128 protein-coding genes, 2 tRNA genes, 7 pseudogenes and 1 other annotated feature are annotated in these 164,449 nt (G+C 42.9%); of the genes and pseudogenes, 69 read left to right on the top strand and 68 right to left on the bottom strand.

The window, feature by feature from the left end:
* Positions 1 to 124: 124 nt before the first annotated feature.
* The 5 genes from dicD to aspA form a co-directional block, all read right to left on the bottom strand.
* Positions 125 to 697 carry a division control transcriptional repressor DicD gene (gene dicD, locus H8A87_RS10480; protein WP_198689909.1) on the bottom strand — a complete coding sequence of 191 codons (573 nt, stop codon included), beginning with the start codon at positions 695 to 697 and terminating at the stop codon, positions 125 to 127.
* 18 nt (positions 698 to 715) lie between these two features.
* Positions 716 to 2,527 (bottom strand): protein-disulfide reductase DsbD, encoded by a 1,812-nt coding sequence (locus tag H8A87_RS10475; protein WP_198689908.1) that lies wholly within the window; start codon positions 2,525 to 2,527, stop codon positions 716 to 718.
* Positions 2,528 to 2,737: 210 nt separating this feature from the next.
* Positions 2,738 to 4,039 (bottom strand): anaerobic C4-dicarboxylate transporter, encoded by a 1,302-nt coding sequence (locus H8A87_RS10470; RefSeq protein WP_198689907.1) that lies wholly within the window; start codon positions 4,037 to 4,039, stop codon positions 2,738 to 2,740.
* Positions 4,040 to 4,666: 627 nt separating this feature from the next.
* On the bottom strand, positions 4,667 to 5,122 hold the full coding sequence (locus H8A87_RS19850; protein ID WP_332460354.1) for an AEC family transporter: 456 nt from the start codon (positions 5,120 to 5,122) through the stop codon (positions 4,667 to 4,669).
* An 843-nt stretch (positions 5,123 to 5,965) separates the two neighbouring features.
* Positions 5,966 to 7,390: an aspartate ammonia-lyase gene (aspA, locus tag H8A87_RS10460; protein ID WP_198689906.1), complete on the bottom strand. Its 1,425-nt coding sequence runs from the start codon at positions 7,388 to 7,390 to the stop codon at positions 5,966 to 5,968.
* A gap of 355 nt (positions 7,391 to 7,745) precedes the next feature.
* Between aspA and H8A87_RS10455 the strand changes: the two genes are divergently transcribed.
* From H8A87_RS10455 to H8A87_RS10440, 4 genes are all read left to right on the top strand, one after another.
* Positions 7,746 to 8,291 (top strand): FxsA family protein, encoded by a 546-nt coding sequence (locus H8A87_RS10455; RefSeq protein ID WP_198689905.1) that lies wholly within the window; start codon positions 7,746 to 7,748, stop codon positions 8,289 to 8,291.
* 176 nt (positions 8,292 to 8,467) lie between these two features.
* On the top strand, positions 8,468 to 8,761 hold the full coding sequence (locus H8A87_RS10450) for a co-chaperone GroES (protein WP_198689904.1): 294 nt from the start codon (positions 8,468 to 8,470) through the stop codon (positions 8,759 to 8,761).
* A 55-nt stretch (positions 8,762 to 8,816) separates the two neighbouring features.
* Positions 8,817 to 10,463: a chaperonin GroEL gene (gene groL / locus H8A87_RS10445; RefSeq protein WP_198689903.1), complete on the top strand. Its 1,647-nt coding sequence runs from the start codon at positions 8,817 to 8,819 to the stop codon at positions 10,461 to 10,463.
* A 159-nt stretch (positions 10,464 to 10,622) separates the two neighbouring features.
* Positions 10,623 to 10,964, top strand: a complete 342-nt coding sequence (locus H8A87_RS10440) for a DUF4156 domain-containing protein (protein WP_198689902.1) — start codon at positions 10,623 to 10,625, stop codon at positions 10,962 to 10,964.
* A 147-nt stretch (positions 10,965 to 11,111) separates the two neighbouring features.
* Here H8A87_RS10440 and epmB read toward each other — a convergent pair whose 3' ends face one another.
* Positions 11,112 to 12,143: an EF-P beta-lysylation protein EpmB gene (gene epmB, locus H8A87_RS10435; protein ID WP_198689901.1), complete on the bottom strand. Its 1,032-nt coding sequence runs from the start codon at positions 12,141 to 12,143 to the stop codon at positions 11,112 to 11,114.
* Positions 12,144 to 12,183: 40 nt separating this feature from the next.
* Here epmB and efp point away from each other — a divergent pair, with 40 nt between their 5' ends.
* Complete coding sequence (gene efp / locus H8A87_RS10430) at positions 12,184 to 12,750, top strand: elongation factor P (RefSeq protein ID WP_198689900.1); 567 nt, start codon at positions 12,184 to 12,186, stop codon at positions 12,748 to 12,750.
* Positions 12,751 to 12,952: 202 nt separating this feature from the next.
* The gene (gene sugE / locus H8A87_RS10425; RefSeq protein ID WP_198689899.1) at positions 12,953 to 13,267 is read left to right on the top strand and encodes a quaternary ammonium compound efflux SMR transporter SugE; all 315 of its coding nucleotides are present in this window, start codon (positions 12,953 to 12,955) and stop codon (positions 13,265 to 13,267) included.
* Between the two features lie 43 nt (positions 13,268 to 13,310).
* Here sugE and H8A87_RS10420 read toward each other — a convergent pair whose 3' ends face one another.
* Positions 13,311 to 13,523 carry a helix-turn-helix domain-containing protein gene (locus H8A87_RS10420; RefSeq protein WP_198689898.1) on the bottom strand — a complete coding sequence of 71 codons (213 nt, stop codon included), beginning with the start codon at positions 13,521 to 13,523 and terminating at the stop codon, positions 13,311 to 13,313.
* Positions 13,524 to 13,672: 149 nt separating this feature from the next.
* On the opposite strand from H8A87_RS10420, the gene H8A87_RS10415 reads away from it, so the two are divergent.
* Together H8A87_RS10415 and H8A87_RS10410 are read left to right on the top strand one after the other, a co-directional pair.
* Positions 13,673 to 13,912 (top strand): helix-turn-helix domain-containing protein, encoded by a 240-nt coding sequence (locus H8A87_RS10415; RefSeq protein ID WP_198689897.1) that lies wholly within the window; start codon positions 13,673 to 13,675, stop codon positions 13,910 to 13,912.
* Between the two features lie 289 nt (positions 13,913 to 14,201).
* Entirely contained in the window at positions 14,202 to 14,987 is a 786-nt protein-coding gene (locus H8A87_RS10410) for a sulfite exporter TauE/SafE family protein (RefSeq protein ID WP_198689896.1), read from the top strand.
* A 71-nt stretch (positions 14,988 to 15,058) separates the two neighbouring features.
* On the opposite strand, the gene uriH is transcribed toward H8A87_RS10410, so the two are convergent.
* On the bottom strand, positions 15,059 to 16,009 hold the full coding sequence (gene uriH, locus H8A87_RS10405) for a uridine-preferring nucleoside hydrolase UriH (RefSeq protein WP_198689895.1): 951 nt from the start codon (positions 16,007 to 16,009) through the stop codon (positions 15,059 to 15,061).
* Between the two features lie 407 nt (positions 16,010 to 16,416).
* On the opposite strand from uriH, the gene H8A87_RS10400 reads away from it, so the two are divergent.
* The 6 genes from H8A87_RS10400 (at position 16,417) to H8A87_RS10375 (ending at position 22,026) form a co-directional block, all read left to right on the top strand.
* Positions 16,417 to 17,718, top strand: coding sequence for an NAD(P)/FAD-dependent oxidoreductase (locus H8A87_RS10400; RefSeq protein ID WP_198689894.1), 1,302 nt, complete (start codon positions 16,417 to 16,419; stop codon positions 17,716 to 17,718).
* Positions 17,719 to 17,787: 69 nt separating this feature from the next.
* Positions 17,788 to 18,168 (top strand): cupin domain-containing protein, encoded by a 381-nt coding sequence (locus tag H8A87_RS10395; RefSeq protein ID WP_198689893.1) that lies wholly within the window; start codon positions 17,788 to 17,790, stop codon positions 18,166 to 18,168.
* 13 nt (positions 18,169 to 18,181) lie between these two features.
* Positions 18,182 to 19,675: an aldehyde dehydrogenase family protein gene (locus H8A87_RS10390; RefSeq protein ID WP_198689920.1), complete on the top strand. Its 1,494-nt coding sequence runs from the start codon at positions 18,182 to 18,184 to the stop codon at positions 19,673 to 19,675.
* A gap of 196 nt (positions 19,676 to 19,871) precedes the next feature.
* Positions 19,872 to 21,308 carry an alkaline phosphatase gene (phoA, locus tag H8A87_RS10385; RefSeq protein WP_198689892.1) on the top strand — a complete coding sequence of 479 codons (1,437 nt, stop codon included), beginning with the start codon at positions 19,872 to 19,874 and terminating at the stop codon, positions 21,306 to 21,308.
* A 37-nt stretch (positions 21,309 to 21,345) separates the two neighbouring features.
* Positions 21,346 to 21,588 carry a GNAT family N-acetyltransferase gene (locus H8A87_RS10380; protein WP_198689891.1) on the top strand — a complete coding sequence of 81 codons (243 nt, stop codon included), beginning with the start codon at positions 21,346 to 21,348 and terminating at the stop codon, positions 21,586 to 21,588.
* A gap of 156 nt (positions 21,589 to 21,744) precedes the next feature.
* Entirely contained in the window at positions 21,745 to 22,026 is a 282-nt protein-coding gene (locus H8A87_RS10375; protein WP_198689890.1) for a DUF1435 family protein, read from the top strand.
* Positions 22,027 to 22,106: 80 nt separating this feature from the next.
* On the opposite strand, the gene H8A87_RS10370 is transcribed toward H8A87_RS10375, so the two are convergent.
* The 3 genes from H8A87_RS10370 to rsmC form a co-directional block, all read right to left on the bottom strand.
* A tRNA-Leu gene (locus H8A87_RS10370) sits at positions 22,107 to 22,193 on the bottom strand.
* A 46-nt stretch (positions 22,194 to 22,239) separates the two neighbouring features.
* Positions 22,240 to 22,326: transfer RNA gene (locus H8A87_RS10365), tRNA-Leu, on the bottom strand.
* Between the two features lie 231 nt (positions 22,327 to 22,557).
* Positions 22,558 to 23,571 carry a 16S rRNA (guanine(1207)-N(2))-methyltransferase RsmC gene (rsmC, locus tag H8A87_RS10360; protein WP_198689889.1) on the bottom strand — a complete coding sequence of 338 codons (1,014 nt, stop codon included), beginning with the start codon at positions 23,569 to 23,571 and terminating at the stop codon, positions 22,558 to 22,560.
* Between the two features lie 140 nt (positions 23,572 to 23,711).
* Here rsmC and H8A87_RS10355 point away from each other — a divergent pair, with 140 nt between their 5' ends.
* From H8A87_RS10355 to H8A87_RS10275, 17 genes are all read left to right on the top strand, one after another.
* Complete coding sequence (locus H8A87_RS10355; protein ID WP_198689888.1) at positions 23,712 to 24,122, top strand: DNA polymerase III subunit psi; 411 nt, start codon at positions 23,712 to 23,714, stop codon at positions 24,120 to 24,122.
* Entirely contained in the window at positions 24,091 to 24,543 is a 453-nt protein-coding gene (rimI, locus tag H8A87_RS10350; protein WP_198689887.1) for a ribosomal protein S18-alanine N-acetyltransferase, read from the top strand. The genes H8A87_RS10355 and rimI overlap by 32 nt, the downstream gene beginning before the upstream one ends.
* An 828-nt stretch (positions 24,544 to 25,371) precedes the next feature.
* On the top strand, positions 25,372 to 26,961 hold the full coding sequence (prfC, locus tag H8A87_RS10345) for a peptide chain release factor 3 (protein ID WP_198689886.1): 1,590 nt from the start codon (positions 25,372 to 25,374) through the stop codon (positions 26,959 to 26,961).
* Between the two features lie 194 nt (positions 26,962 to 27,155).
* Entirely contained in the window at positions 27,156 to 27,557 is a 402-nt protein-coding gene (locus tag H8A87_RS10340) for a BON domain-containing protein (RefSeq protein WP_198689885.1), read from the top strand.
* 272 nt (positions 27,558 to 27,829) lie between these two features.
* Positions 27,830 to 28,951: a patatin-like phospholipase family protein gene (locus H8A87_RS10335; RefSeq protein ID WP_198689884.1), complete on the top strand. Its 1,122-nt coding sequence runs from the start codon at positions 27,830 to 27,832 to the stop codon at positions 28,949 to 28,951.
* A gap of 4 nt (positions 28,952 to 28,955) precedes the next feature.
* Complete coding sequence (locus H8A87_RS10330) at positions 28,956 to 29,726, top strand: TatD family hydrolase (protein ID WP_198689883.1); 771 nt, start codon at positions 28,956 to 28,958, stop codon at positions 29,724 to 29,726.
* Between the two features lie 353 nt (positions 29,727 to 30,079).
* A complete protein-coding gene (locus H8A87_RS10325; RefSeq protein WP_198689919.1) occupies positions 30,080 to 31,345 on the top strand; it encodes a NupC/NupG family nucleoside CNT transporter in 1,266 nt (421 codons plus the stop codon).
* A gap of 535 nt (positions 31,346 to 31,880) precedes the next feature.
* Positions 31,881 to 32,660 carry a deoxyribose-phosphate aldolase gene (deoC, locus tag H8A87_RS10320; protein WP_198689882.1) on the top strand — a complete coding sequence of 260 codons (780 nt, stop codon included), beginning with the start codon at positions 31,881 to 31,883 and terminating at the stop codon, positions 32,658 to 32,660.
* A 143-nt stretch (positions 32,661 to 32,803) separates the two neighbouring features.
* The gene (gene deoA, locus H8A87_RS10315) at positions 32,804 to 34,144 is read left to right on the top strand and encodes a thymidine phosphorylase (RefSeq protein ID WP_198689881.1); all 1,341 of its coding nucleotides are present in this window, start codon (positions 32,804 to 32,806) and stop codon (positions 34,142 to 34,144) included.
* A 78-nt stretch (positions 34,145 to 34,222) separates the two neighbouring features.
* Positions 34,223 to 35,446, top strand: a complete 1,224-nt coding sequence (deoB, locus tag H8A87_RS10310; RefSeq protein ID WP_198689880.1) for a phosphopentomutase — start codon at positions 34,223 to 34,225, stop codon at positions 35,444 to 35,446.
* A gap of 136 nt (positions 35,447 to 35,582) precedes the next feature.
* Entirely contained in the window at positions 35,583 to 36,299 is a 717-nt protein-coding gene (gene deoD / locus H8A87_RS10305) for a purine-nucleoside phosphorylase (protein WP_198689879.1), read from the top strand.
* Between the two features lie 726 nt (positions 36,300 to 37,025).
* Positions 37,026 to 37,568 carry a fimbrial protein gene (locus tag H8A87_RS10300; RefSeq protein WP_198689878.1) on the top strand — a complete coding sequence of 181 codons (543 nt, stop codon included), beginning with the start codon at positions 37,026 to 37,028 and terminating at the stop codon, positions 37,566 to 37,568.
* A gap of 593 nt (positions 37,569 to 38,161) precedes the next feature.
* Positions 38,162 to 40,822 (top strand): outer membrane usher protein, encoded by a 2,661-nt coding sequence (locus H8A87_RS10295; RefSeq protein WP_232370175.1) that lies wholly within the window; start codon positions 38,162 to 38,164, stop codon positions 40,820 to 40,822.
* 133 nt (positions 40,823 to 40,955) lie between these two features.
* Positions 40,956 to 41,714: a fimbria/pilus periplasmic chaperone gene (locus H8A87_RS10290; protein WP_198689877.1), complete on the top strand. Its 759-nt coding sequence runs from the start codon at positions 40,956 to 40,958 to the stop codon at positions 41,712 to 41,714.
* A 124-nt stretch (positions 41,715 to 41,838) separates the two neighbouring features.
* Positions 41,839 to 42,402, top strand: a complete 564-nt coding sequence (locus H8A87_RS10285) for a fimbrial protein (RefSeq protein ID WP_198689876.1) — start codon at positions 41,839 to 41,841, stop codon at positions 42,400 to 42,402.
* 65 nt (positions 42,403 to 42,467) lie between these two features.
* Positions 42,468 to 43,307: an MrpH family fimbial adhesin gene (locus tag H8A87_RS10280; protein WP_198689875.1), complete on the top strand. Its 840-nt coding sequence runs from the start codon at positions 42,468 to 42,470 to the stop codon at positions 43,305 to 43,307.
* A gap of 18 nt (positions 43,308 to 43,325) precedes the next feature.
* Positions 43,326 to 43,601: a helix-turn-helix domain-containing protein gene (locus H8A87_RS10275; RefSeq protein WP_198689874.1), complete on the top strand. Its 276-nt coding sequence runs from the start codon at positions 43,326 to 43,328 to the stop codon at positions 43,599 to 43,601.
* A 352-nt stretch (positions 43,602 to 43,953) separates the two neighbouring features.
* On the opposite strand, the gene H8A87_RS10270 is transcribed toward H8A87_RS10275, so the two are convergent.
* The 9 genes from H8A87_RS10270 to ribF all read right to left on the bottom strand — a co-directional run bounded on the left by H8A87_RS10270 (position 43,954) and on the right by ribF (position 56,814).
* Positions 43,954 to 44,634, bottom strand: a complete 681-nt coding sequence (locus tag H8A87_RS10270; protein ID WP_198689917.1) for a tyrosine-type DNA invertase — start codon at positions 44,632 to 44,634, stop codon at positions 43,954 to 43,956.
* 207 nt (positions 44,635 to 44,841) lie between these two features.
* Positions 44,842 to 48,066: a carbamoyl-phosphate synthase large subunit gene (gene carB, locus H8A87_RS10265; RefSeq protein WP_198689873.1), complete on the bottom strand. Its 3,225-nt coding sequence runs from the start codon at positions 48,064 to 48,066 to the stop codon at positions 44,842 to 44,844.
* A 17-nt stretch (positions 48,067 to 48,083) separates the two neighbouring features.
* Positions 48,084 to 49,244: a glutamine-hydrolyzing carbamoyl-phosphate synthase small subunit gene (gene carA / locus H8A87_RS10260; protein ID WP_198689872.1), complete on the bottom strand. Its 1,161-nt coding sequence runs from the start codon at positions 49,242 to 49,244 to the stop codon at positions 48,084 to 48,086.
* Between the two features lie 436 nt (positions 49,245 to 49,680).
* Positions 49,681 to 50,502 carry a 4-hydroxy-tetrahydrodipicolinate reductase gene (gene dapB / locus H8A87_RS10255; RefSeq protein ID WP_198689871.1) on the bottom strand — a complete coding sequence of 274 codons (822 nt, stop codon included), beginning with the start codon at positions 50,500 to 50,502 and terminating at the stop codon, positions 49,681 to 49,683.
* 442 nt (positions 50,503 to 50,944) lie between these two features.
* A complete protein-coding gene (gene ispH, locus H8A87_RS10250) occupies positions 50,945 to 51,898 on the bottom strand; it encodes a 4-hydroxy-3-methylbut-2-enyl diphosphate reductase (RefSeq protein ID WP_198689870.1) in 954 nt (317 codons plus the stop codon).
* Positions 51,879 to 52,349, bottom strand: coding sequence for an FKBP-type peptidyl-prolyl cis-trans isomerase (gene fkpB / locus H8A87_RS10245; protein ID WP_198689869.1), 471 nt, complete (start codon positions 52,347 to 52,349; stop codon positions 51,879 to 51,881). Before fkpB ends, ispH begins: the two co-directional genes overlap by 20 nt.
* Positions 52,350 to 52,463: 114 nt before the next feature.
* Positions 52,464 to 52,970 (bottom strand): signal peptidase II, encoded by a 507-nt coding sequence (gene lspA / locus H8A87_RS10240; protein WP_198689868.1) that lies wholly within the window; start codon positions 52,968 to 52,970, stop codon positions 52,464 to 52,466.
* The gene (gene ileS, locus H8A87_RS10235) at positions 52,970 to 55,783 is read right to left on the bottom strand and encodes an isoleucine--tRNA ligase (protein ID WP_198689867.1); all 2,814 of its coding nucleotides are present in this window, start codon (positions 55,781 to 55,783) and stop codon (positions 52,970 to 52,972) included. Before ileS ends, lspA begins: the two co-directional genes overlap by 1 nt.
* 86 nt (positions 55,784 to 55,869) lie before the next feature.
* Positions 55,870 to 56,814, bottom strand: coding sequence for a bifunctional riboflavin kinase/FAD synthetase (gene ribF, locus H8A87_RS10230; RefSeq protein WP_198689866.1), 945 nt, complete (start codon positions 56,812 to 56,814; stop codon positions 55,870 to 55,872).
* Between the two features lie 360 nt (positions 56,815 to 57,174).
* On the opposite strand from ribF, the gene rpsT reads away from it, so the two are divergent.
* A complete protein-coding gene (gene rpsT / locus H8A87_RS10225) occupies positions 57,175 to 57,435 on the top strand; it encodes a 30S ribosomal protein S20 (protein WP_198689865.1) in 261 nt (86 codons plus the stop codon).
* A gap of 83 nt (positions 57,436 to 57,518) precedes the next feature.
* Here the strand turns inward: rpsT and nhaR are convergent, their stop codons facing one another.
* Complete coding sequence (gene nhaR / locus H8A87_RS10220) at positions 57,519 to 58,445, bottom strand: transcriptional activator NhaR (RefSeq protein WP_198689864.1); 927 nt, start codon at positions 58,443 to 58,445, stop codon at positions 57,519 to 57,521.
* Between the two features lie 213 nt (positions 58,446 to 58,658).
* Positions 58,659 to 59,828: a Na+/H+ antiporter NhaA gene (gene nhaA / locus H8A87_RS10215; RefSeq protein WP_198689863.1), complete on the bottom strand. Its 1,170-nt coding sequence runs from the start codon at positions 59,826 to 59,828 to the stop codon at positions 58,659 to 58,661.
* Positions 59,829 to 60,032: 204 nt separating this feature from the next.
* Between nhaA and H8A87_RS10210 the strand changes: the two genes are divergently transcribed.
* A complete protein-coding gene (locus H8A87_RS10210; protein ID WP_198689862.1) occupies positions 60,033 to 60,878 on the top strand; it encodes an EamA family transporter in 846 nt (281 codons plus the stop codon).
* Positions 60,879 to 60,917: 39 nt separating this feature from the next.
* Here the strand turns inward: H8A87_RS10210 and H8A87_RS10205 are convergent, their stop codons facing one another.
* The 3 genes from H8A87_RS10205 to dnaK all read right to left on the bottom strand — a co-directional run bounded on the left by H8A87_RS10205 (position 60,918) and on the right by dnaK (position 65,083).
* Positions 60,918 to 61,664 carry a hypothetical protein gene (locus H8A87_RS10205; RefSeq protein ID WP_198689861.1) on the bottom strand — a complete coding sequence of 249 codons (747 nt, stop codon included), beginning with the start codon at positions 61,662 to 61,664 and terminating at the stop codon, positions 60,918 to 60,920.
* Positions 61,665 to 61,931: 267 nt separating this feature from the next.
* Entirely contained in the window at positions 61,932 to 63,068 is a 1,137-nt protein-coding gene (dnaJ, locus tag H8A87_RS10200; RefSeq protein ID WP_198689860.1) for a molecular chaperone DnaJ, read from the bottom strand.
* Positions 63,069 to 63,172: 104 nt separating this feature from the next.
* Positions 63,173 to 65,083 carry a molecular chaperone DnaK gene (gene dnaK, locus H8A87_RS10195; RefSeq protein ID WP_198689859.1) on the bottom strand — a complete coding sequence of 637 codons (1,911 nt, stop codon included), beginning with the start codon at positions 65,081 to 65,083 and terminating at the stop codon, positions 63,173 to 63,175.
* Positions 65,084 to 65,432: 349 nt separating this feature from the next.
* Between dnaK and satP the strand changes: the two genes are divergently transcribed.
* Complete coding sequence (gene satP, locus H8A87_RS10190) at positions 65,433 to 66,005, top strand: acetate uptake transporter (protein ID WP_198689858.1); 573 nt, start codon at positions 65,433 to 65,435, stop codon at positions 66,003 to 66,005.
* A gap of 74 nt (positions 66,006 to 66,079) precedes the next feature.
* On the opposite strand, the gene H8A87_RS10185 is transcribed toward satP, so the two are convergent.
* Positions 66,080 to 67,351, bottom strand: a complete 1,272-nt coding sequence (locus tag H8A87_RS10185) for an MFS transporter (RefSeq protein WP_198689857.1) — start codon at positions 67,349 to 67,351, stop codon at positions 66,080 to 66,082.
* Between the two features lie 301 nt (positions 67,352 to 67,652).
* The gene (locus H8A87_RS10180) at positions 67,653 to 68,114 is read right to left on the bottom strand and encodes a DUF2938 domain-containing protein (RefSeq protein ID WP_269749541.1); all 462 of its coding nucleotides are present in this window, start codon (positions 68,112 to 68,114) and stop codon (positions 67,653 to 67,655) included.
* Positions 68,115 to 68,591: 477 nt separating this feature from the next.
* Between H8A87_RS10180 and H8A87_RS10175 the strand changes: the two are divergent.
* Positions 68,592 to 69,974: pseudogene (locus tag H8A87_RS10175) on the top strand (PTS transporter subunit EIIC); the annotation flags it as partial.
* Positions 69,975 to 70,047: 73 nt separating this feature from the next.
* Positions 70,048 to 71,448, top strand: coding sequence for a glycoside hydrolase family 1 protein (locus tag H8A87_RS10170; RefSeq protein WP_198689854.1), 1,401 nt, complete (start codon positions 70,048 to 70,050; stop codon positions 71,446 to 71,448).
* Between the two features lie 58 nt (positions 71,449 to 71,506).
* Here the strand turns inward: H8A87_RS10170 and mog are convergent, their stop codons facing one another.
* Together mog and tal are read right to left on the bottom strand one after the other, a co-directional pair.
* The gene (gene mog, locus H8A87_RS10165; protein WP_198689853.1) at positions 71,507 to 72,085 is read right to left on the bottom strand and encodes a molybdopterin adenylyltransferase; all 579 of its coding nucleotides are present in this window, start codon (positions 72,083 to 72,085) and stop codon (positions 71,507 to 71,509) included.
* A 155-nt stretch (positions 72,086 to 72,240) separates the two neighbouring features.
* Positions 72,241 to 73,194 carry a transaldolase gene (gene tal / locus H8A87_RS10160; RefSeq protein WP_198689852.1) on the bottom strand — a complete coding sequence of 318 codons (954 nt, stop codon included), beginning with the start codon at positions 73,192 to 73,194 and terminating at the stop codon, positions 72,241 to 72,243.
* Between the two features lie 171 nt (positions 73,195 to 73,365).
* Between tal and yaaA the strand changes: the two genes are divergently transcribed.
* Positions 73,366 to 74,142 carry a peroxide stress protein YaaA gene (gene yaaA, locus H8A87_RS10155; protein WP_198689916.1) on the top strand — a complete coding sequence of 259 codons (777 nt, stop codon included), beginning with the start codon at positions 73,366 to 73,368 and terminating at the stop codon, positions 74,140 to 74,142.
* 61 nt (positions 74,143 to 74,203) lie between these two features.
* On the opposite strand, the gene H8A87_RS10150 is transcribed toward yaaA, so the two are convergent.
* From H8A87_RS10150 to H8A87_RS10135, 4 genes are all read right to left on the bottom strand, one after another.
* Positions 74,204 to 74,674 carry a MarR family winged helix-turn-helix transcriptional regulator gene (locus tag H8A87_RS10150; RefSeq protein WP_198689851.1) on the bottom strand — a complete coding sequence of 157 codons (471 nt, stop codon included), beginning with the start codon at positions 74,672 to 74,674 and terminating at the stop codon, positions 74,204 to 74,206.
* A 141-nt stretch (positions 74,675 to 74,815) separates the two neighbouring features.
* A complete protein-coding gene (locus H8A87_RS10145; protein ID WP_198689850.1) occupies positions 74,816 to 75,205 on the bottom strand; it encodes a nuclear transport factor 2 family protein in 390 nt (129 codons plus the stop codon).
* A 133-nt stretch (positions 75,206 to 75,338) separates the two neighbouring features.
* Positions 75,339 to 79,724, bottom strand: coding sequence for a non-ribosomal peptide synthetase family protein (locus H8A87_RS10140; RefSeq protein WP_198689915.1), 4,386 nt, complete (start codon positions 79,722 to 79,724; stop codon positions 75,339 to 75,341).
* Complete coding sequence (locus tag H8A87_RS10135) at positions 79,696 to 81,537, bottom strand: non-ribosomal peptide synthetase (protein WP_198689849.1); 1,842 nt, start codon at positions 81,535 to 81,537, stop codon at positions 79,696 to 79,698. Before H8A87_RS10135 ends, H8A87_RS10140 begins: the two co-directional genes overlap by 29 nt.
* A gap of 575 nt (positions 81,538 to 82,112) precedes the next feature.
* On the opposite strand from H8A87_RS10135, the gene H8A87_RS10130 reads away from it, so the two are divergent.
* Genes H8A87_RS10130 through H8A87_RS10115 form a run of 4 tightly spaced genes read left to right on the top strand, consistent with a single transcriptional unit; the run spans position 82,113 to position 86,781 of the window.
* Positions 82,113 to 83,282, top strand: coding sequence for a 3-deoxy-7-phosphoheptulonate synthase (locus H8A87_RS10130; protein WP_198689848.1), 1,170 nt, complete (start codon positions 82,113 to 82,115; stop codon positions 83,280 to 83,282).
* A complete protein-coding gene (locus tag H8A87_RS10125; protein ID WP_198689847.1) occupies positions 83,279 to 84,064 on the top strand; it encodes an SDR family NAD(P)-dependent oxidoreductase in 786 nt (261 codons plus the stop codon). Before H8A87_RS10130 ends, H8A87_RS10125 begins: the two co-directional genes overlap by 4 nt.
* Positions 84,065 to 84,088: 24 nt before the next feature.
* Positions 84,089 to 84,721: an isochorismatase family protein gene (locus H8A87_RS10120; protein ID WP_198689846.1), complete on the top strand. Its 633-nt coding sequence runs from the start codon at positions 84,089 to 84,091 to the stop codon at positions 84,719 to 84,721.
* Between the two features lie 50 nt (positions 84,722 to 84,771).
* Complete coding sequence (locus H8A87_RS10115) at positions 84,772 to 86,781, top strand: chorismate-binding protein (protein ID WP_198689845.1); 2,010 nt, start codon at positions 84,772 to 84,774, stop codon at positions 86,779 to 86,781.
* Positions 86,782 to 86,874: 93 nt separating this feature from the next.
* Here the strand turns inward: H8A87_RS10115 and H8A87_RS10110 are convergent, their stop codons facing one another.
* The 5 genes from H8A87_RS10110 to thrA form a co-directional block, all read right to left on the bottom strand.
* Positions 86,875 to 89,136, bottom strand: coding sequence for an ATP-binding cassette domain-containing protein (locus H8A87_RS10110; protein WP_198689844.1), 2,262 nt, complete (start codon positions 89,134 to 89,136; stop codon positions 86,875 to 86,877).
* 5 nt (positions 89,137 to 89,141) lie between these two features.
* Positions 89,142 to 90,386: a multidrug effflux MFS transporter gene (locus H8A87_RS10105; protein WP_198689843.1), complete on the bottom strand. Its 1,245-nt coding sequence runs from the start codon at positions 90,384 to 90,386 to the stop codon at positions 89,142 to 89,144.
* A 189-nt stretch (positions 90,387 to 90,575) separates the two neighbouring features.
* Positions 90,576 to 91,868, bottom strand: a complete 1,293-nt coding sequence (gene thrC, locus H8A87_RS10100; protein WP_198689842.1) for a threonine synthase — start codon at positions 91,866 to 91,868, stop codon at positions 90,576 to 90,578.
* Between the two features lie 2 nt (positions 91,869 to 91,870).
* Complete coding sequence (gene thrB, locus H8A87_RS10095; protein WP_198689841.1) at positions 91,871 to 92,821, bottom strand: homoserine kinase; 951 nt, start codon at positions 92,819 to 92,821, stop codon at positions 91,871 to 91,873.
* The gene (gene thrA, locus H8A87_RS10090) at positions 92,803 to 95,262 is read right to left on the bottom strand and encodes a bifunctional aspartate kinase/homoserine dehydrogenase I (RefSeq protein ID WP_198689840.1); all 2,460 of its coding nucleotides are present in this window, start codon (positions 95,260 to 95,262) and stop codon (positions 92,803 to 92,805) included. The genes thrB and thrA overlap by 19 nt, the downstream gene beginning before the upstream one ends.
* 25 nt (positions 95,263 to 95,287) lie before the next feature.
* Positions 95,288 to 95,406: a sequence feature (Thr leader region), on the bottom strand.
* Between the two features lie 687 nt (positions 95,407 to 96,093).
* Here thrA and arcA point away from each other — a divergent pair.
* Positions 96,094 to 96,810, top strand: coding sequence for a two-component system response regulator ArcA (gene arcA / locus H8A87_RS10085; protein WP_198689839.1), 717 nt, complete (start codon positions 96,094 to 96,096; stop codon positions 96,808 to 96,810).
* Positions 96,811 to 96,937: 127 nt separating this feature from the next.
* Here arcA and creA read toward each other — a convergent pair whose 3' ends face one another.
* Complete coding sequence (creA, locus tag H8A87_RS10080) at positions 96,938 to 97,414, bottom strand: protein CreA (protein ID WP_198689838.1); 477 nt, start codon at positions 97,412 to 97,414, stop codon at positions 96,938 to 96,940.
* A 781-nt stretch (positions 97,415 to 98,195) separates the two neighbouring features.
* Between creA and robA the strand changes: the two genes are divergently transcribed.
* The gene (gene robA / locus H8A87_RS10075) at positions 98,196 to 99,077 is read left to right on the top strand and encodes an MDR efflux pump AcrAB transcriptional activator RobA (RefSeq protein ID WP_198689837.1); all 882 of its coding nucleotides are present in this window, start codon (positions 98,196 to 98,198) and stop codon (positions 99,075 to 99,077) included.
* Here robA and gpmB read toward each other — a convergent pair.
* Positions 99,074 to 99,721, bottom strand: coding sequence for a 2,3-diphosphoglycerate-dependent phosphoglycerate mutase GpmB (gene gpmB / locus H8A87_RS10070; RefSeq protein ID WP_198689836.1), 648 nt, complete (start codon positions 99,719 to 99,721; stop codon positions 99,074 to 99,076). The genes robA and gpmB overlap by 4 nt on opposite strands.
* Before the next feature lie 54 nt (positions 99,722 to 99,775).
* Here gpmB and yjjX point away from each other — a divergent pair, with 54 nt between their 5' ends.
* Positions 99,776 to 100,309 (top strand): inosine/xanthosine triphosphatase, encoded by a 534-nt coding sequence (yjjX, locus tag H8A87_RS10065; RefSeq protein ID WP_198689835.1) that lies wholly within the window; start codon positions 99,776 to 99,778, stop codon positions 100,307 to 100,309.
* Between the two features lie 115 nt (positions 100,310 to 100,424).
* On the opposite strand, the gene trpR is transcribed toward yjjX, so the two are convergent.
* Positions 100,425 to 100,745: a trp operon repressor gene (trpR, locus tag H8A87_RS10060; protein ID WP_198689834.1), complete on the bottom strand. Its 321-nt coding sequence runs from the start codon at positions 100,743 to 100,745 to the stop codon at positions 100,425 to 100,427.
* Between the two features lie 56 nt (positions 100,746 to 100,801).
* Positions 100,802 to 102,721 carry a murein transglycosylase gene (gene sltY / locus H8A87_RS10055; protein WP_198689833.1) on the bottom strand — a complete coding sequence of 640 codons (1,920 nt, stop codon included), beginning with the start codon at positions 102,719 to 102,721 and terminating at the stop codon, positions 100,802 to 100,804.
* Positions 102,722 to 103,116: 395 nt separating this feature from the next.
* Here sltY and ettA point away from each other — a divergent pair, with 395 nt between their 5' ends.
* A complete protein-coding gene (gene ettA / locus H8A87_RS10050; RefSeq protein WP_198689832.1) occupies positions 103,117 to 104,784 on the top strand; it encodes an energy-dependent translational throttle protein EttA in 1,668 nt (555 codons plus the stop codon).
* Between the two features lie 50 nt (positions 104,785 to 104,834).
* On the opposite strand, the gene H8A87_RS10045 is transcribed toward ettA, so the two are convergent.
* The 4 genes from H8A87_RS10045 to serB form a co-directional block, all read right to left on the bottom strand.
* Positions 104,835 to 105,578, bottom strand: coding sequence for an ATP-binding cassette domain-containing protein (locus H8A87_RS10045; protein ID WP_198689831.1), 744 nt, complete (start codon positions 105,576 to 105,578; stop codon positions 104,835 to 104,837).
* Between the two features lie 680 nt (positions 105,579 to 106,258).
* Positions 106,259 to 107,485 (bottom strand): multifunctional transcriptional regulator/nicotinamide-nucleotide adenylyltransferase/ribosylnicotinamide kinase NadR, encoded by a 1,227-nt coding sequence (nadR, locus tag H8A87_RS10040; protein ID WP_198689830.1) that lies wholly within the window; start codon positions 107,483 to 107,485, stop codon positions 106,259 to 106,261.
* A gap of 594 nt (positions 107,486 to 108,079) precedes the next feature.
* A complete protein-coding gene (gene radA / locus H8A87_RS10035; protein WP_198689829.1) occupies positions 108,080 to 109,465 on the bottom strand; it encodes a DNA repair protein RadA in 1,386 nt (461 codons plus the stop codon).
* A gap of 84 nt (positions 109,466 to 109,549) precedes the next feature.
* Positions 109,550 to 110,527 (bottom strand): phosphoserine phosphatase, encoded by a 978-nt coding sequence (gene serB, locus H8A87_RS10030; protein ID WP_198689828.1) that lies wholly within the window; start codon positions 110,525 to 110,527, stop codon positions 109,550 to 109,552.
* Between the two features lie 115 nt (positions 110,528 to 110,642).
* Between serB and H8A87_RS10025 the strand changes: the two genes are divergently transcribed.
* Complete coding sequence (locus H8A87_RS10025; protein ID WP_198689827.1) at positions 110,643 to 111,299, top strand: YtjB family periplasmic protein; 657 nt, start codon at positions 110,643 to 110,645, stop codon at positions 111,297 to 111,299.
* Here the strand turns inward: H8A87_RS10025 and H8A87_RS10020 are convergent.
* On the bottom strand, positions 111,296 to 112,105 hold the full coding sequence (locus H8A87_RS10020; RefSeq protein WP_232370173.1) for an energy transducer TonB family protein: 810 nt from the start codon (positions 112,103 to 112,105) through the stop codon (positions 111,296 to 111,298). The genes H8A87_RS10025 and H8A87_RS10020 overlap by 4 nt on opposite strands.
* A 334-nt stretch (positions 112,106 to 112,439) precedes the next feature.
* On the opposite strand from H8A87_RS10020, the gene H8A87_RS10015 reads away from it, so the two are divergent.
* The 7 genes and pseudogenes from H8A87_RS10015 (at position 112,440) to H8A87_RS09990 (ending at position 116,952) form a co-directional block, all read left to right on the top strand.
* The gene (locus H8A87_RS10015) at positions 112,440 to 112,973 is read left to right on the top strand and encodes an RNA polymerase sigma factor (protein ID WP_198689826.1); all 534 of its coding nucleotides are present in this window, start codon (positions 112,440 to 112,442) and stop codon (positions 112,971 to 112,973) included.
* Positions 112,973 to 113,140 (top strand): annotated as a pseudogene (locus H8A87_RS20630) (FecR/PupR family sigma factor regulator); the annotation flags it as partial. The gene H8A87_RS10015 and the pseudogene H8A87_RS20630, both read left to right, overlap by 1 nt.
* Positions 113,141 to 113,290: 150 nt before the next feature.
* Positions 113,291 to 113,533: pseudogene (locus H8A87_RS20625) on the top strand (IS110 family transposase); the annotation flags it as partial.
* A 229-nt stretch (positions 113,534 to 113,762) separates the two neighbouring features.
* Positions 113,763 to 114,779: an IS110 family RNA-guided transposase gene (locus tag H8A87_RS10005; protein ID WP_198689824.1), complete on the top strand. Its 1,017-nt coding sequence runs from the start codon at positions 113,763 to 113,765 to the stop codon at positions 114,777 to 114,779.
* Between the two features lie 404 nt (positions 114,780 to 115,183).
* Positions 115,184 to 116,335 carry a CMY2/MIR/ACT/EC family class C beta-lactamase gene (gene ampC, locus H8A87_RS10000; RefSeq protein ID WP_198689823.1) on the top strand — a complete coding sequence of 384 codons (1,152 nt, stop codon included), beginning with the start codon at positions 115,184 to 115,186 and terminating at the stop codon, positions 116,333 to 116,335.
* Positions 116,323 to 116,565, top strand: a pseudogene (locus H8A87_RS09995) (transposase); the annotation flags it as partial. The gene ampC and the pseudogene H8A87_RS09995, both read left to right, overlap by 13 nt.
* An 81-nt stretch (positions 116,566 to 116,646) precedes the next feature.
* Positions 116,647 to 116,952, top strand: coding sequence for a peptidase M16 family protein (locus tag H8A87_RS09990; RefSeq protein WP_198689822.1), 306 nt, complete (start codon positions 116,647 to 116,649; stop codon positions 116,950 to 116,952).
* A gap of 74 nt (positions 116,953 to 117,026) precedes the next feature.
* Here the strand turns inward: H8A87_RS09990 and H8A87_RS09985 are convergent, their stop codons facing one another.
* The 5 genes and pseudogenes from H8A87_RS09985 to metC form a co-directional block, all read right to left on the bottom strand.
* Positions 117,027 to 117,320, bottom strand: a complete 294-nt coding sequence (locus tag H8A87_RS09985) for a hypothetical protein (protein WP_198689821.1) — start codon at positions 117,318 to 117,320, stop codon at positions 117,027 to 117,029.
* Between the two features lie 299 nt (positions 117,321 to 117,619).
* Positions 117,620 to 118,450: a 2,5-didehydrogluconate reductase DkgA gene (dkgA, locus tag H8A87_RS09980; RefSeq protein WP_198689820.1), complete on the bottom strand. Its 831-nt coding sequence runs from the start codon at positions 118,448 to 118,450 to the stop codon at positions 117,620 to 117,622.
* A gap of 25 nt (positions 118,451 to 118,475) precedes the next feature.
* Positions 118,476 to 118,748 (bottom strand): annotated as a pseudogene (locus H8A87_RS09975) (NADH-dependent alcohol dehydrogenase); the annotation flags it as partial.
* Between the two features lie 368 nt (positions 118,749 to 119,116).
* Positions 119,117 to 119,788: a DedA family protein gene (locus H8A87_RS09970; protein WP_198689819.1), complete on the bottom strand. Its 672-nt coding sequence runs from the start codon at positions 119,786 to 119,788 to the stop codon at positions 119,117 to 119,119.
* 232 nt (positions 119,789 to 120,020) lie between these two features.
* Positions 120,021 to 121,214, bottom strand: coding sequence for a cystathionine beta-lyase (metC, locus tag H8A87_RS09965; RefSeq protein ID WP_198689818.1), 1,194 nt, complete (start codon positions 121,212 to 121,214; stop codon positions 120,021 to 120,023).
* Between the two features lie 393 nt (positions 121,215 to 121,607).
* Between metC and exbB the strand changes: the two genes are divergently transcribed.
* Both exbB and exbD read left to right on the top strand, forming a co-directional pair.
* Positions 121,608 to 122,606 (top strand): tonB-system energizer ExbB, encoded by a 999-nt coding sequence (gene exbB, locus H8A87_RS09960; RefSeq protein WP_198689817.1) that lies wholly within the window; start codon positions 121,608 to 121,610, stop codon positions 122,604 to 122,606.
* 6 nt (positions 122,607 to 122,612) lie between these two features.
* Positions 122,613 to 123,038, top strand: a complete 426-nt coding sequence (gene exbD, locus H8A87_RS09955) for a TonB system transport protein ExbD (RefSeq protein WP_198689816.1) — start codon at positions 122,613 to 122,615, stop codon at positions 123,036 to 123,038.
* Between the two features lie 164 nt (positions 123,039 to 123,202).
* On the opposite strand, the pseudogene H8A87_RS09950 reads toward exbD, so the two are convergent.
* The 7 genes and pseudogenes from H8A87_RS09950 to H8A87_RS09920 all read right to left on the bottom strand — a co-directional run.
* Positions 123,203 to 123,403 (bottom strand): annotated as a pseudogene (locus H8A87_RS09950) (NAD(P)H-dependent oxidoreductase); the annotation flags it as partial.
* A pseudogene (locus tag H8A87_RS09945) lies at positions 123,400 to 123,597 on the bottom strand (arsenate reductase); the annotation flags it as partial. The pseudogenes H8A87_RS09945 and H8A87_RS09950, both read right to left, overlap by 4 nt.
* Before the next feature lie 41 nt (positions 123,598 to 123,638).
* Positions 123,639 to 124,922: an arsenic transporter gene (locus tag H8A87_RS09940; protein ID WP_198689912.1), complete on the bottom strand. Its 1,284-nt coding sequence runs from the start codon at positions 124,920 to 124,922 to the stop codon at positions 123,639 to 123,641.
* A gap of 62 nt (positions 124,923 to 124,984) precedes the next feature.
* Positions 124,985 to 125,338: a metalloregulator ArsR/SmtB family transcription factor gene (locus tag H8A87_RS09935; protein ID WP_198689815.1), complete on the bottom strand. Its 354-nt coding sequence runs from the start codon at positions 125,336 to 125,338 to the stop codon at positions 124,985 to 124,987.
* Positions 125,339 to 125,740: 402 nt separating this feature from the next.
* Positions 125,741 to 126,501 (bottom strand): IS5 family transposase gene (locus H8A87_RS09930; RefSeq protein WP_198689814.1). Its coding sequence is split into 2 segments (ribosomal slippage): positions 125,741 to 126,126 and positions 126,126 to 126,501, totalling 762 coding nucleotides; the frame shifts between segments, so codons are not numbered across the junction.
* 145 nt (positions 126,502 to 126,646) lie between these two features.
* Positions 126,647 to 129,049, bottom strand: coding sequence for a beta-N-acetylhexosaminidase (locus H8A87_RS09925; RefSeq protein WP_198689813.1), 2,403 nt, complete (start codon positions 129,047 to 129,049; stop codon positions 126,647 to 126,649).
* Between the two features lie 97 nt (positions 129,050 to 129,146).
* Positions 129,147 to 129,785: a TetR/AcrR family transcriptional regulator gene (locus tag H8A87_RS09920; RefSeq protein WP_198689812.1), complete on the bottom strand. Its 639-nt coding sequence runs from the start codon at positions 129,783 to 129,785 to the stop codon at positions 129,147 to 129,149.
* A 563-nt stretch (positions 129,786 to 130,348) separates the two neighbouring features.
* Here H8A87_RS09920 and H8A87_RS09915 point away from each other — a divergent pair.
* The gene (locus H8A87_RS09915) at positions 130,349 to 131,497 is read left to right on the top strand and encodes a porin (RefSeq protein ID WP_232370171.1); all 1,149 of its coding nucleotides are present in this window, start codon (positions 130,349 to 130,351) and stop codon (positions 131,495 to 131,497) included.
* Between the two features lie 108 nt (positions 131,498 to 131,605).
* On the opposite strand, the gene rdgC is transcribed toward H8A87_RS09915, so the two are convergent.
* Positions 131,606 to 132,517 (bottom strand): recombination-associated protein RdgC, encoded by a 912-nt coding sequence (rdgC, locus tag H8A87_RS09910; protein ID WP_198689811.1) that lies wholly within the window; start codon positions 132,515 to 132,517, stop codon positions 131,606 to 131,608.
* 184 nt (positions 132,518 to 132,701) lie between these two features.
* On the opposite strand from rdgC, the gene mak reads away from it, so the two are divergent.
* The 8 genes from mak to H8A87_RS09870 all read left to right on the top strand — a co-directional run bounded on the left by mak (position 132,702) and on the right by H8A87_RS09870 (position 145,745).
* The gene (gene mak, locus H8A87_RS09905; protein ID WP_198689810.1) at positions 132,702 to 133,610 is read left to right on the top strand and encodes a fructokinase; all 909 of its coding nucleotides are present in this window, start codon (positions 132,702 to 132,704) and stop codon (positions 133,608 to 133,610) included.
* Positions 133,611 to 134,549: 939 nt separating this feature from the next.
* Complete coding sequence (locus H8A87_RS09900) at positions 134,550 to 135,755, top strand: porin (RefSeq protein WP_198689809.1); 1,206 nt, start codon at positions 134,550 to 134,552, stop codon at positions 135,753 to 135,755.
* Positions 135,756 to 135,859: 104 nt separating this feature from the next.
* Positions 135,860 to 137,815: a bifunctional 2',3'-cyclic-nucleotide 2'-phosphodiesterase/3'-nucleotidase gene (locus tag H8A87_RS09895; protein WP_198689808.1), complete on the top strand. Its 1,956-nt coding sequence runs from the start codon at positions 135,860 to 135,862 to the stop codon at positions 137,813 to 137,815.
* An 87-nt stretch (positions 137,816 to 137,902) separates the two neighbouring features.
* Complete coding sequence (locus H8A87_RS09890) at positions 137,903 to 138,694, top strand: ribonuclease T2 family protein (protein ID WP_198689807.1); 792 nt, start codon at positions 137,903 to 137,905, stop codon at positions 138,692 to 138,694.
* An 11-nt stretch (positions 138,695 to 138,705) separates the two neighbouring features.
* Complete coding sequence (locus H8A87_RS09885) at positions 138,706 to 140,343, top strand: bifunctional metallophosphatase/5'-nucleotidase (protein ID WP_198689806.1); 1,638 nt, start codon at positions 138,706 to 138,708, stop codon at positions 140,341 to 140,343.
* 270 nt (positions 140,344 to 140,613) lie between these two features.
* Positions 140,614 to 142,248: an ABC transporter substrate-binding protein gene (locus H8A87_RS09880; RefSeq protein WP_232370170.1), complete on the top strand. Its 1,635-nt coding sequence runs from the start codon at positions 140,614 to 140,616 to the stop codon at positions 142,246 to 142,248.
* Between the two features lie 128 nt (positions 142,249 to 142,376).
* Complete coding sequence (locus H8A87_RS09875; RefSeq protein ID WP_198689804.1) at positions 142,377 to 144,011, top strand: ABC transporter substrate-binding protein; 1,635 nt, start codon at positions 142,377 to 142,379, stop codon at positions 144,009 to 144,011.
* Positions 144,012 to 144,110: 99 nt separating this feature from the next.
* A complete protein-coding gene (locus tag H8A87_RS09870) occupies positions 144,111 to 145,745 on the top strand; it encodes an ABC transporter substrate-binding protein (protein WP_198689803.1) in 1,635 nt (544 codons plus the stop codon).
* Positions 145,746 to 145,879: 134 nt separating this feature from the next.
* On the opposite strand, the gene H8A87_RS09865 is transcribed toward H8A87_RS09870, so the two are convergent.
* Positions 145,880 to 146,320, bottom strand: coding sequence for a VapA/VapB family virulence-associated protein (locus H8A87_RS09865; protein WP_198689802.1), 441 nt, complete (start codon positions 146,318 to 146,320; stop codon positions 145,880 to 145,882).
* Between the two features lie 510 nt (positions 146,321 to 146,830).
* Between H8A87_RS09865 and H8A87_RS09860 the strand changes: the two genes are divergently transcribed.
* Complete coding sequence (locus tag H8A87_RS09860; RefSeq protein WP_198689801.1) at positions 146,831 to 148,453, top strand: ABC transporter substrate-binding protein; 1,623 nt, start codon at positions 146,831 to 146,833, stop codon at positions 148,451 to 148,453.
* Between the two features lie 164 nt (positions 148,454 to 148,617).
* Here the strand turns inward: H8A87_RS09860 and H8A87_RS09855 are convergent, their stop codons facing one another.
* Positions 148,618 to 152,298 carry an AAA family ATPase gene (locus H8A87_RS09855; protein ID WP_198689800.1) on the bottom strand — a complete coding sequence of 1,227 codons (3,681 nt, stop codon included), beginning with the start codon at positions 152,296 to 152,298 and terminating at the stop codon, positions 148,618 to 148,620.
* A gap of 17 nt (positions 152,299 to 152,315) precedes the next feature.
* A complete protein-coding gene (gene sbcD, locus H8A87_RS09850; protein ID WP_198689799.1) occupies positions 152,316 to 153,533 on the bottom strand; it encodes an exonuclease subunit SbcD in 1,218 nt (405 codons plus the stop codon).
* 277 nt (positions 153,534 to 153,810) lie between these two features.
* Here sbcD and phoB point away from each other — a divergent pair, with 277 nt between their 5' ends.
* The 3 genes from phoB to brnQ all read left to right on the top strand — a co-directional run bounded on the left by phoB (position 153,811) and on the right by brnQ (position 157,694).
* Complete coding sequence (gene phoB, locus H8A87_RS09845) at positions 153,811 to 154,500, top strand: phosphate regulon transcriptional regulator PhoB (RefSeq protein WP_198689798.1); 690 nt, start codon at positions 153,811 to 153,813, stop codon at positions 154,498 to 154,500.
* 83 nt (positions 154,501 to 154,583) lie between these two features.
* The gene (phoR, locus tag H8A87_RS09840) at positions 154,584 to 155,894 is read left to right on the top strand and encodes a phosphate regulon sensor histidine kinase PhoR (protein ID WP_198689797.1); all 1,311 of its coding nucleotides are present in this window, start codon (positions 154,584 to 154,586) and stop codon (positions 155,892 to 155,894) included.
* 447 nt (positions 155,895 to 156,341) lie between these two features.
* Positions 156,342 to 157,694 carry a branched-chain amino acid transport system II carrier protein gene (gene brnQ / locus H8A87_RS09835; protein WP_198689796.1) on the top strand — a complete coding sequence of 451 codons (1,353 nt, stop codon included), beginning with the start codon at positions 156,342 to 156,344 and terminating at the stop codon, positions 157,692 to 157,694.
* Positions 157,695 to 157,796: 102 nt separating this feature from the next.
* On the opposite strand, the gene ggt is transcribed toward brnQ, so the two are convergent.
* The 3 genes from ggt to H8A87_RS09820 form a co-directional block, all read right to left on the bottom strand.
* Positions 157,797 to 159,560 carry a gamma-glutamyltransferase gene (ggt, locus tag H8A87_RS09830; protein WP_198689910.1) on the bottom strand — a complete coding sequence of 588 codons (1,764 nt, stop codon included), beginning with the start codon at positions 159,558 to 159,560 and terminating at the stop codon, positions 157,797 to 157,799.
* Positions 159,561 to 159,749: 189 nt separating this feature from the next.
* Positions 159,750 to 160,352, bottom strand: a complete 603-nt coding sequence (locus H8A87_RS09825; protein ID WP_198689795.1) for a peroxiredoxin C — start codon at positions 160,350 to 160,352, stop codon at positions 159,750 to 159,752.
* 156 nt (positions 160,353 to 160,508) lie between these two features.
* A complete protein-coding gene (locus H8A87_RS09820; protein WP_198689794.1) occupies positions 160,509 to 161,132 on the bottom strand; it encodes an acyl carrier protein phosphodiesterase in 624 nt (207 codons plus the stop codon).
* Positions 161,133 to 161,237: 105 nt separating this feature from the next.
* On the opposite strand from H8A87_RS09820, the gene queA reads away from it, so the two are divergent.
* Positions 161,238 to 162,353: a tRNA preQ1(34) S-adenosylmethionine ribosyltransferase-isomerase QueA gene (gene queA, locus H8A87_RS09815; protein ID WP_198689793.1), complete on the top strand. Its 1,116-nt coding sequence runs from the start codon at positions 161,238 to 161,240 to the stop codon at positions 162,351 to 162,353.
* Positions 162,354 to 162,512: 159 nt separating this feature from the next.
* On the opposite strand, the gene H8A87_RS09810 is transcribed toward queA, so the two are convergent.
* Both H8A87_RS09810 and H8A87_RS09805 read right to left on the bottom strand, forming a co-directional pair.
* A complete protein-coding gene (locus tag H8A87_RS09810) occupies positions 162,513 to 163,559 on the bottom strand; it encodes a tyrosine-type recombinase/integrase (protein ID WP_198689792.1) in 1,047 nt (348 codons plus the stop codon).
* The gene (locus H8A87_RS09805; protein ID WP_198689791.1) at positions 163,463 to 163,771 is read right to left on the bottom strand and encodes a MerR family transcriptional regulator; all 309 of its coding nucleotides are present in this window, start codon (positions 163,769 to 163,771) and stop codon (positions 163,463 to 163,465) included. Before H8A87_RS09805 ends, H8A87_RS09810 begins: the two co-directional genes overlap by 97 nt.
* Positions 163,772 to 164,449 lie beyond the last annotated feature (678 nt).

Raw genomic sequence — 164,449 nt, 5'->3', positions numbered from 1 at the left:
GAGCGCATTAAACCGTATTCAGCCCAATTCGTCAAATACTTTCTGCGAAAAGTCCATGAAAATTGATTGATTGCTGTGTTTCTATACCAATTTAGTGTGGTTATTCGGCTAGGGCCGATTTTTATTAACTTAACGCACCATTTTTTCGGCATTTTGCGATGGTTAGAATATCCTGTACCAGCAGTTTTGCTGTGATCACATCTTCAAGCTCTCTTTTCACTAATAACTTACTAAGACATCCCTCAAGGATCAGTTCCATCTGTTTGGCAACTTGTTCATTGTCGTCAATATCGAGTTGTTGTAATAACTCTACCGTGTAATGGAAAGAATTTTGTTTTTGCAATTCTGCTAATTGGTGGATCGGATGGTCAGCATCGGGGAAAGTGCTGCAAGCAGCAATGAATAGGCAACCCGGATAACGCTGTTCCTGCACTTTTTCCTTGAGGGCATCAAAGCGTGCCAATAATTTTTGTTCAGGACTCACATTTTCGTCCAGCAGGATTTGACGCTGCCAGATTTCAATCTGTTGGCTGTGATGGCGAAGGCAATCGTAGAGCAGGGCTTCACGATCAGGCCAAAAATGTTTTATGTGGTTAATATCAATATCAAGGGGAGTTAAAAGCGTCTCCAATGATGCAGACAAGCCATGCTGCTCCAGTAAGTTCAGGACATGACTAAGCACATATTCACGTTGCACAGTAGCTCTCCTTCCAGATTATTGCTGTTGTAAATGCTGTATTTGCTGGCTAAAACGTTCCGCATCTATGAATCCATTGATTCGTGAATCGGTTAACTCTTTTCCTTGAGTGTCAAAAAACAAGATAGTGGGAAGCCCCAGCACTTTTAATTTTTGCAGTAATTCTTTCTGTTTTGGTCCGTTATCCGTGACATTTGCCTGTAACAAGAGGAATTGGCCCAATTGTGCCTGTACTTGTGGATCACTGAAAGTATATTTTTCAAACTCCTTGCAGGCTACGCACCAGTCAGCATACAGATCCAACATAATCGGTTGATGGCGATTTTCAGCTAAAAGTTGGCTTAATTCTTGCCAATCACTGACTTGTTGGAATTTTATTGCAGTTTTTTTCTGCTCTGCCGTAGGGTTTCCCCACACCCAATCCTGTAAGGGGCCTGAAGCGATAAGTGCTAGAACTAGCAAGACGATCTGTAAGGTACGCAGCCAGCCCTTCTTGCTGTTTAGTGTTAGTGCGAAAGCCCAGACAAGGAAGGCAACAGCCAGTATGCTCCACAACCTGATGCCCCATGTATCACCAAGTACCCGCTCCAGCAGAAATACTGGCAGCGCCAGGATAATGAATCCAAAGGCTTCTTTAACGTATTGCATCCACGAGCCGCTGCGAGGCAGAAGTTTATGACCGAATAATGTGACGGCGATAAGCGGCAAACCTATACCAAGCGCATAGAGATAAAGGGTCACGCCACCAAGTAGTGTGTTACCGCTTTGGGCGATATAGAGCAAAATGGCACTGAGTGGTGCGGTGGTGCAGGGAGACGCGATCAGCCCCGCTAAGGCTCCCATAACGAATACGCCAATGTAAGAGCCACTTTGCTGTTTGTTGCTCCAATTCACCAAACGAGTCTGGACAGAAGAAGGAAGTTGCAATGTGTATAGCCCAAACATTGATAAGGCGAGCAAAATAAATAGCACTGACAACCCTACCAGAATGTAAGGATTTTGCAGGGCAGCTTGGAATTGTAAGCCAGCAGCGGCGATGATTAATCCAAGAATAGTATAAGTGAGGGCCATCCCTTGAACGTAACTTATGGCGAGCCAAAAGATGCGTTTCAGACTTTCAGGCCGTTTCTGGCCCAGAATGATGCTGGAAATTAGAGGGTACATGGGCAATATGCAAGGAGTAAAAGCGATGCCAATACCAATCAACAGCGCCCATAAAGGCGAAAATGGAACGTCATGGACTTTGGTCTGAACATCTTCCTGTTGTAATGGTTCTTGTGAGGATAATGTTTCTTGCGGTGTTGTTATTTGAGGTACAGCTATTTGAGGTACAGCTATTTGAGGTACTGCTATATCGGGTGTTGTTGTTTCATTATTGGGTAATGGTGCAGCAGCAACCGCTTGTAATGGTACGTTCAGGGTTTCAGGAGGATAACAATAACCCGCTTCTGCACATCCCTGATAAGTCACTTGAAGAGAGGAATCATTGGTGGCAGACAGAATAGGGACATCGATACGTGCGGATTGAAAATAAACTTCAGTCTTACCAAAAAATTCATCTTCATGATCCACTCCTTTGGCGTACACGATTTTATCTAGCGACGCTTGCTCAGGGGTGATGCTGAATTGTTTTCGGTAGAGGTAATAACCCGGTTTGATATCCCAGTTTAGTGTGAGTTTATTTCCTTGTTGTTGAAAATCAAACATAAATGCCTGATCAGCCGGAAGGTAGAGATTTTGCCCTGGCGGTTCAAACAGTGCGCTGGCCTTGATGGGAGAAAGCGCGATACCGCTGAACAGCAGAAACAGAATGAGAATACGTTTCATCATAAGTAATCTTTGACCTGCCTGTATCGTGGGTTTGATTTGTGAAATTTATCAGAGCCTGCACTATAACCGATGAGGCTGATGGCAGAAAGTCACTTGCCTAATATTAAGACAATGCTGTGTTTTTAACAGAAAAAGATTTTAAGAAGAAGGAATATTTCAGGGGCTAACACGCCCCTGAAATAACGTTGTCAAATAATAGATATTATCCAATTACAAAATGATGCCACCAAGCAGGAAGCCGAATGTGACGGCCAATACAACGGCAATAGTGCCCGGAATAAAGAATGGATGATTGAATACAAAACGCCCAATACGGGTGGTTCCGGTATCGTCCATCTGTACGGCTGCAACCAGTGTCGGATAAGTTGGCAGGATAAACAGACCAGAAACCGCAGGGAAAGAAGCAATCGCAGTTAATGGCGTGACATGTAGCGCCAGTACCATTGGCATCAGGGCCTTAGCTGTTGCTGCCTGCGAATAGAGCAAGGCTGAGCAGAAGAAGAAAATTACTGCTAACAACCACGGTTGAGCATGAATTAAGCTACCCGCAGTTTCTTTAATCCAATCCATATTAGCCTGGACAAATGTATCTCCTAGCCATGCGACACCCATAATACAGATGCATGCACTCATTCCAGCTTTAAAGGTGCTCGAATTTAAAATAGCATCGGTATTAACAGAACAAACAATAGTTGTGAGAGTGGCGACACTTAACATGATGATAAGGATTGCACTAGTAGTATTCATAAGTGGCTTTTCGATTAAGCCAATACTTGGGCTGTTAATAATCGCGTAAATAACAATCCCAATTACCCCTAACAGAAACAGCAATACAGAGAGTTTAGATTTTGGTTTGATATCAATTTTATGACTGCCGCGTAGTTCAACTAGACCATCTGCAAGGCGTTTTTGGTAAATAGGATCGTTAGACAATCTGGAGTTGAAAAACCATGAGATGATGAATGACATCAAAATAATCGCAGCAAATGATGAGGGGATTATTATCATCAACATCTGAATGTAACTAACACCTTGCCCTTCCATAATAGAAGACATATAGACTACTGCGGCGGAGATTGGCGAAGAGGTAAGCCCAATTTGTGCGGCTACGACTGCTGTTGATAGTGGTCGGCATGGTTTAATGCCTTGTTCTTTTGCTACTTCGGCGATCACTGGTTGTGTGGCCAGAGAGATATTTCCTGTTCCAGCTAACAGAGTTAAACAATAAGTAACGATTGGTGCGAGGATAGTGATATATTTGGGATTCCTTCGCAGTAATTTTTCTGTTTGTTGAACCAAATAATCTAGCCCGCCAGAGACTTGCATGACAGAAATAGCCGCGATAACTCCCATAATGATTGAAATAACGTCAAATGGAATACTTCCCGGTTTGACTCCGATAGTAGATAGAGCTAAGACACCAAGTCCTCCAGCAAAGCCAATACCTATTCCCCCTAATCGCGCTCCCAAAAAAATGGCCAGCAGAACGATAACTAATTCTACGGCTAACATATTACATACCCCTTAAATTTTTAATGTTGTGAAATATTTTTGTTAAATGTTTGTGTTATTGATAAAACATAAAAGCTATGTTATCTAAATAACTGTTCTAAATAGTAGAGTGTTTTTAATTTATTGATATTCAATGTTTTTATCCGGTTATGGGTAAGAGCTAGAACTATCGCTGGTTATGTGGTCGGTGTAGAATAGTGGTTAAAAATCTCCTGGCTGTAGCGGTATTAGAATCAGTTAATTATCTGAGGTAGTCGATTTTTTACTAAAAATCTTTGTATTACATTTAGTCATCATAAAAACACTTTACTTTATATATTGGATATTTTTATTTATTCAGTAATTTAATATAGATTACATCATTATATGTTGTTTTAACACAAACTTTTTGTATTTTTATGAGTTTAAATTACATCTTATTTTTGATATAAAGGTCAGTTATGGTTAAAAAAATAGAATTTGGCATTAATTTTTGTATGAGTGATTTTAATGTAAATTTTATGTTGCAGTTACTATATAAAAACGAGAAAGATTCAATATTGTTGTGGTTGTTATAATATGAGCTATATTATAGCTCATATTATACATTTGGTTTCTATTCAAATGGGGTAAATGTAATTATTGATTTCAATTGATGGGGGTGGAAAAAATAAGCATGGAAATTGGTACAGTAATAACAGCAAGTATTGTACTTAACATTACTGAAAAAGCAGCTTTTTCAGGATGTAAATTAAGATTGCTGGCAATAACAACTACATTACCAGCCATAGGTGTGGCTAACATTAAAGCTATTACAGTTAGTAAATCATTAGGGACATTAATTATATAATAGAAGAATAATATTCCAACAACAGGATATATTAGATGTTTCCATAGCAATGAAAAAAAAGAAAATTTCCAATCAATCTCTATCTTATAAAAAGAAGATAGAGTAATTCCAATAACCATCATACCAAGAACGCTATAAGCGCCTTTGAAATTTTCTAGTGTGGAAATTAGTGTTGAATTTAATGTGATTTCACTACTTTTAAAAAGTATTCCTAATATAGCAGAATAAATAATTGGGAGTTTGCTGATTTTTATTAGGCATTCTCTCGTGGTTAAATTACCCTTGGCTGTAATGAAATAGCCTACTGTGAATTCATATAGATTTATACCTATTATAATAAAAATGGTAATGGCTAATTGGTTAGGACTGAAAATGGCAAAGGCTATAGGTAATGCAAAATAGCCAGTGTTACCTGTTCCCCCTGCGAATCCGAATAGATTGGCTTTATTGCAGTTCCATAAGGTTTTTCCTATTAAGTAAGCTATGGATGCAAAAAATGATGCTGTTAAAAAACTTGTTATTGAATATGAGAAATAAGTTAAATTTGAAGGTGATTGTATTATTTAAATAAAAATAACAACAGGGGATATAATATATATTAATAATGATGAGATATCTTTTTTTTTAAATTCAACCTTATTCCTAATAAAAAACTATTAATGTGATAAGTATTAATAAAAATACTCTAAACGTAACATCAAAAAACATAAATCACCTAATTTATATAAAAAATTTAAGCTTACATAATTAGCAGGCTTATAACTTTAGTAAGTTAATTCTAGCACACGATTTTATCCTTGATGTTAATATATATTATGCGTATTTTATTTTTTGATAATACATTGTTTTTTATGCGTGTAAATAAATAATAAATATCATGATGTAATAATATTTATTATAATATGGTGAAAATAAATACATAAATATTAATTTCATAATGAAATTTTACTTTATGTTGATTGTTAATTAATGATAGTGTTATGTAGCATGATTTTTTTAATCTCTTTGTTTTTTTGGATATAAATTAAAAAGGCACGCTTCTGGTTGGAATAGCGTGCCTTAATAATTAAGACTAACTCGTTATTATAATCATTTAATTAGTCATCAAAACGTTTTGCTTTATAAGTTGGATGTTTTAGGTTCTCAACGGAGAAAATATCATCTAATTCAGCTTCGGTCAGCAAACCGCGCTCCAGCACGACTTCACGGACGTTCTTGCCAGTTTCAGCACAGATCTTGCCCACGATATCGCCATTATGGTGACCAATGAATGGATTCAGGTAAGTTACGATACCGATGGAGTTGAATACGAAGCTTTCGCACACTTCTTTGTTGGCAGTGATGCCGTTGACACATTTTTCAACCAGATTGCGGCATGCGTTGCTCAGTATAGACATAGATTCAAACATGGCCTGACCAATCGCTGGTTCCATTACGTTAAGCTGCAACTGTCCTGCTTCTGCTGCCATTGTGATACAGATATCGTTACCAATCACTTTGAAACAAACTTGGTTAACGACTTCTGGCACAACTGGGTTCACTTTAGCTGGCATGATGGAAGAGCCTGCCTGCAATTCTGGTAGGTTGATTTCATTCAGGCCAGTACGAGGGCCGGAAGAGAGCAGACGCAAGTCGTTACAAATCTTGGACATCTTAACTGCCAAGCGTTTCAACGTACTGTGGACCATAACATAAGCGCCACAGTCAGAAGTCGCTTCGATCAAGTCTTCTGCCGGCAGGCAAGGTAATCCTGTGACTTCAGCCAATTTTTCAACTACCAGCTTTTGGTAACCTGGCGCAGTGTTTAAGCCAGTACCGATCGCAGTAGCGCCGAGGTTCACTTCCAGCAGCAGTTCTGCCGTACGGGTGATGTTTTTGATCTCTTCTTTCAACAACATGGAGAAAGCACGGAATTCTTGACCCAGCGTCATTGGAACAGCATCTTGCAGCTGGGTACGCCCCATCTTCAGGATGTCATCGAATTCAACGCCTTTTTTGTCGAAGCCTGCTTTCAGTAACCCAATAGAATCAATTAATTGCATCAGTGAGTTATAGACAGCAATACGGAAGCCAGTAGGATAAGCATCGTTGGTTGACTGGCTTCTGTTCAGGTGATCATTTGGGTTCAGGTACTCATATTCACCTTTTGAATACCCCATCAATTCCAGGCCGATATTTGCCAGCACCTCGTTAGTATTCATGTTCAGAGAGGTACCTGCACCACCCTGAAAGACATCAACAGGGAATTGATCCATACATTTACCTGTGTTGAGAACTTCATCACACGCTTTGACAATAATGTCTGCAACTTTCCCTGGAATAGTATGGAGTTCTTTGTTTGCCAGTGCCGCGGCTTTCTTCACCATCACCATGCCACGGATGAATTCAGGGACATCGTTGATGGTGCGATCACTGATATAAAAATTTTCAATCGCACGTAGAGTGTGAATACCGTAGTAGGCTTCAGCAGGGACTTCTCGTTTACCTAACAGGTCTTCTTCGATACGAATGTTGTTTGACATGAGAACCTTCTTAAATTGGATACGTTTTTTTACTGTTCTATTACGTGTTTGTTGAGAATAATGTTGCCAACAACAACTGGCGTGATATTAATCACTTATCACGAGATTGTCGGCGCGATCATATGTGGATTTACTAGAAATGCCTTGAACCTGGATCACTTTATAGTGCTATTTTATTAATGAAATAACATATGTGTGACTGAGGTCACGATTACAGAGATGGAAAGTCAAGTATCTGAAGTATTGAAAACCGTCACTGTTACCCCCACATTACGTGATCTAACCTCACATTATGTGATCTAACATAATGTGAACGATAAATAGTGTGGACGACAAATAATGAAAGGAGACCCACGTGCGCTGGCTCCCACTTATTCTTATATGCCTGCTGGTTTACATCGAGTCTGTCCTGTTTGTTCGGATTGCCTCTGAAATTGGGGTTTTGCTGACTCTGCTGCTGGTTATTCTTACCTCTTGTCTTGGAATTTCTCTTGTGCGTAACCAGGGCATCAAGAATTTTATGTCTATGCAGCAAAAACTCACAGCGGGTGAAAGCCCTGCGGAAGAAGCTATTAAAAGCGTTTCTCTGGTAATAGCGGGATTTTTGCTGATATTGCCCGGTTTTTTCACCGATTTTCTCGGATTGTTGTTGTTACTGTCTCCCGTACAGAAACTCCTGACAGCAAAATTATTGTCCCATATCACTTTTTACCGCCCGAATATTTTTAATGGTTCAAATAATCATGGTTCAAGTAGTGGTGGTAGTCATGGTCAGAATGGGCAAACTTTTGAGGGAGAGTATGAGCGCAGGCAAGATAACGCTTCCCATACATTGGATAGTCAACAACCCGATGAACAGAAAAATCATGACGAACATGGCAGTGGACACAATAAAAGATAGTTGTTCCTGCTGTGGTTGAAATTTCAGTGGGTATGAAAAAAGTAAAATATTTTTTGCTGCTTACCCTTGAAGTACTGACCTTAAGCCCCAATTTGTAGCTTCATGGTACTGGTTCTGTTGGGTTCTGGTATCAATCCTCTTACCTGATATGGACTTTATTTATAGGAGATCTATCAATGAAAATTCGTCCATTACATGACCGCGTTATCGTCAAGCGTAAAGAAGTTGAATCAAAATCTGCTGGCGGAATTGTTCTGACGGGCTCTGCTGCGGGCAAATCTACCCGTGGAGAAATTCTGGCAGTCGGCAATGGTCGCATCCTTGAAAATGGGGAAGTGAAAGCGCTGGATGTAAAAGTGGGTGATACTGTCATCTTTAATGAAGGCTACGGTGTTAAAACAGAAAAGATCGATAATGAAGAAGTGTTGATCATGTCTGAAAGTGACATTCTGGCAATTGTTGAAGTGTAATTGAATATCTTACGCTTAGATCTTCTTAATTGAATGAATTTAAAGGAAAGACACAATGGCAGCTAAAGACGTAAAATTTGGTAATGATGCTCGCAGCAAAATGCTACGCGGTGTGAATGTATTGGCTGACGCAGTTAAAGTAACCTTGGGTCCTAAAGGCCGTAACGTAGTTTTGGATAAATCTTTCGGTTCGCCTGTCATCACTAAAGACGGCGTATCTGTAGCACGTGAAATCGAATTGGAAGACAGATTCGAGAACATGGGTGCGCAGATGGTTAAAGAAGTTGCCTCTAAAGCCAACGATGCAGCTGGTGATGGTACTACTACAGCAACCGTGCTGGCTCAATCCATCGTCACCGAAGGTCTGAAAGCTGTTGCCGCTGGCATGAACCCAATGGATCTGAAACGCGGTATCGATAAAGCTGTTATTTCTGCTGTTGAAGAGTTGAAAAAACTGTCTGTACCTTGCTCTGATTCCACTGCCATTGCGCAGGTTGGTACAATCTCCGCAAACTCCGACGAAACTGTAGGTAAACTGATCGCAGAAGCGATGGACAAAGTCGGTAAAGAAGGTGTAATCACCGTTGAAGAAGGTACTGGTCTGGAAGACGAGCTGGATGTTGTTGAAGGTATGCAGTTCGACCGTGGTTACCTGTCTCCTTATTTCATCAACAAACCAGAATCCGGTTCTGTTGAGCTGGAAAACCCATACATCCTGCTGGTTGACAAGAAAATTTCCAACATCCGTGAACTGCTGCCAGTTCTGGAAGGCGTAGCTAAAGCAAGCAAGCCTTTGGTTATTATCGCTGAAGACGTTGAAGGCGAAGCGCTGGCAACTCTGGTTGTCAACAACATGCGTGGTATCGTGAAAGTTGCTGCGGTTAAAGCGCCTGGCTTCGGTGATCGCCGTAAAGCAATGCTGCAAGATATCGCTACTCTGACCAACGGTACTGTTATCTCTGAAGAGATCGGTCTGGAGCTGGAAAAAGCAGCTCTGGAAGATTTGGGTCAGGCAAAACGCATTGTCATCAACAAAGACACGACAATCATCATTGATGGTGTAGGTGAAGAAGGCACAATCGCTGCACGTGTTACTCAAATCCGTCAGCAAATCGAAGAATCTACTTCTGACTATGACCGTGAAAAACTGCAAGAGCGTGTAGCTAAACTGGCAGGCGGTGTTGCTGTAATCAAAGTTGGTGCAGCAACTGAAGTTGAAATGAAAGAAAAACGCGCCCGCGTTGACGATGCTTTGCACGCAACTCGCGCAGCAGTAGAAGAAGGTGTTGTTGCGGGTGGTGGTGTTGCACTGGTTCGCGTTGCTAGTGCTATCTCTAACCTGACTGGCGACAACGAAGATCAGAACGTAGGTATCCGAGTTGCAATGCGTGCGATGGAAGCGCCAATGCGTCAGATCGTAGACAACGCAGGTGAAGAACCATCTGTTGTTGTAAACAACGTGAAAGCAGGTAAAGACAATTACGGTTATAACGCTGCAACTGAACAGTACGGCGACATGATCGACATGGGTATTTTGGATCCAACTAAAGTAACTCGTTCTGCACTGCAATTCGCTGCTTCTATCGCTGGCCTGATGATCACCACCGAAGCGATGGTGACAGACCTGCCTAAAGATGACAAAGCTGACTTAGGTGGAGCTGGTGGCATGGGCGGTATGGGTGGAATGGGCGGCATGATGTAGTGCTGTTCATCCTGCTGATGGAATTGCCCATCCGATAGGATAAAAACTTTGAAGGCGAGCAGTTTTTTCTGCTCGCCTTTTTATTTTTTTGTCTTAATTCAATCCCAAAGGGTATATTTATCATCATGGTAGAAGTTCCTATAACCAATGAGGGAAGTTATGCGAATCAAAATTTTGCTTGGTGTGTCAGTATTATTATTGGCAGGGTGTACAACGAATCATCAATTAACCTCCGCTGGCGTTAATGTACGTTTTGTGGATACTCAGCCAGGCAGTGAATGCCAACGGTTAGGTGAGATTGCAGGTACTCAAAGCAACTGGCTCAATGGTGTGAGCAATGAGAGCAGTTCTATGCGTAGTGCGGCTAATGACTTACGCAATAAAGCGGCTGAAATAGGTGGAAACGTCATTTATGGCGTAAACAGTCCATCGGAGAACCTGCTGGGTAGCTTTGTTCCCCTTGATAGCAAGATGATTGGTCAGGTCTATAAGTGCCCTTAGGCATCAAAATCGATTTGGGCAATGCTCAGAAAAAACGTTTCGAAACATCAAGAGTTGCGTATCCGTTTGGTTTCTGTGCGCTGCCCATTCCAGAAGATCTTCAATGATGAGATTAACCAAATCAGTGACTGGCGGGTATGATAACAATCACTGGTTTTGTCCCAACCCTAAATCTAGAGGTGTTTTGCTTGGTTCTCCACCAATTTCCCTTGTCAGGCACGGAACCAGATAACCGGAGACTTTAGTCAATAATTCTCGCATGATGGCTTTCGCTTCTTCATCGTCCACGAGGAAGTGTGCGGCACCTTGAACTTTATCCAGAACGTGGATGTAGTAAGGCAGAATACCCGCGTCGAATAATGCATTACTTAAATCTGCCAGAGTATCGGCATTATCATTGATATCACGTAGCATCACGCTTTGATTTAGAAGTGTTACGCCAGCCTGTTTTAGCCGCATCATACTACCCCGGAATACATCATCAATTTCATTTGCATGGTTGATATGGGTTACCATGATTACCTGCAAATTAGACTGTGCTAAACGATTACATAGCGAAAGTGTGATTCGATCAGGGATCACAATCGGCAAACGCGTGTGGATCCGTAACCGCTTAATGTGTGGAATAGATTCAATGCGACTAATTAACCAGTCCAGCTCATGATCTTTTGCCATCAATGGATCACCACCGGAGAAGATAATTTCATCAAGCTCAGGATGTTGCTCGATATAATCCAGTGCGAGCTGCCAGTTATTTTTGTTGCCTTTGTTATCCTCATAAGGGAAATGACGGCGGAAACAATAACGACAATTGACCGCGCATCCCCCTTTGACCAATAGCAAGGCCCGATTGCGATATTTGTGCAACAGACCAGGAACGGCACTGCGTTGTTCATCCAACGGATCGGTGGAAAAACCAGAAGGCGTAGCAAATTCTTCCCGCGCTGTCAGGACTTGCAATAACAGGGGATCACGGGGATCGCCTCTTTTCATTCGTGTTACAAACGCTCTTGGCACACGCAGAGGAAATAAACGCTTTGCCTCATTGCCTTCTTTCAGCATGGCATGTGTGTTTAAGGACAATAGTTGCAACAACTCATTGGGATCAGTAATAACATCCGCAAGTTGTTGTAGCCAGACTTCTCTGACAGGGTGAATATGGGTTATAATGTGTGCCATTTTTTGGCTAAGCCATTTTGTTAAAAATTAGAGGATCTCCATGGCTACTTATAGTACCAATGAATTCCGTTCAGGTCTTAAAATCATGTTAGATGGCGAGCCGTGCGCTATTCTTGACAGTGAATTTGTTAAACCAGGTAAAGGGCAGGCATTTGCCCGTGTTCGTCTTCGTAAGCTGATTTCTGGTAAACTGCTAGAAAAAACTTTTAAATCAACAGATTCTGTTGAAAGTGCAGATGTCATGGATGCCAACTTGACTTATTTGTACAACGACGGTGAATTCTGGCATTTCATGAACAACGAAACTTTCGAGCAGCTGGCTGCGGATGAGAAAGCCGTTGGTGACAATGCAAAATGGCTGATAGATCAGGCAGAATGTATTCTGACTCTGTGGGATGGCCGTCCTATCGCTGTAACTCCACCAAACTTCGTTGAACTGGAAATCGTTGAGACTGACCCAGGCCTGAAAGGTGATACCGCGGGTACCGGTGGTAAACCAGCAACTCTGAGCACGGGTGCGGTAGTTAAAGTACCTCTGTTTGTACAGATCGGTGAAGTCATTAAAGTTGATACCCGTTCTAACGAATACGTTTCTCGCGTGAAATAATCGAGTTTGTGATTCTAGAAAAACCGCAGCTTCTTCGTCCAGAGGTTGCGGTTTTTTGTTTTGACCTATTGGCCGTTGTCATTGCAGCTATCAGGTCGGATAGTTATAATTTAGTTTCATTTCTTATCGTTATCCGGGACGACTCGGATAAACGTCATCTCACTGGGGACGACCTCACTTGTCATCAAATAAAGGGAAAGGCATGTCTTGGTTGATCCTTTTTATTGCAGGTTTGTTGGAAGTGGTGTGGGCGGTGGGTTTGAAATATACCCAAGGTTTTTCACGTTTGGTACCGAGCTTAGTGACAATCAGCGCGATGGTTGTCAGTATAGGGTTGCTGGCCTATGCTATGAAAAATTTACCGACAGGAACTGCATACGCGGTGTGGACAGGTATTGGTGCAGTGGGAACGGCGATTTTCGGCATAATGGTGCTGGGGGAATCGGCAAACTTTGCTAGAGTGTTGAGCCTCGGCTTGATTGTCGTTGGCATTATAGGCTTAAAGCTAGCGAGTTGATTGCTTATAAATAACCCAGCACTGAGCTGGGTTCTATTTCTGGTCATTTTCTTTCATACCGCGAAGGCCAGATGTCTTCTGGTGTTAGTTCCAGTGCCGCCGCGATAAGACGCTCGCCTTTTGGCCAGTGTCGTTGCAATGCGTTGGCAAGAGTCGATGATGCCAGTCCTGCAGCTCGCGATACTTCTGACAAGGTTGTTCCGCGTTTTTTCAATTCGGCGATGATATCGGCGGAATGCCAGTCTTTTTTTTCCATCCTTAAGATCTCCAATTATCTATTATTTTTTCAATTAAAAAGTTAGTAATTAATAAGTAGACTATAAGTCACACATCATAGCATAACTCAGATTGAAATGTGACTCATAGTCCGTGGTCGGATAAGTAACATGAATCGATACTTATCGGATGAAAACATCGAACAATATCAGGTCCCTTTTTGGGCAAAGAATTAGATATCTCAGGAAAGAAGCAGGGATGTCACAAGAGGCTTTTGCCGATAAATGCGGATTGGATCGAACTTATGTCAGCGGTATTGAACGCGGCGTCAGAAACCCTACCTTAGAAATTATCTATGTGATTGCCAATGGATTACAGATTGAACTAAATGAATTGTTCAATTTTGAGACAATATTTCCTCCTCATTAAGGCTAATTATCAAGAAGATGGTTCAGGTAATTGGCTGTACAGCTCAAGTTCAGTTGAAGCTCATTCCACAGATATACCCAATAGATTTCAAGTTGCAGCCAACAAAGCTGTGGCTTGAAAGATGAAGGGAATACACGATATTTCTATTGAAGATTTGTTGGTAACTTGATATTGAAACATATATTCGTTTTTTAAATATGATATTTATTTTCGTCATATTATGCGGGAATGTTTGGTGAAATTTGGTAAGCGAATAAGCTTTGATTAGATATCAGCTGGAAATGAGATAATGTTATTGATCCCTGAGCTTGCTATTGGGGCGGTTGTTGGTTTGATTATCAGTACCACCGGTGTTGGTGGTGGAGTAATAGTCTTGCCGATCCTGACCTATCTTTTTGGATTGGATGCACTGGCTGCCGTAGCGACGGCCAATTTTCTATCGATGCTGATGAAAATATCATCTTCTTATATGCACTTTCGTATGGGAAATATTCCCCTGCGCCAATCCTGGTTGATTTTGCTGATCATGATACCCAGTACGGTGCTGGCGAGTTATGGGGTAACGATGTTGAGTCATTTAAGTCATAACCAAGTGCGGGTTGAATGGGCAATCAATCTGTTGGTTGTATTGGCTATCTTGCTTTCCCTTTGTCTTTTTTATCATCGAATACGTCATCCGCAGTTACAAATGAGTCAAACACAGCCACAATCGGGACTGATTAAACCTCTTTTACTGCCCGGCACAGGAGCCGGATTGGTGTTGGGGGCGACGGGAGTTGGCGGCGGTGTAGTGGTGCTGCCATTGCTGCTACGTTATACGCAGATGAATATTAAACAGGCGATTGGCGTGTCCCTTTTTGTCACGATGATGCTATCCGGTTCATCTGCTTTTGCGTATGCACATGGCGGTCATACTAATTGGGAATTAGCGCTGGTACTGTTTATTGGCTCTTTGCTGGCTATCCCCTTTGCAAGATATCTGATGAAGCGCTTACCTGACAAAGCATTTCAATACGCCACACTGTTCCTGATCTTATGCAGTGCCGTGCTGATGGGGATTCGATTAGTTGGATAGGCGCTCCTTTGACCACTGAATCAGGGAGGAACCTCAATAGCCAAAGGATATATTGGAGATGTTTATTGAGGTTAGTTAGTTGTTTCACCAATGTTTTTCAGGGCATCAATCACTAGCTGCCAAAATTTGGCGTGATCCAATTTGACGGCAACTTGCGTATGGCAATCTTCAGGTGGCGGAAAACGGAAATCTGCGACTGTCATTCCGGTTGTTAAGGCTCCTGTTAGCTCGATATTAACGGGGACTTTTTGGGTAGTCATGACGGTAGGATCGATAACATAGGCCACTGCACAGGGATCATGCACCGGAGGATAGCCAAATCCTTGATGCTCACGATATCTATCTCCATAAAACTTCAATGCATCCAAGACGAATTGTGCAGGACGCGTTTTAATTTGGGTAATTGCCTCGATAATATCAGGTGTCGCTTGAGCTTGGTGAGTGAGATCCAAGCCGACCATCGTCAGCGGCCATTTCTCATTAAAAACAATGTGTGCAGCTTCTGGATCGATCACGATATTGAATTCCGCAACAGCACTCCTGTTACCCTTGTGGCAGCCACCGCCCATCAATACTACTTCCTTTACTCGCTCAACAATATGCGGTGCTTTGCGTGCGGCCATGGCGATATTTGTCAAACCCGCAGTCGGAACCAGAGTGACGGTTTTGGGGGGATTTTCCATAATCACATCAATGATTAAATCAACTGCGTGACGTGCATCTAGCCTCGTTATTGGCTCAGGCAGAATAGGGCCATCCAGGCCAGTTACACCATGAATGTCTGGCGCTGTTTTGATCTCCCGAACAAGTGGCCGGCAGCATCCTGCTGCGAAGGGGATATTGTGAATATTGGCGATGCGGGCAATGCAAAGGGCATTGTGGGTGACTTTATTCAGGGTTTGGTTACCAACCACTGTCGTCACCGCCAACAGTTCAATATTAGGGTCTCCGTGGGCAAGCAGGAGAGCAATGGCGTCATCATGTCCAGGATCGCAATCAAGGATAATTTTCTTGGGTAGCATATTTGTTCCTTTAACTCGAAATCTATTGAGTACACATGTAAATATTTATTCCCAGAATAGTTCACCCCCAGAAAAAATTCTTCTCCAACCTATCACAAAACGAAAACATAAAGATCATAATTTGTTAATAAATATTTTAATAATTGTGATTTGATTAACATGAAAACAACAAATGATTTGAGCATTTTAAGTACATATGATTCATATATATACCAGATAAGAAATGCATGGATGGCTGTTTTACGTATTTTTATTAATTTATTAATGTTTTTAAATCTTTATTGCTTTGTTAATACACCTGAATAACCAATGTTCAATAAATGTGATAAACACCCCTGAAAAAACAGAGTAGTGAGGTGATTGGCTGTACATCGTCAGGGGATAGGCAGATGCTCACGGGGTATAACATGAATAATAAACTTGATTCATTAACATACTATGCGGCAACTAAGAAATATGATCTTCGCTTTCCAATGCTGACAGAAGACTTAGATGTTGATGTCGTTATCATTGGCGGAGGTTTCTCCGGTATTAATACGGCATTGGAGCTGGCCGAAAAAGGCATCACCAATATTGCTATTTTGGAAGGTCGGACTTTGGGATATGGAGGTACAGGCCGCAATGGTGGTCAAGTGATGGCGGGTATTGGTCATGACTTGGATAAGATCAAGCGTCATATTGGTAAAAAAGGTCTGGAGACTATTTTTAAGATTAGTAGCTTGGGAGCGGGAATTATTCGTGACCGAATTGCCAAGTATGATATTCAGGCAGATTTTTGTCGAGGTTATGCTTATCTCGGCTGGAATTCACGGCAGGATAAAACCTTGCATGGCTGGTTGAAAGAATTTCGGTCGGCTTCCCCCAATGACGACATTGAGCTTTATACCGGCGCTGATGTTAAAAAAGTCATTGGCTCAGACCGCTATACCAGTGCATTGAAACATATGGGAAGTGGACACGTTCATTCACTCAACTTGCTGTTGGGAGAAGCCAAGGCGGCCACAGAATATGGTGTCAAAATTTTTGAAAACAGTCAGGTTGTGAACGTAGAGTATGGCCCGAGGGTCACAGTGCGCACAGCGACGGGTTCGGTTCGAGCCAGCAAGATGCTGTGGGCATGCAATGGCTTTTTGGATGGGCTTGAACCTTCTATCTACAGAAAAACTATCAATACTTATGCCTTCCAACTGATGACGGAAGAAATGCCAGACGATTTGATCGAAAGGATCAGCCCGATTCGTGGGGCATACAGTGATATTAGCCCTGTTATTGATTACTACCGTGTTACCAAAGAAAATCGCCTGTTATACGGCGGTGCGACACACTTTATTGAGTACATACCTTCCGATTTAAAAGCGTGGAACCGCAATCTTATGCTGAAAACTTTCCCTTATCTGAAAGATGTGAAAGTAGAACTGGCATGGGGTGGGCCATTATGTTGCAGCGCTAATTTATTCCCGCAAATTGGCTCTCTGCCTAATCATAAAAATGTGTTCTATGTTCAAGGTTATTCGGGTTTTGGTGTGACTCCGAGTCACATTATTTGCAAGGTTCTGGCTGAAGGAATGAGCGAAGGTTCTGACCGCTATTCGCTGCTGAGTTCGATTCCACATCTCAACATTATCGGGAAAGACAAACTGAGGAATGTACTCCTCTCTGCCGGCAAGATCTGGCACCAAACTTCAGGTTATTGGAAAGGTCGTCGTTAGTTTTATCTCTGCCTAACGTTTTTTCTCTTCGCTATTTTTTTGAACGGTAAATGTTAAAAGGTAAAAGTCATGGTAAAGCCATTATTGTTAGATAAAGCACTTCCTGAATTAATGCCAATTGGCAGTGTCACCCATCTTGGTTCTATTGTCGTGGAGGGCGATCCACAGGCGAGTGGCGCAATGATCCACGGAGAACTATCGGATAATCTGACTTGCGGTATTTTTGCCTGCACTAAGGGTAAATTTAGAATGACCTATCCCTTTGATGAAATGGCAACGGTTCATGAGGGTTCAGTGAAAATGACTGATGTCAAAACAGGGGTTATGGTTGAATATCATAAAGGCGACTCGTGGTTTGTGGTGAAAGGGACTGAAGTGTTGTGGGATATCACCAGTGAGCGTTTTGTCAAACATTACATGGCTTGTATAAACGCAAAAACATCGGGCTAGACGGGGAAAGATGATGAGTGAAATTAATTTGCTGGAGTCCGTTACAGCGTTTCTGCAACGTCCTCATGGTCACTATATTAATGGAGTCTCTGTTCTTGGTCAGGAGAATGAAATTTTTTCTATTGTTAACCCTGCTTCTGGTGAAACGATAGCCACGGTCAATCAAGGAGGAGAGACCGAAGTTAATCAGGCAATGCAGGCGGCATCGGACGCTTTTCACGGTGCGTGGGCACAAACATCTCCGATAGAACGGGGAAATTGCCTGAATCGGCTGGCTGATTTATTGCAAAAAAATGGAGAGGAACTGGCGCAACTAGAAAGTCTATGTTCCGGTAAACCCATTCAATTATCCCGCATGCTGGAAGTGGCGGCATCTGCCGATTATTTGCGTTATTTTGCCGGGTGGTCGAGCAAAATCAGTGGAGAAACACTGGATGTTTCATTGCCATCGCTTAAGGGAGAACAATATACCGCGTTTACCCGCCGTGAACCTATTGGTGTAGTGGTTGGTATTATTCCGTGGAATTTCTCCATTATGATTGCTATCTGGAAATTGGGAGCAGCACTGGCCAGCGGCTGTACGATTGTGCTTAAACCCAGTGAGTATACCCCCTTAACCATACTTCGTGTGGCAGAGCTGGCAAAAGAAGCAGGGGTTCCAGAGGGAGTGATCAATATCGTCAATGGTTCAGGGGCCCGTATTGGATCGTCTCTGATCAGCCATCCTCAATGTGATAAAGTCACTTTTACAGGTTCCGTTCCAACTGGCATGATCGTGGGGAAATCGGCTCTGGAGAAGGGATTGAAGCGTACGACGCTGGAACTTGGGGGCAAAAATGCGGCGGCTTTCCTGTCAGATATGACAGTTGAAAAAATTGTCGATGGCATATTGGAAGCGGGATATGTGTATCAAGGGCAAATCTGTGCGGCTGCGGAACGTTTCTATATTCCATCGATTCATATGGAAGCGGTCTTAGAATTGCTGTCTGAACGTTTATCCGCAATGAAAATGGGTTATCCCCTTGATGAATTAACGGAAATTGGGCCATTGGCAAATCGGGAACATTACGAAAAAATTCTCTCTTTGTTTGAGCAAGCGCGTCAGGATGGCTGCGAAATTATTTACGGAGGCCATGCGCTAGATGGGCCGGGATTTTTTGTTGCGCCAACGATTATTAGGGCCAATAGTGCTGAAGACTCGTTAATGAAAGAAGAGACGTTCGGGCCGATTGGCACTTTCCTCAGTTACGATGATGAGGACGAGTTAATTGCCATGATGAATGCGACGCCATTTGGCTTGTCTGCCAGTTTATGGACGAATGATCTGGGCAAGGCGATGCGTATGATCCCTCGCATTGAAGCGGGAATTCTATGGATTAATATGCATACTTTCCTCGATCCCGCAGTCCCATTTGGAGGCATAAAATCTTCAGGGATTGGTCGCGAATTTGGCAGTGCATTCATTGAACACTATACGGAATTGAAGTCGGTCATAATGCGTTACTGATAAGTTTGATTAGATTGGTAGAGCGCTGCTCGGTCTTTGACTGCTGAAGCGCTCAGTTTTATTTTTTCTTTTAAGAAAATTTCTTGTCATAAGAATGTCGTCATAGATTCAAATAACTGTCATGTGGCAGATCTATTATCCGAGCAACTCAACCTGATGATTTTGATCCAATTTATCTGATTGCAAGGAAAACCTTATGTCGCGTAATTATGAAAGAAATCTGCTTGCTACTGTCGTTGCCATACTGATGTCAGGAGCCACTGTGCCTGCCTGGGCTGTCAGCGATGCAAATCACATTATGGTGGAACAGCGTTCAGCGCGAGGCAATATTACCGAATTTGGCGGTGCTCGCCGTTTTACTCAAGATCAAACTGAGGCTCTTAAGGCTGCGCTGAGTAACACCAAAGCCAAGAATGTGATTTTGTTTATCGGTGATGGTATGGGGGACTCTGAAATTACCATTGCTCGTAATTATGCGGAGGGGGCTGGTGGCTTCTTTAAAGGGATCGATGCCTTGCCATTTACGGGGCAATATACGCACTACTCGCTGGATCAGAAAACTCAAAAACCTAACTATGTCACCGACTCTGCGGCTTCGGCCACGGCTTGGGCTACGGGAGTAAAAACCTATAATGGTGCGTTGGGCATTGATGTTTTTGGCAAAAAGCACCAATCTCTTCTGGAACTGGCCAAAAAGAATGGTAAAGCGACAGGAAATGTCACCACGGCTGAAATTCAGGATGCAACCCCAGCGGCTTTGTATGCCCATGTTACGGGACGTAAGTGTTATGGACCAGAAGAAACGTTGAAGAAATGTTCCAGCGATGCTTTAGAAAATGGGGGTAAAGGCTCCATTACAGAGCAATTGCTGGTAGCACGGGCTGATGTAACGTTGGGAGGCGGAGCAAAGTCGTTTACCCAGCAATCGATATCGGGTACCAATCAAGGAAAAACACTACAACAACAAGCGGTAGAGCAAGGATATCAATGGGTAACAGATGCGAAGTCGTTAGCGGCTGTTAAAGATGCCAATCAGAAAAAGCCCCTGTTAGGTTTGTTCCATGATGGAAACATGGATGTTGCGTGGGAAGGGCCAAAAGCGGTTTATCACGGTAATCTCAATGAAAAACCCGTGAAGTGCGAAGTTAATTCTAAATTAGATCCTAACGCACCGACTTTGGAACAAATGACAGAAAAGGCGATTGATTTGCTGAAAGAGAACAAAAATGGCTTTTTCCTGCAAGTCGAAAGCGCTTCAATTGATAAACAGGATCATAATGCTAACCCTTGTGCACAGATTGGTGAAACAGTGGCTTTGGATAAGGCCGTACAAGTTGGTCTTAAATTTGCGAAAGAGCATGGCGATACTTTAGTGATTGTGACTGCTGATCATGCGCAAGCCAGCCAGATCATTGAGCCTGATGTCAAATCACCCGGTTTGACCCGTTCACTGATTACTAAAGACGGCGCAGTCATGACGGTAAACTATGGCAATTCGGAAGAGGATAGTCAGGAACATACCGGTACACAGTTACGTGTTGCGGCTTATGGCCCACATGCTGCCAATGTTGTCGGTTTGACTGATCAGACTAATCTGTTCTTTACCATACGTGATGCGATGGACTTGAAATAATAATGGTACAAATGGGGAAAGTAGTGACTTACTTCAATTGTCTTTTCTACATATTAGCAAGGCATCTCGCGGCTCAGGGCTGGGAAAGCAGCTATTTCATTGTTGCACTGGTTTTGCCAAGGCAGAAGGAGCGAAAGGGTTATATATTTCATCGATACCTTCAGAAAATGCCGTAAATTTCTATCAGTATATGGGATGTGTGCTGATTGATCGGTCTGATACTGAACTTTATCAGCGAGAACCTGACGATATTCACCTGATTTATATCATCAATACCTAATTAACGATGCGGGAATTATTATCCCGCATTTTTTCCTTAGAATAATTGCTGTGAATCTCTGTCATTTATTTCCAGCCTGTGATTTAATCGTCACCAATATATGATATTGGGAATCATTATCATTTGAATTGGGCAGCTTAAGTTGGATGGTTTATCATGATTAGCGCAAAGCGGAATTTAAAGCTGGTTTTTTGGCAAAGCATTACAGGATTCTGGGGAATGCTGTTATCTAGCCTGATTATATCAGCATTAGTTGTGTCAGCATTGGTAATAGCGGGAGCAGGAATAGAGCAATTTAAGATCAGTATTCAGGGTGCCATGCTTCTGACGCTTATTTTGTTATTACATCGTAATGCGCGTCACTTCCTGTTAATTCCTGCTGGCATTGCCGTTATGTGCAGTTTGTTTGGTAGCTTTCGCTATCTGGGATATTTTTGAGACAAGCTAATACTCAGGTAAGAAGATTAAACAAGTAAGACGGGGAAAATAGAACAAAAAAAGAAAGGAAAATGAAACATTGGTGCGAAGGGGGGGACTTGAACCCCCACGTCCGTAAGGACACTAACACCTGAAGCTAGCGCGTCTACCAATTCCGCCACCCTCGCAGGTACTGCCATTTATCCAGTTTGTTTAACCGATAGTTATCTGATTTGGTGCGAAGGGGGGGACTTGAACCCCCACGTCCGTAAGAACACTAACACCTGAAGCTAGCGCGTCTACCAATTCCGCCACCCTCGCATACCCAGACACTATCACTTAAAAAAATGCACTTAAACGAATGCACTTAAACGAACAGTATGGACGCGCATTCTAGAGATTTTATGGCTGGCGTCAATCATTATTTAGTGAGAAAAAATGTGATTGGTGTAAAAATCGGCATGTTGTTGTTCTGGAATAATTGTTCTGGAATAATTGCCTGCCCGTTAAACTGGAGCAGGCAAAATAGGGATATCGTGCTGAATGCCTGAATTACTTCTTCGTCGCTTGATATACTTTAAATTTACCGGTCTGCGCAATCACTTCATGGTTACCAAAGGCTTTATCCAGCAAATTAGGATAAGGCAGGAAAGAGTTTGCCACGATCCGCAATTTACCACCGGATTTTAGATAGCTTGGTGCCATGCGGATCATATCGTCAGCCGCAGACAAGTTAGTTTTCAAGCCATCATGGAATGGTGGATTGGAAATGATCCAGTTGAATTTCTCTTCGATGGCAGAATACACATTGCTGGTGATGACATTGCCTTCCAACTTATTGGCTTTCAGCGTTGCTTTACTGGATGTGATGGCGGCGGCATTGACATCGCTCAATGTCAGAGCCAAATCAGGGTTCTTCTTACCCAGCACGGTTGCCAGTACTCCTGAGCCACAAGCAATATCCAGCAGGCTGCCAGAAATGGGAGCATCAAAAGTCGAAAGCAGCAAGCGGCTGCCGACATCCAAATCATCTTGGCTGAACACGCCAGGCAAAGTGTTGACGATGACATCATCCACTTGGTAGCTGTTCCACCAATTGTTTTGATCAAACTGAACCTGGTTTTTCAGTTGTCCATAAAACAGGCTGCAACGGCGAGCAGTGTCAATTTTATGGAAAGTTGCAATGCCTTCCATTAACTTATCAACACTGCGTACACCACTACGATTCTCTCCGACAATAAAGATATCTGTACCGGGAGGTAGAATGGAAAACAGATTACGTAGCTGGAAACGCGCTTCTTGCTTGTTTTTTGGCCAATAATAAATCAGCGTATCACATTCTTTAATAAATGTGCTGTCCGCCACAAGGCCAAACCAGACATTGTCACCCAGCTGACGAATCAGAGATTGCCAGTGGTGATATTGGTTAGTATGCACTCGCACACTTGCAGCTTCGATTTCTGTTGCTAGATTGTCCTGAAGATCACCGGCAAATAGCAGATGATGAGAGGTGAATTGTTCGTGATGGCGCAGGATAACTTCGCTGGCAGGGGTTAATACTGACATCTATGTATAGCTCCTTATAAATCTTTATCCAAGTATAAATACCTGTGGGCAGAACTGATATGCCATGCTGATTGGCGCAAAGATAAGCCCTCTGATAATATATTACCTGTTATTTTTTATGGCAGATGGAATAAAACACGATGACGAAGCGTGACAGATTACTCTCCCAGTTGGGAATTACCCAATGGGTTTTGCGTAGCCCGATGGCCTTGCAAGGTGAATTGTCTGTCCTCATCCCCGATTCAACCCGTCTATTGATCATTACTCATGATCATATTGACTTAAGTCATTCATTGTTTGCTGATATTTTCACCGCCATGGGGATTGACGCCTCATCGGTATATTGCATCACGACAAAAGATGTTGAGCTACTTTCGGAATCAATCCACTGCCCATGCTGGCTATTGGGGGTTGATATTACCTTATCAATACAAGGGATTTCTTTGAGAAGCTCGGCATTAAATGACTTATCTCTTGATGGGAATGCAAAACGCGCTCTTTGGCAACAAATTTACCATTATGAAGAATATTTCTCTATTAACTCACGTTGATCTTCCCGTAGCATTTCGAATAGAACAGTCCAGCCATGCGTTTCCGTGGAGTGAAAAAACGTTTTACTCCAACCAAGGAGAACGTTATCTCAACTATAAAATTACGCTGAATGACCAGATTATCGGTTTTGCGATAATGCAATATGTTATGGATGAAGCGACGCTATTTAATATCGCCATTCATCCTGAACATCAATCACGAGGATATGGCAAAGCATTGCTGAACCATCTCATCACTATATTACCTGAAAAACAGATAAACACGCTGTGGCTTGAGGTGCGACGTTCCAATCAATCTGCTATTCGTTTATATGAAGATCTAGGCTTCAATGAAGTTTCTATCCGCAAGAATTATTATCCGACAGCGGCGGGAAAGGAAGATGCCATTATTATGGCGTTGCCGTTGTTTGGTGAGGGCTGATAGGTATTTATTAATTTATTTCGGTTGATTTATGCTCTGTTTTTGTTCAAAATTTGATTTCTAATGTCAGAAAATCGATGACTTTTTCTGTAGCATAGGGGAAATCATGACCATTTCACAATCGATAAGGCAACGTATTCACAGCTATGAGTCAGGGGGAGTTATTCACGAGTGAGTCTTTTCTGACTCTTGGCTCACGTACGGCAGTTGATAAAACGCTTTCACGTTTGGTTGAAAAGAAAGAAGAAGAATTTGGTTTACTGAAAACTTGCAACTTACCTGCGTAGATGTCATCAGCCATTCAACATGTTGATTATGAGGCTGTCCATGGCTGATTCTTATTTTGCGATTATGCCTGATGAGTAGCGGGCTATTCTGGGATATGCGGCGGATCGGTTAGGGCGTTCTGAAAATGTTTTAGAAAAGGATATTTGGGTTTGTTGGGTATTAAAAACACTATTTAGCCTAACAGAAGTACCTCCTATGGCTTTTAAAGGTGGAACTTCGTTATCAAAAGTTATGTGTATCAGTATGCAAATGAGGTTGTGGTTCCCCATATTCAATCCCTCTTTTGACGAGTTGATAGAGGCCATTAAACAAATTGAAAATGAAATTAACTCATGGGATTGACACAATTTTTATTGTGTTTGACTTTGCTGAAAATCGATTTATGACAATGAGTTTGACATTCATGGATTGTTTATAAATCCAAGTTCAGCGAAAATAAGCGCCAATCACGATTAACATGACGGATTTGAAGGCGAAGAGCCAGCAGGGCACGTTTCCCAAATGGTATCAATCCGTGTACAGACTAGAAGATTCCAATTGATGTCAAATTCACCATTTCTGCAAGAAGTCGCGAAACGGCGTACTTTTGCAATAATTTCCCACCCTGATGCGGGTAAAACGACCATTACCGAAAAAGTTTTACTGTTCGGACAGGCGATCCAGAAAGCGGGTACGGTAAAAGGCCGGGGCTCTAACCAACATGCTAAATCAGACTGGATGGAGATGGAAAAACAGCGTGGTATTTCCATTACCACTTCTGTGATGCAGTTTCCTTATGATGACTGTTTGGTTAATTTACTGGATACTCCAGGGCACGAAGACTTTTCTGAAGATACCTACCGTACCTTGACCGCTGTTGACTGCTGTTTGATGGTCATTGACGCTGCGAAAGGGGTTGAGGATCGTACCCGTAAGCTGATGGAAGTCACTCGTCTGCGTGACACGCCTATCCTGACATTCATGAACAAGCTCGACCGTGATATTCGTGATCCGATGGAGTTGATGGATGAAGTGGAAAATGAGCTGAACATCGCCTGTAGTCCAATTACATGGCCTATCGGCTGTGGTAAGTCCTTCAAAGGCGTTTATCATCTCTACCTTGATGAAATTTACCTGTATCAATCTGGTCAAGGACATACCATTCAGGAAGTCCGCGCTATTAAAGGGCTGGATAATCCTGAATTGGATACGGCAGTGGGGGAAGATCTGGCGAAACAATTACGTGAAGAGCTGGAACTGGTCAAAGGTGCATCTCATGAATTTGATCAGGAAGCGTTTTTACAGGGTGAATTGACGCCAGTATTTTTCGGTACTGCATTGGGTAACTTTGGTGTTGATCATATGCTGGATGGCCTTGTTAAATGGGCTCCAACCCCAATGCCCCGTCGGACAGACGCGCGTGAAGTGATCGCCAATGAAGAGAAGTTCACAGGCTTTGTTTTCAAAATCCAAGCCAATATGGATCCGAAACACCGTGACCGCGTGGCATTCCTGCGAGTTGTTTCCGGTAAATATGAAAAGGGCATGAAACTGCGTCAAGTCCGCATTAAGAAAGACGTCGTTATTTCTGATGCACTGACCTTTATGGCAGGAGATCGCTCTCATGTTGAACACGCTTATCCGGGGGATATTATCGGCCTGCACAATCATGGCACAATCCAGATTGGTGATACCTTTACCCAAGGGGAAGAGCTGAAATTTACCGGTATCCCTAACTTTGCACCTGAATTGTTCCGCCGTATCCGTCTGCGTGATCCGTTGAAACAGAAGCAACTGCTGAAAGGTCTGGTTCAGTTATCAGAAGAAGGGGCTGTACAGGTCTTCCGCCCGCTGGCCAATAACGATCTGATTGTAGGGGCGGTAGGTGTGCTCCAGTTTGATGTTGTTGTTGCTCGCTTGAAGAGTGAATACAACGTTGAAGCACTGTATGAACCTGTTAACGTTTCTACGGCTCGCTGGGTAGAGTGTAGCGATGTGAAGAAACTGGAAGAGTTCAAGCGCAAGAATGAACTGAACTTGGCACTCGATGGCGGTGATAACTTAACTTACATTGCACCGACAATGGTTAACTTAAACCTGACCAGTGAACGTTATCCTGATGTCGCTTTCCGTAAGACACGGGAACACTGATGTTTTTCTGGGCCAACTATCCTGTTGGCTCTTATTATTTAATTCATATCTTCTATTTTCTTCTTAAAATGAAGAATAATTCTCTGGTTTAATGAAAATTTACGTTATTTTTTGTAAAGCCGATTTTATCGCCACCTCCTAGTTGACATACTGTTCTGGTAACGATTCTCGCTTATGTTAAAGAAGGTGGTAGGATGAAGAATATCAAGTTTACACATTCACTACTGGCCGTTGTTCTAGGCGTGGTACTGATCAGTGGTAATGCTCTGGCTACGGAAATCTTTTCAGGAAAAAGCGTGGAGAGTACGGGGCATAAAATCGATAAATCTATAGACAATGTAGGGAAAAAAATTGATAACTCCTTGCAGAATGCAGATACCTATTTGGACGATAGTACCATTACTGCACAAGTGAAAGGGAAATTGCTGGAATATAAGGGCATAAATAGCAATGACATTTCAGTGAAAACGGAAAAAGGCGTTGTTTATCTTTCAGGTTTTGTCAAAAACAAACTTCAGGCGGCGCAAATAGCTGAAATTGTCCATGGAGTGAAAGGCGTCAGAGCAGTGAAGAGTACTATAGAGATTAAAAAATAACTGATATTGTGAATAGAGTGGCAGGTAATAAGCCACTCTTCTTGCTTCTTTTCCTCGAATAATATTCTGTTAAATGACGAGATTATTTCATAGGGAATGTTATTTGCTGGCTGTATTCGGATAACTGGCTACGTTAATATCTATTGGTGCTCTATTTTTCATGATTTAACGAAAATTTTACAAATAGATTGTTTGAGCAACAATATACTGATAGATATTCAGCATGTGTGTTATATCTTGATGCTGCCATTGATTTTTAGAGGAGGAAAAGTGTGGGGAAACATATTCCAATAACGTTAGGCAATATAGAACCTTTAGCTTATAAGTCACAGATCAAACCAGGAAAAATTGCACTCGTTTGTGAAGGTGGTGGTCAGAGGGGGATTTTTACCGCTGGTGTTTTGGATGAGTTCCTCCGTCTTGGTTTTAATCCGTTTGACCTGTTCCTTGGCACGTCGGCGGGAGCACAGAACCTCTCGGCCTATATTTGCGGTCAGCGGGGTTATGCCCGCAGAGTAATTAATCGTTATACCACTGATCCCGCCTTTTTTAATCCATTTCGCTTTGTTCGCGGTGGGCATTTGATCGATTTAGATTGGTATATTGATACCATATCTGAGCAGTTACCACTTAATATTCCTGCTGCGTTGCGTCAGTTTGATGCAGGACGCGAATTCTACATGTGTGCCTGTCGCGCTGATAACTTTGAGCCTGATTATTTGCATCCTGATGACAAAAATTGGATGGAAATTATAAAAGCCTCCAGCGCCATTCCTGGTTTTTATCGTAATGGCGTTACCCTTGGCGATGTGATTTATCAAGATGGTGGCATTTGCGATGCAATTCCAGTGCAAGAAGCGTATCGTCGTGGTGCAGATACGATTGTCGTGATCCGGACCGTTCCTTCACAGCTTTACTATACGCCTCAGTGGTTCAAACGCATGGAGCGCTGGTTAGAGACTAGTAGTTTGCAAAAAATGGTCAAGATGCTCAATCTCCATGCCCAGAGTTACGGCCGAACGCAAAAATTTATCGAAAATCCACCGGATGATGTACAAATCTTCGAAATCTACCCGCCTGCGCCATTATCTGCGATGGCGTTGGCAAGCCGAGTCAGTGCATTAAATGATGATTATCATTTGGGACGGCGTTGTGGGCGATATTTTTTGGCGACTATTGGGCATACTTTTGTGGGCGGAAAATTTGGGCAAGTAGAACGTAAGAGCTATGGTGTCTGCCGCAGTGGCCTAAGTTCTGATGGCATCAATCGTAGTGGCTTCCGTAGAAACCATTTCTTGGACAGTATCGATTACCCGCTAGTAGAACCACCTGTGTCTGATGTGGTTGACAATGCTCAGGCAACAGGGCCGATCATGATGGATGACTTGGATTAATTAGATGTTTATTGATACCCATTGCCATTTTGATTTTCCTCCCTTTGTCGGTGATGAAACAACAAGCCTGAAACAAGCCAGACAAATGGGCGTGGAAAAACTTGTCGTGCCCACGATCGGTCAAATGAATTTCAAGCGAGTTGCGGCGTTGGCAGAGGTTTATTCTCCAATCTATGCTGCATTTGGTTTGCACCCGCTCTATATTAGCGAACATCAAAACGCGCATATGGATGAGTTGGATCAGAAGCTACAGGAAAAAAATACCAAATGTGTGGCGGTAGGCGAAATTGGTCTTGACCTTTATATGCCAGAGCCGCAGTTTGAAAAGCAGAAAAACATGTTGGAAGCACAGTTAACGCTGGCCAAACAACATGATTTACCCGTGATACTTCACTCCAGAAAAAGCCATGATCAATTGGCGGCAATCTTGCGAAAGCATAAATTACCACGTACAGGGGTGATTCATGGTTTTGCGGGCAGTTTGTCCCAAGCTCAGGCCTTTATTCGTCTGGGATATTACATTGGTGTAGGAGGAACGATTACATACGACAGGGCGCAAAAGACACGCAGCACAATTTCACAACTGCCTCTGTCATCTTTGTTATTAGAAACGGACGCACCCGATATGCCATTATCTGGGTTTCAGGGGCAGCCAAACCGGCCGGAAAGAATTGCACCGATTTTTTCAGTATTATGTGCATTACGCCAAGAGTCGTCAGATGAAATTGCCGAGCAAATTTATCAAAATAGTGTGACACTATTTACATTGAGTTGATCTTAACAAGTAAAAACCATAAAAGTTTTTTCAGTAGTGGAAGTACATAATTGGCCTTCAATAAACATTAATAATGCTTAACTTATATTCCCTGCCCATTTATTCTTTTTTTTACCTTTTTCTCCGTGAAATTATCTAATCCCCCTGAAATTAAGTGGTTTTATGTGATGAATGTCTCATTTTAAGTTTTTATATTACTTTTTGCTGTATTAATTTGTGATGTTAGTTGCTTGTTCCTTTTTGGTACTAGGTATAATCGGCTCACACACAATGTCAGTAGGAACTTATAAAATAACTGACATATCTTTTTATTATTCATTCAGTGAACAGGGATTCTTCCAATGCAACTCTTTATGAGCCTGATCGGGATGGCAGTGCTGGTTTTCATCGCGGTACTCTTCTCCAGTAACTATCGAGCCATTAAAATCCGTACTGTCCTGGGCGCCTTTCTGATTCAGGTTGCTATTGGGGCATTTGTACTTTACGTACCGGCTGGCAAAGACATTCTGGGGGGGATGTCAAAAGGCGTTTCCAACGTAATTGGATATGGCCAGAAAGGAACAGATTTTATTTTTGGCGGGTTAGTTTCCGACAAAATGTTTGAATTGTTCGGTGGTGGTGGCTTTATTTTTGCTTTGCGTGTTCTGCCCGTGATAGTTTTCTTCTCCTCACTCATTGCCGTTTTGTATTACATGGGCATTATGCAGCTCGTCATCAAGGTATTGGGCGGTGGCTTGCAGAAATTGCTGGGAACATCACGGACTGAATCTCTGTCTGCAACTGCGAATATTTTCGTAGGTCAAACTGAAGCGCCTCTGGTTGTTCGCCCTTATATTTCGACCATGACCCAATCTGAGTTGTTTGCCGTTATGTGCGGTGGTTTGGCTTCTGTAGCAGGTTCAGTGCTGGCGGGTTATGCTCAAATGGGTGTTCCATTGGAATACCTGATTGCAGCTTCATTCATGGCTGCACCGGGTGGTCTGCTGTTTGCGAAACTGATGGTTCCGGAAACCGAAGAAACTCACGATACCGCTGATGCTATGTCACTGATAGCGGCGGAAGATCGTCCTGCAAATATCATTGATGCAGCCGCATCGGGTGCAGCATCCGGTATGCAACTGGCTCTGAACGTCGGCGCAATGTTGCTGGCATTCACCGCATTGATTGCTTTGCTGAATGGTATTTTAGGCGGCGTCGGCGGTTGGTTCGATTACCCTCAATTATCTATGGAACTGGTTCTGGGCTGGGTTTTTGCACCAATTGCCTATCTGATCGGTGTTCCGTGGCATGAAGCGACTATCGCAGGCTCTTTCATCGGCCAGAAGGTGGTTGTCAATGAATTTGTAGCATTCATGAATTTTGGGCAATACCTGAAGGCTGACGATATGGTTCAGGCGGCGGGTCTGCAAGTGCTTTCCGAGCATACTAAAGCAATTATCTCCTTTGCCTTGTGTGGTTTCGCTAACTTGTCTTCCGTTGCTATTCTGTTGGGTGGTTTGGGCGGTATGGCACCAAACCGTCGCGGTGATGTTGCCCGTTTCGGCATGAAAGCTGTACTGGCCGGTTCACTCTCTAACTTGATGAGTGCAACCATTGCTGGATTCTTCCTCTCATTGTAAGACGAAAGGATAGTGTATCAAATTGAATGCAGGTGAGATTTCTCACCTGCATTTGTTTTTACTGAAACTATTTAACGTGATTTAGTTCACATTAAAATGTTTGTACTTGCAAATCTCATTTGATTAGTGTGATTTTAAGCACTCATTATTGCTCACTTACATGTTCAAATAATGAGGTGTAAAGACTTTATGGCTAAGCTGCTTCTTGTGAAGTCGTGTAAGCTGAAGAAAGCCAAGTCAATCTAAGCATAGTGCAAAAAATTGCGCGGGAAGATAGTGCAGAAAAAATTAGCAAAGAATAAACAGTAGTAAAAATAAACAGTAGTAAAAAATAAATAGTGCGGAGAGAAGGAACTCTGTTGTTGCTGTGGTATAGAACCGTGGCGACATCTTCAAGGAACCAAGTCCGCTCGCCAACAAATGAACGAGCTTGTTGTTAAAAATAACTGTTAAAAATAATCGTTCGTTCAAAATCATCGTACAAAAGAATGTGTGAACTGATTCAGTCACGATAATAATACCGTTGGAGAGTTTTATGACCGATTTAACCGCCGCTGCTCAGCGTTCGCTGGGTTTGATGGATTTAACTACACTTAATGATGATGATACAGATGAAAAAGTGACAGCACTTTGTCGTCAAGCAAACAGCCCTGCTGGACATACGGCAGCCATCTGTATCTACCCACGTTTTATTCCCGTGGCACGCAAGGTATTGCGTGAACAGGGAACTCCCGATATTCGCATTGCCACGGTGACCAACTTCCCACACGGCAATGATGATATCGATATTGCACTGGCCGAAACTCGTGCTGCCATCGCCTATGGTGCTGATGAAGTGGATGTTGTTTTCCCTTATCGCGCATTGATGGCAGGCAATGAACAGATTGGTTTTAACTTGGTAAAAGCCTGCAAAACGGCCTGTGCTGAATCAGGTGTTTGGCTAAAAGTCATTATTGAAACGGGTGAATTGAAAGAAGCGGAGCTGATTCGTAAGGCATCTGAAATTTCAATTAACGCCGGTGCAGATTTCATCAAAACCTCAACCGGTAAAGTTCCTGTTAATGCGACACTGGAAAGTGCCGAAATCATGCTGAGTGTGATCCGCGACATGGGCGTTGGCGATACCGTTGGTTTTAAACCTGCGGGCGGTGTGCGCACTGCCGAAGAAGCGGCGCAGTATCTGGCGCTGGTTGAGCGCATCATGGGAAACAAATGGGCCGATTCCCGCCATTTCCGTTTTGGTGCTTCTAGTTTGTTGGGTAGTTTGCTGACCACGCTTGGACATCAGGGCCAAAAACAGAGCAGTGGTTATTGAGATCGATAATGACTTATACCCAATAGATTTCAAGTTGCAGCCAACAAAACAGCAAATTGAAAGATGAAGGGGATATTAAATGCACGCTAAGATAGTGTGCATTACTGCCATTCTTTTCAGATAATAATGATTGGGAGGTAGCTTTGTTTCTGGCACAGGAAATTATCCGTAAAAAACGAGATGGTCATCGATTGAGCGAAGAAGAGATCCGTTTCTTTATTAACGGAGTCCGTGATAATACGGTTTCTGAAGGGCAAATCGCTGCACTGGCAATGACCATCTATTTCCATGATATGACGATGGAAGAACGTGTCGCATTGACATTGGCAATGCGTGATTCCGGTACGGTTTTAGATTGGAAGACATTGAATTTACCCGGCCCGATTGTCGATAAACACTCGACGGGCGGTGTGGGGGATGTCACTTCCCTGATGCTTGGTCCAATGGTGGCAGCGTGTGGGGGATATGTACCGATGATCTCCGGGCGTGGCTTGGGACATACCGGAGGCACACTGGATAAATTGGAATCCATCCCCGGTTTTGACATTTTTCCTGATGAACATCGTTTCCGTGACATTATTCGGGATGTGGGAGTTGCAATTATCGGGCAGACCAGTTCACTGGCACCTGCGGATAAACGTTTTTATGCGACACGTGATATCACGGCGACCGTTGATTCCATCCCTTTGATTACTGCGTCGATTTTGGGTAAAAAATTGGCCGAAGGATTGGATGCACTGGTCATGGATGTAAAAGTCGGTTCCGGCGCATTTATGCCGACTTACGAACAATCGGAGCGACTGGCAGAATCCATCGTCGGGGTAGCGAATGGTGCGGGTTGCAAAACAACAGCGCTATTGACGGATATGAATCAAGTCCTGGCATCCAGTGCCGGTAATGCGCTGGAAGTGCGTGAAGCTGTCCAATTCCTGACAGGCGAGTACCGTAATCCCCGGTTATTTGAAGTGACTATGGCACTGTCTGCTGAAATGCTGGTTTCAGGCAATCTGGCAACCGATCGTGATGATGCACGTCGTCAGTTACAGGTGGCGCTGGACAGTGGCAAAGCGGCTGAAATATTTGGTCGCATGGTGGCAGCACAGAAAGGGCCAGTTGATTTTGTTGAAAATTACGCCCGTTATCTACCGACGGCGGAATTCAGCAAGCCAGTATTGGCAGGGCAAAATGGCATCGTTGCAGAAATGGATACCCGAGCGTTGGGAATGTCTGTTGTTGCATTGGGTGGAGGCCGTCGTAAGGCGACCGACCCTATTAATTACAGTGTGGGGCTGAGTGATATCGTTGCGCTAGGTACAAAAGTAAAGGCAGATACCCCTCTGGTGATGATTCATGCCAATAGTGAAAAGGATTGGCATGAAGCCGCAGAAGCAGTGTGTAACGCTTTTGTTTTTGAGGAAAAGGTTTTTGAAGAAAATGCAACAAAAGCTGCCACACCGATGGTTTATCGTCATATCAGTGAATAAACCATACAAGCATTAACAATAGATTTTAATAGCTGGCAGTTTCCGCATTGATAGCGTGAATTGGCGCAGGAGAAAATTATGAAACGTACATTCATCATGGTATTGGATTCCTTTGGCATCGGTGCAAGTGCAGATGCTGAAAAGTTTGGTGATCAGGGATCTAACACTTTAGGGCATATCGCAGAACAATGTGCCCGTGGTGAGGCTGATATCGGCCGTAAAGGGCCATTGCACCTGCCAAATTTGAGCCGTTTGGGATTGGGCAAGGCGACGGAAGAGTCCTGTGGAGCCTTCCCTATTGGTTTGGACAAAGATGCTGAAATTATTGGTGCTTATGGTTATGCGAGTGAACTTTCTTCTGGTAAAGACACACCATCAGGCCACTGGGAAATTGCGGGGGTTCCGGTTCTGTTCGACTGGGGATATTTCCGAGACGAAGAAAACAGCTTTCCACAGGAATTGCTGGATAAGCTCGTTGAGCGTGCCAACTTGCCGGGTTATCTGGGTAACTGCCACTCTTCCGGTACGGTTATTCTGGATAAACTGGGTGAAGAGCACATGAAAACCGGCAAGCCGATTTTCTATACCTCTGCGGATTCTGTTTTTCAGATTGCCTGCCATGAAGAGACATTCGGCTTGGATCGTCTGTATGAGCTGTGTGAAATAGCTCGTGAAGAGCTGACTATTGGCGACTATAACATTGGCCGTGTTATTGCCCGCCCATTTGTAGGTGATAAAACGGGTAATTTCCAGCGTACTGGCAACCGTCATGACTTGGCAGTTGAACCGCCAGCTCCAACTATCCTGAAAAAACTGGTTGATGAAAAACAGGGTGAAGTGGTTTCCATTGGCAAAATTGCGGATATCTACGCGAATGTGGGTATCACTAAAAAGGTTAAAGCGACGGGAATTGATGCCTTGTTTGATGCTTCACTGATTGAAATGGAGCAGGCAGGAAATGACACCATCGTATTTACCAACTTTGTTGATTTCGATTCCTCTTACGGCCATCGCCGTGATGTTGCAGGTTATGCAGCAGCGCTGGAGTTGTTTGACCGTCGTCTGCCAGAAATGTTGAAATTGGTTAAAGGAGATGACGTTCTGATCTTCACCGCTGATCACGGTTGTGACCCAACTTGGGCGGGATCTGATCATACTCGTGAGCACATCCCCGTTTTGGTTTACGGGCCTAAAGTTAAACCCGGTTCATTAGGGCATCGTGAAACATTTGCCGACATTGGTCAGACAGTAGCGAAATATTTCGCTCTGACACCAATGGATTACGGTAAAGCAATGTTTTAATTTTGGGGAAGCCAATTGGCTTCCCCGATTTTTACCTATACCCAATAGATTTCAAATTGCAGCACGACCAACAAAGCAGCACCTTGAAAGATGAAGGGTATATTTTGATACGTAATAAGAACAAGGAAATAAACTTATGGCCACCCCACATATTAATGCTGAGATGGGCGATTTTGCAGATGTTATTTTGATGCCAGGTGACCCACTGCGTGCGCAATATATTGCGGAAACTTTTTTGGAAGATGCCCGTCAGGTTAACAACGTTCGCGGTATGCTGGGTTTCACCGGTACTTACAAAGGCCGCCGCATCTCTGTGATGGGTCATGGTATGGGTATCCCATCCTGCTCTATCTATGCCAAAGAACTGATCACTGAATTTGGTGTTAAAAAAATCATCCGTATCGGCTCCTGTGGAGCTGTCAGTGAAGACGTTAAAATCCGTGATATTGTCATTGGCATGGGGGCATGTACCGATTCAAAAGTAAACCGTATACGTTTTAAAGATCACGATTTCGCTGCGATTGCTGATTTTGAGCTGGTTCGTAATGCTGTTGATGCCGCCAAGGCGAAGAATATCGACACTCGTGTTGGTAATATCTTCTCTGTCGATCTGTTCTATACGCCAGACGTACAAATGTTCGACGTAATGGAAAAATACGGCATTCTGGGTGTTGAAATGGAAGCAGCGGGTATTTACGGTGTTGCTGCTGAGTTTGGGGCAAAAGCACTGGCGATCTGCACTGTTTCTGACCATATTCGTACTGGCGAACAAACGACTGCTGAAGAGCGTCAAAACACATTTAATGACATGATCGAGATTGCGCTTGAGTCTATTTTGTTAGGTGACAATTAAAAAAGCATAAATAGTTTTAGCATTTCATTAAAAAATCATAAGCCCTTTCCATTATTGGAAAGGGCTTTTTATTTATAAATTGTATATTAATTTTATGTGTTTTATTAAGAATAGTTTTCATCTATCTATTTAATAGCTCTTTTCTTTGGTGTTAATTTGATTGAAAAATGAATGAAAATAATAAATTTAACAGAATTAAAACTGTTTTTTTAAGCAATGTTTGTGATTAATAATTAGCCTGTTAATTATGATAAATGAATAGATATTTTGGTTTTATTTTGACTTAATCCATAGAATCAACAATAAAATCTAAATGTTATGATTATATCGAGATAATAAAATGTTTTCTTCTTTCATGAGGATGGAATAGAGCAATAAAGCAACGCCAATTAAGATCCTAAATTACTGAACATTGCTCGATATAACTCAGGGGAATAATCTAAATTTAATAATTTAGCAGTAAAATATACTACTCATTACGCGTACTTTTTTGCGAAAACTCATATTTCATATGATGTTAAAGCACATAACTAGTTTTATCGGCTGAAATTTGACTTAGGTTCTATTCTGTAGAATGATATTGCCAGTTTAGTTTATTTTGACTGTTTATGAATTCTGTCAAAAAACTAAATAATTATTAGCCTAAGTGTCAGAAATTAATTTCTGTGCTTCGGCTTCCTTTTGGCTATCAGTATCTATTTTACAATTAAAGGCATAAGTTAAATTATGAAACTTAACAAATTGGCGATGGTTTTAGGTTTTGGTGTGGCTTTAACTGCTGGCGCAGCAAATGCAGTTAACCAAGGTAGCGGCACAGTTAAATTCACGGGTTCTATTATTGATGCACCTTGCTCAATCAAAAACACCAATGTTGAAGTTGATATGGGTGCAGTTTCTAGTCATAAACTGAAAGATGGCGGCCGTTCAGAATCTAAGCTTTTCAAAATTGAATTGGAAGGTTGTACCGCTGACGTTAAAAACGGCCTAAAAACCACTTTTACTGGTCAGAACAATTATGGCGTAGCTTCTCAGGGGCTTCTGGGTATTGAAGGCACTGCAAAAGGTGCAGCAATCGCTATCACTAACTCTGGTGGCAAAATCATTCCTATAGGGGCGGCATCAGATGTAATGTCTTTGACCGAAGGCAATAACGATCTGAACTTCGCTGCTTACCTGCAAGGTATTAATGCAACTGGTGACGATGGCAAGAACTTGGTTATTCCTGGTAACTTCACCGCCATTGCTAACTTCTCTTTAAACTACCTGTAATATTGTAAGTTAACAGGTAATTTTTAGCGGTTGAATATCAGGAAGCTCTCTTTCATTCTTGCCTTGGGTTTCCTGATAACATATTTAGGGTATTTCTGGGATATAACGCGTTAGCAGAACGTGATTACAATATTCTGTAATGGGAACTGTTTTATTGATGTAAGTCAATATTATTTGCAATTAAATAAATAGAGTGTGCTATTAACAGAATTATTCCTATAGAGGTAGGTAAATTGAAATACCCTTTTTTTATTTAATCTACGGTGTTCTCTATTGGCTGTATTAGGAAAATAAAGATTTTTTGCCATTCTGAGGTGTTTTTTAATGGCATACCGATGGTGACATGTTTCCTCTACTTCCCACAGTATGGTAAAAACCAGTGAAGCACAAACAGAGAACGTAAGATATTATGGATAAGCAGGACATGTGGCTATTTCTGCAACCTCAGTATCGGTCAGGGTCCTCAATTTAGATCGATGAACTTTAATGATGCCATGTATTAGGTGAGCAATCCTACACGTATAGGCTTGGCAGTATCAGACAACGGCTAAATTCAAATTGGATTATTAACGATTCATTGTTCAGAGGATGTTATGGCTTTGTTTTTAGATTATATTAATCATGATTTTTCATCTGTTAATAAAAAAAACAACGGTAATAAAAAAGAAGTCTTTAAAAAAAAGAAAGTGATTAATAAAAAGAAGATAGCTAATAAAATAAAAGCAAAACACTTAATATACAGAATTAAACCTCTTTCTGTCCTTGTACTGTTTGCATTATCTGGTATTCAAGCAGCCTATTCTAAACCATCAATTGAATTCAATATTGGTGCACTGGATACCAGTGAACGGGCCAATATTGATTTAGATAAATTCACTCGTGCAGGTTATATCATGCCGGGTAACTATATGATGGGTGCTCGGATGAATAAGACCGAATTTTCAGATATGTATGCCGTCGATTTCATTGCGCCACCTGATGATCCAAAAGGCAGTGAAGCCTGTATATCACCCGAATTAGTGAAACAAATAGCATTGAAACCGGACTGGGTAGAAAAATTGGCTTGGCAGAATGATGGGAAATGTCTTGATCTCAATACCTTGCCCGGTATGTCGGCCAGAGGCGATCTGGCCACTTACACGCTGTATTTAATCGTCCCTAAAATCTATCTGGAATATGACTTGCCGGACTGGGATCCACCTTCCCGTTGGGATAACGGGATCCCCGGATTGCTGTTTGACTATAACTTCAATGCACAAACAAGCAAACCCGCTCATGGCAGCAACAACCAACAGTTCAGTGCCAACGGAACTGCGGGTATGAATGCGGGGGCGTGGCGTTTTCGTGCTGATTGGCAGGCCAGATATAATCGTTTTAAAACCAAAGATGATAAATCGAATAACTCTGGTGGAAGGGAACGTGAGTGGGATTGGAGCCGTTACTACATGTATCGTGCGCTCCCTCGTTTGGAAGCGAAATTGACATTGGGAGAGGATTACCTCAATTCCAACATTTTTGATAGTTTCCGTTATACGGGCGTCAGTTTGGTGACTGATGAAAATATGTTGCCACCGAACTTGCGTGGCTATGCGCCTGAAGTAACAGGCGTTGCGAGAACTAATGCCAAAGTCACTGTTCGTCAGCAAGGACGAGTGCTGTATGAAACTCAGGTCGCTTCTGGCCCATTCCGTCTTCAGGATCTCAGTGATGCCGTGGCAGGAACACTGGATGTCAGGGTTGAAGAGCAGGACGGTGGTGTACAGGAATTTCAGGTCAATACCGCCACCATTCCTTACCTGACACGCCCCGGTCGTGTGCAGTACAAGTTGGTTGGTGGACAATCCACCAATGACAAACATCGTCGTGAAGGGCCGGCGTTTGGTCTGGGGGAATTTTCCTGGGGGATTAACAACGGTTGGTCATTGTATGGCGGGCTTTTGGGGGCAGGGAATTACAACGCCTTGTCACTGGGAATCGGTCGTGACTTGATGATGTTTGGTGCGCTGTCGTTTGACGTGACGGAATCAAGAGCAAGATTGCCGCGAGAGAACAAAACTTTTACAGGCGGATCTTATCGTCTCAGTTATTCGAAACGTTTTGATCAATACAACAGTCAGGTGACATTTGCCGGATACCGCTTCTCTGAGCGCGATTTTATGAATATGGGGCAGTATATCGATCGTCGCTATAGCAACGTTTCTTCGGATAGCGGAAAAGAACTGTATACCATTATTTTCAATAAACAATTTATGGATATTGGTCTTAACGCCCATATCAACTATAGCCATCAAACCTATTGGAATCGACCAACAAACAATCGCTATAACATCTCCCTGTCAAAATACTTTGACGCAGGGCGTTATAAAAATATCAACGTCAATTTATCGGCCTACCGCAACAATTTTGACAATAAAAAAGATGACGGCATGTACCTGAATCTTTCTATTCCGTGGGGAGAAAGCGCCACCCTCAGCTATAACGGAATAGCCAATCGTCAGGGTAATGCGCATACAGTGGGTTATTTTGACCGCATTGATGATCGCAATAACTATCGTATCTCAGCAGGCACCAGCATTGGCGGTAAGGCGTCAGCCGATGGTTATTACACCCATTATGGCGACAAGGCACTGTTGACCGCCAGCGCCAGCTATCAGGATGGCGGCAATACTACTGCTGCACTTAGCCTGCAAGGTGGAATGACTGTGACAGCAAATGGAGCAGCATTGCACCGTATCAATATGCCTGGTGCGACTCGCCTGATGGTAGATACAGAAGGTGTCAGTAATGTACCTATCCGGGGGTTCGGTTCAGCAGTGCATACCAACTACTTTGGTAAAGCCGTGCTGGCGGATGTGAACAGCTACTATCGCAATACGGCGAATATTGACTTAGACAGCTTGCCGGATGATGTAGAAGCACTGCGTTCTGTGCAGCAGGCAACCTTGACGGAAGGTGCGATTGGTTATCGTAAATTCCAGGTCATGTCAGGGCTCAAGGCGATGACGATTATCCGTCTGCCTGACGGTTCATTCCCACCCTTTGGCGCATCCGTCGTGAATGCAGCTCAACGCGAAATCGGGATTGTGAGTGATGATGGTTATGCTTACCTGAGCGGGATGAACAAAGGTGAAAAACTGAAAGTACATTGGGATGGACGTGCTCAGTGTGAGATTACAGTACCAGATGAAATTGCAGAAGAATCTTTCACTTCACTTTTGCTGCCTTGTCAGTTTTTAAAAGGCGAAGGTAAGTAAATTGCAATAAGATGAGCCAAAAAACCGTTTTAAAATAACGTATTATATTGTTTTGTTTTACATGGAACGTGCTGCGATTAGCGAGCACAGCAATATAAATATAAGTCTCTTTTGAGCATGGGCAAATGACACTATGAAACTGAAAAAAATTCTAATGATAACTGCCATGACGGTAACCAGCCTGATGTCAGCCCATCAGGCAATGGCAGCGATAGCCTTGGATCGTACCCGAGTGATTTTTAATGGAAATACAAAATCCGTCAGTTTGAACATTGAAAATCAGCATCTGGATTTGCCTTATTTGGCTCAGGCATGGATTGAAGATGACAAAGGAAATAAGATTAATGGCCCACTTGTGGTTGTTCCGCCAGTACAGCGTGTTGAAGCCGGAGCGAAGAGCCAGGTCAAAATTCAAACACTGCCTGCGATAGCTCAATTACCACAAGATCAAGAGAGCCTGTTTTATTTTAACCTTCGCGAAATTCCACCACGCAGTGAAAAGCCAAATGTGCTGCAAATTGCCTTACAGACGCGGGTGAAATTGTTCTATCGGCCAGAAGCCGTTATTGCACGCCGTATTGATATTGATAATCCGTGGCAGGAAAAACTCACCTTAACCCGTCAAGGAAATCAATATTTGGTGAATAACCCAACACCTTATTACGTCACTATTTCAGAAGCATCGAACAAGGTAAACGGTAAGAGTGTAGATGGTTTTCAGCCTTTGATGTTGGCACCTAGAAGCAGCGAAAAGCTTGGCGGAACAGTCGATTCATTGGGTAATACACCAGTACTGACCTACGTCAATGATTATGGTGGGCGTCCACAGTTAACATTCAACTGTAGTGGCACTACTTGCGCGGTGACAAAAGTCGTGACTGAAGAAAACTGATTGGCTTGAGTCGTGTGGATGACGTCCCACCAATAGTGATGTTGATGGGGCATCAATGCGGAAATAACCTGATCATGATGGCTTTCTTTGGGTAAATGATTGGATAAATGTTGGGTAAATGATAATGAGTCCGTTAAGCATCAAACTATCCAGATATGCATTGTCGGCGCTGTTTCTTTTTAGCATTGGCAGTCAGCAAAGTGCATATGCAAAAGATAACCTGCGCCAAAATGTCAGGATTACGCTCACTGTACTTGCTCCTACTTGCTCGATTAAGACAGAAGATCAAAAAATGGAAGTGTATTTGGGGAATATTCTTAACAGTGATCTTTACCTGAAACATCGTACAGAAGGTCAGCAATTTTATCTGAATTTAGAGGATTGTGATCCTCGGATCACAAAGCGCCTAAAAATCAAGTTCTCGGGACAAACGAGTCAAGAGCTACCGGGGTTATTGGCATTTAGCTCTGGCAGTCGTGCTTATGGTGCTGCTATTGGCATGGAAAAGGTCGATGGTACACCGATGCCATTTAATAAAACCGCTGAATTCCCGTTATTAGCCAATAGCAGAAATAATGTCATTCCGTTTCGGGCTTATGTACAAGCTGAACCCCGAGCTCTTCAAAGAAAGAGGATTGGTGCTGGTGAATTCAGTGCGATTGCGACTTTTGAAGTTAACTATGATTAGTCATGCTGACTGGTTTTTCATCCACGATCTTTAGCCAGAGTTTGATGCCATTTGGAAAATAAGTTATGCGCCATATTAAGAAATCGTTGTTGAAACTAGCGGCCTTGTTATTTTTATTGAGTGCCACACATGCTTATGGTGGGGCTTATGTTATGCCGGTTAATACTGAGGTAAGCGGTAACCAGACTAGGACGACCATGGAAATTATTGCCTGGACAGAGGAAGAGGGGATCCCTAATCCTTGCTATAGCGCGAGAAAATGCTACGTTGGCCCCGATGTTCAATATAAGAATGGTCAAAGGCCAGGCATGTACGGCTCCTGTGTGGATGCAAAGGCATGTCTGGAAGATGCACATAAATATCGGACAACCGCCGATGTGATGAGAGCGTATAAAAGACAGCTTGGGGTTCCTAAGCGGGTTACATTTCCTATTATAAGCGCAGAGGCGGACTGCGTAGGTTTGTTTTATGGTACTTATGTAGCAATGCAATATGGTGATGGGCAGAAATTCCCTAACTCCACTTGTAATAAAATGCCACCCGCGAATCAGTACTGTGAAATCACCATACCGTCTGAAATTGCATATGGGGAATTAACCGCCTCAGAAGTGAATAATGCGACTCGCTCAATTAATGGTCAATTCAAATGTGCTATTTATAGCAACAAAATCATGTTGCAGGCCAAATCAATCAATGATGAACCAAAAGTTTATTTCGATGCTAATAAGCAAATGTATTCGACATTGCAAATTAATGGGAAAAATGCGGCAGATGGGGTGAATGTCACCGCTCAAGGGAGGAATATTCCCACAAATTTCACATTGACATCAGTATTGCACACGATAGCCCCACCAAAAGCCGGTAAATATGAAGGTACCGCAATAGTTTATTTAACTTATTTATAAATCGAGAGTAAAGATATTATGCGAGTCAGTATGCTGGTAGGAAAAAGAATCCAAATGAAAAGGAAAGAAATTGGAGTGACAGCAGCAGAGCTGGCAGACAGAATTGGAGTTAGCCATCAGCAATTGTCACGTTATGAACGAGGAACTAATAAAATCAGCCTGGAACATTTGGTCGATATTTCTATGGCCTTGAATACACCAGTAGACTGGTTTCTGGAGGACTGTTTTATCCCCCCTAAAGTTCATATGAATAATCAATATGACTGTGTAGCGGAAACAATATTGGGCTTGTAGTCTTGGGCCTATAGTATCGGGTATATATTGATATCAAATACAAAAAAATTAAGGTATATCAGAAATCCAAGCCATTCCTGAACAGGAATGGCTTTTTTTCATCAATTTTCCATCAAACAACGTAAGGTAATAGCACACCAAATGGTTAACATTTAGTACCAAACTGTTAACCCAGGATGATTAGTCTTAGTTTGAGTATTATCTTGGTTTATTATTCCAATATGATTGATGGTTTTAATTTATGCAGCTTTCGATGTCGAGCAATCTAAATTTTTGTTCAACAGGATAGTAAAAGAGGAAAATTCTTATGAGGAGAAAACAGGATATGATATTCAGATAGGAGGAGAATTTTTTAGGGTTGAATCAAATAGTTGTTTTGATTTCTGTGAGTAAAATGAAGATAAATGGAGTTGAAAAAGTGGGATAATTTATGGGTTAACAGTTTGGTACTAATTGTCGACAATTTTCGTTTTCCTCTTTCTTGCCATATCGTCTCAAAGCGACCTGCATTACTCGCGGTATAGCGGACGGTATGACGAATATTTCGATGGCCTAAATAGTCTTGAATCAAGCGGGTATCCACGCCATTATCCGCCAGAGCGTAGCCACAAGAATGTCGCAACATGTGCGGATTCGCGCAAACCGCTAATTTGGCTTTTAAACTAGTCTGTCGAATGATTTTATAAAACTGCTGGCGTGACATGCGTGCTCCTGTTCTTGATAAGAATAACCAGTCACTTTGATCACTGTTTTTGTAGCGCTGGCGCAGGGAAAGCCATTTCCGTATTAGTTGAATTTCTCGCGCTACCATTGGGTGAATTGTGGAGAAACCATTTTTCAGGCGTTGCACTTGCAGCTTTTTCCCGTCCAAATCTACATCGGACAGTTTCAAACCAAGCAACTCAGACACACGAAAACCATGAATAAACCCCATAAATATCATGCAAATATTGCGATCAGCATGAGAGTGTTTTTCCAACTCTTTGAGTAAGACTTCAATTTCCGAGTGGGTTAAATATTTACGCTTTAACATGATGTTTGACACAGTATTCGACTCCCTATGATTATCAAAGATGCCTACTATGATTGTTGCTGATTATTCACAGACTTCAATATTAAGCATCATTAATAAACAAAATACTAAATAAAACGGCTTCCTTACTCGTTGGATTTCCAACTTTGGGGAAGCCGTTTTTTCAGGAAAATACCGTCAAAATTGAGGGTATCTTACTCAGCCGATTTATTTGACAATCTTTGCGTGCATTTCTTGTACAGAAATGACCTGCTCAGTAGGATCTGCATTGAGTGCCATGGTCGTTGCAAAGCCGCCATTCAGGGTTGTGTCATAGTGCACTTTATATTGCAGTGCACTGCGACGCAGCAGTTTTGAATCTTCAATGGCTTGACGGCCTGCGGTGGTATTGACGATATAGTCATATTCACCGTTTTTGATCCTATCTTGAATGTGCGGACGTCCTTCGTGAACTTTATTTACCAAGCGTGGATTGATTCCCGCTTCACCCAATACAATCGCTGTACCGTGAGTCGCATCCAATTCAAAGCCTTGCTTAAGCAGCTTAGCAGCCAAATCAACGACACGTTCTTTATCTTCCTCGCGTACAGAGAGCAGTGCCCGGCCTTGTTTTTTCATGGTGGAGTTGCTGCCCAGCATCGCTTTTGAGAAGGCTTCGGCAAAGGTACGACCAACGCCCATCACTTCACCTGTAGAGCGCATTTCTGGCCCCAGAATTGGGTCAACACCCGGGAATTTATTGAATGGCAGTACCACTTCTTTCACTGAGTAGTAAGGTGGAATGATTTCTTTAATTGCACCTTGCTTAAGCAGAGATTGACCTGCCATCACGCGTGCAGCTACTTTTGCCAGCGGCAGACCCGTTGCTTTGGAAACGAATGGCACAGTACGCGCCGCGCGTGGATTCACTTCAATCAGGTAGACTTCGTTATTTTTCACCGCAAATTGGACGTTCATCAGACCACGGACACGCAGTTCAAAGGCCAGTTTTTCAACTTGCTGGCGCATAACATCCTGAATTTCTTTGCTTAAGGTGTAAGCAGGCAAAGAACAGGCTGAGTCACCGGAGTGAACTCCCGCTTGTTCGATATGCTCCATGATGCCGCCGATCAAAACGCGCTCACCATCACAGATGGCATCAACATCGACTTCCACCGCATCATCAAGGAAGCGATCCAGCAGGACTGGCGCATCGTTGGATACGCTAATCGCAGTTTGGAAGTAGCGGCGCAGGTCAGATTCGTCATACACGATTTCCATTGCGCGTCCACCCAGTACATAAGATGGGCGAACTACCAGCGGATAGCCAATCGCATTACCTTTTTCAACTGCTTGTTCGATAGTGGAAACAGTGGCGTTTGCAGGCTGTTTCAGGCCAAGACGATTAACAGCTTGTTGAAAACGTTCACGGTCTTCTGCGCGGTCAATGGCGTCAGGGCTAGTACCGATAATGGGTACTCCTGCGGCTTCCAGCTCACGCGCCAGTTTCAGTGGAGTCTGGCCGCCATACTGAACAATAACGCCTTTTGGCTGCTCAACACGCACGATTTCCAGCACGTCTTCCAGTGTGACCGGTTCAAAGTAAAGACGGTCGGAAGTGTCGTAATCTGTTGAAACGGTTTCTGGGTTACAGTTCACCATGATGGTTTCGTAACCATCTTCACGCAGGGCCAATGAAGCATGTACGCAGCAGTAATCGAATTCAATGCCTTGCCCGATACGGTTCGGGCCACCGCCCAATACCATGATTTTCGGCTTGTCATTGTTCGGATTGGCTTCACATTCGTCTTCGTATGTGGAGTACATGTAAGCGGTATCGGTGGAGAACTCTGCTGCACAGGTATCAACACGCTTATAAACCGGATACAGTTTATAATCATGGCGCAGTTTGCGAATCTCTTTACCAGAGATTCCAGCCAGCTTAGCCAGATGTGCGTCGGCAAAACCTTTGCGCTTGAGATGACGCAGGAAATCAAAGGACAGGCCATTAACGCCTTGTTCTGCCATTTGTTCTTCTAAACGAACCAGTTCTTCAATTTGCACCAAAAACCAGCGGTCGATGTTGGTCAGATTAAAGATACCATCAACGGACATACCCGCGCGGAAAGCATCGGCGACATACCAAATACGTTCAGCACCCGCACTCTTCAGCTCACTACGGATTTTGGTCAGTGACTGTGGGTCATCCAGATTGACTTTAGGATCGAATCCGGTCGCACCGACTTCCAGACCGCGCAGGGCTTTTTGCAAGGACTCCTGGAAGGTACGGCCAATTGCCATCACTTCACCGACAGATTTCATCTGAGTAGTCAGACGATCATTGCTACCTGCAAACTTCTCGAAGTTGAAGCGGGGAATTTTCGTCACAACATAATCGATGGAAGGTTCGAAAGAAGCCGGAGTGCGTCCGCGCGTGATGTCATTCATCAATTCATCAAGGGTATAGCCGACTGCCAGTTTTGCCGCGATTTTTGCAATTGGAAAACCTGTTGCCTTGGAAGCCAGCGCCGATGAGCGGGATACCCGTGGGTTCATTTCAATGACAATCAGACGACCATTTTTCGGATTCACTGCAAACTGAACGTTTGAACCACCGGTTTCTACACCGATTTCACGCAATACCGCCATCGAAGCGTTACGCATGATTTGGTATTCTTTGTCGGTCAGCGTTTGTGCAGGTGCGACGGTGATGGAATCACCGGTATGAATGCCCATTGGGTCGAAGTTTTCAATGGAACAGACGATGATGCAGTTATCGTTTTTATCCCGCACCACTTCCATTTCATACTCTTTCCAGCCAATCAGGGATTCATCGATCAGCAATTCATTGGTTGGGGAGAGATCTAAACCGCGTTCACAGATTTCTTCGAATTCTTCACGGTTGTAAGCGATACCGCCACCTGTTCCGCCCATGGTAAAAGAAGGGCGAATAATGCAAGGGAAGCCGACGTCTTCAGCGACCGCCAGCGCTTCTTCCATCGTGTGAGCGAAGCCAGAACGGGCGGTATCCAGACCAATTTTTTTCATGGCCTTGTCAAAACGCTGGCGGTCTTCTGCTTTATCAATCGCATCAGCGGTAGCACCAATCATGGTGACGCCAAATTCGCTCAGTACGCCCTGACGTTCCAGCTCCAATGCGCAGTTCAGAGCAGTTTGTCCGCCCATGGTTGGCAGGACTGCATCTGGGCGCTCTTTTTCAATGATTTTGCGTACGACTTCCCAGTGGATTGGCTCGATGTAGGTTGCATCCGCCATTTCAGGGTCGGTCATGATAGTTGCCGGATTCGAGTTCACCAGAATGACGCGATAGCCTTCTTCCCGCAGGGCCTTACAAGCCTGTGCACCGGAGTAGTCAAATTCACAAGCCTGACCGATCACAATCGGGCCAGCACCTAAAATCAGGATACTTTTAATATCAGTACGTTTTGCCATTTTTCTTCCTCTCCTGATTATTTGGTATTCTGAACGTTTTTCTGGCGATGCTGCTTAATTAACTCGATAAAATGATCGAACAGCAAAGCGGCTTCATGTGGGCCTGGGCTGGCTTCAGGGTGTCCCTGAAAACTGAATGCAGGTTTATCAGTGCGATGAATGCCTTGCAATGTGCCATCAAAGAGTGATTTATGCGTTACGCGCAGATTGGTTGGCAGTGAGTTTTCATCAACAGCGAAACCGTGGTTCTGTGCGGTGATCATGACAACATTGCGATCCAGATCTTTAACGGGATGGTTACCACCGTGATGTCCAAATTTCATTTTCACGGTTTTTGCACCACTGGCCAGTGCCAACAACTGGTGTCCCAAACAGATACCAAATACCGGTATTTCGGTATTCAGGAAGATTTTGATTGCTTTGATAGCATAGTCACATGGCTCTGGGTCGCCAGGGCCGTTGGACAGGAAAATGCCATCTGGTGCCATTTTCAGCACTTCATCTGCGGAGGTTTTTGCAGGTACAACGGTAACACGGCAACCGCGATCCACCAGCATACGTAGGATATTGCGCTTAACACCAAAATCATAGGCCACAATATGGTAAGGCAATTCTTGCTCTTTGCGAGCTTCCGGCAGCCCATCAGCTAGCGTCCAGCTTCCTTGCACCCATTGATAAGATTGCGCAGTTGTTACTTCTTTCGCGAGATCCATGCCTTTCAAGCCAGGGAATGCTTTTGCTTTTTCCTGTGCAACTTGGGCATCTGCCTCATTACCCGCGATGATACAGCCGTTCTGTGCCCCTTTTTCCCTTAATAGGCGGGTTAGCTTGCGTGTATCGATATCAGCGATAGCAACAATATTGTGACGTTTCAGGTAATCAGACAGATTTTCTTCGCTGCGGTAGTTGCTAGTCACTAAGGGTAAATCACGAATGACTAGGCCTTGGGCTTGAATGGCGGGGGATTCTTCATCAGCGGCATTGATGCCGACATTACCAATATGGGGATAAGTAAGAGTAACAATTTGGCGGGAATAGGAAGGGTCGGTAAGTATTTCTTGATATCCGGTCATTGAGGTATTGAAGACCACTTCTCCAACAGCCACTCCTTCTGCACCGATGGCGCGACCGTGAAATTGAGTTCCATCTTCCAGGACCAATATAGCTGATTTAATCAAAACGCCCTCCAGAATGAATAATCAGTCGAATCTATTGCATATTAATTCATATTTTGTGCTTAAAATCAATGCCAATCACGATTTCTGACAAAATTTTGGCAAATTGCGCGCATTCTAATGATGAGAGGGAAGGTTGTCTACAAAAAATGGCATTTTTATTGGTTTTTTTACAACTCTTGGTCTTATATTGAGTAAATATGGCAGAAAAAATAAGGAAAGTAGGTATAGGTAATCGATTAATGTGAGGGAAAACTTTAAAACAGAAAAAAAATGTGGTTTTTTTCATGTTTATGGCAAAAAGGTGACAAAAAGGCTAACTATTACCAACAAAAAATAAAATATCTTAGTATATTAATATAATGTTTTCTATGTTGTGTAATTACGCAATTAATATAAAATAATTGCGTAATTACAATAAGTTGAAAATTTTTAAAAATTAAATTTTATCCAAATTAAGCACGTCTTTCATGTTATAAAGACCAGTTTTTTTATATTTTAACCAAATTGCAGCCTTAATGGCTCCATTGGCAAAGGTCATGCGACTTGAAGCCTTGTGGCTTATCTCTACACGCTCACCGATATCTGCAAAAATCGCAGTATGTTCACCAACGATATCGCCTGCTCGTATGGTGGCAAATCCAATGCTTTTCGGATCACGTTCTCCAGTATGGCCTTCACGGGCATACACTGCACAAGTTTTGAGGTCACGGCCTAACGTATTGGCGATGGATTCACCCATTGCCAGCGCTGTTCCTGACGGAGCATCCACTTTATGGCGATGGTGGGCTTCAATAATTTCGATATCCGTATATTCCCCCATAACTGTGGCAGCTTTTTCCAGCAATTTCAGTACCAGATTGACACCAACACTAAAATTCGCTGCAAAAACAATAGGGATCTCACGGGAAGTTTCTTCAATGGCCTGTTTACCTGCATCATCAAAGCCTGTTGTGCCAATGACCATCGATTTGCGGTATTGCCGGCAAATGGCGAGGTAAGTTAATGTGCCTTCTGGACGGGTAAAATCGACCAACACATCAAAATGTTCAATGACATGATGCAGATCATCACTGATGATAATCCCGTTTTTACCGATACCCGCTACTTCTCCAGAATCAGTTCCCACTAATGAAGAACCGAGGCGCTCCAATGCGGCACCCAGTGTAACGCCATCCAATTGCTGGACAGCCTGAATAAGATTGCGTCCCATGCGTCCGCTAGCGCCTACGATAGCTACGCGAATATCTGTATCAGCCATAAGGCCCTCGCTATAAGTGGTTTTTAATTGAGGTGATAATGCAAATTGTTTAACAGCTTAACTGGCAATAGCTGGCTACGCCAGACTTAGGGAAATACCATTAGAAAAACAGGGATCAGGAGGGTAGTTATAAAAAATACTAAACAGCGGATATCATGCTATATGTGGCTATTCTTCTTCAGGCGGTTCGTAATGGTTGGTAGTATGGTTCTTAGGACTAAGGTCGTTATCAATTTGGAGGTTGTTAATTTAATGTATTTCAGGGAGTTGGTTGGTGTCACGAAAACGTTTTTTGATAGGACACTCAAGATACCGTTGTATGCTCGGCTTTTTGTGAGAGATCGTGTCGGGATTAATTGCTTACATTTCTCATCTCTCAACCCGAAAAAGCCGAGCTTGAATTTACGTGATTTTGAAACTACTGCTTTAAGCTAATCTGAGGTTAATTAATTTCTTTGACTTCAACCCGCAACTCTTTCGGTACTTCAAAAACAATATTCTCTTCTCGGCCATGCAGTTCGTTAACCGTCTCTGCACCAAAATTTTTCAGGCGTTCGATAACTCTCTGTACCAAAATATCCGGAGCTGATGCTCCTGCTGTTACACCTACTGCACTCACATTTTTCACCCACTCTTCTTGAATATCATCCGCGGAATCAATCAAATAAGCGGGTTTTCCTACGCGCTGCACCAATTCAGCCAAGCGATTTGAGTTTGATGAATTTTTGGAGCCAACGACTAAAACCACATCGGCTCCTGAAGCTAAATCGCGAACAGCTTCCTGACGGTTGGTAGTGGCATAGCAAATATCATCTTTGCGTGGGCCAACAATATTCGGAAAACGAGCATTAAGCGCATCAATCACTTCTGATGTGTCATCGACAGAAAGTGTTGTTTGCGTCATAAAGCAGAGGTTGTTTTCATTCTTAACTTGTAGTTTCCACACATCTTTCGGCGATTCCACCAGATACATGCCACCTACGGGGTTATTGTATTGCCCCATTGTGCCTTCCACTTCAGGATGGCCGGCATGTCCGATCAAAATCGCTTCTTTACCTTTGCGACTTGCCCTTGCCACTTCCATATGTACTTTGGTGACCAGCGGACAGGTCGCATCAAACAACATGGTCAAATCACGGGAGCGGGCTTCTGCACGAATGGCCTGAGAAACACCATGTGCAGAGAAGATCAGAATGGCGCCATCGGGCACTTCTGAAATTTCTTCAATGAAAATAGCGCCACGTTCCCTGAGGTTGTCAACCACATAGCGGTTATGTACTACTTCATGGCGAACATAAATGGGGGAGCCGTATAATTCCAGTGCACGTTCTACGATGCTGATGGCACGATCAACACCAGCACAGAAACCACGAGGGTTAGCCAGCAATATTTGCATGGGTTTCCTCCAACTGAGGGTCAATTTCCAACACTTCAATATCAAAAGTGATGTTTTGTTCAGCCAGTGGATGGTTAAAATCAACAGTGATGGAGCCTTCAGCGACTTCTTTGACAAACCCGGGCATTTCACTGCCGTTCATGGCCGTAAATAACATGATGGTGCCGACTTCTGGGGTACCGGCGTCGGCAAAATCACGGGGAGTAAAGTATTGCACCAAATCAGGATTGTGTTTGCCAAAGATGGTTTCTCCAGCCAGTGTGAATTGATGTTTATCACCCATTTTTAAGCCAAGAAGCTGCTGTTCCAGCTGAGCAGAGAGGCTACCATCACCGAGGCGGAATAATGCGGGCTTACCCTGACTGTAAGTCGAGTCTGCCGTTGAGCCATCATCCAGCTTTAATGTGAAGTGTAATAAAACTGCACTGTGCGCTTGCACCTGCATTAACATGTTGCTCAACCCTTTTACTTAAAATGATTGCAAGTATACCGTTATTGGGTATAGATGAAATTACCAGCCCTGGTTTTGTTAACTGTGGCTGGTTTTTTATCATTCTTTCAGTGACTATGTTTTCGATGCTGCTTTCTTATCATCCGGGCTGATGAAGCTCTCTATAATAATGAGAGCCGCCCCGATGCAGATCGCAGAATCTGCAATATTAAAGGTAGGCCAGTGCCATTCCCCGACGTAAAAATCGATGAAATCGACAACAAAACCATGTACCAGCCGATCGAACAAATTCCCCAATGCCCCACCAATCACTAAAGCGTAGGCGATATTGCTTAGTTTTTGCTTGGCGCTGGAGCGATACATCATCACCAGCAATACAACTATGATGGTTATTGCCACTAATGCAAAGAACCAGCGCTGCCAACCGCCTTTATCAGCCAGAAAGCTGAAAGCAGCTCCCAAATTCTGGGCGTAAGTCAGGTTGAAATAAGGTATCAATGGGATGGATTCATACAGTGTGAAATGCTGCAACACAAAGTGTTTGCTTCCCAAATCCAAGATTAATACCATGACAACCAGCCAAAGCCAGCGAAGTCCAGTGGAACAAATGGGTTTATTCATCAGGCAAACTTACGCTCTTCACCGTTCCCGGCAACGTTAGTCACACAGCGGCCGCAAAGTTCTGCATGTTCCGCTACCAGGCCCACATTTTTAGCATAGTGCCAGCAACGTGGACATTTCTCTCCATCCGCCTTACGGAAGGCTACTTTCAGACCTGAAAGCTCGCTTTGCTGCGCATCGTCACCGGCTGTTGCATAAGCAGCAACTTCAGTCTGAGAGGTCAGCAGAACAAAACGTAATTCGTCAGACAGTTTGTTGAGTCTTTCTGCCAGTGCTTCATCTGCATAGAGCGTGACAGCGGCTTCCAGTGAACTGCGGATATGTTTATCTGCACGGGCCTGTTCTAGAACTTTGTTCACTTCACCCCGTACTGCCAGCAGGTCAGCCCAGAAAGTATCGTTCATATCTTCGCCATCTGCCAGACCAAACAGCCCGTCATACCACTCTTCGGTAAAGACGTATTGAGCACGTTCACCCGGCAGTTCATTCCAGACTTCATCAGCAGTGAAGGACATGATTGGTGCCATCCAGCGAACCAGCGCTTCTGCGATATGGAACAACGCAGTCTGGCAGCTACGGCGTGCAAGGCTGTCACCTTTTGCGGTGTACTGGCGATCTTTGATGATATCCAGATAGAATGAACCCATTTCCACGGAGCAGAACTGCATCAAACGTTGAACCACGGAGTGGAAATCATATTCGTCATAGTATTTGAGGATATCCGCCTGTGCTGCTTGAGCACGGCCTACCGCCCAGCGATCCAGAACAACCATATCTTCTGTTTTCACCATGTGCTGTTCTGGGTTAAAACCATTCAGGTTTGCCAGCAGGAAGCGTGCGGTGTTGCGAATACGGCGGTAAGCATCAGCAGAACGTTTCAGGATCTCGTCAGAAACGGCGATTTCACCGCTATAGTCAGTGGATGCTACCCACAAACGCAGAATATCCGCGCCCAGTTTGTTCATTACATCTTGTGGGCTGACGGTATTGCCGATGGATTTGGACATTTTACGTCCTTGCTCATCAACAGTGAAACCATGAGTCAGGACTTGACGATAAGGGGCTTTACCTTTGATCGCGGTAGACAGCATCAGCGAGGACATGAACCAACCACGGTGCTGGTCAGAGCCTTCCAGATAGATATCAGCTGAATTGCCGTGGAATTCTGGACGGGCGTCTACAACGGAAGAGTGGGTACTTCCTGAATCAAACCAGACATCCAGCGTATCCTGAGCCTTGACGTAATCAGCGGCTTCATGACCCAGCAGTTCTGCTGTTTCCAGATCCCACCATGCCTGAATACCCTCTGCTTCGACGCGCTTGGCGACTTCTTCGATCAATTCGACGGTGCGTGGATGCGGCTCTTGGGTCTCTTTATGAATAAACAGAGACATTGGTACGCCCCATGTCCGCTGGCGGGAGATACACCAGTCCGGGCGGTTTTCTACCATTGATTCGATACGCGCCTGCCCCCAGCCTGGGATCCACTGAACGTCTTTGATCTCTTTCAGAGACTGTTCACGCAGGCCATTTTTATCCATGCTGATGAACCACTGTGGTGTTGCACGGAAAATGATGGGTTTTTTGTGACGCCAGCAGCAAGGGTAGCTGTGCTGGATTTTTGCCAGACTCAGCAGCGCGCCTTTTTCTTTCAGCAGTTCAACGATGATATCGTTCGCCTTGAAGACAAATACGCCATCCAGTGAAGGACAAGTACCAGAGATATAGCAGCCATTCGGGCCAACTGGATTGGCGATTTCAAGGCCATATTTTAAGCTGATAGCGTAATCGTCTGGGCCGTGCCCCCCTGCGGTATGTACTGCGCCCGTACCTGCTTCCAGTGTCACGTGATCACCGAGAATGGCAGGAACGTCGAAGCCCATGAATGGGTGATTAAAGCGCATCAGTTCCAGATCGGCACCTGTGCAATCGCTCAATACCATCCACGAGGTGATTCCTGCACGTTGCATAACTTGTTCGACTAATTCAGCCGCCAGAATTAGGCACTCGTTGTCAACTTTGACCAATTGGTAGGTGATTTCTGTATTCAGTGCGATCGCGCGGTTAGCCGGTAGTGTCCACGGAGTGGTTGTCCAGATGATCAGAGAAACCGGCAGCCCTTGCGGTTGTACATCAAATTTGGCGTACACGGCATCTGCATCAACTGCGTTGAAGCGCACGTCAATGGAAGGGGAGGTTTTATCGTAGTATTCCACTTCCGCTTCGGCGAGGGAGGAGCCACAGTCAGTACACCAGTGAACCGGTTTCACGCCTTTCAGCAAATGCCCATTTTTGATAATGCGGCCCAGTGCACGAATGATGTCCGCTTCAGTTTTGAAGTCCATCGTCAGGTAAGGTTTATCCCAGTCACCCAGAACACCCAGACGCTTGAAGCCTGCTTTCTGTGTTTCAACCTGAGTCATGGCATATTTGCGGCACTCAGCACGGAATTCAGCGGCGGAAAATTTTTCCCCCGGCTTGCCGATAATTTGCTCGACCTTGAGCTCAATTGGTAAACCGTGGCAGTCCCAACCTGGGATATAAGGCGAATCGTAGCCTGATAATCCTTTGGACTTAATAACAATATCTTTGAGAATTTTATTAACTGAGTGACCAATATGAATATCGCCGTTTGCATAAGGAGGGCCATCATGCAAAATAAACGTTTTTTTGCCAGATTTTGCTTTTCTAATTGCCTGATACAAACCTTCTTTGTACCAACGTTTCAACATATCTGGTTCGCGCTTGGCTAAATCCCCGCGCATGGGGAACCCTGTTTCCGGTAAATTCAGGGTGTCTTTGTAGTCACTCATTATAGATTCTCAGTTCCAATTTTCCGCTATATCCTTCACCTTTCAAGTTGCCGCTTTGTTAGCGGCAACTTGAAATCTATTGGATATCAGATACATGACTCGGATCGCTGCAAGAGATAGTCTCTCGCAGCAACCACATCATTTGCGATTTGCTGTTTAAGCGCATCAAGCGAAGCAAATCGCTGCTCATCACGCAATTTTTTGCGTAATACTACATTGATATGATGCCCATACAGATCCATTTGGGTATCAATCAAATGCACTTCAAGTTGCTGGCCCTGACCAGCAACAGTGGGGCGATTACCTATATTTGCAACACCCGGTAAAGGGTTATCTCCCAATCCATGGACTTCAACAGCATAAACGCCCTTAACAGGTGTAACCAGACGTTTCAACGGTAAATTAGCTGTGGGAAACCCGATGGTGCGTCCCAATTGGTTACCGTGAACGACTCTGCCACTTATGCTGTATGGGTGCCCCAGTAATGTTTCGGCCAAGGCCAGATCATCACTTTGCAGTGCCTGCCGAATAGCTGTACTGCTGATCCGAAGACCGCTGTCACAAAAACTGTCTGTGCTGGCGACATCAAAATTGTATTGTTTACCTGCCTGCTGCAAATAATGGAAATCTCCGAGGCGATTTTTGCCAAAGCGGAAATCATCTCCTATTGCCAGGAACTTAACACCCAGTTTTTCAACGAGCAACTGTGAAACAAAGGCTTCAGGTGAGTTGGCTGCAAAATGTTTGTCAAATTTCACACACAACAGATAATCAACCCCATTTTGAGCTAGATATTTTATTTTATCTCTCAGCCTTGTCAGACGGGCTGGCGCTTTATTTGTAACAAAAACTTCCAGAGGCTGCGGTTCGAAAATCATGACCATCGTCGGTAACCCGAGACGCAACCCTTCTTGCTTCAAGTGTTTTAATAAAGCCTGATGCCCGCGATGGACACCATCAAAATTACCAATCGTCAGCACGCAACCATGGTGACGCGCCCGGATATTGTGTATACCGCGAATTAGCTCCATAGCTGGCTCAATACCGTGAAAATTGTAGGATTATACCTTGTACAACGCACAAGGTTAACCCACGATCACAAAGGGTTTTAATTAATAACCTGATTCATACAATAAAAATAGGCTAGATGCCCGAAAAATATTTAATTTATCGCATTTCTCTGTGATTCATGCAGTTTTTTATTGCGAAAGACTGTATTCCCTTTCAGTAAGCTGATAAAATCCTGCCCCATCACAACGTAAACAACAACGTAAACAGCGTCGTCGTACAGCGGCGCTTATTTGCACAAATCCATTGACAAAAGAAGGCTGAACAGGCATATTCCTCGGCCTTTGAATTGTCCTCGATAGAATATATTTGGGAGTTGGACCTTGGCTAATATCAAATCAGCTAAGAAACGCGCCGTACAGTCTGAGAAACGTCGTCAGCACAACGCAAGCCGTCGTTCTATGGTGCGTACTTTTATCAAGAAAGTATACATGGCTATCGCTTCTGGCGATAAAGAAGCTGCACAGAAAGCATTCAATGACATGCAACCAATTGTTGATCGTCACGCCTGCAAGGGTCTGATCCACAAGAACAAAGCAGCACGTCATAAATCTGCTCTGGCAGCGCAAATCAAAGCAATGTAATTATTTGTTTTGGTTATGCTGAAAAAAACCGGCTTTAAGCCGGTTTTTTTGTATCTGTCAGTTTTAACGTATAGGGAATAGGTCTAACGGAATTTTTTAGGGCTGCTTTTGGGTGGGGCACTGAATAAAGCAGAGAAATCCTTGTTGCATACTCGCTGAACTGCCGGATGCTGGATCATGCGTTCTGCAAAGATGACATAATACTCTTCCTGTACGGCATCCAATCGGCCTATCTCAACAATATCGCTATCAGCAAAAATATCATTGGCATAGAACGAAGGCGCTATGAAAATCGCATTGTGATACATACCAAATGCTTTCATCAATGCAGCATCATCAAATTCCCCCAGTACTTCTACCTGAAGGTTCTTATTGCGTATCCATGTCAGAAGCTTCCTGCCCAGCATGGAACGGCGACCCGGGATCAGCAAACGGCGTTCTTCCAAACATGCTGGAAACGGTTTTTCTGGGATGGGCTGGCGACAGTAAAAACTGATATTGCACTCACCCAACTTCACTGAGAACAACCCTTCCTGTTGAGACGAATCTACCGGACAATCTGATAGGATCATATCCAGCTTATGCTGACTGAGTTGCTCAAGCAGCATTTCATGGGTCGATTCAAAACAACGCAAGTGGATTTTTTCATGTTCCACTACGGTGGTTTCCAGCACTTTGCTGACTAAACGCTTGGATAGTGCATCAGCGACACCGACATCAAACAGCAGGTTTGATTCTCGGCTGTAAGTGACGATATCCAGCATTTCCTGACTAAGCGTAAACATTTTATCCGCATAACGGAAAATCAATTGCCCCAGCTCAGAGGGTACCAAACCTCTTCCTTGACGCTTGAATAATTTCCCGCCCAGACGTTCTTCCAACGCCTTAATTTGCCCCGTAATGGTTTGTGGTGTCAGGTATAGCGCTTCTGCTGCACCTACAACAGAGCCTTCCTTGCAAACATGCCAAAAATAATAGAGGTGGTTAAAATTTAAATGTGAAACCCGCATATATTTGTCCTTGTGTATTGCCTCACATCTGTATAACAGCCGTGATCATACATTTCAGGCCGCCAGATTATGGCGTTCTCCTATTTTTCTATTGATATGAAATATTTGCGACACCGCAGTGACAAATGTTGTGCCGCGAATATTAAGAGGATGAATTAATTCGGAAATTATTTCTGATTCTGCGCTTAAATTAGTCTATTCATTCGCTTTTGGCTACGTTTTTCTCTTCGGTAATAGTATGTTCAATAATCCATAACCAACCACAGCCGAAGTTGTAGAACCCATCAATATGCCCAAGCGGGAGTAGGTACTGAAGGCATCATTTAGACCTTCAAATGCCAGACCAGAAATAAAGATAGACATAGTAAAACCGATCCCACACAGTACCGAAACGGCGAAAATTTGTCTCATGCCAATTTTTTCCGGTAATCTGGCGACTCCCAGTTTTACTGAAATCCAGCTAAATAAGAAAATACCTAATGGTTTGCCAATAAACAGACCAAGTGCAATTCCTACGGGCAGCATGCCTGTTAAGCCATCCAATGTGACGCCCTGTAATGAAACGCCGGCATTGGCAAAAGCAAACAGTGGCAGAATTAAATACGCTACCCACGGATGCAATTCATGCTCCAGTGTTTCGGAAGGTGAATCACCTTTTTTGTTACGCAGAGGGATCAAGAATCCAACGATAACGCCAGCTAATGTGGCATGAACACCCGATTTCAAGATACAAATCCACAAAACAACACCGACAACCAGATAAGCGGATGTTTTGGCTATTCCTCTCCAGTTCATCCAGGCCAGAAGCGCGATCATGGCAGCAGCGAGCCCAAGTGCTTCCAAAGAAACGCTCTTGGTATAAAACAAAGCAATAATAATGATCACACCTAAGTCATCAATAATCGCCAACGCAAGCAAAAATACTTTTAATGCGGTGGGAACACGCCTTCCCAACAACGCCATGACCCCAAGCGCAAAGGCGATATCTGTCGCAGCGGGAATTGCCCAACCTTGCCGAGTGATATCATCGCTGCCATTAAACAGTAAATAGACCAGTGCAGGAGCCAGCATCCCACCAAGTGCAGCAATGGCTGGAAAAACTGCTTTGTCACGGCCAGCAAGTGAACCTTCCATGAGTTCACGTTTTACTTCCAGTCCGACAATCAGGAAAAACACGGCCATTAATCCGTCATTTATCCATAGCAATAATGGCTTATTGATTTCCAACGCGGCGAACTGCACTGCAACGGGAAGATTGAGAAATTGATGATAAATACCCTGCAATGGCGTATTCGCCATAACCAGCGCAATAATAGCAGCAATGATGAGGAGAATTCCTCCTGCTGCCTCCAATTTCAAGAATTGGCGAATGATTGCAGTCATGAATAGATAACCTATGAGATTGATCGAAGTACTGATGTTATGACAATTATGATATCGGAAAAAGCAGGTTATATGTGCTATTTTTATCGTTATTTCCGAATTATTTCATTTTGAAAGAAAATATGTTGAGATATTGATAAATTGCATTGCATAACAGAAGGTTATTTTATAACCAATTCCCTGACGATATGAGTAGAATATCTTGTGACGGCCTTAATTTTCTTGTCTGTTCTTGGTGCAGCTCTGTTGCATGCGAGTTGGAATGCTTTAGTAAAAATTAGTGCTGATCGGTTCTTGGGTATTTCGATTATCGTCTTTTTTGCCGGAGTGATTTCAACTTCAGGATTATTCTGGGTTGGGTTACCAACTTTTTCCTCTCTGCCGTGGTTAATATTATCCGCTATTTTGCATACAGGTTATTGTCTGTTTTTAAGCCGCTCATACGCTACGGGAGACTTAAGTCAGGTGTATCCGATTGCCAGAGGATGTGCGCCATTAATCACTGCTTTATTAAGTTGGTTAATTTTGCAGGAAATGTTGCCGCCTTTCGCAATTCTGGGAGTGGGATTAATTATTGCTGGGATTATTTTGATTGCTTTTCTACATGGAAAAAAATCCATTCGGCTGGATCGCAAAACATTGATTATGGCAATCACAACATCGGTATTTATTGCCTGTTATACCTTGTCTGATGGTGCAGGCTCTCGTGTCAGCGATAATGCGTTAACTTATATTTTTTGGCTGTTTGCGATTAATGGATGGGTAATGGGCGTGATTATGTATTTTAAGTATCGAAATACTGCCGGAAAAAATATTCGCCAATATTGGAAACAGGGATTTTTAGACGGGCTAATGCAATTTTTAAGCTATGGCATTGTTATTTGGGCACTGAGCCATGCGCCCATCGTGCTGGTTGCTACATTGCGTGAAACCAGCGTGTTATTTGCGATGTTATTGTCAGTTGTTATTTTGCGAGAGCCTTTTAGTAAAATGCGATTATTGGCGTGTGTTGTGATTGTGTTAGGGGTTATTGGTACGAAATTAGGGTAATATTCTGTTGGGGAAATAATGTATGATACTTCAATATTACTATGTTATCTTCACCTTTCCATCTGATTGTATCACTGCCATATATTTCACTGTTTTTATACTATTGGTTATGGCATTATAGTTATTCTTTTTTAATGGTGATGGATAATGCATATTATCATCCAGCTCCTGATCCGGTTGATAGATAGATGTTGTTTTTCCTTTTTCATCCCATTTCTGCATTTTATTTTGCCATCTGGTATTATATGTTTCAGATGAACAAGCTATATTAGCCCACGGATCACATACCCAAGAATTATCGGGGAGTATTCTGTATGGCTTATTTATCGTGGGTATATGCGGAGTGTGTTCAGGATGAGTAATAACAGAAATACAATGATCGTAAGGATCATTAAACATCAGAAACAGTATATAAACGGGTTTCATTATGTTACTTCTATCCCATCTACCATACATCCTAAACCATCTTAAAATATCATTATATCGATATATAGCTAAGTAGTTGAATGCCGCTATCGTTAATTCACCACAGTTTCCAATTAATTCTTCACCAGAATTCGATTTATATAAGGAATGTCGATATTTATCAGTGGGATGCTCTATTTCACGAAATTGATCTAAAAATTCATCATGTTTATCTTCCCTTAATATAATATTGTCTGGTGTATGCATTGCTCTTTTATCTACACTTAGCTTTGTGAGATCACGATAAATTTTATTCGTTGTTTTACCACGGAAAATATTCCGTGAATGTTTTATTGCATCTTGTGAAATACTTTCAATCATAATTCTAACCTCATAATAGTTTATAATTAGAACTGTGAAATTTATGTAATGTTAGTGTGGTGTGAGAAAGGAGTCATAATATCATTATTACCATGCAAGACAGTCTGCTCTATTTTTAGCAAGACTTCAATCAGAGAATTGGGGATGTTAGTGTTACCTGAAAGGACACAAAATTGAGGGTAAAATTAATAAATCCCTCCTTATTATCCTTCTAATTAATTGATAATAAGTAGGGATTATTAAAAAAGATTTCACTAAGGTATTAAATTACTTTGTCAAATCATCAAAAAATTTCTTCACGCCATCGAGGAAGCTTTTGGAACGAGGGCTATTGGTTTCACCACTTTTTCCGCCAAAAGATTCGCCCAGTTTACGCATCAGCTCTTTCTGTTCTTCGTTCAGCTTAACTGGTGTTTCTACGACAACACGGCACAGCAAGTCACCTTGTGCGCCACCGCGGACGGATTTAACACCTTTGCCTTTCATGCGGAACAGCTTGGCAGTCTGAGTTTCAGCAGGAATTTTCAGGCTGACACGACCATCAAGGGTAGGGACTTCAATTTCGCCACCCAATGCCGCAGTCGCGAAGTTGATCGGTACTTCACAATAGAGGTTGCTACCATCGCGCTCGAAGATATGGTGAGCCTTGACCTGAACCTGTACGTACAAATCACCGGCTGGTGCGCCATGTTCACCTGCTTCACCTTCGCCACTCAAACGAATGCGATCGCCGGTATCGACGCCTGCCGGAATTTTAACAGACAGGGTTTTGTATTTTTCAATGCGACCATGTCCATGACATTTACCGCAAGGATTTTTGATGATTTTTCCGCGACCATGACACTGAGGACAAGGCTGCTGAACCGCGAAGAACCCTTGGCGCATTTGTACTTGCCCTGCGCCGTGACAGGTCGGGCAGGTTTCCGGGCTGGTGCCCGATTTCGCTCCGCTGCCATGACAGCTGTCACAGGATTCCAGTGTCGGAATGCGGATTTCTTTGGTGACACCACGGACAGCTTCTTCCAGTGTCAGTTCCATATTGTAACGCAGGTCTGAGCCACGGCTAGCGCGCTGCTGACGACGGCCACCACCGAAAATATCTCCGAAAACGTCACCAAAGATATCGCTAAACTCAGCTCCGCCACCGAAACCACCTGCACCACCGCCCATGCCACCCTGTTCAAAGGCAGCATGACCATATTGGTCATAAGCGGCGCGTTTCTGGGAGTCCGTCAGGATCTCATATGCTTCTTTAATTTCTTTGAATTTGCTTTCTGCTTCTTTATCGCCCTGATTACGGTCAGGGTGATATTTCATTGCCAGCCGCTTATAGGCCTTTTTTATCTCTTTTTCGTCTGTGGTTTTGGAGACTCCCAAAACTTCGTAATAATCTTTTTTTGCCATCGTATTGTTTACCCTTAACACGCACACACGGGCGTAGAGTTACCTCAACGCCCGTGCTAGTTAACAAGTAACAGGCGCCCTGTTACTTTGCCCGCTAAGGGCTATTATTTTTTGTCTTTAACTTCTTCGAATTCAGCGTCTACAGCGTCGTCTTCTTTTTTCGTGTTGCTTGCGCCCGCGTCAGTAGCACCAGCCTGAGCTTGTTGCTGTGCGATTTCCAGAAGTTTCTTGGAAGCTTCAACCAGAGCCTGAATCTTCGCTTCGACTTCAGCTTTGTCTTCGTTTTTCGCAGCCGTTTCCAGTTCCGCAGTCGCTTTTTCGATTGCCGCTTTTTCGTCCGCAGTCAGTTTGTCGCCAGCTTCTTCAACTTGTTTACGAGTACCGTGAATCAGTTGGTCAGCTTGGTTACGGATCTGAACCAGCTCTTCAAACTTACGGTCAGATTCTGCGTTTGCTTCTGCATCGCGTACCATCTGTTGGATTTCTTCTTCGTTCAGACCAGAAGAAGCCTTGATGGTGATGTTCTGCTCACGACCAGAGTTTTTGTCCTTCGCAGAAACGTGCAGGATACCGTCAGCATCAATGTCGAAAGTTACTTCGATCTGTGGCGTGCCGCGCATTGCTGGCTGAATGCCATCCAGGTTGAACTGACCCAGAGATTTGTTATCGTTGGAACGCTTACGCTCACCCTGTAGTACGTGGATGGTTACTGCGGACTGGTTGTCTTCCGCTGTAGAGAACACTTGGCTATGTTTGGTGGGGATAGTGGTGTTCTTAGTGATCAGGGAAGTCATCACGCCGCCCATGGTTTCGATACCCAGAGACAGTGGAGTTACGTCCAGCAGCAGAACGTCTTTCACGTCACCTGCCAGTACACCGCCCTGAACCGCAGCACCCATAGCAACTGCTTCGTCTGGGTTCACGTCTTTACGTGGTTCTTTGCCGAAGAAATCTGCAACCGCTTTCTGCACCATTGGCATACGAGTCTGACCACCAACCAGAATCACGTCCTGGACGTCAGTTACAGACAGACCAGCGTCATTCAGGGCGACTTTCAGAGGCTCGATAGAACGTTTAACCAGATCTTCAACCAGAGATTCTAGTTTCGCACGGGTAACTTTAACATTCATGTGCTTAGGACCGGTCGCATCAGCGGTGATGTATGGCAGGTTTACGTCAGTCTGCTGTGCAGAAGAAAGCTCGATTTTCGCTTTTTCTGCGGCTTCTTTCAGACGCTGCATTGCCAGTGGATCGTTACGCAGGTCGATGCCTTGTTCTTTCTTGAACTCGTCAACCAGATATTTGATCATGCGGCTGTCGAAGTCTTCACCACCTAAGTGGGTATCACCATTGGTTGCCAGAACTTCATAAGTTTTTTCGCCATCAACTTCGTCGATTTCGATGATAGAGATATCGAAAGTACCGCCACCCAAGTCATAAACAGCGATAGTGCGGTTGCCGATTTCTTTATCCAGGCCATAAGCCAGAGCCGCAGCGGTTGGTTCGTTGATGATACGCTTAACTTCCAGACCTGCGATACGGCCAGCATCTTTAGTTGCCTGACGCTGTGCATCGTTGAAGTATGCAGGAACGGTGATAACAGCTTCGGTTACTGGCTCACCCAGATAGTCTTCCGCTGTTTTCTTCATTTTTTTCAGAACTTCAGCAGAAACCTGAGGGGGTGCCATTTTCTGGCCTTTCACTTCTAACCATGCATCGCCGTTATCCGCTGCCATGATTTTGTATGGCATGATGGATTCGTCACGCTGAACTTCTTCGTCCTGAAAACGACGGCCAATCAAACGTTTGATGGCGAACAGAGTATTTTGCGGGTTAGTAACAGCCTGACGTTTAGCTGGTTGACCAACCAGAGTTTCACCATCCTGAGTATACGCGATGATAGAAGGTGTGGTACGGTCACCTTCGCTGTTTTCAAGCACGCGCGCGGTTGTGCCGTCCATAATTGCTACACAAGAGTTGGTAGTTCCCAAGTCGATACCAATGATTTTACCCATCTAAACGCCTCCACAAAGAATTCATATATTCGGTCAAGTTACTAAGCTATATGAGGACGAATATTTTCTTTTCAATGGCACTGTTTGCCAGAAATTCCTCATTTTATGTTTTCAGCTAATGCTGAAATATCAGTAGTAACTGTAGTTGAGACTTAGATGGGGTCATTCACCTCATCATCAAGGGCTTGACTGAAAAAAAGTTAAGTTTTAATAAAAAAATTTTTCTGAGGCCATTGTGTAGTTGATGCCATCACATTATGATTCGCCGCCTTTTATGGTTTCTTGGTGTAGAAAAGCACCATGAGAACTTTTTTAATATTTTGTTTTATTTATATTTTCTAGGGGAAGTATGCACTCTAATCAGTTGGCGAACCCAGGCCCATTGGGTTTGATGGGTTTTGGTATGACAACCATTTTGTTGAATTTGCACAATGCAGGTTTTTTCCCATTGGCGTCGGCTATTTTGAGCATGGGAATTTTTTATGGTGGTTTGGCTCAGGTGCTGGCTGGCATCTTTGAGTACAAAAAAGGGAATACTTTTGCTGCAACCGCATTTACCTCTTACGGTATGTTCTGGTTAAGCTTGGTCGGCTTGCTTTTCCTGCCAACGATGGGGCTGGCTGAAGCAACTAGCCATGAATTTCTCGGAGTTTATCTCGCTCTGTGGGGAATTTTTACCCTGTTCATGTTCTTTGGTACGTTGAAGGCCAACCGCGTCCTGCAATTTGTGTTTGGTAGCTTGACGCTACTGTTCGCACTGCTGGCGATTGGCAATATCACGGGCAATGCCAGCATCTTGACGTTCGCCGGTTTTGAAGGCGTCATCTGTGGTGCGAGTGCTTTCTATCTGGCAATGGCTGAAGTTCTGAATGAGCAATATGGCCGTACTATTCTGCCGATTGGTGAAGTGAAACACGCTTAACCATTTTTAGACAGGATGAGTATTTATGCTCATCCTGTTCTTTTTTGTGGGAATTAGCCTACTTTATTCTCTTCTCATACTGATCTTTTTCGCAAATAAAGCCCTAATAAGATCCCGACAGCCGATAAGGACATAATATAGTAGGCGGGTGCCAGTGAAGTATATTTCAGCAGTAGAGTAACGAGGATCGGTGTCAGTCCACCAAAAATGGCGTAGGCCACATTATATGAAAATGAAATGCCACTGAACCGGACTTCTGGGGGATAACTGTTAACCATGACAAACGGAGCTGCTCCAATCACGCCGACAGCCAGCCCAACGATGGCATAAGCACTAAATAATTTGATCGGTTCATGGCTGATATTGTGATAGAAAAACCATGTTGAGGCGGCCAATAGAATACAACCGACGATCAGCACGATACCCGCTCCCCATTTATCACATAAATACCCTACAGATATACAGCCAATCGCCAATGAGATGATCGCCAGACTGTTTGCTTTCAGGGTAAGCGATTGTTCCAGATGGAATACTGTCTGCATATAGGTGGGTGTCATCAAGATAACGACCACGATGCCAGCGGAAAGTAACCATGTCAGTAGCATGGAGATAATGATGGCGCGTTTGTGATTAAAAACCACGGATTTCAGCGGTAGCCCTTCTGCCAACGCCTTGCGTTCCTGCATTTCTTTGAAGATAGGGGTTTCATGCAGCCAACGGCGCAGGTACATGGCACATAGGCCGAAAATGCCACCTAGAAAGAATGGCAGACGCCATGCCCAATCCAATATTTCCTGGTTGGTATAAATGGAAGTAATAATGGTTGCGACGAGAGAACCAAACAAAATACCCATGGTCAATCCTGCCGTCAAAACGCCACAGGCAAAGCCGACACGTTTATGCGGAACATGCTCGGCCACAAAGACCCATGCACCGGGAACTTCTCCACCAATCGCGGCTCCCTGCATGACTCGCATGAGCAAGAGTAGTATGGGGGCGGCAATGCCAATGACATCATAGGTGGGTAGCATCCCAATGGTCAGCGTCGGTACGGCCATCAGCAATATACTGAGCGAGAACATTTTCTTGCGCCCAACCAGATCACCAAAATGAGCCATGATGATCCCACCTAAAGGCCGGGCTAGATAGCCCGCAGCAAAAATACCAAATGTTTGTAGTTGCCTAAGCCATTCAGGTATATCCGCAGGGAAAAAGAGTTCTCCAAGCGCAACGGCAAAAAAGACAAAAATAATGAAGTCGTAAAACTCCAGAGCACCGCCTAAGGCGGCTAAAGACATAGTTTTATAGTCCTGCCTGTTTAATCTTCGATTTTGATGTTGTGACATAATTTACCGATTTATAGTTATAAAATAGGATTTGAGGTGATTATTTTCAATAATTTTGCCAGACTCAAAATAGATGAAAATAAAACTTATGCTATATTAAAAGACATTTATTCTGCAATTTTTAAATGACATCTTAAAATCATAAATTAATTCCTGACTTCTCGTGGCGCGAGGGATCAGGAAATTTCATAAGTTGAGTGCATATTCGTCGTATTTCAAATATATAAGGGGAAAAAAGGATCTTCCGCCGATAAATAATATAAATTTATCGACGGTGATTTAAGCTTATTGGGACATGAAATCAAGAAAATAAAGTGAATAATAACACTGCTAAATACAGGCCAACGCCATAAGAAATATGTGCCATCAGGCTTCTTAATCTGGCGGTATTGGGAGCTGGTGTTTTAGAGGCGGCAATACCCATGCCCATGCCAGGCATCATAATGAAGAAAGGGGCAATTAAAGTAACGATACCTGTAATTAAAGCCGGCAGGAAAGTTGGCTGTTTCGCCCAATCTAACCCACAAATGAGTAATAGCAAGCCCGCAAAAATGATCCCAATAAGATAGTGAGCAAACCAACCCATTCCGGTTTCACCTTTCACGGGTTCGGCTTGCAGGATACTGGTATGAATGAATTTCCCTTTGGGGATATGCCCGAGCCAGCGCCCTACCATGCTATAGTTCAGTGAGGGAATGCCGAAACACCTTTTCATGAAAACCGCCCAAAGATCCATAACAACCGTTGCGCCAGCACCAATCAATATAGAATAAACTCCAATCCTTCACTTATCTGTTGCGATCCTCTGAATTATGGCTATTTATACTCGTTGTACTTCAAGCTGTATTGATTATCTCTCCTGCGCTGCGATAAACATATACCCTATAAACTTTAAATTACATCGTGCAAAACAGAGGCGCCTTATTCTTCCTCGCGTAGCGAGGGAGAATAAATGCATCTTCAAGCACGATGAGTATAAGCACATTATGATAGGTGATTTAGTCTTACGAGCAGCAATTTGGCATTTATTTTATAGAGTATAGAAATTATCTCTGTACTCTACAATATGCCGAATTTAACCGCAAAAAGATAGTAAGTTAATCGATGTTCGAGCTTCACCCAATAGAGGATTAATAAATATCCAGCGATCACAATCACATTTCTGTCGTCCGAAAATTGAGCTGCTGGCAAAAACCAATAGATTTTAGATGTATAGGCAATGCGGAAACGAGGGAAGTGGATGAAATACCAGATGCTGGCCCAAGAAATTATTACAGGTGTTGGCGGCAAAGAAAATATTGCCAGTCTCGTTCATTGTGCAACTCGGCTGCGTTTTAAACTGCGGGATCGTACTCTTGCCGATATTGATAAACTAAAATCCCATCCCGGTATCATTACGGTTGTCGAGAGTGGCGGGCAATTTCAGGTTGTGATTGGTAATGAAGTCAAAGAGGTCTATCAGGTTATTCAACAAATATTGACGCTTCCTGATGAAACATCCTCAGTGGGTAATCCAACTGACAAACGAGATAATTTATTTAACCGTTTTATCGATATTATTTCGGCGATCTTTACCCCATTTTTAGGCGTGATGGCTGCTTCTGGGATTTTAAAAGGCTTACTTGCCGTTGCCATTGCATTTCATTGGTTAACGCCTGACAGTGGTACTTATCGCATCTGGTATGCAGCCAGTGATTCGCTGTTTTATTTTTTTCCTTTATTACTTGGCTATACCGCAGGTAAAAAATTCGGCGGTAATCCATTTATTACGATGGGGATTGGTGGGGCATTGGTGCATCCTTTGATCATCTCTGCTTTCGAGACGTCAAGTGTTACGGGTAGTACAACTGAATATTTTATGGGAGTTCCTCTCTCGTTTTTGAATTATAGCGCTTCTGTAATCCCAATTATTTTTGCTTCTTGGATAAGCTGTAAGATAGAGAAGAAATTAAACGCCCATCTGCCTGCCACCATTAAAACCTTTATTACACCGCTTATTTGTTTGGTACTGGTTGTTCCGTTGGTATTTATTGTTATAGGGCCAGTGGCTACATGGCTAAGTCATTTATTAGCTTATGGTTATCAAACAATATATGAATTTGCTCCGGCTATGGCAGGCGCGATTATGGGAGCTATCTGGCAAGTCTGTGTCATTTTCGGTTTGCATTGGGGATTAGTGCCAATCATGATCAACAACTTAACGGTTTTAGGACATGATACGTTAACCCCTTTGTTGTTACCTGCCGTAATAGGGCAAACGGGAGCGGCATTAGGTGTTTTTCTGCGTACCCGCGATGCTAAATTGAAAATGTTATCTGGTTCTGCTGTTACCGCGGGAATATTTGGTATCACTGAACCTGCGGTTTATGGGGTTACCCTGCCTTACCGCCGGCCATTTATCTTTGGCTGTATAGCTGGAGCGATAGGTGGCTCTGTGACTGGCTATTACCAAAGTGCCGTCTATTCAATAGGATTGGGCAATATTTTTACTTTTACGCAAATGATCCCGCCGTCAGGAGTCGATAACACGGTATGGAGCGCAATTATTGGTACATTGCTGGCATTTGCCATTGCGACCATTTTGACGTGGATGTTTGGTCTGCCTGCTGTTACTCATCCGCCTACAGAAGATAAAGCCGATAAAGACTAATCTGAATTCCTACCCAAACCTTAAACATCTATAAGAGGGGATTTGAATGAAACAGTTTCCAACGCATTTTCTATGGGGAGGCGCGATTGCGGCCAATCAAGTTGAAGGTGCTTATTTGACTGACGGAAAAGGTCTTTCTACATCAGATGTTTTGCCACAGGGGATTATTGGTCCCGTTGTTGAGCGTGATCCTGCGGATGAAACACGTTATCTCAAGGATATTGCCATCGATTTTTATCACCGTTACCCAGAAGATATCGCCCTGTTTGCAGAAATGGGGTTTAAATGCTTACGTACCTCTATTGCCTGGAGCCGAATTTTTCCACATGGGGATGAAGAACAGCCTAATGAAGCGGGGTTGGTATTTTATGACAAATTGTTCGACGAAATGGCCAAATATGGCATTCAACCTTTGATTACACTATCTCACTATGAAATGCCGTGGATGTTAGTCAAAAAATATGGCGGGTGGGGAAATCGTAAACTAATCGCGTTTTTTGAACAGTACGCACGCACGGTATTTACCCGCTACCAGAAGAAAGTGAAATTATGGCTGACATTCAATGAAATTAATATGTCGCTGCATGAACCCTTGACAGGCGTAGGCTTGCCGAGAAACAGCAGTCAATCAGAGATCTATCAAGCTATTCACCATCAATTGGTTGCCGGTGCCAGAGTGGTGAAATTGTGCCGAGAAATCATTCCGGATGCCCAGATTGGCAATATGTTGCTCGGCGGTCTGATGTATCCATTAACCTGTAAACCCGAAGATGTGCTGGCGACGTTGCAGCAAAATCAAAAATGGTTGTTTTTTGGCGATGTTCAATGCCGTGGCAATTATCCCGGCTATATGCTGCGTTATTTTCGCGAACATGACATCGAACTTACCATAACAGGGCAAGATAGGCAGGATCTGAAAAATACCGTCGATTTTATTTCATTCAGTTATTACTTGAGTGGTTGCACGACAGCGGATGAAGCGGAATACCAGAAACAGCAGGGCAATATCCTGCATATGGTGGCTAATCCTTATCTGCCCAGTTCAGAGTGGGGCTGGCAGATAGATCCCGTTGGTTTGCGCACGATATTGAATTTGCTGTGGGATCGCTATCAGAAGCCATTGTTTATTGTTGAGAATGGCTTGGGGGCGAAAGATACGCCGGATGTGGATGGCCGTATTCAGGATGACTATCGTATCCAATACCTTAACGATCATCTGCTCCAAGTCAGGGAAGCGATCGAAGATGGGGTGGATGTGATGGGGTATACCAGTTGGGGGCCGATTGATTTGGTCAGTGCTTCAAAAGGCGAGATAACCAAACGTTACGGTTATATCTATGTTGATCAGAATGAACAGGGAACAGGCACACTGGAACGACGCCGTAAGCAGAGTTTTTATTGGTATCAGCAGGTGATTGAAACCCATGGCCGTAGCTTGCGTGAATAATGTTATCTCATTGACCCTGAAAGGTTCTGAATGCACTCAGAACCTTCTCACTCGATGATTATAAGCGCCGTGCGCTTTTCGGCCTGAACGCAGCGACAACGGTTTCATCCGTTTCCACATAAGGGCCGTCGAGCAGTTGGATGCAGTAGGGAACACTGGCAAAAATTCCCGCGACCAACACCTTGCCGTTTTCGTCTTTCAATCCTTCCAGCGTCTCTGCAATGGCTTTTGGTTGTCCGGGAAGATTGAGGATCAGCGCTTGATTGCGGATCACGCCGACTTGTCGGGACAGGATGGCAGTTGGCACAAATTGCAGGCTGATTTGGCGCATCTGTTCCCCAAATCCGGGCATTTCACGATCAGCAATAGCCAGTGTTGCATCCGGCGTGACATCACGACGTGCCGGACCGGTTCCCCCGGTGGTCAGTACCAGATGGCATCCCAGTTCATCGACCAATTCACACAATGTTTGTTCAATCAGGATTTGCTCATCAGGGATCAGGCGGGTTTCTATGCTAAAAGGTGTGGTAATGGTTCTTTTCAGCCACGCTTCCAGTGCCGGCAGCCCCTTATCCTGATAAACCCCTTGTGAAGCGCGATCAGAAACAGACACGAGGCCAATGCGCAATACATTCATACAAACCTCAATTCGCTATAAAAATAAGAAAAAAGAATAAAATGTGTGGCTGCAACTTGAAATTTATTGAGTAAAGGCGACTCATATTATGTCGCCTTTGTATAAGATATTTGTGTAAGAAACATGGTGCAAGAAAAATAGCGTATCGCCGGAGATTACAGCAGATCAGCAATCATGCTCTCAAGTTTGCCTTGGTCTACTGCAAACTTACGGATACCTTCCGCCAGTTTTTCAGTTGCCATTGCATCTTGGTGGTGGTTCCAGTAGAACTCGGCTTCAGTCATTGGCGCTGGACGTGCTTTGATTTCGCCTTCATAACCCAGTTTGCACTCGACTTCACCTTCGGTTTCAGACAGCTCTTTCAGCAGTGCCGGAGAGATTGTCAGGCGGTCACAACCTGCCAGTTCCAGAATTTCACCAGAGTTACGGAAACTGGCTCCCATCACAACCGTGTTGTAACCGTGTTCTTTGTAGTACTGATAAATCTCAGCAACGGAAACCACACCCGGATCTTCATGTGGTGCGAATTCTTGCTTGCCACTGTTTGCTTTGTACCAGTCAAGGATACGGCCGACAAATGGCGAAATCAGGTAGACACCGGCTTCGGCACAAGCACGCGCCTGAGCGAAGGAGAACAGCAGTGTCAGGTTACAGTTGATGCCTTCTTTTTCCAGTTGTTCCGCAGCACGGATGCCTTGCCAGGTGGAAGCCAGTTTAATCAGAATGCGATCGTTGCTGATGCCCGCTTCGTTGTACAGTTTGATCAGGCGTTTTGCTTTCGCGACGCTGGCTTCGGTGTCATAAGACAGACGCGCATCAACTTCTGTGGAGATCCGGCCGGGGATCAGTTTCAGAATTTCCAGACCAATGTTGACAGCCAATTTATCGCCGGCATCAATAATTTGTTGTTCACGGGAGTCGCTTTGACTACGCGCCCATTCAACGGCTTCATCAATCAGTTGGCGATATTCTGGAATTTGCGCAGCGTTCAAAATCAGGGAAGGGTTGGTGGTCGCATCTTGCGGCTGATACAGTTTCATTGCCGCGATATCCCCGGTATCTGCTACTACTGTTGTCAGTTTACGCAGGGAAGTCAGTTTATCGGTCATGTTTAATATCTCATCGTTATACGTAAAATTGTTGGCAGCGTTGCCTCGCCATCCGGTGATAATAACATGGTCAAGCGCGGCTGTAAGGTAGGAAAATCGTCTCACCGAGATTCTCCCCTTTGCGTGCTTTTTTGCTAAAGTGGGGAAAGTCTGGATTATGAGGAAAAAATGATGCTTATTACTCTTTCACCTGCAAAAACACTCGATTATGAAAGTCCTCTCGCAACAGAAAAGTTTAGCCAACCGCAGTTATTGGCGGGATCCCAGCAACTGATCGAGATTTGCCGGACGCTGACACCGGCGCAAATCGGCAGTTTGATGGGTATCAGTGATAAATTGGCGGGGTTGAATGCCGCGCGTTTTGGTGAATGGCAGCCTGATTTCACCCCAGAAAATGCCCGTCAGGCGATTTTGGCATTTAAAGGCGATGTTTATACCGGGATGCAGGCCGAAACTTTCTCCGCCGGCGATTTTGATTTTGCCCAAACGCACTTGAGGATTCTATCCGGCCTGTATGGGGTGTTGCGTCCTCTCGACTTGATGCAGCCTTATCGTCTGGAAATGGGGATTAAACTGGAAAATCCGCGCGGTAAAGACCTGTATCAGTTCTGGGGTGACCGTATTACGGAAAACTTAAATGCCGCCCTGGAACAACAGGGTGATGATGTTCTGGTCAATCTGGCCTCCGATGAGTATTTCAAATCGGTCAATCGCAAAAATCTGGCAGCCAAGATGATCAAGCCGGTTTTTCTGGATGAAAAAAAGGGCAAATACAAGGTGATTAGTTTCTACGCTAAAAAAGCGCGTGGATTGATGAGCCGTTTTATCATCCAGCATCAACTGACTGATCCCGCCCGGCTGGTGGAGTTCAATCTGGAAGGGTATGCGTTTGATGAATCCCTCTCCAACGGGGACGAATTAGTGTTTAAGCGTCCTGAACAGCATTAATTTTTAGTACCATATCCTATAAATTTCAAGTTGCGGCTCTCAAAACGAAAGCCGTAACTGCTCAATCCTCATCACGAAGTGGGGTTTGGGCATACAAAAGATCTGCGGCACGGTGGCAAAGCTCTGTAAATATGGCGATTTCACCTTGGGACATATTAGACACGACAATATCAGCCATGTTATGCCTGCTGGACTCGACCCGCTGCAAAAATGTTAGCCCTTTTGGACTCAATTTAGTGACCAACTCTCGTTTATCGTTTTCCCCCGCTTCTTGTTCAATAAATTCTTTATCTTTTAACAATCTTAGAATTTTAGACATCTTAGAGCGGGTAAAACCGAGTTTTTCGCCAATCACACTAGGATTCATCGGCTGGTATTGTCGAAGTAAATGTAAAGTATCATATTGTGGCCATGAAATACCTTCCGGATTTGTGATGGTTCTTCTTGCCACTAGAACACACTGGAGCCAGCCCAAGGCATTTTCAAAAGACGTTACGTCAGTATCATAAGTATCTTGATTATTTGTTTTCATGTGGACTCTTTTACAATCTGAATTTTGAATAAGAAACTGATCTAATTGCCTGTTCCATAAATAAAAATTTATAAAGATAAATGATTTTATAAGGAACAGGCCTGTAAATATCCACTTATTTACGATTAAGAACAGTAAAAATCAAGAAAAAATGGCTGTTCGGTTAAGGACATCCTCATAGTCATGTAATTCTTTAATCTTACCGTTGTTCAATTTAAATACATTTATGTATAAACAATAAAAATCTTTTTTATGTGGCAATGTCTTGCCATTCAGTCGATATTCAACGATAAAAATATCAGGATTATCTGTAGGGTACAGTTCTATATCCTGAACCGATGTAAAGATCAGGGGGGCCTGACCAAAACTTGTTGAATAATGCTCAAGTATCTGTGACTGGCTTTCAATTGTATCGCGACTGGTACGAAATGGTAACTTCAGAATACCATCTTCACAAAATAGAGAAGCGAGTTTTGTCGGTGACTTTTCCAAAACTGAGGCTATATATTTATCGAACACAACTTTAAACATTATTTCTCCTTAAGTTTCTTATGGGTTGCTTATGTTTAGGTTTATATATTCGTTGTACTTCAATATGCATTTACTCTCTCCCGCGATGAGGAGAGAGTAAGCTGTTTTCATCTTGCCAGTTGCAACTTGAAGTTTATGGAGTATGTGACTGTATGATTTCTTTATCCATAAAATAACAAATTAATTTTTCGAAAGTTTTTACATTAATATCTGGAAAATCGAGACCTAAGGCTTTAATGGCCTCATGTGTGCTTTCGTTGTTATAGGTGTTATTACCAATATTCAAAGCATTTTCTTTAAAAAGGTGGATCAATGAACCTAGGGCTACATCATGGCTGTTGACAACCATTTGTTCGAGTTTTTCTAACCATTCTGACTCAGAAGCTGTTGTTAAGTCATGCCCTGTTTGTTTGATAGCCAGATATGCTGGGGTAAAATCAGTGCCTTTCGGATGAAATAAATGGAAGTTTTGATGCTCATGTGCCTTATTAGAGGTTGATAATGTCACAATGGTCTGACTGACAAAATCAACAGGCAATAGATCAGTACTTAGCAATTCAGGGTATGGTGCCATTCCCATTTGGATAAAGCTTTTAATTTGTCGCCATAAAAAATCATCTTTTTGACATGCACCAGTAACACTGTCACCTGATATACGCCCTATCCGATAAGTATTGATATCGACACCTTGATATCTGGCTTGCTGTACGTACTGCTCAGCCACCCATTTACTTTGGGTATAACCGATAGATAGTGAATCCGGGCAGTCTGGGAGGTTATTTTCTGTTATTGGCTGTTTAGGATAGGCCGGGGAAAATACAGCAATGGTAGAAATATACTCCAGTTTCTTACGTTCAAGGTGACAACAAAAATTAATGATTTCTACAATGCCATCGACATTCGTTCCCTTAACACTACTGTATGGGAGAACAAAATTAATATGGGCAGCTGCGTGATATATTTTAGATACTCTTTCTGATAATGACTGATATACAGCCTCAGATAAATCAAATTTCGCCTTGGCAATATCTCCTGCCACAATTTCAACACGTGAAAAATCAATGTCATGATTGATGCCATAGTGATGAGCATTTTTTATTATACGGTTCAACCCTGTACTGTTATCTGTGGCTCTGACTAAACAAATTACTTTACCGGTTAGTTGTTGCAGTAAAGCACGAAGCAGATAGATGCCTAAAAAACCGGTAGCTCCTGTGAGTAATACATCGCTGCTTTTTGATGAATTTAATTGTCGCGTATAAGTCCAATCATGCTGGATGAAAGCATCGTTAATAAATGTACTCTTTATTTCATCATCTGATTTTTTGCCTTTATCCAGATAGATATCAACTGAAGTTGCCATGTCGTGCAGGGTAGGAGTACTGAATAGTAATTTGAGTGGAAAATCGACATTAAATTGTTTGCGTAGTGAATACACTAACTGTGTTGCTAACAGTGAATGCCCTCCGATATTGAAGAAATTATCTCCCAGTTTAATAGATCGGTTCGGAAGAATTTTTTGCCAAAGTAATTTTACTGTTTGTTCGGTTGAAGTCAGAATCTCTTCAATGCTGTTTTCTTCAACATCATCCGGCATTTTAGTTATTTCAATGTGATGTAGTGCTTTTCGATCAATTTTACCGCTAGGGGTAGTTGGAAGAGCAGGTAAAAATACGAACTCACTTGGGATCATATAATCCGGTAGATAGCTGCGTAATCTAGTTAGTAGCTCAACACGTTCTAATGGCACAGTTGTGATTATGAAAGCCACTAGCATTCTGTTACCTGCTGATATTTCCTTTCCAATAACAGCGGAGACTTTTACTTCATCCAATGAATTGATAACTGCTTCTATTTCTGATGGTTCAATTCGGAATCCTCGGATTTTTAACTGATTATCCAGACGACCAAGGTATGTAAATGAGTCATTTGATTTTAGTTTTATTAGATCGCCAGATTTATAAGCATGTTGGCTAAGTGCACCTGGCCAGTTTCCAGTTAAAAATTGCGTTTGAGTTTCATGATCTTTGTTGTGATAACCAGGGGATAGAAAGTCACTGATAATCCAAAGTTCACCTGTTACACCACTTGGAACCATACGCTTGTGTTCATCTAATACAAGCATTGTGAATCCGGGTAGTGGATACCCTATTGATGCACTGTCTCCCCATGAAGATATATCTTCCGGCATGACATAAGCAGAACAAACATGACTCTCTGAAGGGCCATAAAGGTTAATTAGTCTTCGGTTGACATTAAACATGTGTTTAATGTCAGAGGTGAGAACCAGCTGTTCACCTGTTGAGTAGACCTCATCAAGCATGGGGAGTTGGGCTTTATTTGTGAATGTTAATTGAGCCAAATGTTGAAGTGCCACATATGGAAAATATGCTCGGCGGATCCCGTTTAACTCAATGATATTTTGCAAATGATGCAAATCTTTACGTTCTTCTTCATCTGCAATATATAACTTTCCGCCGGTACATAAAGTTCCAAATATTTCCTGTACAGAAACATCGAAAGACAAAGACATATAATGAAGAGTACAATCACCTTCACCACAAATAGTGATACCTTTTTGCCATGTAAGAAGATTGGACAATGTCTTATTCAGTAAACGCACTCCTTTGGGTTGTCCTGTCGAGCCGGAAGTGTAAATGACATATAATTCATCTTCTGGTTTTCGTTGTACTGATTGCCAGCTAACATCGTGTGTAAATACCGTTTCATCTAACACAATTTTGTGGATGGTCGTAGGTAATGTTGTAACAAATTCACTGATGGTGACTATACAATCCACCGCTGCATCTCGGAGCATATATTCAATACGTTCCTGAGGATAACTTGGGTCAATGGGAACATAAGATGCTCCCGTTTTTAAAACGGCCAGCAAAGCTGCAATAGAATCTTCATTTCGGTTCAGCAATAAACCGATTCGTGAGCCAACACTGACGGTGTAATGTGTAGACATGAATTCAGCAAGCTGGTTGGCACGATTATCTAACCACCCATAAGTCCAGTGACCGTGACGTGTTATTAATGCAATATTGTTCGGATGAGTTTTGGCATATTCCTCTATCTCATTAATAAAATATTGATTGTTCATGTCAGTAAATGGGGTGCTTGAACTATTTACAATGGATAATTGTTCATCTTGAGTGAGTATTTCAACTTCACCTAAAGTTTTTTCACCCCAATCCCCCATACATAAAGCTGTTTGTTTATATAGTTCCAGCCAATATTGAATGGTGCTGTCTCTAAAGAGTTCGGCATTAAACTCCATAATTAAATGGTGAGATGTCCCTATTTCGACAAATAGGGTTAAATCATATTTAGCGGATTGAATATACTGCTCAGTGATCTTTATTGAGTAAGGAAAATCCTGAAATGCATCATTGATACTAGCAAGATTTACAAGTAATGTTTGAAAAATAGGGTTATCTAGGCCAACGTTCTGACCTGTATCTGCGACAATTTCAGTGAATGGTAATTGTTTATTAGAATGAGCCTTAATAAAGTGGTTACGAACTGATATTGCAAACTGATTCACTGTACTATCTGAATCTAAATGAGATCTAAATGGCAAAGTATTGACTAAATATCCCACAGTTTCTTCAAATTCACTGTTATCCCGTAATGAAAAGGGGATCCCAATTGTGATATCTTTTTGGGCAGACAAACGATGCAGTAAAAACTGCCAGCACATGGTCATATACATGAAAGGGGTCATAGCAAGATTTCGAGCGTGCTCAGATACTTTCAATGCATCTTCATGGCTAAGTTTCAAGTGGCAATAACCTGCTTTGGTTCCTTTGCATTCTTTTCTGGAATAATCCGTTGGGAGATCTATCATCGAAGGGTAAGGTGTAAGTACCTCTTTCCAATAGTCTTTCATAGTGGAAATTTCAGGTTTGGCTAATTGCTTTTTTTGCCATTGGGTGAATTCCAGATAATCAGCACTGGTTTTCAGATAATGAAATTTTTTGTTTTCAACTAAATGAGCATAGCATTCAAGAATATTCTTTATAAAAATAGTCACTGATGAAGCATCAACGATAATATGATGAAAACAACACGCTAACCAACACTGGTTTGGTTCCCCTGTTATCAAGCAGATATCGAATAACGGCTCTTTTGACAAATCATATTGTTTTGACGCCATTTGTTGAATAACTTCTTCTGGGTGATTCACTTCAGCGAGAGTCTTATGCGTAATATGAATGTGATAGGGTTGTTCTATGACTTGGTAAAGCTGATCTTGATTGAATGTAAAGTGTGTGCGCAAAACTGGAGTAACTTCAACAAATTGAGTAACTACCTTTTCCATTAAACTGTGATCTAGCTGAGTCCCTACTTCGATGAGTAACGGTACGTTGTAGCTTTCAGGTTGGCTCAGTACCTGATCAAGTAACCATAACCCTTTTTGCCCCTGTGTACTGGATATGTATGTCTTGTTACCCAATATATTCTTTACTGCTTTGTTCAATGATTCATTGCCCATTTCTTCTCTCCAAGTCATTTTTTCCAAACTGAGCTGCTAATTTTTCGACACTGTCCATTGAAAACACATCGGCTGATGAAACATGAATACCAAGAGTTTTACTGACAAGAGAGGCTAACTTGATGAGATGAAGGGAATTTACTCCCTGTTCCCAAAACGAAGTTGCTGGATCAAGGTTCTTACAACCAGTGATTTCTTCCCATATTAAGAGAATTTTTGATTCTATGTTGTCATCTTGTTGTTTGTGCATCCCATCAACAATAAACTGAGCCATCTGAGTTCGATCGCGTTTACCATTTTTATTCATGGGTAAAAAATTAACATGCGTAAACCGTTCCGGGACCATGTATGATGAGAGCTTTGAATTCATAAACTCACGAAGATTGGTGCCGGATAGCGAATCTGATTTACTCAGATAATAGGCATGCAACAAAGACTCATTATTCGTTTGCTCTATAGCTACAATGACATCGTCTATTTGAGGGTGTGAACGTAGTGTATGTTCCACTCCGGTAATTTCGACCCTGAAGCCACGAATTTTACACATATCGTTACTCCGTCCCAGTAGTGTGATATTGTCGGATTTATCTCTTTTAGCTTTGTCACTAGTACGGTAATAACGTTCGTGATGACCATTAATATTTAGCCAAACAAAACGCTCATTAGTTAATTCAGGGTCTGAATACCCTTCAGCAAGCCCTGCGCCGCTGATGCAAAGTTCTCCGGGCATATCAGGGGCACAAACTTCTAAATTCTCATCCAGCACGAGCATATTAACGAGAGGCAATGGGTGACCAACAGGAACAGGCGAATCAGCGTCGAGTATTACATCTGGTAATATTTGATAAACAGAAGTGAGAGCTGAATTTTCCGTACATCCCATTCCATTGAATATACGTCCCTTACCTGCTTTGGACGCAATTGAAAACAGTTTGGGATTAACAAAATCACCTGAAACAATGACACAATCAGGTTTATGTAAAGTATCAGGAGAAACTTCGACAAATAACCGGAATAGCCCACCAGACAAAAAAAGAATAGAAATATGCTGATGACTAATGATGTCATCGATTTCAGATAAATCAGGAACATTTTTGGGATAAATAACAAGTGTGGTTCCGGTCAGAAGGCTTATCCAAATTTCATTAGCACTTGCAGCAAATGACGGCTCTGCAAGTTGTAAGTAGCGGTCATTGTCTGTATTACCTAACTGGCTGATGGGGATTGCTAGGCGGGTTAATCCACAATGACGTATAATCACACACTTGGGGTTACCTGTTGAGCCGGATGTTAACAATATCATCACTGGGTCTGTCGCAACTAACGCTTCGGATATATATTCAAATCCTGTTGGTATGTAATCTAAATCGCGGGCTTGAGAAAAAAGGTTTTCTACAGAGATAACTGGATAATTTATTTGTGAATTAATTAATTGTAGACTATTTTTTTTAAATTCAGACGGTTCAGAGTAATCAGCATCTGAAATCAGTAAACTGATTTCAACAGCTTTGATATAATCTGCTATATATTGTTTAGGACTGTTATTATTAAACGTATTGCTTAACGGGACAATAACAGCCCCCAGTCTAATTACTGCTATCATCACCAGATATAATTCAAAGCTGCGAGTTATATTAATTGCTACCTTATCTCCCTTTTTTATCTCCATTTTTTGTAAAACAAATGCTATCTGCGATGATTGTTCCCAAAGCTCACGATATGATAATGTTTCTGAGTTAAATATTAACGCTGTTTTATTAGAATATTTATTTACTATTTCACTCAAAATATTTGGTATAGTACGCAACTGTCCAACTTGTTTTTCAATCATGCGGGAAGCCTCCCCATATTTAATGTGAATTAAATCAATGAATATATTAAATAACCTTTAAAATATGTTAAATAAATGTTGTTGAGTTATTTTTGTTCATTTTGATTTGTTTCTATAGACTAGGATGCAGATGAAACAAAGTCTACAATGTAATCCTAAAGTCAGTCAAATGATTTCCAAAAGAAAATCACATTCCTGGTTTTTATGTTTTTATTAAATTTAAATCCTTAATAAACAATTTATTATGTTTATTTTTAATGGTAATTTTATTTTAATAGTTGACAATGTGTGGGTGCATTATGGATGATTAATTTCATCTAGCTTCATGTAGGAACACCACTTTTATTAATACAGGAAAACCGTATGAATGAGTAAATATCGTTCAATCTAAGTGATTGAAACGCTATATTGATGCAAAAACTTATCATTTTGATTTAAATACAGCCTAAGAAAGTATTTATTTCACTTTTGATTTGTTTGAAAAATACTCATTCGGTTGCCTTTCTTATTAATAGGGAATATGTTCTCGATTAAATTATTAATTCACCCTTCATTAGAAGTGGAGTATTAGTCAGATGAATACATTAGAAATTATTAATTCTCCATGGCAGCAACCAACTTGGAACAATTTGGAAACATTATCCACCATAAAAAAAGAATTATTGAGATTGCCGCCGTTAATTAACCATAAAGATTTGGCGCATTTTTATAACCAATTGGAAAAAGTTTGGTTAGGCAAAGCAGTAATAATTCAAATGGGTGATTGTGCCGAACGGGTTATTGAATGTGATCAACAATCGGTTGTTCCGAAAATTGATTTTTTACATAATTTATCAGACATTTTTTCTACTTTACTGAATAAGCCTGTGATCACAGTTGGCCGCATTGCGGGCCAATATGCAAAACCACGTTCTAATGCAATTGAAAAATACCAGAATACTACATTACCTGTATGGCGCGGTGATTGTGTAAATAGCCCGGAACCTGTTCCGGAAGCCAGAATAAATGATCCCAAACGGATGTTAATCAGTTATCACGCGGCTTCACAAACTCTGTCTACGATTGATGATTATATTCGAAGTAGAACCGATATGAATTTACAAGTCTGGACAAGTCATGAAGCCCTACTATTTGACTACGAAAATTCTCAGTTGAGAACCACACCGGATGGACGGAAATATCTTGGCAGTACCCACTGGCCTTGGATCGGTATTCGTACCCTTGATTTAAATAGTCCCCATGTTGAGATGTTATCAAATATAGATAACCCAGTAGCATGTAAAATCAGCGATCAAGTTTCTCCTGATTTAATCACTGGGCTATGCAAAAAACTCAACCCGCACAAAATTCCCGGAAGACTGACATTTATCACCCGTTTTGGCCACAAGCATATTCATCAACTTAGTCCTCTCATTGATGCTGTATTGGAGACAGGTATTCCCGTGCTTTGGATGTGTGATCCCATGCATGGGAATACAACAAAAACAGAAAATGGAAATAAGCGACGAATTTTTGAAGAGATGGTGGATGAAGTTACCCGTTTTCAAACCCAGTTAGCTGAACGTTATGCTTGCTGTGCAGGTATTCATTTAGAAACAACTGTCGAAGATATCGCTGAGTGTTTTGGCTGCGGCTTTAATCCTAAAGAATCCGAATTATCAAACATCGTATGTGACCCACGATTGAATAAAATACAGACAATTGAACTTATTAAACAATGGACAATTAATCAGGAGGCATTATGACATTTGACAAAAAATATGTTGCAGTGATTACCGGTGCATGTGGTGGCATCGGAGAAGCCATCGCCAGACAATTGGCGATGGAAGGAATAACCTTAGCACTTATTGATAAACAGGCAGACGCGTTGCAATCTCTGGTGACCAGACTTAGCCATGAATATTCTCAATCTATTACCAGTTTTCCAGTGAACGTTGCCGAACCCCAACAAGTTGTTAGCGCATTTCTTGCAATCAGAAATCAACTTGGACCCATCGGCTATTTGGTGAATGGTGCTGGTGTATTACACCATGATTCTGTTGAAAACACAGATATTGATGCATGGAACCGTATCTTTGCTGTGAATGCGACGGGGGTATTCAACGTCAGCAAAGCCGCAGCCAGTTATATGACGGAGCAAAAAAAAGGCAGCATCGTGACTGTTGCTTCAAATGCTGCACGAGTACCCCGGGCAATGATGGCAGCATATTGTGCCTCAAAAGCGGCTGCTCAAGCTTTTACATATGCACTTGGGTTGGAGGTGGCGCCATTTGGAATCCGGTGCAATGTCGTCGCTCCTGGCTCAACAGATACACCAATGCTACGCAGTATGTGGAAAAATGAAAACGATAAAAGCCTCACATTGGACGGTAATCCAGAGCAATTCCGTATTGGTATCCCATTACGTAAGATTGCCACATCAGCCGAAATTGCCGCAGCTGTTTGTTTCTATCTAAGTGAAGAATCCAGCCAAACTACGTTGTCGACTTTGTTGGTGGATGGTGGAGCCGCATTAGGTAGCTGTTAGTACATAGCAAGCAAGAGATACAACATGAAAAAGATATTATCGTACCCATTGCCTAGATATGCTGATTTACCCAAATCGACAGCAAATTGGCTCCCAGATCGGCATCGCGCAGCTTTGTTGATCCATGATATGCAAAAATACTTTGTGGATTTTTTTGAAACTGAAACAAGCCCGATAAATGGTGCAATCAGCAACATCTATATGCTATTGAGTATTGCCAGAAATTTTAATATTCCCGTGTTTTATACCGCTCAACCCGGCAGTATGACCCCAGAACAACGCGGATTATTAAAAGATATATGGGGTGAAGGCATGAAATCAATAGATGAGCATCGGGAAGTTATTCCGCTCCTGACCCCCATTAAAGATGAAATCGTGCTGACTAAGTGGCGTTATAGTGCGTTCTTTAAATCTAATCTGCTAAACCATTTAAGAGATTTGAACTGTAGTCAACTGATCATTTGTGGCGTGTATGCCCATATAGGATGTTTGTCCACCGCTATTGATGCTTATTCACATGATATTGAAACCTTCTTTGTATCAGATGCTATGGCAGACTTTTCAGAGGAAAAACACCACATGGCATTGAAAATGGCGGCAGAAATATGCGCTGTAGTGGCATCGACGGAACAAGTCATTGCAAATCTAAGAAAATGATACGTCGGGAAAGCTAAAAAAACTGATATGACAGATTATAAGGGGAAATCATGTTGCAGAAAGAATTACCACAGGGAGAGCTGCAATCAGATGATGCAAAAAATCTCTTTAGCCGTTTAGTGAAGGCGAATAAACCTTTTGCATGTATTTATCGCCCATTATCTGATACCAAAGACTCTTTTTTATTACTTGAGGGGAAAATAAAGTACAGCCATTCACTCTCGGCACTAGAGCTAATTTCGTTGGAACCAACTCCTCCATTGACATCAGACAGTTTCGATACAATGGGTGTGACATCTCCTGAAGAGCTGAGTGCTTCTCAATTAATTATCATTCCATTTAATCAAATTGCCGAAAAAGGGTTTGCATGCCATAACGACAATGAACCAGTCATTATCATGAGCATCGAAACACAAGTTCGTTATCAAATAAGTAAATGGGGATTTATTGAGAATAGCAAGCTAATAAAAGCGGCTAATATATGCTTTGATATCACAGACAAGACTTACAGTCAGATGGTAGAACATGTGATCAACGATGAGATTAGTGCTGGAGAAGGCAGTAATTTCGTTATGTCCAGAAGTATCGAAGGTGATATTGAAAACTTTTCATTGGAGGATGCGCTCTCACTATTTAATCGATTACTGATAAACGAATGTGGCTCTTATTGGACATGGATTGTTTATACTGGTGACCGCTATTTTATCGGCAGCAGCCCGGAGCAACATATCCAAGTGGATGGTAAAGATGTTGCCATGAACCCAATAAGTGGCACGTTAAAATATCCAGAAAAAGAGATAGAACAGGCTTTATACCACTTCATTAACAATAAAAAGGAACAGAATGAACTCTTCATGGTGGTTGATGAGGAATTGAAAATGATGAGCCGTATATGTGACAGTGATATTACGGTAGTGGGCCCTCAGTTAAAGATGATGTCTCGGGTTGCACATACGGAATATTTTATCCATGGGTCAACATCACAGACAATTCAAACTATCCTGAAAGAGTCCTTGTTTGCACCAACCGTGACTGGAAGCCCGGTGGAAAATGCGTCTCAGGTCATTAAGCGCAGGGAAAATCGTGGTCGTGGGTATTACAGTGGTGTTATTGGCATGATTGGCGTTAAGAATAACCAACGTTATCTGGATTCCGCTATCTTAATCCGAACAGCTGATATTACAAAAAATGGGCATTTCCGACTGACATCAGGGGCAACAATTGTTCGTGATTCGGTCCCGGAAAATGAAGCTGAAGAAACCAAAGCAAAATTAAGTGGTTTAATGAGTTCTTTTTTTGATGAGAAAAAAGACATTAATTCAACCAATAATACCCAACTATCTGAACATGTGTTGAGTAATATCACTGCAATATTACGGCAGCGTAATCATAAAGTTTCTTCTTTCTGGTTAGGAAAGTCTAAAAAAATAGCATTGGCGTCCAATTTTCTCCCCTCTATTACGCTCATTGATATGGAGGACTCATTTACGGAGATGATTGCCCATCAGCTACGTTATATCGGGCATGATGTGACGATTGTTTCATGGCTTGAGTCTGGTGCGTGTTTGCCGCAATTAATGAATTCAGGTAAAACAGATATTCTGTTTATTGGTCCAGGGCCAGGAGACCCGAACGCTGTCAATCATGACAAGATGGCAGTGGGACGCGCACTGATTACAAATCGTTTGAAACAGAATTTACCACTAATTGGAACCTGTCTTGGGCATCAACTCATTTGTGCTGAATTTGGTTTGCCCATCAAACGGCTGCCAAAAACACGTCAAGGAACGCAGTATAAAATAGCCATTGAGCATATAACCTGTAATGCCGGATTTTATAATAGTTTTGCAGCGATGCACAAATTACCACATTGGTTTACGCCAAAATACAATCGATTGGTTTATCTTGAACGATTAGATAAGAGTGAAATTATTGCATTGAAATCTAATAATGTGGCGTCAATACAATTCCATAACGAATCTTTTTTAACTACCGATGCATTTCCTATTTATAACTGGATGATTGATAATGCTATAGGTTACACAGGTAAAGAATTATAAAATAATATGTCGTAGAATCTCGTTGGGACAACCTATGTAATATGCTGAATAATACCCTTGGTTGTCCCGCTTAACTAATGGGCATTTTATTATTTAGCGGCAGTGCTGACGTAAATAATCAGCGGTTAAAGAGTTACCCTTTTCAAACATCGCCTGTGGTGTACCGCTAAACATTATCTGACCACCCGCCGTTCCCGCGCCTTCACCTAAATCAATGACCCAATCTGCCTCTGCAATAACCTCCATATTGTGTTCAATAATCATGACAGAATTTCCCTGCTCGACAAGGCGATGAAATAACGTAATAAGTACTGTCACATCGGAAGGATGAAGTCCGGTTGTCGGTTCATCAAAGATATACACATTACCTTTATTGTTAAGGTAAGAGGCAAGTTTCAGTCTTTGGCATTCCCCACCGGATAAATGTGTAAGCGACTCTCCAAGGCGCATATAACCCAAACCAACATCTTGAATGCTCACTAACGTTGGGTGAATTTGACTGTCTCCCGCAAAAAAATTTGAGGCCTGGATAATACTCAGATTCATGAGATCAACAATCGTTTTTCCTTTGTATTTATAATTTAAGGCCTTCTTATTGAATTTTTGCCCCTGACAGGCTTCGCAAGGCAAGGATATTGAATCCATAAAGGCCAAATCGGTTTCAATCACACCTAACCCTTTACACTCCGGACATCTTCCCTTGGCATTTGGAGAAAACCATGATTTATCCACGTGGTTAGCCAATGCAAAGCGCTCCCGGATGTGATCAAAAACCCCGCTCCATGATGCAATATGGGAGCGTTTCGAGGTATGAATGGGTTTCTGGTCGATAACAATAGCATTGGCACATAAAGGAACAACTTCTCCCATCATCATGGAGCTTTTTCCGGAACCCGCCACACCACTGACAGCGAGCATTATACCCAACGGGATATCGATAGATATTTCTTTAAGATTATGCAGCGTTGCGTTCTTGACAGGGAGATAGCCAATCGGCTTTTTGGCGTCTCGGTTAAGGCGGGTTTTATGAGCCAAGTATTCGCCTGTTAATGTCCCTGATGTACGTAATCCATTCAAATCGCCTTGGTAAGTGATTGTTCCACCGTTATCACCTGCCTCAGGGCCTAAATCAATGACATGATCTGCGATTTTAATGACATCCGGGTCATGTTCGACCATCAAGATAGTGTTACCTTTGTCACGTAATTGTTGGATCAGCGTATTAAGTTTAGCGATATCGGCCGGATGTAACCCCGTGCTGGGTTCATCAATGATATAAGTCATCCCGGTGAGGCTACTGCCTAAGTGTCGCACCATTTTTAACCGTTGTGCCTCTCCCCCTGATAATGTTGTGGTTGGACGATTAAGATTTAGATACCCCAAACCGACAGAACTCATTGATAGCAGACGTTCTTTTAACGCATTAATGAGTGTGCTCACTGAAGGATCAGCCAGTGTTGTCATGAACTGATTCAGCTCGACAATCGGCATATCGACACAATCTCCGATACTTTTGCCTTGAATTAGACATGACAGGATCTGTTTATTAAGCCTCTGTCCATGACAGACAGGACACTGTTTCATTGAAACAATGTCCTTGAATTCTTCGCTTTTGTATTCTTTGTTGTTTTTTACAAGATAACTGCGTGTGAATCTGGGAATGATCCCTTCAAATCGAGCCGATTTAGGCCAGTCGGGAGATGGATTCGCCGGCGCGATATTATCCGCGTAAAGTAAAAGCTGACGTTCTTCTGTCGAGTAATCAGAAATTTTTTTATTATTATCAAACAAACCAGAGTGAGCATACCGACGCCACCGCCAGGTTCCCGGTGCAAATGTCGGGTACTCAATTGCACCATCATTCAGCGATTTGTCTTCATTCATCAGTTTTTTAACATCTATTGTGCTGGCAATGCCCAGCCCTTCACAATGGGGACACATCCCTGATGGGTGGTTGAAAGAGAAGATATTGGAGAATCCCACAAAAGGCTTACCAATGCGGGAAAATAAGAGGCGCAGTAAGGTGTAAATATCTGATGCTGTACCCACTGTTGAGCGCACATTTTCACCGATACGCTTTTGGTTAATAATAATCGCGGTGGTAAGGTTATTTATCTCATCCACATCTGGCTGACCATAATACGGCAAACGATGTCGGATATAAGGAGGAAAAGTATCATTGAGTTGTCTTTGCGATTCCGCTGCAATTGTACCGAATACAAGAGAACTTTTACCTGAACCAGAAACACCAGTGAACACAGTAATGACATTCTTAGGAATACGTAAATCAATTCCTTTAAGGTTATTTTGCCTTGCACCACGAATTTCAATCGCATTTTGTTCATGACTTCTCATTTGTTTTATCTCCTTACACGCACTAACATCAGGGAAAAGAGAGTGATAATTCCACATCCGATTAATACAATAGATACAGGAAACAGAGACACAGATTCGCCAAGACCAGTTAAAAATGCTGTCAAAGAAGCTGCTCCAAACTGAAGAGCGCCAAGGACAGCAGAACCCGCCCCTCTTATATTGGGAACTGCTGTTAATGCCAAACTAGCTGCATTGCCAAAAACTAACGCCATCGTAAACATAAGCAGCATGAAAATTGCTGTTGTTAACTCAAACCTATAGATGCTGAGATAATTTACAACCAGTAGCAGACAAACTAAGACGAAGGTTGTTATAACCCCGATTATGACGAGTTTTTTGGCACCGATTCGTTCAACCCACTTGGCACTTAGTATGCTGCTAAGCAGCATAATTCCGGCATTAATTGCAAACAAGATAGAAAAAAATCCGGGGGTAAATTTAAACATGGATTGGTATATAAAAGGTGATGCTGAGATGTAAGCAAACAGTGCCCCAAAAGTGGAAGAAAATACTAACGTATATCCCATATAAACTCGGTTTTTGAACAGATTTAAAAACTGCTTAACCACACTCCCCTTACTCCCATCAGGCGCTGATTTACCCGGCAAACTTTCCGGTACATAAATAAACGTTAAGATGGTAAGTATCAGTGAAATAACCGCCATAAAGACAAATATGACCTGCCACGGAAAATGAGCAGCCATTCCTCCCATCAATGGAGCAACTATCGGTGCTGCACCTTGTATCGCCAGCATCAGATTGAAATAGTAAGCGGATTTATTTCCAAAACTGAGATCGGAAACAATGGCTCGCGTCAGAACAATACCTGATGCACCACCAGCACCTTGAAAAAAGCGGCTAATGATCAGCATTTCAATATTTGAAGAGAATGAACAAGCAATTGATGCTATAGTCAACAAAACCATGCCACCTAATAAAAGGTTTCTCCTGCCAATAACATCCGACCAAGGACCAATTATTAATTGTCCAATCGCAAGACCAGCCATAAATGAGGTTAGACTTAATTGAACACCAGCCTGAGTCGTGATTAGTGCGTGTGACATGCTGGGAAACAAAGGAAGGTACATGTCAGTTGAAAGTGCTCCGATGGCACTCAACATTCCCAGAACCAGCACAAGTTTGAATCCCAGTTCACCTTTTTGGTCAGGTGAAACACTTTGATTTAAGTCACTATCAGTTAGTATATTTTCTGATTTTTTCACGGTCATTCGTCTCATAATATGAACAATATGAAGACTATAACACCGCAGAAAAATGATTTCTATTTTGAAATCATTTTTCTTGTTTTCTTTATGGCTCTGTAATTACCGCTATTTTTCAAGTTAGTTGTCGCTAAAATCAATAAAGCCCAGCATGGGATCACCCCACCTTCAATCAGTGGAGTGATCAATGCCGGATTATTTCGGCGCGCGTTCCATCAGAAATTCACGCAAGGCTGCGAAATCAGCCGGCATAAAGTGAGATAGCAAATCCAGATCTGCGCGTTCAGCCAACGCGGGTGGCAAAGGTAATGGCTGGCCGAGGGTGGCTTCGACACTTTCCTTGAATTTGGCGGGATGCGCTGTACCCAAGAATAAGCCATATTCCCCTGCCTGTAATTGATCACGCAAGACGCGATAAGCGACGGCAGCATGGGGTTCGGCAATATAGCCTTTTGCCGCCAGTTCGCGCAGGGTGTCTTGGGTGGTTGCGTCATTCACCACGCCATTTGCCAGTTCACTCAGCGCCCAGCCTTTGCGTTTGAACAGCTCTTCGATGCGCGGCCAGTTATTGGGCTGGCTGACATCCATGGCATTGGACAGCGTTGGAATGGTTTGCTGTGGCAGCCACTGACCTTCGGCTAAATAGCGCGGAACGGTGTCATTGACATTGGTTGCCGCGATAAAACGTTTTACCGGCAACCCCAGTGATTTTGCCAGTAGCCCCGCGGTTAAATTGCCGAAATTGCCACTTGGGACGGAAATCACCAACTGTTCACGTTTTTCTGTCGGGATCTGCGCAACCGCTTCAAAGTAATAACAGATTTGTGCCAGCAGGCGGCTGATATTAATGGAGTTGGCTGAATTGAGATGCAAAGCCTGCTTCAACGCTTCGTCATCAAAAGCCTGTTTGACCAGTGCCTGACAAGCATCGAAATCGCCCTTGATAGCGATGGTATGGATATTACTGCCCAGCGTGCAAAAGAGTTTTTCCTGCAATGGACTGATCTTGCCTTCGGGATAAAGGATCACAACCTGTACATTATGTAAACCATAGAAAGCATGGGCAACGGCGGCACCGGTATCACCGGAGGTCGCGGTTAAAATAGTGACGGGGTTTTCTCCGGCGACCTGCGCCAGGATTTGCGCCATAAAACGACCGCCGAAGTCTTTAAAGGCCAGTGTCGGGCCGTGGTAAAGTTCCAGTGAAGCGATGTCATCTTCGACAGTGGCGATGGGGGCAGGGAAGGCAAAGGCATTTTTCACGCGGGCGGCTAATGGCTCTGCGGGAATTTCATCGCCAATGAAGGCAGAGAGAATGCGCTGGCTGCGGCAAACAAAATCCAATTTCAATAATTCGTCAATCTCATCACGACTGAATTCCGGTAAATCCTGCGGAAAGAAGAGCCCCTGTTGTTTGCCTAATCCCTGTTTTACCGCCTGTGAAAAACTGACCTGCTCACTGTTGTCTTTTAAGTTATATAGTTTCATGGTTACTCTACCTGTCGTGCGCCTGCGAGATCCAGACGGCAAATGTGTACAAAGCCTTCATCATTCTGTACGTAATATTGTTGCAGCCATTGCGCAACTTCTTCTGCAACTGCCATTTCATTACAAATCGCAAAGAGTGTTGGGCCTGAACCGGAAATACTGCACGCCAGCGCGCCCAATTTCTTGACCGCATCACGGGCGTTGGCAAATCCGGGTAAGAGTTGAGTGCGATAAGGCTCCGCAACAACATCTTTCATCAATTTTGCAGCCAGTTCTGATTGCCGGGTATGGCAGGCGTGAATGAAACCAGCAAAATGACGTCCGTGCTCAATGATGTCCTGACGGGCATAGTGTTTTGGCAGAATCGCACGGGCTTCTGATGTCGATACTTTGATGCCGGGGTAAGCCATTACCCACAACCAATCATCAAACGCAGGGATTGACTGGCAAAGAGGCGCTTCCTGAGACAAGAGTAACTGCAATCCCCCCAAATAGCAGGGAGCGACGTTATCATAGTGAACACCACCGGAAAGGCGTCCTTCTAATTCTCCCATCATGTCCAGCAATTGGTTGCGGTTAAATGGACGGCCTGCGTATTCATTCAATGCGACCAAACCAGCGACCACTGAACAGGCGCTGGAACCTAATCCCGAGCCAATCGGCATATTTTTTTCTAATGTTATGGCAACGGGCAGTTCTTTTCCCAGATGTTGACAAAAAAGCTGCCAGCATTGGTAGACAATATTATGTTTGGGATCAGCAGGTAATTTGCCGACAAATCGCCCTTTATTATTCAGGCTGAAACTTTCAGCTTCACTGACGGAGACACAATCTCCAAGCAACGAGCCATCAACGGGAGAAACCGCTGCACCAAGCACATCAAATCCGACGCCAACGTTCCCGATAGAGGCAGGCGCATAAACCTTGACAACCATTAAACCCCCAATTTCCATGACAGAGTGCGTAATATATCAGCAAAAACCCCTGCTGCCGTCACATCATTCCCAGCGCCATAACCACGCAGCACCAGCGGGATAGGTTGATAATAACGGGTATAGAAAGCCAGCGCGTTTTCGCCATTTTTGACTTTACAAAGTGGATCGTTGTCATCAACAGCAACAACTTTCACAGTACAACGGCCTTCCTCAATGAGGCCAACATAGCGCAAAACTTTCCCCTGTTCTGCTGCATCCGCAACACGTTGGCTGAATTCCTGATCCAGCTGTGGCAAACGTTGCAAGAAATTACCGACATCGCTACTGGCATTGAACGAGACTGGCAATACCGACTCAACATGGATATCTTCCAGTTCCAGTTCATAACCTGCCTCACGCGCCAGAATCAGTAGTTTGCGGGCAACATCCATGCCAGAGAGATCGTCCCGTGGATCGGGTTCAGTAAAGCCGAGCTCTTTCGCCAGCATAGTGGCTTGTGAAAGTGTCATGCCTTCATCCAGCTTACCGAAGATGTAGGAGAGTGAACCCGACAAGATACCACTGAACTGGACTAATTCATCACCGGCATGAAGCAGATTTTGTAAGTTTTCGATAACCGGCAAGCCCGCCCCGACGTTCGTGTCATACAGGAATTTGCGTTTCGATTTTTCTGCTGCCTGACGGATCTGGCGGTAATAAGCCATTGATAAAGTATTGGCTTTTTTATTGGGGGTGACAACGTTAAAGCCGTCGCCGAGGAAGCTGGCATATTGTTCCGCAATCGACTGATTAGACGTACAGTCCACAATAACCGGATTCAGGAGATGGTACTCTTTTTCAAGGCGGATCAGACGACTCAGGCTGAAAGGCTCAGTGGCTTCTGAAAGCGCCTGTTGCCAGTTATCCAGACAGATGCCCTGCATATCCGTCAACAAAGCACGGGAATTGGCAATACCACAGACGCGCAGATCGATATGTTTCTGTTTGAGCCAAGTTTGCTGGCGGCGAATTTGTTCGATTAAAGCACTGCCTACGCCTCCCACACCGACAACGAAGACTTCAACGACTTGCGCGGTATTGAACAGCATCTGGTGGCAGAGCCGAACAGCGGTGGTTGCCGTATCATTTTCAATTACGGCGGAGATGGAACGCTCAGAAGACCCCTGTGCAATGGCAATAATGTTGATATTAGCGCGTGTTAATGCGGAGAAAAAGCGGGCAGAAATTCCTCGCTGGGTACGCATGCCATCCCCAACGACAGAGATAATGGCAAGGTTATCCATCATATCAATGGGATCAAGCACGCCATCTTTCAATTCCAGATAAAATTCTTCTGTCAGTGCTTTCTGTGCTTTCGCCAGCTCTTTTTGCGGTACACAGAAACTGATGCTGTATTCTGACGAAGACTGTGTAATTAATACAACGGAAATGCCTTTGCGGGACATGACAGAAAATACCCGTGCTGCCATCCCTACCATGCCTTTCATTCCCGGGCCGGAGACGTTGAACATCGCCATGTGATTCAGGTTGGTGATGCCCTTGATAGGTATGTTCTCGTCTTTTTGTCCATTACCAATAAAAGTACCTGGTGCATCGGGGTTCGCGGTGTTTTTAATTAGGCAAGGAATTTGAAATTGGGCGATAGGCGCGATGGTGCGGGGATGAAGGACTTTCGCGCCGAAATAAGATAATTCCATTGCTTCTTGGTATGACATGCTTTTCAGCAGGCGTGCATCAGCCACTGCCCTTGGATCGCAAGTGTAAACGCCATCCACATCAGTCCAGATCTCGCAGCAATCTGCCCGCAGGCATGCAGCCAGCACTGCGGCAGAATAGTCAGAACCGTTACGCCCAAGTACTACCAGTTCGCCATTTTCATTGCCTGCGGTGAAGCCTGCCATCAGGATAATATGGTCAGCAGGAATGTTAAGTTCAGCAATTCTCTTGGAAGACTCATGAATATCGACAGTAGATTCGAGACAATGCCCGTGTGCCAAGAGGTTTTTGATCGGATCAATAACAGTCACTTTATGACCACGAGCCTGTAATACCGCTTCCATGATGGCAATCGACAGTTTTTCGCCACAACAGATAAGGGATGCGTTAATGCTGTCTGGGCACTGTTTCAATAAGGAAATGCCATGCAGGGTCTGTTTCAGGTAGGCAAGTTCGCGTTCCACTATGCCTTTCAAGCGTTCATAATCAAGCCCCGTTTGTTGTTTTTTCAATCCTGACAGCAAATCAGCAAAGATTTGGGTTGCATCGCTCATATTGGAAACAATCTCTTGCCCTGCAACCGTTTTTTCAATCATCGCCACGAGATGGTTGGTGATCTTTGCCGGCGCAGAGAGTACCAAGGCAACTTGTCCGAGGGGTAACTCATTCTCGGCGATATCTGCAACGCTCAGTACACGCTGGTAATTTGCAACTGAGGTGCCCCCAAATTTCAGTACTCGCATTAACATTTCTCTCCTGATTTCTGTCCAAAAAAAAGCCCGTATCTTGTGGGATACGGGCTCTTATTATTTTATGTGTATGCGTCAGCCCGCACCGCAACTTATGGTTCCGGTGGTAATCGTAGTGGTGGTTTTTGTCGTAACCATTTTTTTCGGGCTGTTATGGCGCATAGTTTCCTGTCTGTCTTTGGATTCGTCTGACCCCCTATTGGTTAAATTAAACTGTGGTCAATGTCAAATATTTTTTATGGTGAAGGCAGAAAAAAACGTCATTTTCCGTATTGTAATTATTCAAAATATAACAAAAGGGATAAATCATTATCTGGTTAGTCAGGTTATTTACTAGCATTTAATTTCGAAAAAAACATATTTTGTAATTATTTTATCTTTATGATAAAAACATGCGCGTCAGGACGTTTGAGTGCCGAGTCAGTCCCTTCAAGCATTCAGTATGTCATGATATTCATTAACATATTTTATTCAAATTAATAACAAATGGTCTAGATTAAAATTAACAATTACAATTAATGTTAACGTGCTACAATTGATTTTGATATGTATCAACAAAAGTTAGTTTTTTTAGAAGGCGAATGCATTACTAGCTGTTATATTGCTGTTAATAGACTAATATAGGGCCTTGTTTAAATCGGGTTTTTTCGGGTATGTACCCTCCAAAAAAAGCGACGCTGGCTTTTAGCGTAAAACATATCAAAACGTTTATTTTGGGCGTAAGCTGGGTTTTCTGTGATACAGAACAATATTGGTATATTTTCTTTTAATAATAACAGCTTATGTCATACAGATTCTGTTTTTTAGCGATTTTAGGTAGCAACCATGCAAACCCCGCACATTTTGATTGTTGAAGACGAAATTGTCACACGCAATACCCTTAAAAGCATTTTTGAAGCTGAAGGGTATGTCGTTTATGAAGCCACTGACGGTTCAGAAATGCACAACATTCTGTCAGATAACGATATCAATTTAGTGATTATGGATATCAATCTGCCAGGTAAAAATGGGTTACTTCTTGCCCGTGAATTACGTGAGCAGGCAAATGTCGCGCTGATGTTCTTAACGGGCCGTGACAATGAAGTGGACAAAATTCTTGGTCTTGAAATCGGTGCTGATGACTATATAACCAAGCCATTTAACCCACGTGAATTAACCATCCGTGCGCGGAATTTGCTTTCGCGGACAATGAATCTGAGTCATTCAGGCGAAGAACGTCGTCAGGTTGAAAGCTATAAGTTCAATGGGTGGGAGCTGGATATCAATAGTCGTTCTTTGGTTAGCCCAATGGGAGATCAGTACAAACTGCCACGCAGCGAATTCCGTGCGATGCTTCATTTTTGTGAGAATCCAGGAAAAATCCAGACCCGTGCAGAATTGCTGAAAAAAATGACGGGTCGCGAACTGAAACCTCACGATCGTACCGTTGATGTTACTATCCGCCGTATTCGTAAGCACTTTGAATCGATACCAGATACTCCAGAAATCATTGCGACTATCCACGGTGAAGGTTACCGTTTTTGTGGTGATTTAGAAGACTAATCGATATCGTTTAGGTGTTGTTATAGGTATAGCTTTGTATCTGTCAAAAAGCCCGTGTGTCCTACGACATCAGGGCTTTTCTTTTTTATAGGTGATCGTTTAACAGCCGATTGATTTAGTGGGTTATTCACTCTTTCCACGGCATAATCGGCACGGCACTGATCGCATTTTTAGGAGAACCATCGATCACCTTGTCAGAGTAAGTTAAATAAATCAGTGAATTACGATTAGGGTCATAGAAGCGTACAACCTGAAGTTTTTTAAACACCAAAGAAGTACGTTTCTGGAAGACGACTTGCCCTTTCTTGGGAGCTTTTTTGATCTTCTCTGCCAATTCAATCGGGCCAACCTGCTGACAGGATATGGCTGCATCAGACGTATCTTCTGCCAATCCTAAACCTCCCTTGATCCCTCCCGTTTTGGCTCGGCTCAAATAACAGGTGACATTTTTAACATCAGGATCATCAAAGGCATCTATCACTATTTTGTTATCAGGGCCAAAAAGTTTGAATACTGTGTCAACAGAACCTATCTCTTCAGCATGCAAAACTACAGGGGAAAAGAGTAAGGTAGCCGCTATCACTATTTTCTTCATTGTTACCATATTTAGTCCATTTGAATTAAATAAATGCAGTGAAAATATCTATCATTCACATATAATGCAAATCAATAGTTCTGGTGAGATAATTTTCACAATGAATGTATCTATAATGAAAAATCATGGCATTATAGCTGAATGTGCATCCAAAACGAGTAAGTAGTGGTCTTTAAATCTATCTCCACGGGAGATTTCACTTTCTCAACTGTGCTTAAAATAGGTGCTGTTTTTAGAAAGTTGTCATAGACTTTGGCGCGAGAACAGCATCTACCTCATCAGTTAATAATTTTATTTTTCCTTATAATTCATATTATTAAATAATTTATAAAGACAAGTCTTGACATATTATCAAGCCTACCATTAATTTATTCCAAGTTTAAGCTTGTTTAATTTTATTGATGGTTTGTTTATAGCATGAATGCAACAATAATCGCACTCAAAGAAATTATTTTCATATTTATGATACCTTTGATAGATGATACATATTGGAGATAATAATCTTGATTATTAACCTATTGAGATAGAGCTACTACTATCATGCTAAGGAACAAGTATCACGGTCAGGAACAAGGACTGTATCTTAAATGTAAAACTCACAGAGTGCCTGAACGTCTGGCAGTCAGTGGCCTTAAAAACTATGTTTTTATCTTTGGGGAAAGTAGGTGTTGATTATCCGACCAAGCTACATAATATATGTATCCAGAAAAAAATTTTGTTTTCAAACTAATAAGTAAGTTGTTTTATATTTATATGATTTTCTTTTTGTCTTAATGACTTAGGGAGATGTATGGATCAAACCAACATCATTCGAGATTTGCTGCATTGGGTAGATAATAATCTAGATCGTCCATTGTCCCTTGATAACGTTGCAGCAAAAGCAGGTTACTCTAAATGGCACTTGCAGCGTATGTTCAAGGATGTGACTGGTCAGGCAATTGGCTCTTATATCCGCGCGAGAAGATTATCCAAAGCCGCTGTTGCATTGCGTTTAACCAGCCGTCCTATTTTGGACATTGCTTTGCAATATCGCTTTGACTCTCAACAAACTTTCACAAGAGCCTTCAAAAAACAGTTCGATCGAACGCCAGCATCTTATCGTCGAAGTGAAGAGTGGTGTGCTAAGGGGATATGTCCTCCTATTTTGCTGGATAGCAAACCTCTGCCAGCGCACAAATATGTCACATTGGAAGATAAACCGCTTATTGGCACTGAACACACTTGTAGTTATATGCTTGAACAGTGGTCAGCAGCTTGCAAAGATATGCGCCATAATTTTTGGATTAACTACCTGAGAAATGCTGAAGTATTACCACCCAGGCTTTATGGATTACACCATACGACCCTCAGTATGGAGCATGAAGATGAACAGACCGTTTTCTATACCACAGCAATAGAGCCAGAATATGCCACCTTTGATACCAAAGACAGCAGTCCGGTTATCTTGCCTGGTGGGGATTATATTTCGTTCAGTTATTTTGGTGACAAAGAACAGTTACAAGATTTTCTCTTTACAATTTATGGTGTCTGTCTGCCTACATTAAACATCACTCGCAGAAAGGGATACGATGTCGAGCGGTATTACCTCACTAATCTTGACTGGAAAAATCTTGAGGATGAGTCTCAAAACCATATTGTGGAATTTGAGTATCTCATCCCAATTGAACGTTAACCCTGCAATTCATCCAAGGCGGGCATATCTAAGTGTGTGATATCGCCCGCTGTTTCAACGATCCAACCTGAAGCCAGCCATGGGCTGTCCTGATAATCTACTCGTGAGATGGAGCAGTTTCTCAACCTTAGGCGACGTTCTGAATTGGCCGGAAGTCCCAAAATCGAACAGATTAAACTGACGAGAGCCATACCATGACTTACCAACAGAGGGCGGCTGCCTGCCGGTAGATTGAGGCAATTTTCCAGCGCGGCTCTCATACGGATAGATAATTCATTCATCGATTCACCTTCTGGGATCCGTCCATTTGGTGTACCATCGACGAGACTTTTACGCCAGGATTCTTCTTCCGGTGTGAGGGAACTCAGTTCGCGATTTTCTAGAACGCCCATGTGTAACTCTCGCAAACGCGGTTCCAGTATTACGTTGCACCCACAGGTTTTAGCAATGATTTCTGCCGTTTGGCGTGTTCGGCCAAGGTCGCTGGTGATAACATGGGTAATGTTTTCTGATTTAACTCTTTGGGCGACCAAACGAGCCTGACGCCGGCCAACTTCAGTCAAAGGACTGTCAGATTGCCCCTGAATACGGCGAGCCACGTTCCATTCGGTTTCGCCGTGGCGAACAAGATAGACCTGTAACATATTTAATTTCCGTTATACTGCATCTGAAATAATTCAAAGGATAATTTATTTATTATGTACCACGTTATTGCAGCAACAACTAACTCTGCGAAAATAAAAGCGATTAGCCTTGCATTCGATGATGTTTTTGGCCCAGGCACTTACCACATAGAAGATGTCAACGTAGACAGCAGCGTACCTCAACAACCTATTGGCAATAGTGAAACCCGCACAGGTGCCCGTCATCGAGTTATGGCTGCCCGCCAAGTTCGGCCTGAAGCTGATTTTTGGGTTGGGGTTGAAGCTGGAATTGAAGATGACATGACGTTTGCCTGGATGGTGGTTGAACATAAACAAATTCGCGGAGAATCGCGTTCTGCCAGTCTGATGCTGCCTGAAAAAGTATTGGAAGGCATTCGTGAGGGACGCGAGCTTGGCCATGAAATGGCAGACGTGGCCGGCATCGATAACATCAAGCAGAAAGGTGGTGCAATCGGCTTTTTTACCAACGGTATTCTGACGCGCACCAGCGTTTATCATCAAGCTCTGATACTGGCTCTTGTACCTATCCATCATGAAATTTACAAAGAGTTGAATAACCAATCTTAACGGTATACTTAATGGTATAGCCGTTCGGTATAGTAGCTTGGGGTCACGACTGGATGACCCCAAGAGTTATTTAAGCCGTTATTTTACACGAACGATCTGAATAAGTTAATAACGGTTATTTTAATAACTGTTCCTCCAACCATGTCTTAACATGAGCGGGAGCTGTTTTTAAGCTATTTGAACCACGTGTAATTGTTGCAATACCAACACTCAGCTCGTTTTTCAGTTCACGCTGGCTCATTTGCCCACGCATCAATTCCTGAATAATCCGAACCCGAGTTGATAAAGCAGTACGCTCATCGGGTGTTAATAATAGCTGCAAAATAGAATGTTGCAAATTTTGTTCAAATGCCGTTTGTAACAACCCTACAAAAGTGAGCCAGTCATCACCATCTTCCGGCGAAAGCGCCGGATCAATCAAATGATTTTGTGTCATAATTAACTGCCATACTATTCAACTAGTACGGCAGCATATCATATTTGCTTCCCAAATTAATAACGTCTTTGCCATTCGGCCTCAGTCAGTACGTTCGGCATTTTCCCCATAAAATTATGGTAGAACATATCGTAGGCAAGAACGTTTTTGACATAAGAGCGTGTCTCAGTGAAAGGAATACTTTCAATAAAGGCTATCGCATTAATGCGTCCAGAGGAACTAGCTAGCCAACGATCAACATTAGTAGGGCCGGCATTATAGGCCGCACTGGCAAGAATGCGGTTATTGCCGAAACGCTGGTACACCACATCCAGATAGGCGGTGCCAATTTTAATATTCATGACAGGATCCATTAATTGGCTGCTGCTGGCATAACCCTGAATTTTTTGACTCTTTACTGTATGTTCGGCCGTTTTTGGCATGATTTGCATTAAGCCGCTGGCTCCTTTAGAGGAACGGGCTTGTGGATTCCATGCACTTTCCTGACGAGCTATCGCCATCGCATAACTTTGTGAAATATCTTTATCTGACGTAAAGTTTGCAAATTCGTTTTGCCATGCCAGTGGGAAACGTTCTTCAAGGTGATCCCACATTTTCCCTGTAATGGTAGCTTGCACACTAAACGCAGGCCAGTGCTGCTCAAATGCATAGCGAGCTAACTGTTCCTGTTTCACTCGATTTTTCGAGGAAACTAAGCGAACCCATTCTGAACGCGCCAGATTATCCATATCCCAATACAGCAACTCGCGGATACGTTTAATTTCCGGCATATTTGCAATGGCAATATCGGGTCTTTCTGATTTATTAATGATCAAGGGATAAGACATGTGTAATTTTTGGGCTGCTACCATGGGATAAAAACCACGGTGCTCAGTCAGCTTATGTAATATTGCATTTCCTTCTGCGGTTTTTCCTTGGTTGAGCAGAATAATGGCGCTCCAATATTGCCATTCATCTTGTTGCAAGATCGTTTTTGGCAGCAATGCAAGCCATTCTTCAAGCCCAGTATCATCTTCATCTCTCAATGCCAAGCGGGCACGTCGCTCAAGCAGTTTGGTAGATTGTGAGTTTCGAATAGTCTCATCCCGCCATTTTGCCTCTTCTGGCGTGATATCTCCCATCAACTGCCATGCAACGATATCTTTTAATTGCTGTCGTTCGGTGTCATTCATTTTCTGCGCACGAACAAATGCAGGAAAGCTCATTCTGGCAAGTTCAGCATTTTCGCGGGCAAAGCGCGAAAAGATCGTCATGATAACCGAACGGGTGAAATCCGTTGGCGTTGTGGCTGCGGCAAATTGTTCAATCAATGCAGGATTATGTTGTAGCTTGATCAAACTTGAGCCTAAGCTCTGATAATCTAATGGCAAGCGCTTGGCAAGATAGGTAACGAGTGTGGCGTTATTTTCTTTCATTGCCAATTCAATACGCTGCAAAATTAAATTTACGGATAAATATCCAGCCTGTTCCCAGACATCGAAGAGTTTATTGCAACTATCAGGTAATGAATTTCCATTTAGCCAAATTTCTTGAGCTCCTTTCCATGCGACTCGCTGGTGCCCAGTGGCCCACTGGGCAAAGTAATAATCACAGCGTTCTACAACCGCGCTTGGAGGGTTGGGGCTGAATGCCAAAATGCCGGGCCAGTCACCATTGTTGGCGAGTTGATTGATAAACTGGGAGTTCAGGGAACGCGCTGGTGGCAGAGTAGGGTGAGTATTAATGAAATTTTGAATTTGCTGGGGAGTAGCAGTTGCCAAATCCTGAATTAATTGGCGATATTCAAGATAAGGGTAGAGGGGATAATCTTTCAGCGTTGGCATCAGACGTTCAACTTCCACCCTATTTTTTGCATCCCACGCCTGTTGTATCTCTCGATATCGCTGACGTTGGGCGTCTAGAGAATCAGCATGAGCTGCTCCAGCAACAATAGAAACCATACTTACAGCCATTGCAAAATGCTGCCACTTACTCATTGCCACATCCCTCTCCGGAAGACTACTATCAATGCTCAAATACACTATGCCCAAATGCATTGTAAAAATGCCATGTAATTATAATCATATTATTAGCGCGATTTATTACAACCAATGAATGCCAAAAACAGGCATTGGAAAAATGTTTAGTTTATAAGAGCATAGGCAATCCTATTTGTATTCCATTCCACAGTGAATACAATCGGCAGACTGGAACGGCGATACCATCCATAAACAGGCGTTCCGCACAGATGATTTTTACCGTTTGCGTCCATGGAGTGTTTGGATCTAATCCTAATCAGGTAGCAACACGATACGTAACATTTAGGGTAAAATACGCCATCTAAGCGCAAGCGAATTTAAAAATTCCTTATTAATCAAAAAGGTAAAATACATTGGCTCAATATGTTTATAGTATGCACCGGGTTGGCAAAATCGTTCCCCCGAAAAGGCATATTCTGAAAAATATTTCTCTGAGTTTTTTCCCTGGAGCAAAAATTGGTGTTCTCGGCCTCAATGGTGCAGGTAAATCGACCTTACTGCGCATCATGGCGGGTATTGATAAAGATATCGAGGGAGATGCTCGCCCACAACCCGGTATTAAAATTGGCTATCTGCCGCAGGAGCCTAAGCTCAATACTGAGAATACCGTTCGCGAAGCAGTAGAAGAAGCTGTCAGCGAAGTAAAAAATGCCCTGACGCGCCTTGATGAAGTTTATGCCGCTTATGCTGATCCAGATGCGGATTTCGATAAACTGGCAAAAGAGCAAGGTGAACTGGAAGCTATCATCCAATCTCATGACGGACACAATCTGGAGAATCAGCTTGAGAGAGCGGCTAATGCCCTGCGTTTACCTGCTTGGGATGCCAAAATTGAGTATCTGTCCGGTGGTGAGCGTCGTCGTGTAGCGATTTGTCGCCTGTTGCTGGAAAAACCAGACATGTTGCTGCTCGACGAACCAACCAACCATCTTGATGCTGAATCGGTCGCATGGTTGGAACGCTTCCTGCACGATTACGAAGGTACTGTGGTTGCGATTACCCATGACCGTTATTTCCTTGATAACGTTGCTGGCTGGATCTTGGAACTTGACCGTGGTGAAGGTATTCCATGGGAAGGCAACTATTCTTCATGGCTGGAACAAAAAGACGCACGTCTGGCACAGGAAGCTTCGTCAGAAGCGGCTCGTCGTAAATCCATTGAGAAAGAACTTGAGTGGGTTCGCCAAAATCCGAAAGGACGTCAGGCAAAAGGTAAGGCACGTCTGGCTCGCTTTGAAGAACTCAATAACGTTGAGTACCAGAAGCGCAATGAAACCAGTGAGTTGTTCATCCCACCGGGACCACGCTTGGGTGACAAAGTGCTGGAAGTTTCCAGCCTAACCAAATCTTATGGTGATCGAGTCCTGATCGATAACTTGAGTTTCTCCCTGCCTAAAGGGGCGATTGCTGGAATCATCGGCCCGAACGGTGCGGGTAAATCAACACTATTCCGTATGTTGTCTGGTCAAGAGCAACCTGATTCCGGTTCCATTACGTTGGGTGAAACCGTTAAATTGGCTTCCGTTGATCAGTTCCGCGATAGCATGGATGACAGCAAAACCGTTTGGGAAGAAGTTTCTGGTGGTCAAGACATCATGCGTATCGGAAACTTTGAAATTCCAAGCCGTGCCTATGTTGGACGCTTTAACTTCAAAGGCGTAGATCAAGGCAAGCGCGTTGGTGAATTGTCTGGTGGTGAACGTGGTCGTCTGCATTTATCCAAACTGCTGCAAGTTGGCGGTAACATGTTGCTGCTTGACGAACCAACCAACGATTTGGATATCGAAACTCTGCGCGCATTGGAAAACGCCCTGCTGGAATTCCCTGGTTGTGCGATGGTTATTTCCCATGACCGTTGGTTCCTTGATCGTATTGCGACACACATCATTGATTATCAGGATGAAGGTAAAGTGTCTTTCTTTGAAGGGAACTTCAGCGAATACGAAGATTATAAAAAGCGGACAATGGGGGCAGAAGCGCTGGAGCCTCACCGTATTAAATATAAAAAGATCAGCAAATAAATCTGATAAAGATAACGGCCTGATATCAGGCCGTTTTTTACTGATTATGACTAGTTTACTGATAATGATTGCACTAAAACCCGTTGTTCCTGAAATGATTCATAAGTTTTAACTGCCTTTCCACTTGCTAAAGTGATAACGCTATCTGCATGTTTCATCAGGCGGCTATCTTGGGAGGCAATCACAACCGTGCCTTTCTGTTCATGTGCAATAAATTTAAAGATATTAATGAACGTCTGAAATGCCTGATGATCTAAGTTACGCGTCGGATCATCTGCGAATAAATATTCGGGCCTTCTGACGATGGCTTTTGCCATTGCAGCCAGCTGTTTCTCGTTTTCAGACAGTTCCCCTGGGTAATAACGGCTTTTATCGCCTAATTTCACAATATCCAACGATTTCTTCGCGATTTTTTCTGCCTGTTCGCGAGAAAGCGATAATCCATAAGAAGTTGATAATAACAAGTTATCTAACAGCGTGAGTTCACTAAATAAATTGAAATCTTGAAAAATAAACCCACTATTTTCGGCATGAAACTTTCCTAATTCTACATCATTCATTAGTTTCAACTTGTTATTATTAATTAATACATCTCCTTGGTCTGGTTGTAACATACCCGATGCAATCGACAATATTGTACGGTTAGTCGACGCCTTCGGCCCTGTTATCAAAGTAATTTCACCTGGTATAATAGAAAATGTGATATCTGAAATCATTTCATGATTAACTGTAGTATCAGTTAAACCATATGAAATATTGATAACCTCAATCGATTTAAATTGATTCAAGTTCATATTCTCAACACAATTAGGTTAAAAGATTAAAGCTTTTTCCTTAACATATGCTGTCTAAGTTCATTCGTAATAACACTAATATCCCTATGGTATTGTGCGAATGAAAATAGTATATATGTGAAACATCTTCACCGAGGATATACTCATCTTATGTCAATTATTATTTACAATGACTATCTAATAAATGAGATGTTTCTTAGTCTTAGAATAAAAAAATCAAGAATATTAATTAATTATGCCTAAAGTAAATATTAAGCTAAATAAAAATAGCATAAATTCTTCTATTTTTATTCCACTTTGATAATAAGGAAAAAAGTCATTTTATATTTCATTAATATTTTAATGTTACTTTTGCATTACCTCCATTATTGTTAATAAACACCTATAATATTTGTGGGATTATTAATAACTAATAAATTTTATATAAATAAATCAATAGACCTATTCATTAAATGACTTATTTCTCTGTAATTCAAGTCAAAACGGTAAAAACAAAGTATCAAAAAATATTATTATCACAATTTATTTTATTACCATTGTGAAAATAACCACAGTAAACATTTAATTAAATGTTAAAGCGCAATAAACACATAATGATAAAAGTTACAGAGAAGAATAAATTGCTATCAATTAATCGTGATAATAATATAAGTGTAATCTATTTTATATATAAAAGTTAGTTATGCCATTAACATTTGTTGAACTAGTTCAACACAACGCAGAAAACGTTGATCATAATCTGGTGAATTGACACAGACATAATCGATATTATTTTTCTTCAACAAACTTTCAAGTAAATGCTGAAATTCTTTGCGATCTCGTTCACTACCCAAACTTCTCAAACCATCAGACACCCACGGGGTGTTGTTTTCTAAAAGAATCACTAAATCAAAGCGATACGCGTCAATCATGGCCTGAACAAAAGGATGCTCTTTTCCTTCATAACGTTTGCAAAATGCTTGTGTTGTCACGAAATCAGTATCAATAAAAGCAACTTTATTAGCATATTTTACAGAAAAATCAAGATACTGAGCATGACCTAACGCAATTTTATCGTAATCTGAGTATTGCAAGGCCATTTCATCGCCCCCCAGATGGGAAAATACATATTCGCGTCCATATTCCCATGCGCTGGTGGTGTTAAACATATTGGCCAGTTTATTTACCAATGTGGATTTTCCGCTTGATTCGCCGCCAAGAATGGCAACTTTACGCACAAAGAATGGCTTCACTTCTGTAGGGATATACTCCCAATAGCGGAAAGGAGCCTGACGAATTTGGCTGCCGCTGATATTCATGAATGAGCGCTGTGGGTCGATGAGAACGGTTTCAACACCGAAATGTTCTTTATAACGGGAAACATCTTGGGCTTCACTGGAGTAGATGTATTGAGGACAGATGCCTTTTGCTGCCATAAATGCCTTCACGCCTTTACTCCACGATTCCCAGCCATTTGGATAGGGCTCCATTCCTTGTTCATCAAATGCGTGAATATGAATATTTTTTTGATACTTGAATGTTTGCAGCAACCATCTCAGGCGGTCACTTACAGTGGGTTGTTGGGACATCGAGCTGTTGATAAACAACTCACGATCACGCACTTCGTCATAACAAAGGACAACGTGTAATTCATCAACTTGACTGGATGCTCGTTGAATCAAATAAATGTGTCCAGTATGTAGCGGGTAAAATTTACCAAACACGACACCGATTGTTTTATTTTCCATGGGATACGCCAATCCTAGATATTGATGAAGAGAAGCCAGTTTCTGCGCGCTGGGACTCTTTATTTTGTCGTTAATGAGTTGGCTTAGATAGCCTTTTGTCATGCCACAGGCATCAGCAACTTGCTGTAACGTGTAACCTGCCTGTTTGATAGCTTCTTTCAAGTAGTCAAACTGTCCCATATAACCTCCCTTTGTGTTTATTATATTAAACAAAATAGCATGCTTGTTGTGAAAGTAAAAACAAAAGTGGTTGTTTATTGATGTTTTGGAATGAAATACTGTCATTTTAACGACAGCGAGTATTTAAAATTAAACAATCAAATATATGAATAAAATAAAATAACCCAATACTAAATTGGTAGTTTGATCATAAAATTTACTGACAATACGAATTATCGAATGTAGCTGGCTTTTCCCTTAATCGTTATAGATATATTTATATAGCGGTTGAGGGGACTGAGTACCATCAGGATGGTATAATCAATAAATAGCAGTATTCGATAAATGTATAAAAATTTAAATAAGATAATGCCTAATCAACTGATTTTTTATTTAAATAGAATGAATAAAAATACCTTTTTAAATATTGCTGGTTGATTTATGTGTATTAGGAAAAATCTGAATTTTTGCTGCTGGCATAACATACTCGAAATTTAAAGGAGGGGAGATTGAAGGCTAATTTTATTGCCTGCCTTATTTTATATGTGATGGCAGGCAATAAATATTTTAGGTAATTAGGAAAAATACTTAGGTCTTAAAGGAATAAAAGAGGACTTAGTCATCCAGATCATCCAGAACAGATAAAGCATCAGCCAGTTTTTTGACACCAAATACTTTCATGTCTGGTAATGATTTTTTAGGCATATTGGCGTGAGGAACAATAGCCCGTTTAAAACCGTGCTTGGCTGCTTCTGAAATGCGCTCCTGCCCACTGGGTACGGGACGAATTTCACCGGCCAGCCCCACTTCACCGAATACCACCAGATCACGAGGCAAAGGGCGATTGCGGAAACTGGAAACCAAAGAGAGCAACAACGCTAGGTCAGCACTCGTTTCCGTTACCTTCACACCGCCCACGACGTTAACAAAAACATCCTGATCAGCCATTTGTAATCCGCCGTGTCGGTGCAGAACAGCCAGCAGAATAGCCAGCCTATTTTGCTCAAGTCCTACCGCGACGCGACGCGGGTTTGACATCATGGAGTGATCAACCAACGCCTGAATTTCAACCAGTAAAGGCCGCGTGCCTTCCCATACGATCATGACGGAACTGCCCGAGGTAATTTCATCGCCACGACTGAGGAAAATAGCGGAAGGATTATTCACTTCCCGCAAACCCTGTTCGGTCATCGCGAACACGCCCAGTTCATTGACGGCACCAAAGCGGTTTTTATGGCTGCGCAGGGTGCGAAAACGGGAATCTGCTTCGCCATCCAACATGACGGAACAGTCTATACAGTGTTCGAGCACTTTGGGGCCAGCCAAAGAACCATCTTTTGTCACATGCCCAACCATGATAATGGCGACGCCACGGGTTTTGGCGAATCGTGTCAGGTAGGCTGCGGTTTCCCTTACCTGAGCCACACTGCCCGGTGAAGACTGAATATCCGCCATATGCATGACCTGAATCGAGTCAATCACCATGAGTTTGGGTTGTTCTTGCTCTGCAATCAGGCAAATTTGCTCAATGCTGGTTTCTGACAGCATATTTAGTTTATCGGTCGGCAATCCCAGCCGATGCGCCCGCATCGCCACTTGCTGCAATGATTCTTCCCCCGTCACATACAGGGTTTTCATCTGTGCCGATAATTGGCACATGGTTTGTAAGAGCAGGGTACTTTTCCCCGCCCCGGGATTACCACCAATCAAAATGGCGCTGCCGGGAACCACGCCGCCACCGAGAACACGGTCAAACTCTTTAAATCCTGTCGAAAAACGGGGCAGTTCTTCCAGACTGATATCTGAAAGTTTCTGTACCTTACTGATACTCACATCTCCAGCATAACCGCTGAAACGCTCATTGCGGGAAGATGAAGCTGCGGCCAAACGCACTTCCGTAATAGTATTCCATGCGTGGCATGCGGTACATTGCCCCTGCCAGCGGGGATAATCCGCGCCACATTCGTTACAGACAAATGCCCGTTTTGCTGCTTTTGCCACTCTGCACTCCCTTCAATATGATTACCTTTGGCTGCTATGCCTTTCATCTTTCAAGCTGTAACTTAACATCTATTGGGTATAGCATTAACGTTCTTCGTGTTTCAAGCCACCACTCAACACACACAGAACGCCCATCAAATCTGCATGGCGGATCGCAACCTTAGCCTGTGCATATACTTTGGGTTTAGCATGATAGGCAATTCCTAATCCCGCCTTGCGGAGCATTTTCAGGTCATTGGCACCATCCCCAATGGCAACAGTTTGACTCAGTGGAATACCCAGCTCTTTTGCCAGCTTTATTAATGTCGTTGCCTTGTATTTCGCATCGACAATGGGTCCTTTGACCTTGCCGGTCAGCTTGCCATCTTTTATCTCAAGCTGATTGGCGACTGCGGCAAAAAGACGTAGCTGGCGGCGAAGATTATCGGCAAAGAAGGTGAAACCACCGGAGGCAATCGCGACATGCCAATCCAATGATTGTAACTTGCGGACAAGGCTGGTTAGCCCTGGCATAAGGGGAAGTGTTTCCATCACTTGCTGCAAGATTGATGCATCGGCACCTGCCAGTTGGGCAACTCGCTCGCGCAGGCTTTCTGAAAAATCCAGTTCGCCTTGCATCGCTCGCTCTGTAATTTCAGCTACTTTATCGCCAACGCCGGCCAAGCGGGCAATTTCATCAATGCACTCGATCTGGATAGCGGTTGAGTCCATATCCATCACTAATAAGCCGGGTGAGCGCAGACGCGGGATTTGCCCCAAAGGAACAACATCCAGACGGCACTCATCCGCTAGTCGTTTGATGCGGGGAGAAAGACTACCGGCAATACGAACAACCTGATAATCATCAATACGCCATGAAGATACCACCACAATGGCTGCCCCAAGTTGGTGCTGAAAATCGCTGATACGCTGTTTATCCAAACCGCGCCCATACAGCAACCAGCCGCTGTCTCCTGCTCGGTAATCCAGTGGCATGACTTCATCTCCACTAAGGGATAATGGTAATCCCGGCCATTTATGGATCTCATCCGGTAAGTAGCGATAGGCCAGATTATTAGACATGAACATCGACTCCTGTAATTCCATACAATTTTGGCAGGCAAAAAATGCTTTTCAAACTATCCTATCATTACCGCATCTGGCAACATGTGCTTTCTTAGCATGGGATGGGATAACGATGATAAAAGCAAAGCTAAAACTTCGACTGCACAAGACGGCGATTATTTTAATATGTATAGCTCTGCTGGTACTGCTGATGCAGGGTGTTTCCTATTTCAGCCGTTCTCAACAGCAGGCCCATATGGATCAGTTTGAAGATTTGGCGCAAACATTAGCTAAACAGGTCGCATTCAGCTTGTCTGATTATATGGAGAATGGTAGCAAAGATCTTAATAATAAAAAGATTGTAGCCAATTTGGATTACCTGACCAGCAAAAGCCGTATTTTGGATGCCAGTGTTTATTTGGAGAATGGAACCCAGATAGCACGAAGTGGTGAGCCGATTTCTGTCCGTGAGCGATTATCGTTAGAAGGTAAAAAATCCAGTGGCTATTTCAACCAACAAATCGTCGTACCTATACCGGGAAAAAATCATCCGAAAGGTTTTCTTCGCCTGACGCTGGATACCCATAGATTGGCAACAGAAGCCAAGCAGGTCGATAACACCACTAACCTTCTGAGGGTTATGCTCCTGCTATCCTTGGCGATTGGCTTTATTCTGGCTCATAATTTACTGCAATTGTCCCCCAGCCGCTGGCAACAGTCCCCTTATCTTTTGACCGCGAATACCAAATCACCGGATGAAGATAATGAGGAGGATGGCTCCACCCGTTAACCGATTTTTATATCAAAAATTATCGGTGTCACCATCTCCACCACGCCTCCGTTGAGGAGTTCATGCGGAGGCACAGGAAATGGTGCTGCGCGCCTCACTGTTGCTAGCGCCTCTTTATCGAGGATCTTGGTGCCTGATGAAGTTAGAATATTAGCCAGTACGATTTCACCTTTGCTATTGATCCTGACCAGCACATGGCTGACTCCACTGGATTTGAAGCGCATGGCATCGCGGGGATATCGTTTATATTTCGCTAGATGCCCATGAATGAGATTTTCCCATCCTTCCCGCCCACTAATGGCATGGGACGCTGCACTGGAAAAATTCGCGCTGCTGCTTACCGCACTGCCAGAAAGCGGGGCTGATGATATGTCAGAAACAGACCCGGTTTCTGGCGTCATGACATCAATGGGGATTTTCTTTCTCAATTCTTTCTTGGCTTTTTTTTCCGGCGCATATGCCAGATTACCTTGATCAATTACTGGAAATTTCGCCTGTTCAGGTTGCTTCACGGGGGATTCAATTTGTGTTGCTTCCGGTGCCGACATGACTTGTTCAGGCCCTTCTGCCCGATCAGGGTCGGCTTGCTTTTCTAGCTGGTACATACCAAGTTGCAGTGTCATTGCAGGGGGGAGAGCACCACTCTGACGGGATTGATTCACAAACCAATTAATACCAATCAGGAGCAACGCCAGATGAAACAACACACTCAGTATTATTCCACCCAACGAAAAACCTCTACCTAACGAGAAACTGTCCGCAGGGCGTATCATGGGGTGAAATATACTGTTTGTCATACTGTCCATAACAATCTCCCCACAACAATCCCCTTATAACAATTTGCCTCAAATATTTCTTTCTGGAGAATTATAGGCATAATGCTTCTGCGAATGATATTGAATCTTATAATAATTACAGTGATTGTATTCGGCAGACTTTAAGTTTCAGCGTGATGGCAAGGGACTGAATCCCTTCAGGATCACAGATAATGGTGTGACTGAGAAAATGAGCGCAGCCAACAAAGCGCAGCTTGAAACAATGAAGAGATATACTTCTAACAGACAGTGGTTTCACTTAATCGAAGCGATGGATTTGGGCTTATTTCTCAGGCCGCTTTTTTGATTTCAATACCAGTAAATAATGTCCATAAATAAGTCACTGGCTCATAAAGTCAGTCACGCATACCAACTGACCTATAAACAGCTTATGCGTTTTTTCCATAAACGGGTTGAAAACAGCAGTGACTCCAGCGATCTGTCACAAGATGTCTTTGCCCTATGGCTCAACCGAAAAAAACAGACTCCTGTGCGGGAATCCCGTGCCTTTTTGTTCAAAATTGCCAACAATGTTCTGATTGACCATTGGCGTAAGAAACAGAAACAGCAGGCGATTCAGGAAGAAGAAAGCGAAATGGTGGCTTTGCAGGTTCCCGGTAAGCAAGCCGATCCGGCAGAAATTGTAGAACAGCAACAACGGCTCCAGCGCCTGTATGACGCCATCAAAACACTGCCACCTCGTCGCCGTGAAGCATTTTTGATGTATCGCTTCGAAGGGCTGTCCCAAAACGAGATAGCAGAAAGAATGGGGATCTCCACCAGCATGGTGGAAAAGCATATCGCCAGTGCATTAGTACATTGCAAAAATTATGTTGATTACCACGGAGAAAATCAATAATGCGCCAGCCGCCTGAGAACATGATGGACAAGAATTCATCAGGCAATATCGATGAACAGGCTGCCCTGTGGTTTACCCGCCAGCGTGGGCAACCGTTATCAGAGCAGCAACGGCTGGTATTTCAACAATGGTTGTCTGCCTCACCTGAACATCAGGTGGCCTACCAGAATATTGCCCAGATTTGGCGAGACTGTGACCTCATTGCCAAACCAGAGTTTTTTCCTACCCCCAAAGAACGTTTATTTTCATGGTGGCGTCCCATTGGACATACTGTGGCAAGCCTATTTTTACTGGCTGCTCTGTTGCTGCCTTACAGTCAGTTATTGGGGATCACGAAACGCGGAGATAGCTATTTGCGTGGAATACGGATCCACGGTGCCCGCTCCGTGGCTTATCGAGTGCAAAAACTCCCCGACGAACGAGGTAATGGATTGCAGCGTTGGTTAAAAGGCGTGATAACCCGTAGCGGACTCAATAAGGCAGCAGTAGCGCTGGCAAATAAAAATGCCCGAATAGCGTGGGCACTGGTCAACCAACAATCGAGTTATGAAGCGCGATGAGTAACCCTTTATGTAGCAAAAGTCCATAATTTTATGTAATTACTGACAGGTAGTACCGACTCTCTGTGAACCTGGTAACCCGATCAGTCTATCGAGACTGTTGAATTAATGAGGACAGAGAGTGCGGATTTTCATCAGGGCTCACTGAAGCTGATGTTATGAACTCCCGCTCCTCACGGAGTAAGATGGGAATTCATCAATAAAATCCAGCCAGCTTTGGGAGGGGATTATGCCTAATCTCATCATCGGTCTTGATATTGCTAAAAATATTTTTCAGGTTTATGGGACAGACCACCGTGGTGTCACCACGATTAAACGGAAGTTACGTCGAAACAGTGTGTTGAAGTTTTTTGCCACTCTCGAACAGGCACTCATCGGGATTGAAGCCTGCCATAGTGCTCATTATTGGGGACGGAAACTGACAAAACTGGGGCACACGGTTCATTTGTTGCCAACCCAATACGTTAAACCTTTTGTTGTCGGCGGGAAAAATGATGCTAATGATGCTGCTGCGATCTGTATGGCGGTGACAAGAAGGGATATTCACTGTGTGCCCATAAAAAGTGCTGAGCAGCAATCGTTACAGTCATTACATCGAATGCGGGAAGGGGCTATTCAGGAAAGAACAGCTAAATCAAATCAGCTCCGCAGTCTGTTTTCAGAAGAAGGCATGATATTTCCGACCGGGTTGGCGTTGCTAAAAAAAGGTCTCCTTGAGTTTATAGAGAACGGTGAATCAGCGATAACCCCTATCCTGAGAAAACTGGGCATGATGTATCTTGAGCAATTAGCCTGTTTACAGGCATGGGTCGGTGAGCTTAACGAAATGATTGACAGGTATTTCAAAGAGAATGACTTCTGTCAACGGCTGGCCACTATTCCCGGTATTGGGCCGGTGATCGCCACAGCCATTGTCAGTCGCGTTGGAGATCCTAACCGGTTCAAAAATGGCCGACACTTCGCTGCCTGGCTAGGGTTAACCCCCAGACAATATTCCAGTGGTGGAAAAACCAGACTCGCGGGAATAACGAAACGGGGTGATGGTTATATCCGTAAGCTGTTGGTTCAGGGAGCCAGAGCGGTTATTTACCCTATTAATCGAAGGCATGATAACTATAGCGAGTGGGTAAAAAAGCTGATGCAGCGCCGTCCGGTTAATATTGTGGCTATCGCGCTGGCAAATAAGATCGCCAGAATATCGTGGGTGATATTAACGGGTGAAGAGAAATTCAGGTTGACGTCGTAATCACAGAGTAATGAAATAGTTTTTAGCTTTATTGATCTTGCTAATTGCGCGGGAAAAGTGAGATGGGAGATCGGTCAGACCGACACCTGCAAAACCTGATATATCCGACGACCACGAATGAATAAAGGTCTAAAAGCCGATAAGGCGCAGGTGTGCACATATCTATCATGGCTCAGCAGAAAATAATCTGCAAACACAGAAGCCGAATGTACGCACGCAGTTATGACCGCCACCCGACGAACTTATCTTGCACATACGCGGGAGTTCATGTACGAATATATGTTTGCGGCTACGTTGTCAGAAAAATTTACTCACCTACTTGAATTGAGTCGGTGTCCATATATTATTTAGATGCATCTGATGGACTCTGGAGTCCTGTTGAGTCATTTTATGAGAAGTTACCAATGATGAAAAAATCACTTTGTTGTGCGTTGCTGCTCACCGCTTCATGTTCAACTCTTGCTGCCCCAAAAACGCTTAATGAAAAACTGATCGGCGAGGCTGTCAGGCACAGCATTAATCCACTGCTGAAAGAGCAGTCCATCCCGGGCATGGCAGTTGCCGTCATTTATCAGGGTAAGCCTTATTACTTCACCTTCGGTCTGGCCGATATCGGGCACAATCGACCAGTGACCAGACAAACCATATTTGAACTCGGTTCGATCAGTAAGACTTTTACCGGCGTACTGGGTGGAGAGAGCATAGCACGCGGTGAAATCAAGCTCAGCGACCCTGCGACAAAATACTGGCCGGAACTGACTGGCAAGCAGTGGAAAGACATTACCCTGCTGCAACTCGCAACTTACACGGCAGGCGGTTTACCGCTGCAAGTACCCGATGAGGTCACCGACCAAGCTTCACTGCTCAACTTCTATCAGGGTTGGCAACCGCAGTGGGCACCCGGGGAAAAACGTCTGTATGCCAACGCTAGCATTGGCCTGTTTGGTATGCTGGCAGTCAAACCTTCCGGAATGAGTTTTGAAAAGGCAATGACAACACGCGTCTTTGAACCGCTGAAGCTGTCTCATACATGGATTAACGTCCCCGTGGCTGAAGAAAATCATTATGCATGGGGCTACCGCGACGACAAGCCAGTGCGTGTGTCATCAGGCATGTTGGACGCCGAGTCTTACGGGGTGAAAACGACAATTGAGGATATGGCGAGCTGGGTGCAAGCCAATATGGACCCGCAGAGAGTCGAGGATAAGTCGCTGCAACAAGGCATAAGGCTGGCTCAGTCGCGCTACTGGCACATTGGCAGCATGTTTCAGGGCTTAGGTTGGGAGATGTTCAATTGGCCGGTGGAAACCAAAGCAGTGATTGACGGTAGCGAAAATAAAGTCGCCCTCGCACCGCAAACTGCAGTAGCGATTACCCCTCATCTTCAGGCCGTGAAAGCGTCCTGGGTACATAAAACCGGCGCGACTAACGGATTTGGTGCCTATGTGGCATTCATTCCTGAAAAGCAGATTGGCATAGTGATGCTGGCGAATAAGAATTATCCCAATCCCGAGCGGGTAAAAGCCGCGTTCCATATTCTGGAAGCGTTGCAATAGGAGAACAAGCCAGACAACAAGGCATGAAAGCACAAATTCCCGGTCGTAAAAATCGCAAAGTAAAACGAGAATATGACCGGGAACTCTATCGACTCAGGCACTTAGTTGAAAATGCTTTTCTTCACCTGAAACGCTGGCGTGGTATAGCAACCCGTTATGCTAAAAATAGTACGTCGTTTCTTGCTGCTGTCCAGATCCGCTGTCTTGCGCTTTGGCTGAGTGTTTCATGACGACACCATCTAGCTAAACTACCGTCATCTTATTATTCCGCACGATTAAATTTCACTTCCGCACCTGAACGTGCCGATGAGATGATCAATATTGCCCGCCGAGTGCTTGAAGAAACCCGTATTCACGGTATTACCCACAAGGAATTAGATGAAGCCAGAAACATGTGGAGAATTGAGAAGCAAGAAATAGAATCGAGCGCCAGTTATTGGGCTGATGCACTTGCACAGATTGCTACCGATGACGGTGATTTTTCACGCTTGACCCAAGCAGCCTCATTAGTGGAAGTGCTCAATGTTGATGATATCAATCAAATAGCCCATCAGTGGCTTGGCAAAAATGAAAAAGTGTTTTTGTTAACACCGCCAGAAAATAAAGTTGCACCGTAAAACAGCTCAAAGCCTGAATCCTGCATTGACCAAAGCATCGCCCCAAAAGGGGGCGATGGACTAAAAAACATTTTTTAATGCTCTTCATAAATCGCCTTCCCATAATATCGTTTGAAGCAAATGGAATAGATCACACCGTGTAGAAGTGCTATCACAACTGCGGCATAAAACACAATCGGTTTATGGGATATAGCAACATGCACAATCGGAATCTGGTCGAAACGGAAGATATACATATGAAAGGCAATAGCGGCTATTGCGAACATAATACCCGATGCATTGTGGTGGATCTGATGTGATAACAGAAGCCCCTTTAAGACGAAGAAAAAAGGGATCAGCATCAGTAAAGAAATAACTATGTAAATCATTATCATTTCCTTAAGTTTTATTTGGGTTTTCTAATGAAGATAGATATATTGATTTCTGCCATAAATACAGAAATTATCAATTATCTATTTAATATAACTAATATTTAATGTTAAAAATTAAGTTTATGTCATTAAGTATACATGAATAATCACCATGGTGATTATTCATAATATCGATTGAATTAATGAATTGTAGTGTTTGAAGGGCGCGGCTTTGGGTCAGGTTCATGACCTGAACTCCGTTGAAAAACAGAATTCAGGTCTGTTGGAATAGATTGAATCAGATGGGGGGATATATTTTAAAGTTGATTGTAAGTATCAGGATTTGGGCCTATCCGCTTACCAATATCCAATTCAGCCATGGCAGTTAAATCTTCTTTTTCCAATCTGAAATCAAATACATCAAAATTTTCTTTGATGCGGGAAGGCGTAACGGATTTAGGAATGACAATCATGCCACATTCAAGGTGCCAGCGAATCACAATTTGCGCTGGGGTCTTACCGTGTTTAATGGCCAATCTTTCAACCAATGAGGAGTTAAAAACGCCTTTTCCACCCTGTGATAATGGGCTCCAAGACTCAGTTGTAATATGATGGGTGGCATTCCATGAGTGAAGTTGCCGCTGTTGCATCAAGGGATGCAATTCAATTTGGTTGATTGCCGGAATCACGCTGGTTTCCAACATCAATTTCTGTAGGTGCTCGATATGAAAATTACAAACACCAATACTGCGAGTCAATCCGGCCTCTTTCAATTCAATAAGTTGCCTCCATGCATCAACATAATGATCCTGTTCGGGAACGGGCCACTGAATGAGATAGAGATCAACATAGTCTAGCTGTAGTTTGTCCAAACTTTCCTGTAATGCAGTGCTGGCATCCAGATGGCGATCATTCCAAAGTTTGGTGGTAATGAAAATTTCTTCGCGTGGAATATCACTTTCCTTCAGGGCTTTCCCTACACCTTCTTCGTTATGATAAATCGCAGCCGTATCAATGGAGCGGTAGCCCACTTCTAACGCAGTGTGGATAGCACCAACAACCTGCTCATTACTCGCTTTCCAAACCCCAAGACCCAATTGTGGCATGCGATTCTCATCAACGAGTTTAATAATTGTCTGCTGACCCATTCTTACCTCCTTCAGGTTTGGAATTTCAGATGGACGCCTCATCAATTTGCTTACTGACATCAAGCGTAATATCTTGGTGCTCACCGGAGGCAACCAAACCTTGCTGTTCTGATTTTTTGATCATGGCTGGAATAGAACTGCCATCAAGTTGATAATCTGAAAGGTGGGTTTTCATGCCCAGACTTTCAAAAAACTGACGAGTGGCATGAATAGCCTTGCTAACTCGTTCTTCTTCAGAACCCTCCGTGAAATTCCAAACACGTTCAGCATATTGCAGGAGCTTATCGTGTTTCGAATCTCATAGGCGGAATTGGGTTCAATACTCCCAAATAGCTCAATTGGGCAATTTGCCCTTTGCCAAAAATAACTTTGGTGGGTGTGTGTAGTGTGAAGTTTTGCATAATAATAACCGCCTTACTAACAGAATCATGTAAGTTTTTGGCTATACCAGCGAGCATACTTTTGTTTATCAATATTGGCTTATCGATATTGATTGATGAGGCAGCCCATCCCATTCAGGGGCAGTTGTTCAGCATGTTACATTTGGGCAGTGCTCAAACTGTTGGCAGTAACAATACCTGTTGGAATGGACTCTGATTGTTTAATTTTTTTGTTGATAAATGAATAAATAGTGGTTTCACAAGAATGTTAAAACGACAAATATGTTTATTTATGTTTCTTTGATGATGCCTTCTTGTGACGCCAGTACATCAACAGAGAAGCAGACAACCCACTGATCAACAGAATGACAGGTAAAATCATCAAAATATTCATGACCAGATCTTGATGTGCCTTGATAAACGGGATCTGGTTCAAGATATAGCCAAAACCCACGATAATAATGACCCATAAAAAGCCACTTAACCAGTTAAAAAATTGAAAGCGTTTACTATTTAGACCAGAAATGCCGGCAAATGTTGGCAGGAGAGTACGAATAAACGCTAAAAAACGCCCAATAAGCAGGGCAGATAGGCCATGTTTGGTGAATAGCACATTGGCGCGTTGGCGATATTGCAAGGGAAGCTGGGCCAGCCAGTTTTTGACAACGCGGGTATGACCGAGCCATCGCCCTTGTAAATACCCCAACCAACACCCCAAACTTGCTGCGATGGTCAGCAGGATAATCGTGGGAATGAAGCTCATGACACCTTTGGCAATCAAAGCACCAGCAAGTATTAGCAGGGTATCGCCGGGTAAAAAGGCCGCTGGTAATAGTCCGTTTTCCAGCACTAGGGTGACAAAAAGGACACCATAAATAATCCAGATGACATCGGGATTGGCGAGTTGGTTAAAATCATGATGCCAGAGTGCATGCACGATCTCGCTTAACGTTTCCATTGTTTATCCTGTGATTTTTGCGAGTAAACTAATTAACAAACAGATCTATCCCAGTGTACCGCAAAATGAGGGGATGGGGGGTTGATTTGATCCTGCATGAAGGTTTGATTGGAATTGAGGTGGGAAAAGTAAAGCAATGAGTAAAACCGTGAGTAAAACAGTGGCTATCTGCAATGGTAATGAAGAGACAGCCATGATTTTAGTGCGCGCTTTTGAGCGTTGATTATCTGGGTTAACGAATGGCAAGGCGAGTAAAACCGGCTGCCAGATCGCCAATCAAGTCTTGTGGATTTTCCAACCCAATGTGGAGACGGAATAAGGTACCTGTTTTCTGCGATGAATCATACTGACGCAGTAATTTGAGCGTTTCAGGTTGAATACCCAAAATCAACGACTCAAATCCTCCCCATGAAAATGCCATTTTAAAATGATTCAGGTTATCAAGATAATCAGCAAATTGCTCAGACGTAAGTTGGGTATTCAGGAGAAAAGAAAATAGCCCGCTAGAACCAGTGAAATCGCGCTGAAAGTAATGATGTCCCGGGCAAGAAGGCAGAGCAGGATGATAAACTTCAGCCACCTCTGGTCGTTCTGCGAGCCATTTGGCAATTTTGATGCTGCTTTCTTCATGCTGTTTTAAGCGAACCGCTAGTGTGCGCAGCCCACGGTTTGCCATATACACCGTATCGGGATCAGCAATTTGTCCCAGCAGGTAAGAGCGTTCCCTGAGTTGATCCCAACATCGAGCATTAGCCACCGCCGTTCCCAGCATTCCGTCCGAATGGCCGATGATATATTTCGTGGCAGATTGAACAGAAATATCGATACCAAACTCCAGCGCCTTAAACAGAACGCCCGCCGACCATGTATTATCGATAATAATCACAATCTCAGGATTGACCTGACGGACAGCCCGCACGATAGCGGGAATGTCTTGCACTTCCATCGTCAGGGAGCCGGGAGACTCAAGAAAGATAACCTTGGTATTTGGCTTAATCAGCGAAGCAATGCTCTCTCCGATCATCGGGTCAAAATAATCGGTGGAAATGCCCATTTTTTGTAGAAAGTGATCGCAAAATTCCTGCGTCGGCTCGTAAGCCGTTCCGGTCATCAGAACATGATCGCCAGTTTCCACAAATGCCAGGATCGAATGAGTGATAGCAGCGGCGCCGGAAGGATATAGTGAGCAGCCTGCGCCGCCTTCCAGTTCGGCCATCGTCTCCTGAAAGGCAAAATGCGTCAGTGTGCCACGTCGCCCATAGAATAATTCGCCCTTGGCACGATTCTTCAAAGCATGTTTCAGATCTTCAACGGTATTGAAAATGACAGATGACGTGCGTTGAATCAGAGGGTTAACGGCACTTTGCGTATATTTTTTTTGCCTTCCTGCACTGACCAATAAGGTTTCTAGCTTCTTTTCTGTCATGGAATCTCACCTCAAGTTAATTTTTGGCTCATTGTTCAGTGGCCAAATAAAATTGTGCAAATAATGATTAGCAAGTTAAAAGATTTGAGGTGGTTTTACCAAAGGGATTCGAGCAACTTGACGAAAATTCAAGGTGATCTGTCGATGGCAAATCAGAAAGCGTTAACGAAAGTGTATCGTTAATTATCACTTTTTTATTAAATAGTAATGATAATTACTATCAAATCGCACAATGTCTGATATCATTTGCAGCGGACTTTTTTCCCCTCTTGAACCCTTGAGGCAAGAAGAAAGTAAGAAGCATGACTTTGGTCATATTAGGATTAGCAAGATGAGTAAACGTTATTCACTGCTAAGTAACAGAATCTATAAGAAAGAGAGTAAGGCTAACTGATGCGTAATTTGACAGCTTCTATTCTATTGGCATTCGGATTAACAAGTTCAGCATGGGCTGATACAGCGCCAGCAACAGCCGTGCCAGAAAATCAGGCTGCTGCTCAGGTAGCCGCTCCGGCAACATCAGAATCTTCCGTAGCTCCGCAAGTGGTAGAACCGAAAACTGACGTCCAGAAAACGGATACGCAGAAAACAGATGCGCCAGCAACTACTGAAGTGCAAACCGTAGCGGCTGGTACAGCAGAAACCGTAACTACCGAAACGGTTGCAGAGGAATCTGAAAACCTGTCCAGTGGCTTCGCAACAGATCTGTCTGTTTGGGGCATGTATAAGAACGCAGACGCGGTAGTAAAAACCGTCATGGTGGGATTGGTGATCGCCTCTGTCATTACATGGGCGCTGCTTTTCTCCAAAGGCGCTGAATTGTTAATGGCTCGCCGCCGTTTACGCAAAGAACAACTGGCCTTGGCTGACGTTGGCAATCTGGATGAGGCGACGAAAATTGCCGCGGATTTTGGCAAGCGGAGTATCAGTCGTCTGTTGTTGAGCGAAGCACAGTCAGAGCGTACTCTGTCCGCAGTAAGCACTGACAAAGTCGGTACTAAAGAGAGAACCTCATTCCGTATGGAACGTGCCGTCGCAGCAATCAGCCGTCATATGGGACGTGGCAACGGCTATTTGGCGACCATCGGCGCAATTTCTCCATTTGTCGGCCTATTCGGGACAGTTTGGGGGATCATGAACAGCTTTATCGGTATCGCTCATTCACAAACCACTAATTTGGCCGTTGTTGCACCGGGTATCGCGGAAGCACTGCTGGCGACAGCACTGGGTCTGGTCGCAGCGATCCCTGCGGTAGTGATTTATAACGTCTTTGCCCGTGTTATTTCATCATACCGTGGGCAAGTGGGAGATATGGCGGCTCAGGCAATCCTGTTGCTGGGGCGTGATCTTGATCTGGCTGAAAGCAAAGCAGAAAAAGCAGAGGCAAGGTAATAAACTATGGCAATACGTCTTAATGAAGATTTGGACGATAGCGGTGAATTGCATGAAATTAACGTCACGCCATTTATTGACGTGATGTTGGTGCTGCTAATTATTTTCATGGTGGCTGCACCATTGGCAACAGTAGATATCAAAGTTGATTTGCCGGCATCATCAGCTAAACCGCAACCGCGCCCAGAAAAACCTGTATTCTTGACCGTGAAAGCGGATCATCAGTTGTATGTGGGTGAGCAACAGATTGATCGTAATAACTTATCCTCAGTACTGGATCAAACCACGCAATCCAACAAAGAAACCACGATTTTCTTCCAAGCAGACAAAACTGTGGATTATGAAACCTTGATGAGCGTAATGGATTCCCTGCGTAAAGCAGGCTATCTCAAAGTTGGGTTGGTGGGAATGGAATCTGTTGCCGCTCAATAAGTCTCATCAATGCTGTTTGATAGCGAATGTCACGGGAATATAGCGTGATAAATATGAACTGCCCGAATAGTTATTGGGCAGTTCGACTTTCTTATCTATTACAATTCTCCCCAAAATAAATCTCTTGTGGTTTCCGTCGAAAATTGAAAACTATTGGGGATAAGGCCAAGAATACGTATTTGGTTGACTGCATTGAAAGATTGCGAACCACCGTTGACCTGTATAATGGCCAGCGTTTTACCCTGCGAAGGCCGTATTGCGCCTTCTGAGAGAGGTATCCAGTCGATCTGCGATTTCATTATTCCAGTCATTGCTCCATGTCGCTCAGGCGAACACCACACCATGCCTTCTGACCAGCCAACCAAGGTTTAATATATTGGCGTAAAAGTGCACGAACCGGAATCTCCATATTCGCAATCAATTTCACCCGTTCACCGCGTGCAGGAGGCGTTTCAAGATAACAAATAATAGTGGGTTCCACGCCACTGCTGCGGATAATTTCCAGCGTATTACGCGATGTACCACAGGCTGGATTGGGATGTATAGTGACATTGGACATAACTCACTCTCTTTTAGATAACGAGGTGGCTGCACGCCACGTTAAAATGACAAACGGATTGCCAATGCGATTAAGGTGACAAAAAGAACTGGCAGGGTCATGACAACCCCCACACGGAAGTAGTAACACCACGATATAGATATATTTTTCTGCGCCAGTACATGTAGCCAAAGTAACGTCGCCAGACTGCCAATTGGCGTAATTTTGGGCCCCAGATCGCTGCCAATAATGTTGGCGTAAATCATGGCGTCTTTGACGACGCCTGTAGCAGTACTGGCATCGATAGACAGTGCGCCGATGAGCACCGTAGGCATATTGTTCATCACCGATGATAGTATTGCTGTCAGGAAGCCGGTGCCCAGTGTTGCCCCCCAGATACCGCCGTCAGCGAAGGCATTCAGAACACCAGACAGGACATCCGTAAGACCGGCATTGCGCAGTCCGTACACCACCAAATACATACCCAATGAGAAAACAACGACTTGCCAGGGGGCTTCCTTCAGCACTTTTCCAGTGTCGATCACGTGGCTACAGCGAGCGACCAACCAAAGAATAACGGCTGCAACCGCAGCAACGAAGCTAACCGGCATCCCTAGCGGTTCAAAAGTAAAAAAGCCAATGAGCAATAAGATCAGCACACCCCCACCTGCTTTGAATGTTCGAGCATCGCGGATGGCTTCATGCGGCATTTTCAATTTAGCAACGTCATAGGTGATTGGGATCTCTTTTCGGAAGAAACTATGAAGCATGGCTAGTGTGGCAATGATGGCGGCAATATCAACCGGAACCATAACTGAAGCATAGTCATTAAAACTGAGATTAAAAAAATCAGCGGAGACAATATTAACCAGGTTAGAAACGATCAGAGGTAGGCTGGCTGTATCCGCAATAAACCCAGCGGCCATAACGAATGCAAGCGTTGCCCCACGGCTAAAACCGAGTGCCAGTAGCATCGCAATAACAATAGGTGTCAGGATCAGCGCTGCACCATCGTTCGCAAACAGCGCTGCGACAGCCGCTCCAAGAAGAATAATGTAGGTAAACAACCAGCGGCCTTTGCCATTTCCCCAGTGGGCGATATGCAATGCAGCCCATTCAAAAAAACCCGCTTCATCAAGTAACAGACTGATGATAATGACAGCAATAAAAGTCGCCGTCGCGTTCCAGACAATTTGCCACACCACAGGAATATCATCGATATGGACTACGCCGGTAATCAAGGCAAGTGCGGCTCCCATCATAGCACTCCAGCCAATGCTTAGTCCTCTCGGCTGCCATATCACAAGAATCAAAGTCAGAATAAAAATTGTACCTGCCAGCCATATAGTTCTCTCCAAAAATAACATATTTGATTTAGCACATATATTTGAATAAATTTTTTAACCCATTATTGGCAGAGCGCTTTACCATTCGTTGTCGTATTAACCTGCCGGAGACGCTTACTGAATTGTGTGATCTCTGCATACTCGCATTGCGAGGCCAGTTCAAGGACATTCGCTGCCCAAACAGGAGCATGTGGCGAAAGACGATAGTAAATCCATTTGCCTTCCCGCCGATCTGAAAGTAACCCCGCTTTTCTCAGCATTGCCAGATGGCGCGAGGTCTTAGACTGTGATTCTTGAAGTGCTGTTGATATATCGCAGACACACAACTCTCCGGTTTCACGCAGCAATAGCATGATATAGAGACGCGTCTCATCGGAGAGATATTTGAAAAATTGAAGTGGAGTAAGCTGAGTCATAAACACTCCCTGTGTTGCGTTGATGAACTGGAGATAATACTCAGTAGCAACGTGACGTCAACAACATATTCGTAAAAGTGAATATGTTTATTTAGGGGATAGCTAAAGAAATGGAATTTCTGAGCTTCTGATATCGTTACTTGAGCTTGATGTTGGGCAAAAAACTCGTGAGCTCTACCTGTCTATATCTGTCAGTGCAAGTGTGTTCTGAACCAAAAAACGACACCACATCAAGAAAACAGACCTGATAAACAGTAAGTTTTTATATGTTTATTTTTTATATATATGAAATATGAAAACCAGATCAGAATAAAAGCAAATATAATTCATATGGTTATATTTAAAAAATATTGGTTTTATATAAGTTTTACCTAGGGCGTGTTGACGTTTCGTGTTCATAAATCAATCAACCCACATAGGCAGCCATATAACGATAAACGCCAGTGCTAATTTACTGGCGTAATTGCGTTCTAATTTATCGTATCTTGTTGATATTACTCGGAAATTCTTTATTCTGGCAAAGGCATTTTCTACTAAATGTTGATAACGATATAACCCTTTGTCGATATTTTTATCCATCTTTTGGCTATTTTTTCGATAAGGTATGACAGGTGTTGTTCCCTGGTGTCTGACAGCATCTCTAAAGGCCTCGCTATCATAGCCCTTATCGGCAATCACAAAATCGGATAGCGGAGAGTTTCTCACCAGACTTTCCGCATGAACGATATCGTGTGTTTGTCCACCGGACAGCTCAAAATGGACGGGTAAACCTTGGCTATCTACCGCAAATGGATTTTAGTTGAACGTCCACCCCGACTTTTCCCGATAGCTTCATTTTCCTGTGAATTCGCTCCGGCACTGTGCTGATGGGCACGGACAATACTGCCATCAATGAATAACCATTCCCGATCAGCATGACCAGATAACCCTTTGAAAATTACATGTAAAAAACCTTTCTTTGACCAGACGTTAAAACGTTGGAAAACACGATTCCATTTGCTGAATTCTGGGGGAAGATCACGCCAAGGAATACCGGTTCTCATCTGATAGAGGATGCCTTCAAGGGTAAGTCGATGTTCCGTTTTGTGATAGATAAATCCAGTCTGTTGCATGAATGCAGATAGCTTATTCCATTTTGTATCTGTTAATATAGTTCGCGGCATGATGATGAGGTTTGGTTGTTTTTTGGCGAAAGTGATTATACCAAATCATCATGCTGCTCAGCTTCTCCTCACAAAACGTCGACACGCCCTAGAATTAAACTTTATTGTTCCTGCACAGATCGTTACCCTTTGGCTTACCTCATTGTTAGGCTGATTGATTCAAATAATCAAGCATCCGCTCCAACGGATATACCGCCCGTATCACCACTTCATCACGCATCTGCGCGCCTTGTGACAGCAGTTTCTGTGCATCTTGCCGCTGCTGTGGAGAAAATTTTCTTCCGGCTTTCAAGTGATCCAACATCACCAAGCCGAGTTCGGCAATCTCGCTCACATCATTGGCAACGGGCACGAGGTCACGTGTCATATAGTTCGCTTTGACGATTTTCATCACGGAATCATGATTATCCCGCCAGCGTATTAGCCGATCACGCAATGTTTGCTCTGCTTGCCAATCCTGCTTATTCCTTAATAACCGATCGATTAATGTCTCTATTTCCCTGACAACATGACTTTCTGGCCCCAGCGCATCAGCAAAACGGTAAAGCGGCTCATATTGATGGTAATTACCCGCTTGAAACTTGGCATGATGGCGGGAGTAATATTGGGCTGGTTCCACTGCTTCAGCCAAAATTTGCAATGGCTCAATATTCGTGCTATTTGCCAGACGAGTCATCAACCGCTGACTATTGGCTTGCTGCTGCAATCCGACGGATACCGTTGTCCACGCATCCATCGCTTGCAAGCGCTGATACATGCGTTTTTCATTAGTCACATCTTTGGCAGACCAAAGCCGCTCGGCGATGGCGAAGGTACGTGGCCAGAGCTTAATATCCAGCACTTCCGCAGTAACATTCTCTGACCATAATGCGGCTTCCGCCCCTAGAATATTCTGCTGATGGTGACTCGCAAGTACGACAGGCTGCTTGCCGGTGGGAACAGCTGCCAGTTTTTCTCCTGTGATTGGATAACGCACATTGCCCAATAAAATATAACCGCCAGCGGTTTTTTGTTTCTGATCGAGATTCACAACTGGCGTGGTTTCTCCCATCCAGCTATCCACAGTGAACTTGACCGTATCTCCTTGCCAAATAATCTTATTAACGGCACGGCGAGACTTACCGGTGAAATCAATAAAACCACGCCATTTGCCTTTGGTGTCTTGAATCAGGGTAAAACTGCCAGTTACTGGGTTGCCCTTCAAACGCGGCATCGTAAATGACCAGCTTTGCGCTGTTTCATCTGCTTTCACGTTATCATCGGCATTGAGTGCTTGCGGCAATATTTCATTGCGATAGTGATAGACAGCACTTTGGGGCTGATCGAGATAAAACCCTGTCGACAAGATCCCCTGATAGCCCTCATCGGCGGTTTTTCCCAGAGAATCTTGCCCTTGCCATGATTGAATGACTATCGAGCGAGGTAATGAGGGATGATAGATCTCATCCCAACCCACCATTTTGCGTCCATGTTTTTCAAGGATCTTTTCCAGTGCTTGATTGAACCACGCGTGCAGGGCATGGGGATCTTTCAAGCCTTTATCCTGCATAAGCGATTGTATTTTATCTGAATTATTCCATTGAGTGGCATCTACTTCATCACCGCCAATGTGAATATACGGATCAGGGAAAATTTCAGCGACTTCACCGATTAAGATATCGGCAAACTGGTGAACTTGCGGATTGCTCGGATCCAGCGTTGGTTTATGGATGCCCCATTGACGCTGCATCTCATAATTCCCACGTACACTGATCAGTTCAGGATAGGCAACAGCAATGGCGGAAGCATGACCCGGTAAATCGATTTCAGGCACAACACGGATGCCTAAACCGCTCGCATAAGCAACCACATCCTGCATTTGAGCCTTACTGTAAAACAGACCGTCGCTGGCGAGTTGTTGCAGTTTAGGGTAATGGTCTGAAGCGAAACGCCAGCCTTGATCATCGGTTAAATGCCAATGAAAGACATTCATTTTGGCGGCGGCCATACCCTCCAATTGTCGTTTTATCGCTTCGACGGGCAGAAAATGGCGAGCTGAATCAAGCATCACACCACGCCATGAAAATCGCGGGTTATCGGTAATATTGACCAGTGGCAGATAAGTTCCTTTGGCATCATTTTGCAATAATTGCAGCAAGGTTTCCATGCCACGCATTGCGCCAAACCGGGTTGCAGCTTTCAGTGTGACACCGTGGGGTTGAATGACCAGCTGATAACTTTCATCACTGTTGGGCTGGGGAATCGGGGATGTTTTCTTGGCGATGTTAATTGTGATCGTCGTGACAGAGGGAAGGCTGGTATTGGGTGGTGGTAATATCCAGCCAGTTTGCACTTCAACTCGTTTTCTCCAGCGGGATATCGCATCCTGCATATCATCCCCTGTGACGGTGATATTCAGTTTTCGGTCAATATCATAAAGGCGCCCCTGTTGCACTGAAACTTGTTGTGGCCACGGCATGAGGGGAAGGTGATCGGTAGAAGCCGCAATGGATGAAAAACTGCAACTTAAGGCGGCAGTTAATAATAGGGGACGAAAGGAAAATTTCATGGTGTTTTTTTTCTCATTTTAGAGAAGGCGCTGATGTGATTGCTGTTTCAGCGCCGATTTATATTATCGTTAAAGTTAACCAACTGAAAAATAAATACTATTTTCCTACAAAACCATGTGCAAGTAATGTGACTGCTGCGGTGATACGGGGCGTGATATCCGTTTCTGGTAGCGGCGGGAGGATACCCAGCGCCATTTGCCTGAGTGGTTCTGCAATGACCATTGAGATCACCAATTCGCTGATAATGTGAAAATCCATTTTTTTCAGTAATCCTTGCTGATATTGGCGTTCAAGCCAATCAGCCAGAATATTTTTGCCTCTTTCGATACCACTTTGCTGGTATTTACCCAGTAGTGTTTCACGATAAGGAAAATCAGATAGCAGTAATTTAAATAAACCCACGGCATCTGTAGATAAGGATTTCTCTGCCATTTCACCTAAATAAATTTTCAATAACTTAATGGATTGTTGAGAATTATTGGCCTCCTTCTTAAAGATCGGCATTAAATTGTCTGTCCAACGTATGACAATTTGTTCAATCAGATCTTCTCGATTTCTAACAAAACGGTAGAGAGTTTTTTTGGCAATACCCGCTTTCTTGGCAACCACATCCATGGTTGTTTTGTTATAGCCTTGATTAATTAGAAGTAAAAGTGTTACTTCGTGAATTTTCTGGCGTATTTCCTGCTCTGGAATTGTGGGGCGGCCTCGTGGACGTGAATGATTTTCTGCCATTTTAGCACCTTATCAGCTGTTAATATTTGTACCGAATTGGCGTGATTCCATTAATAAACAGAAATTACTGATTTAAATTTAAATGGACGAACTAAATCACGTTTCACCAAATACAGAACTCACTGCTGCTTGTCAACAATATCAATGAATTATTATCACGTAATCCATTATAAATATCCGTGAAAAAATACAAACGGGAGTGAAAAATAATAAATGTAAAAATCCGTCAGCTCATAAGAGAAATCATTTTTATTAATTCACTTATTATTTCTAACTAACTGTTTTAAATAAGCTATTGTCATAACTAATGATATCAAGTTATTGAATGGATACTTATGATGTGACTTCCTTCACAGGATGGCATTTTCTGCTAATTTTTGTTAGCAAAAGGTTGCATTAAATCTTAGTATCGTTATCTCTTGTTACAAATTTAACATTTGAATAACAAGTTCATGTAAAAAATATTCCGCTCACCTGATTATTTATTCCAGAAAAAATATTTCTTGGGATGCGAGTTTTTTGGCGGTGGCGAAAAAATAACAATATTAATGAGGAACATGATAATGATAAAACACAACGCAATAGCAATGGTACTTCCGGTACTTCTCATCACTGGGGCAGCAAATGCCGCTGAAATTTTTAATAAGGATGGTAATAAAATTGACTTATATGGAAAGGCAGATGTCCAGAGAACCTTCTCCAAATCAGATAAACAGGCGGGCGATGGTTCCGTTGGTCGTATAGGTATTAAAGGTTCAACCCAAATTACAGATAAACTGACTGGCTTCGGGCGTTGGGAATTCAATATGGGTGCTAATGGCGTTGAAACGGAAAGCGGTAAAAATGCCAGAACACGTTTGGCTTTCGCAGGTCTGAAATTTGGCGAATACGGTTCGCTCGATTATGGCCGTAACTACGGTGTCGTTTATGATGCCAACTCATGGACCGATGCACTGCCAGTATTTGGGGGTGATTCTATAGCTGCAACCGATAACTTCTTGATGGGGCGTTCGACAGGGCTATTAACATATCGTAATACTGACTTTTTTGGTTTGGTGAATGGCCTTAATTTTGCTTTGCAGTACCAAGGTAAAAATGACGGTGGCACTAAAAATAGTCGTAGTGATGTATCAAGACAGAATGGTGATGGTTTTGGTCTTTCCAGTTCTTATGATTTTAGTAATGGTATCAGTATTGGTGCAGCATACGGCAATTCCAACCGTACTTCAGACCAAAAACTGGGGAGTAATGAAGCCAAGGTTCTGTCGAAAGGGAATAAAGCTGAAGCATGGATCGTCTCTGCCAAATATGACAAAAATAACGTTTATCTGGCAGCCATGTATGGTGAAACCCATAACCTGACCCGATTTGGTAGCTCTGTGGAAAAACACACAATGTTTGCCAATAAGACCCAAAACATTGAGCTGACCGCGCAATATCAGTTTGATTTTGGTCTGCGTCCATCCCTTGGTTTTGTCTATTCCAAGGGTAAAAATCTGGGTAACGACTTGGCTGACAAGCACATAGTGACAACCAACGGTTCTGAAGATTTGGTGAAATATGTTTCAGTCGGTGCTACCTACAATTTCAACAAAAATATGGGTACCTATGCTGAATATCAATTCAACTTGCTGAAAAACAATGATTTTACCAAAGCAACCAAGATCAACATTGATGACATCGTTGGTGTCGGTCTGGTTTACCGTTTCTAATTGAGCTCGCCACTTAATTAGATGGATACTGACTGAAAAATACAGTGTGTTATCTTGTCGAACTGCCTCAATGGATATGGCTGTTGAGGCAGTTCGTTTTTGTTTCTATTATTTTTCGGCTTCGCCGCCTAGCGCATCAATGGTGTTTTTGATCAGCGCACTTAATTCACCCGTCATTAAGATAAAATCTGCATCGAATCGTTGGGTGAAATCTTCACGATCGATATCATCATTTTGCTCACGCAAGGTTTCGCTGAATTTGATGCGTTTGAGAGAACCATCATCTGACAACATGAATTGAATGCGTTCCTCCCAATCCAATGCCAGTTTGGTGACGTATTTGCCGGACTCAATGTGTGTCGCAATTTCGTCTGATACCAACTCCTGCTTCTTACAGCGGATAACGCCGCCTCCTTCCAGAATGGCTTTCAGCTCGGCTTCATCCATCAAGGCGTAACCCGCAGGCAGATTACCTGAACGTACCCATTCGGTTAAGGTCAACTCAATGGGATCAGTGAATGTCAGGGGAACGACCGGCAATGATCCCAGCGTTTTTCTCAGTAAGGCCAGATTATCTTCAGCGCGTTTTGCGCTAGCGGCGTCAACAATAATCAGATTGTTAACGGTATCGATCCAGATATAGGTCTGACTGAAACGGCTGAATGCTCTTGGCAGCAGAGTGTGGATCACTTCATCTTTCAGCGAATCTTTTTCTGTTTTTTTCAGTTTGCGATGCTGTTCACCTTCCAGACGGGCTATTTTAGCCTGTACTTCCTGCTTAATCACAGGAGAAGGCAGCATTTTTTCTTCCTTGCGCGTGCAGATCAGGATCTGATTGCCTGAAGCATGGGTCAATGCTTCACTGTGGGAACCCATCGGGGAAACCCAGCCGGTTTTCATCATATCTTGACTGCCGCACGGGGTGAATGCCAATGGGCTTAATTGTTTTTCCAGTTCATCCGCAGAAAGAGAAATCTCTCGGTTTAAACGGTAAATCATTAAATTTTTGAACCATAACATTCGGTTACCCCATATTGTTGCGCATCGTGACAAAGGTCATCTTAAAACATAAGGGGTGCATAATAACGAATCATGTGACGAAGCCCTAGAACTTCATCAGTTTTATATAATAACCTCATCATTTTCATATAATAAAAAACGTCATCGTACTAAATAGAAAAGGTAAAACTAGAAAAGGTAAACTATGCGTATAGGTATTGATCTTGGTGGAACCAAAATTGAAGTGATCGCATTAGGCGATCAAGGCGAAGAGCTATTTCGCAAACGGGTGGATACTCCCCGTAATGACTATCAGAAAACATTGGCCGCCATTGTTGGGCTGATTACCGATGCGGAACAGGCAACCGGACAGCAAGGAACGGTGGGGATTGGAATACCTGGCGCTATTTCGCCTTTTACCGGAAAAGTGAAAAATGCCAACTCAGTTTGGATGAATGGTCAAGTATTGGATAAGGATATTGCCGCCTTGTTGGGACGCGAAGTGCGTATCGCCAATGATGCAAACTGTCTGGCCGTGTCAGAAGCCACGGATGGTGCAGGGGCGGGGAGGCCAATGGTATTTGCCGTTATCATTGGAACGGGTTGTGGTTCTGGAATCGCATTTGATGGCAGGGTTCATGCGGGCGGCAATGGGCTGGCAGGGGAATGGGGGCATAATCCGTTACCGTGGATGGATGAAGAAGATCGGGCGTATCAGGCTGATGTTCGCTGTTTTTGCGGTAAGCCGGGATGTACCGAAACGTTTGTGTCGGGAACCGGATTCATGACGGATTACTTCCGCTTGAGTGGCGTACATAAAACAGGCCATGAAATTATGGAGGCTTTGACACAGGGAGATGAGTTTGCCGAATTGGCAATGCACCGTTATGAAAGACGCTTGGCACAGGCTCTGGCACAGGTGATTAATTTACTTGATCCAGATGTGATCGTACTGGGTGGTGGAATGAGTAATGTCGATCGCCTCTACCAAACTCTGCCAGATTTAGTCAAGGCGTGGGTTTTTGGTGGCGAGTGTGCAACACCGATTAGGAAAGCGGTGCACGGAGATTCCAGTGGCGTGCGTGGCGCAGCTTGGTTGTGGCCTCAGCGCTAACACCGTATTACCGCCAACAATAAACGCCTACAAGGATAGGTTCTAACAGGCATGGATTGAAAATCCCTGAACCCAGAATCCCCAATAGATTTCAAGTTGCGTGCGACGGTGAGTGAAAGTGACTAAACAAAGCCGCAACTTGAAAGATGAACAATCATGATAAATGAATTCTATTTTGGCTTGCTCTATTTATCTTCCCGATAAAAATCCTGACCTTATTAAAGGTTTGCTTAACTTAAATTTTTAACTTTATCCGTTAATTTACTTTCCATGTTACGCGTAATAATGGGAATAATAAATCAATCAATTCATCATATTTATGATGGATATTTCTATAATAATGGAAAATATATTTATTCCGTAATTAATGAAATATCTTGTTTGACTTTAAATTTATTAATTATTTAGATGATAAAAAAGACAGTCTATTAGATAAATAAAAAGTAGATATGAAAGGAATATGCCAAATGAATTCGTTTTCAATAGCATGATAGATAAAGATTTTTGATTTTTTTGTGGATAGGGAGGGTTGCATGGTAAAAACGAGAAAAGACAATATATTGTGATGTTTATCACATAGCATTGTAATAATTTGTCTATATATTTATGTTAATGTGGATTTCTTCACGAAAAATACGGTTTTTTTAGGTTATTATTAAAATATGCAATAAAAATAAAACGAACTATTGTTACATCTCATTTTGATTATTTACTCCGCATGGTGTTGATAAAACTCTCAACAGGAAGCTGTAATAGAGAAAAAGATAATTTTAAATAGCATTCAAAATTTGTCATTTTTTTGAGCGATTTTCTTTTGGCGAAAAAATAGTGACGGGTATTTATTGCCCTAAATATATTGCAGCTTGATCTGCGATATGGCGATATTTTGCCTGAAAGAAAATCAAATTATTAAATTTAATATTTGATGGGCGTCTTATTATGAAAAACATGAAGCCGTTGGCTGCTTTAATTGGATTATTGGTGATGTCTGGCAGCGCCAATGCGGTTACGGTATACAACGACAGAGGAAGCAAGGTGGATCTAAATGGTCAGATTCGTATGAAAGCGACGGTGACCAGTCAGGATCGCGATATTCGAATCAAAGATGATAGCAGCCGTATCGGTATCAGTGCCAGCCATGAACTGACTAAAGAAATTAACGTTTTCGGCAAAATGGAGTGGGGTTCTGATAGCCAAAGAACCAACAGTGAAAATAACAAAACGAGCTTTGAAATGTATAACCGTGTTGGTTATATCGGGGCTTCTCATCGTGACGTTGGACAGATTCAAGTTGGCCGCACTTATATTCCCATCGACTGGGTGAAAAAATCCAGCTATGGCTATGGCAACACGGGCGTATTCTATTTTAGTGACGTATTGAGCAGTTCTACGGGCTATAGCAAAGGTGGGGTTGGAAAAAATAACTTTCTCACCCGTTTGCCTCAAACCATTTTCGTCCAAACCAATAGCTATCAAGGTTTCAACCTTGCTGCAACCTACAGTGGTAAATCCGGTGCTGATAACGAACGCCATCATGGTGACATTCGTCACGCTTACTCAGTGGTAGGTTTCTATAAATCGGATTTTGGTCTGGAAGTTAATGCTGGTTATTCTCAGGCAACAGGGGAGAGTAGAAAACAGGTCACGGCTGAGAATACACAAGAAGGCAATAAAGGGAAGAGTGCCAGAGATGCTGGATTGGCTTCTCCGCAAGATAGCCTGATGGCCATTGGTATGGAATATTATTTCCCCGGCCGTGAATTCTCCATTGGTTTGGATTATGGGCTGGCACGTTCCAAAAACCCAGGGTTAGTGTACAGAGAAGGCAGTGGTGAAAGCCCACAGGAAAAATCTGTCAAAGGTGACTGGAAAGCAAACCTATATGGTCTGGGCGGGAAGTGGCATTGGGATAAACAGGGAAGTGGAATCTATGCGGGATATTACCTGCGTGATGGGGATGCCATTACATTCAACTATAAAAAACAAACTTACACGGTCGGTTTAGATAAGCGTTTTGCGGTTTCTAAGTACAATAACCTGATCCTGTTTGTTGAAACGGCATATGATGATGCCCGTAGCAACAATCCGGCTTACAAAGATAAAAAACAAACCATTTTGGGAACAGGAGCACGTTTGTCTTTTTAAGCAAAATTTTATCGGGGGAATCATACCCAATAGATTTCAAGGCAGCAGCTTGAAGATGAAGGGTATTGTTGGCTCTCCCGTATCATTCTATAAAGGGGCGTAGCATGATGAAGAATGTGTTGAAAGTGTCAACATTGGCAATGCTGGTGGCATTCAATGTAAACGCGGCAACTGTTGATTTGCGGGTGATGGAAACTTCGGATATCCACAGCAATTTGATTGATTTCGATTATTTTAAAGATAAATCCACTGAGCAGTTTGGTTTGGTTCGTACCGCGAACTTAATCAAAGCGGCCAAAGCAGAAGTCACCAATGCAATTTTGGTTGATAACGGTGACTTGATTCAAGGCAGCCCACTTGCGGATTACATGGCAGCAAAAGGATTAAAAGAAGGGGATGTTCATCCAGCCCACCAGCTGATGAACACCATGGGTTATACCGTAGGTAACTTTGGTAACCATGAATTCAACTTTGGGCTGGATTACCTGAAACAAGCCATCGCCGGTGCCAAATTCCCCTATATCAACGCGAATATCATGGATGCCAAAACTGGCAAAAACTACTTCACGCCTTATATTATCGTTGATACCCCAGTAAAAGATCGAGAAGGCAAAGAACACACTATTAAGGTAGGTTATATCGGTTTTGTTCCGCCACAAATCAGCATTTGGGACAAAGCCAATCTGGATGGAAAAGTCATTGTTAATGATATTACCAAGACCGCGAAAAAATTCGTTCCCCAAATGAAAAAAGAGGGTGCTGACCTGATTATTGCTATTCCGCACTCGGGTTTTTCTCAAGAACCTTATAAAGCGATGGCAGAAAACTCCGTTTACTATCTGAGCGAAGTACCGGGCATTAATGCCATCATGTTTGGTCATGCTCATGGTGTGTTCCCAAGCAAGGAGTATGCAGAAGTCAAGGGTGTTGATGTTGCCAATGGAACAGTCAATGGCATTCCTGCCGTGATGCCGGGACAGTGGGGCGATCATCTGGGCGTTGTTGATATGGTGATCAATAACGACAGCGGCGAATGGAAAGTCGAATCTGCCAAAGCGGAAGCGCGTCCTATCTATGACAAAGTCCATAAAAAAGCATTGGTTGAGCGCGATAGCAAACTGGCTTCCATCATCGAAAAAGATCATCAGGGAACCCGCGATTTCGTTGGTAAATTCATTGGTAAAGCTTCTGCCAACATGTACAGCTTTTTGGCTCTGATCCAGAGCGATCCGACCGTTCAGATCGTGAATGATGCACAGGTGGATTACACCAAACGCTTCATTCAAGGTGATCCGAATCTAGAGGGAATTCCTGTCTTGGCTGCCGCCGCACCTTTCAAAGCGGGTGGACGCAAAAATGCGCCGGCTGACTTTGTGGAAGTGGAAAAGGGTGATCTGACGTTCCGTAACGCGGCTGACTTGTACCTCTATCCAAATACACTGGTTGTAGTGAAAGCGACAGGCGCAGACGTAGTTGAATGGCTGGAATGCTCTGCGGGCATGTTTAACCAGATCGATCCAACTTCCACCAAACCGCAAGAGTTGTTGAACTGGGATGGTTTCCGTACTTATAACTTCGACACCATCACGGGCGTTAATTATAAGATAGACCTGACCCAGCCAGCAAAATACGACACCGACTGCCAGCTTACCAATAAAAGTGCGAACCGCATCAAAGATGTGACCTATCAGGGCAAGCCGATTGATCCGAAAGCCTCCTTCCTGATCGCCACTAATAACTATCGTGGTTACGGCGGTAAATTCGCGGGAACCGGTGAAGATCACATTGCGTTCGCTTCACCGGATGAAAACCGCACTATTTTGGCTTCTTACATTTCCAGAATGACCACAGAGAAAGGTATGGTATTAACTCAGGCTGAAAACAATTGGTCATTCCTGCCAATCAAGACCGATAAAAAACTGGATGTACGCTTTGAAACTTCACCATCAGAAAAAGCGGCGAAATTCATTAAAGAACATGCTCAATATCCAGTGAAATACTTAAAAAATGATGATATCGGTTTTGCGATCTATCAGATTGATCTGACAGAGAAAAAATAAACCTTAACCGTACTGATGCCTGCCCTTCGGCCCCACTGGGGAGCTGAAGGACAGGCGGATTGTTTATCTGCTGATGGATTTATTGCTATGAGTCTTCTAAAACCGTTACCCTTTCTAAAACCACTACCTCTCGTTTTGGCACTAATGGCGGCGGGATGCGCCACTTCGCCCGAAACCAGTGAACCATTGAGAGCACAAGCCAAGCTGGTAGAAGGCGCTTCTTGCATCGTGCCAGAGCAGCCAACCGCCAATTACGATTATGATGCCAAAACTGATCATTATGGTCAGAATGACAAGGCTTCGACCGATTATTTTAAGCTGGCAATTAACTACTCTCCTGCATTTTGTGATTACAAAAAGAACGGCATAAAACGCCTGAAACATGAGAATGAGAAAGTCAAAGCACAGCGCGAATATGAAAAATTCGAACTGCAATGTTTCTCTGGCAATAAATTTGGCTGGATACTGCATGGTTTGTGGTCGGAAACTTGCGATGGAAGATCTCTGGAAGAATGCCGCGACTGGTCAGATATTCGAAAGCATCCTCGTTTATGCAAGGGCGACCTGCCTGCCTTGAATTACCAAACCATCAAACCTTACCTGTGTACTTCTCCTGGCATCGATTTGCTGCAAGCGGAATGGGAAAAACACGGCGTTTGTGCTTTCGATACCGCAAAACACTATTTCAGCAAACAACAGGAACTCTTCAACCGTTTAGTATTGCCGGAAGGCCGACCCTCCAATGAGAAACTGACTCAATTCCTGCAAGAACATAACCCGGTATTGAAAGGCAAACGCATTCAGATTGATCGTGACGAATTCTATATCTGCTATAGCAAGAATTTTGAAGTGATTGATTGCCCAAAGCCTGAACGTTAAGAGATAACAAAATGAATTATAAATATAAATTACTTCCGATTGCGATTGGCACAGCATTGTTGGCAGGATGTGCAACCAAGCCAGCTTATGATCCGGCAAACGTGGTGGACGTTCGGGTTCTGGGCCTGAATGATTTTCATGGGGCATTGAAAGCCTCTGGGCCTAATCAGCCGGGTGGCATTGAACATATGGCTACCTTGATTAAGGAACTGAAACAAGAGAACCCAAATAATATCGTGGTTGCCGCAGGCGATATGATCGGTGCCAGCCCGCTGCTTTCTTCCATGTTCCATGATGAGCCAAGTATCGAAGCCTTGTCCCTTGCTGGATTGGACGCGACTTCTGTCGGTAATCATGAATTTGACAAAGGTAAGGACGAACTGCTGCGTAAGCAAAATGGTGGCTGTCATCCGATGACGGGCTGTCAGGGGTCAAAACCCTTTAAGGGAGCGGAGTTCCAATATCTGTCTGCTAACGTCACCGTTAATGAAACGGGCAAAACATTTTTCCCTGAATATGTCATCAAAGAGTTTGATGGCGTTCCGGTTGCCTTTATCGGGCTGACGCTGGAAGGAACGCCCGCCATTGTGTCCCCCAAGGGCACGGAAGGATTGAGTTTTGCCAACGAAGTCAAAACCATCAACGCCTTGGTGCCTGAATTGCAGAAAAAAGGCGTGAAAGCGATAGGCATTTTGATCCACGAAGGCGCAGAACAAAAACGTGACGGAGGGCGTATTGACGTCAACGCCTGTAATGCCGTAACAGGCAAGGTATTGGAGATCGTCAATCATCTGGATAAAGAAGTGGATTTTGTCATCAGCGGCCATACCCATCAGGCTTATAACTGCGTGATTAATGGTAAATCCGTCACTTCTGCCCAATCCAACGGTGCTCTGCTTACCCAATTGGATCTGAAACTGGATAAAACCACGAAAGATGTAGTGGATTTCAAGGCCAAAAATATTTGGGTTGATAACCGTAAATACGCCAAAGATCCAAAAGTCACCGAATTACTGTCATCCTATGAAAAAATTGCCACACCGCTGGCGAACCGCGTTATTGGTAAATTGGAACGAAACTTAACCAAACAAACCAGTGAAGGCGGGGAGTCTGCATTGGGTAAAGTGATCGCGGATGCTCATTTGTACGCAACGACTGCGAAAGAAGATGGTGGCGCACAGATTGCGTTCGTCAACAACGGCGGTATTCGGGCGCCTATGGATGCAGGGGATGTGACTTATAACGCGGTTTATACTGTCCAGCCGTTCTCCAATATTTTGGTGACCAAAACACTGACTGGCGAGCAGATCAAACGATTGCTGGAACAGCAATGGGATCGCTCACATCCACAGGTTCTGGCGGTATCGCACAGCCTGCAATATTCATGGGATAGCACCAAACCCGTGGGCGATCGCGTGGTTGCAAGTTCGATAAAAATCAATGGGAAACCCGTTGATATAAAAGCGAAATACCGCGTGGCAGCCAATGAATATCTGGCAACGGGAGGAAGTAGTTTCTCAGTATTTAAAGAGGGAACCGATCCTGTCTATAACGTGCCAGATGTGGATGCGGTGGTTAAGTTCTTCTCAGAAAAATCGCCAATTTATTACCCGAAACAGGATCGGATTATTGATCTCGGTGCAAAATAGTGTGATGGGGATAAAAGATACCGTAGATCATCGTAGATAAAACCAATAGATCAAAGATACTGTAACGGTGGTTTGTTCCAGATTAGAAGTGCAACGCTCATTATTATGCGTTGCACTTCTGCATTGGGACAATTTTTAAATTTAAAGATAGCTCCAATTACTCGAAGATATTACTCAATATAGTAATTTTTATGCCAGTGATGATCATAAGGTGATAGTGATATATGTAATGATTATTTAATAACAAAAAAAGTTATGGAGACAACTAATATGCAGAAAACGATGGCAAGGCTAATAAAAAATAAAATTGCCAAAGTATTAACCTGTTCTATCAGTCTAATACTGGGAAGTGTGACATTATCTTATGCTGCCGTTATTCCTGCCAATGTACAATTGGCAGATAAGCAAGAAATCACCCGCAATAATTTCTCCGAACCGGGTTCTTTAGATCCGCATAAATCCGAATCTAGCAGTGAATTTGATATTTTGCGGGATTTTTTTGAGCGCCTAGTTGATACGGATAAAGAAGAGAATACTATTCCCGCCTTGGCTGAACGTTGGGAAACTAAAGATAATAAAACGTGGATCTTCCATTTAAGAAAAGGGGTTAAATGGTCTGACGGTACACCGATTACGGCCCATGATGTGGTTTTTTCTTTTCAGCGACTGGTTACTCCTGACACTATTTCTCCTTACGGTAGCTATCTGATCCAAGCCACTGTAGTGAATGCACATGATGTACTGTCAGGTAAGAAAAAACCGGAAGAACTGGGTGTAAAAGCACTGGATGATGCAACGATAGAAATTGCACTGGAAAGGCCAAAAGCGGGTTTTCTGCACATGCTGGCGCATCCCGCCATGTCTCCTGTCAGTGAAAAGGTTATCAAAAAATATGGTACTAGATGGACGCAGCCACAATTTTTTGTCAGTAATGGGCCTTTTAAACTCTCTGAATGGGTCGTGAATGAAAAAATTGTTGGTGTCAGAAATCCCTATTATTGGGATAATAAAAATACCGTCATTAATAAAGTCACTTATTTGCCATTATCAGATTATAAAGCTGACTTAAATCGCTATATGACAGGAGAAATTGATATATCCAACGGTGGGCCATCGGAGTTCTTACCAATGGTTAAGGAGAAATTTAGTGATCAACTCCATGTTAAGCCTATATTGGGAGTCTATTATTATCTGTTTAATACGCAAAGGCCGCCTTTTAATGATGTTCGGGTCAGACAAGCACTGGCTTTAGCAGTGGATAGGAACATTGTCACTGACAAGGTATTGGGCAATGGCCAAAAACCCGCATATGATGTGGTGTTTCCGGGAGCCGGAGGTATTTATTTAAAGCATCCTGAATATGCTTCATGGACACAGGAACAGCGTGTTGCAAAGGCCAAGGAGTTACTGAGTAAGGCTGGTTTTAATGAAAAGAACCCGCTTAAGCTTACCCTGCTGTATAACACCTCTGATAGCCATAAAAAAATTGCCATTGCTGCCAGTTCAGTATGGAGAAAGAATCTGGGTGTGGAAGTCGTTTTACAAAATCAAGAATCTAAAACACAGAATGTTAGTATGACTCAAGGCGACTTCGAACTGACGAGATACTCATGGAATGCGGATTATAGTAGCCCGACCAGCTTCTTAGATATTTTCACTTCAGGAAATACCAATAACCACATGAAATATCAAAATAAGGAATTTGATAAATGGGTTTTAAAAGCAGATGAAACTAACGACCCAGCTGATTATCAACAGGCGATCGATATTCTCAATAAAGAGATTCCTGCCATTCCGGTCTACTATTATGTGCGTGTTAAATTAATTAAGCCTTATGTCGGTGGTGTTCATATTGATTCTCTGGGAACTATTTTGACAAAGTATCTTTATATTATTAAGCACTAATTTTCTCGATAATAATAGCCTGATTAAACAGGCTATTATTACTTAAAAAAGTTAATTAAAGTCGTAAATTAAATAAGTATGGTAGCGTAATGTAATAATAAAAATAGCAATTAATGGAGATTCAAAACATGAAAAAAATCATGGCGAGGCTAATTAAAAATAGGCTCACCCAAATCCTTACCTATTCGATGGGAATACTATTAACAAATATTGCATCATCCCATGCCGCAGTCGTGCCACCGGGCACACAATTGGCTGAAAAACAAGAAATCGTACGTAATAATGGCACTTTTCCTGCCTCATTGGATGTGCATAAAGTTGAAAGTGATACCGAGTTTAATATCATTCATGATTTTTTTGATGGCTTAGTTTATATCGATCAGAAAGGTGAGATTAAACCAAAATTAGCAGCAAGCTGGGAAACGAATGACAACCAAAATTGGATATTTAATTTAAGAAAAGGCGCTAAATGGTCTGATGGCTCGCCGATCACTGCTCATGATGTGGTGTTTAGCTGGCAGCGTTTACTAGATCCAACCGTTGGTTCACCTTATGGCAATTATCTTGTGACAGCTTCAGTAGTGAATGCTGATGGCTTGCTTAAGGGAACAGAAAAGCCGGAAAAGCTGGGGATAAAGGCGCTGGATGGTTTTACGCTGGAAGTTAAATTAGAGAAACCTGTCGGGGATTTTTTGCAGATGCTGGCTCATCCCGTGATGGTTCCCATCAGTGAAAAAGCGGTAAAAAAATATGGAGATAAATGGATACAAGTCGGTAATTTTGTTGGCAGTGGCGCATTTAAGTTATCTGAATGGGTGGTGAATGAGAAAGTTGTGGGTGTCAGAAACTTTCACTATTGGGATGATAAAAATACCATCATTAATAAAGTTACCTTTCTGTCTTTGGTTTCGGATAAAGCCGATTTGAATCGCTATTTGGCAGGGGAAATTGATATTACCCTGACCATTCCCTTGGATTCCTTTGCATCCTTAAAGAAAAAATCGCCTGAGCAAGTTAATGTTTCTCCCCGAATTGGTACTTATTTTTATGAATTTAATACTGAAAAGCCACCCTTTAATGATGTTAGGATCAGACAGGCATTGAGCTTGGCTTTGGATAGGGACGTTATTGCCAATAAAGTATTAGGACAGGGGCAAAAACCAGCTTATACGCTGCTTCCTCCTGATATTGGCGGCTTTGATTTCCAACAACCTGATTTTGCTGCATGGACACAAGAGCAGCGGATTGAAAAGGCCAAAGCATTATTAAATGAAGCGGGTTTTAATCAGAACAATCCCCTTAAATTTGACTTGTTATATAACACCTCAGAAGTACATAAGAAACTGGCTATTACCGTTAGCTCAATGTGGAAAAAGAATCTCGGCGTTGATGCAACTTTGCAAAATCAGGAATGGAAAGTCATGCTGGATAACAAATACCAAGGAAAATTTGATGTTGCCAGATATGGTTGGATCGGTGATTACAATAGCCCAATAAGCTTTTTTAATATTTTTATGACAGGTAATACGCAAAATTCATCACTCTATGCCAATAAAACATTTGATACTTTGGTGATAAAAGCGGGAAAAACCAATAGCAAAGATTATTATCAACAGGCGTTAGATATATTTACTCATGATTCTCCGGTTATTCCTGTTTATTACTATGTAAATGCGAAAATGATTAAGCCTTATATTGGTGGGATTTATGTTGATCCAAAAGGTTATATTTTTACAAAGGATATTTATGTTATTAAGCACTAAAGAAGAATGAATTTTTTGGTTGTAAAAATAGTAGATTAAGGATGGTTTTTATAATAATAATATTTTTTAATACTAAACTTAGTTATGGAGAGCACTAGAATGCAGAAAATGATGGTAAATCTAATAATCAACAAAAAGATCAAACTACTCTCTTGTGCGATTGCACTGATTTCAGTAAATATCACTATATCTCATGCCGCCGTTGTTCCTCCCGGTACAAAATTAGCGGCTAAACAGGAAATCGTGCGTCAAAGCTTGTCAGAACCGGCATCATTGGATGTCCATAAAGTTTCAAGTGATACTGAATTCGATATTATTCACGATTTCTTTGACGGATTGGTTTATACCAACAGGCAAGGTGGTATCGAGCCGAGATTGGCAGAACGTTGGGAAACTGAAGATAATAAAATATGGGTTCTCCATTTAAGAAAAGGACTGAAATGGTCAGATGGAACACCTATCACGGCGAATGATGTGGTGTTTAGTTGGCGGCGTCTGATTGATCCCAATATTGTTTCTCCTTATGGTAGTTATCTTGAAAATGCAGCAATTATTAATGCTAACGATGTGCTGACAGGTAAGAAGAAAGAGGAAGAACTTGGTGTAAAAGCATTAGACGACATGACGTTAGAAGTCCGTCTGGAAAGACCCATGGGAGACTTTTTGCAAATATTGACCCATCCGGTTATGGTTCCCCTAAACGAAAAGGTAGTAAAAAAATATGGCGATAAATGGACAAGGCCAGAAAACTTTGTGGGTAGTGGTCCATTTAAATTGTCAGAGTGGCTGGTGAATGAAAAGATCGTTGGTGTCAGAAACTCCAGTTATTGGGATGATAAGAATACGGTAATTAATAAAGTACATTATCCGGTTATAACTTCAGAAAAATCAGCTTTAAATCGTTATTTGGCAGGGGAAGTTGACTTTACCAGTACTATTCCATTGGAATCTTTTGAATCATTAAAGAAGACAATGAATGATCAAGTTTATAGTTCGCCACAGATAGGGGTTTATTTTTACGAGTTTAATAATAAGAAACCACCTTTTGACAATATTAAAGTTAGGCAGGCATTAAATTTAGCGGTAGATAGAGACGTGATCGCTAATAAAATATTAGGTCAGGGGCAAAAACCCGCATATACGATTGTTCCACCAAATGTAGGAGGGTTTGATTTTACAGAACCCGATTATGCTTCGTGGACACAGGCACAGCGTATTGAAAAAGCTAAAGTATTATTGAGTGAGGTGGGATTTGGTCAAGGTAACCCCCTAAAATTTAACCTTCTCTATAATACCCATGAATCACATAAAAAACTTGCTATTGCTGTCAGCTCGATGTGGAAAAAGAATTTGGGAGTTGATGTCACTTTGCAAAATCAAGAATGGAAAGTGATGCTTGATAATATGCATCAAGGAAAATTCGAAGTGATCAGAAGGGCATGGATTGCTGATTATAACAGTCCGATGACATTTTTAAATATGTTTATGTCAGAACAAGTTAAAAATACGTCACTATACGAAAGTCGTGATTATGATGTTTTAATTAAAAAAGCAGAAGAGACTAATGATAAATCCTATCTTCAACAAGGATTAGATGTTATCACTAAAGATTCTCCTGTTATTCCTATTTATTATTATATTAACTCTAAAATGGTAAAACCTTATGTCGGTGGATTTTACGTTAGTTCAACGGGATATATTTCTACAAAAGATCTTTATATTATTAAACAGTAAAAACAATTATACTTAATAGGTTTCAGGCTGCAACTGATAAAGTTGCAGCCTGAAAGTAAAAAATATAGAGATTGTATAAATTTCTTGCTGATATTGATGATTTTTTATATATAAAATAATGGGTTTTAAATTGATTAAGACCAATGACCACTACCAGAAGCTAGACCTATCATTGGTCCTCCAAAACCTTCAAAATACCCCACAGGTATAAACGATGAATTTAAAAAGAGTATAGATATTCCTATAGCGGTATCACCTATAGTGAATTTATTACCTTCTGTAATAAGTATTTTAATATCATTTGTCAATAAACCACCAATATATCTTGAATTACCTATTGATTCTAATCCCCAAGCCCCTCCATGAAATTTTCTTCCGATATCAAGAGATACGTCAAGTGATGTGTAAAAAACAGAACTATCTATAGATGCTGTGCCTAAATAACTTTCTAAACTGAAGTTTAATAGTTTTTCTTGAATATTATTAATAATATCATCATCAAGTTTTCCATCCATGATTTTAGCGAGATTTTTGACGGCTTGTAACTTATTTTCTGTAGAGAATGTGTTTTTCATAAAATGTATCCTGTGTGTTTTATCAGTAATGGGCTGAATGGAGATAAAAATAATGACTTCTCAATTTTCATTGATGAATTTAAATTTACATATTATCTACAATAAAAATAATGTCTTATGGATTGTGTTTAATAAGTTTTTTATAATAAATATGGAATAACCTCTTGTTCTTTATTATATTAAATAGAATTCATTTTTACAAAGACGTAGATTGAAACCTATTGAGTATCAATGTTTATAGTAGATTATTTAAATCTTTCTTATACTAAAAGCATAGTGTAAGTGAAAATATTTTCAACATGAAATCAAAACTTTTTTGGTTTTTATTTAATATGTTGATTTTATTGATATATATATTTCTTTTCCTGCATGTCTCAAATTAATTAATTTTTTGTAATTAGTGTCTTACGAAATTCTTTTTGAAAGAATAAAATGGATATGTATCCATCAGATATGCATAAATTTTTTTCTCAATAATAAAACTACATCACAGCAATAGAGGGGAATGATATGTTAAATAAAATTATCTATAAAGAAATTAGAATATTAATATATTCTATAATTATGGTATTAGGCAGTATCACGCTTTCTTATGCCACAGTTATTCCACTTGGTACACAATTAGCAGAAAAACAAGAAATTGTTCGCAATAATGGTTCAGAACCCGCTTCACTGGATGTTGATAAAGTTGAAGGTAATGTAGCAATTAATATTATCAATGATTTTTTTGATACGTTAGTGAGCACAGATAAAGAAGGTAATATTGTACCTAAACTGGCTACAAGTTGGGAAACGAAAGATAATAAAACATGGGTTTTCCACTTAAGGAAGGGGATCAAATGGTCTGACGGAACACCAATTACTGCCCATGATGTGGTATTTAGTTGGCGGCGCTTGACAGATTCTAAAACGCTTTCTCCTTATGGTAGTTATTTTGTTGATGCCTCTGTGGTGAATGCTAAAGAGATCTTGGCAGGGCAGAAAAAAGCGGAAGAACTTGGCGTTAAAGCGTTGGATGATTCTACATTGGTGGTAACGCTAGAGAAACCAGTTGGGTATTTTTTGCATATGTTGGCATTCCCTATCACGGTTCCGATCAGTGAAAAAATCGTTGAAAAATATGGCGAAAAATGGACCCAGCCTGAGTTTTTTGTTTCCAGTGGTGCATTTAAATTATCCGAGTGGATAGTAAATGAAAAAATTGTTGGCGTTAGAAATCTTTATTATTGGGATAATAAAAATACGGTAATCAATAAAGTAACCTATCTTCCAATTTCATCAGATACGTCAGATCTAAACCGTTATCTAGCGGGAGAGATAGATATCACATTTACCATTCCGTTAGAGACTTTTGCGTCATTAAAGAAAAGCATTGGTTCTCAAGTGCATATCTCACCGATACTTAGCACATATTACTATGCATTCAATAATAAAAAACCACCATTTAATGATGCCAGAGTTAGACAAGCGTTAGGTCTTGCTTTAAATAGAGAAATTATTGCTTATAAGGTTGTCGCTCAAGGTCAAATACCTGCTTATACAATTCTTCCACTGGGTATTGGTGGTTTCAAATTTAAACAGCCTGATTATGAATCATGGACACAAGCCCAGCGCATTGAAAAGGCTAAACAATTATTGAATCAAGCCGGGTTTAATAAAGAGCATCCCCTTGTATTTAATTTGGTTTATAACTCATCAGAGATACACAAAAAAATTGCCATTGCTGCGGCTTCGATGTGGAAAAAGAATCTTGGTGTTATCGCTAATATACAAAATGAAGAGTGGAAAGTTTTGTTGGATAACGAGCATCAGGGAAAATTTGACGTCGTCAGAGGTGGATGGATTAGTGATTATAATAATCCAATGTCTTTTTTAAATGTTTTTACGACAAATCAAACGAATAATACCTCATTTTATTCTAACAAGAATTTTGATAATTGGGTAAATAAAGCTGGGGAAACTAATAAGCGAGAATATTTTCAACAGGCTATTGAAGTTCTAACAAAAGATATGCCTATTATTCCTGTTTATTATTATGTCACTGCGGTATTGGTTAAGCCCTATATTGGTGGATATTATTCTAATCTTATAGGGATAGTATCAACCAAAGATCTTTATGTGATTAAACACTAAATTAAGAGCCTGCTTTGGCAGGCTCTCCATTTTTACTTGTGTGCTTTTTCAGGGGATGGAACCGTGTTCAAGCAGCCTCCTTTCCGCTCAAAATATCATATACACATAATACACACTATTCAGGTTGTTTATTAATACAGCATGTTGATGTCTAATCTCTGTGTTTAAACCCGAAATTCTGGCGCTAATTGACTGAATCCCAAACCATTCTTTTTTTCTACTTTGATCTGAACAGGAATTCGCTCTTTTAACGCTTCTACATGACTGATCACTCCGATGGTTTTTCCTGATGCATTGAGGTGATCCAGTGCATCTAAGGCGATATCAAGGGTTTCTGGATCAAGCGTACCAAAGCCTTCATCAAGGAAGAGGGACTCTATCTGCGTCTTGTTACTCACCAAATCAGACAAGGCGAGCGCAAGGGCAAGGCTGACAAGGAAACTTTCTCCACCGGAGAGGGTTTTGGTATCCCGAATGGCGTCCGCTTGCCAAGTATCAACGATTTGTAATTCTAATCCGCCATCATCTTTGCGTTGCAAGTAGTAGCGACCATGTAGTTTTTCCAGTCGGATATTCGCCAGATGTACGAGATGATCCAGTGTCAAACCTTGGGCAAAACGGCGGAATTTAGCACCATCTGCGGAACCAATAAGATTATTGAGATAACTCCAGTCATCATAGTTTTGCTGTGAGCGCGCGATCTGTTCCAGTAACGCTTGTTGCTGGCGGCGGCGGGCTGCATCGCTGTTCAGTAGGGTTCTGACTTCGCCTTGTTGCTGGTTATTGTGTTTTATCTTAGTCGTAATGTCGGTCAACATGGTTGATAATTGCTGAGGATCACATTGCTCAAGCAACGGTGGCTGCGTTTCTGTATGCCGCTGTAATGCCACTTCTGATTCATGATGCTTTGTTTTGGCTTGCAATTGTTGTTGTTCAAGTTTTTCTTGTAACTGTTGTAATTTTTCCCGTTGTTCCGGCTCCAATAAGGCACGTTCAAAAGATGATTGTTCGGGAAAACCTTGCCGCTCTAATCCTGCTTGGAAGTGGCTGGCGGCGAGTTTGCAGCCTGCTTCAGAAGCGGTGTGGCTTTTTTCAATTTCACTGGCAGCACCGGTTAATTGATTCATTTTGTTTTGCAGTTCTTGTAGATGGGAAGTGGCTTGTTTGTAGGTTGTTTCCAATTCATTGGCTTTTTGCTGTAAGACTTGGCGGACGTCAGTAACGGATTGTTCGCCAAATAAGTTATGGCGTTCCTGACGCGTTTGTTCCAATAACTGTTTTTGTTGCTGCTGTTGTTCATTTAACGTATGAAGATGAGTAGTTAGCTTATTTTTTTGCTTTTCTAATTCATTTAGCTTGCTTTGTAAGGCGGCTAATTCTTTCTGTAGGTACTGCCATCTTTCACGTGAATCATGGTGATTTTTTAATTCTTGTTCACGTTTTTGCAGCCAGCTTTCTGTCTCTTGATGAGTGGGAAGTGTAAAGGGGGTCGGTTGTAACTCAGTACTTAATTGTTGTGTCGTAGCCGCATAATCGGCTTCTATCTGTCGAATCTCTGTCGTTTTTTCTGCTAACTGTTTTTGGGCTGAATTCTGTTTGAATTTTTCCAGCTCAATATTCTTTTCACATGTTTGGTATTGTTCACGATTGGCTGCCAACGCTTTTTCCGCTGTCTGGACGGCCTTTTCTGCCTGCAAAAGTGCTTCTTGTTGGGTCAGGTGTTGTTGATAAGCAGATTGTCGTTGGCTGATGAAGTGATTAACTGACTTTGTATCCATTAGCAATTCTGTGGCCTGTAATTGCTGGCAATGATGCTCCCATTGTTTAACCAATTCAGTCAGTTTAGCGTTGAATTGTGTGATATTTTGCTGCAACTGTTCACAATGCTGCTGCTGAATCTGTTGTTTTTGCTGTAGGGTAGTGCGATTTTCTTGTAGTTGTTCAATCTGTTGACGCAGGGTTTTTAATCGTTCTTCTGATTGTGGCAGAGCAATATTCTGGTATTCACTGATTAAAGGGTGATGAGTTGAACCGCAAAGTGGACAGGATTCACCTTCTTGTAATTGTGATCGTTCTTTTTCCAGACTGACGATCCGCTGCTCCAAACGAATATGATCGTTGAGATCGTCATAGTGTTGCTGTTTTTCTGCCAATTGTTGATTGAGGATTGCGATCTGGGCAGGTAAGGCATTCACCAATACTTGAGATTGTGCCAATTGGTTTTGATCGGCAGCGATCGCAGTTTGTAATTGCTGGGTTTGAGGCAGCAAGATCTCCAGTTGGTTCTGTGATGCCAATTGTTTCTGATAATTTGATAAATGTTTTTGCAATTGCTCCAAAGGATGCTTTTTCTGCAAAATAGTGCTCTGATTTTCAGCACCGATAAGGTTGTTGTGCAATGTTTGGCTATGTTCTTTTTGCTTTGCCAATTCTGCATTCAATGTATTCAAGAGATCGGTTGTACGGGTGATCTCTGTGGCAATTTGTTGGGTGTTTTGTGTGAGTTGGTTTATTTTTGTTTGCCGCTCTTTCTGGCGGGTAAATAATTGCTTCCATTCAGGCAGTTTGCTGTCCAAATTGCGGTAATAGGGATGTTGTTCGTAGTAGGATTCCAGCTCTTTTTGTTCTTTATTCAGCGTATCCGTGTGGTTCTGCGTAGTTTGGTATTGGGATACGATGTCAGAGTGCTCGCGGTTTTGCCCAGCGATTTCTTTGTCAAGTGTCAGCAGATCTTTTAATTGAATATCAATTTTATGATCGAGTGGCATGACTTGCTCTGAGATAAGCTTTTCCTGCTGAGTTTGATGCTGTTGATGTTCTTCCCGATTTTTTTCCAACTGTGTAAGCTGGTGTTCGGCAGGTTGCAGCATTGCCAGTTGTTTCTGGCGTTCATTCTCTATTTTTATATGTTGCTCAGTGAGCCGATATTTTTCATGCAGGGCACGGTTGTGTGCATCCCACAATGGGCGAATCTTCTCTGCCGGTTCGCTGGCTGCAAGTTGCTGTAATTGAGGTTGCGCTTCCTGAATAGCTTGCTCGGCTTGTTGCAAAAGTGACGTATTGTTTGTCAGTAATTGCTGGAGTTCATTGCGCCTGAAAAACCATTGTTCGGCAACTTGTAATGCTTTAATTTGCTGACTGAGTTGGGCTTCTTCTGCAATAAGTTGTTGTTGCTGATTTTGGTACTCTTGTTGCTGTTCTGGGGTGAGTAATTCAATGGAGGAGGCCTTGGCTTGCTGAATATTCAGCTCTGATTGTGCTTCTTTATGGCGTTGATAAATTTCCTGGGACAACATGCCGTAAATTTCTGTACCTGTCAGCTCTTCCAGTAGATCTGCCCGATCTTTATCCTGCGCATTTAGGAACGCGGCAAAATCGCCCTGTGACAAGAGAATAGATTTGGTAAAACGGCTAAAATCCAGCCCCGTTATTTCAGCGATTTTCTCTTTTTTATCTTGAATTTTGTCGGCCAAAATCTTGCCGCTTTTTTTGTCCGCCAATTCGACTTTTGGGGCTTGGAGATTGCCATCAGCTTGGTTGCGTGCACGACGCTGGCTCCAGAATGCCCGATAAGCGACGCCCTTGACTTCGAATTCCACTTCCGCAAGGCATTCTGCGGTATGGCGGGTCATTAATTCATTTTGAGAGGTCGAAATGGTACTGAGCCGTGGGGTTTCATGATAGAGGGCGAGACAAATGGCATCCAGCAAAGAAGTTTTGCCTGCACCTGTGGAACCGGTAATGGCAAATAATCCATTGCTGGCAAAAGGCTCTGTCGTAAAGTCAATTTTCCATTCACCTTGCAGGGAATTGATATTTTTCAGCCGTAAGCTAAGAATTTTCATGGAATAGGCTCTTCATGTTATTGCTGAGAAATATCATCCAGCGTTTGCTTAAACAGGGTGGTCAGGCGTTGTTTCTGAGAAAGATCGTCTATTTCTGCCAGTGCTAAACGTCGTTCGAAGACTTCGTTCACGCTCAGTTCAGTGAGCGTTTCTTTATTTTGTTCAGACAGTGACAATTGACGGGCGCTTTTGCTGCGGCGTAGCAGGATGATTTCAACGGGCAGACTTTCGCTCAGGGTTTGGATACGTTTCTGGATATCGTGTAGATAATCTTGGGTCGCGACTTCAATATCCAACCAGACTGGGCGTTCTCCCTGATGTTCTTTGAAAGCCTGCAATTGTTCTTCTATTTGTTTCAAATTGCCACGAATAAGCTGCATGGGCTGATAACGAGGGATCGGCAAAAGTGTGATGTTATCGAGTTTGCCTGCCTTAAAGTCAACTAAACAGACACTTTTTTCCTGACCCACTTCATCAAAACTCAGCGGAATAGGGGAACCACTGTAGCGGATATGTTCTGATTTACCGATGACTTGTGGACGATGGATATGCCCCAGTGCAATATAATCGGCAGGTGGGAACGCCTGTGCAGGAAAAGCATCCAACGTGCCAATGTAAATATCGCGGACGGAATCCGTGGTGGAAGCCCCCACGGTAGTAAGGTGTCCGGTAGCAATAATCGGTAATGCTTGTCCGAGTTGTTTTCGCAATGCACAGGCTTGTTGATAGAGCTGGTGATAGTGCTCGGTAATGGCATCCTGTAATGCCTGCTGTTTTTGTGTGCCTGAATGCCCCGCCTGGCTGGTCATGATATCCCGTGGGCGGAGATAGGGAATGGCGCAGAGAATCGCTCCCGCGCTGCCATCTTTGGCATTTAATATTTTTATTTGCTGTTCTATTTCTTTGGTTTCGGCATTGGCAATCACCGTCGTATTCAGGTAAGAGAGTAAGGCTTTCGATTCATTGAGTGTGGCAACGGAATCATGGTTTCCCCCAAGAATGACAAGCTGGCAGCCTGTGGGTTGTAGCGCTACAATGAATTTGTTATAAAGTTCGCGCGCATAGCTGGGAGGAGCGCCTGTATCAAAAATATCTCCGGCAATAATCAGTGCATCGACTTGATGCTGCATGATTTGTTCAATAAGCCACTGCAAAAAGTGTTTATGCTCTGCGGCACGGTTCTTGGTAAAGAAATATTGGCCAAGATGCCAGTCCGATGTATGAATGATTCGCATGTTTTCCCTCCGTTGCCTGTGTGTTTCTCTTACCCATTACAGGCGCTAATTATAATGGGTGCGTGAGAGATGTCCTGTGCAATTCAGCTCTCATTAGTGAATTTCCGAGCTGGTTCGCATCTGTAATGAAATATGACAAAAGTTTAATAAATTCTCTGCGAGTCAGATTGTAGCTTGTTGATTGAGAAATATAAGTTTTCATAAAATTGTCATAAAATTGTCTCATAATGACTTAAAGTGAATATTACTGGCTTTAATGATATTGACAGGATTAACCATGGTTAAACGCATTTTGGTAGTTGAAGATGAAGTACCGATTCGTGAAATGGTTTGTTTTGTACTGGAGCAAAACGGTTATCAGGCCGTTGAAGCTGAGGATTATAGTACGGCAATAAAGCGTTTGTCAGAGCCTTATCCTGATTTGGTGTTATTGGACTGGATGATTCCCGGTGGTTCTGGAATACAGCTTATTAAGCAAATAAAGCGGGATAATCATACCAAAACGATTCCTGTCATTATGGTGACGGCTCGGGCAGAGGAGGAGGATCGGGTGCGTGGCCTTGATGTCGGGGCTGATGACTATATCACTAAACCTTTTTCACCCAAGGAATTGATTGCCCGTGTCAAGGCCGTTCTGCGCCGTATTTCCCCCATGGAAGCGGAAGATGTCATCGATATGGATGGATTAATATTGGATCCGTCATCTCATCGCGTTTCCAGCCAGGGGCAGGATTTGGAAATGGGGCCAACAGAGTTCAAACTTCTCCACTTTTTTATGACTCATCCAGAACGTGTTTATAGTCGTGAACAGTTGCTCAATTATGTGTGGGGAACGAATGTTTATGTGGAAGATCGCACCGTTGATGTGCATATCCGGCGCTTGCGTAAGGCATTGGAAATCGGAAAGCACGATAAGATGGTGCAGACTGTTCGTGGTACAGGATATCGCTTTTCTACTCGCTATTGATGGTTCTGAGTTTCGTTGTTGTTGAGTGGTAATTGAGTGGTTGTGATTTCGGGTGATAGAGTTTTTGTACCGGAGAAAATAGCGTGCTTGAGCGTTTATCTTGGAAAAAGTTGGTATTGGGTCTCGTGCTTTTCTGTCTGCCCTCAGTCATTTTGTCTCTTTTTATTGGTCACTTGGCATGGTTGCTGGTCATTTCGCTATTTTGGGCACTGGTATGGCATGGCTATAATTTGCTGAAATTATCCGATTGGCTGTGGCTGGATCGCAGTATGTTACCTCCTGCGGGTCACGGTGGATGGGAACCCATTTTTTATGGTATTCACCAGATGCAGCAGCGCAATCGCAAACGGCGTCGTGAACTTGCAGTATTGATTAAACGCTTTCGCAGTGGCGCAGAGTCACTGCCGGATGCCATTGTGATGATGACTACGGAAGGCAATATTTTCTGGTGTAATCGCTTGGCTCAACACTTTCTTGGGTTTCGCTGGCCGGAGGATAATGGTCAGCATATCTTCAATTTACTTCGCTATCCTGATTTTAGTCGCTATATCACGGCAAATGATTTTTCCCGTCCTCTATCCATCGAATTGAACAACGGCAATATGATGGAGTTTCGAATCATGCCCTATTCAGAAAGGCAGTTATTGATGGTGGCCCGTGATATTACCCAAAAACGATTGTTGGAAAATGCCAGACGGGATTTTTTCGCCAATGTTAGCCATGAACTCAGAACACCACTCACTGTATTGCAAGGCTATTTGGAGATGATGCAGGATCAGGAGCTAGACAATAAGGTAAATCAGAAAGCCGTCGGTACGATGCAGGAGCAGATACGGAGAATGGATAGTCTGGTTAAGCAATTACTTCATCTCTCCAAAATTGAAGCGGGGCCACAAGTGGATATGAATGAAGTCGTTGATGTTCCCGGCATGTTGCAACTATTGCAGCAGGAAGCTCTGGCCTTGGGTAATAACCAGTACGATATCGTATTTAATATTGATGAAAAGCTGAAAGTTTTTGGTAACGAAGGGCAACTGCGCAGTGCCATGTCGAATCTTGTCTATAACGCTATTAATCATACCCCTTTGGGGACGCGGATTGAGGTTAGTTGGCGAAGTGTTTCTCAAGGAGCACTGTTTAAAGTGGAAGACAATGGTGGGGGGATTAGTGCAGAACATTTACCCCGCCTGACAGAGCGTTTTTATCGCGTTGATCGTGCCCGTTCGCGGCAAACTGGGGGCAGTGGGCTAGGGCTGGCGATAGTGAAACATGCACTGCATCACTACAATACTCATCTCGACATTTCGAGTGCATTAGGAAAAGGGACTATTTTTAGCTTTCTATTGGCGCCTCGACTTATTGTTTCTGCTAAAAACACGCTAACTAAAAAATAATATACCCAATAGATTTCAAATTACAGTGCAGCCAATAAAGCAGCAAGTTGGAAGGTGAGGAGTGTAAGTTTAACGGAATTAAATGGTAACAATACGGACAAAAAAATGATTTATTAATCAATCCGAATAGAAAAAGTGCAAATCATATAGTGTGTATTCAATGATAGATAACGATAATCACTAATTTTAAAAATTAGTTTGGAATATTGTTCTGGTTTCTGGTTTGCCGCTTGCCTTTTGACGCTATAAAAGTTTTACTTGGGGGCAGTTGTTGGCGATTCTAGCTGTAATTACCACTATCATTCTGTATCTTACGATTATCAGTGAATATTATATTGATTACTGACTGTCAAATCAGAGTTCAGTCTCGCCAGTGAAAATTCAAGTGTTTGCGATAATTGATATCGCACATACAATTCTTTTGGCAACAATAGATTAACAATTATTATGGCATACCGTTTATCATCTAAGGATATTTGGGCATTAGGCTTTATGACCTTTGCCTTGTTCGTTGGTGCGGGAAATATCATTTTTCCGCCTATGGTTGGCTTGCAGGCGGGAGAACATGTTTGGATCGCCGCATTCGGCTTTTTGTTAACCGCTGTTGGCTTGCCAGTTATTACCGTAATTGCTTTGGCAAAAGTGGGTGGTGGCATTGAAGCTCTCAGTTCGCCTATCGGTAAAACTGCGGGTTTGATCCTAGCAACTATCTGCTATCTAGCTGTCGGTCCTCTGTTTGCGACACCTAGAACTGCAACGGTTTCTTTTGAAGTGGGCATCGCACCACTTACTGGAACTGGTGTGCTTCCTCTATTTATCTATAGTGTAGTCTATTTTTCACTAGTGGTTTTGATTTCATTGTATCCGGGCAAACTGCTAGATAACGTCGGGCATATACTGGCTCCAATCAAAATTCTGGCGCTGGCAATTCTGGGCATCGCAGCTGTGCTGTGGCCAGCAGGTGGCCCTATTCCTGCCGTTGAAACCTATCAGGAAATTCCATTCTCAAATGGTTTTGTCAATGGTTATTTGACAATGGATACATTGGGCGCAATGGTGTTCGGTATTGTTATCGTCAATGCGGCCCGTTCTAGAGGGGTTGAGGCTTCTTCTCTGCTGACTCGCTATGCCATGTGGGCAGGTTTGATTGCCGGTCTTGGTTTAGCGCTGGTGTATCTCTCCCTGTTTAAGCTAGGGGAAAGCAGTGGCACATTGGTACCGACAGCAGAAAATGGCGCAGTGATTCTGCATGCCTATGTCCAGAATACTTTTGGTAACTACGGCAGTTTCTTCCTTGCAGTACTGATTTTCGTTGCCTGTATGGTTACCGCTGTTGGTTTGACTTGTGCCTGTTCCGAGTTCTTCAGCCGTTATTTGCCGTTGTCTTATCGCGCGATGGTGCTGATTCTGGGCACTTTCTCCATGCTGGTTTCTAATCTGGGCTTGAGCCACTTGATTAAGTTCTCAATTCCAGTGCTGACGGCAATTTATCCGCCATGTATTGTGCTGGTATTGTTGAGCTTTACGATGAGCTGGTGGCATAACTTTACGCGCATTCTGGCACCGGCAATGTCTATTAGCTTGCTGTTTGGGATTTTAGATGCAGTAAAATCTTCTGAATATCTGTCTCACTTATTGCCAGAATGGGCGAAGCATCTGCCGTTGGCAGATCAAGGTCTGGCATGGTTACTGCCGACTTTGCTGACTATTGTTGTGTGTGCTATCTATGACCTCATCGTAGGAGGGGTAAAGCGCCCAAAGTGTGAAACGCAGCATGAAGAAAAGCAGGAGCAAAATTAGTTCACTGCAAGCGGTTACCCGCTAACTTCATGACTTTATTCGTGACATAAATGGTAAGGGTGAGCTGCTTTAGCATGCTCACCCTTGTTTATTTAGGCTGAATCAGTAACCAATAGCGGCACCAGCAGGCCGCCGTACATCATTGGAACCGTAGATGTAACCTTCACGGACAATACCTGATACGGCTGAATCATTGCCTGATGAATCGGCTGGAGCAACACCGGCTGCGCCCGGCAATCCAATCATGATTAATTCTGTAGCTCCCCATGGTGTCTGTTCCACCATTGTGTAACCCATTTTTTCCAGTAAATTCAGGGTATCTTTCGACAGTCCACGTTGCTCATAATAGATCTCATCAGGTAGCCATTGATGGTGAATGCGTGGGCTATTAACCGCTTCTTGTGGTGGCATGTTGAAGTCGATGATATTCAGGGCACTCTGTAGCGTGATGGAGATAATGCGGGAGCCTCCCGGAGAGCCTAAGACCAGAAATATTTTGTTATCTTTGGTCACGAGTGTTGGGCTCATCGATGATAGTGGGCGCTTACCGGGGGCGATTGAGTTAGTTGCGCCTTGTACTAGCCCATACAGGTTCTTCTCACCGACTTTCGTCGTGAAATCGTCCATCTCATCGTTTAGGAAAAAGCCAGTTCCCGGTGGAATTACGACAGCACCAAAGCGTCCATTGATTGTGTAAGTGGTTGATACGGCATTGCCTTCTTTATCCACCACAGAATAATGCGTAGTTTCTGGTTTTTCATGGGGGCCAATGCCTGGCTGAACGTTCGTTGATGGCGTGGCTTTGTTGGGTTGAATCTCTTTCCTGATGGATTCCGCGTAGCTTTTGCTTAACAGCCGATCAAGCGGGTTATTAATAAATGCCGGATCGCCGAGGTAGGTATTTCTATCCATATAGGCGTGGCGCATGGCTTCTGTCAATGTGTGAATATAAGCGGCGGAATTGAACCCCATGGATTTAAGATCATAGCCTTCAACAATGTTTAATATTTCGCATAACGTGACGCCACCAGAGCTGGGAGGTGGGGACGAAATCAATTTGTAGCCGCGATAGCTACAGGTAACGGGGGGAGTTTCTGTAATGTGGAAATTAGCAAAATCTGCTGCGGTGATAATTCCTCCTGATTTTTTTGAGGCTTCTTCAACTAATTGAGGAATTTTGCCGCGATAAAAAGCATCTGGCCCTTGTTTGGCAATCATTTCCAGCGTGTTGGCTAAATCGGTTTGGATGAGTCTGTCCCCCGGCTCGAATGGAGTACCATCTTTGCGTAGGAAAATACGGGCAGCTTCAGGGTCTTGAGCGAAACGCTTAACCGTGGTGTTCAGAATATCGGTATCGCCACGAGTCAGGATGTAGCCTTCGCGCGCCAGCTTGATGGCGGGTGCCATGACTTGTTCGCGGGCCAATGTGCCGTACTTTTTCAACGCCTCTTCAAACCCCATGACTGTACCCGGTACGCCAACCGCTTTGTAACCATATAGGCTGGCTCCTTTGATGACGTTGCCGTCTTTATCCAGATACATATTGGCGCTGGCTGCGGCAGGGGCGGTTTCACGGAAGTTAATGAATGTATCTTTGCCATTAGCGATATGTATGGTCATAAATCCACCGCCGCCAATGTTACCGCAGCAGGGATTAACGACCGCTTGGGCATAACCAACGGCAACAGCGGCGTCAATGGCATTCCCGCCCATTTTGAGAATATCGATACCAGCTTGTGAAGCAAGGCGTTGAGAGCTAACCACCATACCTTGTTTGGCTTCAACAGCAGGTTCAGTGGCAGCATAAAGCGGGGAGGAAACGAGTAGGGATACAGCGATGAATGGAATTTTCCAAGTTTTGAACATGTATATTTTGAACATGTACTATTCTCCTGAGCGTGAGTCTATGGCAAAGAGACCCAATTGTTTGTAATGTTTTTGTTAAAAGTATGTAAGTTACCTTATCTAAAGCTCAGGATTTTGGAAAGGTAAAAAAACCAGCCGACTGAGCGGCTGGTTTGGGATGATTGATAATGGGTTCAATATTGAGGAATATTACAGCTTATCAGCGTTTTTGGTCAGGTATTTTGCTACGCCTTCAGGTGAAGCGCCCATACCTTCTTGACCTTTTGCCCATTGTGCAGGACAAACTTCGCCGTGCTCTTCGTGGAATTGCAGTGCGTCAACCATACGTACCATCTCATCAATGTTACGGCCCAGTGGCAGATCGTTAACAACTTGATGACGAACAACACCACTTTTGTCAATCAGGAAAGAACCACGTAGAGCAACGCCAGCTTCTGGGTGCTCAATGCCGTAAGATTTCATGATGTCACGTTTGATGTCAGCAACCATTGGATATTTGACTTCGCCGATGCCACCTTCACTGATTGGGGTTTTACGCCATGCGTTGTGAACGAATTCAGAGTCGAAGGAAATGCCGATGACTTCAACACCACGTTTCTGGAATTCTTCATAGCGGTGATCGAAAGCGATCAACTCAGAAGGGCAGACAAAAGTGAAATCCATTGGCCAGAAGAAAATAACGGCAGCACGACCATTCAGGTGTTTTTTCAGATTGAAATCATTAACAATTTCACCGTTACCGAGAACTGCCGCAGCTGTAAAGTCAGGGGCTTGGCGGGTTACTAAAACCATAATTGACTCCTGTGATTTTAAAAAGGTGTTATGTGGAAACGGGTTACAGCATAAGGAATTAGGGTAAAGCAATAAAGAATAAAATACCAATTGATATAATAGATTTTACCTATCAATAAACTGTTTTTAATTCCGTTTCGCCTACATAAGATAAAGCTATTTGGGAAAAGTGCAAGGTTCTGGGAAAACTTCCTGCTCAAGTAAACGCTTATTTGACGCCAACGCCATCATCTGAGGATAGAATTGCCAAAATAGCGCTTCAAAATCAAGGTAATGGTTTTCTATATCCTGATATGAACCTGCCAGCGCTGATAATTTCGGGCGCCTGCGAGCCATGTTTTGCAAGACATTGGCTATACATGACATATCCGCATAGCGGATGAGCAAGTTTTGTGACCAGAGATATTTGTTTAGCTCTTGAAACTTCTCAGGAGTGGAACTGAGATGAGGTTCTATCTTGCTGCGGGCAAAATTGACAAATTCAGGCAGAGAGTAATTTTTTTCAAATTGATCCCAATGCAGGGAAAGAAAGTGATCCCAAATGATATCCAGAGTAATGGGGGCAACGCGCCGATACTCGCAGCGGAATAAGTAACGTGCTTCCGTGACTAGTGGATGTTTGTCCGTCAGGCTGTCTACCCTGCGGTGCATACGGATACCCGCTACAATGTCGGAACTGAATAATCCTTCGGGAGAACCTCGGACGAAATCCGCCATCAAATTGCCCAATAGGGAACTTTCCGATAATGCAGCTAAATGGAGGTGTGCGAGAAAATTCATGGGGGAGAGTATACCGTAAATAGTTAAACTAGGTGCTTCTTTGTTGCACCCTTACTCTTGCAGCACTAGACTAGTCCGCCTGTTTTTTTGAATGATACAGATAAAATGCGTGTCGCTGATTTTACTTTTGAACTGCCAGAAGAGCTGATTGCTCACTATCCCCAGCCGCAGCGAAGTGGTTGCCGTCTGCTTTCCCTTGATGGTGAAACGGGAGAGCTGACGCACGGTATTTTTACTGATGTGCTGGATAAGCTGGAAGCTGGTGATCTGTTGGTTTTCAATAATACCCGCGTTATTCCTGCGCGCCTCTTTGGCCGCAAAGCGACGGGTGGAAAATTGGAAGTTTTAGTCGAAAGGATGCTGGATAATAAGCGAGTACTTGCTCACGTTCGCGCATCCAAGGCACCGAAAGAAGGCGCTGAACTTATTCTTGGTGAAGATGTTCTTGGCGAAGATGTTCTCGGTGAAAATGCTTTCGGTGAAGCTCGAAGCATCAAGGCAACGATGCTGGCGCGTCACGATACTTTGTTTGAAATCCGTTTTGATGATGATCGTGACGTATTGACTATTTTGGATCAGATTGGTCATATGCCCCTGCCTCCTTATATTGCTCGTCCTGATGAAGATGCGGATCGTGAGTTATACCAGACAGTCTATAGTGAACGCCCGGGAGCAGTTGCAGCACCGACTGCCGGATTGCATTTTGATGAACCACTTTTGGCTGCTTTGCGTGAAAAAGGCATTGAAATGGCCTTTGTCACCTTGCACGTTGGCGCAGGGACTTTCCAGCCTGTGAGGGTGGAAACCATCGAAGATCATGTGATGCATGCTGAATACGCGGAAGTGCCACAAAATGTTGTGGATGCTGTACTGGCATGTAAAGCGCGTGGCAATAAAATTATCGCCGTGGGAACAACTTCAGTCCGCTCATTGGAAAGTGCCGCTAGAGCCTGTCAGGATGGGATTATTGCACCATTTTTTGATGATACCCAAATCTTTATCTACCCTGGATTTGAATATCAGGTTGTAGATGCACTGGTTACTAATTTCCATCTGCCAGAATCCACGCTTATCATGCTGGTTTCTGCGTTTGCTGGTTATAAAAATACGATGAATGCCTATAAAGAAGCGGTTGCAGAAAAATATCGCTTTTTCAGTTATGGCGATGCGATGTTTATCAACCGCAATATGATGGCACCAAAAGAAACGGTATCGAAATAAACGGTGCGAAATAAAAATATTGAAATAAAATATTTTGAAATCAAAATGATCGTCATTTCAGCTCCGCTGGTTTGAACAGAGTCTAAACATAGCATCAGACTGTTTTTCTGATTAACTGAAAAGACATGTCTCTGCATTATTAGGAAATAAATTTATTAATCAGCCAGTTAACAACGTTAAATGTTGTTTCTGGCTGTTGCTTTCTTCCTCCTGTGCCAAAAATGTGACAAACCCGCTGTATTTGGCTAAATGTTCACCACTTAAATGAGCGTATTTGTTTACCATCTCCAAGGTCTCCCATCCGCCCATCTCTTTCAGTGCCATTAATGGAGTTCCGTTTTGAACATGCCAACTGGCCCATGTGTGTCTCAGGTCATGAAACCTGAAATCATCGATCCCTGATTTTTTTAATGCCCTAGCGAAATTAGTCCGGCTAATTTGTTTTACACGCTCGCCATTGGATGAGAAAACGAACTCGCATTCTCTTGGCAAGCTACGCAGAATAGAAACAACTTCTTCATTCAGGGGAACTGCTCTAGCCTTTCCTGATTTTGCGTTCTCTGCTGTGATAACGGCGATTTTTCTATTGATATCGACATTTCTCCACGTCAAAGAAAGTATTTCGCCTTTTCTTGCTCCGGTAAGTAGCGCAAAAGAGACCATTGATTTCATCCAATCAATGGTGAGGTTGTTTATCAACAATCTAGCTTGATACCTCTCTATCCACCTGATACGGACTTTAGGCTCACTTAACCGCGTAACGTGATGGCGTTTGTTTATCCATCCCATCTTGTAAGCAACAGAAAATGCTCTCATAATAAATGCTCTATACCTATTCTGAGTGGCGTTAGATAGCTTTCTCTTTGTCTTATTGTTATGGGTAGGCAGAGAGTTAGCTATTTCCTCACTGGTGATTGATGATATTATTCTCCCCTTGAAGAAGAAGAGAAAATACTTAGCATAGATTTGTTTATTGGCGAAGCATGATTGATACTCGGCCTCACGCAACGCTAATATAGTCATTTCCTCAAATAATCTCTCAGGTTGCTTATCCAGCCTTTCTAGTTGCCACAACTCGTGCTTAACTTTGTCGTGATACTCCTGAGCTTTTAGCTTGTCCTCCGTTCCAGTAGATCGCCTAATTCTTTCTCCATTTGGCGCTGATACATCGATCCAATATTTTTTACCTCTTTTGTAGATCGGCATTGTGTTCTCTCCTTACCACCGACTACAGCCAGCCGGAAAACATTATTGTCTTTTAGGTCTTGCTGTTCAAACTTTTTCAGACTCTCATCATTTGCGCGCCAAGAGCCACCAACTCGGAACATGTGATATTTCAATGGATTTCTATATATGGTGTTGGCAGATATTTTGAGTTTTTTAGCCAACCCCTTGACGGTGTAATACTCGTCATCCATTTCTAATCTCCTTCTAAATAATCCACTTCGATTGAGGTTATTTAAATCGGTTAATAATCATCCTGAGACACAATCTGAATTTCATGCGAATTAACTTGCAACGATTCCATCTATATGGGGACAGCTCAAAATGCCTTTCACATTCCCCACATGAATTCTCGTAGTAATACGCCTCTTCGAAATCCAGTTCTTTATTACAATGTATGCACCTCACTTCATCTCCTTATCAATCATATCTACATAGTATCGCAACCACATTACCGGCAGGAATTTGCTCTTTTGATGTGGCGACATCGCGGTTTCAAATCGGGGTAGGTACTTGGTGAGTATTTGGTTAGCTTGTTGGTCGGTGAGGCGCTTATGCTTTTTCAGGCACTCCCTTGCCACCTGTCGTCGTCCGTTCTCGAATGAGTTCTGTGTATTCATTATGCTCGGTTGACAAATTCACGTTAATTTGTAAAACGGTTGACGCTAAATAGTCAACCGAAACACTCCGTCCGTTCTCGAATGAGTTAGTCATGAATAATGACGGTAATGTCACCTATTGTTATTGTCTGAAATCCTGCGTTCTCCAGCATAATTTGTGCGTCTCCTTGAATTAATTTCGGGTAGTCAGATTCTGGATATTTAAAATCAGTATTTAGGTATTCGTTAACTTCTGCTTTACTCATGATGTAA

The sequence above is a fragment of the Xenorhabdus lircayensis genome, from assembly GCF_016306625.1.
In the GTDB taxonomy this organism is placed as follows: domain Bacteria; phylum Pseudomonadota; class Gammaproteobacteria; order Enterobacterales; family Enterobacteriaceae; genus Xenorhabdus; species Xenorhabdus lircayensis.
This window is presented reverse-complemented; position numbering and strand designations above follow the sequence as displayed.

Excerpts from the sequence above, each read along its gene's own strand:
- H8A87_RS10475 (WP_198689908.1), bottom strand. The coding sequence starts at position 2,527 with ATGATGAAACGTATTCTCATTCTGTTTCTGCTGTTCAGCGGTATCGCG.
- H8A87_RS10470 (WP_198689907.1), bottom strand. The coding sequence starts at position 4,039 with ATGTTAGCCGTAGAATTAGTTATCGTTCTGCTGGCCATTTTTTTGGGA.
- aspA (WP_198689906.1), bottom strand. The coding sequence starts at position 7,390 with ATGTCAAACAACATTCGTATCGAAGAAGACCTGTTAGGTAAACGAGAA.
- H8A87_RS10450 (WP_198689904.1), top strand. The coding sequence starts at position 8,468 with ATGAAAATTCGTCCATTACATGACCGCGTTATCGTCAAGCGTAAAGAA.
- groL (WP_198689903.1), top strand. The coding sequence starts at position 8,817 with ATGGCAGCTAAAGACGTAAAATTTGGTAATGATGCTCGCAGCAAAATG.
- H8A87_RS10440 (WP_198689902.1), top strand. The coding sequence starts at position 10,623 with ATGCGAATCAAAATTTTGCTTGGTGTGTCAGTATTATTATTGGCAGGG.
- epmB (WP_198689901.1), bottom strand. The coding sequence starts at position 12,143 with ATGGCACACATTATAACCCATATTCACCCTGTCAGAGAAGTCTGGCTA.
- efp (WP_198689900.1), top strand. The coding sequence starts at position 12,184 with ATGGCTACTTATAGTACCAATGAATTCCGTTCAGGTCTTAAAATCATG.
- sugE (WP_198689899.1), top strand. The coding sequence starts at position 12,953 with ATGTCTTGGTTGATCCTTTTTATTGCAGGTTTGTTGGAAGTGGTGTGG.
- H8A87_RS10420 (WP_198689898.1), bottom strand. The coding sequence starts at position 13,523 with ATGGAAAAAAAAGACTGGCATTCCGCCGATATCATCGCCGAATTGAAA.
- H8A87_RS10415 (WP_198689897.1), top strand. The coding sequence starts at position 13,673 with ATGAAAACATCGAACAATATCAGGTCCCTTTTTGGGCAAAGAATTAGA.
- H8A87_RS10410 (WP_198689896.1), top strand. The coding sequence starts at position 14,202 with ATGTTATTGATCCCTGAGCTTGCTATTGGGGCGGTTGTTGGTTTGATT.
- uriH (WP_198689895.1), bottom strand. The coding sequence starts at position 16,009 with ATGCTACCCAAGAAAATTATCCTTGATTGCGATCCTGGACATGATGAC.
- H8A87_RS10400 (WP_198689894.1), top strand. The coding sequence starts at position 16,417 with ATGAATAATAAACTTGATTCATTAACATACTATGCGGCAACTAAGAAA.
- H8A87_RS10395 (WP_198689893.1), top strand. The coding sequence starts at position 17,788 with ATGGTAAAGCCATTATTGTTAGATAAAGCACTTCCTGAATTAATGCCA.
- H8A87_RS10390 (WP_198689920.1), top strand. The coding sequence starts at position 18,182 with ATGAGTGAAATTAATTTGCTGGAGTCCGTTACAGCGTTTCTGCAACGT.
- phoA (WP_198689892.1), top strand. The coding sequence starts at position 19,872 with ATGTCGCGTAATTATGAAAGAAATCTGCTTGCTACTGTCGTTGCCATA.
- H8A87_RS10375 (WP_198689890.1), top strand. The coding sequence starts at position 21,745 with ATGATTAGCGCAAAGCGGAATTTAAAGCTGGTTTTTTGGCAAAGCATT.
- rsmC (WP_198689889.1), bottom strand. The coding sequence starts at position 23,571 with ATGTCAGTATTAACCCCTGCCAGCGAAGTTATCCTGCGCCATCACGAA.
- H8A87_RS10355 (WP_198689888.1), top strand. The coding sequence starts at position 23,712 with ATGACGAAGCGTGACAGATTACTCTCCCAGTTGGGAATTACCCAATGG.
- rimI (WP_198689887.1), top strand. The coding sequence starts at position 24,091 with ATGAAGAATATTTCTCTATTAACTCACGTTGATCTTCCCGTAGCATTT.
- prfC (WP_198689886.1), top strand. The coding sequence starts at position 25,372 with ATGTCAAATTCACCATTTCTGCAAGAAGTCGCGAAACGGCGTACTTTT.
- H8A87_RS10340 (WP_198689885.1), top strand. The coding sequence starts at position 27,156 with ATGAAGAATATCAAGTTTACACATTCACTACTGGCCGTTGTTCTAGGC.
- H8A87_RS10330 (WP_198689883.1), top strand. The coding sequence starts at position 28,956 with ATGTTTATTGATACCCATTGCCATTTTGATTTTCCTCCCTTTGTCGGT.
- H8A87_RS10325 (WP_198689919.1), top strand. The coding sequence starts at position 30,080 with ATGAGCCTGATCGGGATGGCAGTGCTGGTTTTCATCGCGGTACTCTTC.
- deoC (WP_198689882.1), top strand. The coding sequence starts at position 31,881 with ATGACCGATTTAACCGCCGCTGCTCAGCGTTCGCTGGGTTTGATGGAT.
- deoB (WP_198689880.1), top strand. The coding sequence starts at position 34,223 with ATGAAACGTACATTCATCATGGTATTGGATTCCTTTGGCATCGGTGCA.
- deoD (WP_198689879.1), top strand. The coding sequence starts at position 35,583 with ATGGCCACCCCACATATTAATGCTGAGATGGGCGATTTTGCAGATGTT.
- H8A87_RS10300 (WP_198689878.1), top strand. The coding sequence starts at position 37,026 with ATGAAACTTAACAAATTGGCGATGGTTTTAGGTTTTGGTGTGGCTTTA.
- H8A87_RS10295 (WP_232370175.1), top strand. The coding sequence starts at position 38,162 with ATGGCTTTGTTTTTAGATTATATTAATCATGATTTTTCATCTGTTAAT.
- H8A87_RS10290 (WP_198689877.1), top strand. The coding sequence starts at position 40,956 with ATGAAACTGAAAAAAATTCTAATGATAACTGCCATGACGGTAACCAGC.
- H8A87_RS10285 (WP_198689876.1), top strand. The coding sequence starts at position 41,839 with ATGAGTCCGTTAAGCATCAAACTATCCAGATATGCATTGTCGGCGCTG.
- H8A87_RS10280 (WP_198689875.1), top strand. The coding sequence starts at position 42,468 with ATGCGCCATATTAAGAAATCGTTGTTGAAACTAGCGGCCTTGTTATTT.
- H8A87_RS10275 (WP_198689874.1), top strand. The coding sequence starts at position 43,326 with ATGCGAGTCAGTATGCTGGTAGGAAAAAGAATCCAAATGAAAAGGAAA.
- H8A87_RS10270 (WP_198689917.1), bottom strand. The coding sequence starts at position 44,634 with ATGTTAAAGCGTAAATATTTAACCCACTCGGAAATTGAAGTCTTACTC.
- carB (WP_198689873.1), bottom strand. The coding sequence starts at position 48,066 with ATGGCAAAACGTACTGATATTAAAAGTATCCTGATTTTAGGTGCTGGC.
- dapB (WP_198689871.1), bottom strand. The coding sequence starts at position 50,502 with ATGGCTGATACAGATATTCGCGTAGCTATCGTAGGCGCTAGCGGACGC.
- ispH (WP_198689870.1), bottom strand. The coding sequence starts at position 51,898 with ATGCAAATATTGCTGGCTAACCCTCGTGGTTTCTGTGCTGGTGTTGAT.
- fkpB (WP_198689869.1), bottom strand. The coding sequence starts at position 52,349 with ATGTTAATGCAGGTGCAAGCGCACAGTGCAGTTTTATTACACTTCACA.
- lspA (WP_198689868.1), bottom strand. The coding sequence starts at position 52,970 with ATGAATAAACCCATTTGTTCCACTGGACTTCGCTGGCTTTGGCTGGTT.
- ileS (WP_198689867.1), bottom strand. The coding sequence starts at position 55,783 with ATGAGTGACTACAAAGACACCCTGAATTTACCGGAAACAGGGTTCCCC.
- ribF (WP_198689866.1), bottom strand. The coding sequence starts at position 56,814 with ATGGAGCTAATTCGCGGTATACACAATATCCGGGCGCGTCACCATGGT.
- nhaR (WP_198689864.1), bottom strand. The coding sequence starts at position 58,445 with ATGCGGGTTTCACATTTAAATTTTAACCACCTCTATTATTTTTGGCAT.
- nhaA (WP_198689863.1), bottom strand. The coding sequence starts at position 59,828 with ATGACTGCAATCATTCGCCAATTCTTGAAATTGGAGGCAGCAGGAGGA.
- H8A87_RS10205 (WP_198689861.1), bottom strand. The coding sequence starts at position 61,664 with ATGATTGAAAGTATTTCACAAGATGCAATAAAACATTCACGGAATATT.
- dnaJ (WP_198689860.1), bottom strand. The coding sequence starts at position 63,068 with ATGGCAAAAAAAGATTATTACGAAGTTTTGGGAGTCTCCAAAACCACA.
- dnaK (WP_198689859.1), bottom strand. The coding sequence starts at position 65,083 with ATGGGTAAAATCATTGGTATCGACTTGGGAACTACCAACTCTTGTGTA.
- satP (WP_198689858.1), top strand. The coding sequence starts at position 65,433 with ATGCACTCTAATCAGTTGGCGAACCCAGGCCCATTGGGTTTGATGGGT.
- H8A87_RS10185 (WP_198689857.1), bottom strand. The coding sequence starts at position 67,351 with ATGTCACAACATCAAAATCGAAGATTAAACAGGCAGGACTATAAAACT.
- H8A87_RS10170 (WP_198689854.1), top strand. The coding sequence starts at position 70,048 with ATGAAACAGTTTCCAACGCATTTTCTATGGGGAGGCGCGATTGCGGCC.
- mog (WP_198689853.1), bottom strand. The coding sequence starts at position 72,085 with ATGAATGTATTGCGCATTGGCCTCGTGTCTGTTTCTGATCGCGCTTCA.
- tal (WP_198689852.1), bottom strand. The coding sequence starts at position 73,194 with ATGACCGATAAACTGACTTCCCTGCGTAAACTGACAACAGTAGTAGCA.
- yaaA (WP_198689916.1), top strand. The coding sequence starts at position 73,366 with ATGCTTATTACTCTTTCACCTGCAAAAACACTCGATTATGAAAGTCCT.
- H8A87_RS10150 (WP_198689851.1), bottom strand. The coding sequence starts at position 74,674 with ATGAAAACAAATAATCAAGATACTTATGATACTGACGTAACGTCTTTT.
- H8A87_RS10145 (WP_198689850.1), bottom strand. The coding sequence starts at position 75,205 with ATGTTTAAAGTTGTGTTCGATAAATATATAGCCTCAGTTTTGGAAAAG.
- H8A87_RS10140 (WP_198689915.1), bottom strand. The coding sequence starts at position 79,724 with ATGACTTGGAGAGAAGAAATGGGCAATGAATCATTGAACAAAGCAGTA.
- H8A87_RS10135 (WP_198689849.1), bottom strand. The coding sequence starts at position 81,537 with ATGATTGAAAAACAAGTTGGACAGTTGCGTACTATACCAAATATTTTG.
- H8A87_RS10130 (WP_198689848.1), top strand. The coding sequence starts at position 82,113 with ATGAATACATTAGAAATTATTAATTCTCCATGGCAGCAACCAACTTGG.
- H8A87_RS10125 (WP_198689847.1), top strand. The coding sequence starts at position 83,279 with ATGACATTTGACAAAAAATATGTTGCAGTGATTACCGGTGCATGTGGT.
- H8A87_RS10120 (WP_198689846.1), top strand. The coding sequence starts at position 84,089 with ATGAAAAAGATATTATCGTACCCATTGCCTAGATATGCTGATTTACCC.
- H8A87_RS10115 (WP_198689845.1), top strand. The coding sequence starts at position 84,772 with ATGTTGCAGAAAGAATTACCACAGGGAGAGCTGCAATCAGATGATGCA.
- H8A87_RS10110 (WP_198689844.1), bottom strand. The coding sequence starts at position 89,136 with ATGAGAAGTCATGAACAAAATGCGATTGAAATTCGTGGTGCAAGGCAA.
- H8A87_RS10105 (WP_198689843.1), bottom strand. The coding sequence starts at position 90,386 with ATGACCGTGAAAAAATCAGAAAATATACTAACTGATAGTGACTTAAAT.
- thrC (WP_198689842.1), bottom strand. The coding sequence starts at position 91,868 with ATGAAACTATATAACTTAAAAGACAACAGTGAGCAGGTCAGTTTTTCA.
- thrB (WP_198689841.1), bottom strand. The coding sequence starts at position 92,821 with ATGGAAATTGGGGGTTTAATGGTTGTCAAGGTTTATGCGCCTGCCTCT.
- thrA (WP_198689840.1), bottom strand. The coding sequence starts at position 95,262 with ATGCGAGTACTGAAATTTGGGGGCACCTCAGTTGCAAATTACCAGCGT.
- arcA (WP_198689839.1), top strand. The coding sequence starts at position 96,094 with ATGCAAACCCCGCACATTTTGATTGTTGAAGACGAAATTGTCACACGC.
- creA (WP_198689838.1), bottom strand. The coding sequence starts at position 97,414 with ATGGTAACAATGAAGAAAATAGTGATAGCGGCTACCTTACTCTTTTCC.
- robA (WP_198689837.1), top strand. The coding sequence starts at position 98,196 with ATGGATCAAACCAACATCATTCGAGATTTGCTGCATTGGGTAGATAAT.
- gpmB (WP_198689836.1), bottom strand. The coding sequence starts at position 99,721 with ATGTTACAGGTCTATCTTGTTCGCCACGGCGAAACCGAATGGAACGTG.
- yjjX (WP_198689835.1), top strand. The coding sequence starts at position 99,776 with ATGTACCACGTTATTGCAGCAACAACTAACTCTGCGAAAATAAAAGCG.
- trpR (WP_198689834.1), bottom strand. The coding sequence starts at position 100,745 with ATGACACAAAATCATTTGATTGATCCGGCGCTTTCGCCGGAAGATGGT.
- sltY (WP_198689833.1), bottom strand. The coding sequence starts at position 102,721 with ATGAGTAAGTGGCAGCATTTTGCAATGGCTGTAAGTATGGTTTCTATT.
- H8A87_RS10045 (WP_198689831.1), bottom strand. The coding sequence starts at position 105,578 with ATGAACTTGAATCAATTTAAATCGATTGAGGTTATCAATATTTCATAT.
- nadR (WP_198689830.1), bottom strand. The coding sequence starts at position 107,485 with ATGGGACAGTTTGACTACTTGAAAGAAGCTATCAAACAGGCAGGTTAC.
- serB (WP_198689828.1), bottom strand. The coding sequence starts at position 110,527 with ATGTCTAATAATCTGGCCTATCGCTACTTACCGGATGAGATCCATAAA.
- H8A87_RS10025 (WP_198689827.1), top strand. The coding sequence starts at position 110,643 with ATGATAAAAGCAAAGCTAAAACTTCGACTGCACAAGACGGCGATTATT.
- H8A87_RS10020 (WP_232370173.1), bottom strand. The coding sequence starts at position 112,105 with ATGGACAGTATGACAAACAGTATATTTCACCCCATGATACGCCCTGCG.
- H8A87_RS10015 (WP_198689826.1), top strand. The coding sequence starts at position 112,440 with ATGTCCATAAATAAGTCACTGGCTCATAAAGTCAGTCACGCATACCAA.
- H8A87_RS10005 (WP_198689824.1), top strand. The coding sequence starts at position 113,763 with ATGCCTAATCTCATCATCGGTCTTGATATTGCTAAAAATATTTTTCAG.
- ampC (WP_198689823.1), top strand. The coding sequence starts at position 115,184 with ATGATGAAAAAATCACTTTGTTGTGCGTTGCTGCTCACCGCTTCATGT.
- H8A87_RS09990 (WP_198689822.1), top strand. The coding sequence starts at position 116,647 with ATGATCAATATTGCCCGCCGAGTGCTTGAAGAAACCCGTATTCACGGT.
- H8A87_RS09985 (WP_198689821.1), bottom strand. The coding sequence starts at position 117,320 with ATGATTTACATAGTTATTTCTTTACTGATGCTGATCCCTTTTTTCTTC.
- dkgA (WP_198689820.1), bottom strand. The coding sequence starts at position 118,450 with ATGGGTCAGCAGACAATTATTAAACTCGTTGATGAGAATCGCATGCCA.
- H8A87_RS09970 (WP_198689819.1), bottom strand. The coding sequence starts at position 119,788 with ATGGAAACGTTAAGCGAGATCGTGCATGCACTCTGGCATCATGATTTT.
- metC (WP_198689818.1), bottom strand. The coding sequence starts at position 121,214 with ATGACAGAAAAGAAGCTAGAAACCTTATTGGTCAGTGCAGGAAGGCAA.
- exbB (WP_198689817.1), top strand. The coding sequence starts at position 121,608 with ATGCGTAATTTGACAGCTTCTATTCTATTGGCATTCGGATTAACAAGT.
- exbD (WP_198689816.1), top strand. The coding sequence starts at position 122,613 with ATGGCAATACGTCTTAATGAAGATTTGGACGATAGCGGTGAATTGCAT.
- H8A87_RS09935 (WP_198689815.1), bottom strand. The coding sequence starts at position 125,338 with ATGACTCAGCTTACTCCACTTCAATTTTTCAAATATCTCTCCGATGAG.
- H8A87_RS09925 (WP_198689813.1), bottom strand. The coding sequence starts at position 129,049 with ATGAAATTTTCCTTTCGTCCCCTATTATTAACTGCCGCCTTAAGTTGC.
- H8A87_RS09920 (WP_198689812.1), bottom strand. The coding sequence starts at position 129,785 with ATGGCAGAAAATCATTCACGTCCACGAGGCCGCCCCACAATTCCAGAG.
- H8A87_RS09915 (WP_232370171.1), top strand. The coding sequence starts at position 130,349 with ATGATAAAACACAACGCAATAGCAATGGTACTTCCGGTACTTCTCATC.
- rdgC (WP_198689811.1), bottom strand. The coding sequence starts at position 132,517 with ATGTTATGGTTCAAAAATTTAATGATTTACCGTTTAAACCGAGAGATT.
- mak (WP_198689810.1), top strand. The coding sequence starts at position 132,702 with ATGCGTATAGGTATTGATCTTGGTGGAACCAAAATTGAAGTGATCGCA.
- H8A87_RS09900 (WP_198689809.1), top strand. The coding sequence starts at position 134,550 with ATGAAAAACATGAAGCCGTTGGCTGCTTTAATTGGATTATTGGTGATG.
- H8A87_RS09895 (WP_198689808.1), top strand. The coding sequence starts at position 135,860 with ATGATGAAGAATGTGTTGAAAGTGTCAACATTGGCAATGCTGGTGGCA.
- H8A87_RS09890 (WP_198689807.1), top strand. The coding sequence starts at position 137,903 with ATGAGTCTTCTAAAACCGTTACCCTTTCTAAAACCACTACCTCTCGTT.
- H8A87_RS09885 (WP_198689806.1), top strand. The coding sequence starts at position 138,706 with ATGAATTATAAATATAAATTACTTCCGATTGCGATTGGCACAGCATTG.
- H8A87_RS09880 (WP_232370170.1), top strand. The coding sequence starts at position 140,614 with ATGCAGAAAACGATGGCAAGGCTAATAAAAAATAAAATTGCCAAAGTA.
- H8A87_RS09875 (WP_198689804.1), top strand. The coding sequence starts at position 142,377 with ATGAAAAAAATCATGGCGAGGCTAATTAAAAATAGGCTCACCCAAATC.
- H8A87_RS09870 (WP_198689803.1), top strand. The coding sequence starts at position 144,111 with ATGCAGAAAATGATGGTAAATCTAATAATCAACAAAAAGATCAAACTA.
- H8A87_RS09865 (WP_198689802.1), bottom strand. The coding sequence starts at position 146,320 with ATGAAAAACACATTCTCTACAGAAAATAAGTTACAAGCCGTCAAAAAT.
- H8A87_RS09860 (WP_198689801.1), top strand. The coding sequence starts at position 146,831 with ATGTTAAATAAAATTATCTATAAAGAAATTAGAATATTAATATATTCT.
- H8A87_RS09855 (WP_198689800.1), bottom strand. The coding sequence starts at position 152,298 with ATGAAAATTCTTAGCTTACGGCTGAAAAATATCAATTCCCTGCAAGGT.
- sbcD (WP_198689799.1), bottom strand. The coding sequence starts at position 153,533 with ATGCGAATCATTCATACATCGGACTGGCATCTTGGCCAATATTTCTTT.
- phoB (WP_198689798.1), top strand. The coding sequence starts at position 153,811 with ATGGTTAAACGCATTTTGGTAGTTGAAGATGAAGTACCGATTCGTGAA.
- brnQ (WP_198689796.1), top strand. The coding sequence starts at position 156,342 with ATGGCATACCGTTTATCATCTAAGGATATTTGGGCATTAGGCTTTATG.
- ggt (WP_198689910.1), bottom strand. The coding sequence starts at position 159,560 with ATGTTCAAAACTTGGAAAATTCCATTCATCGCTGTATCCCTACTCGTT.
- H8A87_RS09825 (WP_198689795.1), bottom strand. The coding sequence starts at position 160,352 with ATGGTTTTAGTAACCCGCCAAGCCCCTGACTTTACAGCTGCGGCAGTT.
- H8A87_RS09820 (WP_198689794.1), bottom strand. The coding sequence starts at position 161,132 with ATGAATTTTCTCGCACACCTCCATTTAGCTGCATTATCGGAAAGTTCC.
- queA (WP_198689793.1), top strand. The coding sequence starts at position 161,238 with ATGCGTGTCGCTGATTTTACTTTTGAACTGCCAGAAGAGCTGATTGCT.
- H8A87_RS09810 (WP_198689792.1), bottom strand. The coding sequence starts at position 163,559 with ATGCCGATCTACAAAAGAGGTAAAAAATATTGGATCGATGTATCAGCG.
- H8A87_RS09805 (WP_198689791.1), bottom strand. The coding sequence starts at position 163,771 with ATGGATGACGAGTATTACACCGTCAAGGGGTTGGCTAAAAAACTCAAA.